This window comes from Rhizobium sp. Rhizsp82 (genome assembly GCF_047325115.1).
GTDB lineage: Bacteria > Pseudomonadota > Alphaproteobacteria > Rhizobiales > Rhizobiaceae > Rhizobium.
In genome coordinates, this window is record NZ_CP168570.1 from 1007902 (window position 1) to 1230187 (window position 222286).

Annotated in this window: 224 protein-coding genes, 2 tRNA genes, 2 pseudogenes and 1 riboswitch (2 of these 229 running past the window's edge); of the genes and pseudogenes, 98 read left to right on the forward strand and 130 right to left on the reverse strand. The window is 61.7% G+C overall.

The window, feature by feature from the left end; all coding sequences use genetic code 11:
* Together ACEN84_RS09605 and ACEN84_RS09610 are read left to right on the forward strand one after the other, a co-directional pair.
* A protein-coding gene (locus ACEN84_RS09605) for a SagB/ThcOx family dehydrogenase (RefSeq protein ID WP_413710699.1) crosses the window boundary here: on the forward strand, positions 1 to 26 show its 3' end. 1018 nt of this gene lie to the left of the window's left edge; 26 of the gene's 1044 nt are visible here — the last part of the coding sequence; its start codon lies beyond the left edge, outside the window; it ends in the stop codon at positions 24 to 26.
* A gap of 104 nt (positions 27 to 130) precedes the next feature.
* A complete protein-coding gene (locus ACEN84_RS09610) occupies positions 131 to 484 on the forward strand; it encodes a helix-turn-helix domain-containing protein (protein ID WP_112714176.1) in 354 nt (117 codons plus the stop codon).
* An 81-nt stretch (positions 485 to 565) separates the two neighbouring features.
* Here ACEN84_RS09610 and ACEN84_RS09615 read toward each other — a convergent pair whose 3' ends face one another.
* Together ACEN84_RS09615 and ACEN84_RS09620 are read right to left on the reverse strand one after the other, a co-directional pair.
* Positions 566 to 772, reverse strand: a complete 207-nt coding sequence (locus ACEN84_RS09615; RefSeq protein ID WP_112714174.1) for a hypothetical protein — start codon at positions 770 to 772, stop codon at positions 566 to 568.
* Between the two features lie 198 nt (positions 773 to 970).
* Positions 971 to 1954 (reverse strand): oxidoreductase, encoded by a 984-nt coding sequence (locus ACEN84_RS09620; protein WP_413710700.1) that lies wholly within the window; start codon positions 1952 to 1954, stop codon positions 971 to 973.
* Between the two features lie 77 nt (positions 1955 to 2031).
* On the opposite strand from ACEN84_RS09620, the gene ACEN84_RS09625 reads away from it, so the two are divergent.
* Positions 2032 to 2970: an AraC family transcriptional regulator gene (locus ACEN84_RS09625; RefSeq protein ID WP_413710701.1), complete on the forward strand. Its 939-nt coding sequence runs from the start codon at positions 2032 to 2034 to the stop codon at positions 2968 to 2970.
* A 58-nt stretch (positions 2971 to 3028) separates the two neighbouring features.
* Here ACEN84_RS09625 and dnaJ read toward each other — a convergent pair whose 3' ends face one another.
* The 6 genes from dnaJ to ACEN84_RS09655 form a co-directional block, all read right to left on the reverse strand.
* Positions 3029 to 4162, reverse strand: a complete 1134-nt coding sequence (gene dnaJ, locus ACEN84_RS09630) for a molecular chaperone DnaJ (RefSeq protein WP_112714168.1) — start codon at positions 4160 to 4162, stop codon at positions 3029 to 3031.
* A gap of 78 nt (positions 4163 to 4240) precedes the next feature.
* Positions 4241 to 6151 (reverse strand): molecular chaperone DnaK, encoded by a 1911-nt coding sequence (dnaK, locus tag ACEN84_RS09635; RefSeq protein ID WP_112714166.1) that lies wholly within the window; start codon positions 6149 to 6151, stop codon positions 4241 to 4243.
* Between the two features lie 269 nt (positions 6152 to 6420).
* Positions 6421 to 8748: a transglycosylase domain-containing protein gene (locus ACEN84_RS09640; protein WP_413710702.1), complete on the reverse strand. Its 2328-nt coding sequence runs from the start codon at positions 8746 to 8748 to the stop codon at positions 6421 to 6423.
* A 138-nt stretch (positions 8749 to 8886) separates the two neighbouring features.
* Complete coding sequence (locus tag ACEN84_RS09645; protein ID WP_413710703.1) at positions 8887 to 9150, reverse strand: hypothetical protein; 264 nt, start codon at positions 9148 to 9150, stop codon at positions 8887 to 8889.
* Between the two features lie 212 nt (positions 9151 to 9362).
* On the reverse strand, positions 9363 to 10193 hold the full coding sequence (locus ACEN84_RS09650) for an SH3 domain-containing protein (RefSeq protein ID WP_413710704.1): 831 nt from the start codon (positions 10191 to 10193) through the stop codon (positions 9363 to 9365).
* Positions 10194 to 10659: 466 nt separating this feature from the next.
* The gene (locus ACEN84_RS09655) at positions 10660 to 12045 is read right to left on the reverse strand and encodes a dipeptidase (protein WP_413710705.1); all 1386 of its coding nucleotides are present in this window, start codon (positions 12043 to 12045) and stop codon (positions 10660 to 10662) included.
* A 216-nt stretch (positions 12046 to 12261) separates the two neighbouring features.
* Between ACEN84_RS09655 and ACEN84_RS09660 the strand changes: the two genes are divergently transcribed.
* Positions 12262 to 14640 (forward strand): EAL domain-containing protein, encoded by a 2379-nt coding sequence (locus ACEN84_RS09660; protein WP_413710706.1) that lies wholly within the window; start codon positions 12262 to 12264, stop codon positions 14638 to 14640.
* Positions 14641 to 14642: 2 nt separating this feature from the next.
* Here ACEN84_RS09660 and ACEN84_RS09665 read toward each other — a convergent pair whose 3' ends face one another.
* On the reverse strand, positions 14643 to 15059 hold the full coding sequence (locus tag ACEN84_RS09665; RefSeq protein WP_112714154.1) for a MarR family transcriptional regulator: 417 nt from the start codon (positions 15057 to 15059) through the stop codon (positions 14643 to 14645).
* A gap of 413 nt (positions 15060 to 15472) precedes the next feature.
* On the opposite strand from ACEN84_RS09665, the gene polA reads away from it, so the two are divergent.
* Together polA and ACEN84_RS09675 are read left to right on the forward strand one after the other, a co-directional pair.
* On the forward strand, positions 15473 to 18469 hold the full coding sequence (gene polA, locus ACEN84_RS09670) for a DNA polymerase I (protein WP_413710707.1): 2997 nt from the start codon (positions 15473 to 15475) through the stop codon (positions 18467 to 18469).
* Positions 18470 to 18634: 165 nt separating this feature from the next.
* Positions 18635 to 21067: a DNA translocase FtsK gene (locus tag ACEN84_RS09675; protein WP_413710708.1), complete on the forward strand. Its 2433-nt coding sequence runs from the start codon at positions 18635 to 18637 to the stop codon at positions 21065 to 21067.
* Between the two features lie 34 nt (positions 21068 to 21101).
* On the opposite strand, the gene ACEN84_RS09680 is transcribed toward ACEN84_RS09675, so the two are convergent.
* The 15 genes from ACEN84_RS09680 to phnG form a co-directional block, all read right to left on the reverse strand.
* Complete coding sequence (locus ACEN84_RS09680; protein ID WP_413710709.1) at positions 21102 to 21602, reverse strand: GrpB family protein; 501 nt, start codon at positions 21600 to 21602, stop codon at positions 21102 to 21104.
* A gap of 12 nt (positions 21603 to 21614) precedes the next feature.
* A complete protein-coding gene (phnN, locus tag ACEN84_RS09685) occupies positions 21615 to 22214 on the reverse strand; it encodes a phosphonate metabolism protein/1,5-bisphosphokinase (PRPP-forming) PhnN (RefSeq protein WP_130279371.1) in 600 nt (199 codons plus the stop codon).
* On the reverse strand, positions 22211 to 23350 hold the full coding sequence (locus tag ACEN84_RS09690) for an alpha-D-ribose 1-methylphosphonate 5-triphosphate diphosphatase (protein ID WP_413710710.1): 1140 nt from the start codon (positions 23348 to 23350) through the stop codon (positions 22211 to 22213). The genes phnN and ACEN84_RS09690 overlap by 4 nt, the downstream gene beginning before the upstream one ends.
* Positions 23351 to 23361: 11 nt before the next feature.
* On the reverse strand, positions 23362 to 24057 hold the full coding sequence (locus ACEN84_RS09695) for a DUF1045 domain-containing protein (RefSeq protein WP_413710711.1): 696 nt from the start codon (positions 24055 to 24057) through the stop codon (positions 23362 to 23364).
* A gap of 131 nt (positions 24058 to 24188) precedes the next feature.
* A complete protein-coding gene (gene phnE / locus ACEN84_RS09700; protein ID WP_413710712.1) occupies positions 24189 to 25529 on the reverse strand; it encodes a phosphonate ABC transporter, permease protein PhnE in 1341 nt (446 codons plus the stop codon).
* Between the two features lie 8 nt (positions 25530 to 25537).
* On the reverse strand, positions 25538 to 26509 hold the full coding sequence (gene phnE / locus ACEN84_RS09705) for a phosphonate ABC transporter, permease protein PhnE (protein ID WP_199629844.1): 972 nt from the start codon (positions 26507 to 26509) through the stop codon (positions 25538 to 25540).
* A gap of 68 nt (positions 26510 to 26577) precedes the next feature.
* A complete protein-coding gene (gene phnD, locus ACEN84_RS09710) occupies positions 26578 to 27483 on the reverse strand; it encodes a phosphonate ABC transporter substrate-binding protein (protein WP_112714136.1) in 906 nt (301 codons plus the stop codon).
* Positions 27484 to 27574: 91 nt separating this feature from the next.
* Positions 27575 to 28420: a phosphonate ABC transporter ATP-binding protein gene (phnC, locus tag ACEN84_RS09715; RefSeq protein WP_199629842.1), complete on the reverse strand. Its 846-nt coding sequence runs from the start codon at positions 28418 to 28420 to the stop codon at positions 27575 to 27577.
* A 115-nt stretch (positions 28421 to 28535) separates the two neighbouring features.
* Positions 28536 to 29153, reverse strand: coding sequence for a DapH/DapD/GlmU-related protein (locus tag ACEN84_RS09720; protein WP_413710713.1), 618 nt, complete (start codon positions 29151 to 29153; stop codon positions 28536 to 28538).
* Positions 29150 to 29860, reverse strand: coding sequence for a phosphonate C-P lyase system protein PhnL (phnL, locus tag ACEN84_RS09725; protein WP_112714130.1), 711 nt, complete (start codon positions 29858 to 29860; stop codon positions 29150 to 29152). Before phnL ends, ACEN84_RS09720 begins: the two co-directional genes overlap by 4 nt.
* 2 nt (positions 29861 to 29862) lie before the next feature.
* Positions 29863 to 30639 carry a phosphonate C-P lyase system protein PhnK gene (gene phnK, locus ACEN84_RS09730; protein WP_199629840.1) on the reverse strand — a complete coding sequence of 259 codons (777 nt, stop codon included), beginning with the start codon at positions 30637 to 30639 and terminating at the stop codon, positions 29863 to 29865.
* Positions 30636 to 31514 carry an alpha-D-ribose 1-methylphosphonate 5-phosphate C-P-lyase PhnJ gene (locus ACEN84_RS09735; protein ID WP_413710714.1) on the reverse strand — a complete coding sequence of 293 codons (879 nt, stop codon included), beginning with the start codon at positions 31512 to 31514 and terminating at the stop codon, positions 30636 to 30638. Before ACEN84_RS09735 ends, phnK begins: the two co-directional genes overlap by 4 nt.
* Positions 31511 to 32617, reverse strand: a complete 1107-nt coding sequence (locus ACEN84_RS09740) for a carbon-phosphorus lyase complex subunit PhnI (protein WP_413710715.1) — start codon at positions 32615 to 32617, stop codon at positions 31511 to 31513. Before ACEN84_RS09740 ends, ACEN84_RS09735 begins: the two co-directional genes overlap by 4 nt.
* 3 nt (positions 32618 to 32620) lie before the next feature.
* Entirely contained in the window at positions 32621 to 33229 is a 609-nt protein-coding gene (gene phnH / locus ACEN84_RS09745) for a phosphonate C-P lyase system protein PhnH (RefSeq protein ID WP_413710716.1), read from the reverse strand.
* Entirely contained in the window at positions 33229 to 33693 is a 465-nt protein-coding gene (phnG, locus tag ACEN84_RS09750; RefSeq protein WP_413710717.1) for a phosphonate C-P lyase system protein PhnG, read from the reverse strand. Before phnG ends, phnH begins: the two co-directional genes overlap by 1 nt.
* A 100-nt stretch (positions 33694 to 33793) precedes the next feature.
* Here phnG and phnF point away from each other — a divergent pair, with 100 nt between their 5' ends.
* Positions 33794 to 34531: a phosphonate metabolism transcriptional regulator PhnF gene (gene phnF / locus ACEN84_RS09755; RefSeq protein ID WP_413710718.1), complete on the forward strand. Its 738-nt coding sequence runs from the start codon at positions 33794 to 33796 to the stop codon at positions 34529 to 34531.
* Positions 34532 to 34578: 47 nt separating this feature from the next.
* Here the strand turns inward: phnF and ACEN84_RS09760 are convergent, their stop codons facing one another.
* From ACEN84_RS09760 to ACEN84_RS09790, 7 genes are all read right to left on the reverse strand, one after another.
* Entirely contained in the window at positions 34579 to 35214 is a 636-nt protein-coding gene (locus ACEN84_RS09760) for a 2,3-bisphosphoglycerate-dependent phosphoglycerate mutase (protein ID WP_413710719.1), read from the reverse strand.
* A 21-nt stretch (positions 35215 to 35235) separates the two neighbouring features.
* Positions 35236 to 36060: a 4-hydroxy-tetrahydrodipicolinate reductase gene (dapB, locus tag ACEN84_RS09765; protein ID WP_413710720.1), complete on the reverse strand. Its 825-nt coding sequence runs from the start codon at positions 36058 to 36060 to the stop codon at positions 35236 to 35238.
* 18 nt (positions 36061 to 36078) lie between these two features.
* A complete protein-coding gene (locus tag ACEN84_RS09770; protein WP_413710721.1) occupies positions 36079 to 37860 on the reverse strand; it encodes an ABC transporter ATP-binding protein in 1782 nt (593 codons plus the stop codon).
* Positions 37861 to 37953: 93 nt separating this feature from the next.
* A complete protein-coding gene (locus tag ACEN84_RS09775) occupies positions 37954 to 38973 on the reverse strand; it encodes a glucokinase (protein WP_413710722.1) in 1020 nt (339 codons plus the stop codon).
* An 18-nt stretch (positions 38974 to 38991) separates the two neighbouring features.
* Positions 38992 to 39372 (reverse strand): methylglyoxal synthase, encoded by a 381-nt coding sequence (locus tag ACEN84_RS09780; protein ID WP_413710723.1) that lies wholly within the window; start codon positions 39370 to 39372, stop codon positions 38992 to 38994.
* Between the two features lie 84 nt (positions 39373 to 39456).
* On the reverse strand, positions 39457 to 40524 hold the full coding sequence (gene mepA, locus ACEN84_RS09785) for a penicillin-insensitive murein endopeptidase (protein WP_413710724.1): 1068 nt from the start codon (positions 40522 to 40524) through the stop codon (positions 39457 to 39459).
* Between the two features lie 103 nt (positions 40525 to 40627).
* A complete protein-coding gene (locus ACEN84_RS09790) occupies positions 40628 to 41200 on the reverse strand; it encodes a hydrolase (RefSeq protein WP_413710725.1) in 573 nt (190 codons plus the stop codon).
* Between the two features lie 117 nt (positions 41201 to 41317).
* On the opposite strand from ACEN84_RS09790, the gene ACEN84_RS09795 reads away from it, so the two are divergent.
* From ACEN84_RS09795 to pncB, 7 genes are all read left to right on the forward strand, one after another.
* On the forward strand, positions 41318 to 43153 hold the full coding sequence (locus ACEN84_RS09795; RefSeq protein WP_112714102.1) for an extracellular solute-binding protein: 1836 nt from the start codon (positions 41318 to 41320) through the stop codon (positions 43151 to 43153).
* Between the two features lie 151 nt (positions 43154 to 43304).
* Entirely contained in the window at positions 43305 to 44393 is a 1089-nt protein-coding gene (locus ACEN84_RS09800; RefSeq protein ID WP_130279349.1) for a microcin C ABC transporter permease YejB, read from the forward strand.
* Entirely contained in the window at positions 44393 to 45541 is a 1149-nt protein-coding gene (locus ACEN84_RS09805) for an ABC transporter permease (protein ID WP_413710726.1), read from the forward strand. Before ACEN84_RS09800 ends, ACEN84_RS09805 begins: the two co-directional genes overlap by 1 nt.
* Complete coding sequence (locus tag ACEN84_RS09810) at positions 45538 to 47175, forward strand: ABC transporter ATP-binding protein (RefSeq protein ID WP_413710727.1); 1638 nt, start codon at positions 45538 to 45540, stop codon at positions 47173 to 47175. The genes ACEN84_RS09805 and ACEN84_RS09810 overlap by 4 nt, the downstream gene beginning before the upstream one ends.
* An 8-nt stretch (positions 47176 to 47183) precedes the next feature.
* Entirely contained in the window at positions 47184 to 48143 is a 960-nt protein-coding gene (locus ACEN84_RS09815; RefSeq protein WP_413710728.1) for a 2-hydroxyacid dehydrogenase, read from the forward strand.
* Between the two features lie 95 nt (positions 48144 to 48238).
* Positions 48239 to 48604: a hypothetical protein gene (locus ACEN84_RS09820; RefSeq protein WP_130279346.1), complete on the forward strand. Its 366-nt coding sequence runs from the start codon at positions 48239 to 48241 to the stop codon at positions 48602 to 48604.
* A 157-nt stretch (positions 48605 to 48761) separates the two neighbouring features.
* Positions 48762 to 50066, forward strand: a complete 1305-nt coding sequence (pncB, locus tag ACEN84_RS09825; RefSeq protein WP_112714090.1) for a nicotinate phosphoribosyltransferase — start codon at positions 48762 to 48764, stop codon at positions 50064 to 50066.
* A gap of 5 nt (positions 50067 to 50071) precedes the next feature.
* On the opposite strand, the gene ACEN84_RS09830 is transcribed toward pncB, so the two are convergent.
* Complete coding sequence (locus ACEN84_RS09830; RefSeq protein ID WP_112714088.1) at positions 50072 to 50266, reverse strand: DUF2735 domain-containing protein; 195 nt, start codon at positions 50264 to 50266, stop codon at positions 50072 to 50074.
* Between the two features lie 390 nt (positions 50267 to 50656).
* On the opposite strand from ACEN84_RS09830, the gene ACEN84_RS09835 reads away from it, so the two are divergent.
* Both ACEN84_RS09835 and ACEN84_RS09840 read left to right on the forward strand, forming a co-directional pair.
* Entirely contained in the window at positions 50657 to 51697 is a 1041-nt protein-coding gene (locus ACEN84_RS09835; RefSeq protein ID WP_112714086.1) for a glutamine synthetase beta-grasp domain-containing protein, read from the forward strand.
* 105 nt (positions 51698 to 51802) lie between these two features.
* Complete coding sequence (locus ACEN84_RS09840; protein WP_413710729.1) at positions 51803 to 53044, forward strand: DUF763 domain-containing protein; 1242 nt, start codon at positions 51803 to 51805, stop codon at positions 53042 to 53044.
* Here the strand turns inward: ACEN84_RS09840 and ACEN84_RS09845 are convergent, their stop codons facing one another.
* Together ACEN84_RS09845 and ACEN84_RS09850 are read right to left on the reverse strand one after the other, a co-directional pair.
* Positions 53045 to 53770 (reverse strand): hypothetical protein, encoded by a 726-nt coding sequence (locus ACEN84_RS09845; protein ID WP_413710730.1) that lies wholly within the window; start codon positions 53768 to 53770, stop codon positions 53045 to 53047.
* A gap of 159 nt (positions 53771 to 53929) precedes the next feature.
* Positions 53930 to 54019 (reverse strand) — tRNA-Ser (locus ACEN84_RS09850).
* Between the two features lie 225 nt (positions 54020 to 54244).
* Between ACEN84_RS09850 and ACEN84_RS09855 the strand changes: the two genes are divergently transcribed.
* From ACEN84_RS09855 to deoA, 9 genes are all read left to right on the forward strand, one after another.
* Entirely contained in the window at positions 54245 to 54562 is a 318-nt protein-coding gene (locus tag ACEN84_RS09855) for a hypothetical protein (protein WP_112714080.1), read from the forward strand.
* 236 nt (positions 54563 to 54798) lie between these two features.
* Complete coding sequence (locus ACEN84_RS09860) at positions 54799 to 55791, forward strand: BMP family lipoprotein (protein ID WP_130279344.1); 993 nt, start codon at positions 54799 to 54801, stop codon at positions 55789 to 55791.
* A gap of 71 nt (positions 55792 to 55862) precedes the next feature.
* Complete coding sequence (locus ACEN84_RS09865; RefSeq protein WP_112714076.1) at positions 55863 to 57374, forward strand: ABC transporter ATP-binding protein; 1512 nt, start codon at positions 55863 to 55865, stop codon at positions 57372 to 57374.
* Between the two features lie 7 nt (positions 57375 to 57381).
* On the forward strand, positions 57382 to 58485 hold the full coding sequence (locus tag ACEN84_RS09870; RefSeq protein ID WP_112714074.1) for an ABC transporter permease: 1104 nt from the start codon (positions 57382 to 57384) through the stop codon (positions 58483 to 58485).
* Between the two features lie 9 nt (positions 58486 to 58494).
* Positions 58495 to 59466: an ABC transporter permease gene (locus ACEN84_RS09875; RefSeq protein WP_112714072.1), complete on the forward strand. Its 972-nt coding sequence runs from the start codon at positions 58495 to 58497 to the stop codon at positions 59464 to 59466.
* A 3-nt stretch (positions 59467 to 59469) separates the two neighbouring features.
* On the forward strand, positions 59470 to 59859 hold the full coding sequence (locus tag ACEN84_RS09880) for a cytidine deaminase (protein ID WP_037130908.1): 390 nt from the start codon (positions 59470 to 59472) through the stop codon (positions 59857 to 59859).
* Positions 59856 to 60665, forward strand: coding sequence for a purine-nucleoside phosphorylase (locus ACEN84_RS09885; RefSeq protein WP_413710731.1), 810 nt, complete (start codon positions 59856 to 59858; stop codon positions 60663 to 60665). The genes ACEN84_RS09880 and ACEN84_RS09885 overlap by 4 nt, the downstream gene beginning before the upstream one ends.
* Positions 60658 to 61434, forward strand: a complete 777-nt coding sequence (gene deoC, locus ACEN84_RS09890; RefSeq protein WP_413710732.1) for a deoxyribose-phosphate aldolase — start codon at positions 60658 to 60660, stop codon at positions 61432 to 61434. Before ACEN84_RS09885 ends, deoC begins: the two co-directional genes overlap by 8 nt.
* Positions 61435 to 61436: 2 nt before the next feature.
* A complete protein-coding gene (gene deoA / locus ACEN84_RS09895) occupies positions 61437 to 62744 on the forward strand; it encodes a thymidine phosphorylase (protein ID WP_413710733.1) in 1308 nt (435 codons plus the stop codon).
* A 2-nt stretch (positions 62745 to 62746) separates the two neighbouring features.
* Here deoA and ACEN84_RS09900 read toward each other — a convergent pair whose 3' ends face one another.
* The 7 genes from ACEN84_RS09900 to ACEN84_RS09930 form a co-directional block, all read right to left on the reverse strand.
* Complete coding sequence (locus ACEN84_RS09900; RefSeq protein ID WP_112714064.1) at positions 62747 to 63319, reverse strand: TIGR02281 family clan AA aspartic protease; 573 nt, start codon at positions 63317 to 63319, stop codon at positions 62747 to 62749.
* A gap of 126 nt (positions 63320 to 63445) precedes the next feature.
* Positions 63446 to 64075, reverse strand: coding sequence for a uracil phosphoribosyltransferase (upp, locus tag ACEN84_RS09905; protein WP_413710734.1), 630 nt, complete (start codon positions 64073 to 64075; stop codon positions 63446 to 63448).
* Positions 64076 to 64184: 109 nt separating this feature from the next.
* Positions 64185 to 65153 (reverse strand): adenosine deaminase, encoded by a 969-nt coding sequence (locus tag ACEN84_RS09910; RefSeq protein WP_413710735.1) that lies wholly within the window; start codon positions 65151 to 65153, stop codon positions 64185 to 64187.
* Positions 65150 to 66370 (reverse strand): phosphopentomutase, encoded by a 1221-nt coding sequence (locus tag ACEN84_RS09915; protein ID WP_413711286.1) that lies wholly within the window; start codon positions 66368 to 66370, stop codon positions 65150 to 65152. The genes ACEN84_RS09910 and ACEN84_RS09915 overlap by 4 nt, the downstream gene beginning before the upstream one ends.
* Positions 66371 to 66458: 88 nt before the next feature.
* Positions 66459 to 67037: a TadE/TadG family type IV pilus assembly protein gene (locus tag ACEN84_RS09920; protein WP_413711287.1), complete on the reverse strand. Its 579-nt coding sequence runs from the start codon at positions 67035 to 67037 to the stop codon at positions 66459 to 66461.
* A 2-nt stretch (positions 67038 to 67039) separates the two neighbouring features.
* Positions 67040 to 67678: a TadE/TadG family type IV pilus assembly protein gene (locus ACEN84_RS09925; RefSeq protein ID WP_413710736.1), complete on the reverse strand. Its 639-nt coding sequence runs from the start codon at positions 67676 to 67678 to the stop codon at positions 67040 to 67042.
* Between the two features lie 77 nt (positions 67679 to 67755).
* The gene (locus tag ACEN84_RS09930) at positions 67756 to 68169 is read right to left on the reverse strand and encodes a pilus assembly protein N-terminal domain-containing protein (RefSeq protein WP_413710737.1); all 414 of its coding nucleotides are present in this window, start codon (positions 68167 to 68169) and stop codon (positions 67756 to 67758) included.
* A gap of 400 nt (positions 68170 to 68569) precedes the next feature.
* On the opposite strand from ACEN84_RS09930, the gene ACEN84_RS09935 reads away from it, so the two are divergent.
* The 10 genes from ACEN84_RS09935 to ACEN84_RS09980 all read left to right on the forward strand — a co-directional run bounded on the left by ACEN84_RS09935 (position 68570) and on the right by ACEN84_RS09980 (position 78094).
* Positions 68570 to 68746 carry a Flp family type IVb pilin gene (locus ACEN84_RS09935; protein ID WP_413710738.1) on the forward strand — a complete coding sequence of 59 codons (177 nt, stop codon included), beginning with the start codon at positions 68570 to 68572 and terminating at the stop codon, positions 68744 to 68746.
* 82 nt (positions 68747 to 68828) lie between these two features.
* Positions 68829 to 69341, forward strand: coding sequence for a prepilin peptidase (locus ACEN84_RS09940; RefSeq protein WP_413710739.1), 513 nt, complete (start codon positions 68829 to 68831; stop codon positions 69339 to 69341).
* A 110-nt stretch (positions 69342 to 69451) separates the two neighbouring features.
* Complete coding sequence (gene cpaB / locus ACEN84_RS09945; RefSeq protein WP_413710740.1) at positions 69452 to 70264, forward strand: Flp pilus assembly protein CpaB; 813 nt, start codon at positions 69452 to 69454, stop codon at positions 70262 to 70264.
* Positions 70265 to 70274: 10 nt separating this feature from the next.
* Entirely contained in the window at positions 70275 to 71780 is a 1506-nt protein-coding gene (locus ACEN84_RS09950; protein ID WP_413710741.1) for a type II and III secretion system protein family protein, read from the forward strand.
* Between the two features lie 26 nt (positions 71781 to 71806).
* On the forward strand, positions 71807 to 72520 hold the full coding sequence (locus ACEN84_RS09955; protein ID WP_413711288.1) for a CpaD family pilus assembly protein: 714 nt from the start codon (positions 71807 to 71809) through the stop codon (positions 72518 to 72520).
* 15 nt (positions 72521 to 72535) lie between these two features.
* Positions 72536 to 73816, forward strand: a complete 1281-nt coding sequence (locus ACEN84_RS09960) for an AAA family ATPase (RefSeq protein WP_413710742.1) — start codon at positions 72536 to 72538, stop codon at positions 73814 to 73816.
* A 24-nt stretch (positions 73817 to 73840) separates the two neighbouring features.
* Positions 73841 to 75319: a CpaF family protein gene (locus ACEN84_RS09965; protein WP_413710743.1), complete on the forward strand. Its 1479-nt coding sequence runs from the start codon at positions 73841 to 73843 to the stop codon at positions 75317 to 75319.
* Positions 75319 to 76326 carry a type II secretion system F family protein gene (locus ACEN84_RS09970; RefSeq protein WP_413711289.1) on the forward strand — a complete coding sequence of 336 codons (1008 nt, stop codon included), beginning with the start codon at positions 75319 to 75321 and terminating at the stop codon, positions 76324 to 76326. Before ACEN84_RS09965 ends, ACEN84_RS09970 begins: the two co-directional genes overlap by 1 nt.
* 17 nt (positions 76327 to 76343) lie before the next feature.
* Positions 76344 to 77330, forward strand: a complete 987-nt coding sequence (locus ACEN84_RS09975; RefSeq protein WP_413710744.1) for a type II secretion system F family protein — start codon at positions 76344 to 76346, stop codon at positions 77328 to 77330.
* 35 nt (positions 77331 to 77365) lie between these two features.
* A riboswitch (ZMP/ZTP riboswitch) is annotated at positions 77366 to 77444 on the forward strand.
* A 17-nt stretch (positions 77445 to 77461) separates the two neighbouring features.
* Positions 77462 to 78094, forward strand: a complete 633-nt coding sequence (locus tag ACEN84_RS09980) for a LysE family translocator (RefSeq protein WP_413710745.1) — start codon at positions 77462 to 77464, stop codon at positions 78092 to 78094.
* A 15-nt stretch (positions 78095 to 78109) separates the two neighbouring features.
* On the opposite strand, the gene ACEN84_RS09985 is transcribed toward ACEN84_RS09980, so the two are convergent.
* Positions 78110 to 78934: a tetratricopeptide repeat protein gene (locus tag ACEN84_RS09985; RefSeq protein ID WP_413710746.1), complete on the reverse strand. Its 825-nt coding sequence runs from the start codon at positions 78932 to 78934 to the stop codon at positions 78110 to 78112.
* A gap of 139 nt (positions 78935 to 79073) precedes the next feature.
* On the opposite strand from ACEN84_RS09985, the gene ACEN84_RS09990 reads away from it, so the two are divergent.
* From ACEN84_RS09990 to ACEN84_RS10000, 3 genes are all read left to right on the forward strand, one after another.
* Positions 79074 to 80462, forward strand: a complete 1389-nt coding sequence (locus ACEN84_RS09990; protein WP_413710747.1) for a leucyl aminopeptidase family protein — start codon at positions 79074 to 79076, stop codon at positions 80460 to 80462.
* 114 nt (positions 80463 to 80576) lie between these two features.
* On the forward strand, positions 80577 to 80927 hold the full coding sequence (locus ACEN84_RS09995; protein WP_112714034.1) for a MarR family transcriptional regulator: 351 nt from the start codon (positions 80577 to 80579) through the stop codon (positions 80925 to 80927).
* 21 nt (positions 80928 to 80948) lie between these two features.
* Entirely contained in the window at positions 80949 to 81803 is an 855-nt protein-coding gene (locus ACEN84_RS10000; protein ID WP_413710748.1) for an NlpC/P60 family protein, read from the forward strand.
* Between the two features lie 3 nt (positions 81804 to 81806).
* On the opposite strand, the gene ACEN84_RS10005 is transcribed toward ACEN84_RS10000, so the two are convergent.
* The 10 genes from ACEN84_RS10005 to ACEN84_RS10050 form a co-directional block, all read right to left on the reverse strand.
* The gene (locus tag ACEN84_RS10005; protein ID WP_203430033.1) at positions 81807 to 82658 is read right to left on the reverse strand and encodes an ABC transporter permease; all 852 of its coding nucleotides are present in this window, start codon (positions 82656 to 82658) and stop codon (positions 81807 to 81809) included.
* Entirely contained in the window at positions 82658 to 83608 is a 951-nt protein-coding gene (locus ACEN84_RS10010; RefSeq protein WP_413710749.1) for an ABC transporter permease, read from the reverse strand. Before ACEN84_RS10010 ends, ACEN84_RS10005 begins: the two co-directional genes overlap by 1 nt.
* A gap of 226 nt (positions 83609 to 83834) precedes the next feature.
* On the reverse strand, positions 83835 to 85349 hold the full coding sequence (locus tag ACEN84_RS10015; protein ID WP_413710750.1) for an ABC transporter substrate-binding protein: 1515 nt from the start codon (positions 85347 to 85349) through the stop codon (positions 83835 to 83837).
* 103 nt (positions 85350 to 85452) lie between these two features.
* On the reverse strand, positions 85453 to 86355 hold the full coding sequence (locus tag ACEN84_RS10020) for a LysR substrate-binding domain-containing protein (protein WP_413710751.1): 903 nt from the start codon (positions 86353 to 86355) through the stop codon (positions 85453 to 85455).
* Between the two features lie 56 nt (positions 86356 to 86411).
* The gene (locus ACEN84_RS10025; RefSeq protein ID WP_413710752.1) at positions 86412 to 87380 is read right to left on the reverse strand and encodes a P1 family peptidase; all 969 of its coding nucleotides are present in this window, start codon (positions 87378 to 87380) and stop codon (positions 86412 to 86414) included.
* Positions 87381 to 87504: 124 nt separating this feature from the next.
* Complete coding sequence (locus ACEN84_RS10030; RefSeq protein ID WP_130279326.1) at positions 87505 to 87699, reverse strand: hypothetical protein; 195 nt, start codon at positions 87697 to 87699, stop codon at positions 87505 to 87507.
* A gap of 520 nt (positions 87700 to 88219) precedes the next feature.
* A complete protein-coding gene (locus tag ACEN84_RS10035; RefSeq protein WP_413710753.1) occupies positions 88220 to 91147 on the reverse strand; it encodes an aminotransferase in 2928 nt (975 codons plus the stop codon).
* A gap of 95 nt (positions 91148 to 91242) precedes the next feature.
* Positions 91243 to 92127 carry a formyltetrahydrofolate deformylase gene (gene purU / locus ACEN84_RS10040; RefSeq protein WP_413710754.1) on the reverse strand — a complete coding sequence of 295 codons (885 nt, stop codon included), beginning with the start codon at positions 92125 to 92127 and terminating at the stop codon, positions 91243 to 91245.
* Between the two features lie 211 nt (positions 92128 to 92338).
* Positions 92339 to 93586: a hypothetical protein gene (locus tag ACEN84_RS10045; protein ID WP_413710755.1), complete on the reverse strand. Its 1248-nt coding sequence runs from the start codon at positions 93584 to 93586 to the stop codon at positions 92339 to 92341.
* Between the two features lie 5 nt (positions 93587 to 93591).
* Positions 93592 to 94650 carry a glycoside hydrolase family 5 protein gene (locus ACEN84_RS10050; protein WP_413710756.1) on the reverse strand — a complete coding sequence of 353 codons (1059 nt, stop codon included), beginning with the start codon at positions 94648 to 94650 and terminating at the stop codon, positions 93592 to 93594.
* 126 nt (positions 94651 to 94776) lie between these two features.
* On the opposite strand from ACEN84_RS10050, the gene ACEN84_RS10055 reads away from it, so the two are divergent.
* Together ACEN84_RS10055 and ACEN84_RS10060 are read left to right on the forward strand one after the other, a co-directional pair.
* On the forward strand, positions 94777 to 96375 hold the full coding sequence (locus ACEN84_RS10055) for a GumC family protein (protein WP_413710757.1): 1599 nt from the start codon (positions 94777 to 94779) through the stop codon (positions 96373 to 96375).
* Between the two features lie 65 nt (positions 96376 to 96440).
* On the forward strand, positions 96441 to 96773 hold the full coding sequence (locus ACEN84_RS10060) for a hypothetical protein (RefSeq protein ID WP_413710758.1): 333 nt from the start codon (positions 96441 to 96443) through the stop codon (positions 96771 to 96773).
* Here ACEN84_RS10060 and ACEN84_RS10065 read toward each other — a convergent pair whose 3' ends face one another.
* From ACEN84_RS10065 to ACEN84_RS10085, 5 genes are all read right to left on the reverse strand, one after another.
* The gene (locus tag ACEN84_RS10065; RefSeq protein ID WP_413710759.1) at positions 96774 to 97256 is read right to left on the reverse strand and encodes a DoxX family protein; all 483 of its coding nucleotides are present in this window, start codon (positions 97254 to 97256) and stop codon (positions 96774 to 96776) included. It abuts the gene before it with no gap.
* Positions 97249 to 98022, reverse strand: coding sequence for a putative DNA-binding domain-containing protein (locus tag ACEN84_RS10070; RefSeq protein WP_413710760.1), 774 nt, complete (start codon positions 98020 to 98022; stop codon positions 97249 to 97251). Before ACEN84_RS10070 ends, ACEN84_RS10065 begins: the two co-directional genes overlap by 8 nt.
* Positions 98023 to 98030: 8 nt before the next feature.
* Entirely contained in the window at positions 98031 to 98885 is an 855-nt protein-coding gene (locus ACEN84_RS10075) for a DUF692 domain-containing protein (protein ID WP_413710761.1), read from the reverse strand.
* A gap of 64 nt (positions 98886 to 98949) precedes the next feature.
* Positions 98950 to 99237, reverse strand: coding sequence for a DUF2282 domain-containing protein (locus ACEN84_RS10080; protein WP_413710762.1), 288 nt, complete (start codon positions 99235 to 99237; stop codon positions 98950 to 98952).
* A 45-nt stretch (positions 99238 to 99282) separates the two neighbouring features.
* On the reverse strand, positions 99283 to 99552 hold the full coding sequence (locus ACEN84_RS10085) for a DUF2282 domain-containing protein (protein WP_413710763.1): 270 nt from the start codon (positions 99550 to 99552) through the stop codon (positions 99283 to 99285).
* 227 nt (positions 99553 to 99779) lie between these two features.
* On the opposite strand from ACEN84_RS10085, the gene ACEN84_RS10090 reads away from it, so the two are divergent.
* The 3 genes from ACEN84_RS10090 (at position 99780) to ACEN84_RS10100 (ending at position 102179) form a co-directional block, all read left to right on the forward strand.
* Positions 99780 to 100346: a sigma-70 family RNA polymerase sigma factor gene (locus tag ACEN84_RS10090; protein WP_413710764.1), complete on the forward strand. Its 567-nt coding sequence runs from the start codon at positions 99780 to 99782 to the stop codon at positions 100344 to 100346.
* Positions 100333 to 100968, forward strand: a complete 636-nt coding sequence (locus ACEN84_RS10095; protein WP_130279314.1) for an NrsF family protein — start codon at positions 100333 to 100335, stop codon at positions 100966 to 100968. Before ACEN84_RS10090 ends, ACEN84_RS10095 begins: the two co-directional genes overlap by 14 nt.
* 506 nt (positions 100969 to 101474) lie before the next feature.
* Positions 101475 to 102179, forward strand: a complete 705-nt coding sequence (locus ACEN84_RS10100) for a sce7726 family protein (RefSeq protein ID WP_413710765.1) — start codon at positions 101475 to 101477, stop codon at positions 102177 to 102179.
* 1 nt (position 102180) lies between these two features.
* On the opposite strand, the gene ACEN84_RS10105 is transcribed toward ACEN84_RS10100, so the two are convergent.
* Genes ACEN84_RS10105 through ACEN84_RS10115 form a run of 3 tightly spaced genes read right to left on the reverse strand, consistent with a single transcriptional unit; the run spans position 102181 to position 104107 of the window.
* The gene (locus ACEN84_RS10105) at positions 102181 to 103239 is read right to left on the reverse strand and encodes a beta family protein (RefSeq protein WP_413710766.1); all 1059 of its coding nucleotides are present in this window, start codon (positions 103237 to 103239) and stop codon (positions 102181 to 102183) included.
* 9 nt (positions 103240 to 103248) lie between these two features.
* Positions 103249 to 103752, reverse strand: coding sequence for an ImmA/IrrE family metallo-endopeptidase (locus ACEN84_RS10110; protein ID WP_413710767.1), 504 nt, complete (start codon positions 103750 to 103752; stop codon positions 103249 to 103251).
* Between the two features lie 13 nt (positions 103753 to 103765).
* Positions 103766 to 104107 (reverse strand): hypothetical protein, encoded by a 342-nt coding sequence (locus ACEN84_RS10115; RefSeq protein ID WP_413710768.1) that lies wholly within the window; start codon positions 104105 to 104107, stop codon positions 103766 to 103768.
* A gap of 412 nt (positions 104108 to 104519) precedes the next feature.
* Between ACEN84_RS10115 and ACEN84_RS10120 the strand changes: the two genes are divergently transcribed.
* Positions 104520 to 104681 (forward strand): hypothetical protein, encoded by a 162-nt coding sequence (locus tag ACEN84_RS10120; protein ID WP_413710769.1) that lies wholly within the window; start codon positions 104520 to 104522, stop codon positions 104679 to 104681.
* 199 nt (positions 104682 to 104880) lie between these two features.
* On the opposite strand, the gene ACEN84_RS10125 is transcribed toward ACEN84_RS10120, so the two are convergent.
* The 3 genes from ACEN84_RS10125 to ACEN84_RS10135 all read right to left on the reverse strand — a co-directional run bounded on the left by ACEN84_RS10125 (position 104881) and on the right by ACEN84_RS10135 (position 106539).
* Positions 104881 to 105327 carry a DUF805 domain-containing protein gene (locus tag ACEN84_RS10125; protein WP_413710770.1) on the reverse strand — a complete coding sequence of 149 codons (447 nt, stop codon included), beginning with the start codon at positions 105325 to 105327 and terminating at the stop codon, positions 104881 to 104883.
* 85 nt (positions 105328 to 105412) lie between these two features.
* Positions 105413 to 105967, reverse strand: coding sequence for a recombinase family protein (locus ACEN84_RS10130; RefSeq protein WP_413710771.1), 555 nt, complete (start codon positions 105965 to 105967; stop codon positions 105413 to 105415).
* 200 nt (positions 105968 to 106167) lie between these two features.
* The gene (locus ACEN84_RS10135) at positions 106168 to 106539 is read right to left on the reverse strand and encodes a hypothetical protein (protein WP_413710772.1); all 372 of its coding nucleotides are present in this window, start codon (positions 106537 to 106539) and stop codon (positions 106168 to 106170) included.
* Between the two features lie 217 nt (positions 106540 to 106756).
* Between ACEN84_RS10135 and ACEN84_RS10140 the strand changes: the two genes are divergently transcribed.
* Positions 106757 to 107332: a hypothetical protein gene (locus ACEN84_RS10140; RefSeq protein ID WP_413710773.1), complete on the forward strand. Its 576-nt coding sequence runs from the start codon at positions 106757 to 106759 to the stop codon at positions 107330 to 107332.
* Positions 107333 to 107658: 326 nt separating this feature from the next.
* Here the strand turns inward: ACEN84_RS10140 and ACEN84_RS10145 are convergent, their stop codons facing one another.
* The 6 genes from ACEN84_RS10145 to ACEN84_RS10170 form a co-directional block, all read right to left on the reverse strand.
* Positions 107659 to 108318 carry a hypothetical protein gene (locus ACEN84_RS10145; protein ID WP_413710774.1) on the reverse strand — a complete coding sequence of 220 codons (660 nt, stop codon included), beginning with the start codon at positions 108316 to 108318 and terminating at the stop codon, positions 107659 to 107661.
* 69 nt (positions 108319 to 108387) lie between these two features.
* Positions 108388 to 110613 (reverse strand): hypothetical protein, encoded by a 2226-nt coding sequence (locus ACEN84_RS10150; RefSeq protein ID WP_413710775.1) that lies wholly within the window; start codon positions 110611 to 110613, stop codon positions 108388 to 108390.
* Positions 110614 to 110675: 62 nt separating this feature from the next.
* Positions 110676 to 111143, reverse strand: a complete 468-nt coding sequence (locus ACEN84_RS10155) for a hypothetical protein (protein WP_413710776.1) — start codon at positions 111141 to 111143, stop codon at positions 110676 to 110678.
* 199 nt (positions 111144 to 111342) lie between these two features.
* Positions 111343 to 111879, reverse strand: a complete 537-nt coding sequence (locus tag ACEN84_RS10160; RefSeq protein WP_413710777.1) for a helix-turn-helix transcriptional regulator — start codon at positions 111877 to 111879, stop codon at positions 111343 to 111345.
* A gap of 519 nt (positions 111880 to 112398) precedes the next feature.
* Entirely contained in the window at positions 112399 to 114096 is a 1698-nt protein-coding gene (locus ACEN84_RS10165; protein ID WP_413710778.1) for a hypothetical protein, read from the reverse strand.
* Positions 114097 to 114182: 86 nt separating this feature from the next.
* A tRNA-Leu gene (locus ACEN84_RS10170) sits at positions 114183 to 114269 on the reverse strand.
* 193 nt (positions 114270 to 114462) lie between these two features.
* Here ACEN84_RS10170 and ACEN84_RS10175 point away from each other — a divergent pair.
* Positions 114463 to 114885, forward strand: a complete 423-nt coding sequence (locus ACEN84_RS10175) for a BA14K family protein (protein ID WP_413710779.1) — start codon at positions 114463 to 114465, stop codon at positions 114883 to 114885.
* Between the two features lie 3 nt (positions 114886 to 114888).
* Here the strand turns inward: ACEN84_RS10175 and ACEN84_RS10180 are convergent, their stop codons facing one another.
* Complete coding sequence (locus ACEN84_RS10180; protein WP_413710780.1) at positions 114889 to 115182, reverse strand: SelT/SelW/SelH family protein; 294 nt, start codon at positions 115180 to 115182, stop codon at positions 114889 to 114891.
* A gap of 119 nt (positions 115183 to 115301) precedes the next feature.
* Between ACEN84_RS10180 and ACEN84_RS10185 the strand changes: the two genes are divergently transcribed.
* From ACEN84_RS10185 to ACEN84_RS10195, 3 genes are read left to right on the forward strand one after another with little or no spacing between them, the layout of a single operon-like run.
* The gene (locus ACEN84_RS10185) at positions 115302 to 116048 is read left to right on the forward strand and encodes a type 1 glutamine amidotransferase (RefSeq protein ID WP_413711290.1); all 747 of its coding nucleotides are present in this window, start codon (positions 115302 to 115304) and stop codon (positions 116046 to 116048) included.
* A gap of 2 nt (positions 116049 to 116050) precedes the next feature.
* Positions 116051 to 116605 (forward strand): sugar O-acetyltransferase, encoded by a 555-nt coding sequence (locus tag ACEN84_RS10190; protein WP_413710781.1) that lies wholly within the window; start codon positions 116051 to 116053, stop codon positions 116603 to 116605.
* Positions 116606 to 116658: 53 nt separating this feature from the next.
* On the forward strand, positions 116659 to 117117 hold the full coding sequence (locus ACEN84_RS10195; RefSeq protein WP_413710782.1) for a GFA family protein: 459 nt from the start codon (positions 116659 to 116661) through the stop codon (positions 117115 to 117117).
* On the opposite strand, the gene ACEN84_RS10200 is transcribed toward ACEN84_RS10195, so the two are convergent.
* Together ACEN84_RS10200 and lepA are read right to left on the reverse strand one after the other, a co-directional pair.
* Positions 117114 to 117305 (reverse strand): type II toxin-antitoxin system CcdA family antitoxin, encoded by a 192-nt coding sequence (locus tag ACEN84_RS10200; RefSeq protein ID WP_413710783.1) that lies wholly within the window; start codon positions 117303 to 117305, stop codon positions 117114 to 117116. The genes ACEN84_RS10195 and ACEN84_RS10200 overlap by 4 nt on opposite strands.
* 134 nt (positions 117306 to 117439) lie before the next feature.
* Positions 117440 to 119272, reverse strand: coding sequence for a translation elongation factor 4 (gene lepA, locus ACEN84_RS10205; protein ID WP_413710784.1), 1833 nt, complete (start codon positions 119270 to 119272; stop codon positions 117440 to 117442).
* Between the two features lie 129 nt (positions 119273 to 119401).
* Here lepA and ACEN84_RS10210 point away from each other — a divergent pair, with 129 nt between their 5' ends.
* The 5 genes from ACEN84_RS10210 (at position 119402) to ACEN84_RS10230 (ending at position 123183) form a co-directional block, all read left to right on the forward strand.
* Positions 119402 to 119971, forward strand: coding sequence for a helix-turn-helix domain-containing protein (locus ACEN84_RS10210; RefSeq protein WP_413710785.1), 570 nt, complete (start codon positions 119402 to 119404; stop codon positions 119969 to 119971).
* 17 nt (positions 119972 to 119988) lie between these two features.
* A complete protein-coding gene (locus tag ACEN84_RS10215) occupies positions 119989 to 120510 on the forward strand; it encodes an N-acetyltransferase family protein (RefSeq protein ID WP_413710786.1) in 522 nt (173 codons plus the stop codon).
* A gap of 71 nt (positions 120511 to 120581) precedes the next feature.
* Complete coding sequence (locus ACEN84_RS10220) at positions 120582 to 121607, forward strand: histone deacetylase family protein (RefSeq protein ID WP_413710787.1); 1026 nt, start codon at positions 120582 to 120584, stop codon at positions 121605 to 121607.
* 5 nt (positions 121608 to 121612) lie between these two features.
* Positions 121613 to 122167: a recombination regulator RecX gene (gene recX, locus ACEN84_RS10225; RefSeq protein ID WP_199625963.1), complete on the forward strand. Its 555-nt coding sequence runs from the start codon at positions 121613 to 121615 to the stop codon at positions 122165 to 122167.
* A gap of 122 nt (positions 122168 to 122289) precedes the next feature.
* Entirely contained in the window at positions 122290 to 123183 is an 894-nt protein-coding gene (locus tag ACEN84_RS10230; RefSeq protein WP_413710788.1) for an EamA family transporter, read from the forward strand.
* Here the strand turns inward: ACEN84_RS10230 and ACEN84_RS10235 are convergent, their stop codons facing one another.
* A complete protein-coding gene (locus tag ACEN84_RS10235; protein WP_413710789.1) occupies positions 123184 to 123651 on the reverse strand; it encodes a group III truncated hemoglobin in 468 nt (155 codons plus the stop codon).
* A 178-nt stretch (positions 123652 to 123829) separates the two neighbouring features.
* Here ACEN84_RS10235 and mbfA point away from each other — a divergent pair, with 178 nt between their 5' ends.
* Positions 123830 to 124813 carry an iron exporter MbfA gene (gene mbfA / locus ACEN84_RS10240; protein ID WP_130279302.1) on the forward strand — a complete coding sequence of 328 codons (984 nt, stop codon included), beginning with the start codon at positions 123830 to 123832 and terminating at the stop codon, positions 124811 to 124813.
* A 65-nt stretch (positions 124814 to 124878) separates the two neighbouring features.
* Here the strand turns inward: mbfA and ACEN84_RS10245 are convergent, their stop codons facing one another.
* Positions 124879 to 125478 carry a transglutaminase-like cysteine peptidase gene (locus tag ACEN84_RS10245; protein ID WP_112713965.1) on the reverse strand — a complete coding sequence of 200 codons (600 nt, stop codon included), beginning with the start codon at positions 125476 to 125478 and terminating at the stop codon, positions 124879 to 124881.
* A gap of 182 nt (positions 125479 to 125660) precedes the next feature.
* Positions 125661 to 126464, reverse strand: coding sequence for an alpha/beta hydrolase (locus ACEN84_RS10250; protein ID WP_413710790.1), 804 nt, complete (start codon positions 126462 to 126464; stop codon positions 125661 to 125663).
* Positions 126465 to 126634: 170 nt separating this feature from the next.
* Here ACEN84_RS10250 and infC point away from each other — a divergent pair, with 170 nt between their 5' ends.
* From infC to pheT, 10 genes are all read left to right on the forward strand, one after another.
* Positions 126635 to 127171, forward strand: coding sequence for a translation initiation factor IF-3 (gene infC / locus ACEN84_RS10255; RefSeq protein ID WP_112714396.1), 537 nt, complete (start codon positions 126635 to 126637; stop codon positions 127169 to 127171).
* Between the two features lie 154 nt (positions 127172 to 127325).
* A complete protein-coding gene (locus ACEN84_RS10260; RefSeq protein WP_413710791.1) occupies positions 127326 to 127892 on the forward strand; it encodes a hypothetical protein in 567 nt (188 codons plus the stop codon).
* 147 nt (positions 127893 to 128039) lie between these two features.
* Positions 128040 to 128570: a hypothetical protein gene (locus ACEN84_RS10265; protein ID WP_130279299.1), complete on the forward strand. Its 531-nt coding sequence runs from the start codon at positions 128040 to 128042 to the stop codon at positions 128568 to 128570.
* Between the two features lie 3 nt (positions 128571 to 128573).
* The gene (locus ACEN84_RS10270) at positions 128574 to 129239 is read left to right on the forward strand and encodes a response regulator transcription factor (RefSeq protein WP_112713957.1); all 666 of its coding nucleotides are present in this window, start codon (positions 128574 to 128576) and stop codon (positions 129237 to 129239) included.
* The gene (locus ACEN84_RS10275) at positions 129236 to 130627 is read left to right on the forward strand and encodes an ATP-binding protein (protein ID WP_413710792.1); all 1392 of its coding nucleotides are present in this window, start codon (positions 129236 to 129238) and stop codon (positions 130625 to 130627) included. The genes ACEN84_RS10270 and ACEN84_RS10275 overlap by 4 nt, the downstream gene beginning before the upstream one ends.
* 197 nt (positions 130628 to 130824) lie before the next feature.
* Entirely contained in the window at positions 130825 to 131028 is a 204-nt protein-coding gene (gene rpmI / locus ACEN84_RS10280) for a 50S ribosomal protein L35 (RefSeq protein WP_056816455.1), read from the forward strand.
* Positions 131029 to 131068: 40 nt separating this feature from the next.
* The gene (gene rplT / locus ACEN84_RS10285) at positions 131069 to 131473 is read left to right on the forward strand and encodes a 50S ribosomal protein L20 (RefSeq protein WP_112713953.1); all 405 of its coding nucleotides are present in this window, start codon (positions 131069 to 131071) and stop codon (positions 131471 to 131473) included.
* Positions 131474 to 131572: 99 nt separating this feature from the next.
* Positions 131573 to 132391 (forward strand): serine/threonine protein phosphatase, encoded by an 819-nt coding sequence (locus tag ACEN84_RS10290; RefSeq protein WP_413710793.1) that lies wholly within the window; start codon positions 131573 to 131575, stop codon positions 132389 to 132391.
* Between the two features lie 29 nt (positions 132392 to 132420).
* On the forward strand, positions 132421 to 133503 hold the full coding sequence (pheS, locus tag ACEN84_RS10295; RefSeq protein WP_413710794.1) for a phenylalanine--tRNA ligase subunit alpha: 1083 nt from the start codon (positions 132421 to 132423) through the stop codon (positions 133501 to 133503).
* Positions 133504 to 133518: 15 nt separating this feature from the next.
* Positions 133519 to 135954 carry a phenylalanine--tRNA ligase subunit beta gene (gene pheT / locus ACEN84_RS10300; protein ID WP_413710795.1) on the forward strand — a complete coding sequence of 812 codons (2436 nt, stop codon included), beginning with the start codon at positions 133519 to 133521 and terminating at the stop codon, positions 135952 to 135954.
* Between the two features lie 44 nt (positions 135955 to 135998).
* Here the strand turns inward: pheT and ACEN84_RS10305 are convergent, their stop codons facing one another.
* The gene (locus ACEN84_RS10305; protein ID WP_112713945.1) at positions 135999 to 136292 is read right to left on the reverse strand and encodes a hypothetical protein; all 294 of its coding nucleotides are present in this window, start codon (positions 136290 to 136292) and stop codon (positions 135999 to 136001) included.
* Positions 136293 to 136559: 267 nt separating this feature from the next.
* On the opposite strand from ACEN84_RS10305, the gene ACEN84_RS10310 reads away from it, so the two are divergent.
* The gene (locus tag ACEN84_RS10310; protein ID WP_413710796.1) at positions 136560 to 137177 is read left to right on the forward strand and encodes a hypothetical protein; all 618 of its coding nucleotides are present in this window, start codon (positions 136560 to 136562) and stop codon (positions 137175 to 137177) included.
* On the opposite strand, the gene ACEN84_RS10315 is transcribed toward ACEN84_RS10310, so the two are convergent.
* Entirely contained in the window at positions 137167 to 137610 is a 444-nt protein-coding gene (locus tag ACEN84_RS10315) for an N-acetyltransferase family protein (protein WP_413710797.1), read from the reverse strand. The two genes, ACEN84_RS10310 and ACEN84_RS10315, sit on opposite strands and share 11 nt — an antisense overlap.
* Before the next feature lie 11 nt (positions 137611 to 137621).
* On the reverse strand, positions 137622 to 138569 hold the full coding sequence (locus ACEN84_RS10320; RefSeq protein ID WP_203429762.1) for an aldo/keto reductase: 948 nt from the start codon (positions 138567 to 138569) through the stop codon (positions 137622 to 137624).
* A 181-nt stretch (positions 138570 to 138750) separates the two neighbouring features.
* Between ACEN84_RS10320 and ACEN84_RS10325 the strand changes: the two genes are divergently transcribed.
* Positions 138751 to 139737, forward strand: a complete 987-nt coding sequence (locus ACEN84_RS10325) for a Gfo/Idh/MocA family protein (protein WP_130279290.1) — start codon at positions 138751 to 138753, stop codon at positions 139735 to 139737.
* Here ACEN84_RS10325 and ACEN84_RS10330 read toward each other — a convergent pair whose 3' ends face one another.
* Positions 139738 to 140115, reverse strand: a complete 378-nt coding sequence (locus ACEN84_RS10330) for a GtrA family protein (RefSeq protein ID WP_112713935.1) — start codon at positions 140113 to 140115, stop codon at positions 139738 to 139740.
* On the reverse strand, positions 140112 to 141134 hold the full coding sequence (locus tag ACEN84_RS10335) for a glycosyltransferase (RefSeq protein ID WP_130279289.1): 1023 nt from the start codon (positions 141132 to 141134) through the stop codon (positions 140112 to 140114). Before ACEN84_RS10335 ends, ACEN84_RS10330 begins: the two co-directional genes overlap by 4 nt.
* Positions 141135 to 141289: 155 nt before the next feature.
* On the opposite strand from ACEN84_RS10335, the gene ACEN84_RS10340 reads away from it, so the two are divergent.
* From ACEN84_RS10340 to ACEN84_RS10350, 3 genes and pseudogenes are all read left to right on the forward strand, one after another.
* Positions 141290 to 143128 (forward strand): hypothetical protein, encoded by a 1839-nt coding sequence (locus ACEN84_RS10340; RefSeq protein ID WP_413710798.1) that lies wholly within the window; start codon positions 141290 to 141292, stop codon positions 143126 to 143128.
* A 68-nt stretch (positions 143129 to 143196) separates the two neighbouring features.
* Complete coding sequence (xseA, locus tag ACEN84_RS10345) at positions 143197 to 144783, forward strand: exodeoxyribonuclease VII large subunit (RefSeq protein ID WP_413710799.1); 1587 nt, start codon at positions 143197 to 143199, stop codon at positions 144781 to 144783.
* Between the two features lie 9 nt (positions 144784 to 144792).
* Positions 144793 to 145328: pseudogene (locus ACEN84_RS10350) on the forward strand (NAD(P)H-dependent oxidoreductase).
* 11 nt (positions 145329 to 145339) lie between these two features.
* Here the strand turns inward: ACEN84_RS10350 and ACEN84_RS10355 are convergent.
* On the reverse strand, positions 145340 to 146590 hold the full coding sequence (locus ACEN84_RS10355) for an aminopeptidase (RefSeq protein WP_130279285.1): 1251 nt from the start codon (positions 146588 to 146590) through the stop codon (positions 145340 to 145342).
* 99 nt (positions 146591 to 146689) lie between these two features.
* Positions 146690 to 147367 (reverse strand): glutathione S-transferase family protein, encoded by a 678-nt coding sequence (locus ACEN84_RS10360; protein ID WP_413710800.1) that lies wholly within the window; start codon positions 147365 to 147367, stop codon positions 146690 to 146692.
* Between the two features lie 74 nt (positions 147368 to 147441).
* Between ACEN84_RS10360 and ACEN84_RS10365 the strand changes: the two genes are divergently transcribed.
* Entirely contained in the window at positions 147442 to 147882 is a 441-nt protein-coding gene (locus ACEN84_RS10365) for a MarR family transcriptional regulator (RefSeq protein WP_162708646.1), read from the forward strand.
* Here the strand turns inward: ACEN84_RS10365 and ybaK are convergent.
* From ybaK to ACEN84_RS10385, 4 genes are all read right to left on the reverse strand, one after another.
* The gene (ybaK, locus tag ACEN84_RS10370) at positions 147879 to 148352 is read right to left on the reverse strand and encodes a Cys-tRNA(Pro) deacylase (RefSeq protein ID WP_413710801.1); all 474 of its coding nucleotides are present in this window, start codon (positions 148350 to 148352) and stop codon (positions 147879 to 147881) included. The two genes, ACEN84_RS10365 and ybaK, sit on opposite strands and share 4 nt — an antisense overlap.
* Positions 148353 to 148354: 2 nt before the next feature.
* Complete coding sequence (locus ACEN84_RS10375; protein ID WP_130279281.1) at positions 148355 to 148705, reverse strand: ArsC family reductase; 351 nt, start codon at positions 148703 to 148705, stop codon at positions 148355 to 148357.
* A gap of 2 nt (positions 148706 to 148707) precedes the next feature.
* Entirely contained in the window at positions 148708 to 149769 is a 1062-nt protein-coding gene (locus ACEN84_RS10380) for a succinylglutamate desuccinylase/aspartoacylase family protein (RefSeq protein WP_413710802.1), read from the reverse strand.
* A 74-nt stretch (positions 149770 to 149843) separates the two neighbouring features.
* Positions 149844 to 150413 (reverse strand): 2'-5' RNA ligase family protein, encoded by a 570-nt coding sequence (locus ACEN84_RS10385; RefSeq protein ID WP_162708645.1) that lies wholly within the window; start codon positions 150411 to 150413, stop codon positions 149844 to 149846.
* Between the two features lie 236 nt (positions 150414 to 150649).
* On the opposite strand from ACEN84_RS10385, the gene ACEN84_RS10390 reads away from it, so the two are divergent.
* The gene (locus ACEN84_RS10390) at positions 150650 to 151213 is read left to right on the forward strand and encodes a methylated-DNA--[protein]-cysteine S-methyltransferase (RefSeq protein ID WP_413710803.1); all 564 of its coding nucleotides are present in this window, start codon (positions 150650 to 150652) and stop codon (positions 151211 to 151213) included.
* 16 nt (positions 151214 to 151229) lie between these two features.
* On the opposite strand, the gene guaA is transcribed toward ACEN84_RS10390, so the two are convergent.
* From guaA to ACEN84_RS10455, 13 genes are all read right to left on the reverse strand, one after another.
* Positions 151230 to 152792 carry a glutamine-hydrolyzing GMP synthase gene (gene guaA / locus ACEN84_RS10395; RefSeq protein WP_130279277.1) on the reverse strand — a complete coding sequence of 521 codons (1563 nt, stop codon included), beginning with the start codon at positions 152790 to 152792 and terminating at the stop codon, positions 151230 to 151232.
* 94 nt (positions 152793 to 152886) lie between these two features.
* Positions 152887 to 153525 (reverse strand): 5'-methylthioadenosine/S-adenosylhomocysteine nucleosidase, encoded by a 639-nt coding sequence (locus ACEN84_RS10400; RefSeq protein WP_413710804.1) that lies wholly within the window; start codon positions 153523 to 153525, stop codon positions 152887 to 152889.
* Positions 153522 to 153971: a PaaI family thioesterase gene (locus ACEN84_RS10405; protein WP_112713905.1), complete on the reverse strand. Its 450-nt coding sequence runs from the start codon at positions 153969 to 153971 to the stop codon at positions 153522 to 153524. The genes ACEN84_RS10400 and ACEN84_RS10405 overlap by 4 nt, the downstream gene beginning before the upstream one ends.
* Positions 153972 to 154039: 68 nt before the next feature.
* The gene (locus ACEN84_RS10410; RefSeq protein WP_413710805.1) at positions 154040 to 154492 is read right to left on the reverse strand and encodes a TspO/MBR family protein; all 453 of its coding nucleotides are present in this window, start codon (positions 154490 to 154492) and stop codon (positions 154040 to 154042) included.
* Between the two features lie 40 nt (positions 154493 to 154532).
* On the reverse strand, positions 154533 to 155624 hold the full coding sequence (locus ACEN84_RS10415) for a DUF1513 domain-containing protein (RefSeq protein ID WP_413710806.1): 1092 nt from the start codon (positions 155622 to 155624) through the stop codon (positions 154533 to 154535).
* A 5-nt stretch (positions 155625 to 155629) separates the two neighbouring features.
* Positions 155630 to 156724 (reverse strand): imelysin family protein, encoded by a 1095-nt coding sequence (locus ACEN84_RS10420; RefSeq protein WP_130279273.1) that lies wholly within the window; start codon positions 156722 to 156724, stop codon positions 155630 to 155632.
* Positions 156724 to 158262, reverse strand: a complete 1539-nt coding sequence (locus ACEN84_RS10425; RefSeq protein ID WP_413710807.1) for a di-heme oxidoredictase family protein — start codon at positions 158260 to 158262, stop codon at positions 156724 to 156726. Before ACEN84_RS10425 ends, ACEN84_RS10420 begins: the two co-directional genes overlap by 1 nt.
* A 46-nt stretch (positions 158263 to 158308) precedes the next feature.
* Positions 158309 to 159586, reverse strand: coding sequence for an imelysin family protein (locus ACEN84_RS10430; RefSeq protein ID WP_112713894.1), 1278 nt, complete (start codon positions 159584 to 159586; stop codon positions 158309 to 158311).
* Positions 159587 to 159752: 166 nt separating this feature from the next.
* On the reverse strand, positions 159753 to 161042 hold the full coding sequence (locus ACEN84_RS10435; protein ID WP_413710808.1) for an RsmB/NOP family class I SAM-dependent RNA methyltransferase: 1290 nt from the start codon (positions 161040 to 161042) through the stop codon (positions 159753 to 159755).
* A 143-nt stretch (positions 161043 to 161185) separates the two neighbouring features.
* A complete protein-coding gene (locus tag ACEN84_RS10440; RefSeq protein ID WP_162708644.1) occupies positions 161186 to 161554 on the reverse strand; it encodes a septal ring lytic transglycosylase RlpA family protein in 369 nt (122 codons plus the stop codon).
* 377 nt (positions 161555 to 161931) lie between these two features.
* Positions 161932 to 162825: an SDR family oxidoreductase gene (locus ACEN84_RS10445; protein WP_413710809.1), complete on the reverse strand. Its 894-nt coding sequence runs from the start codon at positions 162823 to 162825 to the stop codon at positions 161932 to 161934.
* Positions 162822 to 163982, reverse strand: a complete 1161-nt coding sequence (gene queG / locus ACEN84_RS10450) for a tRNA epoxyqueuosine(34) reductase QueG (protein ID WP_413710810.1) — start codon at positions 163980 to 163982, stop codon at positions 162822 to 162824. The genes ACEN84_RS10445 and queG overlap by 4 nt, the downstream gene beginning before the upstream one ends.
* A gap of 12 nt (positions 163983 to 163994) precedes the next feature.
* Entirely contained in the window at positions 163995 to 164687 is a 693-nt protein-coding gene (locus tag ACEN84_RS10455; protein WP_130279268.1) for a glutathione S-transferase family protein, read from the reverse strand.
* Between the two features lie 267 nt (positions 164688 to 164954).
* Between ACEN84_RS10455 and ACEN84_RS10460 the strand changes: the two genes are divergently transcribed.
* Complete coding sequence (locus ACEN84_RS10460; RefSeq protein WP_112713881.1) at positions 164955 to 165752, forward strand: undecaprenyl-diphosphate phosphatase; 798 nt, start codon at positions 164955 to 164957, stop codon at positions 165750 to 165752.
* A gap of 119 nt (positions 165753 to 165871) precedes the next feature.
* Here ACEN84_RS10460 and ACEN84_RS10465 read toward each other — a convergent pair whose 3' ends face one another.
* The 3 genes from ACEN84_RS10465 to ACEN84_RS10475 all read right to left on the reverse strand — a co-directional run bounded on the left by ACEN84_RS10465 (position 165872) and on the right by ACEN84_RS10475 (position 167690).
* Positions 165872 to 166168: a hypothetical protein gene (locus ACEN84_RS10465; RefSeq protein ID WP_130279267.1), complete on the reverse strand. Its 297-nt coding sequence runs from the start codon at positions 166166 to 166168 to the stop codon at positions 165872 to 165874.
* Positions 166169 to 166308: 140 nt separating this feature from the next.
* A complete protein-coding gene (locus tag ACEN84_RS10470) occupies positions 166309 to 167289 on the reverse strand; it encodes a complex I NDUFA9 subunit family protein (protein WP_130279266.1) in 981 nt (326 codons plus the stop codon).
* A gap of 113 nt (positions 167290 to 167402) precedes the next feature.
* Entirely contained in the window at positions 167403 to 167690 is a 288-nt protein-coding gene (locus ACEN84_RS10475) for a DUF1330 domain-containing protein (protein ID WP_112514160.1), read from the reverse strand.
* 200 nt (positions 167691 to 167890) lie between these two features.
* On the opposite strand from ACEN84_RS10475, the gene ACEN84_RS10480 reads away from it, so the two are divergent.
* Positions 167891 to 168847 carry a right-handed parallel beta-helix repeat-containing protein gene (locus ACEN84_RS10480; RefSeq protein ID WP_413710811.1) on the forward strand — a complete coding sequence of 319 codons (957 nt, stop codon included), beginning with the start codon at positions 167891 to 167893 and terminating at the stop codon, positions 168845 to 168847.
* Here ACEN84_RS10480 and pyrF read toward each other — a convergent pair.
* From pyrF to dnaN, 4 genes are all read right to left on the reverse strand, one after another.
* Entirely contained in the window at positions 168844 to 169542 is a 699-nt protein-coding gene (gene pyrF / locus ACEN84_RS10485; RefSeq protein ID WP_413710812.1) for an orotidine-5'-phosphate decarboxylase, read from the reverse strand. The genes ACEN84_RS10480 and pyrF overlap by 4 nt on opposite strands.
* On the reverse strand, positions 169539 to 170129 hold the full coding sequence (locus ACEN84_RS10490) for a histidine phosphatase family protein (RefSeq protein WP_413710813.1): 591 nt from the start codon (positions 170127 to 170129) through the stop codon (positions 169539 to 169541). The genes pyrF and ACEN84_RS10490 overlap by 4 nt, the downstream gene beginning before the upstream one ends.
* Positions 170129 to 170722 carry a phospholipid N-methyltransferase PmtA gene (gene pmtA / locus ACEN84_RS10495; RefSeq protein ID WP_112713868.1) on the reverse strand — a complete coding sequence of 198 codons (594 nt, stop codon included), beginning with the start codon at positions 170720 to 170722 and terminating at the stop codon, positions 170129 to 170131. Before pmtA ends, ACEN84_RS10490 begins: the two co-directional genes overlap by 1 nt.
* A 114-nt stretch (positions 170723 to 170836) precedes the next feature.
* Positions 170837 to 171955 carry a DNA polymerase III subunit beta gene (gene dnaN / locus ACEN84_RS10500; RefSeq protein WP_112713866.1) on the reverse strand — a complete coding sequence of 373 codons (1119 nt, stop codon included), beginning with the start codon at positions 171953 to 171955 and terminating at the stop codon, positions 170837 to 170839.
* Between the two features lie 245 nt (positions 171956 to 172200).
* Here dnaN and rsmI point away from each other — a divergent pair, with 245 nt between their 5' ends.
* From rsmI to ACEN84_RS10545, 9 genes and pseudogenes are all read left to right on the forward strand, one after another.
* Positions 172201 to 173112, forward strand: a complete 912-nt coding sequence (gene rsmI, locus ACEN84_RS10505; RefSeq protein ID WP_413711291.1) for a 16S rRNA (cytidine(1402)-2'-O)-methyltransferase — start codon at positions 172201 to 172203, stop codon at positions 173110 to 173112.
* Positions 173112 to 173480: a YraN family protein gene (locus ACEN84_RS10510; RefSeq protein WP_413710814.1), complete on the forward strand. Its 369-nt coding sequence runs from the start codon at positions 173112 to 173114 to the stop codon at positions 173478 to 173480. Before rsmI ends, ACEN84_RS10510 begins: the two co-directional genes overlap by 1 nt.
* A gap of 114 nt (positions 173481 to 173594) precedes the next feature.
* Positions 173595 to 174920, forward strand: coding sequence for a sn-glycerol-3-phosphate ABC transporter substrate-binding protein UgpB (gene ugpB, locus ACEN84_RS10515; protein WP_199626003.1), 1326 nt, complete (start codon positions 173595 to 173597; stop codon positions 174918 to 174920).
* Between the two features lie 63 nt (positions 174921 to 174983).
* Complete coding sequence (gene ugpA / locus ACEN84_RS10520; protein ID WP_413710815.1) at positions 174984 to 175868, forward strand: sn-glycerol-3-phosphate ABC transporter permease UgpA; 885 nt, start codon at positions 174984 to 174986, stop codon at positions 175866 to 175868.
* A gap of 10 nt (positions 175869 to 175878) precedes the next feature.
* Positions 175879 to 176727 (forward strand): sn-glycerol-3-phosphate ABC transporter permease UgpE, encoded by an 849-nt coding sequence (gene ugpE, locus ACEN84_RS10525; protein ID WP_112713856.1) that lies wholly within the window; start codon positions 175879 to 175881, stop codon positions 176725 to 176727.
* Between the two features lie 2 nt (positions 176728 to 176729).
* Positions 176730 to 177833 carry a sn-glycerol-3-phosphate import ATP-binding protein UgpC gene (locus tag ACEN84_RS10530; protein WP_413710816.1) on the forward strand — a complete coding sequence of 368 codons (1104 nt, stop codon included), beginning with the start codon at positions 176730 to 176732 and terminating at the stop codon, positions 177831 to 177833.
* A 100-nt stretch (positions 177834 to 177933) separates the two neighbouring features.
* A complete protein-coding gene (locus tag ACEN84_RS10535) occupies positions 177934 to 178437 on the forward strand; it encodes a cupin domain-containing protein (RefSeq protein WP_413710817.1) in 504 nt (167 codons plus the stop codon).
* 96 nt (positions 178438 to 178533) lie between these two features.
* Positions 178534 to 179481, forward strand: coding sequence for a glutathione synthase (gene gshB, locus ACEN84_RS10540; protein WP_413710818.1), 948 nt, complete (start codon positions 178534 to 178536; stop codon positions 179479 to 179481).
* Positions 179482 to 179660: 179 nt separating this feature from the next.
* A pseudogene (locus ACEN84_RS10545) lies at positions 179661 to 181192 on the forward strand (YifB family Mg chelatase-like AAA ATPase).
* 114 nt (positions 181193 to 181306) lie between these two features.
* On the opposite strand, the gene cysK reads toward ACEN84_RS10545, so the two are convergent.
* Both cysK and ACEN84_RS10555 read right to left on the reverse strand, forming a co-directional pair.
* Positions 181307 to 182269, reverse strand: coding sequence for a cysteine synthase A (gene cysK, locus ACEN84_RS10550; protein ID WP_413710819.1), 963 nt, complete (start codon positions 182267 to 182269; stop codon positions 181307 to 181309).
* A gap of 132 nt (positions 182270 to 182401) precedes the next feature.
* Complete coding sequence (locus ACEN84_RS10555) at positions 182402 to 183019, reverse strand: LysE family translocator (RefSeq protein ID WP_112713844.1); 618 nt, start codon at positions 183017 to 183019, stop codon at positions 182402 to 182404.
* Between the two features lie 83 nt (positions 183020 to 183102).
* Between ACEN84_RS10555 and ACEN84_RS10560 the strand changes: the two genes are divergently transcribed.
* Positions 183103 to 183660, forward strand: coding sequence for a cysteine hydrolase family protein (locus ACEN84_RS10560; protein ID WP_413710820.1), 558 nt, complete (start codon positions 183103 to 183105; stop codon positions 183658 to 183660).
* Here the strand turns inward: ACEN84_RS10560 and ACEN84_RS10565 are convergent.
* Positions 183650 to 184546 carry a DMT family transporter gene (locus tag ACEN84_RS10565; RefSeq protein ID WP_413710821.1) on the reverse strand — a complete coding sequence of 299 codons (897 nt, stop codon included), beginning with the start codon at positions 184544 to 184546 and terminating at the stop codon, positions 183650 to 183652. The genes ACEN84_RS10560 and ACEN84_RS10565 overlap by 11 nt on opposite strands.
* Before the next feature lie 112 nt (positions 184547 to 184658).
* On the opposite strand from ACEN84_RS10565, the gene ACEN84_RS10570 reads away from it, so the two are divergent.
* The gene (locus ACEN84_RS10570; protein WP_112713840.1) at positions 184659 to 185108 is read left to right on the forward strand and encodes an Lrp/AsnC family transcriptional regulator; all 450 of its coding nucleotides are present in this window, start codon (positions 184659 to 184661) and stop codon (positions 185106 to 185108) included.
* Here the strand turns inward: ACEN84_RS10570 and ACEN84_RS10575 are convergent, their stop codons facing one another.
* Both ACEN84_RS10575 and dut read right to left on the reverse strand, forming a co-directional pair.
* Positions 185109 to 186005, reverse strand: coding sequence for a GNAT family N-acetyltransferase (locus ACEN84_RS10575; protein WP_413710822.1), 897 nt, complete (start codon positions 186003 to 186005; stop codon positions 185109 to 185111). It lies immediately after the preceding gene.
* A complete protein-coding gene (gene dut, locus ACEN84_RS10580; protein WP_130279250.1) occupies positions 186002 to 186472 on the reverse strand; it encodes a dUTP diphosphatase in 471 nt (156 codons plus the stop codon). Before dut ends, ACEN84_RS10575 begins: the two co-directional genes overlap by 4 nt.
* A 91-nt stretch (positions 186473 to 186563) precedes the next feature.
* Between dut and ACEN84_RS10585 the strand changes: the two genes are divergently transcribed.
* The gene (locus ACEN84_RS10585) at positions 186564 to 188147 is read left to right on the forward strand and encodes a peptide chain release factor 3 (RefSeq protein ID WP_203430030.1); all 1584 of its coding nucleotides are present in this window, start codon (positions 186564 to 186566) and stop codon (positions 188145 to 188147) included.
* A 15-nt stretch (positions 188148 to 188162) separates the two neighbouring features.
* Here ACEN84_RS10585 and betC read toward each other — a convergent pair whose 3' ends face one another.
* A complete protein-coding gene (betC, locus tag ACEN84_RS10590; RefSeq protein ID WP_199626012.1) occupies positions 188163 to 189677 on the reverse strand; it encodes a choline-sulfatase in 1515 nt (504 codons plus the stop codon).
* A gap of 124 nt (positions 189678 to 189801) precedes the next feature.
* Between betC and ACEN84_RS10595 the strand changes: the two genes are divergently transcribed.
* The gene (locus tag ACEN84_RS10595) at positions 189802 to 190701 is read left to right on the forward strand and encodes a choline sulfate utilization transcriptional regulator (RefSeq protein ID WP_413710823.1); all 900 of its coding nucleotides are present in this window, start codon (positions 189802 to 189804) and stop codon (positions 190699 to 190701) included.
* Between the two features lie 4 nt (positions 190702 to 190705).
* Here ACEN84_RS10595 and otsA read toward each other — a convergent pair whose 3' ends face one another.
* The 5 genes from otsA to ACEN84_RS10620 all read right to left on the reverse strand — a co-directional run bounded on the left by otsA (position 190706) and on the right by ACEN84_RS10620 (position 196564).
* Positions 190706 to 192079: an alpha,alpha-trehalose-phosphate synthase (UDP-forming) gene (otsA, locus tag ACEN84_RS10600; RefSeq protein ID WP_413710824.1), complete on the reverse strand. Its 1374-nt coding sequence runs from the start codon at positions 192077 to 192079 to the stop codon at positions 190706 to 190708.
* A 43-nt stretch (positions 192080 to 192122) separates the two neighbouring features.
* Positions 192123 to 192920: a trehalose-phosphatase gene (gene otsB, locus ACEN84_RS10605; RefSeq protein WP_413710825.1), complete on the reverse strand. Its 798-nt coding sequence runs from the start codon at positions 192918 to 192920 to the stop codon at positions 192123 to 192125.
* Positions 192921 to 192977: 57 nt separating this feature from the next.
* A complete protein-coding gene (locus ACEN84_RS10610) occupies positions 192978 to 194471 on the reverse strand; it encodes a S10 family peptidase (protein WP_413710826.1) in 1494 nt (497 codons plus the stop codon).
* Positions 194472 to 194600: 129 nt separating this feature from the next.
* The gene (locus ACEN84_RS10615) at positions 194601 to 195890 is read right to left on the reverse strand and encodes a CynX/NimT family MFS transporter (protein ID WP_413710827.1); all 1290 of its coding nucleotides are present in this window, start codon (positions 195888 to 195890) and stop codon (positions 194601 to 194603) included.
* The gene (locus ACEN84_RS10620; protein WP_413710828.1) at positions 195887 to 196564 is read right to left on the reverse strand and encodes a FadR/GntR family transcriptional regulator; all 678 of its coding nucleotides are present in this window, start codon (positions 196562 to 196564) and stop codon (positions 195887 to 195889) included. The genes ACEN84_RS10615 and ACEN84_RS10620 overlap by 4 nt, the downstream gene beginning before the upstream one ends.
* A 591-nt stretch (positions 196565 to 197155) precedes the next feature.
* Between ACEN84_RS10620 and ACEN84_RS10625 the strand changes: the two genes are divergently transcribed.
* Positions 197156 to 197965, forward strand: a complete 810-nt coding sequence (locus ACEN84_RS10625; RefSeq protein ID WP_413710829.1) for a class II glutamine amidotransferase — start codon at positions 197156 to 197158, stop codon at positions 197963 to 197965.
* Here ACEN84_RS10625 and coaBC read toward each other — a convergent pair.
* From coaBC to ACEN84_RS10640, 3 genes are all read right to left on the reverse strand, one after another.
* Positions 197952 to 199163, reverse strand: a complete 1212-nt coding sequence (gene coaBC, locus ACEN84_RS10630; RefSeq protein WP_413710830.1) for a bifunctional phosphopantothenoylcysteine decarboxylase/phosphopantothenate--cysteine ligase CoaBC — start codon at positions 199161 to 199163, stop codon at positions 197952 to 197954. The genes ACEN84_RS10625 and coaBC overlap by 14 nt on opposite strands.
* A gap of 73 nt (positions 199164 to 199236) precedes the next feature.
* Positions 199237 to 200160, reverse strand: coding sequence for a DMT family transporter (locus ACEN84_RS10635; RefSeq protein WP_413710831.1), 924 nt, complete (start codon positions 200158 to 200160; stop codon positions 199237 to 199239).
* Between the two features lie 94 nt (positions 200161 to 200254).
* Complete coding sequence (locus ACEN84_RS10640; protein WP_413710832.1) at positions 200255 to 201154, reverse strand: LysR family transcriptional regulator; 900 nt, start codon at positions 201152 to 201154, stop codon at positions 200255 to 200257.
* 118 nt (positions 201155 to 201272) lie between these two features.
* Between ACEN84_RS10640 and ACEN84_RS10645 the strand changes: the two genes are divergently transcribed.
* Positions 201273 to 202133 (forward strand): NmrA family NAD(P)-binding protein, encoded by an 861-nt coding sequence (locus ACEN84_RS10645; RefSeq protein WP_413710833.1) that lies wholly within the window; start codon positions 201273 to 201275, stop codon positions 202131 to 202133.
* A gap of 41 nt (positions 202134 to 202174) precedes the next feature.
* Here ACEN84_RS10645 and ACEN84_RS10650 read toward each other — a convergent pair whose 3' ends face one another.
* Together ACEN84_RS10650 and ACEN84_RS10655 are read right to left on the reverse strand one after the other, a co-directional pair.
* Complete coding sequence (locus ACEN84_RS10650; RefSeq protein ID WP_413710834.1) at positions 202175 to 202924, reverse strand: SDR family oxidoreductase; 750 nt, start codon at positions 202922 to 202924, stop codon at positions 202175 to 202177.
* A gap of 104 nt (positions 202925 to 203028) precedes the next feature.
* Positions 203029 to 203793 carry an SDR family oxidoreductase gene (locus ACEN84_RS10655; protein WP_130279235.1) on the reverse strand — a complete coding sequence of 255 codons (765 nt, stop codon included), beginning with the start codon at positions 203791 to 203793 and terminating at the stop codon, positions 203029 to 203031.
* Between the two features lie 115 nt (positions 203794 to 203908).
* On the opposite strand from ACEN84_RS10655, the gene ACEN84_RS10660 reads away from it, so the two are divergent.
* On the forward strand, positions 203909 to 204811 hold the full coding sequence (locus ACEN84_RS10660; RefSeq protein ID WP_413710835.1) for a LysR family transcriptional regulator: 903 nt from the start codon (positions 203909 to 203911) through the stop codon (positions 204809 to 204811).
* Here ACEN84_RS10660 and ACEN84_RS10665 read toward each other — a convergent pair.
* The gene (locus ACEN84_RS10665; RefSeq protein ID WP_413710836.1) at positions 204808 to 205680 is read right to left on the reverse strand and encodes a LysR family transcriptional regulator; all 873 of its coding nucleotides are present in this window, start codon (positions 205678 to 205680) and stop codon (positions 204808 to 204810) included. The genes ACEN84_RS10660 and ACEN84_RS10665 overlap by 4 nt on opposite strands.
* Before the next feature lie 114 nt (positions 205681 to 205794).
* Here ACEN84_RS10665 and ACEN84_RS10670 point away from each other — a divergent pair, with 114 nt between their 5' ends.
* From ACEN84_RS10670 to ACEN84_RS10685, 4 genes are all read left to right on the forward strand, one after another.
* Positions 205795 to 207036 (forward strand): MFS transporter, encoded by a 1242-nt coding sequence (locus tag ACEN84_RS10670; RefSeq protein ID WP_413710837.1) that lies wholly within the window; start codon positions 205795 to 205797, stop codon positions 207034 to 207036.
* A gap of 85 nt (positions 207037 to 207121) precedes the next feature.
* Positions 207122 to 207457, forward strand: coding sequence for an ArsR/SmtB family transcription factor (locus ACEN84_RS10675; RefSeq protein ID WP_203429710.1), 336 nt, complete (start codon positions 207122 to 207124; stop codon positions 207455 to 207457).
* Entirely contained in the window at positions 207447 to 207929 is a 483-nt protein-coding gene (locus ACEN84_RS10680) for an SRPBCC family protein (RefSeq protein WP_413710838.1), read from the forward strand. Before ACEN84_RS10675 ends, ACEN84_RS10680 begins: the two co-directional genes overlap by 11 nt.
* Positions 207926 to 208327, forward strand: coding sequence for a GFA family protein (locus ACEN84_RS10685; protein ID WP_413710839.1), 402 nt, complete (start codon positions 207926 to 207928; stop codon positions 208325 to 208327). The genes ACEN84_RS10680 and ACEN84_RS10685 overlap by 4 nt, the downstream gene beginning before the upstream one ends.
* A gap of 15 nt (positions 208328 to 208342) precedes the next feature.
* Here ACEN84_RS10685 and ACEN84_RS10690 read toward each other — a convergent pair whose 3' ends face one another.
* The 7 genes from ACEN84_RS10690 to ubiE all read right to left on the reverse strand — a co-directional run bounded on the left by ACEN84_RS10690 (position 208343) and on the right by ubiE (position 217972).
* Complete coding sequence (locus ACEN84_RS10690) at positions 208343 to 210004, reverse strand: urocanate hydratase (RefSeq protein ID WP_413710840.1); 1662 nt, start codon at positions 210002 to 210004, stop codon at positions 208343 to 208345.
* Positions 210005 to 210175: 171 nt separating this feature from the next.
* A complete protein-coding gene (locus ACEN84_RS10695) occupies positions 210176 to 211273 on the reverse strand; it encodes a DUF917 domain-containing protein (protein ID WP_413710841.1) in 1098 nt (365 codons plus the stop codon).
* Complete coding sequence (locus ACEN84_RS10700; RefSeq protein WP_413710842.1) at positions 211273 to 212535, reverse strand: Zn-dependent hydrolase; 1263 nt, start codon at positions 212533 to 212535, stop codon at positions 211273 to 211275. The genes ACEN84_RS10695 and ACEN84_RS10700 overlap by 1 nt, the downstream gene beginning before the upstream one ends.
* Complete coding sequence (locus tag ACEN84_RS10705; protein ID WP_413710843.1) at positions 212532 to 213914, reverse strand: dihydroorotase; 1383 nt, start codon at positions 213912 to 213914, stop codon at positions 212532 to 212534. The genes ACEN84_RS10700 and ACEN84_RS10705 overlap by 4 nt, the downstream gene beginning before the upstream one ends.
* A gap of 25 nt (positions 213915 to 213939) precedes the next feature.
* Positions 213940 to 215523: an aromatic amino acid lyase gene (locus tag ACEN84_RS10710; protein ID WP_413710844.1), complete on the reverse strand. Its 1584-nt coding sequence runs from the start codon at positions 215521 to 215523 to the stop codon at positions 213940 to 213942.
* Positions 215524 to 215615: 92 nt separating this feature from the next.
* Complete coding sequence (gene ubiB / locus ACEN84_RS10715) at positions 215616 to 217190, reverse strand: 2-polyprenylphenol 6-hydroxylase (protein ID WP_413710845.1); 1575 nt, start codon at positions 217188 to 217190, stop codon at positions 215616 to 215618.
* A 5-nt stretch (positions 217191 to 217195) separates the two neighbouring features.
* Positions 217196 to 217972 (reverse strand): bifunctional demethylmenaquinone methyltransferase/2-methoxy-6-polyprenyl-1,4-benzoquinol methylase UbiE, encoded by a 777-nt coding sequence (ubiE, locus tag ACEN84_RS10720; RefSeq protein WP_130279222.1) that lies wholly within the window; start codon positions 217970 to 217972, stop codon positions 217196 to 217198.
* A 152-nt stretch (positions 217973 to 218124) separates the two neighbouring features.
* On the opposite strand from ubiE, the gene mutM reads away from it, so the two are divergent.
* The 4 genes from mutM to dnaA form a co-directional block, all read left to right on the forward strand.
* Entirely contained in the window at positions 218125 to 219015 is an 891-nt protein-coding gene (gene mutM, locus ACEN84_RS10725; RefSeq protein ID WP_413710846.1) for a bifunctional DNA-formamidopyrimidine glycosylase/DNA-(apurinic or apyrimidinic site) lyase, read from the forward strand.
* 10 nt (positions 219016 to 219025) lie between these two features.
* Positions 219026 to 219799 carry an enoyl-CoA hydratase gene (locus ACEN84_RS10730; RefSeq protein ID WP_413710847.1) on the forward strand — a complete coding sequence of 258 codons (774 nt, stop codon included), beginning with the start codon at positions 219026 to 219028 and terminating at the stop codon, positions 219797 to 219799.
* 193 nt (positions 219800 to 219992) lie between these two features.
* Positions 219993 to 220271 carry a 30S ribosomal protein S20 gene (gene rpsT, locus ACEN84_RS10735; RefSeq protein ID WP_112713777.1) on the forward strand — a complete coding sequence of 93 codons (279 nt, stop codon included), beginning with the start codon at positions 219993 to 219995 and terminating at the stop codon, positions 220269 to 220271.
* Between the two features lie 876 nt (positions 220272 to 221147).
* Positions 221148 to 222286, forward strand: partial view of a chromosomal replication initiator protein DnaA gene (gene dnaA, locus ACEN84_RS10740; protein WP_413711292.1) — the 5' portion only. It continues 418 nt past the right edge of the window; only the first 1139 of its 1557 coding nucleotides appear in the window; its start codon is at positions 221148 to 221150; its stop codon lies off the right edge, out of view.

Consider the following 222286-nt stretch of genomic DNA (forward strand, 5'->3'; position numbering starts at 1 on the left):
CTCTGGGTTGGCCTGACGCAACGTAAAGACCAAAAAAAGTCGGTTGAATTTTGCAACTCGCGGGTTGCGATATTTAAAATACCCGGCATATTATGGTGAGCAATTCGTTTCTAAATGAGGGAACGCTCACGTGCCAGATCCAGTCGATATCCTAGTCGGTCGCAATGTAAGACAGTTGCGCGCCCGGCGCCGCGTTTCCCAGCTCGAACTGGGGGAAGCCCTCGGGCTGACCTTCCAGCAGATCCAGAAATATGAGAAGGGGACGAACCGCGTCTCCGCCAGCAAGCTGCACCAGATCGCGCAGTTTCTCGGCGTGGAAATCTCCGCTCTGTTCGAAGGTGCCGAGACCAATCAGCCCGAGAAGATCGAGCTGAGCCCGGAAGCCTACGAACTCGCCCTGCATTACGACAAGCTTCACTCGCCGGCAGGCAAGGAAGCGGTCAAGACCATCCTGACTTTGATGAGCAACGAGACGGCGGCTTAATCCGCCCCGCAAACCGGCGTTGCCAGGGCCACTTCGCTTCCCGGTAAATTTTGCCCGCCCTCGTGGCGGGCTTTCTTTTCGTCAGTGCAGTTCGCGCTCGTGCAGCGCCGTCAGCAGCTCGTCCTGCGTATGATGGCCGGCGTGATAGAGATCGATCGCGATGCTGGCGATCGACAGGCCCTGCTGACTGCGAAGCTTGATGTTTCGCTCTGCGCACCAGGAGTAAAGCGCGCCGGCGAGGACATCGACATCATCCGCCGGATTGGACATGGAAAGTGCTGCGGTCATGTGAAGTGCCCTTTGGTTCGTTCCCCAATTCCGTGCTGAAGAGTGAAGTGATTTAGAGAAGTTGCAAGTCCGTTTCAGGGCCTGCGTTAACGCCGGACATATGGGCATTTCGCAGCGTCTCAAAACGGCACGGAAAGACCACTCGTGCCGCTATGAAACGCCTTTGACTGATTGTAGGACGTGTAGCGGCGCCTCCATCTACGCCGTAAAGCTGCACCCGGTCAGCCTCTCGCTGAGTGCCCAGAGCCTGTCGGCCGCCTGCGAATCGCAGGCCCAGGGCCAGACGCCGGTCGGCCCGCTATGACCTTCCGGAACCAGCGGAGAGATGTCGCAGTCTTCGCAATAGACGCCGCCGAGGCCGTCGAGATTCGGGCTCGTCGCGCACCACACGGAGGTCGCCGCACCCTCCTCGACATTCTTGAAGCTGCGCTGGCTTTCCTCGCTGACATCCATCCCGCCATCGGCATGCCGGGTAATGCCGAATGCCTTGAAGTCATCATCGGTCAGATGACGAACCAGATCGGTGATGATCGCGCCGGGATGGACCGAGAAGGCCCGCACACCGGACGCCTTGCCGCGTTCGTCGAGACCGACGGCGAAGAGCGCGTTGGCGGTCTTCGATTGGCCGTAGGCCTTCCACTTGTCGTATTCGCGTTTCTCGAAGTTCGGATCTGCAAAATCGACGGGAGCGAACCGGTGACCGCGCGACGACACCGCGACCACGCGCGCACCTCTGGCCTTCGCCAGGGCAGGCCAGAGCCGGGCTGTAAGCTGGAAATGGCCGAGGTGATTGCCGGAGAACTGTACCTCATAGCCGCGGCCATCCCGCGTCAGCGGCGACGCCATGACGCCGGCGCTGTTGACCAGCATGTGAAGCGGCCGGCCGCTCGCAAGGAAGCCTTCCGCGAAGCGGTCGATTGCTTCAGGATCGATAAGGTCGAGCGGCGCGAGCTCGACGCGGGCAATGCCGGCGAGATTGGCTTCCGCCTTGGCGCGCGTCCTGACGGGAACGACGACCGTCGCTCCGGCCTCGCTGAGCGCCCGCGTCGTCTCCACGCCGATGCCGGAATAGCCGCCAGTGACGATGGCGATCTTGCCGCTCAGATCGATCCCGGCAATCACGTCGCGTGCCGCGCTCTTGGCATTGAATCCCGAATGAATAGGCTGCTGTTCAGTCGTCACAGGTAAGCTCCTTCTGCAAACACAGCCGGATATAGATTGCGGTTTCGGGATGATCCATGTAACAAAGTTCCGATTTCTTGCTTGATCGTTCAGATATGGATCCGCTCTCCGATATCCTAGCCCTGCTGCAGCCGAAAAGCGTCGAGACCTACGGAGTCGTCTCCGGCGGCGACTGGGCGCTCGACTTTCCGCGCCGCTATGAGGGCATCAAGTTCGGTGCCGTCGCCCGCGGCGGCTGCTGGCTGCGCGTCTCCGGCGAGCCGCAGCCCTTCAAGCTGGAGGAGGGCGATTGCTACCTGCTGACCGGCCAACCCTATTGGCTCGGAACCGACCTCGAGTTCCCTGGTACCGATGCCCGGACGATCTTCGTCGATCTGAAAACCCGCGTCGCGCAGCATGGACCGCATGACGACACCTTCCTGGTCGGCGGCCGTCTGATGTTCGATGCCAGCCATCAGGTGCTGCTGACAGGCGCCCTGCCGGCGGTGATGCATATTCCGGCTGCTGCCGACGAGGCGGAAACGCTGCGCTGGACGCTGAAGCAGCTGGCAAAGGAACTCACCGAGATGCGCCCCGGCGGCGCGCTGATGTCGGAGCATCTCGGCCACATCCTGTTCGTCAACGCCCTGCGCCTGCATATGGCAAGCGAAGGCGAGGGGGCACCAGGCTGGCTGAAGGGGCTGAATGATCCGCGGATTGGCAGAGCTCTGAGAGCGGTTCACGCCGAGCCTGCACGGCGCTGGACGCTGGAGCAGCTCGCCAGCGAGGCCGGCATGTCGCGAACGGCCTTCGCGCTTCATTTCAAGGCGCTGGTCGGCTGGCCGCCGCTCGATTATCTGCTGCGATGGCGCATGCGGCTTGCGGCTCGTGCACTGCTCTCGCCGGAGCGCACGCGGCTTGCGGAGATCGCCCTGTCGGTCGGCTACGAATCCGAGAGCGCCTTCAGCGCCGCCTTCAAGCGGGCGATGGGCTGTGCCCCCAAACACTATCAGAGCCGCATCCGACAACCGGTCTAAGGCAACAAAAAAGCCGGTGGGAGCGCCACCGGCTTTCGATTGTCTGATGAGTGTTGACTCAGCCCTCGAAGAATTCCTTCATCCGGGCAAAGAAGCCCGTCGACTCAGGATTGTTCTCCTTGGAGGACAGCTGCTCGAACTCCTGCAAAAGCTCGCGCTGGCGCTTGGAGAGCTTCTGAGGCGTCTCGATCTGGATCTGGATGTAGAGGTCACCCGTCTGGCTGGAGCGCAGCACAGGCATGCCCTTGCCCTTGAGGCGGAACTGCTTGCCGGCCTGCGTTCCCTCGGGAACGGTGACCCGCGATTTCGTCCCGTCGAGTGTCGCCACATCGAAGGTGCCGCCGAGCGCGGCCGTCGTCATCGAGATCGGCACGGCGCAATAGAGGTCCGCTCCGTCGCGCTGATAGAACTCATGCGGCTTGACCGACAGGAAGATATAGAGGTCGCCCGCCGGGCCACCGCGCGTTCCTGCCTCGCCTTCGCCCTGCAGACGAATACGGGTGCCGTCTTCGATGCCAGCCGGGATGTTGACCGAGAGCGAGCGCTCTTCCGTCACACGGCCCTGGCCATGGCACTTGGTGCACGGGTCGGGAATGATCGTGCCGCGGCCATGGCAGGTCGGGCAGGTCCGCTCGATCGAGAAGAAGCCCTGTGCAGCGCGCACGCGACCGGACCCCTGGCAGGTGCCGCAGGTCTTCGGCTGCGTGCCTGGCTTGGCGCCCGAACCGGAACAGACGTCGCAGGTGATCGAGGTCGGAACCCGGATTTGCGCCGTTTTGCCGGAGAAGGATTCTTCCAGCGAGATTTCCATGTTGTAGCGAAGATCGGCGCCGCGTTCGCGACCGCCCGAAGAGCGCTGCCGTCCGCGGCCACCGCCCATCATCTCGCCGAAAATGTCCTCGAAGATATCGGAGAAGCCGCCGCCGCCGGCAAAGCCGCCGCCACCACCCGGTCCCATACCGCCATGTTCGAAGGCTGCATGACCATAGCGATCATAGGCCGCGCGTTTCTGCGGGTCCTTGAGCGTCTCGTAGGCTTCGTTGATTTCCTTGAACTTGACTTCGGCGCTCTTATCGTCCGGGTTTTTGTCCGGATGATACTTCATTGCCAATTTGCGGAAGGCGCTTTTCAGCTCTTTCTCATCCGCCGTTTTGGCGACGCCCAGAGTTTCGTAAAAGTCCGCTTTTGCCAATTTAAACCCCGAAAATGGATTTCCGGCTGCCGTTAGGCAGCCGGATCACACTGGTGAGCATAACCGCTTTGCCGCGGATTACGCGGACTTTTTGCGGTCGTCGTCTTTGACTTCTTCGTAGTCGGCATCGACGACATTGTCATCGCCTGCAGACGCGTCAGCCGTGCCGGCTTCGGCCTGCTGCGCTTCGTAGATAGCCTGACCGAGCTTCATGGACACTTCCATGAGCGTCTGGGTCTTTGCCTTGATGTCTTCTGCATCGGGCTCGGTAGCCTCGATCGAGGACTTCAGGGCAGCGATCGCGTCGGAGATCGCGGTGCGGTCGGCTTCGGAAACCTTGTCACCGTAATCCTTGAGCGACTTTTCCGTCGAGTGAACAAGGCTTTCGGCCTGATTCTTGGCTTCTACAGCTTCGCGGCGCTTCTTGTCGGCTTCAGCATTGGCTTCCGCGTCCTTGACCATCTTCTCGATGTCGGCGTCAGACAGACCACCGGAAGCCTGGATACGGATCTGCTGTTCCTTGCCGGTACCCTTGTCCTTGGCCGAAACCTGCACGATGCCGTTCGCGTCGATGTCGAAGGTGACTTCGATCTGTGGAACGCCACGCGGTGCCGGCGGCAGGCCAACAAGGTCGAACTGGCCAAGCAGCTTGTTGTCCTGTGCCATTTCGCGCTCGCCCTGCGAAACGCGGATGGTGACGGCCTGCTGGTTGTCGTCGGCGGTCGAGAAGGTCTGGCTCTTCTTCGTCGGGATCGTGGTGTTGCGCTCGATCAGACGGGTGAAGACGCCACCGAGGGTCTCGATGCCGAGAGACAGCGGGGTAACGTCGAGAAGCAGAACGTCCTTGACGTCGCCCTGGAGAACGCCGGCCTGGATGGCGGCGCCGAGTGCGACGACTTCATCCGGGTTGACGCCTTTGTGCGGCTCCTTGCCGAACAGCTGCTTGACGACTTCCTGCACCTTCGGCATGCGGCTCATGCCGCCGACCAGAACGACTTCGTCGATTTCGGCCGCGGTGACGCCGGCATCCTTGAGGGCTGCCTTGCACGGAGCGACGGTGCGCTGGACGAGATCATCGACCAGGCTTTCGAGCTTGGCGCGCGTCAGCTTCAGCGTCAGGTGCTTCGGACCGGAAGCGTCAGCCGTGATGAACGGCAGGTTGATTTCGGTCTGCTGCGAGGACGACAGTTCGATCTTCGCCTTTTCGGCAGCTTCCTTGAGGCGCTGCAGAGCGAGCTTGTCGTTCTTCAGGTCGATGCCCTGGTCCTTCTTGAACTCGGTAACGAGATATTCGACGAGGCGCATGTCGAAGTCTTCACCGCCGAGGAAGGTGTCGCCGTTCGTCGACTTCACTTCGAAGACGCCGTCGCCGATTTCCAGAACGGAGATATCGAACGTGCCGCCGCCAAGGTCGTAAACGGCGATCGTCTTGCCGTCCTTCTTGTCGAGGCCGTAAGCGAGTGCAGCAGCCGTCGGCTCGTTGATGATGCGGAGCACTTCGAGACCAGCGATACGGCCGGCATCCTTGGTTGCCTGGCGCTGCGCGTCGTTGAAGTAGGCCGGAACGGTGATGACGGCCTTCTCGACCTTTTCACCGAGGTAGGATTCAGCGGTTTCCTTCATCTTCTGAAGGATCATCGCGGAGATCTGAGCGGGCGAGTAGCCCTTGTTCTGAGCTTCGACCCACGCGTCGCCGTTATCGCCCTTGGCGATCTTGAAAGGAACGAGGCTCTTGTCCTTTTCAACGGTCGGATCGTCGTAGCGGCGGCCGATGAGGCGCTTTACTGCGAAGAGCGTGTTGGTGGGGTTGGTGACCGCCTGGCGCTTTGCCGGCTGGCCAACGAGGCGTTCGCCGTCATCGGAGAATGCCACCATGGAAGGGGTCGTACGCGCGCCTTCCGCATTTTCAATGACCTTTGCGTCCTTGCCGTCCATGACAGCGACGCAGGAATTTGTCGTTCCGAGGTCGATACCAATTACTTTTGCCATGTCATTTACTCCTTGAAGCAAGCTGTCGGAACCCTTGGTAAGGCATTTCCCTGACAGCCCCTTACGGGATGGGGGTCTTCGAACTAACGCAATCGTGATTGCGGTGATGCGGCGTATATAAGGAGCGGTTTTCTGGACTGCAAGGCGAGAAATAGCCCGAAATCCAGCAAAACGAGCGTGTTGCCTTCAATTTTTACAGTAGCCGGAAAACAAAGGTTTTCAGGCGCAAGGCAGCGTAACTGCGCGTTGCAGATCGTCCTTTTCTGGCTCTACTGTCCCATGATCAGATCAAGCAGCGTCGTGCGCTTCGGCTGGCCCTGATGGACCGGCTGGTCCTGGCCGACATCGCCGGGCGGAACATCGCCGTCATAGCCGTCGTCCGGGCCGATATCGCCGGGCGGCATCGGGCCACCGGCAGTCTGCTGTTGCTGCACGGGTGCCGGCGGATACTGCTCTGCCGAGCCGCCACCGAAGACGCCGGAAATGATGCCGCCGATCGTCGAGGGCTGTTCCTGCATCGGCTGCGGTTCGCCGTTCTGGGCCATCGGCTGGTTGCCGATCGTATTGGGATCGGTGACGAACTGGCCGTTGCCGAAGAGCGGCGCGGGCGACAGCCCCTTATGAGCGGCGATCATGAATTCCTGCCAGGCCTTGGCCGGTAGCCCGCCGCCAGTCACCTTCTTCATCGGCGTGCCGTCGTCATTGCCGAACCACACACCTGTCGTCAGGTTGCTGGTAAAGCCGACGAACAGCGCATCGCGCGAATTCTGCGTCGTGCCGGTCTTGCCGGCTGCCTGCCAGCCGGGGATTCTGGCGCTGCGCCCTGTGCCGAATTCGATCGTGCCCATCATCATCGCGTTCATGTTGGCGGCGATGGTCTCGGAAAGCACCCGCGGCGGATTGTCGTAGGTGTTCTCGTAGAGAACCTTGCCCTCGGCGGTCGTCACGCGGCGGATGACATGCGGCGTCGCCTTGTAGCCGCCGTTCATGAAGGCGGCGTAGGAGGCTGTCAGCTCTTCCAGCGATACTTCCGAGGTGCCGAGCGCGATCGAGGCATTCGGCTGCAGCTCGCTCTCGATACCGAGCCGGTGGGCAAGCTTGATCACCTGATCCGGGCCGTCATACATGACGAGCTGGGCCGCGACCGTGTTCAGCGATTTCGCCAGCGCTGTCGCCAGAGTTACCTCGCCATTGTATTTCTTCTCGTAATTCTCCGGCGTCCAGTTGCCGATACGGATCGGTGCGTCGTTGAAGACGGAAGCAGGCGTCAGCCCCTTCTCGAGTGCCGCCGCATAGACGAACGGCTTGAAGGACGAGCCCGGCTGGCGCTTGGCCTTGACCGCGCGGTTGAACTGGCTTTCCGCATAGTCCTTGCCGCCGACAAGCGCCCGGATCGCACCGGTGCCGTCAATCGAAACGAGGGCAGCCTGCGACGCCGCCAGCTTCACGCCCTCCTTGGAGAGGATGTCGTTCAGCGCCTGATCTGCCTTCTTTTCCAGGCCCTTGTCGATCGTCGTGTCGACGATGACGTCTTCCTTGACGTCGCCGCCGATCAGTCCCGGCAGCTCATCCATCACCATGTCGGCGACATATTGCCCGGCGCCCGACCAATAGCTCTTGGCCTTGGCAGGGGTCTGCGTCATCGCGGTTTTGACTTCGTCGTCGGTGATATAGCCCTGATCGCGCATCGCCTGCAACACCACCTGGGCGCGGGCATTGGCGGCTTCCGGATCGCGCGCCGGGGAGAGCCGCGTCGGCGCCTTGACCAGACCGGCAAGCAGCGCTGCCTCGCCAAGGTTCACGTCACGGGCCGATTTGTTGAAATAGCGGCGGGCAGCGGCCTCGACGCCATAGGCGTTCGAGCCGAAATAGACGCGGTTCAGATACATCGCAAGGATCTGATCCTTGCTGTATTTCTGCTCCAGCCAGAAGGAGAGCAGGACTTCCTGCACCTTGCGTTCCAGCGTTCTGTCCGGCGAGAGGAACAGGTTCTTGGCAAGCTGCTGCGTCAGCGTTGAGCCACCCTGGATCGGCTGACCAGTCAGGTTGTTGACGAAGGCGCGGGCAAGGCCCATCGGATCGACGCCGAAATGCGAATAGAAGCGGCGGTCCTCGATCGCCACGATCGCCTGCGGAATGTAGGGCGACATCTGCTCGAGCGGCAGCGCTTCGCCGCCGGTGGCGCCGCGATTGGCAATGACGCTGCCATCAACCGAGGTGATCTTGACGTTCGGTGGCCGTTCCGGGATCGACCAGGTGCTGGCGCTCGGCATGCGCGAGCCATAGTAGAAGACCACGCCGGCAAGGCCGATGCCCGCCCAGATGCCGAGCACGATGCACCAGTAGATCATCCGGCGCAGCAGAGCGAAGAGGCCGCCGCCCTCGCGTTCAGGCGGCTCGCGCCGGTCGCGGCGTTTGCGCTCCGGGGCGCGGCTTCGGGATGAGGATTTCGGTGGCGGGGAGGCACGTCTCGCGCCACGGCGGCCGTCGATGCGGTCTTCGTCATCGAGCGCGAAATCGTCCTCGTCGTCTTCACGGCGCTCCCGGCCGCTGAAGGACGGTTCAATTCTGTCGCGTGATCTGCTTCTGCCTGCCATTCCGGACCGGTCGCACCCTCTGCCGCCCGCGCCAAATTCGCCGTCGCGGAGCTACCCGATTGAATTGTAATTACGGCGGTTTAAGGGGGCGTTAACATTATTGGCGAAGGCGATTTGACGCGCCGGCAGCCCCCGCTTTTATGCATGGCTGCCATTCGTTGCGCATGTCACAAAACTGACATATATGCCGCCATGTTGCGCCCAAGAAAAAAGCAATAAGCGTAATGCATAGGCATTTTTGTTATGAGCATAGATCTCAATAGAATCGAAGAAACCCGTCTGCGGGAAATCTGGAGCGTCACCGAATTCGCTCGACAGTACCGCCTTACCAAGATGGAAGAGAGCCGTTTGAAGATGCTTCACGGCCCGTTCGCCGCCATGCGTGATCTCGTGTCGACGCATAAGAGCGTCGTTATCTGGTAATTTGGAACCTTTAGGCGTCCCGGCTGTTTCTTCTGCAGCGGGACAGCCCCTCACGTTCCGCTCATGATCGGCCGTCTCCCCTCAACACGCGCCGATCGAAATCAGGCCCGGTGTCTCCTTCGGAGCGCCGGGCTTTTTTCGTCTTCGCCATCAAGGAAAGAAGAAGGGCGGCATTTCTGCCGCCCTCCGGTTCAGTTGTTGCAGTTCGGATCGCCCGGCTGGCAGGCGCCGCGCGGCGGTCTGCGGCGATCATTCCCCTGATCGTTGTTGTTGCCGTCGCCGCGGCGAATGACGCGCGGGCCGTTATCGTCGTTGCCCCGGCGCTCGAAATTGCCGCGGTCGCGGTTTCCGTCATTGTTGTCGCGGCGGAAGTCCTGCTGCTGATTGAACGGCGGACGGCGGTTCTGATCGCGATCGGCATCCTGCCTGCGGTTGTCGTTATCGCGATTGAAGTCGCGCTGCCGATCCTGATCGCGGTTGAAGTCGGGACGTCGAAGCGCGTCGGGGCGCCTGTCGAAATCTGGCCTCCGGTCGAAATCGGGACGCCGGTCAAAATCAGGACGGCGGTCGAAGTCCGGACGGCGATCGAAATCGCGTGGCGGCGGCGGACGGTAGAAATCCGGGCCACGGCGCCAGCGGTCACGGTCACGATAGAAATCGCGATTGCGGTAGTAGCGGTCCCAATAGTTGCCGACGCTGAAGACGACGGTTGGGATGCCGAGCGGCCGGTAATACTCGGGGCCGACATAGACGCGGCGGCTCTGGTAGAGCGCCTGAACGTAACGGCCCGCGACCCAGCCGCGCCCGCCATAGAACTCGACGTCGCACCAGGGAACATCGGCCAGGCAGCCATGTATCTCGACGGATTCGCCGGCCGGGATCACGGCAACGGCCGGGTATCCGGTGCTCGGGCCAGCGCGCATGTTGACATTCGCCGTGGCGAAGCCCTCGGCCGCCTGTGCGATTGCGGGAGCGAGCAAAAGCATGCCTGCAGCCGCGATCTTGAGAAGGGTGTTTCTCACGTTTCAACTCCCTAATTGGGCGCGGCAAAACCGTCGCCTGAAGTTTCTGCATCTGGCTTCCTGCCAGCTTCAGACATAGCTAGAGCGCTTGCCGGCTTTTATCAGCCGGCGTTCATTCACTTTGTCTTTCAAAGACTTGTAGCTGTTGACCGATGAATGCAGGTTGAACGAGGAATGGTCCGGTTGCCTCTTGAAACGTCGGCGCTCGATACCGATATAGGGATCAACGGATAGCAGCCTGGAGACGGCAAACGGCGCAAGACGCCGGCGGTTTCCGGTCCCGACAGGCGGAACGCCTTTAATGGTTTGTTAACCTTTCGGGATCAGTCTGGCTGCAATATCTGCTTCCTCCTTGACCACGGATGTACTGGCACCGAAGCGAAGCAGATGACGAAAGGCCGGTTTTCGCCGGCCTTTTTGTCTGTCTGGATGGCGCGCGCTCTTTCGAGCTGCGCGCCTTTCTGTCTCAGGCGAGCGCCTCAAGGATACGCACCCAGGAACGGATGCCCTTGTGATAGGAGGCGAGCTCGTACTTCTCGTTCGGCGAATGAATGCGGTCGTCGGCAAGGCCGAAACCGACGAGGAGCGATTCCATGCCGAGCATCTTCTGGAAATCACCGACGATCGGGATCGATCCGCCCATGCCGATGACGACGGCCGGCTTCGGCCATTCGTCCGAGAGCGCGTTCTTCGCCTTGGTGATGACCGGCGAATCGTAGGACAGGTGGATTGCCGGTGAGGCGCCGTGCGGATGAAACTCGACCGAGCAATCGGCCGGGATCCTCGAGCGGATATAGGCCCGGAAGCTTTCGCGGATCGCCGCCGGATCCTGCTTGCCGACGAGGCGGAACGAGATCTTCGCCGAAGCCTTGGCCGCGATCACGGTCTTGAAGCCTTCGCCGGTATAGCCGCCCCAGATGCCGTTCACTTCTGCCGTCGGCCGGGCCCAGGTGAGCTCGAGAACCGAGCGGCCCTTTTCGCCCGACGGTACCGAGAGGCCGACCTGGCCGAGGAAGGTTTCCGCCGTCTGGCCGAGCTTTTCCCAGGATGCCTTGATATTGGCAGGCGTCTCCTCGACGCCTTCGTAGAAGTTTTCGAGCGTGATGCGGCCCGTCTGGTCGTGCAGGCCGGCAAGCGCTTCCGTCAGGATATGGATCGGGTTTGCAGCCGCACCGCCGAACAGGCCGGAATGCAGGTCGCGGTCGGCGGCCGTGATGACCACCTCTTCGCCGACCAGACCGCGAAGGGCGGCGGCGATCGCCGGGGTCTCGTGATCCCACATGCTGGTATCACAGACGAGCGCGTAATCGGCCTTCAGCTCGGCAGCATTGGCTTCGAGGAACGGCTTCAGCGACGGCGAACCGGATTCTTCTTCACCTTCGAACAGGATCGTCACGCGGCAGGGAAGCGCGCCGTTGATTTCCTTGTAGGCGCGGCAGGCCTCGACGAAGGTCATCAGCTGGCCCTTGTCGTCAGCCGTGCCACGGCCCGTCAAGATTTTGCGGCCGTTTCCAGCATCCTTGATCGCCGGCTCGAATGGGTCGTTTTCCCAAAGCTCGATCGGGTCGACCGGCTGCACGTCGTAGTGACCGTAGAACAGCAAATGCGGCGCATCCGCCGTCGCGCCGGCGTGATGAGCGACCACCATCGGGTGGCCGGGCGTATCGCGCACCGAGGCCTCGAAGCCGAGCGTCTTGAGATAGGCCGTCAGCCATTCGGCCGCCTTGCGGCAATCCGCCTTATAGGCCGGATCGGTCGAGATCGACTTGATCCGCAGGAGTTCGAACAGCTTTTCGAGGCTTGAATTGAGATTTTGGTCGGCGCGCGAAAGCACCGGGGTGACGTCAGTCATTTCCGACTCCTCTTGAAATTTCGGCCGGACGATAGACCAAAGACCGGGCGGTTTCGAGGAGAAAAAAGACCCTGCCTGCGCGCCCCTAGAGGAAAGGCGCGGCTTCAGGCATATGTGTCCTATATCGAGTAAATCGAGAAACAGAAACTGCTAATGCAATTTACGGTTATTTAGCAAACGCAACCTAGTTTGGCTGGAAACAGGGTGAGGTGGCCGATGTTTTCAGTGATCGCTTGCATCAGGGATTATCACGATTGGCGCCTGGTCGGCGCTGCAGCCGTCGTCTGCCTGGTCGGCAGTCTCGCCACCATGTTGCTCCTCTCCAGGGCGCAGGAATGCGACGCCGGTCAGCGGCGGGTCTGGATCGGTGCATCCGCCTTCGCCTGCGGTATCGGCATCTGGGCGACGCATTTCATTGCCATGCTCGCCTATGACGGCGGCCTGCCGATCAGCTACGGCCTGTGGCTCACCAGTCTCTCGGTCGTCTTGGCGATCGTCGGCTCCTGGGGCGCCATCCTCATCGCTTCGGAAGGCACCAGCGGTTATTCCTTTGCTTCCGGCGGCGTGCTGATGGCGCTGGCGATTGCCGCCATGCACCTGACAGGCATGCAGGCGATCGAGGCGCAGGCAACGATCGAATATGATCCCTATGTCACGCTCGCCGCCGTTCTGTCGGGTGCCGCGCTCGCCGCACTCGCGTTCTTCGCCTTCTTCAAGTTCAGCGGCACCAGGCGGATCGTCGCCTCGTCGCTGATTTTCGTTCTTTCGATCTGCGCCCTGCATTTCACCTCGATGAGCGGCATCGTGCTGGTGCCCGATCCCACCAAGGACGTTGCCGGCATGGCGATCGCCACCGACGTGCTCGCAGCCGTCGTCATGGCCGTCTCGACCGCGCTGATCCTCGTCGCGCTTTGTGCTGTCTTCCTCGAAAGCCATCTGACCGATCTGCGCGGCCTTGCGAACGCCTCGCTCGAAGGCCTGTTGATCCTGCGCGACGGCCGGATCATCGATGCCAACGAGCGCTTTCAGGAACTGTCCGGCTGGAAGTTTGCCGAGCTGCAGGGCAACGTCCCGGATATCGTCCTCATCCCGCACGGCACTGGAGACGACGGTCACCGCGAGATGCTGCTGATTGCGCGGGATGAGACTGAAATCTCTGTCGAGGTTGCCGCAAAGAAGATCGTCTATCGCGGCCGCGGCTGCGAGGTTCTTGTCATCCGCGATCTCACCGAGCGAAAACGCGCCGAAGAGATGATCGAACATCTCGCCCATCACGACGTGCTGACAGATCTGCCGAACCGCTCGCTCTTCGATACCCGCATACGTCAGGCGTTGCAGGTGGCGCATCGTAAGCGCGGCCAGGTCGCCGTCTTCTGCCTCGATCTCGACCGGTTCAAGGCGGTGAACGATATCTTCGGCCATGCCGAAGGCGACCGCATCCTCTGCAAGGTGGCGGCGATCCTCAAGCGCTGCGCCGCCGATGGCGAAACGGTTGCCCGCCTGGGCGGTGATGAGTTCGCTATCATCCAGCCGGGCAAGCAGCCGGAAGCGGCCCGCAGGCTTGCAAGCCGCATTCTCGATGAATTCACCGCCGCCATGGATACCGCACGCGATCCCACCGCCGTCGGCGTCAGCATGGGCATTGCGCTCTACCCGTCCGACGGCAAGTCGGCCGAAGATCTCTGCAACAATGCCGATACCGCGCTCTACCGCGTCAAGCATGCCGGCCGCGGCAGCGCCTGCTTCTTCGATGCCGAGATGGATGAAGCGGTGCGCGCCCGCCGCCAGATCGAGAATGATCTGCGCCACGCCATCATCCGCAACCAGATCCATGTCAGCTACCAGCCGATCATCGACACCAAGACCGATCAGATCAGCGGCTACGAGGCGCTGATGCGCTGGAACCGGCCGGGACATGGCATGAGTGAGCCGAACATCTTCATCCCGATCGCCGAGGAGAGCGGCACGATCGTGCAGCTCGGCGAGTGGATCCTCCGGCAGGCCTGCACCGAGGCGGCGCGCTGGCCCGATCCGCTATCGATAGCCGTCAATGTATCTCCGGTGCAGTTCATGCTGCCCAATCTCTATGATCAGATAGCCGGCATTCTTGCCGAGACGGCGCTGGCGCCGCAGCGGTTGGAACTTGAGATCACCGAGGCCGCATTGGTGCGCGACCGCGCCCGGGTGATGGCAACGCTCGTCAGGCTGCGCGAGCTCGGCGTGCGCATCGTCATGGATGACTTCGGCACCGGCTTCTCCTCGCTCAGCAACCTCAGGACCTTCCCCTTCGACAAGATCAAGGTGGATCGCAGCTTCACCGGCGCGCTGGAACATGATGCCGCGGCGCGCTCCATCGTCCGTGCCATCATCGGTCTCGGCCATAGCCTCGGCATGCCCGTGGTCACCGAAGGCGTCGAGACCGAGGTGCAGCGCCGGATCGTCATGGAAGAGGGCTGCGCCCAGGTCCAGGGCCTGCTGCTCGGCAAGCCGGATATCGAGCCGAGCATCAAGCAGGCGGCGCGTGACAGCTATCTCTCGGCTCATGCGGGAACCGAGGTGCTGAAGCTCCAGCGGACTACCGCCCGTCAGAGCTGACGTCAGATTTTCTTGGCGTTTTCCAGAAGCCGCCGGATGTATTCCAGCATCAGCTCGCGTTCGAAGGTCTTGAAGCCGTCGAACAGGGCGAGATCCGCCTCGCGGGCCGTATCGACGGCCTCGTCCTGCATCGCCTGTGCCTTCGGCGTCAGGAAGATCAGCTGTGCCCGCTTGTCGCTCGGGTGGGGGCGCCGTTCGATCAGACCGTCGCGCACCATGCGCGACAGCGTGTTCGCCATCGTTGCCTGCTCGATGTCTACCCGCTCGAGAAGCTGCTTCTGCGTGAGCCCGTCTTCGGCCCAGAGTTCGAGCAGGATCGGAAACTGCCCGGGCGAAAATCCGAGCCGCCCCGCGCGCTGCTGCAGCGAGCGAGCAAAACCCTTCGCCAGCTGGCTGGCAAGGTAGGCTCCCGAATCCATCCGATTAAATCCCATGATTGTAGTTAGGCCCAAAAGCCGGACTGAAACAATGCAACAAATCGCATGCGATGGATCAAAAGTGGCCTTTTTGCTTCAGATTTATCCATTGATACAGAAAACAAAGCCGCCATGGTCAGGAGGTGGACCATGGCGGCTCAAAAATGGGGACAAAGGCCCGGAGAGGGGGATAAGGCCTTTGTCCAAGTTTGATGCGGCGGGGGACAAGCCGGTCACCAAACCCTCGGCGCGATCAAACGCCGGTGACTCTGAATTGTGATCCGGAATGTGGTTTTTCAAGGGAAGGCGAATAAGCCGCCGATTACAAATTGGTAACAGTTCGGTGAAGGGCTGAATCCGAAACGCAACAGAACTTTATATGGATTTCGCGAGGCCTCCACGCTATCCATGCTGCCATGAAAAAAGGCGATCATCTCTTCCTCGTAGACGGCTCGGGCTTCATCTTTCGCGCATTCCATGCGCTGCCGCCGTTGACCCGCAAATCAGACGGTCTGCCGGTGGGCGCCGTCTCCGGTTTCTGCAACATGCTGTGGAAGCTTCTGACGGATGCGCGCGACACGTCCGTGGGCGTCACGCCGACGCATCTGGCCGTCATCTTCGACTATTCCTCGAAGACCTTCCGCAAGGACCTCTATGACGCCTACAAGGCGAACCGCTCGGCGCCGCCCGAGGAGCTTGTTCCGCAATTCGGCCTGATCCGTGAAGCGACGCGCGCCTTCAATCTACCCTGCATCGAGACCGAAGGTTTCGAGGCCGACGATATCATCGCCACCTACGCCCGTCAGGCTGAAGCGATCGGCGCCGATGTCACCATCGTCTCTTCGGACAAGGACCTGATGCAGCTGGTGACGGCGAATGTCCACATGTACGATAGCATGAAGGACAAGCAGATCAGCATTCCTGACGTCATCGAGAAATGGGGCGTGCCGCCGGAAAAGATGATCGATCTGCAGGCGATGACCGGCGATTCCGTCGACAATGTGCCGGGAATTCCCGGCATTGGTCCGAAGACCGCAGCCTCGCTGCTCGCCGAGTATGGCGATCTCGACACGCTTCTCGAGCGCGCCCACGAGATCAAGCAGGAAAAACGCCGTCAGACGATCATGGAGAATGCCGACAAGGCGCGTCTTTCCCGAGAGCTCGTCCGTCTGCGTCTCGACGTTCCGTTGGAGCTTAAGGTTGAGGATCTGGTGCTCGAGCCGCAGAACGGCCCGAAGCTGATCGGCTTTCTGAAGGCCATGCAGTTCACCACGCTGACGCGCCGTGTCGCCGAGGCCTGCGAATGCGACGCCAGCGCCATCGACGCGACGGATGTCCAGGTCGAATGGGGCGACAAGGCCCATGGTCCCGATCTCGATGCGGCCGAGCCCGCGCCCGTCGCCGGTGGCATTCCCGAGGTTGCCGGCGCTGCCGTGCCGGTGCCCGCGAAGGCCAAGGCTGCCGCCGTCGAAGGCAGCTTCGTGCCTGACGATCTCGCCGCACAGCGAGCTGCCGCCTTCGCATCGCTGCCCTTCGATCATTCGACCTATCTGACGATCCGCGATCTCGCGACGCTCGACCAGTGGATTGCCGCCGCCCGTGAAACCGGCCTCGTCGCCTTCGACACCGAGACGACGTCGCTTGATGCGATGCAGGCGGAGCTCGTCGGCTTCTCGCTGGCGATTGCCGACAATGCCAAGGATCCGACCGGCGTGTCGATCCGCGCCGCCTATGTGCCGATCGGCCACAAGACGGGTTTCGGCGATCTCCTGGGCGGCGGGCTCGCCGAAAATCAGATCCCGATGCGCGATGCGCTGCCGCGGCTGAAGGCGCTGCTTGAGGACGAATCGGTCCTGAAGGTCGCCCAGAACCTGAAGTACGATTACCTGCTGATGAAGCGCTACGGCGTCGAGACGAAGAATTTCGACGACACGATGCTGATCTCCTATGTGCTCGACGCCGGTACCGGCGCGCACGGCATGGACCCGCTGTCCGAAAAGTTCCTCGGCCACAAGCCGATCGCCTATAAGGACGTTGCCGGAAGCGGTAAGTCGAACGCTACCTTCGACCTCGTCGATATCGCCAAGGCCACGCATTATGCCGCCGAAGACGCGGATGTGACGCTGCGGCTCTGGATGGTGCTGAAGCCGCGGCTTGCGGCCAACAAGCTGACGACGATCTATGAACGCCTGGAGCGCCCGCTGCTGCCGGTGCTCGCCAATATGGAAGAGCGCGGCATCACCGTTGACCGGCAGATCCTGTCGCGTCTCTCCGGCGAGCTGGCGCAGGGTGCTGCGCGTCTCGAAGACGAGATCTTCACGCTCGCCGGCGAGCGCTTCACCATCGGCTCGCCGAAGCAGCTCGGCGACATCCTGTTCGGCAAGATGGGCCTCGAGGGCGGCACCAAGACCAAGACCGGCCAGTGGTCGACCTCGGCAAGTGTCCTCGAAGACTTGGCCGCCGCCGGTTTCGAACTGCCGCGCAAGATCGTCGACTGGCGTCAGCTCACCAAGCTGAAATCGACCTATACCGATGCCTTGCCGGGATATGTCCACCCGCAGACCAAGCGTGTGCACACCTCCTATTCGCTGGCTTCCACCACGACCGGCCGTCTGTCGTCGTCGGAACCGAACCTGCAGAACATTCCGGTTCGCACCGCCGAAGGCCGCAAGATCCGCACCGCCTTCATATCGACGCCCGGCCACAAGCTGATCTCGGCCGACTACAGCCAGATCGAGCTACGCGTGCTCGCCCACGTTGCCGATATCCCGCAGCTGACGCAGGCTTTCGCCGATGGTGTGGACATCCACGCGATGACCGCTTCGGAAATGTTCGGCGTGCCCGTCGAAGGCATGCCGAGCGAAGTGCGCCGCCGCGCCAAGGCGATCAACTTCGGCATCATTTACGGCATTTCCGCCTTCGGTCTGGCAAACCAGCTGTCGATCGAGCGCTCGGAAGCAGGCGATTACATCAAGAAGTATTTCGAGCGTTTCCCCGGCATCCGCGATTACATGGACAGCCGCAAGCAGATGGCGCGCGACAAGGGCTACGTCGAGACGATCTTCGGCCGGCGAATCAATTACCCGGAAATCCGTTCTTCGAATCCCTCCGTCCGTGCCTTCAACGAACGAGCTGCGATCAACGCGCCGATCCAGGGCTCGGCCGCCGATGTCATCCGCCGCGCCATGATCAAGATGGAACCGGCGCTTGCCGAGGCCGGTATTGGCGATCGCGTGCGCATGCTGCTGCAGGTCCACGACGAACTGATCTTCGAAGTCGAGGACGCAGAGGTTGAAAAGGCCATGCCGATCATCGTCTCGGTCATGGAAAACGCCACCATGCCGGCGCTCGAAATGCGCGTTCCGCTCAAGGTTGATGCGCGCGCGGCTAGCAACTGGGATGAAGCGCACTAAGCGCTTCGTCCAACTTTCCCGAAGATTTTTCTTAAAGAGACAAGTATCTGATTTCGCTACATTAAGGGCGAAATGCCTGCGCAATTTTAGTGCCGACGGAAGGAACTTATTAACCTTCATTTTCTAATCCGTTCAGGTCGGTAATTTGAGTGAGCAGCAGGTCGTATGCGTTTTCCCAGAACGAACTTGACGGATGCCGCGGAGTTTTCCGCGGAAGTTGACGTGCATGACGCTGAAGAGGGTGCAGGCGAGCGCCCGTCGGCGCCGATCTGGCAGAGCAATTTTTCCCTGGCGCCGAACGTCCGGTTCACCCGCACGCCGGAAAACCTGTTGCGCCGTACCCCGCCCGAAATCCCGCAGCTGGATGAGCCCGCGCCATACATGGACGAGGCGCCTATGGCTGCCGAGAGCCGCACGCCGATCGTCGTCGACGTACCCTTCGACGCCCACACCCACGCGCCGCAGCCCGCGCCCATCGTCCGCACGCCGGTACCGCCTGTTGTTGCCCGCGTTCCGGTTCAGCCGACCCGGGCGCCGCTGCTGCCGATCGTCCGCACACCGGTCCAGCCTGCCGCACCTGTTCAGGTCGCACCGCTCCCCGAAGCGCCCGTCGCGGCTGAGCCGTATCACGCAGCCGGTGAGCTCGCGTCGATTTCGGATTTCGCCTTCTGGGAAGTCATGGCTTTCGAAGATGGCGCCGTGCCCGCCGTGCCGCAGTTCCAGCCGGTTCCGATGCCGAGGGTCGAGGTATCGCCCGAGTCGATCATCGCCAGTTTCCGTGTCATGGAATGGCACCCGCATCGGCGCACCGAGACGGCCCCGGTCGTCGCTCCAATCGCCGTTGCACCAGCGCCCGTCGCCGTGGCACCGCAGCCTGTCGCGCCAGCCCTCGTGGTCGCTCCGCCCGTGGCAAAGCCAGTTGAGGCCGCCGCTCCCGCGCCGCAGCCGGTGCCGGTAGAAGCCCGCATACAGCCGATCGCGCCGATCCCGGTCCGCACGCCCGCCGTCGCGCCCGTGACGATGCCGGCGCCGCGTCTTGCCGCTGCAAAGCCCGTAGCTGCCAAGGTCGACGCATCCGGCTACGAATTCCCGCCGAACGAACTGCTGCAGCAGCCGCCCGAACGGCTGGGCGAGATCATGACGCAGGAAGCGCTGGAACAGAATGCCGGCCTGCTGGAAAGTGTCCTCGAAGATTTCGGCATCAAGGGCGAGATCATTCATGTCCGCCCGGGTCCAGTCGTCACGCTCTATGAATTCGAGCCTGCACCGGGCGTGAAGTCCTCGCGCGTCATCGGCCTTGCGGATGACATCGCCCGCTCGATGTCAGCCCTCTCTGCTCGCGTCGCCGTCGTTCCCGGTCGCAACGTCATCGGTATCGAACTGCCGAACCAGACGCGCGAAACCGTCTATTTCCGCGAGATGATCGAAAGCCAGGATTTCGCCAAGAGCAGCTACAAGCTGGCGCTCGGCCTCGGCAAGACGATCGGCGGCGAGCCTGTCATCGCCGAACTTGCGAAGATGCCGCATCTGCTCGTTGCCGGTACCACGGGTTCGGGCAAGTCGGTCGCCATCAACACGATGATCCTGTCGCTGCTCTACCGCATGTCGCCGGAACAGTGCCGCCTGATCATGGTCGATCCGAAGATGCTGGAACTCTCCGTCTATGACGGCATCCCGCATTTGCTGACCCCTGTCGTTACAGACCCCAAGAAGGCCGTCATGGCGCTGAAATGGGCGGTTCGCGAGATGGAAGAGCGCTATCGCAAGATGTCGCGCCTCGGCGTGCGCAATATCGACGGCTATAACGGCCGCGTGGCGCAGGCCCGCGAGAAGGATGAGACGATCCACATCATGGTCCCGGTCGGCTTCGACAAGGGCACCGGTGCGCCGATCGAGGAGCAGCAGGAACTCGACCTGACGCCGATGCCTTACATCGTCGTCATCGTCGACGAGATGGCTGACCTGATGATGGTCGCCGGCAAGGACATCGAAGGCGCGATCCAGCGTCTGGCGCAGATGGCGCGTGCCGCGGGCATCCACCTGATCATGGCCACCCAGCGTCCCTCGGTCGACGTCATCACCGGTACGATCAAGGCGAACTTCCCGACCCGCATCTCCTTCCAGGTGACGTCCAAGATCGACAGCCGCACGATCCTCGGTGAACAGGGTGCCGAGCAGCTGCTCGGCCAGGGTGATATGCTGCACATGCAGGGCGGCGGCCGCATTGCTCGCGTCCACGGCCCCTTCGTCTCGGACCTCGAGGTCGAGAAGGTCGTGGCCCACCTGAAGACCCAGGGACGTCCGGAATATCTGGATACGGTCACGGCAGGTGACGAGGACGAAGAGGAAGCCGAAGACAGCGCCGTCTTCGACAAGAGCGCCATGGGCGCCGAGGATGGCGACGAGCTCTACCAGCAGGCCGTCAAGGTCGTCCTCCGTGACAAGAAGTGCTCGACCTCCTACATCCAGCGCCGCCTCGGCATCGGCTATAACCGCGCCGCATCGCTCGTCGAACGCATGGAAAAGGAAGGCCTCGTTGGCCCGGCAAACCATGTCGGCAAGCGCGAGATCGTCTCGGCCCGGAACGAGGGCGAATAAGGATCAGGGTTTGAGGGGGGAAGCCCCTCAAACCTTACAGCTGCGCCAGCCGCACGGTCTCGCGAACGAATTCCGTTTTGCTGCCGGTATAATAATCCCAATCGTCATTGGCCTCGCTCATCAGTCGCAGCTTTAGTGCGGCATAGGCATAGGCCCGCTCGGGATGGGTCCTGAGATAGTCGCGAAACAGGATACGGTCGCGGAGCACGTGATTATCCAGCGTGCAGAGATACAGTCGCGCTCCATACGATCCCTTGCCGCTGGTAAAGGTCCAGCTCTGATCGCCGTATTTGTCGCCGTGATAGGTGTAGCCGGCAACGGCCTGCATCCGCTCGACCGCTGCGGCGACGGCCGCCAGATCCGCGAAGGCGGCATGCAGGTCGATCTTCGGCTTTGCCGCGAGACCGGGAACGGACGTGCTACCGACATGGTGGAAAGCCGGCGCCAGTCCCGCAAAGACCGGCGCAAGCTCACTGCAGACCTGTGCGAAGAGTTCGGGCCATCTGTCATCATAAGGCAGGACGACGATGGCCATGATCTCTCTCCGTCAGGCGACTTCCGCCAGAAAACCGTTCATCGTGTCGATGATCTTGCGCTCGGCTTCGGCCAGAGACCCGCTATTGTCGAGATTGATCACGTCATAGTCGCCGCGCACCGTCAGCGAACCACGGGCGAGGCGGGCCATGATGTCTTCGTGCGTTTCGCGGCCACGCGCTTCCAGGCGGCCGGCGAGCACTTCCGGACGCGCCGTGACATTGATCACCTTCAGCCGCGGGAAGGCAGCGTGGAAACGATGCAGCGCCGAGCGGGAGCCATTGGCGATCACCAAGTGCCCCTTCGAGAGCGCAACCGACACCTCAGCCGGAATGCCGTATTTCAGGCCATGCGCTTCCCACCAGACGGCAAAGCTGCCGGACTGTTCCATCGATGCGAATCCGGCTTCGGAAACGGCGAGATGATCCTCGCCGCCGGCATCGCCGTCACGGGTGATGACGCGGCGGACGAAGTGAACATTGGGGCGGCTGCCGAAATGCTGGGCGGCGAGCGCCATCAGCGTATCCTTGCCGGCGCCGCTCGGTCCGACGACGACGACCATGATGCCGTGTTCGGTGCCCGGAACGATGTGGGGTTCGTGCGACGGGTTCATGCGACACGGCGCCCTTCGCGCCAGACGGAACGCGTCACCGGAACGCCCTCGTCGCGGAATACGCGCACGAGATCGGCGCGCAGGCCGGTTGCGATGCGGCCGCGGTCGTCGAGGCTGACCGTGCGGGCCGGGGTCGAGGTGACCATGGCGATCGCCTTCGGCAGCGAGATCGACTCGACCTCGTCGGCGATGATGAACGGCGCATAGAGCAGGCTGAGCGGCACGTAGTCGGACGAGAGAACATCGAGAACGCCGCGCTCGGCGAGATCACGGGCAGCGATATTGCCGGAATGCGATTTGCCGCGCACGATGTTCGGCGCGCCCATCAGAACGCTCATGCCGTGCTCGTGCGAAGCCTTGGCGGCGTCGAAGCTGGTCGGGAATTCCGCCAGACGAACACCGTTCTCGATCGCCTCGTCGACATGTTCCATGGTCGCGTCGTCATGGCTGGCAATGGTGATGCCGCGCTCGTTGCAGACCTTGGAAATGGCAATGCGGTGCGGGGTCGAGTTGCGGGCGGATTCGCCAAGGCGCTTCTCGATGAACTTGGCAAAGGCCTCGTCGGAGAGGCCGCGCTTCTTCTGGTAATAGAAGATGTACTGGTCCATGGTCTGGAACTGACGCTGGCCCGGTGCATGGTCCATCAGCGAGACGAGGCGGACATAGGGATCGTTTTCAAAATCGGCGAAATGCTCAAGCACGTTGTCGGCCGAGACTTCGCAGCGCAGGTGCAGCAGGTGCTCGGCACGCAGGCGGCCTTCCTGCTCGGCCTTCTGGATGGCGTCAGCCATACCGCGCATCTCGCCATGGTCAAAACCGCCGTCTTCATCGGCGCCCATGCGCAGGCAGTCGAAAACCGTGGTGATACCCGACGTGACGATCTGCGCGTCATGTGCCTGGATCGCCGCCGTCATGTTCCAGCGCAGGCCGGGGCGCGGCGAGTAGTGGCCTTCGAGGTGGTCGGTATGAAGCTCCACCAGACCCGGAATGAGGTAGTCGCCCTCAAAGTCTTCGCCCGCGACGGAATTGCCCTCGGAGATATCGGCGATCTTGCCGTCGCGGATCAGCAGCGAGCCGTTGACGATCTCGTCCTCGAGAACGATGCGTGCATTGGAAAAAACGGTTTCTTTGGTCATTGTGTCGTCTTTCAGCGTTTGGCGCCGGCAAGCGGCAGCCAGCTATGAGCCTTGAATGGGGCGCCGCGCGTCTCCTCGGTGAAGACGGCGATGCCGGAAATCGGAAGCGGCCGGCCGGTGAAGGCGGCAAAGCGCTTTTCCAGGATCGATTTCATCAGCGCAGAGCGCTCCTCGGGAACCTGCCCGGTCAGCGTCATGTGGAAGCCGAAGTCGTCCATGACGTAGGGATAGCCCCAGCGCATCAGATTGGCGCGCTGGCTTTCCGTCAGCTTCTCGGGTTTGCGCCGGGCAATGTCGGCCTCCGAAAGGGCGGCACGAAACGGCTCGAAGGACTTTACCACGCTTGCGGCGAAATCCTGAAGCGGCTGGTGCAGCGAGCCGGGAACGAGCGCGAAGAAGCGGCCGAGCTGCCCGAGCACGAGCTCGGGGATTTCGAAGGCCGGCGTGCGCGCCGCAAAATCCTCGACCACAGCCATCAGATCCTTTTCGGTCACCGAAGCGGCAAGCGCGAAGGGTGCCTTGATCGTCGCATGGAAGCCGTAGCGGCGGGGATCGGCGGTCAGCTCGAACTGCTCCGCGCCGGGCAGGCCGGGCTCTTCGGGAGCCGGGTAAGTTTCGTCAGAAAAGGCATCGCGGCCGAGCCATTCTGCAGCGGCGCGCGTCAGGGAATCATCCTGCGGCGGCGAAAAATAGAGGGCGTATCGCAAAGGTCTTATCCCGGAAAAATGTCTGAGGCAGGGGTCGCAATGTCAGTGATTTGACCGCGGACTGCAAGCTTGCTTCCGGCTAAAAGATTCCCGTGACAGAATGATGATGACGCCGTGGCGCCATCATCTTTTTAATGCGTCTTGGTGCCCATCAGCCGATGGCGCAGTGCGTTCGAGGCCATGTCGAACAGGAAGACGACGATCAGGATCAGGATGACCATGTAGGCGACGTTTTCCCAGTTGGAATTCGTGCGCATCGCTTCCCAGAGCTTGAGGCCGATACCGCCGGCACCGACGGCCCCAATGATCGTCGCGCCACGAACATTCGATTCCCACTGGTAGAGCGTCTGGCTGACGATCACAGGAACGATCTGCGGCATGACACCGTAGCGATGGACCAGCATCGTCGAGGCGCCCGTCGACTTGATGCCTTCGCGCGGCTTGTTGTCGATGTTTTCGAGACCTTCGGAATAGAGCTTTCCGAGCGTGCCGGTCTCCGTCAGGAAGATCGCGCCGGAGCCTGCAAGCGGGCCAGGGCCGAAGGCGCGCGTCAGGAACAGCGCCCAAATCAGCATGTCGACCGAGCGCAGGAAGTCGAAGAAGCGCTTCAGGATCTGGTTCAGAAACCGGTTCGGCGTGATGTTGCGGGCGGCAAGGAAGGCGAGCGGGAAGGCCGCCAGTGAGCCGAGCAGCGTGCCGAGGAAGGCCATCACGATCGTCTGGAAGAGCTTGGTCCAGACGTCGCCATGCTGCCAGGCCGAGTTGTTCCAGATATTGTCGAAGGCAAGCGACAGGTTCGACTGGCTGGGGTCGAGACGCGGACCTGAAACGATCAAGCTGGCGACTTCACTGGCCGGCTTGTCGAAGAACGGCGAATGCGTGTCGAAGACGAAGTTCGCCCATCCAAGGAAGCGCTTACGCACCTTCACGCGGTCCGATGCGATGCTGACATCACCGGCAAAGCCAAGGTCGGCAAGCACGTTGTCGTCATAGACAGTCATCCAGGAGGGCACTTCACCGACGACCTTCGGCTGGCCCGACGACAGGTCGACGGGAACGCTGATGCCATGCGCCGTCACCGTCGTCATCGCCTTGGTGACCACGACAGTGCGGTTCGTGCCGCTGACGAAGACGGTGACGCTGCCGGGCTCGTTCTTCACCCAATCCGGATGCGGATCATCGCCGAGCGGCGAGAAGCGCGGATAGCGGGTCTCGATCGAGCCGTCTTCCTGAATGCGGAATTCGGGCTGAACGTCGTAGCTCACCCACTGGCTCATATAAATGCCGACGCGCTCCCAATGGGCCTCGGCCAGCAGCTTCGGCAGATCGAAGAACCAGACCGCATACATGCCATAGAGCAGCGTCGCGATGACCGCGAGCAGGCCGCCGAAGCGCTGGCGGAATGAACGATGGAAATATTCGGGATAGCGCGCCTCGATCTCGTGCATCCGGTTTGCGTCGATAACCGTCATGGCGGGCCTCAATGTTGCAGAAGGAAAGCGTGCTCGCCAACCAGGCGGCGGCGCAGCCATGCGGAGAACTGGTCGACCGCAACGATGGTGATGAAGAGCAGCAGCACGAGAGCGACCGTCTTGGCGCCGAAGCCGCGCGAGATGGAGAGCTTCAGCTCTTCACCGATACCGCCGCCGCCGACGGCGCCGATGATGGTCGAGGCACGCACGTTGATCTCCAGACGCAGCAGCGCATAGGAGGCGAAATTCGGCAGAACCTGCGGCATGGCGGCGAAGCGCACGCGCTCCAGCCAATTGGCGCCGACCGCCTTCATGCCCTCATCCGGCTTCATGTCGATATTCTCGACGACTTCGTAGAACAGCTTGCCCAGCGCGCCGATCGTATGCAGCGACACGGCGATGATGGCGGCGACCGGGCCGATCGAAAGAATGGCCGAAAACAGGCCGGCGATGACGATCTCCGGGAAGGCGCGCAGGAATTCCATGACGCGCTTGGCGAAGACGCGCAGCGGCCAGTTCTTGGTGAGGTTGCGAGCGGCAAAAAAGCTCAGCGGCACCGCAAAGATGAAACCGATGATCGTCGATACGAGAGCGACGTTGATCGTGATGATCATCAGCTCGAAATATTCAGGGATATAGAAATCGCCGAAAACGTAGACACGGCCCTTGGCGAAGTTGAACTCCTCGCCGCCCTTGTCATTTGGGCTCGCAATGTCGAACAGCGCGCGCCAGACGTCGTGCCAGTCCTTGGGAATAAGCCAGCTCAGGAAGTCGAAGAGATGCGGAAGTCGGTCGAAGAAATGGCCGGCATTGCTCTCGTCGGCAAAGCGCACGGAGCTCACGAAGGCAATCAGCAGCAGGACGAGGCCGATGCCGGTATAGAGACGGCGGCGAGACACCATGCGGCCCCAGGCATCGCCGATATCGCGGCTGCTCTGCTGGAGTTCGGGCGTGTGGGTCCGGGAATCGGCAAGGGTCATGGGTTCGTCCGCTTCTTCGCAGGAAAAAGGGCGGCCGATGACGGCCGCCCCCGATGAATGCAGGTCGATCAGCCGCCGATGGCAGCCTTACGAACGTCTACAACGGCGTTGTAGAATTCGTGGGTAACCGGGGCGTAGCCCTTGTAGTCGCCGCCTTCGATGGCGGTGAAGCACTTGTGGTCCTTCTCCGGCAGGGCCGTGAAGAAGGCAGCCAGCTTCTTCTGCCACTCTTCGCCGAGTTCGTTGCGAACGACGAGCGGGCCGTTCGGGATCAGCGGCGAGCGCCAGACTTCGACGAGCTTGTTCGGGTCGACGGCGCCCTTGTCTACTTCCTTGCGGAAGGTACCGGAGGTGTAGCCGTCCTTGAAATCGCCGATGCCCGAGCTGTCGTCGACAGCAACGTCAACCTTGCCGTCATAAGCAGCGAGAAGGTTGTTCTCGTGGCCGCCGTTGAACTGCGTGGAGGCGAAGAACTGGTCGTTCGGCATGCCCGTGTCCTTCGGGATCTGCGTCAGCGGAACGAGGTAGCCCGAGGTGGAGTCCGGATCGGCGTAGCCGAGCTTCTTGCCCTTGGCGTCGGCGATCGTCTTGATGCCGGAGGACTTCAGAGCGAGACCGATCGAATAGTAGCCGGTCGAGCCGTCCTTCTGCTGCGTCGTCAGGATCGGGGTAACGGCCTTTGCGTCCTTCAGGTAGACGGCTGCGTAGCCGGAAGCGCCGAGTTCTGCGAAGTCGAGCGTGCCGCCGAGGAGGCCCTGGATAACGCCGTCATAATCGGCGGCCGGGAAGAGCGAAACCTTCTCGAAGCCGAATTCCTGCTTCAGGTGGTCGGCGAGGCAGGCGTAGTTACGCAGACGGTCGGTTTCGTTTTCGCCGCCGAGAATGCCGACGCGGAATTCCTTGAGGTCTGCAGCATGCGAGACGCCGGCCAGCGCGAAAAGCGCCGTCGCGGCAAAGAGTGCTTTCTTCAACATGGTACTCTCCTGATTGACCGGTGTCCCCGGTGGTCTCTCTGTTACGAAGAACTGTGCCCTTGACGCGGGCGGTCGATCGCAGCCGTCTCGCTCAGAGACCGGCCAACGCCAGCGGTTGCAGGCCGGCGGATTGATGGGCGGCAGCTGCCGCAGGAATGTTGATCGAGGTCGACGTCATGGTTTCGTCGATGCCGGCGCCGTCCTTGTCGGTGCCGTAGATTTCCTTGACTGCCGAAGCGTCGAGATCGGCCGGCTTGCCGTCGAATACGACGCGCCCGCCCGCCATGCCGACGATCCGCTCGCAATAGCTGCGCGCCGTGTCGAGCGTGTGCAGGTTGGTGACGACGGTGATGCCTTCGCGTTCGTTGATGTCGCGCAGCGCGTCCATGACGATCTTGGCGTTCAGCGGGTCGAGCGAGGCGATCGGCTCGTCGGCCAGAACCATCTTCGGCTTCTGCATCAGGGCACGGGCGATTGCCACACGCTGCTGCTGACCGCCCGAAAGCGTACCGGCAAGCTGCAACGCCGTCTGCTCGATGCCGAGGCGCTCGAGAGCGGCGATCGCGTGGATGCGCTCTTCGCGGCTGAAGATGTTGAGGAGCGAAAGCATCGTCGGGCGATGGTTCAGGCGGCCGAGCATGACGTTGGTCAGGACATCGAGACGCGGCACGAGATTGAACTGCTGGAAGATCATGGCGCAGTCGCGCTGCCAGTTGCGAAGCGCCTCGCCACGCAGCGAGGAGACTTCGACGCCGCCGAAACGGATGGAGCCGGAGGTCGGCTCCTGCAGGCGATTGATCATCCGCAGAAGCGTCGATTTGCCGGCGCCCGAACGGCCGATAATGCCGACCATCTGACCCTGGGGAATATCGAGCGTTACGGAATCCACTGCCAGCTTGTTGCCAAAACGGCGGGTGACATTCTTCAGCTCGAACATCATGCTCTTCCTTGCAATCCAGGGCCTTCGTCTCGGAGTGCATTAGTCCTGCTTGATGAACCTCCAATGTCAGTTTTGTGTAATGACTGTCATAAAGGGCGCCGGCGAAGGTGCTTTACGCACCATGCCGGCTAAGGAAATCTTCGGCCGAAAGCGCGCGGAAATCGTCGAGCGCCGAACGCAATTTCGAATGCTCCCAATCCCACCAGGCAAGCTTGTCCATCCGCTCGCCGACACCCTTCGCAAAACGCTCGCGAATGAGCTTTGCGGGAACGCCGCCGACGATCGTGTAGGGGGCAACATCCTTGGAGACGACGGCGCCCGCGCCGATGACTGCACCATTGCCGACGGTGACGCCTGGCAGGATCGTGGCGCCATGGCCGATCCAGACATCGTGACCGATCGTGACGCGATTGGAGCGGCGCCATTCGAAGAATTCCGTCTCCATGTCGGCATCCGGCCAGTAGTCGGTGGCGCGGTATGTGAAGTGGTGCAGCGTCGCCCGCCAGGTCGGATGGTTGGTGGCGTTGATGCGCACCGCGGCGGCAATGTTGACGAACTTGCCGATCGTCGCGCACCAGATCGAGCCATCCTGCATGATGTAGGAATAGTCGCCGAACTCGACTTCGCTGATCCGGCAACGCTCCGAGACCTCGGTATAGCGGCCGAGCGTGGCATCGCTGACCGATGCCGTCTCGTGGATATAGGGCTTTTCGCCGATTTTCCGGGTCATGCCGCAATGGCCTTTCTGGGGGAGAACTTCTGGACGTCGAGAATGCGGTCGGCAGCCGCCTCGCGCACTTCCTCGTCATGGAAGATGCCGAGCAGGGCGACGCCCGCCTTCTTCTTCTCAGCGATCATGCCGACCACGACAGCGCGGTTGGTGGCGTCGAGCGACGCCGTCGGTTCGTCGAGCAGCAGGATGGTGTGGTCGGTGATGAAGCCGCGGGCGATGTTGACGCGCTGCTGTTCGCCACCGGAGAAGGTTGCGGGCGGCAGCTGCCAGAGGGCTTCGGGCAGGTTGAGCTTGGTGAGAAGCTCGGCTGCCTTCTCACGGGCTTCGCTGACCGGCACGCCGCGTGCCACGAGCGGCTCTCCCACGACATCGATCGCCGCAACGCGCGGTACCGTGCGCAGGAACTGGCTGACATAGCCGAGCGAGCGCTTGCGCACATCGATGATCGTGCGCGGATCGGCGGATGCAAGATCGACGACGCGGCCCTGGTGGTTGACCAGGATCTGGCCGGTGTCGACGGCATAGTTGCCGTAGATCATCTTCAGGAGCGAGCTCTTGCCGATGCCCGAGGGGCCGCCGAGCACGACGCATTCGCCGGCTGCAACGGAGAAGGTGACATCTGAAACGACCGGCAGCTTGATGCCGTCGCGCAGATGCATGGTGAAGCTTTTTGCGACTTCCGAAACGACGAGTGGCGTTGCCATGGTCACACCTGCAGGATGGAGGAAACGAGAAGCTGGGTATAGGGCTCGCGCGGATCGTCGAGCACGCGGTCGGTCAAACCGTGCTCAATGACATTGCCGTCCTTCATCACCATCATCCGGTGCGATAGCAGGCGCGCGACCGCGAGGTCATGGGTCACGATGATCGCCGCGAGGCCGAGATCGTTGACGAGGCCGCGGACGAGATCGAGCAGGCGGGCCTGAACCGAGACGTCGAGACCGCCGGTCGGCTCGTCCATGAAGACCAGGCGGGGGCCGGTCACCAGGTTGCGGGCGATCTGCAGGCGCTGACGCATGCCGCCGGAAAAGGCGCGGGGCTGGTCGTCGATGCGTTCGGCATTGATTTCGACGCGCTCCAGCCAGTCGATGGCCGTCGAGCGGATCTTGCCATAATGCCGGTCACCGATCGCCATCAGCCGCTCGCCGACATTGGCGCCGGCCGAAACCGTCATGCGCAGGCCGTCGGCCGGGTTCTGGTGCACGAAGCCCCAGTCGGTGCGCATCAGGAAGCGTCGCTCGGCCTCGTTCATGCGGTAGAGGTCGCGATAGCTGCCGTCGCGCATGTGGTACTCGACGCTGCCGGTGGTCGGCATCAGGCGCGTCGAAATGCAGTTGAGCAGCGTCGTCTTGCCGGAGCCGGACTCGCCGACGATCGCCAGGACTTCACCCGGCCAGAGCTCGAAGGAGACATTCCGGCAGCCGATACGGTTGCCGTAGAATTTCGAGACGTCGTTGACTTTGAGAAGCGGTGTTTCGGTCATTCCGCAGCCTCCTTGGGCGCAAGCATTTCGCCGGCATGGCCGTGCTCGCGGCGGTCTTCGCAATGGTCGGTATCGGAGCAGACGAACATGCGCCCGCCCTTGTCGTCAAGAATGACCTCGTCGAGATAGACCTCCTCGGCGCCGCAGAGCGCGCAGGGTTTGCCGAAGCGCTGGATCTCGAAGGGGTAGTCCTCGAAGTCGAGGCTGACGACCTCCGTATAGGGCGGCACCGCATAGATGCGCTTCTCTCGGCCGGCGCCGAAGAGCTGGAGGGCATCCGACATGTGCATTTTCGGATTATCGAACTTCGGGGTCGGCGACGGGTCCATGACATAGCGCCCGGCAACCTTCACAGGATAGGCGTAGGTCTTGGAGATCCGGCCGTTATGGGCGATGTCCTCGTAGAGCTTCACATGCATGAGGCCGTACTCCTCAAGCGCATGCATCTTGCGGGTCTCGGTCTCGCGCGGTTCGAGGAAACGCAGCGGCTCCGGAATCGGCACCTGGTAAACGAGAACCTGATTGGGGCCGAGCTTCTCTTCCGGAATGCGGTGGCGCGTCTGGATGATCGTCGCATCCTTGGTATGCGTGGTAACCGCCACATTGGCGACCTTCTGGAAGAAGGCGCGGATCGAGACGGCATTCGTCGTGTCATCGGCACCCTGGTCGATGACCTTCAGCACGTCATCGGGACCGATGATCGACGCCGTCACCTGAACGCCACCGGTGCCCCAGCCATAGGGCATCGGCATTTCGCGGCTGGCGAAGGGGACCTGATAGCCGGGAATGGCGATCGCTTTCAGGATCGCCCGGCGGATCATCCGCTTCGTCTGCTCGTCGAGATAGGCGAAATTGTAGCTGGCAAGATCGGTCATTCTGCTGCTTCCTTCATTGCTTCGCCATTGTTGCGGCTCGCCTCGAAATCGCGACGCATGCGGCGCACGAGATCGAGTTCGGCCTGGAAGTCGACGTAATGCGGCAGTTTCAGATGCTCGACGAAGCCGGTCGATTGAACGTTGTCGGCATGCGAGATGACGAATTCCTCGTCCTGCGCCGGTGCCGTCACGTCTTCGCCGAGTTCGCCGGCGCGCAGTGCACGATCGACCAGTGACATCGACATCGCCTTGCGCTCGCTCTGGCCGAAGACCAGGCCATAGCCGCGGGTAAACTGCGGTGGCGCCTTGGCCGAACCCTTGAACTGGTTGACCATCTGGCATTCGGTGACCTGGATTGTGCCGAGCGAAACTGCAAAACCAAGCTCCGGCACGTCGAATTCCACCTCGACTTCTCCGATGCGGATCTCGCCGGTGAAGGGGTGGTTGCGGCCATAGCCGCGCTGCGTCGAATAGCCGAGCGCCAGGAGGAAGCCTTCGTCGCCGCGGGCCAGCGCCTGCAGGCGCAGATCCCGGCTCATCGGAAATTCCATCGGCTCGCGCGTCAGGTCGCCGATCTCGTGGTCTTCGGGCATCGAGCCATCGCCTTCGATCAGGCCTTCCTGGCCGAGGATTTCGGAGACGCGCATGAAGCGGCCGGTTTCGGCCTGACGCTGAGCCGGCTCCTCAACCTCTTCGTCCGTCAGCAGCGACGGGTCGAGCAGGCGGTGCGTATAGTCGAAAGTCGGGCCGAGCAGCTGGCCGCCCGGCAGGTCCTTGTAGGTCGCCGAGATACGGCGCTCGATCGTCATCCGGCTCGTGTCGAGCGGTTTCGAGTAACCGAAGCGCGGCAGCGTCGTGCGGTAGGCACGCAACAGGAAGATCGCCTCGATCATGTCGCCGCGCGACTGACGCACGGCCAGCGCGGCAAGGGTCCGGTCGTAGAGCGATGCCTCGGCCATGACGCGGTCGACGGCAAGCGCCAGCTGCGCGACGATTTGCTCGATGCCAATTGCCGGAAGCGAACGGTCACCGCGGCGGCGGTCGGCGAGCAGGCGATGGGCATTGGCGATGGCGGCTTCGCCACCTTTGACAGCAACATACATGGTTCACATCTCCGTTGCGGTGATCTTGGTGGTGCGCGGCAGGCAGAGGAAACTGCTGCCTGCGGCAAGCACGATGTCGACGCCGCGCGGGAAGAGGGCGCGGTTCTCGTTCCAAAGGCGGATGAAGGTCTCCGGCAGCCCCACCGGGGCGATTTCCGTCACGGTCTTGATCCCAGGTCCCATCAGCGCCAGCGTCTTGCCGCCTTCGAGCGAAGCAATCTCGATAACAACAGTCGTCGAGCGATCCGGGTATTCCTGCGTTCCCGGAGCAAAGAGACCGAACGAGGAGATGACCATGCCACTGTCGACAAAGGCAAAACGCGCCTCGGCCTTTTCGGTGGTGACGGTCGCGCCCGTATGGAAGCTCAGCCAGCCCGGTACGGCAGACTTGTTCAGCGCAGGCGAAAGCCAGACCGGCGTGTCATGATCGCAGAGCGTCAGCGCGATGGCGCCGGCCGCGGCACCCATCGGCGTAGGCGGGGCAGCATCGGGCGACAGCGTCTGGATCGAGCCTGGGCGGGCCATGGCATCCATCATCGCCTTGAAGACGCTCTGAGCCTGGAAGACCGGCTCGGCAAAGCCGCCGGTCAAAGTATCGTTCCTGAGTTCCATCAGTCGTCTCCGCGAACCATGGTGAAGAAGTCGACGCGGGTTGCAGCCGTCTCGTCGGCCTTCTGCTGCGTCGCGGCGGCAATGCGCTGGGCGATCGGTTGAAGCAGCCTTTCCTCGACGAATGCCTTGGTTGCCTCTTCCTGCCAGAGAGCATCGAAGATCGCGCAAAGCCGCGCCTTCTTGCGATCGGTGCCCAGCGACTGACCATGGCCGACAGTGCCGCTGGCGAGCCGGATCGTGGCGCGGGTGACCGTCACTTCGCCGAGATTGAAGGCCGAGCCGCCACCGCCGATGCGGCCGCGGACCATTACCAGTCCGGTTTCCGGGCCACGCACGGCCTGAGCCTCGGGCTTGTTCGCAAGCGCCTCCCAGGCGTCATTCAGTTCGGCAAGCTCGGAGCGGGCGAGAAGATCGACCACCCTCTTCCTGCCGTCGGCGGCCTCGATTTTTTCTGCTGGTTTCATCGCCACATCCTTCGAAATGTCTATTGATATAGACAACCATACAAGATATAGCTACGCTTAAATCGGGGACATGACAAGCGTGTGACATGGCAGGGGTGAAATGGCTGGGCTGAAGCAGGTGCAAAGGCAGACGGGGGTGGCGCTATGGCGCCAGATAGCGGATCGCATTCGCGAGGCAATCACCCGCGGCGCCTATGATGAAACGGGCATGGTACCGCCGGAAACGGCGCTCGCCGAACAGTTCGGCGTCAATCGGCATACGGTTCGAAGCGCGCTTGCGGCGCTGGCTCAGGAAGGAATCGTCCGAGCCGTGCAGGGCCGCGGCACGCTGATCGAGCGCCGGGAACGGCTGAATTTCCCGATCAGCAAGCGCACGCGCTTCACCACAGGAATCAGCGGCCAGGCCAGGGAAACGCGCGGCTTCCTGCTGGCGGCCGCCGCGGAACCTGCAGATGCGGAGGTCGCCCGCTGGCTGAAGATGCGTGCCGGCGATCCGGTCATTAGGCTGGAAACGACGCGGGAGGCTGACAAGCGCCCGGTCTCACGGGCAACGAGCTGGTTTCCGGCCGGACGCTTCGGCGATATCGCCGAAACCTACCGCAAGACGGAATCGATCACCAAGGCTTTCGCGCTGCTCGGCTTGCAGGACTATGTCCGCGCAACGACCGAGATCACCGCTGCGCATGCAGACGCCGGAGACATAGCCGACCTGGAGCTGACGCCGGGCGCGATCCTGCTGATCACCAAGGCGATGAACACCGATCTCGACGGCGTTCCCGTTCAATATTCCATCACCCGCTTCGCTGCCGACCGGGTACAGTTCACAATCGAAAACTAAAAAAGCCGGGCACTTGGCCCGGCTCTTCTGATCGATATGAATCCGGCTCAGTGTGCGGCGGACATGTCGCCCAGCACTTCCTTGGAAGCGACGGTGGAATCGGCCTTCAGCTTGTAGACCATCGGAACGCCGGTCGCGAGGTTGAGCTCGAGAACTTGTTCGCGGGTCAGGCGATCGAGGACCATGACCAGCGACCGCAGCGAGTTGCCGTGAGCCGCGACGAGAACCTTCTCGCCACGCAGGACACGCGGCAGGATCTCCGTCAGGTAGTACGGCCAGACGCGGGCGCCGGTGTCGCGCAGGCTTTCGCCGCCGGGAGGCGGGACGTCGTACGAGCGGCGCCAGATATGAACCTGCTCCTCGCCCCACTTGGCGCGGGCGTCATCCTTGTTGAGACCGGAGAGGTCGCCGTAGTCGCGCTCGTTCAGCGCCTGATCCTTGATCGTCTGCAGGCCCTGCTGGCCGACCTTGTCGAGGATGAGCTTCAGCGTGTGCTGCGCGCGGGTCAGCGCCGAGGTGTAGGCGACATCGAACTTGATGCCATAATCGGCAAGCGCCTGGCCGCCGGCCGTCGCTTCCTGGATGCCGAGCTCGGTCAGATCAGGATCTTTCCAGCCGGTGAAGAGGTTCTTCAGGTTCCAGTCGCTCTGGCCATGCCGAACGAGAACGAGTGTGCCGCTCATAAAAGTCTGCCTCCGTAGGGATTATTGTGAAGAGAGCCCGAGGACATCGAGCATGGAATAGAAACCCGGCTTCTTGTCGCGCGCCCAGAGCGCTGCCTTGACGGCGCCGCGGCCGAAGATCGAGCGATCCGCCGCGCTATGCGACATCGAAACGATCTCGCCTTCGCCGGCAAAGAGCACCGAATGCTCGCCGATCACCGAGCCGCCGCGCAGCGTCGCAAAGCCGATCGTGCCCGCCTCTCGGGCGCCGGTATGGCCATCGCGGACCCGGACCGACTGCGTCTTCAGGTCCACATTGCGACCCTTGGCAGCGGCCTCGCCGAGCAGTAGCGCGGTACCCGAGGGCGCATCGACCTTGCGCTTGTGATGCATTTCGAGAACTTCGATATCCCAATCCTGGGGCGAGAGCGCTCGGGCGGCCTGCTCGATGAAGACGCTGAGAAGATTGACGCCGAGGCTCATATTGCCCGACTTGACGATCCGCGCATGGCGCCCGGCCGCCTGGATCTTGGCATCGTCGGCATCCGAGCATCCGGTCGTGCCGACGACGTGGACGATACGCGCTTGTGCTGCCAGTCCGGCAAATTCGACGCTGGCCGTCGGCGAAGTAAAGTCGAGGACACCCTCGGCATGCAGGAAGGCGGCGAGCGGATCGTCGCCGATGATCACGCCATTCGGTCCAAGCCCGGCAAGCTCGCCCGCATCGCGTCCGACGAAGGGCGAGCCCGCGCGCTCGATCGCCGCATGCAGCGTCACGCCGTCGATGGCATCGATCAGCCGGATCAGCGTCTGGCCCATGCGCCCTGCTGCCCCAACCACAACCAGTTTCATAGCAGCGTCGCTCATGTCCTCAGTATTCCCGTATCAGATCGTATTCGAGGCCGCCGGCCTCTGGAGATTGTTGAGGCGAGCGTAAAGTCCGTCCTCGAGCTTCGCAAGCGTCTCGTGATTGCCTTCCTCGACGACCCGACCCTGCTGCATCACGACGATCTTGTCGGCGCGAACGACGGTGGAGAGGCGGTGTGCGATGACGACGACGGTGCGGCCCGTCATCGCCTCGTCGAGTGCCTTCTGGACGGCAGCTTCGGATTCCGTATCGAGCGCCGAGGTCGCCTCATCGAGCAGTAGGATCGGCGCGTTGCGTACCAGTGCGCGGGCGATCGACAGGCGCTGGCGCTGGCCGCCCGATAGGGTCACGCCATTCTCGCCGACGGCAGTATCGTAACCGTCGGGCTGTGCCATGATGAAATCATGCGCATAGGCGAGACGGGCGGCTTCCTCGATCTCCGCATCCGTCGCATCCGGACGGCCGTAGCGGATATTGTCGCGGATCGAGCCTTCGAACAGATAGGGCTGCTGTGAGACATAGGCGAGCTGCTCGCGCAGCGACTGCTTCGTCACATGCGCAACGTCCTGCCCGTCGATGATGATCTCGCCGCTCGTGGGATCGTAGAAGCGTGGGATGAGATTGATGATCGTCGACTTGCCGGCACCCGACGGGCCGACAAGCGCCGTCGTCTTCCCGCCTTCAGCGACGAAGCTGACACCATTGAGTACGGGTTCCTTGCCATAGGCGAAGGATACATTCCGGAACTCGATCCGTGCCTCGGTCGCCTTCAGCGGCTTGGCATCCGGCAGATCGCGCTGGCGCGGCTCCATGTCGAGCAGTTCGTAGATCATTCGCGCATTGACGGCGGCGCGCTCCATCTGCACCTGCAGCTTGGCCAGGCGGCGCAGCGGGTCGTAAGCGAGCAGCAGTGCGGTGACGAAGGAGAAGAAAGCACCCGGCGGGACATTGTGATAGATCGACCGGTAAGCCGCATAGGCAAGGACGCCTGCGACCGCCAGACCGGCAAAGCTTTCTGTCATCGGCGCATTGCGCTCCGACAGGCGCGCGATCTTGTTGGAGCGGCCTTCGGCAACGTCGATGATCTTGTTCACTCGCTTTTCGAGTTCGCTTTCCATCGTGAACGCCTTGACGATGGAAATGCCCTGGATCGACTCCTGCATCGCGCCAAAGGCGCGGCTGTTGAGGTGGATGGCTTCCTTCGTCACCTGGCGGAGGCGCTTGGAAAGATATCGAAGGCCAAGCATCAGTGGGGGCGCCATCACGAAGATGATTAGGCTGAGCAGCGGATCCTGATAGACCATCACCGAGACCAGCGAGACGAAAGAAAGCAGGTCGCGTGCCGTCGAGGTGATCGTCAGGTTCATGACGTCGCGGATGCCGCTGACATTCTGGCTGACCTGAGCGGCAATCTGTGCCGAACGCGTATCGTTGTAGAAGCCGACGGAAAGCGTCATCAGATGCGCGTAGATGCGCTTCTGGTACCGCGCAACGATATTGTTGCCGACCTTGGAAAGCGCCACGGCCTGGCCATAACTGGCAAAGCCGCGGGCGACAAAGGCGAGGAAAATCGACAGGCAGATGACCCAGACGATATCGCCGCGCCGGTTGGCAAAGGCTTCGTCGATAATCGTGCGCATGATCCAGGCAGTATAAGCCGTCGAAAGCGCGACGATCACAAGACAGGCGATCGCGAATGCGTAGCCCATGATGTGATCGCGGCCGTTCTCGGCGATGATGCGCTTCAGCACGCCGGTGACTGTATCGCTACTGACGCTCTTGTTTGCGGACTTTTCCAAAAAATTGCGCTTCCCGTACCGGATCCTATGCGCGCAAAACCGCGCACTCGCGGGGCTCTATAAAGATTTGGCGGCGGCTTGGCTAGACAGGGCTTAGGCGCGCCAGCGTCTCTCATACGTCGATACGCCGAAGGTTTCCGGTGCGCGCGCATAGAAGGAAAGCCCGGCAAGGGCTGCCAGCGGATGCGTCACGACATAGGTCGGGATGGCACGCAGCCAGTGCGAGTGCGGCGCTTTGTCCTCGAAAGCGGCGCGGAATTCCGGCTTGCGCAGTGCCGGCAAGATCTTTTGCGAGATGCCGCCGGAGAGATAGACGCCGCCCTTGGCCATGAAGAGCATGGCGATGTCGCCGGCCAGCCGGCCAAGATAGGTCGCAAACAGCGAGATCGTCTCCTCGGCCACCTTGTCTGTGCCCGCGAGCGCATGGGACGTGACGTCGGCCGGATCGCTGTACTTCACGTCCAGCCCATCGGCGGTGCAGATCGCGCGGTAAAGATGGATGATGCCGCGGCCGCAGAGGATCTGTTCGGCAGAAACGCGGCCCTCGATCGTCTCGATATAGGGGAAAATCTCCAGGTCACGCTTGGAGCGCGGTCCGAGATCGACGTGGCCGCCTTCACCGGGAACCGGGATCCAGCTACCGCGGGCATGAACGAGACCGCCGACGCCAAGGCCGGTGCCCGGTCCGAGAACAGCACGCGAAGCCATCAAGTCGCCCGAGGCGGGGCCGATCTGCTCGCGGTCATTGGAGCCAAGTGCAGAGATCGCCAGTGCCTGCGCCTCGAAATCGTTGACGACGAGAACATCCTCGATGCCCAGGCCGGAAATCATCGTATGCGGACGCACGACCCAGTCGCAGTTGGTCAGCGGAATCTCGTTGCCGTTGATCGGACCTGCAACGGCAAGGATGGCCGAACGCGGGCGTAGGGCCGTCTTGGCAAAAACGCCTGCCTTGATGGCATCGTCGATCGTCTCGAAATCGGCCGTCCGGACATTCGGAAAATTGACCGCTTCGGCTGTGGCGTCGGCGAGAATGGAGAAGCGCGCATTCGTGCCGCCAATATCGCCGATCAGGATCGGGAAGGGCATATGGGCATCGCTGGCATCAAGCATGGATTGGGCCTCTTCCGTTCAAGCTTTCAGGGTCGGGATGAGTTTTTCGGCGGTCGCTTCGTTGAGCGCCATCGGAATATCGTAGACGATCGCCAGCCGCATCAGCGCCTTGACGTCGACATCATGTGGCATGGGGGTCAGCGGGTCGACGAAGAATATCAGGGCGCCGATTTCACCTGTCGAGATCAGCGCGCCGATCTGCTGGTCCCCGCTGAGAGGGCCGCTTTTCAGACGGGTAACATCGAGGTCGGGGACGGCGTCGAGAACGCGGCCGCCCGTCGTGCCAGTCGCGACGATCTTCCACTTGGCGAGAAGGTCGCGATTGCGGCGAGCAAATTCCGCCATGTCGTCCTTCTTCTGGTCATGAGCAATCAATGCAAGGCACTTGCCGCCGGCCATGAGAAAGGACCTCCATCCCGGGTTTCAATCGATTTGGCCGCTTCTATACCAAGCCGGTGATTTGAAACACAAGCCTCACGGTAATCATTGCATCGGCTTGTCGTCAGGAACCGGGCCGATGGCGGGAAGGCCCTGGTCGGAAACGGCGGGAGCCGCTGCCGGTACCGCCGTCAGAGCGCTCGCTGCCGAGCCGCCGCCATAGGTTGCTTCGGCAACCGAGGAGACGGACGGGGCGGCCAAAATGGCAGCGCAGGCTTTTGGCAGATCGGAGACCTTGCCCTCGCGCGGCGGCTTCGGCGGCGGCGCATTCGGCTTCGGCGGTGCGGGCTTCGCCCAAGGTTCCTTGGTGAACCACCACGCCAGCGATTTGTCGCAGCCGTCACCGGCGGCAACGGGCGCCTGCGGCTTGCAGGCAGTGGCGCCCGGCGGGCACTTGATGCGGATGTGAAAATGCGAGTCGTGGCCATATTCCGGACGAAGCTTGCCGAGATTGGTGCGGTCGCCGGTCCAGGTGTCGCACATCTTCTTCTTGATCGCCGGATTGACGAAGATGCGCTCGACCTGCGGATAGCTTGCGGCAAGCATCAGAAGTTCGGCGCGCGATTGCGTCCAGATCTTCGGATCGACGCTGAGGAACTTGCCCTTCTGCAGCATCGTCGTGAACGGCAGGTCTTCGCGCTCCTGCACGCTCAATCGGCGCGTCGGCATTGGCGTCAGCCAGACATCGGCATCGAGGCCGATCTGATGCGATGCATGGCCGTTGAACATCGGCCCGCCGCGCGGCTGGGCGATATCGCCGACAAGCAGGCCGGACCAACCGGTCTGCTGCCGGGCATCACGGGAGAAGCGCTCGAGCAGCGAAATCATCGCCGGATTGCCCCAGCGGCGATTGCGCGAAAGCCGCATCGCCTGCCAGGTCGGCCCGTCGGCGGGAAGCGCCACGGCGCCCGACATGCAGCCCTTGGCATAGAAGCCGATCGGCTGTGCGGGCCCCTCTGACGGAAGCGATACCGAGCCGAAGATCGCCTTGGCGCTTCCCGGGCTCGGCTGCTTCTGCTGCGCGCCCGCATCGGCCGAGATGAGACCGGCGCCCAGCGCACCCGCCCAGGCGAGTTTGCCGAAGATTTTGGAGGAAGCGAGGCGGAGCGTCATGCGAATTCCCGAAATTGCCGTGATTTGCGGTCGAATTTACCGTGAAAAGCCATTCGGGTGAATCGATGTTTTCATGGCGCGCGCCTAGGTGCTTCGCCTCCGCTCAGAGATTGGCGAGGATATCGGCAGTCATTCTGACCCGCGACAGCCGCGGCAGGATCTTCTCGCACGAAAATCCGTGCATCTCTGCCGTGAAGCTCGTCATCGCGTCTTCAGCGGCAATGACCGCGTAGCTATGTGCATAGGCATCGCGAATGGTCGACTCGACGCCGAAATTGGTTGCGATCCCGGCGAGGATCACAGTCTTGATACCGCGGCGGCGAAGCTGGAGGTCGAGATCCGTGCCGTAGAAGGCGCTCCACTGGCGCTTGACGACATGGGCATCCACGGTCAGCGCGACGATCTCCGGCGGCGCCTCAAGTGCAGTGGCGGGCAAGCCGCCTTTCGGGAAGCTCGCCGGTTCGTCGGCTGGATGGTTGACGGCGTCAGCGTAGTCCGCAGAGAAACCGACGGTCACCAGAATGACCGTTCCGCCCTGTGATTTCAGCTGCCTGGCAATCGCTGCCGTGTTTTCAATGACCTGCTGAGCGCTATGAGGCGCAACCGGCCGGCTGGTGATAAAGGCCTGCAGATCGATTGAGATAAGCGCGGTAGTCTTGGGATCGTAAAGGGACATACGGGGCTCCGAACGACTAGTCAAAATTTCGCGAGAACGGCAAAAACCAAACTCTCTCCTGTTTTTCGCCGCCATTTTCCTTATTCTCGCCGAAACCGAAACAATAGGGGTTGGCGAATGGCATTTGTGGGGTCGAAGAAAAGTCTGGTTGTTGCTCTCGTGGCACTGAGCGCACTGGCCTTGCCCGTCAAAGCCCAGGAGCAGACCTTCCAGATCGGCACGTCGTCAATCGGCGAACTCAAGTACCAGCCCGGCTTCAAGCACTTCGACTACGTCAATCCGGATGCGCCGAAGGGCGGCGATGCCAAGCTCTCGACCGCAGGCACTTTTGATACATTCAATCCGTTGCTCTCGAAGGGAGATGCCGCGGTTGGATTGAGCCTTGTCTTCGAGACGCTGCTCAAGTCAGCCGACGACGAAGTGCTTTCATCCTACGGCTTGCTGGCCGAAGGGGTTTCCTATCCCGCCGACGTGTCAAGCGCCACCTTCCGGCTCCGCGCCGAGGCCAAATGGGCGGACGGCCAGCCGGTCACCCCGGATGATGTGATCTTCAGCTTCGACAAATCGAAAGAGCTCAATCCGCTTCTGTCGAACTACTACAAGCACGTCGTGAAGGCCGAAAAAGTCGGCGACCGCGACGTGAAATTCACCTTCGACGAGAAGAACAACAAGGAACTGCCGAACATTCTCGGCCAGGTCATTGTCCTGCCGAAGCACTGGTGGGAAGCCACGGGCGCCGACGGGAAGCCACGCGACATTTCCAAGACGACGCTTGAGCCTGTTATGGGGTCGGGACCGTACAAAATTGCCGCCTTCTCCGCCGGGGCGACCGTCCGCTACGAACTGCGTGACGACTACTGGGGCAAGGATGTTCCCGTAAACGTCGGCCAGAACAATTTCCGCAATATTCTCTACACATACTTCGGCGACCGCGACGTCGAGTTCGAAGCGTTTCGTGCCGGCAATACCGATTACTGGCAGGAAACACAGGCCAGCCGCTGGGCCACAGGATACGACTTTCCCGCGGTGAAGGATGGGCGGGTCAAGAAGGAAGACGTCCCCAATCCGCTTCGCGCGGCAGGGATCATGCAGGCGCTGGTGCCGAACATGCGGCGTGACCTATTCAAGGATGAGCGCGTACGTGAAGCGCTGAACTACGGTTTCGATTTCGAAGAGATCAATCGCACAGTGGCTTTTGGCAGCTACACGCGCGTCGACAGCTATTTTTGGAATACCGATCTCGCTTCTTCCGGCCTCCCCGAGGGCCGTGAACTGGAGCTTTTGCAGGGTCTCAAGGACAAGGTGCCGCCGGAGATATTCACGACGCCCTATACCAACCCGGTCGGTGGCGATCCGCAAAAGAGCCGGGACAATCTCCGCAAAGCGATTGCTCTGCTGAAAGAGGCTGGTTGGGAAATCAAGGGCAACCGGATGGTGAACTCCGCGACGGGTCAGCCGATGAGTTTCGAAATCCTGCTTGCCAGTCCGATATTGGAACGCTGGGCCGTGCCCTATGCCAATAACCTGAAAAAGATCGGTATCGATGCGCGGGTCCGCACCGTTGATGCCTCGCAATATACAAACCGGGCGCGCAGCTTCGATTATGACATGATCTGGAATGTCTGGGGTGAAACCATGAACCCCGGTAACGAGCAGGCAGACTACTGGGGTTCTGGTTCTGTCAATCAGCAGGGCTCGCGCAACTATGCCGGCATCGCTAATCCGGCAGTCGATGCGCTGGTGAAGATGATCATCTTTGCGCCCAACCGCGACGAGCAGGTCGCCGCGATCAAGGCGATGGATCGCGTGCTATTGGCCAATCACTACGTCATTCCGCTGTTCTACCGGAAAACCTATTGGATCGCCTATTGGGACAAGCTCACGCATCCGGCCGCTTACCCTGAATATTCCATCGGCTTCCCCGAAGTCTGGTGGTCGAAGGACGCGAAATAGCGGACTTGCATTGGCAGGGCCGCTGGGGTCCAAATGGTCCATTCGAATCACCATGAAGAAGCCGGGCTAACCGGCGAAAGGCTTATGGATTGACGACTTCTGACAGGATGCGCATCCCGGCGAAATTCAAGACCTGGAAGGCCGCGCGCTGATGGGAGCCTATATCCTTCGCCGCCTGCTTCTGATGATACCGACGATCGTCGGCATCATGGCGATTTCCTTCACCGTCATCCAGTTTGCGCCCGGCGGCCCGGTCGAGCAGGTGATCGCCCAGCTGACCGGCCAGGCCGACAGCGCCGACCAGCGCCTTTCCGGCGGTGGCGGCGATCTGCTGGGGCAGGGCGGTGATGAAGGCTCGAAATATCGCGGCGCCCAGGGCCTCGATCCTGAATTGATCGCCAAGCTTGAAAAACAGTTCGGCTTCGACAAGCCGCCGCTCACTCGCTTCGGCGAGATGATGTGGAACTACATCCGCTTCGATTTTGGCGAGAGCTTCTTCCGCAACACCTCGGTTCTCGACCTGATCAAGGACAAGCTGCCGGTCTCGATCTCGCTCGGCGTCTGGATCATGATCTTTTCCTACGTGATCTCGATCCCGCTCGGCATCCGCAAGGCGGTCAAGGACGGCTCGACCTTCGATGTCTGGACATCGGGCGTGATCATTGTCGGCTATGCAGTTCCAAGCTTCCTGTTCGGTATCCTGTTGATCGTTCTCTTCGCCGGCGGCTCCTTCTATGACTGGTTCCCGCTGCGCGGCCTGGTCTCGGATAATTTTGACCAGCTCGCCTGGTGGCAGAAGCCGCTCGATTATTTCTGGCATCTGACGCTGCCGCTGATCTCGCTGTCGCTCGCCGCCTTTGCCACGACGACGCTGCTGACGAAGAATTCCTTCATCGAAGAGATCAAGAAGCAGTATGTGACGACGGCGCGCGCCAAGGGGCTGAATGAACGCCAGGTGCTCTACGGCCATGTCTTCCGCAACGCCATGCTGATCATCATCGCCGGCTTCCCCGGCGCCTTCATCTCGGCCTTCTTCACCGGTTCGTTGCTAATCGAGAATATCTTCTCGCTCGACGGCCTCGGCCGCCTCGGCTATCTCTCGGTCGTCAACCGCGATTACCCGATCGTCTTTGCGACGCTCTACATCTTCTCGCTGCTCGGCCTCTTCGTCAGCCTGATCTCGGACCTGATCTACACCTGGATCGATCCCCGCATCGACTTCGAGCGGAGGGACGTCTGATGGATACCGCTGCAAATCCGGCGACGGCGACACCCGTCAAGCCGCCGCGCAAGGGCCTGCTGTCCCCGACGAACGTCCGCCGCTGGCGGAATTTCAAGGCGAACCGGCGCGGCTACTGGTCGTTCTGGCTGTTCATGATCCTCTTCGTGCTGACCCTGTTTGCCGAACTGATCGCCAACGACAAGCCGATCATCGCGTCCTACAAGGGCGAGATCCTCTTCCCCGTTGTCGTCGATTACCCGGAAGAGAAATTCGGCGGCTTCCTGGCGGAGACGGACTATCGCTCTGATGTCATCGCCGACGAAATCAATGCCAATGGCTGGATGATCTGGCCGCCGATCCATTATTCCTACCGCTCGGTCAATTCCAACATCCCGCGCTCGGCGCCGACGCCGCCTTTCTGGCTGATGAGCGCCGAGGAGCGTTGCGCCGGCTATCCGCAGGGCGTCAACGATCCGAATTGCAACTACGGCAATCTGAATTGGCTGGGTACCGACGATCAGGCCCGCGATGTGCTGGCTCGCGTCATTTACGGCTTCCGCATCTCCGTGCTCTTCGGTCTGGCGCTGACGATCTGCTCGGCGGTCGTCGGAGTAACGGCGGGCGCGGTGCAGGGCTATTTCGGCGGCTGGACCGATCTGCTGTTGCAGCGCTTCATCGAGATCTGGTCGTCGATGCCGGTTCTCTACATCCTGCTGATCATCGCCGCGATCCTGCCGCCGGGCTTCTTCGTGCTGCTCGGCATCATGCTCTTGTTCTCCTGGGTCGGCTTTGTCGGTGTCGTGCGCGCCGAATTCCTGCGCGCCAGAAACTTCGAGTATGTCCGCGCCGCCCGCGCGCTTGGAGTCAACAACCGCACCATCATGTGGCGCCACCTGCTGCCGAACGCCATGGTCGCGACGCTGACCTTCCTGCCCTTCATTCTCTCGGGCTCGATCACCACGCTGACCTCGCTAGACTTCCTCGGCTTCGGCATGCCGCCGGGTTCGCCGTCGCTGGGTGAGATGATCGCGCAGGGCAAATCCAATCTGCAGGCGCCGTGGCTCGGGCTCACCGCCTTCTTTGCCATGTCGATCATGCTCTCGCTGCTGATCTTCATCGGCGAGGCAGTGCGCGACGCCTTCGATCCAAGAAAGACCTTCCAATGAGCGAGAGCCCTGAAACCCTCCTCTCGGTCAAGGATTTGTCCGTCGCCTTTCATCAGGGCGGCGAAACATCGCTGGCTGTGGATCGTATTTCCTTCGATATCCGCAAGGGGGAAGTCGTGGCGCTGGTCGGCGAGTCCGGCTCCGGCAAATCCGTCTCGGCCAACTCCATCCTGCGGCTGCTTCCCTATCCCTCGGCGAGCCACCCGACAGGCCAGATCCTGTTCAAGGGCAAAGACCTCTTGAAGGCATCGGACAAGGAGCTGCGCCAGGTGCGCGGCAACGACATCACGATGATCTTCCAGGAGCCGATGACATCGCTCAATCCGCTCCACTCGATAGAAAAGCAGATTGCCGAAATCCTCGATCTGCATCAGGGAGTAACCGGTGCCACCGCCCGAAAGCGCGTGCTCGAGCTCCTCAATCAGGTCGGCATCCGCGAACCGGAAAAGCGGCTGAAGGCCTATCCGCACGAGCTCTCCGGCGGCCAGCGTCAGCGCGTCATGATCGCCATGGCGCTCGCCAACCGCCCGGAACTGCTGATTGCCGATGAGCCGACGACGGCGCTTGATGTCACCGTCCAGGCGCAGATCCTGGAGCTTCTGCGCCAGTTGAAGGGCGAGCATGGCATGTCCATGCTCTTCATCACCCACGATCTCGGCATCGTCCGAAAGTTCGCCGACCGCGTCTGTGTCATGACCAAGGGCAAGATCGTCGAGACCGGCACGGTCGAGGAAGTCTTCACCCGCCCGCAGCACGACTATACGCGACACCTGCTGGCTTCCGAACCGCGCGGAGAGCCGCCGCTCGCCGATCCTTCGAAGCCTGTCGTCATCGAAGGCAACGATGTCCGCGTCTGGTTCCCGATCAAGGCCGGGCTGATGCGCCAGGTCGTCGATCATGTGAAGGCGGTCGATGGCATCGATCTGTCGCTGCGCGCCGGCCAGACGCTCGGCGTCGTCGGCGAATCCGGCTCCGGCAAGACGACGCTCGGGCTGGCGCTGACGCGGCTGATCTCGTCGAAGGGCCGCATCAGCTTTGTCGGCAACGATATAGCGAGCTATTCGTTCACGCAGATGCGGCCGCTGCGCAACCAGTTGCAGGTGGTCTTCCAGGATCCCTACGGATCGCTCAGCCCGCGCATGTCTGTCGGCGATATCATCGCCGAAGGCCTAAAGGTGCATGAGCGCGCGTTGTCGCACGAAGAGCGTGACCAGCGCGTCTGCTGGGCGCTGGAGGAAGTCGGCCTCGATCCGCTGACCCGCTGGCGCTATCCGCATGAATTTTCCGGCGGCCAGCGGCAGCGCATCGCGATCGCCCGCGCCATGGTGCTGAAGCCGCGCTTCGTGATGCTCGACGAACCGACCTCGGCGCTGGACATGAGCGTCCAGGCGCAGGTCGTCGATCTGCTGCGCGATCTGCAGAAGAAGCATGATCTCGCCTATCTCTTCATCAGCCATGACCTGAAGGTCGTCAAAGCGCTCGCCAACGATGTCATCGTCATGCGCTTCGGCAAGGTGGTGGAGCAGGGGCCTTCGGCCGAGATCTTCAGCGCGCCGAAGGACGATTACACCAAGGCGCTGATGGCCGCCGCGTTCAACATCGAGGCAGTGCCGACGCCTGCCGTCCAGCAGTAAAGAAGACCATGTCCGCAAGACCGCCCGTTCTCGTCGATCTCAAGTTCAATCCTGAGGGCATCGCCCGCATCCTGAAAACCGCCTTTGCGGATCGCGGCAGCATCAATCTCGCCGATCCCGAGACCAAGGGCAGGGATCTCAGCGCCTGCGAGTACGCGCTGCTCTGGAAGCCGGATGCCGATCTTTTCGACCGCGCACCGAACCTCAAGATCATCTTTTCCGGCGGCGCCGGAGTCGATAGCATCATGACGCTGCCGGGCCTTCCCAATGTGCCAATCGTCCGCTTCGTCGACCGCAGCCTGACGGTGCGGATGAGCGAATGGGTGGTCATGCAGTGCCTGATGCACCTGCGCGATCAGCGCGGCCACGACCAGCACCAGCGCGATCGCATCTGGGGCAAGATGGCGCCTCCGGAAGCGGCTGAACTCACCGTCGGCGTCATGGGCCTCGGCGTGCTCGGCCAGGACGCCGTCCGCAAGCTCAAGGTGATGGGTTTCAACGTTATCGGCTGGTCGCGCACGAAGAAGGAACTCGAGGGCGTCGAGACTTTCGATGCTGCAGGCCTCGATCTCTTCCTGTCGAAGACCGATATCCTCGTTGGCCTGCTGCCGCTGACGCCGGAGACGACGGGCTTCTACAATGCCGGCCTGTTCGGCAAGCTCCGCCAGGGCGGCGCCCTCGGCAAGCCCGTCTTCATCAATGCCGGGCGCGGCAAGAGCCAGGTTCAGGCCGATATCGTTTCGGCGATCGAGGGTGGCATTCTGGGCGGCGCCTCGCTCGACGTCTTCGAGGTGGAGCCGTTGCCGGCCAACGATCCGCTCTGGGGTCTCGACAGCGTTTTCATCACCCCCCATGACGCGGCGATCTCGGAAGAAAATGCGCTCTTCCGCCATGTCGAGCAGCAGATCGCCCGCTTCGAGAGCGGCGAGCCCCTGCAGTTCCTGGTCGATCGCACCGCCGGTTACTGACCGGCCGGGAACCTTCGCAGCCTCTTTTCGTTGTTCTTCCGTAGGCTCTGCAGCAGACCGCATCGCGGCTGCCCAGAAATCGGAAGGAGACAGGCATGGCGCATCAGATGGAAACCCGCTGGGAAAAATCCGATGGCAAGCTTCATGAAGAAGAGCAGATTTCTCCGGTCAAGGCCAAGCAGGGCCGCACCGGCAAGCGTATTCTGACGGTTCTGATCGTCGCCCTCGTGCTCGCCTTCATTGTCTGGATCCCGGTCGAGATCTGGGGCAAGCGTGAGGCCAACGAAGTTGCGCCGCAGCAGCCCGGCCAGGAATTGCAGTCTGAGCAGCCGGCGCCGCCGGCAGCCCCGTCGCTGCAGAATGGCAATGGCGTACCGACCGAAACGCCGAACAATTCGGCTCCCGCTGGCAACGCCCAGCCTGCGACCCCGGCGACACCGGCAGCGCCCTCTGCGCAGTAATGGGGTATTGGGTCCAGGCGATTATCAAAGGCCCTGCCGCTTCCCGCGGCAGGGCTTTGTATTTGCACTGGACTTTACCGTATGATTTTTCGATAAGAAGACGCACAGGACCGGCCGTCATGTGCCGCGCACCCGGCCGGTATGCATGGGGTGGAGCATGGCCAAGACCGATATCGCAAGACGCGTTTACAATCACGCCTGGAAGCTGGACCCGATCGTCCGCAGCCTGATCGATACGGACTTCTACAAGCTTCTGATGCTGCAGATGATCTGGAAGCTCTATCCCGACGTCAACGCAACTTTCACGCTGATCAACCGCACGAAGCGGGTACTCCTCGCCGAAGAGATCGACGAGGGCGAGTTGCGCGAACAGCTGGATCACGCACGCACGCTGCGTCTCTCCAAGAAGGAGATGATCTGGCTCGCCGGTAACAGCTTCTATGGTCGCGCCCAGATTTTCGAGCCTGAATTCCTCGCCTGGTTCTCGCATTTCCAGCTGCCCGAATACGAGCTCTCCAAGAAGGATGGCCAATACGTTCTGGATTTCCACGGCTCCTGGAAGGAGACGACGATGTGGGAAATCCCGGCGCTGGCCATCATCAATGAGCTGCGCTCGCGCTCGGCGATGAAGGCGCTCGGTCCCTTCACGCTCGATGTTCTCTATGCCCGTGCCAAGGCCCGGATGTGGACCAAGGTCGAGCGATTGAAGGAACTCCCGGGTCTCAGGATTTCCGATTTCGGCACGCGCCGCCGTCACAGTTTCCTGTGGCAGCGCTGGTGCGTCGAGGCGCTGAAGGAAGGCATCGGCCCGGCCTTTACCGGCACCAGCAATGTTCTGCTCGCCATGGACTCCGATCTGGAAGCCGTCGGCACCAACGCCCACGAACTGCCGATGGTCGCCGCAGCGCTGGCGCAGACCGATGACGACCTTGCCAAGGCACCCTACAAGGTTCTGCGCGACTGGAACCGCCTCTATGGTGGCAACCTGCTGATCGTCCTGCCGGATGCCTTCGGCACCACGGCCTTCCTGCGCGACGCGCCGGAATGGGTTGCCGACTGGACCGGCTTCCGTCCGGACAGCGCGCCGCCGGTCGAGGGCGGTGAGAAGATCATCGAGTGGTGGAAGAAGATGGGCCGCGATCCGCGCCAGAAGCTTCTGATCTTCTCGGATGGCCTCGATGTCGACGCGATCATCGACACCTACAAGCATTTCGAGGGACGGGTCCGCATGAGCTTCGGCTGGGGAACCAATTTGACGAATGATTTTGCCGGCTGCGCACCGACCGAGATCTCCGGGCTGAACCCGATCTCCGTCGTCTGCAAGGTCAGCGACGCCAATGGCCGCCCTGCAGTCAAGCTCTCAGACAATCCGCAAAAGGCTACAGGTGAGCCGGCCGAAGTCGAGCGCTATCTGAAATTCTTCGGCGCGGAAGATCGCGTCGACCAGGAAGTGTTCGTCTGATGTGATCAGGCGTGCGGCTTGCGCTTGTCTTCTTCCTCTTCGCGGATCGCATCCTGGTGATACCAGCTGTCGAAAGCCGCATCACAGATATTGGGATCGATCGCGAGCGGATCCTTCGCACCAAAGCGCTCGCCGGGACGGCGGAACTTGACGGGGAACTGGTAGATCTTTGCGGATTCGCCTTGAAAACTTGTCGGCATCCTATCGCCTTCCATTATCTATGCGTACCGGTCATCCGGGCAGTGATAATAACAGATTGCCCATGATTTGCGCAAATGGCTCAAAATATAGGCAATTAGTGTGGGCTTCGTAAGCAGTTGATAAAATGTGTGAAAACTTCTGTGGCTCCTGCATCTTTTTCAGGCGTTTGGGCCTTTGAAAGAAAAACGCAACCATCGCCCGCCAGTTCCCGCCTAACCCCCCGCTTTCATTGAAAGTAACGTCCGGTCTCGCCGGCGCCCTGCCTGCGCGTTTTGACGCACCCTGAAGGGCGAATTTCGAACTGGCACGCTACGTGCTTGTTAGTGTGCATCCGCTGGTGAAACGCACCCTCAGGATTTGTGACACGCACACGTTTGAGAGACTGGCCAATGACAAAGTATAAGCTCGAGTACATCTGGCTCGATGGGTACACTCCTGTACCGAACCTGCGCGGCAAGACGCAGATCAAGGAATTCGACGCGTTTCCGACGCTCGAGCAGCTCCCGCTCTGGGGCTTCGATGGTTCGTCCACGATGCAGGCCGAAGGCCGCAGCTCTGATTGCGTCCTGAAGCCGGTCGCAGTTTATCCGGATCCGGCACGCACGAACGGCGTTCTCGTCATGTGCGAAGTCATGATGCCCGACGGCGTTACCCCGCACGCTTCCAACAGCCGCGCGACCATCCTCGACGACGAAGATGCATGGTTCGGCTTTGAGCAGGAATACTTCTTCTACGAAAACGGCCGTCCGCTCGGCTTCCCGGAGCAGGGCTACCCGGCTCCGCAGGGTCCATACTACTGCGGCGTCGGCTCGTCCAACGTTGGCCCGGTTGCCCGTGAAATCGTCGAAGAACATCTCGACCAGTGCCTCGCTGCCGGGATCAACCACGAAGGCATCAATGCCGAAGTGGCCAAGGGTCAGTGGGAATTCCAGATTTTCGGCAAGGGCTCCAAGAAGGCCGCCGACCAGATCTGGATGGCACGCTACCTGCTGCAGCGCCTGACTGAAAAGTACGGCATCGACATTGAATATCACTGCAAGCCGCTCGGCGACACCGACTGGAACGGCTCGGGCATGCACTGCAACTTCTCGACCAAGTACATGCGCGAAGTTGGCGGCAAGGCCTACTTCGAAGCCCTGATGGCGCAGTTCGAAAAGAACCTCGACGCTCACATCGCTGTCTACGGTCCGGACAACGACAAGCGCCTCACCGGCAAGCACGAAACGGCTCCGTGGAACAAGTTCTCCTACGGCGTTGCTGACCGTGGTGCTTCGATCCGCGTTCCGCACTCCTTCGTCAAGAACGACTACAAGGGCTACCTGGAAGATCGCCGCCCGAACTCTCAGGGCGACCCCTACCAGATCGCTTCCCAGGTTCTGAAGACGATCTCGGAAGTTCCGCTGTCGGGTTCGGCTTCGGCTGCTGCTTGAGGCTAGAAGGGTTTTCCTCCCAAGGGCGCCGGCTGCTTGCAGCCGGCGTTTTCTTTTTGATGCACCGGATTCCTTCGGCTGCGCGACGCAGCTATAATTGCGTCCATGGCTCAAAGAGCAGGCAGCGCCGATCTTCCCCTGCATGGCGGCAGGGTTCCCAAATGGCTGGGCGACCGGATGACGAGGCTCGGTGCACTGGTCACCGAAGCGATCGTGCATCACTACGGCCGCGACGAATTTCTGCGGCGGCTCGCGCACCCTTTCTGGTTCCAGTCCTTCGGCGCCGTCATGGGCATGGACTGGCATTCCTCGGGCATCACCACCAGTGTTCTCGGCGCGCTGAAGCGCGGCCTGACGCCGCTCTCGGGCGAGCTCGGCCTGCATGTCTGCGGCGGCCGCGGCGCCCAGTCGCGGCGCACCCCGGACGAGCTGGCCGCGATCGGCAACCGCGTCGGCATCGACGGCACTGCGCTGGCGCAGGCAAGCCGCCTTGTCGCCAAGGTTGATAGTGCCGCCCTCCAGGATGGCTTCGACCTCTATCTCCACGGCTTCATCGTCACCGACGACGGCAAATGGGTGGTAGTTCAACAAGGCATGAACGGCGACAACAGGCAGGCCCGCCGCTATCACTGGCTGTCCGAGGGCCTGGAAAGCTTCGTCAATTCGCCGCATGCCGCGATCGAAGGCCGCACTCAAGGCAACATCGTCAACCTCGCCGACAGGCGTGCCGAGCATTCCCGCGCCGGACAGCTCGATCTCCTCGCAACGCTCGGCCCCGACCGCATCGTCCGCGAAGCCGCAGCACTGGCGCTTGACACGAGAAAGCCTGCCCCGCTCCCCGACCAGATGCTCCTGCCGCACCTGATCATGCCCGCCCATCACGATGTCCGTGAAAAAGACGTCAACATGAAGCGTCTGCACGGCAATCTGGCGGCCGCGGCGGATCGTGGCCCTGAAGATTTCGAGCAGCTTCTCCTCGTCCCCGGTGTCGGCGCCCGCACCGTCCAGGCGCTCGCCATGGTCGCCGAGGTCGTCCACGGCGCGCCCTACCGCTTCTCCGACCCCGCCCGTTTCTCGATCGCCCACGGCGGCAAGGACCGCCACCCATTCCCCGTGCCGCTGAAGGTTTACGACGAAACCATCAAGGTGATGAAATCGGCGGTCCAGAAGGGCCGCCTCGGCCGCGAGGAAGAGCTTCAGGCCCTCAAACGCCTCGACGACCAGTCCCGCCAGCTGGAGCGCTATGTCACGGGCCCCGATCTCAAGGAGATCGTTGCCGGCGAATTTAGGAATTCGCCGGAATGGGGCGGTCGCAGCGTGTTCGGCTGGGAGGGGGAGGAGCGGTAGTTATTCCGTGCCGAGCCTGCCGAACTGCCCCGGCTTGCGCTTGGCAGGTACAGGCGCTCTGGCTCCCATCGGGTAGCGACCGGAAGGGCGCGGGCCGTCTCCCGGAATAAGCGCCAGAACCAGGAGCACAGCGTAGAAGAATATCGCGATCCCCTGGATCGCAACGTCAGGAAGCGGGATCGCCACGAATTTCGGGATGAAGACGGGGGCAAGCGGCACCAGCATCACATATTGCGGCCAGCCGATGTGCCGAATTCTGCTCGATACCATGTAAAGGAGACCGATGACGGTTACGGCCGTCATCGCGATCACCGAAATGAAGTGAAGCGTTTCGAACATCGACCGGCGTGCCGCAAGGTCCGCCGCTCGGCGATCGACCGAGGCGCCGCCGCCCAGAATCATGTTCATCGCGCCGGCAGCCGTAGCGGCTCGCAGTTTCTCCATGTCCTCCGGCGTCGGCTTGCGGCCGGAAGCAACGAGGTCGTTCAGAGCTTTCTCCTGCCCTGGAAACATCAGCGGCATGTTCTTGCCGTTGCCGGCCGGTCGTTTCGCAGCAACCGCAGCATCGCTAACCGGCCGCGGCGCCATCAGCTCGCGTGCGGCTTGGTCATGCTGGGCCATGATGAAGCGCTCGATCGGGTCTTTGGCGAAATCGAAGCAGAACATGAGGACCAGCAGGATTGCATAGCCAATCCGTCCCAGCTTGGACTCGCCGAATATAGTCATGAAGTTGAGTTCCCCGCCGCAACGCAGGGAATATGCTCTCATTGGTTGAATAAGGTGCTAACGAGCCAGCGGGAATTCTAGAAAATCTGTGGCTCGACAGGCAATCTGTCGTGTGGCGCCGCAACCGCGAGGCATGGCAATGTCGGGAAAAAAGAAAAATGGCGGACAAGGTGGGATTCGAACCCACGGTACGCTTTCACGTACACACGCGTTCCAGGCGTGCGCCTTAAACCACTCGGCCACCTGTCCTGCTTTTTGATTGGCGTCAGTGGACGCAAATCGTTGGAACGGCGCGATATATACCGATGAATTTTCGAGGATCAACCTAAATCTAACAGATTTTTGACTTCTTCGGATAAAACTCCGCCCGCGTCATGCATTGCGCTTTCCAGGACACGGACTTATCGTGGCGCTGAGGGCGGAAAATGGCGTGGCTGGCCGGGGTTCTCGGCATCGGGTGCGCCGGAGGGTTTTATGCGTTTCTTGTTGCGTTTGAGTAGTCTTGTCGCGCTTGCCGTTGCGGTGATCGCGGGGACGATCGATTCCATCCAGTCCGTTGCGGCCTCCGCCGTGGTGATGACGCCGATGGGCGATGCCTGGCAGGATGTCAGTCCCGCCTCGCTTTTGGCGCTGCAATCCGCAACCGCCTATTATATCCACCCGCGCTTCTACGCTTTCATCTTCCAGTGGCTGATGCTGCAGCCCGCTTTCGGCGTGTTTCTGGTGCTTGCGCTGCTGCTCTGGATGGTCGGATATAAGAAGCCCCCGGTTGCAGGCCGCTTCACGGCCTGATCACCGAAAAAGCAGTTTCGCAGCGGCTTTTGCGCAGAAATCAGCCTGATTGAACTGATTTTCGGCATCCCCGGCAAATTTTTACCACCCGAAAAATTTCTCGTGAAATTTTCATTCAGCCATGCAAGGATGCGCGAAGCCAGGCCTCCGGGGGGAGGCCGGTGGTTCCGCAGACATGCCTCGCAGAAGGCTTGCGGGAGGACCCCTAACAAATAGCAACAACAGGGCTGCAACTCATGAAAAAAACCCTCCTTTCTCTCCTGGCCGTGGCCGCGATGTCCACGACGGCGCTCGCCGCTGACATCAAGCCGGCTCTCGTTTACGGCACCGGCGGAAAGTTCGATAAGTCCTTCAACGAAGCTGCCTACAATGGCGCTGAGAAGTTCAAGAAGGAAACCGGTATCGCTTATCGCGATTTCGAGCCGACCGGCGATACGCAGGGCGAGCAGGCTATCCGCAACTTCGCAAGCCGCGGCTTCAACCCGGTTGTTGCCGTCTCCTTCGCCTGGACCTCGGCGGTCGAAAAGGTTGCTGCTGAATTCCCGGACACCAAGTTCATCATCGTTGATGCTGTCGTCGACAAGCCGAATGTCCGTTCGGTCGTCTACAAGGAAGAAGAAGGCTCCTTCCTCGTTGGTGTTCTCGCCGGCATGGCATCGAAGACCGGCAAGGTTGGTTTCGTTGGCGGCATGGACATTCCGCTGATCCGCAAGTTCGAATGCGGCTATGAGCAGGGCGCTCGCTCGGTCAAGGCCGACGTTGAAGTGTTCCAGAACATGACTGGCACGACCGGCGCTGCCTGGAACGACCCGGTTCGCGGCGGTGAGCTCACCAAGAACCAGATCGACCAGGGCGCTGACGTCGTTTACGCGGCAGCTGGCGCAACCGGTCTCGGCGTTCTCCAGACGGCTGCCGACAACAAGAAGCTGTCGATCGGCGTCGACTCCAACCAGAACTACCTGCATCCGGGCTCGGTCCTGACCTCGATGGTCAAGCGCGTCGACCTCGCCGTTTACAACGCCTATTCCGACACCAAGAACGACAAGTTCACCGGTGGCGTTCAGGCTCTCGGCGTCAAGGAAGACGGCGTTGCCGCTGCGATCGACGAAAACAACAAGTCGCTGATCACGCCGGAAATGCAGGCTGCTGTCGACAAGGCAAAGGCTGACATCATCGCAGGAACCATCAAGGTTCACGACTACACGTCGGACAACGCTTGCCCGAAGTGATCCGCGATTGAGATGGGCGTATGGCGTGTTGATTTCACCGCCATACGCCCTTTTCTTATTTGGAGCCTGCTGTGACAGACACGCCCGCAATCGAACTCGTGGGCATCGATAAGAAATTCGGTGCCGTCCACGCAAACAAGGACATCAACCTTACCGTCGCCAAGGGCTCGATCCATGGCATCATCGGAGAAAACGGTGCCGGTAAGTCGACTTTGATGTCGATCATCTACGGTTTTTATCACGCTGACGCCGGAGAAATCCGCGTCAATGGCACGCCGATCTCGATCCGCGACAGCCAGACGGCGATTGCCGCCGGTATCGGCATGGTGCACCAGCACTTCATGCTGGTCGACAATTTCACTGTGCTTGAGAATATCATGCTCGGCGCCGAAGGCGGCGCGCTGCTCGCCAAGGGCGTGGCTTCTGCTCGCGCCGAGCTGAAGCGCCTGGAAAAGGAATACGGCCTTGAGGTCAATCCTGACGCGCTGATCGAGCAGCTTCCGGTCGGCCTGCAGCAGCGCGTCGAAATCCTGAAGGCCATGTATCGTGGCGCCGAGATTCTCATCCTCGACGAGCCGACGGGCGTTCTGACCCCGGCCGAAGCCGATCACCTGTTCCGCATCCTCAAGGTGCTGCGCGATCAGGGCAAGACCGTCATCCTCATCACCCACAAGCTGCGCGAGATCATGGCGATCACCGATACGGTATCGGTCATGCGCCGCGGCGAGATGGTCGCAACCCGCAAGACGGCGGAAACGACGGTCGAAGAGCTCGCCGAGCTTATGGTCGGCCGCCGCGTTCTGCTGCGCGTCCAGAAGGGTGAATCCAATCCGGGCAAGGTCATCCTGTCGGTCAAGAACCTGACGGTGAAGGACAACCGCGGCGTCACCATGGTCGACAACGTCTCCTTCGATGTCCGGGGCGGTGAGATCGTCGGCATTGCCGGCGTTGCCGGTAACGGCCAGTCGGAACTGCTCGAAGCCATCGCCGGCATTCGCAAGCCGGCATCCGGCGAAATCCTGCTCGACGGCCAGCCGATCGACAAGGCCGATCCCGCGCGCCTGCGCGAACTCGGTCTCGCCCACATTCCCGAAGACCGCCATCACATGGGTCTGGTCCTGAAATTCGAGGAATACGAGAACTCGGTCCTCGGCTATCACCGCAAGCCGGCCTATAGCAAAGGCCCGCTGCTCGATCTCGATGCCATCCGTAAGGATGCCATGGAGAAGATCGAGAAATACGATATCCGCCCGCCGAACCCGCGCCTGAAGACTGCGAACTTCTCCGGTGGCAACCAGCAGAAGATCGTCGTCGCGCGTGAGATCGAGCGTGATCCGTCGGCTCTCATCATCGGTCAGCCGACCCGTGGCGTCGATATCGGCGCCATCGAATTCATTCACCGCCGGATCATCGAGATGCGCGACGCGGGCAAGGCGATCCTGCTCGTCTCCGTCGAACTCGATGAAATCCGTGCCCTTTCCGACCGTATCCTTGTCATGTTTGCCGGCCATGTCGTCGGCGAGAAGACGCCCGATGCCGGTGAACAGACCCTCGGCCTGATGATGGCCGGCATTGCCGCGTGAGGCCTGAATGAGCACTGCTTCCGTACCCCTACCGCGATGGATCAATTACGGCCTCATCCCGTTCCTGAACCTTCTCGTCGCTTTCCTCATCTCCGGCTTCGTCGTCTGGCTGATCGGCGAGAGCCCGCTTGATGCGCTCTCCCTGCTGATCGAAGGCGCCTTCGGCAGCGGCGAAGGCATCGGCTTCACGCTGTTTTACGCCACGAGCTTCATCTTCACCGGCCTCTCGGTCGCCGTCGCCATCCATGCCGGCCTGTTCAATATCGGCTCGGAAGGTCAGGCCTATCTCGGCGGTCTCGGCTGCGCGCTGGTGGCGCTGGCGCTCGACAATTACGTGCCCTGGTATGTGACGATGCCGATCGCCGTCCTCGGCGCCGGCATCTTCGGCGCTGCCTGGGCCTTCGTCCCGGCCTACCTTCAGGCCAAGCGCGGCAGCCACATCGTCATCACCACGATCATGTTCAACTATATCGGCGCGGCGCTGATGGTGTACCTGCTGGTGCACGTGCTGATCGTGCCGGGCAAGATGGCGCCGGAAACACGCACCTTCCTCGATGGCGGCCAGCTGCCGAAGCTCGGATGGATCATGGAGATATTCGGCGGCAAGCTCGGTGCTGCGCCGTTCAACGTCTCCTTCATCATCGCGCTTGTCGTCGCCTGGCTCGTCTGGCTGCTGATCTGGCGCACCAAGCTCGGCTTTGAAATGCGTACGCTCGGCGTCAGCCCGACGGCTGCCGCCTACGCCGGCATCCCCTATGCCCGCACGGTCATGATCGCCATGCTGCTCTCGGGCGCACTGGCCGGCATGATGGCACTGAACCCGGTCATGGGTGCGTCTGCCCGCCTGCAGGTCGAATTCGTCGGTGGCGCCGGCTTCGTCGGCATCGCCGTCTCGCTGATGGGCCGCAATCATCCGCTCGGTATCATCTTCGCGGCAATCCTCTTCGGCGTTCTCTATCAGGGCGGCGACTGGATTTCCTTCGAGATGCCGAACATCACCCGTGAGATGATCCTGGTCATCCAGGGTCTCGTCATCCTCTTTGCCGGTGCTTTGGAATACATGTTCCGCCCGGCGATGGTTCACATCTATCAGCGGCTAACGGGCAAGTGAGGGCGAGCGATGGATTATTATGACATCTTCATCAGCGTTCTCAGCTCGACGATCCGTCTGTCGATACCGCTGATCTTCACCGCGCTTGCCGGCTTGTTCTCCGAACGTGCAGGCGTCTTCGATATCGGCCTTGAGGGCAAGATGCTGGGCTCGGCCTTTGCCGCCGCCTGCGTCGCCTATGTCACCGATTCCGCCTGGCTCGGCCTCGTTGCCGGCATCCTCTGCTCGGTGGCGCTCAGCCTGGTACACGGCTTCGCCTCTATCACCAATCGCGGCAACCAGATCATTTCGGGCGTCGCCATCAACTTCTTCATTGCTGGTATCACAATCGTGCTCGGCCAAGCCTGGTTCGGCCAGGGCGGGCGCACGCCGCAGCTGGCAGGCGAGGCGCGCTTCTCGCCGATCATCCTGCCAGGCGCCGATGCAATGCGCGAAGTTCCCGTCATCGGTCCGCTCTATGCGAATGTGATTTCGGGCAACAACATCCTGACCTATCTCGCTTTCGTGGCGGTGCCGCTCTCCTGGTGGATCCTCTATCGCACGCGCTTCGGTCTTCGCCTGCGCGCAGTCGGAGAAAATCCGGGTGCGGTCGATACTGCCGGTATCTCGGTCACCTGGCTGCGCTACCGCGCCGTCATGTGCGCCGGCATCCTCTGCGGTTTCTCCGGCACTTATCTGGCGATCGCCCAGTCGGCGGCCTTCATCAAGGACATGTCGGCAGGCAAGGGCTATATCGCGCTCGCCGCGCTCGTCTTCGCCAAGTGGAAGCCGGTGCCCGTCATGTTCGCCTGCCTGCTCTTCGGCTTCCTTGATGCGCTGGCAAACTTCATGCAGGGAAAGCAGGTACCGCTGATCGGCGAAGTGCCGGTGCAGATCTTCCAGGCGCTGCCCTACGTCCTCACCTGCGTGCTGCTGGCCGGTTTCATCGGCGTAGCAATCCCGCCGAAGGCCGGCGGCGTGCCCTATACGAAGGAGCGTTGATCCATGTCCCACGACCTGTTCGAGGCCGCCCGCGGCGCCATGGCTTTCGCCCACGCGCCCTATTCGAAATTCCCCGTCGGCGCGGCCATCCGCGCCGAGGATGGCAAGGTCTATACCGGCGCCAATATCGAGAACCTCTCCTTCCCGCAGGGCTGGTGCGCCGAACCGACGGCGATCAGCGCCATGATCATGGGCGGCGCCAAGAAGATCGTCGAGATGGCCGTCATTGCCGAGAAGCTGCCGCTCTGCCCGCCCTGCGGCGGCTGCCGCCAGAAGATCTCGGAATTCGCCTCGAAGGACACCAAGATCTATCTCTGTGACGAGGTGGGCGTGAAGAAGACCATGACCATGGAAGAGCTTCTGCCGTTCAGCTTCGAGACCGAACTCGGATGAACGCGGCGATCGACCTGCTCGTCGGAAAGCTCGGCGGGCTCGTGCCGCGCCACGGGATCATTCTCGGGTCCGGCCTCGGCTCGCTCGTCGGCGAGCTGGAGAACCCGGTTCGCGTTGCCTACAAGGATCTGCCCGGCTTTCCCGTGAGCGCCGTATCCGGCCATGCAGGCGAGGTCGTTGCCGGCCGTCTCGGCGGCGTACCCGTCATCATGCTCTCGGGCCGCGTGCACTTCTACGAAAAGGGCGATGCCAATGCCATGCGCCTGCCGATCGAGGTTCTCAAGGGCCTCGGCGTCCAGTCGCTGTTTCTGACCAATTCGGCTGGATCCTTGCGCGAGGAAATGCCGCCGGGTTCGGTGATGCAGATCACCGATCACATCAATTATTCCGGCATCAACCCGCTGATCGGCGAGGAAAGCGATCGCCGCTTCGTCGGCATGACCAATGCCTATGATGCCGATCTCACGGTCGCCATGCGCAAGGCCGCCGAGAAGCTCGGCATCAAGCTGTCGCACGGCGTCTACATGTGGTTCTCCGGCCCGAGCTTCGAGACACCGGCCGAGATCCGCATGGCACGCATTCTCGGCGCCGATGCCGTCGGCATGTCGACGGTGCCGGAAGTGATCATCGCCCGAATGTTGGGCCTCAGGGTTGCAGCAGCGTCGGTAATCACCAATTATGGGGCCGGCATGACCGGTGCCGAACTCAGCCACGACGAAACGAAAGACATGGCGCCCGTTGGCGGCGCGCGTCTCGCAGCCATCCTCAAGGAAATGGTCGCGGGTGGAGGAAGCAACAATGACTAATCACACGCACAAGGAGACGGCGGCAGTCGCGCTCTCCCTGCTCGATCTGACGAACCTCAAGGACGACTGCACCGAAGCGCAGATCGATGCGCTCTGCGAACGTGCGCAGACGCCCTTCGGAAACAGCGCCGCAATCTGCATCTGGCCGCGTTTCGTCGCCCGCGCCCGCACCGTGCTCGGCAAGGGTCACAAGGTCAGGATCGCAACCGTCGTCAACTTCCCGTCGGGCGACATGGAAATCGCCGATGTCGCCGCCGAAACGCGCGAAGCGATTGCCGACGGCGCCGACGAGATCGATCTGGTCATCCCCTATCGCAAGTTCCTGGCTGGCAACGAGAAGGCCGTCACCGACATGGTTTCTGCCATCCGTGCCGAATGCGGCAGCGGTACTCTGCTCAAGGTCATCCTCGAAACCGGCGAGATCAAGGATCCCACGCTTATCCGCCGCGCCTCAGAGCTGGCGATCGAAGCCGGTGCGGATTTCATCAAGACCTCCACCGGTAAGGTCTCGGTCAATGCCACCCTCGAGGCCGCCGATATCATGATCCGCGCCATCCGCCAGAGCGGCCGCAAGGTCGGCTTCAAGCCGGCAGGCGGGATCGGTTCGGTCGCCGACGCAGCACTCTATCTCAGCCTCGCCGAAACGATCATGACGCCGGACTGGCCGATGCCCTCGACGTTCCGCTTCGGCGCGTCCGGCCTGCTGGACGATATCCTGGCGGTTCTCGGCGGCACGCAGCCCGCGCCCGCCAAGGCCTCGAGCTACTGAGCATGATCCCGCAGGAGATCATCCGGCGAAAGCGAAACGGCGAGACGCTCTCTTCCGGAGAGATCGAAGCCTTCGTCACGGCGCTGGCAAAGGGGCATCTGTCCGAGGGGCAGATCGGCGCCTTTGCCATGGCCGTCTGGTTCAAGGGGATGACCCGGGCCGAGACGGTGGCGCTGACGCTGGCCATGGCGAATTCCGGCGATATGCTGACTTGGGAAGGCATCGACCGCCCCATTGCCGACAAGCATTCGACCGGCGGCGTTGGCGACAACGTCTCACTGATGCTGGCCCCGATCGCGGCAGCCTGTGGCCTTGCCGTGCCGATGATCTCGGGCCGCGGGCTCGGCCATACCGGTGGCACGCTGGACAAGCTCGAATCCATACCAGGCTATCTGATCACTCCGGATGCCGTCCTGTTCCGCAAGGTGGTGAAGGAAGCCGGTTGCGCCATCATCGGCCAGACGGGTGCGCTAGCCCCTGCCGATGGCAAGCTCTACGCCGTGCGCGATGTGACCGCGACCGTGGATTCCGTCCCGCTGATCACTGCCTCCATTCTGTCTAAAAAGCTTGCCGCCGGATTGCAGACGCTGATCCTCGACGTAAAGACCGGCAGCGGCGCTTTCCTTACGGATGCCGATGAGGCGAAGACGCTCGCGAGCTCGCTGGTCGAAGTGGCCAATGGGGCCGGCGTGAAGACCTCGGCGCTGCTGACCGATATGAACGAGCCGCTGGCGGACGCTGCCGGCAATGCGGTCGAGATCTGGAACTGCCTTGATTTTCTGTCCGGCAAGAAGGCCGGCACACGGCTGGAAGCAATCGTGCTGGCCTTTGCTGCGGAGATGCTGGTCGGGAGCGGCGTTGCGGCGTCGCTTGCGGATGGTGAAGTGAGCGCCCGCCAGGCGCTCTCCTCAGGCCACGCGATGGAAACCTTTGCACGAATGGTCTCGATGCTGGGCGGCCCGGCGGATTTCGTCGAAAGCCCCGCCAGATATCTGAAGGCCGCGCCGGTGCAGAAGCCGGTGTTGGCGCCGGAGAGCGGCTGGCTGGCAAGCTGTGATGCGAGAGAGGCCGGCATGGCCGTCATCGATCTCGGCGGCGGGCGGCGGCATCCATCCGACAGGATCGACCATCGCGTCGGCTTCTCCGGCCTGCTGCCGCTCGGCACGCAGGTGGAAAAGGGCCAGCCGATCGCCTTCGTCCACGCCGCCGACGATGCGGCGGCAGAGCGGGCCGCGGCTGCGATAATCGCGAATTACAAGATATCCGGCGACAAGCCGAAGCTGCCACCGGTCATATCTGGCCGCGTCTGATCTTACTGCTTGAGGCTGAGCGCGCCGTCGGCGACGGAATAGGAGTCGAGCTTCTTCAGGAAGCTCATGCCGACAAGCGTCTGCGACAGGGCATCATCACGGAGAACGAAGGCTTCGACGCCCTGAACCCGGATGCCGCCGATCTCCATGCGATCGAGCGTGACATGGGCGGCCTTGGTCTGGCCGTTCGCTGTGTTGACCGCATAGCGGAAGTCGAGCTGATTGCCGCCATAGCCGAGACGGCGGGCAAGGCTTTCGTTGAGTGCCACATAGGTCGCGCCCGTGTCGATCATGCCCTGAACAGGCTTGCCGTTGATCTTGAAGTCGCCGTTGAAATGGCCCTGGGCGTCAGCCTGCAGGCGCATGCTGCCGCTGCCTGCGATGGGCGAGGGCGCTGCAGCCTGATCGGGTGCGGCGGAAACGTAATTTGCGGAAACGGGGGTATCGGCCGGCTGCGGGCTCATCGCCAGAAACAGCGAGGGCACCTGGGTCGCCAGAGCCGCGGCAATGCTCGCGAAAATGACTGTACGCATGAGCATGAAACAGAAATCCTTCCTGCATAAACCGCGCATCATGCGAGGCCTCATTCTCAAGCTGCTACGCCATAATTGCTGACAAGTTGCTAACGCCGAAACGCAAATGGCCCGGATCGCGGATCCGGGCCATGTTTGTGCACCGATTTGGTAAATCGGAAATTGACGTTACTTCGTCCCGTACATGCGGTCGCCGGCATCGCCGAGGCCGGGCATGATGTAGCCCTGCTCGTTCAGATGGCTGTCGATCGACGCGGTAAAGACCGGCACATCGGGATGTTCCGCGCGGAAATTCTTCAGGCCTTCCGGTGCCGCGAGCAGGCAGAGGAAGCGGATATTGCGCGCACCGCGCTCTTTCAGCTTGTCGATTGCCGCGATCGCCGAATTGCCCGTGGCCAGCATCGGGTCGACGACGATGATCAGACGCTCGGAAATGTCCTCGGGCGCCTTGAAGAAATACTCGACCGGCTGCAGCGTGTCGTGATCGCGATAGACGCCGATATGCGAAACGCGGGCCGAAGGCACCAGGTCGAGCATGCCTTCGAGCAGGCCGTTGCCGGCGCGCAGGATCGAGGCGAAAACCAGCTTCTTGCCTTCAAGGACCGGGGACTCGATTGTCTGCAGCGGCGTTTCGATGGTCTCCATCGTCAGCTCGAGATCGCGGGTGACCTCGTAGCAGAGCAGCGTCGAGATTTCGCGCAGCAACCGGCGGAAGCTGCCCGTCGATGTCTCCTTGCGCCGCATGATCGTCAGTTTGTGCTGGACGAGCGGATGATCGATGACGGTTACGCCTTCCATGGCCAAGCCTTCCTTTGATTATTGTTATCCGACGTTTCTTCCATCTAAATCGCCCGGACTGCAAGAGTGCAGGCGATTTTCACAGCATCATCCCCAGCGCCGGCGAGCGTCAGAGCTTCGCGAGCAGCGCCCGGCGCGTGTCGTCATCGACGAAGGCCGCCTCGATGCCGGTGCGGGTCAGATTGTCGATCTCGGCGTCGCTGAAGCCGAAGGCATCGGAGGCCAGCTCATATTCCCGTTTCAGCGAGGTATGGAAGAACGGCGGATCGTCCGAGCTGATCGTCACGCGCACGCCGGCTTCCTTCAGCTTGCGCAGCGGATGCGAGGCGAAATCCGGGAAAACCTTCAACGCGATATTCGAGCCCGGGCAGACTTCCAGCACGGTGCCGAGATCGGCCAGCCGCTTGACGAGATCGGTGCTTTCGATTGCCCTGACACCATGGCCGATGCGCGCAGGGCGTACATCGTTCAGCGCATCCTCGACGCTGAAGGCGCCGCAGACCTCGCCGGCATGGATCGTCAGCCCGAGACCGGCATCGCGGGCGATATCGAAGGCGCGGGCATAATCCGCCACGCGGCCCATTCGTTCTTCGCCGGCAAGGTTGAAGCCGGTGATCAGCGGGTTCTTCGCCTTCGCGGCATATTCGGCAGCGCCGATCACGCTTTCCGGGCCGAAATGGCGCTCGCCGGTAACGATCAGCCGCGCCTCGATACCGCTCTTGGCCTTGGCGCGGCGAATGCCTTCGCAGACGCCCTCGATATAGGCATCGGCGCCGAGGCCGATACGCTTGCCATGATCGGGAGAGACGATGAGCTCGCTATAGATCGTGCCGATGCCGGAGAGCTCGGCGAGATAGGTTTCCGTCAGCAGCGCATAGTCTCCCTCGGTCTTGTAGACCTCGGAAACCTTGTCGTAGCACTCCAGGAAGCTTGCAAAATCATGCCAGACATAGGCGCCATCCCTCAGATAAGGCGTGATGTCGATATTGTACTTGCGTGCCTGATCGAGCGTCAGCGCCGGCGCCGCCGCGCCCTCCAGGTGGCAGTGCAGCTCAACCTTCCTCAAATGCGATGTCATAAAAAGCTTCTCCCATGCGGCCCGGCGGCAATGCCGAGATGCCGGGCAACCGTTTCGCCGATATCGGCATATGTTCTGCGGATCCCGATATCGCGCGAGCGCAGACCGGGTCCATAGGCAAGGATCGGAACGCGTTCGCGCGTGTGGTCGGTGCCGCGCCAGGTCGGGTCGCAGCCATGATCGGCCGTCAGGATCACAAGATCGCCGGGCATCAGCTTGCGGTGAACATCGGGCAGGCGCGCATCGAAGGCTTCGAGCGCGGCGGCATAGCCCGGAACGTCGCGGCGATGGCCGTAGACCATGTCGAAATCGACGAAATTCGTGAACACCAGCTCGCCGTCCTGGGCTTCGTCCATGGCGGCCAGCGACGCATCCATCAGCGCCTCGTTGCCATTCGCCTTGATCACCCGCGAAACGCCCTGATGGGCAAAGATATCGCCGATCTTGCCGACAGCGTGGACCTTGCGCTCGGCGGTGACCAGCCGGTCGAGCAGCGTCGGCTCCGGTGGCGGTACGGAGAAGTCGCGCCGGTTGCCGGTCCGTTCGAAGGTCGAGGCCGTCTCGCCGATAAAGGGCCGGGCGATGACACGGCCGATATTGTAGCTGTCGAGCAGCGCCCGGGCGATGCGGCAGAAGCCAAGCAGCCGCTCAAGCCCGAAATGCTTCTCGTGGGCAGCCACCTGGAAGACGGAATCAGCCGACGTGTAGCAGATCGGCTTGCCCGTGCGGATATGTTCCGCGCCGAAGCGGGCGATCACCTCGGTTCCCGAAGCATGGCAATTGCCGAGAATGCCGGGCACATCGGCCGCCGAGCAGAGCGCCTCGACCAGCTGCGGCGGAAAGGCGTCGCCCTCGGTCGGGAAGTAGCCCCAATCGAAGGTGACAGGCGTACCGGCGATCTCCCAATGCCCGGATGGCGTATCCTTGCCGCGGGACACTTCGCTCGCGCATCCATGAATGCCGTAAACCTTCTCCGGCATCGGCATCCCCGCCGGAAACCGCCCGGTCGCCGCCTTCGCCGCCTGCAGCAACCCGAGAGCCGTCATATTCGGAAGCAGGAGCGGCCCGGACCGCAGCCCGGCGCGATCGGCAGCGCCGGCAGCGCAGAACTCGGCGATATGCCCAAGCGTATCAGCGCCCTCGTCGCCATAGCTGGAGGCATCCGGGCTCCCGCCCACACCGAAGGAATCGAGTACGAAAAGAAATGCACGTGCCATCATCAGACCAATTGCTGTGCGGCATCACGCCGCGATGGCGCTCAGGCATATAACGCCCGTGCTTGCTTGGCAAATTGTAGGGAGGGGTTCAGCAGTCGCCGCAGGGGATATTGTCGTTCTGGCGCTGGCGGTAATAATAGGTCCGGCTGATTGTCAGGGTTTGCATGTCGCCAGGCAGGAAGGCGGGCGTAAACGCCAGCAAGCGATATGGAATGCTGAGCTCTGCGCGAACGAGGAAGCTGCTTGGCTTCGCCATATCCGCCGGAACGGTCGAGACCGTGGAATTTACTGCATAGGGCGCCGTCGTCGAGCTATTCTGCCACGACCACAGAACCTTGGCGTTGGCGCTCGTATCCATCGTGATACCTGTCAGCTTGATCTGCACCTTCGTGGTGTTGAACGGGAAAAAGATCGCGTTTGCGACCGAGCTGATCTGCGCCAGCGAGCTCTTCGTAACGCTCTGCTGCTGGGTGACAATATCGGCAACGGAACCGGCGGCGCGCGCCGCCCGCTTGCTGACGCTCAGGCCAACCGTGATCTCGAACGCCGCGATGTAGAGCATCACTAGGATTGGAAACAGGATCGCAAACTCGATCGCACCGACACCGCTGCGATCGCGTAACAGCCGCATGAATTTGAGGCGAAGGGAGCGATTCAGCGCGCACATCATCACGGATATTGCTCGTTCTGGAATGCGGCGGTTGCTACGATCAGGTATTCGTTCAGCCGGGCACCGGTCGTTGTTGTATAGGGTGTGATGTAGGGGCGGACGAGGTCAGTGATGACCTGCCATTTATAATAGGCCCGGACCATGTTTCGTGTTCCTGATCCACCAGGGCTGTATTGCATTCCTGACGGATCCAATCCGGTCGCATTCATCGGGATCGTCGTTGGCATATCCGAAAAGTTCGTGAACGTCCGCACGTCAAGAAAGAGTTTGCTCGGCGTCGCGATCTCGGCAGCCGAGCACTGGATCAGGATCGATACTTCGTTGCAGAACGCGGTGCGAAAAGCGACGGCCGTGTTCACGTCGGTGGTTCGCCCAAGATTGTAAGTGATCTGGCCGGTACGCATCCTGCGGCTCATAGTATCAACCGCATTCGAAACCAGTTCTTCGGCCGCAAAAGCAACGAAGGTTTCGATAATCGCAAAGATCACCATGAAATAGGGAATTGCGAGCAGCGCGAACTCGATTGCCGCGGAGCCGTCACGCGAACGCGCAAATGTCCGCCAACGCCCAGGGCGCGGCTTCGCCGGCAGGGCAATATGGCCATTTTCTGGATCGGCTCTGGTCGGCAGGCTTGTCATGCACCGATCCTATGGCGCGTTCGTTGATTTTCCGTTTCAGAGCGGATCAATAGTTTAACGGAACTGTAAAGATGTCTTTATCCGCCGCTAGCGGGCGTTTCAGCCTGCTGCGTATGCTGCTCGCAAGCCGGCGAGCAGGAAAGAACGGAGCGGTCCGTTTGGCGATAGACGCGGACGGTGTTGCCTTCGTCAATCGACACGAGGATCGTCTGGTCGAGAATGGCGTTCCCATCGGAGTCGAGAAGCACGATGTTGGTCGTGCCGTAGCTTCGGCCAGTCAGAACGATCGTCTTTGCATCGGCGACGGTAGCGTCGGCGACTTTGGCGTTGCCGACGATCACTTTGCTGACCGCACGGTCAAGCTTCAGCACGCGCGCGTGATCCATATAGACCCGAAGCATATCTTCTTCTGCTACTGCAGCGTTAAATCCCGTCAGCCACGGCAGAGCGGCAATGCAGGCAATGAGTATGGTCTTGCCGCGTGACGACATGGGCTCTCTCTATGAACTCCGGCAGAATTTCAAAACAGCATGGAAAAAATTGGTGAATGAAGACTTAAGAGTCCCTCAATTCGTCAGCCCGGTGGGGAATTCATCCTGAAACCGGACATTTTCCCAGCTCCATTAGCAAGTGTGTATCATTTCAAGGAAGCGTGTGAGCTAGAATAGAACATCCTGAAGGAGCTGCGTTTCATAGTCTTTTGCATATGGATAAAATAGTAATACATCCGCTAATAAATCAATTACCATGGGCTGCTCTACTTTAGCATTAACGATCCAGTAACCCATTTCCTTAAGCCGATTGAAACAGCGCCTCGTTAGGTTGAGGCAATCCGATCAACGGCAACAGTTGGCGGACGTGCTGAACATCAACTGGAGTTAGGAGTTAGACATGACCAAGCTTGTAAGCCGTTTCCTGAAGGACGAATCTGGCGCGACCGCCATTGAATACGGCCTGATCGCAGCGCTCATTTCCGTAGCACTTATCACTGGCGCAACGAGCCTCGGCGGCACGCTGAACAACACGTTCTCGAACCTGTCCAAGACGCTCGCCAACAAGACGAACTAATGGCCGTGTTCGGAGCTGCGTGACAACGCCTCCCTGAAGGCTCACCTTGCGGTGGGCCTTCTTAATTGGTGCGAGGAGCCTCATGATAGCGGCATTTGTTTTCGTCGTATTTCCGCTCTGCCTGGCCATGGCCGCGGCATCTGACCTGTTGACGATGACGATACCCAACCGCGTATCGCTTCTCATGGCCGCCGCCTTCCTCATCATCGCACCATTGGCCGGTCTTCCTATTGCCGCGATTGCCATGAGTTTGCTTGCGGCACTGATTGTATTTGCCGTCTGCTTTGCGCTTTTTGCTTCGAACATTATGGGGGGAGGGGACGCAAAACTGCTGTCGGCCACCGCTCTCTGGTTCGGCTTTACGCAATCGCAGCTGCTCTTCGTTTCAGCCGTCGGTCTGTTTGGTGGCGTTTTGACGTTTGCCATCCTCTTGATGCGAACGCAATCGAACACCATTCTGGCGATGGGCCTGCCGCTGCCGAATTCGCTGATTCTGGCCAAGAAAATCCCTTACGGCATCGCGATCGCGGCCGGCGGCTTTGTTGCCTTTCCATCCTCCCCAATCTTCATGACAACGCTGGAAGCCCTGAAATAACGGCATTTTAAGTGCCTGTTAACTTAAAATGTAAGGCTTCCGTTAACTATAATTACACCAATTCCTGAGCATTCTGCGGGACGAATATGCATCGTCCCGAGGAATGATCGATGAAACCCGCCCGTCTTCTTATTCTTTCAGTGGCCGTCGTCGCCGCCGGCTTGGCCGGCCTGCTGGCGATGCAGCTCGCTGGACGCGGTGGCGTGGTCACTCAGGTTCAGTCGGTCGTCGAAAAGGAACCGACGGTTAACGTACTGGTCTCCAGCGCCAATCTTCCCGTCGGCGCGCGCATCGACGACAAGGCCGTCCATTGGATGCCCTGGCCGCAGGACGGTGTCGTACAAGGGTTTATCACCGAGACTGACAAGCCCGATGCTCTCAAGGACCTGCAAGGCGCCGTCGTGCGCCTGCCGATCTTCGAGGGCGAGCCGATCCGCCCGGAGAAGGTGGCTGACTCCAACAGTCGGATTCTCTCTGCGCTCCTGCCTGCCGGCAAGCGCGCAGTTGCGACCGAAATCTCGGTCGCAACTGGCGCCGGTGGCTTCATTCTTCCGAACGACCGTGTTGACGTCATCATGGTTCGCAAAGGGCAGGGGTCGGACAAGTTTGTCACCGAAAGCGTCCTGAGCAATGTGCGCGTCCTGGCGATCGACCAGTCGATCCAGGAAAAGGAGGACGGTTCCAAGGCAGTCGTTGGTTCGACCGCGACACTTGAGCTCACCCCCGATCAGGCAAAGGTTCTGATTGTCGCACAGCAGATGGCGGATCGCCTCTCGCTGACGCTGCGCTCCGTCGCCGATGCGCAGGAACAGGATACGGGCGCCGCCGATTACCTGCTGAGCGGCGATAACGGTAACGCGATGGTTCAGATCATCAAGTCAGGCGCGATCGTCACCGACAGCGCCGCGCCAAAGGCAGAATGAGGACGTTGGGATGATCAAGACAACACGGCGCACGAAACTTCTGCTCAATACTGTTCTGTCCATGACAGTGACCTTGACGGGTCTCGTGCCGGAATTCATGGCGCCGGTCTTCGGCGCCAGAAGTGCATTTGCCGACGCCGACGGCATTGTCCGCATCTCGCAAAGCGGTCCTGGTGCCCATCGCCGCCTGAAGCTCGGCCTCAACAAGGCGGTCGTCGTCGATTTGCCTGAGGACGCGCATGATATCCTCGTTTCCGATCCGTCGATGGCGGATGCCGTGACGCGTACGTCGCGCCGCATCTATCTTTTCGGCAAGAAGGTTGGCCAGACGAACATCTTCATCTTTGGCGCTGACGGTCAGGAAGTCGTCAGCCTCGATATCGAAATCGAGCGCGACGTTTCCGGTCTCGAGGCAAATCTGAAGCGCTTCATTCCGGACTCGAACATCAATGTCGAGATCGTCTCCGACAATATCGTGCTGACCGGCACGGTGCGTACGCCCCAGGATGCGTCGCAGGCAGCTGACCTGGCGGGCGCCTTCCTGAAGGGTGGCGAAGCGACGACGCGTACGGAGACGGCATCGAGCAGCGCGCAACAGGGCGACGTAGCCCTCTTCGCCGAAGCTCGCCAGCAGTCCCAAGTGGTCAATCTGCTGCAGATCCAGGGCGAGGATCAGGTAACGCTGAAGGTGACGATCGCTGAGGTTCGCCGCGAAATCCTCAAGCAGATCGGCTTTGACAATCTTGTTTCCGGCTCATCGGGCCTGACGGTCGCGCAGCTCGGAGCGCCGGCCGTCGATGGCGCCGCGTCTGTCGCTGGTGGTGGTCTCGCAGCGCTCTTCAAGTCGTCGATCGGGAAATACGATATCTCGACCTACCTGAATGCGCTTGAGCAGGCCAAGGTCGTCAGAACGCTCGCCGAGCCAACGTTGACCGCAATCTCTGGGCAGGCCGCGACCTTCAATTCCGGTGGTCAGGTTCTGTATTCCACGACTGACAATGACGGCAACGTCACTGTCGTTCCATACAATTACGGTATCAATCTCGGCTTCAAGCCGGTCGTCCTCTCATCGGGCCGCATAAGCCTCGAGATCAAGACCAATGTTTCCGAGCCCGCTCCGTCGGCGACAGGCTCTGCACCGACTTATCAGCGCCGCTCGGCCGAAACCTCGGTGGAACTTCCGTCCGGCGGCTCGATCGCCCTTGCCGGCTTGATCCGCGACAACGTTTCGCAGACCTCGAATGGCACGCCGGGCGTCAACAAGATCCCGCTGCTCGGCACGCTCTTCCGCCAGCGAAGCGTTCAGCGCGAAGAGACCGAGCTGGTGATCATCGCTACGCCCTATCTGGTGCGCCCGGTTGCCCGCAATCAGCTGAACCGTCCGGACGATAACTTTAGCCCGGAGAACGACGGCCAGGCCTTCTTCATGAACCGTGTGAACAAGGTGTACGGCAGCCGAGAGGCGCCGGTCGCCGACGCGCAGTTCCATGGCTCCATCGGGTTTATCTACAAATGAGAACGGCGCGGCTGGAAACGATTATGATGAAGTCCAATCAGGCGGTGGCCGGTATGACACAGATGAAGACAAACGCTCCGAGATTGCTGGCAATGGCCGGCTTGCTGGCGGCGGCCGCTCTGACGGGCTGCGCGGCGCCGCGCGACAATCTGACGACCGGCGGCATTCCCGACGATTACCGCCAGCGCCACCCGATCGTCGTGACCGAAGCGGAGCAGGCTGTCGATATCCCGGTTGCCACCACGGATCGCCGGCTGACCATCGCTCAAAAGGATCTCATTCGCGGATTCGCAACGACGTATATGTCGCGCGCGTCCGGCCCGGTTTACCTGATGTCGCCGCAGGGCTCCGCCAACGCCTCGGCGGTCAGCCAGCTGCGCGGTCAGGTTCGCGCCGAGCTTGCTTCGCGCGGCATCTCGACCTCCAAGATTGTCTACGCCTCCTATGCTGCGGCTGGCGGCGGAGATGCGGCACCCATCCGCCTGACCTTCACGGGTACGACCGCCGTCACGACGCAATGCGGCCAGTGGCCGAAGGATATCGGCGGCGGCTTCGACAATCAGAACTATTACAATTTCGGCTGCGCCTATCAGAACAACCTGGCGGCGCAGGTTGCCAACCCTGAGGACTTCATTGCGCCGCGTGGCATGACGCCGATCGATGCGGCGCGCCGCAACGACGCTATTACCGAGTATCGCACCTACCGGACGACGCTCGATCAGTCCAACTCTGGCTTCTAAGTACGGAATCGAACGATGAGCGCAGTCGAATACGAGATCAAGAACACGACGGAGCTTCGCAACGCCGAGGAATCCGTTCGCATGGCCGATCTCGAGAATATGCGGCCCCTGCCGCGTATTTCGGTTCACGCCTTCTGCGAGAGCGAAGCGCTGCAGGAAGTGATGGAGCGCTGTGGCAACGACCGCCGTGTCTCCAAGGTCAGCCTGCGCATCACCAGCGGCGGCATCGCAGCTGCGGCCAATATGTTCCAGACGACGCCGACGCCGAACCTCATCATTCTCGAGACCAAGGCGAACGCTGCAAACCTGCTCGCCGAGCTCGCGCCGCTCGCCAGCGTCTGCGATCCCTCGACCAAGGTCGTCATCGTCGGCTATTACAACGATATCGCGCTTTACCGCGAACTGATCCGCAACGGCATCTCCGAATATATGGTGCAGCCGGTCTCCATGCCCGATGTCATGATGGCCATGGCGCAGATCTTCGTCGATCCGGATGCCGAGCCGCTTGGCCGCAGCATTGCTTTCATCGGCGCAAAAGGCGGCGTCGGTGCCTCGACCATCGCCCACAACTGCGCCTTCGGCATCTCCAGCCTGTTCTCGACAGAAACGATCCTTGCCGACCTCGATCTTCCCTATGGCACGGCGAACATCGATTTCGACCAAGATCCGACGCAGGGTATTGCCGAAGCCGTCTACGCGCCGGAGCGCCTCGACGAAGTATTTCTCGATCGCCTGCTGACGAAATGCTCGGAGCATCTGTCGATGCTGGCGGCGCCATCGCTCCTCGATCGCGCCTATGATTTTGATGGTCACGCATTCCAGCCGGTTCTCGACGTGTTGCAGCGGAGCGCCCCGGTTACGGTTCTCGATGTTCCGCATGTCTGGTCGGAATGGACGCGCTCCGTGCTTGGCGCCGCAGACGAAGTGGTGATCTGCGCCGCGCCCGACCTCGCGAACCTGCGCAACACCAAGAACATGCTCGACGCGCTGCGCAAGCTGCGCCCGAACGACAAGGCGCCGCATCTGATCCTCAACCAGGTCGGCATGCCGAAGCGCCCTGAAATTGCTCCCGGCGACTTCTGCGAGCCGCTGGAGACCGATCCGATCGCGATCATCCCCTTCGATATCAACCTCTTCGGCAATGCCGCAAACAGTGGCCGGATGATCTCCGAAATGGATCCCAAGTCGCCGACAGCGGAAACCTTCTCGCAGCTTTCGCACATCGTCACCGGCCGCGTTGCCGTGAAGAAGGCGAAGCGCGGCGGCCTTCTCGGACTTCTGAAGCGCGGCAAGTAACGTAAAGCGTAGATTGGAATTGGCATGTTCGGAAAACGCGGAAATGATGGTTTCGGAAAGGCCGGCGGCGTAGCAGCGCCACCGCCGCCGGTTGCCGCTGCCGCACCGGCATCCAGCTCGCCCCAGGTCCTCGTCGAGCCCGCCAGGGAAAATGCCCGCCAGCAGATGGCGCCGCCGCCGATGCAGACGCCGCAGCGCCGCCGCCCGGTTCGTACCGAAGAATATTACGACACCAAGACGCAGGTCTTTTCGGCGCTGATCGATACGATCGACCTGTCGCAGCTTGCCAAGCTCGATGGCGAGAGTGCGCGCGAAGAAATCCGCGATATTGTCAATGACATCATCACGATCAAGAACTTCGCGATGTCGATTTCCGAGCAGGAGGAACTGCTCGAAGATATCTGCAACGACGTTCTCGGTTATGGTCCGCTCGAGCCGCTGCTGGCGCGCGATGACATCGCCGACATCATGGTCAATGGCGCCGGCCAGACCTTCATCGAAGTCGGCGGCAAGACGATGGAGTCGGAAATCCGCTTCCGTGACAACTCGCAGCTCCTGTCGATCTGCCAGCGCATCGTCAGTCAGGTCGGCCGCCGCGTCGATGAATCGAGCCCGATCTGCGACGCCCGCCTTCCTGACGGTTCGCGTGTCAACGTTATCGCGCCACCACTGGCGATCGACGGTCCGGCACTGACCATTCGTAAGTTCAAGAAGGACAAGCTGACACTGGACCAGCTGGTCCGCTTCGGCGCGATCACGCCCGAGGGCGCGACGCTGCTGCAGATCATCGGCCGCGTTCGCTGCAACGTCGTTATCTCCGGCGGTACCGGTTCCGGTAAGACGACGCTGCTGAACTGCCTGACGAATTACATCGACCGTGACGAACGCGTCATTACCTGCGAAGACACGGCCGAACTTCAGCTGCAGCAGCCGCATGTCGTACGCCTCGAAACGCGCCCTCCGAATATCGAAGGTGAAGGCGAGATCACCATGCGCGATCTCGTCAAGAACTGCCTTCGTATGCGTCCTGAACGCATCATCGTCGGCGAAGTGCGCGGACCCGAGGTTTTTGACCTCTTGCAGGCGATGAACACCGGCCATGATGGCTCGATGGGCACGATCCACTCGAACTCGCCGCGCGAATGCTTGAGCCGTATTGAATCGATGATCGCCATGGGCGGCTTCAGCCTGCCCGCCAAGACCGTCCGCGAAATCATCGCAGGCTCTATTGATGTGATCATCCAGGCGGCTCGTCTGCGCGATGGCTCGCGCCGCATTACGGCGATCACCGAGGTGATCGGCATGGAAGGTGATGTCATCATCACCCAGGACCTGATGCGCTACGAGATCGAAGGCGAAGATGCCGCCGGCCGCCTCCTCGGCCGCCATATGTCGACCGGTATCGGCAAGCCGAATTTCTGGGACCGCGCCCGCTACTACAATGAAGAAAAGCGCCTGGCCGCTGCTCTCGATGAGATGGAAGCAAAGTCGAAGGGGGCATGATGTTCGGGCTTGATCCAGTCGTTCTCGGTATCATTCTCCTCGTTGCAGTTGCCGCGGGTGCAGTTTGCTACGGCGTTCTCTTCACCCGGATGGAAACCGAGAAGAAAGCCGCAAGCCGCGTGAGCCGTGTTGGCTCGGCTGAAGTGGACCACGCAAAGACTAAGGCGGCACGCGACCGGGTTCAGGAAATGTCCAAGCGCCGCAAGTCGGTCCAGGACAATCTGAAAGATTTGGAGAAGCGCCAGCAGGAAAACTCCAAACGTAAATTGTCTTTGAAATCGCGGTTGATCCAGGCCGGTTTTTCTATAACGCCTGTACGGTTCTATACGATCAGCGGTTTCGTTGGGTTCTTCCTGATGACGATCGCCTTCCTTGCAGGCGCGCCGACTTTGGTCACGCTCGCAATCCCCGTTGTTGCCGGCCTCGGCCTGCCGCGCTGGATTCTCGGCTTCCTCATCAAGCGCCGTCAGAACAAGTTTCTCGATGAATTTCCGAACGCGCTCGATGTCATCGTTCGTTCCATCAAGTCGGGTCTCCCCCTGAACGATGCAATCCGCCTGATCGCCAACGAAGGCCGTGACCCCGTCAAGAGCGAATTCCGGCGTGTTGTTGAATCGCAGCAGGTTGGCCTCAGCGTACCCGATGCTTGCATGCGCATGACCAATTACATGCCGCTTCAGGAAGTCAGCTTTTTCGCGATTGTCATCGCCATCCAGTCTCAGGCCGGTGGTAACCTGTCTGAGGCGATCGGCAATCTGTCCAAGGTGCTGCGCGACCGCAAGAAGATGAAAGCCAAGGTCAAGGCGTTGTCGATGGAAGCCAAGGCATCCGCAGTCATCATCGGCGCGCTGCCCTTCGTCGTCGCGACGCTCGTCTATCTGACCTCGCCGCAATACATGCTCATTCTCTTTACCGACCCGCGCGGTCACTTGATCATGGGCGTCTCGGCGGTCTGGATGTCGATCGGCATCTTCGTCATGCGCAACATGGTCAGCTTTGACATCTAACGGAGAGGACGCGAACCATGTCTTCGGATCTTGCCACGCGACTGACCGATCCGGCCATGCTTGTCGCGCTCTTCGTCGCGATCGCGGTGTTCGCAACGCTCTACACGATCGCCGTCCCGTTCTTCGAACGCGGTGACCTTAACAAGCGCATGCGTGCCGTCTCGTCCGAGCGTGACCAGATTCGTGCTCGCGAACGTGCGCGCATGAATTCGGAGGGGTCTACAAGCAAGGCATCCCTTCGCGCTCATAATAACCGCTCTGTCCGCCAGATCGTCGAGCGCTTCAATCTGCGCGAAGCGCTGGTCGATGAGAACACTATGAACAAGCTGAGGGCGGCGGGCTACCGTTCCGAAAACGCTCTCAATACCTTTCTGGTTGCCCGTTTCCTGTTGCCATTTCTGTTTCTCGCAGTTGGCGCGTTCTATATCTTCGGTCTCGGGCATCTGATCGAAAAGCCCATGCCGATCAGGATTTTTGCAGTTATCGGCATTGCCTATCTCGGCTTTTATGCGCCAAACATCTTCATCTCCAACCGCATGAGCAAGCGCCAGCATTCGATCAAACGTGCTTGGCCGGATGCGCTCGACCTGATGCTGATTTGCGTGGAATCGGGTATCTCCATCGAAGCTGCGATGCGCCGCGTTTCGGAAGAGCTTGGCGAGCAGTCGCCGCCGCTGGCTGAGGAAATGGTCCTGACCACTGCTGAGCTCTCATTCCTGCCTGACCGTCGCCAAGCGCTCGAAAACCTTGGCACTCGCACGCAGATCCCGCTCGTCCAGTCCGTCACCCAGGCACTGATCCAGGCAGACCGCTACGGTACGCCGATCTCCCAGGCGCTCCGCGTTCTGGCGCAGGAAGGCCGTGACGAGCGTATGAACGAGGCGGAGAAGAAGGCCGCCGCGCTGCCGCCGAAGCTCACCGTTCCGATGATCCTGTTCTTCCTGCCGGTGCTCGTTGCCGTCATTCTTGGCCCTGCCGGTATCCAGGTTGCCGATCGCTTCTGATGTCTCTTGAAGGCTTCGGCGAATGGGTTTAGCCATAGGCTCCGCGTGACTGGCGATTGAGATGGATGACCATCGGGGAGCGCGGGCTTTACGCCGCTCGCCTGGGCACCTTCAGTCACAAAGGAGCCCCTATGTCTTCAGCTGCCATTCTTTTCAGTATTTTTGCCGCCATGCTCGTCGGTGCGATGAGCCCTGGCCCAAGCTTCGTGGTCGTATCGCGCATTGCCATTTCCCGCTCTCGCCTGGATGGGCTGGCCGCCGCGGTCGGCATGGGCGTCGGCGGCATCACCTTCAGCGTTCTTGCTCTTGCGGGGTTGACGGCTCTGCTGACGCAATTCGCCTGGCTCTATATCGTTCTGAAGGTCGCCGGCGGTGCCTATCTCGTCTACATCGCCTACCGGATCTGGCGGGGCGCAAAAGAGCCGCTGACGGTTGGCGATGCCGTGGACGGTCGCTCTTCGATCCGCCGTAGCTTCACAACGGCGCTGCTGACGCAGCTCAGCAATCCGAAAACAATCATCGTTTATGCCAGCATCTTTGCGGCTTTCCTGCCGAAAGTCATTCCGCTTGGCGTCATCATCGGCCTGCCGATCGGCATCTTCGCAATCGAGGCTGGATGGTACGCGATCGTGGCGCTGGCTTTCTCGTCGCAGCGCCCGCGCCAAGCCTATTTGGCTGCGAAAGCCTGGATCGATCGCGCAGCCGGGCTCGTCATGGGTGGCCTCGGGTTGAGGCTGATCGTTTCCGGCATGATGCTGCGCTAGGCTCTATCTTGGGCGTCAGTTGGTGTTGTTCGCCTGCTGGCCGTCCTTGGAAGCGAGCTTCTGCCAAGAATTCTGCTGCGACAGCATCGAGCGCAGGTAGGCGACATTGGCGTCTGCCTGCTGCTGCGAAAGCTCGCGGCGGGCGATCTGCTCTGCCTCGGGGAAGCGTCCCTGCAGGCCGACGACCAGCGCCAGGTTCTGGCGGACGCGGCTGTCGGCGGTCGGCTGGCCAGCCGCCTGGCGCAGATAGGTCTCCGCGGTGCGAAGGTCACCGGTCAGCACATAGGACATGCCGAGATTGGAGAGGACGGACGGTTCGTTCGGCATGATGTCGAGCGCGTCGCGGTAGCGGGCGCGGGCCTCGCTCGGCTTGCCCATCTGGTCGAGAATGGCGCCTTGAGCGGAAACCAGCTTCCAGTCCGGACGATCAGGCGTCTGAGCACGGCCGATCGTGTCGAGCGCCTGCTGCAGCTGTCCGGCAGCGGCCTGCGCCTTGCCGTAGGCAGCAAGAACATTGCGGTCATTCGGATTGGAGATCGCCACCTGCTGCATGACGGCCAACGCCTGCGCGTCGCGGCCGGCCGAGCGCAGCAGCGTCGCGTAGTAGACGCCGCTGACGGGATCGCGCGGGTTCTTCTCGTAGATCTGGCCTGCACGTTCGGTCGCGCTGCGTACTTCGGTGGCGTCCATGCTCTCTACGGGTCTCGTGGAGGCTGGGATCGAGCCCGTCGTCATCTTGTCCTTGGTGGTCGAGCAGCCGGCAAGCGCCAGGCCGATCATTGCCAAAGCGGCCCCCTGGAGGATACGGTTCTTGAACGGAGTGGTAGCCGAACGAGGCATGGCGCTTTCCTGAATTCAGAAACAGGCGCCTGACCTCTAAGCGGAACAGGGAAAGGTGTGACGCAATCTTCGCTCCAGCAATAGTCTGTTAACCCTAACAGACCGTTAAAAAACGATTCCGATACCGCCGAAGGACATCATGGCCCCCTATCAATTTATTGAGAGACCGACCCCTTTCAACAACAAGGGCGGCTCGACGCTTCCGATTTTCGCCGTCACCCCCGCGCATATCGAGACCGGCACGATCGATCCGATCGCCCTCGACTGGGCAAAGAAGGCAGGTTACCGCGCTGAAAGCGGCTCGCTGCTTTTGATCCCGACTGCGGAAGGCCATCTTGGTGGCGCGCTGTTCGGCCTCGGCACCAATCCTTCGGAACAGCCCTACATCACCGGCAAGCTGGCGCGCTCGCTGCCGGCCGGCGACTGGCATATCGAAACCGCGCCGCTGACGGCAAACCGCCTGTCTCTAGGCTTTGGTCTCGGCAGCTACCGCTTCGATCGCTACCGCTCCGAAAAGCCCGCCGCAGCAACGCTGATGATCCCGCGCGATGCCGATGCTGCCGATATCAAGCGTCAGCTTGCCGGCGTCTTCCTCGCCCGCGATCTGATCAACACCCCGACCAACGATATGGGACCGGAGCAGCTGGAAGGAGCCTTCCGTGGGCTCGCTGAGCACTACAAGGCAGAGATGTCCGTCATCATCGGCGATGACCTGCTCAAGGAGAACTTCCCGCTGGTCCATACCGTCGGCCGCGCCAGCGCCGATGCGCCGCGTCTGCTCGAGCTGCGTTGGGGCAAGAAGGGTCATCGCAAGGTTACGCTTGTCGGCAAGGGCGTCTGCTTCGATACCGGCGGCCTCGACATCAAGCCGGCATCGTCCATGCTGCTGATGAAGAAGGACATGGGTGGGGCGGCCAACGTCATGGGCCTGGCGCTGATGATCATGGATGCCAAGCTGAAGGTCGACCTGCGCGTCATCATCCCCGTTGTCGAGAACTCCATCTCGGCCAATGCCTTCCGTCCGGGCGACATTTACAAGAGCCGCAAGGGCCTGACCGTTCAGATCGACAATACCGATGCCGAAGGCCGTCTCATTCTGGCGGATGCGCTCACCTATGCCGACGAGGAATCCCCGGATCTCCTGATCGACATGGCAACGCTGACCGGTGCCGCCCGCGTTGCGCTGGGTCCTGATCTGCCGCCTTTCTTCACCGATGACGAGGGCCTTGCTCACGATCTGACGGAAGCCAGCCTTGAGACCGACGATCCGTTGTGGCGCCTGCCGCTCTATATGGGCTACGACAAGGACATCCGCGCCAAGATCGCCGATATCACCAATGCGCCGGCAGGCGGCATGGCTGGCGCCATCACGGCTGCCCTGTTCCTGAAACGCTTCGTCAGCAAGGCAAAGAGCTGGGCGCATTTCGACATCTACGGCTGGGCGCCCTCCGAGCGTGCGCATTCCCCGGGTGGTGGCGAGGCGCAGGCGATCCGCGCGCTCTATCACCATATCCGCCAGGGCGCCTGAGCCGATCGTTAAAATTTTATTCACCTTGAGAGGCGGCAGTTCATGCCGCCTCTTGCATGAGAGCGGCAGGCTGCGAAAATAGGAACGTTAGCGTAACGATTTTCCGGAGAGGCCGTGCCGATCGAACTGAGTGCATCCCAGGCATTGGGGCTCTGGCATGGCGTGGCGCTCGATCAGGTGCGCCACGACGATCGCGACCTGACGCTGCGCCAGATGGCGATTCTCCTGCATATCTATCTCGTCCCGCCGCCGCATACCGTGCGCGGGCTCGCCGCCACCCTCGGCGTCACCAAGCCCGTCATCACCCGCGCTCTCGATACCATGGGTGAAATGGGCCTCGTCGACAGGGTGCGCGACGATGCAGATCGGCGTAATGTGATCATCAAGCGCACCGTCGGCGGCGCGCTCTATCTCGAGAAGCTGGGCGATCTCGTGCGCGAGCAGGGCCGCAAGCTTCCGGTATAAGGGCCAGAGTAAAGGATTGTCATGACCATGTTCGACCGGCGCCTGAACGCCTATAGACCGGATCTCGCGGAGGCCTCCCTCAAGGGCAAGGTCGAGGCCGAGCGCTTCGTCGAGGGCATGCCGGCACGGATCGCTGTTCCCGTCGCGCCGCTTCGCCCGGTCCCGGATCTGGCACGCGGCATCGATACGGAATTGCTGATGGGCGAGGACGTCACCGTCTTCGACCGTTCGAACGGTTGGTGCTGGGTCAAGGCGGTCTCTGACGGTTATGTCGGCTACCTGCCGGAGGCGATGCTGGCGACGGTTGATGTCGAGCCGACGCATGTCGTCAATGTCCAGCGCACCTTCATCTATCCCGAGCCTGAGCTCCGAAAGCCCTACCAGACCATCCTGTCGATGGGCAGCCGTGTCCGCGTCACCGGTCAGGCCGAGGCGCGGGGCAATCACTACCATGTGCTGGCCGATGGAACGGCGATTTTCGAAAAGCACCTGCAGCCGATCGGCGCGGGTGAGGGCGCCGATTACGTCGAGGTCGCGCTGCAGTTTCTGAACACACCCTATCTCTGGGGTGGCCGCTCTGGACTGGGGATCGATTGCTCCGGCCTCGTTCAGCTCGCCGCCTTGATGACCGGCCGCAGCACGCCGCGCGACACGGACATGCAGGCGGCAGCTCTTGGTGCGCCGATCGACCGCTCGGAGCTTCGACGCGGCGATCTGGTGTTCTGGAAGGGTCATGTGGCGATCATGGAAGACCCGGATACCATCATCCATGCCAACGGCCACACGATGACCGTCGCCCGCGAGAATTTCGAAGAAGCGGTCAAGCGTATCGGCTGGCTCTACGAGATGCCGACCGGCTACCGTCGCCCGTTCTAATCTCTAGCGCTGCCTTGGATCCAGCCAGTCGCGCAGCCCATCGCCCAGCATGTTGAATCCGAGAACAGCAAGCGCGATCGCCAGGCCAGGCAGTATCGCAAGCCACGGCGCGATGCCCATGAAGGTCTGCGAATCGGCCAGCATCTTGCCCCAGGTCGGCGCCGGCGGCGCCATGCCGAGACCGAGAAAGCTCAGGCCCGCCTCGGTCAGGATCGCCAGCCCCAGCTGGATCGTGGCGTGAACGATGATCTGGCTCATGATATTCGGCGCCACATGCCGGATCGAGATCGTCAGCCGGCTGTTGCCGATTGCTTGTGCCGCAAGCACATAGTCGCGGCTCCAAGCCTGTAATGAGGTCGCCAGCGTCACGCGTGCGAAGACCGGGATCATGAAGACGGCAATCGCTGTGATGGCCGTGAACCGGCCGGGGCCGAGAAAGGCACCGAGGATCATCGCCGAGAGGATCGGCGGCAGCGCGAATATCACGTCGCAGACGCGCATCAGCACCGCTTCGAACGGTCCGCGGATCGCTGCAGCCGAAATGCCGACGATCGAGCCGATCGTTCCGCCGATGGCAACTGCGGTGACCGCTATAGATAGCGAATTCCAGCACCCTGCCATCAGCATCGATAGGACGTCTCGGCCGAATTGATCGGTGCCGAGCAGTCCGTAGCCAAGCGGCGGCTGCAGCTTGTGAATGATCTGCATCTTCGCCGGCGGCAATGGCGTCCAGAACAGCGAGAGCACGGCAATAGCTGCTAGGATGCCGACGATCACGACTCCTGCGATCAGACTAATTCGCCGGCTAATTCTGTTGACTCCGAGCTGCGCTCCCGTCGCGACAAAGAATGCCATCATGCCCCCTCTCGCCGCAGCCGCGGATCGATGGCGAGATAGGACATGTCGACGATGAAATTCATGATGATGACCAGCGCTGCGAAGAACAGCACGACGTCCTGCATGACGATGATATCCCGCTGCGCAAGCGCCTGCAGCGCAAGCCGCCCCAGCCCCGGGAGGTTGAAGACGTTCTCGACCAGCACAGCACCGGCGACGAGAAAGGTGAACTGCAGGCCAAGCACCGTCAGGATCGGGACCAACGCATTCGGCACGGCATGGCGCCACAGCACGCCCTTGTCGGACAGCCCCTTGGCCCGCGCGGTCCGCGTAAAATCCTCGTGCAGCACGTCGAGCACCGCCGAGCGCGTCACCCGCGTCAGCACCGCTGCCTGCGGCAGGGCGAGCGCGAAGGCGGGCATGACGAGCGCCTGCAGGGCGGCGGCGATGCCATTTTCCCAGCCGGGAAAGCCGCCGGCCGGCATCAGCCCGAGCGTCGTCGAAAACAGGATGATCATCAGCAGCGCCAGCCAGAAGCCCGGAACTGCGATGCCCATCTGCGAGAACAGGGTGGCGGCGATATCGGCGATGCCACCACGGCGGGCGGCGGCGAAAGTGCCGAGCGGCAGGGCAATGGCAATCGAGATCAGGATGGCGAAGATGGCAAGCGGCAGGGTGACGGCAAGCCGCTCGGCAATCAGCCCGGCGACCGGCACGCTGTATGTATAGGACTGGCCGAGGTCGCCGCGGAGAACGCCGGCGACCCAATGGCCGTAGCGGACGATCAGCGGCTGATCGAGACCCATATCATGGCGCAGTGCCGCAAGCGTATCGGGCGCCGCCGAGGTGCCGAGCATGATCGACGCCGGATCGCCGGGCAGCAGGTCCATGACTGCAAAGATCAGGAAGGAGACGACGAGGAGGGTGACGACCAGGCCGGCAATGCGGCGGGAGAGCAGGGCGATCATGTAGCTCGCGCCTTGTGCGACAGCGCTTGAGTTCGCACGCGGCGGCCCGGCGTTTCTCCCTCATCCTTGTGCTCGTCACAGAGGTTCAGCCACCGCGTGTCTGCGCGGTGAATGAATCGAAATCGGAGAGAGGAGTCTTCAGCGCTCCAGGGAGGGTGAAGGGCGTGCGCAGACACTACGCTATGGCAATCCCGGTTGATGACCCTACCTCCAGCCGAGCATTCGATCATTCCTCCCACGAAACATTCGTCAAAACGTTCGACGGGATCGGCTCGTTCTTCCATAGCCCCTTCAGCTTCTTGTCCCAGACGCCGAGCTTGGGCATGACGAAGAGATAGAGGGCGGGTACGTCTTCCGCCAGGATTTTCTGAGCCTCGCCATAGAGCTTGTTCTGCTCGGCCGGCTCGGCCGTCAGCTGCACCTTCTTCAACAGCGCGTTGAAGTCGGGATTGTTGTAGTTGAAGTAATAGGGATCGCGCGAATAGATATCGATGTCCATCGGTTCCGCATGGGCGACGATGGTCATTTCGTAGGCGCGGTCCTTCATCACATCCTGCACCCATTTCGCCGGAAACTCGGTTGGCTCGATATTCATCGTCACGCCAATCTCGGCAAACATTGCCTGCATCACCTGAGCGCTGCGCGGTGCATAGGCCATCTGCGGCACCTTGATGGTGAAGGAGAAGCCGTTCGGGTAGCCGGCTTCGGCAAGCAGCGCTTTGGCCTTTTCAGGATTGTAGGCGAGCACACCGGTCATGTCCTGATAGCCCGGATCGTTCGGTGTGTAGTGGCTGCCGATCGCGGTCCCGAGACCCGACCATGCGCCCTCGATCACCGTCGGCCGGTCGATCGCCATCATCAGCGCCTGACGCACCCGCTTGTCGTCGAACGGCTTCTTGGCATTGTTCATGCCGGCGACGACCTTGAGTTCGGTATTGCCGATCTCCGTCGTCAAACGGGGATCGCCGTCGAAGGAGCTCATCAATTCAGGAGCGCCGAATTCCGGTATGGCGTCGATATCGCCTGATTTCAGTGCTGCCGCCTGGGCCTGTGGGTCGGCTATGAAGCGGAAGGTTACCTTGTCGAGCTTCACCGAAACCTGCTTGTTCCAGTAGGCATCGTTTTTCGCCAACTCGACCTTGTCGCCCTTCGCCCAGTTGACGAATTTGAACGGTCCGGTGCCGACGGGCACCGTCTTGTCGTTATTGGCCGATTTCGGCCCGACCATGACCGAAGCCGGCCAGCCGAGCCAGTAAAGCAGGCTGCCTGTCGGTTCCGAGAGATGCAGAACGAGCGTGCTGGCATCCGGCGTATCGATCGAGGCGATCGACGCGAAGAAGCGCTTTTGCGGATTGACCGAGTCCTTGCCGCGCGCCCGCTCCAGCGAGAATTTCGCCGCTGCCGGATCGAAGGGCTCACCGTCGTGGAAAGTCACGCCATCCTGCAGCTTGAACGTATAGGTCAGCCCGTCAGCAGAGACCTCCCAGCTCTTCGCCAGTTGCGGCTGGACCTTGCCGTCCTCGCCGATCGAGACCAGGCCCTCGAAAACGTTCTGCCAGGTCACCTGGCCGATCGCCACAGGCACGGCGATCGTCGGGTCAAGACCGGTGGGTTCGACCGCCATGCCGAGATTGAACGTCGTCTTGGGAGCGGCATGGGCGGGAAGGGCGGTTGCGGCTGCGATGGCGCAGGCCGCAGCTAAAGCCTGCATGCGGCGGGCGGAACGGATGAGGCGGAGCATGTATATCCCGTCTTATATGGTGAACACGTTTTGTGTTCTCTGTGTACTAAAAAGCGATACACACCAAAAACGCGGGAAACGCAAGGTCTGGAAAGGCGGAACGCTAGCGGCTGGCGTTCGAGCGCATGAACTCTTCGATGAAGCCGCTGAGCTTGGCGGCAGCGAAGGACAATTGCCGGTCGGGCGCGATCGACAGCTCCGCATGCGTGCGAATCGTGCTTTCGCTGGCAAGCGGAATGGCGGTCAGCGTGCCAGCCTCGAGCTCGCGGCGCACCGAAAGCCGCGGCAGCAGCGTTACGGCCATGTCGCTGAGCACGAGTTCCTTCAGCATCTCCAGCGCGCTGACGGTGAAGGCCGGTTCGAAGGTCAGGCCCTGGCGCTCCGCTGCGGCGTCAAAGGCCTGGCGAAAGCCGAACGATGTTTCCGGCAGCGCCAGCGCGTGCCGCGCCAATTCGCGAAGCGTCACTTCCTTGCGTCCGGCGAGCGCGTGGCGGCTGGAGGCGATCACCTCATAGGCGATCTCGGAGCGGGCGATCACCTTGGCCTCGGTCATCTGCGGCGCGAACAGGGTCAGCGCCATATCGGCACGCGCTGAATTGACGGCTTCCACCGCCTGCCGCGCGCTGGTGATCATCACCTCGAAGCGGATGCTGGGATAGGTCTTGCTGAACTCGGCAAGCGCCGGGGTGAGCAGGCTGGCCACGATCGCGCCATTGGCAAAGATCGTCACCCTTCCACGCTCCAGCCCCTTCAGATCCTCGATCAGCTGCTGCACATGTTCGAGCTCGCGCAGCGTTCGCCCGGCGCGCGCCGCAAGCAGCTCTCCGGCAGCCGTCAGCGTAACCCCCCGGGCGCTGCGCTCGACGAGCGGCGTGCCGAAATAGTCTTCGAGATTTTCGATCTGGCGGCTGACGGCTGTCGGCGCAACGTTGAGGTTCTCGGCCGCCTGCCGCATCGAATTGGTTCTCACCAGCTCGTCGAAATACATCAGCGCCCGGATCTGCATGCGGTTCTCCTGCCTCTCGTCTGCCGCTTCTCTTTAGGCAATCGCAGAAGGTCCCGCTAGCCGTCCCGCCATGCGCGCTGCGCGCCTTCATGCGGCAGGGCGCTTGCCTCGTAGACGCCGCGCGCGATCGCCCGGGCCATGACGATACCGGCCAGATGGCAGAGCTCCATGAAGCCGGGCGCCTCGATCGGCTTTGCGCCGGTTGCGGCTGAGAGAACGGTATCACCGTCGAGCGGCAGATGCGCCGGGAGCAGCGCGCGTGCCAGGCCATCATGGGCAGCAATCGAAAGCCGGTGGGCCTGCGCCTTGGTCAGTATCGCGTCGGTCACCACAGCGCCGATCGTCGTCGCCGGGGCGCTCATGCCCTTCAGGCGCATGCGGTGATCGATCGTTGCGGGCATGCCGAGCCCGCCGAACTCATCATCCTGCTCAAAGGGTGCCGCCCAGAAATGCCGGCCGGCGCCGATCGTCGCCGAACCTAGCGCGTTAACGGCGACGATTGCCCCGATCCTGTGCCCGCCGCTGCCGACTGTGCTCGCCGAGCCGAGGCCACCCTTGAAGGTCGCTGTCGTCGCACCGGTGCCGGCGCCGACCGTTCCCAGCTCAAAGCGTCCAGTCGAGGCATCAGCGCAGGCGCCATAGCCCAGATCGCGATAGGGCGCATGCAGCCCCCAGTCCTTGTCGCCGCCATTCAGGAGGTCGAAGAGGATCGCCTGCGGCACGATCGGGACGCGCACATCGCCGACCGCAAAGCCACGTCCGGCTTCGCGCAAGCAGGACTGGATGCCGCCTGCGGCATCGAGACCGAAAGCCGAACCGCCGGAGAGAACGAAGGCATCGACCTTTTCGACCGTCATCGACGGGTCGAGCAAGGCGGTATCGCGCCCGCCCGGTGCACCGCCGAGAACGGTGCCCGAGGCAATCGCCGGCTGGTCGAAAATGATGGCGGTAACGCCCGATCCGAGCGTCAGGTCGGTGGCGTGGCCAACGGAGAGGCCTTCGATATCGGTGATGAGATTGAGCAAGTCGGTCCCCTTTGGCGGCGATTAGGAGCGCAACGACAGGCAAAAAACAAGACCGGCCCCGATGATGATGGGGGCCGGTCAGAAAACTTCGGTTGAAATGAAGCGGAAAAGCCTGTGCCTGCAATCAGGCATGAAGCGGCTTCGGATGGCGGCGGGTCATCAGGTCGTGGATAGCGACCCTCACCTCGTCGGGAGAACGGAAACGCTGCTCATCGAGGTCGTGAACGTGAAACTTCACGGCGATGAACTTCAGCCGGTCTTCATCCGGAATGACGATCCCGACGGGAACGCCTGCATATTCGATAACTTGCTTTTTCATGCGTAGAACTCCTGCCGCGCGGACTGCGCGAGCGATGGCGAATTGACTTGTCTTGTACCGTTGAGAGGGGGACGAACGTCACATTCGACAGTTCGGGCGGGAGAGGGCGCCCGGACGGTCATTGCCGAGCACAGAGCGCCCAAGGAGATAGGCGAGAATATCGATTTCAATCATGTCTCGTTCCTTGCGTTGGCGTTGCACTCGTGGTGGTCCCGTAGAGCCGGGACCGGCGATAACTATCTCTATTAATCTACTAATGTAGTAGAGAATAGGCGATAATCAGTCAGAAACATATTCCGAAACGTGTCAAAATATCGGCGATCGGAAAAATTTCATTCCATCTTACCCAAACTTGCAGAAAGAACATATCAAGACTTTGTGCAATTCGCGTGACGGTCGAGAACTTGTTTCGATCACCGCAGCAGACATAGGAAGCGTGCCTGATTCCGGCAATGGGGCAATTCATTAAAAAGCGGTAGGCCGCGAAATCACCTAATTCGTTAATGGCGCGAGCGGTGCATCACCAGCCCTCCGAAAGCACCTTTTCCAGCATGTCCGCGAAGAAGTCGGCACTCTCGATCGTCAGGCAGAGCGGCGGTTTGATCTTCAACACGTTGAGGTGATCGCCGGTCGGCTGCATGAGCACACCGAGATCGAGCAGCCGCTCGCAGATCGCCGCCGTCTCGCCGGTGGCCGGCTCCAGCGTCGTTCTGTCGCGCACGAATTCGAGGCCGAGATAGAGGCCCATGCCGTGGACCGCCCCGGCAATCGGGAATTTTTCGATCAGCGCTGCCAGCCGTCCCTTCAGGTGGTCGCCGACCTGGCGGGCATTCTCCTGCAGGTTTTCCTCCCGTAGGATATCGAGCACCGTCATGCCGGCAACGCAGCTGACCGGGCTGCCGCCGGATGACGAGAAGAAATAGCCCTCGCGTTCCAGCGAATCGGCAATCGCCTGGCTGGTGATGACGGCGCCGAGCGGGTGGCCGTTGCCCATGCTCTTGGCGATGGTGATGATATCCGGCACGACGCCCTGCTGCTCGAAGCCCCAGAAATGATGGCCGAGCCGGCCATAGCCGACCTGCACTTCGTCGGCGATGCAGACGCCGCCGCGGGCGCGCACTTCGGCATAGAGACCGGCCAGATAGCCGTCCGGCAGTGGAATGCCGCCGGCATTGCCATAGACCGGCTCGGCGATCACGCCGGCTAGCCCCTGGCCGCTATTGTCGATCGCCTGCAGTACCGGAATGGCACCGGCCAGATAGTCGCTGGCGCTTTCGGAGCCGCGGAATTCGCCGCGATAGGTGTTCGGCGCCGAGAGAGGGTGTACCCAGGCCGGGCGCGTCGAGAGCGCCTGCGGGTTGTCGGCGATCGAGGTGGAGACAGCGTCGCTCGCCACCGACCAGCCATGATAGCCTTCAAGCAGGCAAAGCATGTTGTGCGCGCCGCTATGCGCCCAGGCCAGCCGCAGTGCGAGGTCGTTGGCCTCGGAGCCGCTATTGACCAGGAAGACCCTGTCGAGCCCTTCCGGGGCGAGTGCCGCCAGCCGTTCGGAAAACTCGGCCAGCGCCTCATAATGGAAACGCGAATTGGTGTTGAGCTTCAGCCACTGGTCGGCGATCGCATCGGCAAGCTGCGTATGGCCGTGGCCGAGGATGCTGACATTGTTGACCATGTCGAGATAGGCGCGGCCCTCGACATCGTACATATGCTCCTTCCAGCCGCGTTCAATCTGCGGCGGAGCGTCATAGTAGTTCTTCTGCGGCTTGGCGAAATGTGCCTTGCGCCGCGTCAGCAGCGCCGCCGTATCGGGCCTTGGGGCATTGCAGTTGTCGCCAAGCAGGAGCGAGGGCGACGGGCAGATCGCCGACCATGCGTCGGCATCGTGTGCCGTCGCAAAGAGCGGCGGCTCCAGGCCATTGATGGTGCAAAGCTGGATACGCAGCCCGCCGAGCGAATTGCTGTCGCCGGAAACCGTGCCGATCGTCTGGCCCGCCTCGACCTCGGCGCCATCCTCGACCGATGGTTCGATACCGTCGAGATGCAGGCTGATGCCGTCGCCGATCAGCACCAGATGATGGTTCCTGAAATCGATGCGGCCGGCAAAAGGCGCGGCGACTGGATTGCCGCCGGAAAGGCAGATGTCGCTATGCAGAGCGAAGGTCGAATGCGGCTTGGCGCTCAGCGTGCTGGCGCGCGACAGCCGGTATTCGCCGTAGCGCGTCGCGGCAACGCCGCTGTCATTGGCGACGCGGGCAAGCAGGCGCCAGTCCATCTCGGAATTCAGCCAGTTGCCGCCGGCGAAATGGCGGCTCTGAACGCCGAGATCGAGGTAGGCGATGTCGGCTGTATTGATCTCGGGCAATAGCGCCTGCCAGCCCGAATTCTGCGGTAGCGGTTGCTCGATGCCGCCGATCTTCTGGATCGCCGCTTCCATGAGCTCGAAGGGCACGGACATCGCGGTGTCGAAGATGATGCGCTCATGCTCCAGATTGTTGCGCGCGTAATCGTTCTCAGGATCGATCGAAATCTGCTGCTCGCCGCTAGCAACCAGGATCACGGCGCGGGCGACGATCAGCGGCCACAGCGCCTTCAGCTCTTCCGGTGTCAGCGGATAGGTCTCCTGATAGGCCTTGATCGCCGGCAGGATATAGAGCGGATCGCCATCGGCATGATGCAGCAGCGAGGCACAGGTGACCGCGAGATCGCCGACCAGCCAGCCGCGGATGATGTCGCCGAAATCGATGACGCCATCGGGGATCAGCCGCCCATGTGCGTCGGGCAGGCTAACGACATTGTCGTCGGTGACGTCGTGATGCACGGCCTGAACGCGAAGCGAGGAGGCAAGTGGCTGGATGCGGCGCACGGCCAGCACCATCGTCTTGGCGATGCGATCGCGGGCGGCACTATCGGTGATCGCCGACAGCAGTTGAACGGCGACGGGGCCGGCGCGGCGCAGGTCCCATTGCAGGCTGCGCTCGAGGCCCGGATGCTCGAAATCGGCAAGCGCCTTTGCCAGCCGGGCGCAGAGTGCACCAAGTGCTGCCACCGTGCTTTTCGGTAAATGCTTGCGATGCGTCAGGCTTTCGCCTTCGAGATATTCGAGAACGCGCACCTGATAGGTCTGGTCGCGTACGGTCACCGCGACGATCGCCTGCCCATCGGTGGACGTCAGCAGATGCGGAACGCGCGGCGCGCCTTCGATCGTATTGAGATGGTGGATCGCCGCGTTCTGTGCCTCGAGCTCGAGCGTCTCGTAGGCCATGTGGCAGATCTTCAGGACGAAGCGGCCGTTGCCGGTATCGAGCCGGTAATTGCGATCCTGCTGACTGCCGAGCTCGCTGATCGTGCCCGACAAGCCATAGTGGGTTTCCAGGATGCTTAAGGCTTCTTCCGGTGTCACGTCCGGTCGCGGCAGTTCCATACGATCGGTGAGCGCTTCATCGGTCATCGCATCCCCCAGGGCATGATTCGATTATTCACACTAAGCAGATAATCGAATGCATGCTATGGGCAAGCGTATGGCAACACGCCTTTCGGGCGCAATCAGCCCATACGTTCGGATGCATAGGAGCCCGGGCTCGCCGGGAACACCACCGTACGGTTGCCGTTCAGGAAGACGCGGTGGTGAATATGGGCGTGGATCGCCCGTGCCAGAACCTGGCTTTCGACATCGCGGCCGATCGAGACATAGTCGTCTGCCGACTGTGCGTGGGTGATACGGGCGGTGTCCTGCTCGATGATCGGGCCTTCGTCGAGATCGGCAGTGACGTAATGCGCCGTCGCGCCGATCAGCTTCACGCCGCGCTCGTAGGCCTGCTTGTAGGGGTTGGCGCCCTTGAAGCTCGGCAGGAACGAGTGGTGAATGTTGATGATCTTGCCAGACATCTTCCGGCACATCGCATCCGAGAGAACCTGCATGTAGCGGGCGAGCACGATGAGCTCGGTGCCGGTCTGCTCGACGAGATCGAGCAACTGGCCTTCCGCCTGCGGCTTGTTTTCCTTCGTCACCTTGATGTGGTGGAAGGGAATGTCGTGATTGACGACGACCTTCTGGTATTCGAAATGGTTGGAGACGACGCCAACGATGTCGATCGGCAGCGCGCCGATCTTCCAGCGGTAGAGCAGGTCGTTCAGACAATGGCCGAAGCGCGAGACCATCAGCAGAATCTTCATGCGGCTCTGGCCGTCATGGATTTCGGCGTCCATCTCGAATTTCTCGGCGATCGGCTTGAAACCTTCGACGAGTGTCGGCAGCTTCACGCCCTCCTCGGAGATGAAGCTGACGCGGGTGAAGAACTTGCCCGTGTCGAGGTCGTCGAACTGGCTGGAGTCGACGATGTTGCAGCCCTGCTCGGCAAGATAGTTGGAAATTGCCGCCACGATCCCGCGCGTCGATTTGCACGTCACCGTCAAAACATAGTTGGTCATGTCCGTCTTCCCTCTCACGGCTTCGCCGGCAGGCTGCTTAGATCAAACGCCGCCCGCCGAACAGGCCGCGGCTCTTTCATTCATGCAACATTTTGCAAGGGAAGCCATCAAGTGCTTGCAAGGCCCCGCATCCTGTTGATGCTCATATAAATGACGCTAGCCTTAGGGAAAGTCCGTTCCGCCTGCGTCGTCGCATATCCCCGCCGCGCAGCTACCGGGCTGCGGCAGCCACCGGAACGGAAATCGGAGATGCAGCGCGCTGCTTTCCCTCATTGACCTTCAGGAAGCCGACGAGCAGCCAGGCAAGCCCGGCCGTCTTCATCGAGAAGATCGCGGTCGAGCCGATCATCAGGTTCAAGAACATGAAGAGTGACAGCGAGTGGCAGAGCCGCTTCTGGTTAGGCGTCTGGCCGGCCGGGAAGAAAGACACGAATAGCCAGAACAGGATCAGACCGAAGATCGTCGCGCTGTAGGTGATGAAGACATAGCCGCTATCGACATAGCCCAGCCCCTTTTCGAGCTCGAGACCGAGCGTCGCCGGGATATCCATCGCGTTGATACTGCGGATCGTGCCACTGATGCGGCCGACGAAATCGTCGTCGTGGGCATTCGGCTTGAAGGCGTGGATGATGAAGCCGATGGCGATGATCCCCGGCATCATTAGGAAATCGAGGATCTTCGGCAGCCAGGGATAAATGACATAGCCGCCGAGGCAGACGATGCTGAAGATCAGCATCGTGCGCGTGTCGTTGGTGAGCAGGATCAGCACAACCGTTGCGATGAAGATCAACCGGTCGCCAAGCCTCAAGCGGTTGGAGAAACTGACGAGATAGATCACCATCGCGCCGCAGAAATTCGCCAGCGACACCTGTTCGAGGAAGATCGAGGAGGAACGGTGGTCGATGATCCCGAAGGAGAAGCGGTCAGGAAAGCCGAGCGCGCCGCGGAACAGGCCGAGGTCGCTATAGGTCGCCCGCGGCACGCCGCGCGTATTCTCGAAATATTCGGCCGGATGGAACAGCGCCACATAGGCGGTGACCGAGACGATCTCGCAGATCAGCACCGAAAGCACGGCAATGCAGCAGATCTTGAAGACAAGCTTCAGGGTCCGTTCGTTGGTCCAGCGCCCCATGACGACGAAGGCGAAGACGATCAGGATGTTGCGCAGATGATCGATATAGCCGGACCGGTTGATCACCATGACGTAGACCGTCAGCAGGATCGTCGCCAGCAGATAGCCGAGCGGCGCAAGGTCCTCTTCGAATATGCCTTTGCGCAGGATGAAGGCGAAGCTGTAGGCGAGGATCAGCATTTCGCTCATCACCACATAGGCGGGCGAGAGCGGCATGATGTTGTGATTGATGAAGGCGAGAATGGCATTGTAGGTCACCGCAAGCACGCCAGCGGCAAGAATGCCCCACTGGATCGGCTCCTTCGGTGCAACGCCAGCCTCGGTCATAACGGTCACTCCGCCATCAGCCGGCAGGCAGCTTTGTCGGGCGCCGGTGCCTTGGCGGCGGCCTGTAGCGCGGCCAGCTGCTTGCGGTCCTTGCCGTCATGCGGCTGGACGTTCAGGGGCTCGGTCTCCGGCCACCAGTCTCCGGCAACCCAATAGGTCCAGCCCAGCCAGACGTCGCCATTGTCCTGCATCGCGCCGAGCACGTCTTTCAAGCCTGCCACGCATTCGGGTGCCTGCGACACGCCGAATTCGCCGAGCAGCAGCTTGGTATCGTTCTTCCGAGCCCAGTCCGACATGTCGAGGATTGCCTGTTTGGCCTTGTCGTTGCCGGAGCATTCGTCCTTGGTGCCGGAGGAGTCGCTGTCGAAATATTGGTGAACCTCGTAGCCGAAATTCTTGCGGGCATCCTTGATGCCGAGCATGACGGTGCCGTTGGCGTCGTCATCGCCGCTCTGCCAGGAATGCGCTCCGGTCCAGCGCGTGCCGGGTACGAGGATATAGTTGTTGGCGCCGACGGCACGGATGCCGCGGATCGCGGTATTGGCCGCCTCCAGCCATTTCTTGGCGGAGATATCGTGCGGTTCGTTCATCAGGCCAAAGACGACATCCGGCTGGTCCGAGAACTCGGCCGCAAGCCGCGTCCAGAAATCCGCAAAGGCAAGCGTCGTCACCGGCGCCGTGCCGATCTGCACTTTCTTGTAATAGGCGTAGTTATGCGGATCGAGGATGATCGTCATCTTGTGCTTGCGCAGCAGCGCGACCGTATCCTTCAGCCGCTGCAACTCGTCCTCCTTCAGCGATTGCCCGAGCTCCGGCTGCAGCCGCTCCCATTGGAAGGGCAGGCGAACGGTATTCATGCCCTTCTTCTGGAAATAGGCGATCGTCTCCTCCGAAGGATAGGCATAGTCCTTGAAGACGGTGCCGCCCGGCTCGCCGAATTCGGCGCCGGAAAGGTTGATGCCGCGAAGGCAGGGTCCCGCAGCGCCGGCCGCATGCGCCTGCAAGGGCAGCAGTATCGCGGCGATCGTCAGCAGGCGGCGCCATTTGGAGGATGAGGCTCTCAATTGCTTTCCCGTGGTTTCAGCAGCGGCGGCTAATATCGGTGCCTCCATCTTAACGGTCCGTTAGCTAAGGATTTCTAAAACTCGCCTACCCTCGCTGCACTCTGCCGGCGGGTGACGAGAGCGCTGATGAGCCAATTCGACAGGAACAGGGTAAGCCGCTTGCCGGGCTGGCGAAGCTACGAGCCTGCGCAGACTGCGCCTGAGGCCGCGCGCCCGCGTTCCCCTGTCCTGCGCCCGTCCGACTTTGCCAAGGCACCACCACCCGCTCCCGAACCGCAGATCCGCCACGAAGAGCCCGCTGCCCCACCGCCGCTGCCGCCCGTGACCGAGCCTGTTGCCACAACCCCTCGCGTCGAAGCCGCACCGGTTGCTGTCGTTGCCGCCGACGAGCCGCTGCTTGACGTGCGCTCGGCGATCTTCGCGATCTGGAACCGCAAGCTGATGATTGCCGGTCTGGCCGTCCTCGGCGCGGTTGCCGGTGCGGCGGTCCTGCCGATGCTGCCGCAGAAATTCACGGCGACGACGAGCCTCTATTTCGATCCGCGGCAGATCGGCCTGGCTGATCCGGCCGCCCAGCAATCGACGATCTCGCCGGAGATGATCTCCTCGATGATCGACAGCCAGGTGCAGATCCTGACCTCCGGCAACGTCCTGAAGCGCGTCGCCGATACGCTGAAGCTCAATCAGGACCCGGATTTCAACGGCGGCCGCACCGATGACGCGGCCGTCATCACCGCGCTGCAGAAGTCGCTGACCATCGCCCGCCAGACCGGCACCTATGTCGTGTCGCTGACAGCCGTGACCCACGACCCCGAAAAGTCCGCCAGACTGGCCAACCAGGTCGTCGCCTCCTTCATGCAGGAGGAAAGCAGCGCCTCGAGCGGTCTTTACGAGAACACGACCGCAACGCTCGACACGCGCCTGACCGACCTGCGCAAGCAGGTGCAGGACGCCGAGCAGGCGGTCGAGACCTTCCGCGCCGACAACGACATGTCGGAGACCGACGGCAAGCTGATCTCCGACCAGCGCCTCGCCTCCCTCAATACGCTGCTCGTAACCGCGCAGGACAAGACGATCCAGGCGAAGGCCCGCGCCGACGCTGCGCAGAACATGAGCTTCGAAGCCATCGTCGCCAGCGGTCCGAACGACAGCGGCGCTTCCTCCGTCAATTCGGCTCTCGCCAGCCTGCGCCAGCAGTATGCGACGCAGGCGGCCATCGTCGGCAGCCTCGAAAGCCAGATGGGTGCCCGTCATCCGCGCCTCCAGGCCGCCCGCTCCTCGCTGCAGAGCATCCAGGACGAGATCAAGGGCGAACTGCAGCGCATGGTGACCTCGGCCAAGACCGAGTACGACCAGGCGAAGAAGGCGGAAGACGCCGTCTCCAAGGAACTGAATATCCAGAAGGCGCTGCAGGCGACAGCTTCCGACAAGCAGGTCGAGCTCAACGAGCTGCAGCGCAAGGCGACCGCCGTCCGCAACATCTACGAGACGCTGCTGAAGCGCTCCAGCCAGACGGCCGAAGAGCAGAACCTGCCGCAGAGTAATATTCGCGTGATCTCGCAGGCAGAGCCGCCGGTAAAGCCGGATGGTCCCGGCAAGAAGACGCTGATGATCGCAGGCCTGATCGGCGGGCTTTTCGGCGGTTTCGCGCTGGGTGCGGCACTTGCCATCCTGGCCGCGCTCTTCGCCCATCCTGTCATCCGCGGATATTTCCGCCGCGCTTGATGCGGCCCCGTCTTCATCCTACATCAGGAGACAGGTTCCATGGCTCAATGCCGGGAGAAATGAACATGCGCATCCTGTCATCGATCGTGATTGCCGCCTTCGCCTTTGCGGCCATTCTGCCGCTGCAGGCCTCGGCGACCGATTGGGCGCGCGCGGGCAAGGCCGATGTTCAGCCACTCTATCCCTATACCGATCTTCCCGGCGTCAAGGCTCAGCCTGACAAGAAGGATGAAGAGCAATATGCCTGCCACACCGAGACCGGCCATGTCCGCCGCGACGGTGACTGGATCTTCCGTTCCGGCGGCATGCCGACGATCGTCTACGTTTGCGATCGCGATGGCCAGATCAGCCAGGGCACGCAGGTTCCCCTGCGTGGCCACTATCAGCCGGTGCGCTGATCAGGCGCTGCGTGCAAAATAACGCGCAATCAGATGATCGAGTGACAGCCGCCCCGGCCCGCCGGCGATGATTACCAGAAAGCAGACAGCCCATGTGCCATGGGTGGGCCATGCATCCGGATAGACGAAAATCTCGATCACCAGCGTCATGCCGAGCAGCGCCAGCGCTGAAAGGCGGCTGGCGAAACCGATGACCAGCAAGAGCGGAAAGAAGTGCTCGGCAAAGGCTGCCAGATGCGCCGCCAGCCACGGGTCGACGAAAGGCAGCTTGTACTCGGTCTGGAACAGATAGACGGCATTGTCGGTGACGTGCCAGCCATCCACCTTCGTCTTCCCCGACTGCCAGAACACTGCGGCAATCGAAAGCCGGGCGACCGTCGCGATCAGATCGTGCGGGATCATCCCGAAAGCCGTCATCAGGCTGTGGACCCGATAGGCAAGGCCGCTGCCCGAGGGCGTGGCAAGCGTCATATCCTCATTCATGGTCATCTCCTGTCAAAAGGTCCGAAAAGGCGCCGGCTTGCAGCGCTCCGGCAAGATTGGCGGAAAGGTCGAAATCCGGCGCCGCCGCAAAGGCTGCGCCCGCGGCGGCAGCAAGCGTCGAGCCGCTGAGCAATGCTTCGAGAAATGTAGCACCCCCGGGCGGCAGCCGGTGTACCTCGACGATCATCTGCGGCCTGACGATGAGAGCGTCCTCGCCATGCCAGTCGTCGATCGGCGCAAAGGCCATCTCGCCGGCATTCATAGCCCATATGGTCACCGTTGGATGGACGGAGCGGAGGATGGATGCGGACGGGTGCGGCGTGAACACCAGCGACGCAAGCTGCCCTTCGTCGAGCGGCGCCAGACGATCGGCGGCGAGCGGTGTCGCATCTGCTGCGTGATAGGCCCTGCCGCGCGCCACCTCCAGGCGGATGACATCGGCGAGATAGGCGATTTCCCGTGCCGGCTCGAAAGCCTCGACGAAATCGGCGAAGCCGTCGCCATAGGAAAGCAGTAGCGGCGAGCGCGGCGGATGCAGACAGATAAACTCGTAGGCCATGCCGGCGAAGAACTCCTCGCCGACGATCTTCTCGGCAACCGGGAAGCGCGATGCGACCGCGCCGATCAGCCCCGAGACGACATTGTTGCGATAGACGCCGAAGCGCCGCAGCGGGCGTGCCGCATTCCAGGCGGCGATCCCTTCGGGAACTGGCAGCGAACTGTCCCGCAGCGCCGCCGCGAATTGCTCTTGTGTGATGGTAGCCATGACACGCCTCAGGCCGCCCGCAGCCGCGCGGCGCGATCGAGGATCGCTCCCGCGGCCTCAGCTTCGGAGCGCAGGACCGGCCATTCCGGCACGTCGTTGTCCCATTCGATCAGGCTGGCGATCGGCCCTGTCCGGGCGATCAGTTCTTCGTAGAGCGCCCACACCGGGTCCTTGACCGGCGTGTCGTGCGAATCGATCAACAGTGGCGCACCTTCGTCATCCGTCGTTTCCGAATGGCCGCTGAGATGGATCTCACGCACCCATTGCACCGGGAAGCGCGCGAGATAGTCGCGCGGGTTCATGTTGTGATTGGTGGAGGCGACGAAGACGTTGTTGACGTCGAGCAGCAGCCCGCATCCGGTCTGCCTGACGATCTCCGCCAGGAATTCGGTCTCTTCGAGCGTACTTTGCTCGAACAGAACATAGGTCGCCGGGTTCTCAAGCAGCATCTGCCGCTTCAGCGTGTCCTGCACCTGGTCGATATGATCCGCAACGCGCGACAGCGTTTCGGATGTGTAGGGCAGGGGCAGGAGGTCGTTGAGGAATACCGTGTCATGCGTCGACCAGGCGAGATGCTCCGAAAAGCTCTCCGGCTCATAGCGATCGCAGATGGTCTTCAGCCGCTGCAGATGATCCTGATCGAGCGGCTGCATCGAGCCGATCGACAAGCCGACGCCATGGATCGACAATGCATAGTCCTCGCGCAGCTTGCCGAGCTGCGCATGCGGCGGGCCGCCGGCGCCCATGTAATTCTCCGCATGGACTTCGAAAAAGCCGACGGGCTGCGGTGTGGCGATGATGCTGGCGAAATGTTCGGGCTTGAAACCGATGCCGGGACGGTGGGGCAATGCAGAGGGTTTCATCCTGTCTCTCCTCGATTGGATTGGCGGCGCCTTCGCGGCGCCGCCGGTGAGTGCTGGAACCGGATCAGGCCGGGGCCGGGCCCTGCTTCAGCGAGCCGGTGCCGTCGGGGGTCTTCATCGACATGCAGGTTCCAGCGGGAACGAGCTTCCAGGCATTCTTCTGGTAGTCGATCTTTGCCGTGCCGGCGCAGGTCGTGCCGGGGCCGGCGGCGCAATCGTTCTGTCCCTTGAGAGCGATGCCGTAGCACTTCTCCTTGGACGCATCCTGAGCCGAAGCGGTCTGGACGCTGCCGATCAGGGACAGCGCCGTCGCGACCGAGGCAGCAAAGACAGTGGCGGGGAGTTTGGTCATGGTCTTCTCCGGTATCTCTTGATTTCTGGGGGCGTTGCGGGTCGATCAGGCTGGGGTCAGCGAGCCGTGGCCCTTCGGCGTCTTCATCGACGTGCAGGTGCCGGTCGGAACCAGCTTGAAGGACATCTTGTCGTAGCTGACCGTCGACTTGCCGGCGCAGTCATGCTTGCCGGCGGCGCAATCGTTCTGGCCCTTCATGGCAACGCCGTAGCACTTTTCCTTGCTGTCGGCGGCCGAGGCGGCCGGTGCTGCGATGGTTGCGAGTGCCGAAGCGATGGAGCCTGCCAGGGCGAGTGTAACGATGCTGTTCTTCATTTTCTCATCTCCGTAGAATGGCGAGCCGTGATTGGCTTGCACTGAGGGCTACGGAGGCATGGCAGCCGTTGTTACACGGCTCCCACGATTTTTTTACGGGACGCGCCCTTGCCGTTTACGCGATGGCAAGCGAAAAGCCTGAAAACAAAGGCGTGTGAGGCCTGTCTGAAATATTTCTGCCCGGGCGGTAACAAAAACGTGTGGCCCTCCGTAGAGGATTATGTCGGGTGAAACATTCGGCGCGTGAAGAGGAATGGGCAGGCTGGATGCGCAGCGCCATGGATGGCGATACGCAGGCCTATCATCGCTTCCTTTCCGCCGTGACACCGCACCTGCGCGCCATGGCGCGCCGCCGCTGCGATCAGTTCGGCGCGCCGGCCAGCGAGGCGGAAGATGTCGTGCAGGAAGTCCTGCTTGCGGTGCATCTGAAGCGCGGTACGTGGGATCCGGCACGCCCGATCGGCCCGTGGCTGTCGACGATCGTGCGCAACAAGCTGATCGACAGCCTACGCCGCCGCGGCCGCCATATCGACGTGCCGATCGACGACGTGATGGCGACGCTTGAGGCGGAAGAGCAGGCGGGCAATCTCGACCGGCTCGATGCCGAACATATGCTGGAGCGGCTGAAAGACCCGCAACGCGATATCGTCCGCTCGATCTCGATCGAGGGGGCGGGCATCCGCGAGACGGCCGAGAGGCTGAAGATGACAGAGGGTGCGGTGCGTGTTTCCCTGCACCGGGCGCTGAAGGCGCTGGCGGCCCTATACCGGAGTGAGACGCGTGAAGACCGATGACCTGATCAGCATGCTTGCCGCCGATGCGCCGGTGCGATCCCGCCTCGGTCCGCTGCTCAGCCGCGCGCTCGTGGCGGGCGTCGTCATCTCGGCGGTTCTGCTGCTCTCCACTATCGGCATCCGCCGCGACATGGGAACGGCAATCGAAACCGCCCGCGTGCTCTTCAAGATCGTCACCACGCTGACGCTCGCAGTCACCGCCTGCGGCCTCGTCTTCCGCATCGGCCGCCCCGGCGTTCCCTTGAAGCTTGCGTCCCTGGCTCTGCTGCTGCCGCTGGCACTGGTGATCGCCGGCGTCGCAACGGAACTGACGGCCATTCCGGAAGACGCCTGGCGCGCAGCGCTGCTTGGCCGCAACGCCGCCTTCTGCGTCTTCTTCATCCCGGTATTGTCACTGGCCCCGCTCGCAGGCTTTCTATGGGCGCTGAAGAATGCCGCACCTGAGAACCCCACCCTCGGCGGTGCCGTCGCAGGTCTCGCCTCGGCCGGCCTTGCCGCAGCGCTCTACGCTTGGCATTGCCCCGACGACAGCCCGCTTTTCCTAGCAACCTGGTACACGACCGCCACCGCCGCCGTAACGGCACTCGGCGCTATCATTGGATCACGATATCTGCGGTGGTGAGGGAGGGAAAACAGCAGACTGAAAAAGCCGTTGGTACCGGCTTAAGCTGCTAATTTTCAATGGGAATGGTGCCCAGAAGAGGACTGACCTCAAGCGCCACTCTTTCATTGATTTAATTCCATTTTTTTCAATTATTTTACATGGTTGTGTGACAGTGGCGTGTAGCACAACGCTGCCGTGGAGTGCAATGCGGTAGCGGTAAAAGTGGCGATCTCGTTGGCGGTCCACGCGAAGCAAATGTGGATATCCGGGCGGCCATGATTTGAGAGTTTCGAAATAACTGTGCAAAGTGACACAGCGACCGGGAAGAGGCTTTGCATCGACTGCGCCAACCGGCAGTCTTCCCTCCTGATGCATACAAGGGCGCACAGGGGCTTCCACACCCGCCCCCTTTCCGGTAGCCCAAAAAGAGTTCCAGCGTCGGTGAAGGCCTTGTGGTGGTGCCGACATTTACTCCGAGTCAACCCCGCGTCATGTAAGGTAGCTGCTGCGTTTGGTGAAGTGAAATGGCAATAGACGAAAACAGACTCAAATCTCAGGTGATCGCGCACCTTAGGCGGGTGCGCGTGCTCGATTCTACGTCGATCCTTGCTTCGGAGTTTGTCCTCGGCCAAACAGGATGCAGGGCCGACCTCGCGATCTGGAATGGGAAGCGTTTCATCGGGATTGAGGTCAAAAGCGCTCGCGATTCGTTATTAAGACTTCCCGCTCAGCTTGCCGCTTACCGTAACGTTTTCGATGACGTGATTGTGGTCTGCGACAGGACGCATTTCGCTAAAGCATCCGTCATGTGCGATGAGAACACGTCCCTCTACGTATGGGATCGAAGATCGATAATCGTTGAGCACCAAGCATCTACGCGGGGCAGGCCTGATCGTCAGACGCTCATAAAGGCTTTGACAGTCAAGCAGCTTCAGTCCTGCTTGGGTTCTCGGAATTCTGACCGGCTGCTCCGCAAAGAGGCTGAACGCGAACTAATGGTGGACGGATCGATAGACGTTAGGTCGATCTTCATCAATGGTTTCAGGTCCACTTACTGGCCAAGCTCAGCAGTCTTCTGGCAAGCTGTGGCTGGTAAGCGAGTAGCGCCAAGTCATCTTGAGCTACTCAGTCGATTCGCTGAGATCCGTGCCGATGCTCGGTATGCTCAACAAGTGCGCGCCGATTTTTGGCGGGATTGGTCTCGACAGGCCGAAGCAGCCTTTGGGTAATTTAGTCGGACCAACCCACGTCAGCGCCGTCGTCCTCAAGTCCGTGGGTTGCCTGAACATGGAGGTGGATGTTAATTCGTGCAGCAGTGCACTTCGCTGCAGAGTCGATGATGTCGCTTTCGCTATCATCACTCGTGCGTTTAATGTACTCCGTACCCCAGATTCCGATATCATCCCATGACGGTGACGCAACGGCGTTAGTCGCTGCCTGGCGAAACCCGTCCAACTTATCGTCTTCGTCATCGACGCGGAAGAAATTCCACCTATTCAAATTGGCAAGATCGATCCGGGGAGCGGGCTGACCACCTCCGCCTCCCAGCGCTTCGGCCCTTGCGCTGCCCCTGTCACAATAGACAATGTTTTCGGCGCTAATTGCTTCATTTACTGCGTTGAAGAACTGCCGTTCGAAGATGTCCTGATAGTCGAGCCCAACGAAGCTGTCTGGAAATGTTGATGCACTGACCGAAACGCTGCAATCGGGGAGGTGTGCCCTGATGGCGGTAATTGCTTGAGTCGCTGCGAGGGCCTTGATCAGGATCTCTTTGTTTTGCTTTTCGAAATCGAGAATGAAGTGAATTTTATCCCCCGGGATTTGCCCAGCGAACCGCGCCGCTATATCACCAGCGTAAGGCAACATCGGCTCGTGCAGCCTTACCGCAACGCCCCGATCTAAAGCAGCAAGGCCAGCAATTTGGGGGTTGAGTTGCGTGAGATCCGCCAGTTGAACCGATGGGATGAAGTTTTCATTCTCAGCGACGAAGGCGAGGTAGTTTGCATACCCATTATCGGAGACTCGCAGCAAATCGAACGCATCGTGCACGGCACGGCGTTTGCCGGAGATAACACCCTCAGGAGCGATGTCGGCAAGGATACTTCGTTCGCCAACTGCCGCATTGATCCTCGCCACGGTACTTGCCAGTTCCTTGGCTGAGAGCCACGGTTGGAGGACGATGTACGGTAGCATCTCGTCCTTCGTCTGTATGGGGAGTTCTTCGAGCGCTTTCATCTCAGCCGGTCGGACGCCCAATATTGGAATGTAACGATATCCCATGAACTCCATAGTGTAACCTTACTTGATGCCTAACCGAATCTTCATTGCTGCTGGAGATACATTAAACTTATCCGAGAGGAATCCAACAATATCTTCAACCTTGAGAGATTTTGCTTTGTCGATCCACTCACTCACCAAGGCTTGCGGCATAAGGAGGTCTGCGGCCAATCGGTTGGCTTGAGCTTCACGGCTGTCTGTCAGGGTTGACCTGTACAGGACATCGTCTTCGATTCCCTCGCCAATCTGGTCTCGATGCAACAGGTAGTGTGCAAGCTCATGAGCGACGGTGAACCGCTGACGGCGGGCCGAATCGTTCTTGTTTACCTTGATGAGGAATGCGCCCGGCTCTTCTGGGTCCGGTCGTATTTCACCAGAGATGCCCTTGGGGAGGGCGGCGGCGACTACGCGGACGCCTCCGATCGACTCCGCGATGCGGGAAAGCTTGATTGGCGGTTGCGCCATTAGCGGAGACAGCTTCTGAAGAATATCGTCTGGGAGGCCGTCCCATTCTCTGCTGGTCATATTAACCTCGTGGTTAGTCTCTGAATGGGGTCTCAGCGTTGGCCGGTTCACCCCCCTGTCTTCTTGAGGCGTCGGTAAGCATCATCGTTTCGATTTGCTGGCGCAGCAGATCCCTGAATGGACTGCTCTCCTTCGCCAACTCACTGCTCACGTGCTTCAAAATGGTTTGATCGATCTCGTCGCGAAACTTTCCGGATTGTAGAAGCTTTTCAAGATGACGGGTTGAAGCCTCTCGGGTCATCTTCTCGAATTGAGAATAGCCCCATATCGCCAAGACGGCGACGAAGACGCCGAGAATCGTGATTATCGTGGAGGTCGCAGTCAGCAGGATAGCGACCAAGTCTGTGTAGCTCATCTGGATACCACTCATGCCATTTGGAGTAACGCCGACCCCCATGAGCGCACACACCATCGCGATGCAGCCCAATAGAAATCCAAGGCCAAAGATTGGAAAGTATGATGGCTCGTCTCGAATCGTATGCCCCCTCTGCATATTCTGTTCGTATTATGTTCCAACCGTCGCTACTTGGCAATCTCGGTGATCGACTTCGAATTTCCGCCGTTGTCATCACTATGAAGGGGGCCACCTGGAGCTGATTCACTCCTACGCATATTGTAGTTAGCGCTGTGGCCTGTAACGGTCATTCTCACTTATGGAAGTGAAGTAATTGAAATCATTGTGGTTTATGTGATTTCCCGTTGTCACTCAGCACCTAACCGGTGTACGTAGTCACGGCGTTGGTAGGCAACGCATAGGAACAATGACCATGAAGATTGCTTTTGGACGGAAATTCGAAATCGAGATTACGCGGCAGATGCTTTACGCACGGCTTGGCAAGCGGGATGTATTCATGACCATCGAAGACCGTGCGCTCGTATTTATGCGCAACGATCGTACGTGGCGCTTTGGGAGCGAACTGACTGCCTGACGCCAGCTTGATTATTGTCTGAGGCCGCAGCATGACCACTGCGGGCTTGCGCTTTTCCAGAGGCTGCCGCTGGGAGGCGTAAGGAGGGCGTTATGTAGTCGGTGACAGGAAAACAAAACAGACGGTCGAAGACATAAGAAGAGATCACTTGTTCGACCGAAGGCAGCGCGCGTGGACGGACCCATGAGGTCTACAGGGTCTATGCCTGTCGGCTATCGCTTGTCTTTGGTTCGGGCATCTCCAATCTGCCACCCTTCAACACTGCGTAACCCGGCGCAAGAGACGCGTCCTCGCCATCAAATCGTGTGGCTTCCCCAACTGACGCCCGAGCACACAAGAGCATGACAATAGGCGTTCCTATATACGGGATGAGGCATAGAGAAACCCACCAACCGCTATAGTTTGCGTCATGCAAGCGTCTGACTGTCGATGTCCAGTTAGCGGGTATGGCTACAACGAGGTAGAGAAAGCCCAGCGTTCCTATCATTAGGTTTGGCCTAACAGGAAAAAGGCCAAAAAGAATGTCGAGGACAGACAGAAATGCAACGACCCCGATATGCCATATGAACGCGGTCCAATAAGCCTTACGGTCCAGCCTCCCGCCGAATTGGAAGCTTCTGGCCCAAACCTCCAGGAAGTCGCTCATTCATCCCTCTAAGCGCTTTCGTCAGCGGCATACTGCTATAGATCATGACAACCTGCAATAAGCGTGGGCAGACGCAAACTGCTCGCTACACGCCGCGCTCAGCCTCAAGCACCCGATAGACCGACGCTCTGCCGATCTTTAGGGCCTTCGCAATTGCCGTCGCGCCAATGCCCTGTCCAGCCAATGCCTTCACCCTCTCGACATCCACGCTGGGCTTGCGCCCTTTGTAGACTCCATCGGCCTTCGCCTTGGCAATCCCTTCAAGCTGGCGCTCCCTACGGAGGTTGGTCTCGAACTCAGCGAACACTCCAAGCATGTCGAGGAAAGCTTTTCCTGCTGCTGTCCCGGTATCGATGGGCTGCTCTGTAGCGCGGAGCGCCACGCCCTTGGCCTTAAGCTGCCTGACGATATCCTGAAGATCTCCCAGCGAGCGTGCGAGGCGGTCGATACGGGTGATCACGAGCGTGTCACCGCTGCGCATGAAGTCCATCAGCGTGGCAAGCTCGTTGCGTCCCTGGACGGTGGTCCCGCTCTTCTTCTCTTCACGGACAAGCTCACAGCCAGCATTGAGCAGCGTGTCGCGCTGGATTTGAAGGTCCTGCTCGTTGGTCGATACACGAGCGTAGCCGTAGATGGTCATATTCAGTTTCCTTGCACATCAGACAAAAGTGTCTCGACAGGGTCTTAGATGTGCAATGGGTATTGTCTCGAAACTTGAAAGTCAACCCTAATGAGACGCTCTTTCTGTCTCGTGGCGCTGACTCGTTGCGGTATACCCAAATAGGACCTACTGACGCCCACCCACTCCCCTCAATGAGTGCATCGGGATTGCCGCTCAGTTTAATTTGGAGAGCCATAGGCGAGATCCATCACCTTCCAAGCGTCGTAGTTTTCGTCCGGAAAGCCGGAGAATGGTGACGCGTCGCGAACGGCCTTAATAAGTGCGCCCGTGAAAGCTTCCAATGTGGCCGGATCAGCGCCTATGGCTTGAAGCCTCTCTGTACCGGTGATCGCGCCGCTTCTATCGAGGTTGAAGCGAACCTTGATCCTCATTCCCACTGGAGCAGCAATTGGCGGAGCCGACCAGTGCATATCTACTGCATCCCTAAGGTCCTGTAAGTTGTGAACCACGGAGCCGCGACTGGGCTCGTCTGCCCAGGCGGGACTCGCGAGCAGCACCCCAACAAAAAGAACTGCGATTGAACGCGCCATTGGCTCAGCTCCTGTTGAACGCGAGGATATTGTCGTGGCGAATGGACAGTCAATGAGCTTGACCGGAGATGGGTCATCGGCACTGAAGAGTGCGTTATCAGTTTGGGTCTTGCGCGGACCCGACCAAGCTGAAACCATTCCGCCCATGAGCTTGCCGCCAAGTATGACCCCGTCTCAATTCCATGCTATTTTTCCGCGATTGCGGGAATGGACAATCATGGCTGCGAGAGCCTATGGCGGATATCTCGGCATGAACGACGCTATATCTGCGGCTGAAGAGAAATGGCGTAAGGCCGCTCATCTTGCCAGCGACTATCGGCAGGAGCTTGCATTGATGGCGGTATTGCGCGCGCATACGATCATGGATCGAGATCGACTGGTATCTTTCCAGAGCGTCTACAGACTACTCGCCTTCACGGATGCCCTTCCAATGGTTCACGAGTCTCTTCGAGATGGCGATCATTCTCGCTCAGTGTCCTTCGGAGCAAAGACTGCGCGCGACAATTTTATTGCCGCATATCAGCAGATAGATTGGAAAGAGTTTGGTCAGATCCAGCGCTTCCGGAATGAGGCGTTGGCTCATGCAACCTGGGAAGAACTGAAACTCAGGGTCACATACGGCGCCTTGGAACGGTTGGTGCGTATCGAATGCGAACTTCTCCACCAATTAAATCTACTATACCGGGACTCGGCTGAACATATCGAACGGCATTTGAACGATGCCCGGCATACATCCGCCGAATTCTGGACTGCTGCTATCAATTCTGAAGCAAGCGGAGATCTCGACTGGTAGAGTTCTAAGATACGCAACTCGTATGATTGATGGAAACGCGGCAAGCGGCGGCTTTGCGCTGTGCGGCTGATGCCCAAGGCCCGAAGCCGTCCATCCAACTTTGCCATGACCATTAAGCAAGTAAGGAGGGCAGCGCGAGCCTTGGGCTAACTGGATGCCCATGCGTGGGGCTGGCCGGATGATAGGCCACGACAGGGCAGCCAGTGTCTGGGGAAGAGGACAAGCCTTCCCGTATTCGGGGGGCATGGGCGGGCATACGGGGGAAACTGCCGCGCGTATGTCAGTCATGCCATCTCGCATTTTTTGTAGAAAATTTTATGTGGTGCCTAACGCCTGGGCGATGGGTAGTCCTTGAGAATGCGGTGAACAGTACCTTCCGAGATTTTCATACGGCACTGAATGTCCACCTTCCGCAGTCCCTCATGCCAAAGCCGCAGGACTTCTGTGGCATCTACACGACGACGATGGCAGCGGTCTTTTCCGATGACACGGGCGACGGTCGCAGTGGAGATGTGCAGCGTCCGCGCTATGTCGGCATCAGAATGTCCTTGACCATGCATCTCGCGGAGTGTCGCGTTTCTCCTCGCCCGCTCGTGACGCGCCTTTGCGATCTCAGCCGCGCGCGCTGCAGAGTCACTTTGTTTCAGCAGCCAAAAGAGATTGGACAGGACCGGAGGCTTTGCCGGATCGATCAACGCTGCGCGCGCGCCGTCGGGCCGATCCCCAAGCCACGCCAAAGCGATTAGGTCGGCGACGCGGTGGCGAGTGTAGGAACCGCCAAGCTTTAGGGATACACACCATTGACCCGCGTAGGCGAACGGCTTGCATATGCGGGCCTTCGTGGCCGACCGCGCGAGCAGACGATACGCTCCGGTGTCGGTCGGCAAGCGAGCGCCAGCATCTACGCGAGCTAAAGAGAGAACTGCGCCGGTCTCCGAGAACATGTAGCCGGGGTAAGCGTCAATGGTCCTGTATTCTTCGGACAATGCGCTTTGCTTCCGAGGGGGACCGCCCAAGGCAGTCTTTGGGTTTGCCATTGGGCGATCCTTTGGTGGTTATTGTGGGAGACCGTTGAGCCTGTACGGGTCCGTGCTATCGTACTCTTGGTAACGCTGAAGGTCCGCGCCCTTCTGCTTCCCCTCAACCAACGCCGTGGCTCGGTCTTCCTTGAGCTTCTGGATGTACATGGTGTGCATCTGAGCAAGGTTGATGGCAGGGGCGTGAAGCTGCTGACCGCTGGTGCTGACCGCTACGAACGCGTCACGATCTCCGACCCGTTGCCAAGATATGGTGCTGGGGTCGATATCCTTATACGCTTTGGTCTTGAGGAGCATCGCGGTAGCCGCTTGGAACATCGAGCCGGTGGACTTCGGGTCATTGACGTGGAGGCCGGTGAGATCGATCATCTGGCCGTTGAAGTTGATCGTGTTTGCTGAAATCGCCTTCACCGCCTGATCTACCAAGTCGTCGTTGCGAACACCGCGAGCATAGAGCTGCTTAAGCTGCTTCTGAACGAGGTACTGCATCTGCGCCTCATTGACGCTTTTGATGTCGCCACCCGCCAACGTGGCCGAGGCGATGTACTTCAGCCAGGAACCGGAACCGTCGCTGTTGGTCTGCTCCATGACCCGCTTGGTGGCGTCGTTCAGTGTTGACCGGTCGAGTGGAACGGTGCTGCTGAAGTTGTCGCGGTCAAGGGTCGCTCGCTTCACGGCTTGCTTGATGTCCATGCCGTAGCTGTCAGAGACGTCGAGGCTGTCCACGAACGCCCGGTCCTTCGGATCGGGAATGATCGCGTCGATGAGACCCGGAGCATTACGCTTGATGCGGAGAAGATCCTGAGCACCGGCGACGTCCACGTCTGTCGGCTCAACGCTATCCCGTGAACGGCGCAAGACGCCGATGGCGCTTTCTTTCTGCTGTTCGGGGATCTCGTTGTTCTTGGCATAGGTCATCAGGATGGACCTCTGCCTGGTCTCCGCAACCTCGCCTTCAGATGCTTTCGGGTTCTTCCTCTGGAAATCCGATACGACAGCGTTAGCGGTGGCCTCGGCGTTCTGCTTGAGGGCCGTGTCGATGATCTTCTTCGCCGGAACCGAGGCGTACTTGCCGTTGGCGAGCGGCACCACACCGTCGTCAGTTACAAGCTGTTTCACGGTCCCGTCAGCAACGGCCTTCGATAGCCGGGGCGCGTTGTTGGTGGTGAACAGTTCCAAGGCATTGTCGCGCTGGTCCTCGGCGAGGGCGTTCTGCTGAGCCTTGAGCGCTGCCGCCTGTGAGTTCTCCAGCGTCTTGACCGTGGTGATGGGAAGGATCTTCGGCTTCTTCGTGGAGATGGCTTTCAGTTCGTCCAGTTGTTCAGCGGTCATCTGACCAGCAGAGGCAGCTTCCATTGCGCTGAGGAGCTTCGGCTGGAGATCGTCCTTGTCCCTCTGGTCGGTGACCAACTGGGCCTTCTGCGCCGCGTTCCGGAAAACCAGACCCATGACGTCGGAGAGCTTACCCTGACCGGCATCAATACCGCCGAGGGCGTTGACCTTATCGACTTCACCGGCATCAGCTGCCTTCAGGATCAGACCCTGCAGCAACTTGCCCTGTGCCTGAGGCGGCATGTTCAGGAAGTCGGTGTTCTCCTTCATCAGCTTCTTGACGGTCTCGACGCCCGCATCGACGCCCTTGGACTTGTAGGCCGCATCGAAGCCAGCATTGAAGGTGGCGTTGACGCTGTCGTCCCGTTTGGCGATGAAGTTCTGCGCCGCAGCGCTCGTCTTGTGCTGCGTAAGCTGAGACTGAAGGTTGGCAGTCCCTTCCACGAAGCCGCGCATTGCCGAGGCGTTGGGGCCGAACTGTTTGCGATACTTCTCGGTCTGCTCAGCGATCAGAGCGTTGACGTCGATGGTGGAGGGGTCTTGACCGGCAACCGCCTTGTTGATGGCATCAGTCGCCTCAATAGCTGCCGTCTGGCCGATCCTATAGCCAGCCGCTTGCTTGGCCTTGGGCGATAGCTCGGAGACATCGATGTTCGCCTGTTCAGCCGAGGTTTTGCCCATCATCGACATCTCGACACGGGCCTGTTCGTCACGGACGCGGTCGGGATCGTTCTTCTGCTGGATGAAGGCTTGGCCAAGGTTGGCTACGGATGGCTGTAGGGTGCCGAGCGAGGATAGGAAATCCCCGACGCTGGACCGAGTGTCTACCTGTTCGGTGCGGACCATAGGGCGGGGCGATGTGCTGGCGCGGGGCTGGAGAGCTACGCCTTGAAGTCTCGGTAGATCAGCCATTGGTTTTGTCCTGAAGGTTGGGGGTGATGATGGTCATGGGATGTCCTTGCTGGAGGTCGGCGTTAGTTCTGGAGGGAGGCGTAAAGGGCGCGCGCTGCGGCGCAGACTTCGAAACCTTTGTTGCGGAGCGCGGATGCTGCTGCGAGGCGATAGGCCTGATCGCTTTCAGACCCTGACACCAATTCCTCGCCCGCCTCAGACCAGCTGCGTTTCAGGTCCCCAAGCTGGGCGATGAGACAATCGAACTCGGCCTTGAGGGCGACGGCGTTCGGCTGGCTGAAGGCGATGGCAAGTCCTGCAAGTTCCGCGGTGTTTGCCGTGATCACCTCATTGACGGTAGCGATCTCGTTTTCAAAGAAGCCAATGCGATCAGCGGCAACTGCGAAGATTTTGGGCATTGGGATGTCCTTGCCGGAAGTCGGCGCTTGGGGGTGGCGATGGTGGGTAAGGTAGCGATTGTCGGACGCTATTGCGTATTGGGAGACCCGATAAGGTGGCGCGGTCTCGACGGTTGCTACAGCGCTGCTCACAGGGCTCGCTATAGCGTGTGCTGTGAGTGTCAGGTGGAGAAGGCAACAAACATTAGGGTCTCAGCGCGCGAGCGCTTTTCAGAGCAATGCACACAGAGCGATGTTAGGATTATTCGGGTGTTCACTGTCTGCTTAAGATTGACACGAGTGAGCCGCCTAACTGTCCGACAGAATAGCAAAGGGGTAGCGTTAAGTCCTATTATAAGGAAGTGTAACGCACGCAATTTCCGTATTTGTCGTTGTTTAACAATGGCATATCGTTCGGAAATGGTCTCTCGACACCCCACGTATTGTCACCGTCGTTTCTTACGTCAATCGGAGGCAGTTTGTCGGAATGATACGAGACCATTCTACGCGACATACTCAGGCGTCGCGCTATCTCCGCCTTCCGCACACCATCGGCCAGCAGCGCAGCTATCTGATGCCGGAGATTTCGGGACTTAATTTCCTGATCCGTAAGGCGGTCGTCGGGGTGGCAGAAGGGCTTGACGGCCATCGCCGCACGACTCTTGTCCATGCGGCTCAATCGTGAAGTGTGCGCCTCCCGGTCGGCCATGTATTCGGCGCAGGGCCCTGCAAGGTAACGCTGAACGCTGCGTGGCGAGGTCCCGATGGTCTCGGCGATGCGAGCGACGGGATAGCCATAGGCGGCCAATGCAAGGGCGCACTGATGGTTGAACGTGCGCGTTTCCTGTCGAGCGCGGGTCGCAGCCTCGACTTTCCTTTTGATGCTCATGGAGTTTCCCTGCCGCAAGTCGGCGCATGGTGATTGGAAGTGAAGGGCAACGAACGCTCACGGCAGCCGGGGTGGAGGACCTACGCAATGGCGTCGTGCATGGGCGGGAAGGTGGTCCTGGGCGGGCTGGCCATCACGTGATCGCAAGCGCCCAGAGTGCGCTGAGCCTCAGCTGGCTTCCTGGATATGTCCTATAGTGCAAGGTTAATGCTGAACGGCGTTAGTGCATCAACACGGGCATCACAGCGGAGAGACGACGAAGGTAGTGAGCGATGACGGCTTAACAACCTCTCGGCGTTCTACTACGGAACATTGGGACGGCGGCGTTCGGCTTGCCTCAGGTGTGCGAAGGACATAGGCACTGCTCCCCGCTACGCTATGGCGTGTGGCGGGTAGCATCAAGAGTGCAAGGTTTATTCAGGCAGTACTCTCATGCAGGGCCGCCAACTACCTTGACGCCACGTGGAGGCTACGGGAGCCAATGGCCATTCCCAGTCATTCCCAGTCCACTCGTTACGGCTACACCGCTACCTCAGAACTGCGCGCGCTGTCGGCAAGGGCCATAAGATCCAGCTGAGAGATGGCTTGCAGCATGTCGGACGTTTCGGCCTTATAGTAACCACCGGCGTCGCTCGCTGCAGCGTGACCCTGAATAGCGTCCACGAGGCGATCACTGCATTTCGAGCGACGCTGCAATTCTACCTTATACCAATGGCGGAAGGAGTGCGTTGGGGCCTTGCGCGGGTCGGTTATACCCAAGCCGCGAACCCATTGCCCAACGCGATTGCTTACGCCCTTGGACGGATGCTTTTGATCGTCTCTAACCCGCTTGGCTGGTTTTCCCGCGCTGCCGCCGTAAAACAGTGGACCCGAGCCGCGCTTGGCGACGAACTCCAAGAAGCCGTCCTCAATGATGTCGGGGTGTAGCGGCACAGTTCGCTCGGACTCGTCGTTCTTGATAGATCCACCATCTGGCGAGGGTCCAATGTACATGCATGGGTGCCCGTTATCATCTTTCACGATCATACTGCCCCATAGCTGTCCAATCTCAGCGACACGCGCCCCTGACTGCGCTTGCAACCAAGGTATCCAGCGAAGATGAGGTAGCGTTTCGGATCGCGCGGCACTCAATATCAAAGCTACGTCGGCCCGACTAAATGGTATCCTTCCGGTTCCCGCAACAGACTTCTGAGCGGCCTTTACGCCGTCGAACGGGTTGAAGGATATCCCGGTCGTTTCGCGGTTCTCCAGACCGAAGCGATACAGCGCATTGAAGGTCGCAAGATATGTGGTGTTGATCTTCTTCCGGCCCTCTTCAAGGAGAGAGTCCTTCCAAAGGAGTGCGTCGGTCCTCTCGACACGATGTGGGTCGTCGTGCCCCACGAACTTCTTGAACCGAGCGAGGTAGCCGCGCCACGTCGAAATCGTCGAGGCCGAACGCTTGTCCGCAACCTTCCATCTTTCGAAAAGGTCATCAAAGGTTTTGACGCGCTTATCGCTGGCTGGCCCTGTTCCGGTTGGTAGGCTTCGCTTAGGATAGTTGGCTAAGTGAACGTCAGGCGCGTAGTTGCCCTTCACGCGTTCCGAGAGGGTGTCGGTCACCCGCCGCAAGGTCTCTGGCAAACCCTCGATTAGATCAGCGTAAGACTTCTCGGAAAGCAAGACAGCGCGGGATGTCAGGAACGCATTTACGTCTATGATCCTGCGGACAACGGCCAGGGCGTTAGCTCGGCCTTGTGCGGACTGCTGGAAGACGTTTAGCTCGCATTCAGAGATCATTTCGCGCCACTCTGAAAGTTCATCCAACTCCTCGACCGAGTCGTCTTCGACCAAAATGCGATGACGTGCGGGAGGATTGTCCTCATGCTGGCGGATAAGCTCGCTGTGTATCTCGCCCAAGAGTGACATCAACTGCATATGCGAAAGGTCTTTGGGTCCATTCCGAGTCGCTTCGAAGAAAGCCTCAACATGGCGTAGGGCGACCGCATGTCGAACCTTGGCGATTGTTGATGCCGGGACTCCCAAAGAGAAGGCGACCATGTCTGAGATCGTCGCCTCGACAATGTAAATCGGGCTGTCATGGGAGGACGTTTCTGGAAGGGGAATTGTCAGCTTTTTGCCGCGTAAAACCGAAAGCAAATCGGACGGAACGCGCTTTTTAAACTGCTCGTTCTTTGTACCAGCGCGCTTCATTGGACGGGAGATCCGCATTACCATTGTGGGGCGCTCCTGTGTGACAGTGAGGAGCAGTCAACCCCTTGAAATGCTATTACTATAACGATTTCAAGGGGGACAAAAACGGATGGTGCCCAGAAGAGGACTCGAACCTCCACACCCTTTCGGGTACCAGCACCTGAAGCTGGCGCGTCTACCAATTCCGCCATCTGGGCGACGGAGAGCCATGTACGGGGGTGGCCTGCGACTGTCAACTGGCTTTTTGAAGTTTTCCTGACAGTCGGCAAAAAAGATTGTGACGATCCCCGCAGAACCGCATTCACGGCGAACTGATTGCCAGTTTTTCGGCACCTGGATTTTCTTGGAGCGCGCGTTGCCTATATAAAAGTGATGGGAAAGGAATCATCCATGTCCGCTTTGCGCAGTGCCGTGATCGCCTCCGTCGCCCTCCTCATGCCGCTTGCTGCCAAGGCAGAGCCGGCGTTCGGCCAGCTGTCGGGGCGAGGCCCGGTCGTCAACACGCAGTCGACCTATTGCGACTATCGCGGCTGCTTCGGCTTCGGGCCGCGGCAATGGCACCGCCCGGCCTATGTGCAGCCGAATTACCGGCCGCCGACGGCGAGGGGGCCGACCTATTATCAGCCGAGGACGCAGGCGCGTCCGCAGCTCACCTATGATCCGCCGCCGATTCGTACCTTGCGCCCGGCCGCCAAGGATCCGCGCATGCATGTCGAGTGGTGTCGCAATCAGTACCGGACCTACAATCCGAAAACCGATCGCTTCGTCACCTATCAGGGCATCTACCGCACCTGCAATTCGCCCTTCGACTGAACCTCAGCTTTCCAGCGAGGCGCGGTCGGTATGGCCGAGATCGCGGCCGGGCTCGATGATGTCGCGCACGCGCTGCTTCAGTTCCTTCGGTCCCGGAAACCCGCCGTCGCGCTTGCGCTCCCAGATCAGGTCGCCGCTGACGCGGATCTCGAAATTGCCGCCGGTGCCGGGAATGAGTGCCACTTCGCCGAGGCTGTCGGTAAAGGTCTGCAGCAGCTCCTGCGCCATCCAGCCGGCGCGCAGCAGCCAGTTGCACTGGGTGCAGTAGAGAATGGTGACGCGGGCCTTTTCGGACATGGGGAGTTTCCTTTCGTCTTTGCTCCGGTTTAGGGGTTTCGTCAGGAGCGCGCAATCTTGCCGCTTGCATAGCCGGTCGGCGCATGGTCACACTCGGCCATGGAATCGAGGAGAGAATGATGCGGGTCGCCGTCGTCGAGAATATGCCGAACACCCATATCGGCGCGCTGGGCACGGCCCTTGCCGAGGCTGGCGCCACGATCGACTGGTACCGTCCGTGGAGCGATGGCGCACTGCCGGCCGGCCCGGAAGCCTATGATGCGCTCGTCGTGCTCGGCGGCGAACAGAGCGCCGTCGACGACGCGGACTATCCCTATCTCCCGGCACTCGCCGCCCTGATGCGAAGCTATGGCGACGCTGAAAAATCTGTTCTCGGCATCTGCCTCGGCAGCCAGGTTCTGGCGCGCGGCTATGGCGGAGAAAACATCCTGAACGGCACCCGCGAATTCGGCTGGAAGCCTGTCGACGTTACCGGCGAGGGCCGGGCCGATCCCCTGTTCGAGGATCTCGGAGACGCTTTTCCGATTTTCGAGTGGCATTCCGACACGTTCACGCTGCCCGCCGGTTCCGTGCGGCTGGCATCGACGGAAGCCGTGCCGAACCAGTGCTTCCGGATCGGCAGGGCCGTCTACGGCGCCCAGTTTCATTTCGAGGCGGATTCGTCCGTTGTCGATCGCTGGAATGTCGAGTTTCGCGAGTTAGCCGAGGTGCTCGAGCCCGGCTGGCATGAGCGTTTCCCGCAGACATCGGCCAGATATTCCGCCGATGCCGATCGCGCCGGCCTGGCGCTCGCCCGCGCCTTCGTGCGAACGATCAGGCCCTCTGTGGCCAAGCAGGATGCTGCCGATAGCCGCCTGAGCGCCTGAGCATGGCGAGCGAAGCCGAAAAGATGGCGGCGGGCGAATGGTATTGCTGCCTGGATGCCGAGCTCGATGCTCTGCGCGTCAAGACCCGGCGCGCCGTGCATCAGCACAACACGATGCCGCCGGATGAGCGCGGCATGATGGCGCCGGCACTCAGGGCGCTCTTCCGCGAGGTCGCCGACAGCGCCTTCATCGAAGCGCCGTTCCACTGCTCCTATGGCATCAATCTCAGCCTCGGCGAGCGCGTCTATCTCAATGCCGGCTGCACTATTCTCGATTCCGGCCGTGTCAGCATCGGCAATCGCTCGATGCTTGGCCCCGGCGTGCAGATCTATTGCGCCGACCATCACAGGGATGCCGAATTGCGCAGCCAGGGCATCGAGATCGCCCGTCCGGTGACGATCGGCCGCGATGTCTGGATCGGCGGCGGCGCGATCATTCTGGCCGGCGTCACGATCGGCGATGGCGCCATTGTCGGCGCGGGTTCCGTCGTGACGAGGGATGTTGCCGCCGGCGCAACCGTCGTCGGAAACCCGGCCCGGCCGGTCAGGCGCGATTAGCGCTGGAAGCGCCGCTTTGCCGGCCTAGATCAGAAAGACAACAGGAGGATAGGATGAGCGAGAACGCGTTGCACTGGGAGGGCGGTTGCCGTTGCGGCCAGGTGCGGCTGAAGATCAGTGCCAAGCCGCTGCTGACCATGGCCTGTCACTGCACAGGCTGCCAGAAGATGTCGTCGAGCGCCTATTCGCTGAGCGCCGCCATTCCCACGGAAGGCTTCGAGGTGACCAAGGGCGAACCCGTCATCGGCGGCCTGCACGGCCCGGAGGCCCACCACTATTTCTGCCCGAACTGCATGACCTGGATGTTCACCAGGCCCGAAGGCATGGACTGGTTCGTCAACGTCCGCCCGACCATGCTCGATGATCTCGGCTGGTTCACCCCCTTCATCGAGACCTGGACGAGCGAGAAGCTTGTCTTCGCCGAGACCAGCGCCAGGCATAGCTATCCGGCGTTGCCAGAGATGGATGCCTATGAGGGATTGGTGAAGGAATATATGGCGCAGGAGATCTAGAACGTGCGGTAGCGCGCCAGTGGTAGTCCGTGCTTCTCGACGTACGCGTTCTCTTCGGCGATCGCCTCTGCATTTTCGATGAGCCAGAGCCGCCTTCGTTCTTCACGAGGAAGCGTTGCATCATCGCTTGTCGCGCGGCTTGCGATTGGTACTTCGTCCGTTTCCGGGTGCTGCTTATCTGTAGCCATGGCACAACTCGAAAACAGAATGGCGCAATCTTGCCTGACCACGAATTTATGCCGCAATCACTGACCGAGCACAACGTGGCGAAACAAAAAGGGAGGCGCGAGCCTCCCCTGTCGCACCCAGCCGAAGCGGCTGATTACTCGTCGCCCATCTTGAGTGCTGCGATAAACGCTTCCTGCGGGATTTCCACTTTGCCGAACTGGCGCATGCGCTTCTTGCCTTCCTTCTGTTTTTCCAGAAGTTTGCGCTTGCGGGTGGCGTCGCCGCCGTAGCACTTAGCCGTCACGTCTTTGCGCAGCGCCGAGATCGTCTCGCGGGCAATGACGTTGCCGCCGATCGCGGCCTGGATCGGGATCTTGAACATGTGCTTCGGGATCAGGTCTTTCAGCCGCTCGCACATGTCGCGGCCGCGCTTTTCGGCGGAGGTGCGGTGAACGAGCATCGAGAGCGCGTCGACCGGCTCGCCGTTGACGAGGATCGACAGCTTGACGAGGTTGCCCTCGCGATAGCCTGCCAGATGGTAGTCGAACGAGGCATAGCCCTTGGAGATCGACTTCAGGCGGTCGTAGAAGTCGAAGACGACTTCGTTGAGCGGCAGCTCATAGGTCACCATGGCGCGCGTACCGACATAGGTCAGTTCGGTCTGGATGCCGCGGCGGTCCTGGCAGAGCTTCAGGATGCCGCCGAGATAATCGTCGGGCGTCAGGATCGTCGCCTTGATCCACGGCTCCTGGATTTCCGAAATCTTGACCACGTCCGGCATGTCGGCGGGGTTATGCAGCTCGCGCTCCGATCCGTCAGTCATCGTCAGCTTGTAGACGACCGACGGAGCGGTGGCGATCAGGTCGAGATTGAACTCGCGCTCCAGGCGCTCCTGGATGATTTCGAGATGCAGCAGGCCGAGGAAGCCGCAGCGGAAGCCGAAGCCGAGAGCGGCGGAGGATTCCATTTCGAAGGAGAAGGACGCATCGTTGAGGCGCAGCTTGCCCATGGCAGCGCGGAGGTCCTCGAAGTCGGCCGCATCGACCGGGAAAAGGCCGCAGAAAACCACTGGCTGAGCCGGCTTGAAGCCAGGCAGCGCCTGGCCCGTCGGTCGCTTGTCTTCGGTGATCGTGTCGCCGACGCGGGTATCGGCCACTTCCTTGATCGAGGCGGTGATGAAGCCGATCTCGCCGGGGCCGAGGCTGTCGACATTGACCATCTTCGGGGTCAGTACGCCGACGCGCTCCACCTGATACTTGGCATCAGTGCCCATCATGCGGACGGTCTGACCCTTGGTCAGCACGCCGTCGATGACGCGTACCAGAACCATGACGCCGAGATAGGTGTCGTACCAGCTGTCGACGAGCAGCGCCTTCAGCGGTGCCTTGTCGCCGCCCGGGCTCTTCGGCGCCGGCAGCTTCTGGACGATGGCTTCGAGAACATCAGGAATGCCGAGGCCGGTCTTGGCCGAAATCAGCACGGCTTCCGAGGCGTCGATGCCGATCACTTCCTCGATCTGTTCCTTGATGCGGTCGGGCTCGGCCGCCGGCAGGTCGATCTTGTTGAGGACGGTGACGAGCTCGTGGTTGTTGTCGATCGCCTGATAGACGTTGGCAAGCGTCTGTGCCTCGACGCCCTGCGACGCGTCGACGACCAGAAGCGAGCCTTCGCAGGCCGACAGCGAGCGCGAGACTTCGTAGGCGAAGTCGACGTGGCCGGGCGTGTCGATCAGGTTCAGGATATAGGTATCGCCATCCTTGGCCTTGTAGTGCAGACGCACGGTCTGGGCCTTGATGGTGATGCCGCGCTCGCGCTCGATATCCATATTGTCCAGAACCTGCTCGGACATCTCGCGCTCGGCAAGGCCGCCCGTCGTCTGGATCAGGCGGTCGGCAAGCGTCGATTTGCCGTGGTCGATATGGGCCACGATCGAGAAATTGCGGATATGGGAAAGCGGAGTCGTCGAATTGGTGCTCATGGGCGCCATATAGCAGCGCCTTCCCCTGACGCATAGGGGAAAAGCAGGACTTTGTTTAGGATAAGTTGCGCCGCAGAATGCCTCTTGATTCCATCATTAGATCCTGTATTTCTCTTATAGTAGAAATTTGGAGATCGAATGGAAGACGAACTCGAAGCCGCGATCGGCGCCAGAATCCGCAAGCTCCGGCTGGAAAAGGGGCTGACGCTGGATGATCTCGCCACCAGCTCCGGCGTCAGCCGGGCGATGATCTCGCGCATCGAGCGCGCCGAGGCGAGCCCGACGGCATCGCTGCTGGCGCGGGTCTGCGCCGCGCTTGGCCTGTCGCTCTCGACCTTCTTCGCCGGGCAGGACGAAGATGCCTCGCCTCTCGCCCGCCGCCACGAGCAGCAGGTCTGGCGCGATCCGGAGACCGGTTATGTCAGGCGCTCCGTCTCGCCGCCCGGCACCGCTTCGGAGGTCGATATCGTCGATGTCGAGTTTCCGCCCGGCGCCCGCGTCAGCTTCCCGCCCCATGCCGCAAGCGATGGCATGACCCAGCATATCTGGGTGTTCGAAGGCGAAATGGAGATGACGGCGGGCGAGAAGGTTCACCACCTCTTCGCCGGCGACTGCCTCTTCATGCCTGTCGGCGAGGGTCACGTCTTCCACAATCCCACCAGCAAGCCCGCTCGCTATTGCGTCGTGCTCAGCCGCAGCACGCGGTGATGTCTCAGGAGAATACCATGCCCGCCATCCGCATCTTGAACGCCACTGAGGCCCGCGCCGCCATTCCCGATCTCTGCGAGGTGCTCGCCGATTGCGTCGAAGGCGGTGCCTCCGTCGGCTTCATGCAGCCCTACACCGCGGCCGATGCGCTGCCCTACTGGCAAGGCGTCGTGGAGTCCGTCGAGGCCGGAGCCAATCTGCTTGCCATCGCCGAAATCGACGGCCGCGTGGTCGGCACCGTCCAGGTCGGCTTCGCCTCCATGCCCAACCAACCGCATCGCGGCGACCTGAAGAAGCTGCTCGTCCACCGCTCCGCCCGCGGCAAGGGCATCGCGCGGCTCTTGATGGCGGCGATCGAACAGGAAGCGGCCCGCCACGGCAAGCATCTGCTGGTGCTCGACACGGCAACCGGCAGCGATGCCGAAGCCATTTACCCCCGCCTCGGCTGGGAACGCGCCGGCGTTATCCCGGATTATGCCCTCTGGCCCGACGGCGGCTACTGCGCCACGACGCTGTTTTATAAACGGGTCGCTGCGTGAGGCGCTGAAGCCATTGACGAATCGGCGCTTCGCCGCGCCTTATCCGGACAACGAACAGGGGATACCGCACGATGCGCGTCATTTATTCCGAAGATCACAAGCTGCGTGACGCGAAGACCGAGCTGCATAATGGGCAGCTGGTCACGCCCTTCGAAGGGCCGTTTCGTGCGGAGTGGATTCTCGATGCCGTGCAGGCTGCCGGTTTTGCCGATGTCGTGGCGCCCGAGCGTCATGGTCTCGAAACCGCGATGAAGGTCCACGACCGCGGCTATCTCGAATTCCTGTCGAAGGCCTGGGACATGTGGAAGGCGACGGGTGCGGCAGGCGAGGCGATCCCGACATCCTTTCCGGTTCGCCGTTCCACGCTCCGGATTCCCAACGATATTGACGCGCTGCTCGGCTATTATGCCAATGCTGCCGAAACGGCGATTACCGACGGTACCTATCAGGCGGCTGTCGCCTCGATGCAATGTGCGGTCACCGGCGTCGACTGGCTGAATGCTGGAAACCGTTTTGCCTTTTCGCTCTGCCGCCCGCCCGGCCATCATGCCGGTATCGATCTCTTCGGCGGCTATTGCTTCATCAACAATGCCGCGGTCGCGGCTCAACGCCTGCTTGATCTCGGCACGAAGAAGGTGGCGATCCTCGACGTCGATTTCCATCATGGCAATGGCACGCAGGATATCACCTACCGCCGCGGCGACATCTTCTTCGCCTCGCTGCATGGTGAACCGGCCGATGCCTTCCCGTATTTCTGGGGTTATGCCGATGAAACCGGCGAGGGTGCCGGAGAGGGCAGCAATGCCAATTATCCGCTGCCGCGCGGAACGGCCTGGAGCGAATGGGCGGCAGCCCTCTCGGATTCGCTCACCCGCATCAAGGCTTTCGGCGCCGAGGCGATCGTCGTGTCGCTCGGTGTCGATACGTTCGAGCGCGATCCGATTTCCTTCTTCAAGCTGAATTCCGATGACTTCACCCGCATGGGCGCGATGATCGCCGCATCCGGTCTGCCGGTGCTGGCCTGCATGGAGGGGGGCTATGGCGTGCCCGAGATCGGCCTCAACGTCGCCAATGTCTTGAAGGGCCTGGAGGCTTAGCCGGCTTGGACGAGGAAACGCCAGCATCCGATATTCCGACGCCGCGCATGTTTTCATGGGCGCGCAATTCGGCGATCTATCGGCTCGAACGGCGCATGCATACGGAAAAGCAGCTCTACGACGCGATCGCCCGAAAGGCGCGCGAGAAGTTCGAGGATATCAGCGAGGCGCAGGTCAAGGCGCTCGCCGATTCCGCCGTCAAGTTCGCTTATGACAACAAGGCGATCGACGACACCGCCTATGCCGAGATCGGAACGCGCTCGGGCATGCGCAGCGGCAAGTCGAAGCGCGCCATCGCCCAGAAACTGTCGCAGAAGGGCGTCGCCAAGGCGACGGTGGCGGCGGCCGTAGCCGAAGCCGACGATTTCTATGCCGCGCTGGTTCTCGCCCGCAAACGCGCCTTCGGGCCATTCCGCAAATGCGAGCTCGACGAGAAGCGCCAGACGAAGGAACTCTCGGCTTTCGCCCGCGCCGGCTTCAGCTTCGAGCTCGGCAAGCGGATTTTCGCCATGCAGCGGGAAGAGGCCGAGGAAGCGCTCGACGAACGGCGCCACCTCTAGGACCGATCGACATTCAGTCGATTGGCCCTAGCCATCAAGTCCGCTGACCCTTTCCATCAGAAGTTTGAATTTGTCCCGCGCGCACTGCCGCCGTAAGCAGGGCGGAAATGGGGAGAGGGATCATGGGCGCACAGCCTGACAATACGGTGGTGAATGGCGGCGAGGCGGCTCCGTCATCGGGAAGCGTCGCATCGGGCGCTTTGATGTGCCTGCTCTCCATGTCGTCGATCCAGTTCGGTGCAGCCCTTTCCGCGCCCGCAATCGCCGCCTACGGCCCGGCCGGTGCATCTTGGCTGCGTCTCGTCTTTGCGGCGCTGATCCTCGCGCTGGTCGTCCGTCCACCGGTTCTCAGATATAGCCGCGAACAGTGGATCAGTGCGCTCGTCCTCGGCACGACGACCGCGCTGATGACCATCTCCTTTTTCGCCTCGATCCAGCGCATCCCGCTCGGCCTTGCCGTGGCGATCGATTTTCTGGGGCCTCTCTCGGTGGCAACCTTCGGCTACGGGCTGACGCGCCGCCTGATCTGGCCGGTCATTGCGGCCGCGGGCGTTCTGTTTCTGGCTTATGACGGCGAGGGCTGGGTGGGCAACCTGCCCGGCGTCCTCTTCGCCGCCGGGGCCGGAACGGGCTGGGCGATCTATATCCTGCTGACGAAAAAGGTCGGCGCCGCCTTTAAGGGGCTGGAGGGACTGTCGATGTCTCTCCTTGTTGCCGCCGTCGTCGCAACGCCGTTCGGTTTCATGGGTGCCGTGCCGAAGCTCGATGGCTTCGGGTTGATCGAGATGGCAGGCCTCGCCATCCTCGTGCCGCTGCTGCCCTATACGCTTGAAATGATCGCGCTGCGGCGCATGCCGACTGCGTCCTTCGGCATTCTGATGAGCCTCGAGCCGGCGATTGGTGCCCTGGCAGGCTTCGTCATCCTGACGCAGCCGATGACGCTGCTGCAGATGATGGGAACGGCGCTCGTCGTTGCCGCAAGCGCCGGCGCCACCTTTATGTCGGCCAAGAGCTGATCAGGCCCGTTTCAGGCTCAGATCGTCGATCGCCGGATTGTAGAACAGCGACAGCGTCAGGCTGCGCGCAATACGCTCCGCCGTCGCCATGAACCAGGCCTTCGCCTCCGGGTTCGGCGCGATATCGTCGAGCGTCGCGGAAAACAGCGCCAGCCATTTCGGAAAGAGTTCCGGCGTCATGTTGGCGACGCCGACATGCGCCTGTACCGGCTTTCCGCCGTAAGCGCCGCTGCGGAAGGCGACCGAGGACCAGAAGCTCTTCATCTTTTCCATATGCTCCGGCCAGCGGCCCGAAAGCCGCGCGTCGAAAACCGGCCCGAGTTCCGGATGCTCCAGAACGCGGCCATAGAACGTATCGACCAGCTTGCTGACGAAGGCCTCGTCGATACCGATCGCCTTCATATCCGCTTCCGCGCGCTCGCGGATTGCCGCGACATGTGCAGCGCGGCCCTGCAATTCATTGCTCATCTCAGAAACCACCCCGGCTCTGCCGCATCTGCGGCGCCCTTCATATAGGCGTTGCAACCGCGAGACTAAAGCAGGGAAGGCCCGGTTGCGGCAATCTGTCAAATCCCGCCCCTCCAGCCTTGACCGGTGGGTCGTAGCACTTTAGATTTAGAATAATTCTAAGTTATGGAGCATTGCCATGCTGGCGCGCCTTTTCAGATCGCAGAAGCGTTCTTTTAAATCATTGTCGGAACAGGAAATTCTGGCACTCGCCATCGCCTCGGAAGAAGACGATGCCCGCATCTATCTCGCCTATGCCGACCAGCTGAGGGATCAGTTTCCCGCCAGCGCCAAGGTTTTCGAGGATATGGCCGAGGTCGAGAGTACCCATCGCAAGTCGCTGATCGAGATCCACCGCCAGCGTTTCGGCGAGCGTATCCCGCTGATCCGCCGCGAACACGTCCAGGGCTTCTACGATCGCAAGCCCGACTGGTTGCGCAAGAACCTGACACTTGATGCCATGCGCCAGGAAACCGAGGCGATGGAAGAGCAGGCCTACCGCTTCTACGTTGAGGCAGCAAAGCAGACATCGGATGCGTCGACGCGCCAGCTTCTCGGCGATCTGGCGCTGGCCGAACAGGGCCACGAAGACATCGCCCGTATGCTCGGCGATAAGCACACGCCCGACAGCGTCAAGGAAGAGGAAAACGAGGGCGCCCGCCGCCAGTTCGTGCTGACCTATGTGCAGCCCGGTCTTGCCGGCCTGATGGACGGCTCGGTCTCGACGCTGGCGCCGATCTTCGCCGCTGCCTTCGCGACGCAGGATACCTGGCAGACCTTCCTGGTCGGTCTCTCGGCCTCCGTCGGCGCCGGTATCTCGATGGGCTTTACCGAAGCGGCGCATGACGACGGCAAGATTTCCGGCCGCGGTTCGCCGATCAAGCGCGGCCTGGCCTGCGGCATCATGACGGCGCTCGGCGGCCTCGGCCACGCGCTGCCCTATCTCATCCCGCATTTCTGGACCGCGACCATCACCGCCGCCGTCGTCGTCTTCTTCGAGCTTTGGGCAATCGCCTTCATCCAGAACAAGTATATGGAAACGCCGTTCCTGAGGGCCGCTTTCCAGGTCGTCGTCGGTGGCGGCCTCGTGCTCGGCGCCGGCATCCTGATCGGCAACGGCTGAACGAACTAAACCGTGAAACGAAAAAAGGCCGGCAAATGCCGGCCTTTTTGCTGAAATCGGTCTGCTTACTGCAGGGCCCCGACGAGAACGTCGCGGCCGTTCTCGATGGTGACCCAGCGCCCGGCATTGTAGCTCGACTGGCGCTTGATGAAGGAATAGTTGGTGTCGAACCACGGCTTCACATTGGTCGCGAGGTTGTCGAGGATGAAGTCGCCTTCGGTGGTACGCAGCGTCAGCACGGCATGGCCTTCGCCGTCAGGCTTGCGCACGACGGTCATCAGAAGGTTTGCCGGCGAGAAGCCGCGCTGGATCAGGATGCGGCGCTTCAGCAGCGCATAGTCTTCGCAGTCGCCGGCTGTCGTCGGATAGGCCCAGACCTCGTCCTTGCCGTAGATTTCCTTGTCGGTCATCGGCTTGATCGTGGTGTTGACGGTCGTGTTGACGGAGCGCACCAGCGTCCACTGGTCGGGCGTCATCTGCATGGTCGCCGTATTGCGGTTGGGGCCGCATTCATCGCGATGAATCTGACAGAAATCGTAATGACCGATTGGCTGCGATGTCGCTCCACCCGTCACCATGGACAGGTTGGAAGTCGAAGCCGGCAAGGCGGCCGAAGACATCGCTAGCATGGCCATCATGGCCACGAGGTAACCCTTGATACGCACGCCCGTATTCCCTGCATCGCCCTTGTATTTATTAACAAAGAGTTAACGGGGAGGGGGCTCAGGAGTCAATCGTTACTTCTTGGTAGGGAATTACAACTCTCGGACATGGTTAAAATGCCACAGAAGGCGGGCTTGCGTGGCGCTCTCTCAACCGGAGATACTATTAGAACGTTCGAACGGACCTATTGACGGACGAGCGCCGTCACCGCAGCGAGCATCCGCTCGATATCCTGCGACCGCGAAAGGCGGTGATCGCCATCGCGCACAAAGGTCAGCACCACGTCGTCGGACGGCAGGTGCTCGATCAGTTTCATCGCATGCGCATAGGGTACATCCGGGTCCTTCATGCCCTGCAGGATATGCACTGGGCATCCCGTTTCGATGATCCCCGTCAGCACCTGGTTGGCGCGCCCGTCGTCGATCAGCGCCCGCGTATAGATATTGGGTTCGGCGCTGTATTCCGACTTCTCTTCGAAATAGCCGCGCTCTTCCAGCGAAGCCCGTTCCTTCTTTGTCAGGTGCGGCTCGATCAGATCGGAGGTGAAGTCGGGGGCGGGGGCGATCAGCACCATGCCGTCGAGCTTCGGTCCATCGGCATGCTTGCCGAGTTCCTGCGCCAGCCGCAGGGCGATCCAGCCGCCCATCGACGATCCGACGACGATGATGCGTTTCGGATTGGCATGACGGACGACGGCCAGCGCCTCCTCGAGCCAGCGCGAGATCGTGCCGTCCCGGAATTCGCCGCCGGAAAGCCCGTGCCCCGAATAGTCGAGACGCAGGCAGGCCAGGCCCATTTCGGCCGCCAGGCGGTCGAGTTCGATCGCCTTCGTGCCGCTCATGTCGGAACGGTAGCCGGAGAGCCAGACGAGCGTCGGAGCACCTTCGGCGCGGCTTGCTTCACGCAGGATGAACGCAATCTGGCGGCTCGCATCGCCATCGCCGACGGAGAGAAACTGCGGGTCGGGGGCGTTTTGCATCTCGGACATGGCGGAACTCCTATCGTTTGAGCCTATAAAACAGATTCTTGACAGGCTGACAGCAGGTGATTTTTCCGCTAAAGCGTGCTACTGACTCCGTTGCAGCGATAACGAGACCCCGTTTGTGCCCCCGTGGGAGTACGAGCTGCAACATTCAACAACTCGAGGAGAGTACGACCATTCGCAGACCCTTTAAAGCCGACGCGCCCGTTAAGGAAGGGCCGCGCTCGAACCGGGAAATTCGCATACCCCGTGTTCAGCTGATTGACGCAGAAGGACAGAACCTGGGCATCGTGCCCACCGATCAGGCCCTGAAGATGGCTGAAGAAGCCGGTCTCGACCTGGTGGAAATTTCCCCCAATGCCGAACCGCCTGTGTGCAAGATCCTTGATCTGGGCAAGCTGAAATACGCGAACCAGAAGAAGGCCGCCGAGGCGCGCAAGAAGCAGAAGATCGTCGAAGTCAAAGAAATCAAGATGCGCCCGAACATCGACACCCATGACTATGAGGTGAAGATGAAGGCGATGGGCCGCTTCTTCGAAGAAGGCGACAAGGTCAAGGTGACCCTGAAGTTCCGTGGCCGCGAAATGGCTCACCAGGAACTCGGCATGAAGCTGCTTCAGCAGGTAAAGGCCGACACGACCGAATTCGCCAAGGTCGAAGCCGAGCCCAAGCTCGAAGGCCGCCAGATGATGATGGTGCTCGCGCCCAAGTGAGCGCGGTCCATCAGGATGCATCGAAGCCGTCCGCAAGGGCGGCTTTTGTGTTTTTGGGCTTTTCTGACAGGATGCTGACAGAAGCGCTCAGCGCCCTGTCAGCGTCGCAATGCCATTCTCCTTCCATCGAAACACGGATGGAAAGGAAACGATCATGGCCCTTCGTCTTCAAAAGATCATGATGGTGTCAGCCGCGGCGCTGGCACTGGCCGCTGCTTTGCCTGCCTTGCAGCCTGCCGGATTTTCGCTCCTCTCGTCCGCCGCCTATGCCCGCGGCGGCCATGACGGTGGCAGCGGCAGTTCCGGCCGCGGCGGCAGCGACGATTCCGGCGGAGACGATCATGGCGGCAGCAGCCACGACAGTAGCGGCGGCAATAGCGGCCATGGCCGTGGCAGCGATGACTCCGGCGACGACGACAATGGTGGAGACCGCCATGGCGGCCGGTCGGCTGCCGCCGGTACCGATGACAACGGCCGCCACGGCCGCGACAATGATCGCAGTGATCGTCCCCGCGTCACCCTTTCCGTCTCAGCAACCAGCCTTCAGGGGCTGCTGAATGGCTCGCTGATCGCCGTTGACCAGCTGGGACGCCGGCTGGAAGTCGAGGTCGAAAACGAACACGGCGTTCAGACCGTCGAAGTGAAACCGCATCGCTCCGATGCCATCCTCAATCCCGGCCCGATCACGGATGTCTCCATCAGGCCCGCGGCAACGCCGTAAATGCCTGGTTCTTCCGCCCGCCCCGGAAGATCGATGCTCCGCCGCTTGCCGGCGGAGCATCAGCCGTTTGCAGATGGCGACAAGCGCCCTTGTGCAGGAGGGGCGAAGCGTTCAGTTTATCAGCCGTACATGAGGTCCGGACCAAGGATGTATTTCACCCGCCGCAGATTGACCGCTCTCTTACTGTCGGCCGCCGTCCTCCTGGCGGCCTCTGCGCCTGCCTATGAGGTGGCCGCGAAAGATGGCGGCAGTGACAGTTCGGGCAGCGGCAGCTCCGGCAGCGGTGGATCGAGCGGCTCTTCCGGCTCGGGCTCGAATTCAGGCTCCGGCAGCTCCGGTCATGACGGCGGCGATGATCACAGCGGTCATGGCGGGGGCGATGACGACGGCGGCGGAGACGATCACGGCGGCAGCGGAAGCAGCGGTAGTGGCGGCAGCTCCGGCTCTGGCCGGTCCGACTATGACCGCGCCCGCGACGCCGTTCGCGAAGGCCGCATCCTGCCCCTCAAGTCGCTGCTGCAGAAGATCGACGCCCGCCGCTATGGCCGCGTCATCGATGTCAGCCTCAGCCGCTCGCTGTTCAGCGACGTCTACCAGCTCAAGCTTCGAGACGGCAAAGGCACTATCCGAACGCTGCGCGTCGATGCACGCAGCGGCGAAGTGATCGGGGACAAGTGACCGATGAAAATCCTGCTTGCCGAAGACGACGCCAATATCGCTGTCCACCTTGCCGAAACCTTTGGCCGTGAGGGCTACCTCGTCGAGACGCTGAGCTCCGGCCCCGAAATATGGGAGCAGGGCGAAACCGGTGACTATGCAGCGATCGTGCTCGATCTCGGTCTGCCCGGCATGGATGGCCTGTCGATCCTCAAGCGCTGGCGGGCGAATGGCGTGGAAACGCCGGTTCTCGTGCTGACGGCTCGCGGCTCCTGGATGGAGCGCGTCGATGGTTTCGATGCCGGAGCCGACGATTATCTGCCCAAGCCTTTCCGCAGCGAGGAGCTGCTTGCACGTCTCCGCGCCCTGTTGCGGCGTGCCGGCCGCGTGCAGCCGCGGGTGAAATCCGCCGATCGCTTCACGCTTGACGAACATGCCCGCCGCGTCACCTTCGATGGCCGTGAACTGGATCTCAGCCCCCTCGAATATCGCATGGTCTCGTTGTTCATCGACAGGCCGGGCGCCGTGCTCACCCCTGCCGAGCTCGCCAGTCAGGTCCAGGGCCGCGACGACGATGCCGCCAAGAATGCCGTGGAGGCGATGGTGGCGCGGCTGCGCAAGAAGACCGATAGCAACGCCATAGAGACGCGCCGCGGCTTCGGCTACGTCCTGCCGGGAAAAGCGCGATGACGAAGTCGCTGCGCTTCCGTCTCGCTGCAGGAGCCTTGGTCGCCATTGCGGTTGCCCTTGCGATGGTCTGGTTCGTGCTCGGCCATCTCTTCGAGGATTATCTGGCCGACCAATATGCCAATGAGATGGCCGCGGTTTCCGATGCGCTGGGCGCCCGCCTTGCAATCGAAAACGGCGCTCTCTCATTGGTGAGCGAGCCCTCCGATCCGCGCTTTCAGACACCGGCGGGTGGGCGCTACTGGCAGATAACGCCCGATGATCCCGGTGCGCCGCCCTTGAGATCGCGATCGCTCTGGGACGAAGAACTGACCAAGGCCAGCCTTTCCAAGGATCTCTATTGCGGCTTCTACGAAGCCGAGGGACCGGATGGCGCGACGATCCTGGTGACGGTGAAGGCGATGTCGGTGGGCGAGGGCGATGCCCGCAAGAGCTTCACTATCTACACCGCCTTCTCGAAAGACGAGATGGAGAGCTCGCTCTCGAATTATCATCGTCCGCTTCAGCTGATGTTGGCCGCGACCGGTCTGCTGTTGCTCGCAGCCGCCTTCCTGCAGGGTCTGATCGGGCTGAAGCCGCTGGTGCGGCTGCGCAATGAAGTCGCAAGCATCCGCGCCGGCCGCAGCGCTCACATTGGCGCCGAGGGGCCGAGCGAGGTCCGCCCGCTCGTCAACGAAATCAATCTGCTGCTTGCCGAACGCGAAACCGCCGTCGAACGTGCCCGCTCCCGGGCAAGCGACCTAGCGCATGGATTGAAGACGCCACTGACGGTGCTGTCGCATCTCGTGGAAAGTCTACCGGAGGATAAGAGGGATACGGCCTTGCAGCAGATCGAGCTCGTCCGCCAGCGCGCCGACCGCCAGCTGCAGGCAGCGCGCATGGGCGTCGAGCGGATGGCGACGACTTCGCTTCTCGGCATTTCAGGAAAGCTTGTCAGTGTTCTTTCACCGGTTACCGACGGCAAGGGGATCGGCTGGAAGGTCGATATCGATCCCGCCCTGACGATCGAGGCGGACCCCGCGGATGTGGCCGAGGCGATGGGCAATATTCTCGACAATGCCGTCCGCTTCGCCCGCTCGCGTATCGATGTTTCCGCGGCGAAGGAGGGCGAGGCCATCATCCTGCGCGTCGGCGACGATGGCCCTGGCGCCGCACCCGAAAACTATGCGAGGATGCTGAAGCGCGGTGTCAGCGCCGATGACGCCCATGCCGGCTCGGGCCTGGGGCTTGCCATATCGGGCGATATCGCCGAAGCCTATGGCGGCAAGATCGTGCTTTCGCGGTCTGATCTTGGCGGCCTGGAAGTGGCGCTAGCCCTGCCTGCGCCGAAGAATTTGGCCCCGGCAACCGAAGCGCAAGATTCCGCAGGCCGCCCCGTTGCACTTTCATGACACTGCGGGTATAAGCGCGCGTCCGAACTGACCGGCAGGGCATGCCGTGGCAGTTTCGAATGCTTGCGGACAGGTTTCGTCACCGGTGCCGCAGATCAACAACAAACGCTCCCGCACCTTGTTGCGACGGCCGGTTTCCGGGCATCGCTTGAGGGTTTCTTTGAAACACGCAGGGAGGACAGAAACGGAGTAGCAAAATGCCCAAGATGAAGACGAAGTCTGCTGCCAAGAAGCGGTTCAAGATCACCGCAACTGGCAAGGTCAAGGCTGCCGCTGCTGGCAAGCGCCATGGCATGATCAAGCGTAGCAACAAGTTCATTCGCGATGCACGTGGCACGATGGTTCTGGCTGAACCCGATGGCCGCAAGGTCGTGAAGAACTACCTGCCGAACGGTCTCTAAGACTATTCCGCGAACGCTTTAGATTTAAGGAGATCATGAAATGGCACGTGTAAAAAGAGGCGTTACCGCCCATGCCAAGCACAAGAAGGTTCTGAAGGCAGCAAAGGGCTTTTACGGCCGCCGCAAGAACACCATCCGTACCGCAAAGGCTGCCGTTGATCGCGCCAAGCAGTACGCTTACCGCGACCGCAAGGTCAACAAGCGCAACTTCCGTGCGCTCTGGATCCAGCGTATCAACGCTGCTGTCCGCGAATTCGGCCTGACCTACGGCCGCTTCATCGACGGCCTGAACAAGGCTGGCATCGAAGTTGACCGTAAGGTTCTCTCCGACATGGCAATCCATGAGCCGGAAGCATTCGGCGCGCTCGTCAAGGCCTCCAAGAAGGCCCTCGAGTACCTCAAGGAAGCCGGTACCACGAACGAGTTTGAAGCGACGGTCAAGTAAGCCGGCGCTATCGAACTTCAGTTTCGATGTTTTCAAACCCGCGCTGGCTAGCTGGCGCGGGTTTTTATTTGTGGTTTTGACAGCGGGAGTCACGGGAACGTGGCAGATGCGATCGACAATCTGAAAGCCGGAAGCGGCCTGAGCGAGGAGGACATCCCGGTCCTGCTCGCCGCCCTGCTATCCGGCTCGCGGAGAGTGGAGCGCGTGCCCTTGTCGTGCTGTGCCGTCTGGATCAAGCGCTACGGCACCGAGCGGACCTCGCGCTGGATTGTCCTGCAGCGGATGATCGCCAATCTGATTGGCGCCCCATTCCTGCGTCCTTCTCCTGTCCTCGACGATGAGGCGATGGCCGACCGCGAAATTCGCCGCAGCAGGCAATTTTCCGACAACGGCATCCCGACGGCGCCGATTATCTACGCCTCCGGTTCGGCCGTCGTATTCGGCGATGTCGGCTTCACTGTCGGCCAGCAGCTCAAAGCGCTGGCGCGACAGGATCCCAAGGCGCATGACGAACTTCTCGTACTCTGCGCCACCGAACTCGGCCGGCTGCACGCCAAGGGCCTCTGCCACGGACGCCCGTTCCCGCGTGACATGTTCGTGAGGGACAGCCGTATCGGCTTCATGGATTTCGAGGAAGAGCCGGATAGCGTCATGCCGCTCGCAACGGCGCAGGCGCGCGACATCTGGCTGCTCTTTCTGCAGCTCGCCAGCCGCGCCCGTCTCGGCAAGGAGACCCATGATCGGGCCTTCGAGGCATGGTCCGCTGCTGCTCCGGCCGCCGCCGTTGCCGAGTTGCGCAAACTCACTGGATTTCTGGGCGCCTTTTTATGGTTAGCCCGGTTGATTGGCCGCGTTCACATGGGTAGTGATCTGCGGCAGTTCATCATGGCAACCAGCTATTTGAAACACGCTTCCTGAAGCAATTGACGCCCGCAAGGCAGGAAAAGATGACCGAACTCGAAACTCTGGAAAAGCAACTCCTGGCCGATGTCGCCGCCGCCGCGGACGAGCCTGCTATCGAAGCGGTGCGCGTTGCAGCGCTCGGCAAGAAGGGCTCCGTCTCCGAGCTCCTGAAGACGCTCGGCACCATGTCGCCGGAAGAGCGCCAGACGCGCGGCGCCGCCATCAACGCGCTGAAGACCGTTGTGACCGACGCGATCACCAGCCGCAAGGCGGACCTGAAGCGCGTGGCGATCGACGCCCGCCTGAAGGCCGAGACGGTCGATGTCAGCCTGCCGGTCCGTTCCTCGCCGGCCGAGCGCGGCCGCATCCATCCGATCAGCCAGATCGTTGATGAAATCACCGCGATCTTCGGCGACATGGGCTTCTCGATCGCCGAAGGGCCGGATGTCGAAACCGACTATTACAATTTCACGGCCCTGAACTTCCCCGAGGGCCATCCGGCCCGCGAGATGCACGACACCTTCTTCTTCAATCCGGATGAGAAGGGCGAGCGCAAGGTTCTGCGCACGCATACCTCGCCGGTCCAGGTGCGCACCATGGAAGCGCAGAAACCCCCGATCCGCATCATCATCCCGGGCAAGACCTATCGCCAGGACTCGGACGCCACGCACTCGCCGATGTTCCATCAGGTCGAGGGTCTGGTCATCGACAAGAAGGCGAATGTCGCCAACATCCGCTGGGTGCTCGAAGAGTTCTGCAAGACCTTCTTCGAGGTCGACAGCGTGACGATGCGTTTCCGTCCGTCCTTCTTCCCGTTCACGGAACCGTCCTTCGAAGTCGATATTCAGTGCGACCGCTCCGGCCCGATCGTCAAGTTCGGCGAAGGCACCGACTGGATGGAAATCCTCGGCTGCGGCATGGTCCACCCGAACGTGCTGCGCTATGGCGGCCTCGATCCGGACGAGTATCAGGGCTTTGCCTGGGGCATGGGCCTCGATCGCATCGCCATGCTGAAATACGGTATGCCGGACCTGCGCGACTTCTTCAACGCCGATGTCCGCTGGATGAACCACTATGGCTTCCGCCCGCTCGACATGCCGACGCTGTTCGGCGGTCTGAGCGCGTAAGGGAGGATTGGACCTATGAAATTCACGCTCTCCTGGCTCAAGGATCATCTGGAAACGGATGCCACGCTCGATGAAATCTGCACCCGCCTGACGGAAATCGGGCTCGAGGTCGAGGATGTCGACGACAAGGCGGCCTACAAGCCCTTCGTCATCGCCAGGGTTCTGTCGGCTGAAAAGCATCCGGAAGCCGATCGCCTGAAGGTGCTGTCGGTCGATGCCGGCCCTGACGTCAACGGCGGCAAGCCGCTGCAGATCGTCTGCGGTGCGCCGAATGCGCGCGCCGGTCTCGTCGGCGCGCTGGCACGGCCGGGCGATTATGTCCCCGGCATCGACGTGACGCTCGGCGTCGGCAAGATCCGTGGCGTCGAAAGCCACGGCATGATGTGCTCCGAAAAGGAGCTCAACATGTCCGACGATCACGACGGCATCATCGATCTGCCTGCGGATGCGCCGGTCGGAACCTCCTTCGCCGCTTACGCCCATCTTGATGATCCGGTCATCGAGATCAATCTCACGCCGAACCGTCCGGACTGCACCTCGATCTACGGTATCGCCCGCGATCTGGCCGCCTCTGGCCTCGGCACGCTGAAGACCCGCCCCGCGCCGTCTTTCGCGGTCGAAGGCGAAACCCCGGTCAAGCTGACGCTCGATCTCGATGACGAGAAGCTCTGCCCGGGCTTCGGCCTGCGCATCGTGCGTGGCGTCAAGAACGGCCCGAGCCCGAAGTGGATGCAGCAGCGGCTGCTTGCTATCGGCCTGCGTCCGATCAATTCGCTCGTCGATATCACCAACTACATGACCTTCGACCAGGGCCGTCCGATGCACGTCTTCGACGCCGCCAAGGTCAAAGGCAACCTGACGGTCCGCCGCGCCAAGGATGGCGAGACGGTGCTGGCGCTCGACCAGCGCGAATACAAGCTCAGCAGCAACAACGTCGTTATCGCCGATGAAAACGGCGTCGAGTCGATCGGCGGCATCATGGGTGGCGAACATTCTGGTTGCGACGAGAACACCGTCGACGTGCTGATCGAATCCGCGCTCTGGGATCCGATGAACATCGCGAAGTCCGGCCGTGGCCTCGGCATCATTACCGATGCCCGTTACCGCTTTGAGCGCGGCGTCGACCCGGAATACATGATCCCGGGTCTCGAACGCACCACCGAACTGGTGCTCGAACTCTGCGGTGGTAAGCCGGCTAAGGCTGAAGTCGTGGGCTACAAGGGCTACCAGCCGAAGGTGGTCGATTTCCCCTATGCGGAAGTCAAGCGCCTGACCGGCCTGGAAGTCTCTACCGAGGAAAGCAACGCTATCCTGACCCGCCTTGGCTTCAAGGTTTCGGGTTCCGGCGAGCGCGTTTCGGTTGCCGTTCCCTCATGGCGTCCTGACGTCGATGGCAAGGCCGATCTCGTCGAGGAAATCATGCGCATCCACGGCGTCGACAAGATCAAGCCGGCGCCGCTGGAAAGCCACGCGGCGGTCAACGGCCGCATCCTGACGACGCTGCAGATCCGCACCCGCGTTGCCAAGCGGGCGCTCGCTTCGCGCGGCATGCTGGAAGCCGTCACCTGGTCTTTCATTTCCGAAGATCAGGCGAAGCTGTTCGGCGGCGGTTCGCCGGCGCTGAAGCTCGCCAATCCGATCGCTGCCGAAATGTCCGACATGCGCCCCTCGCTGCTGCCGGGCCTGCTGACGGCTGCTCAGCGCAATGCGGACAAGGGCTATGGCGACGTCGCGATCTTCGAAGTCTCCGGCACCTATGAAAACGACCGGCCGGAAGGCCAGCGCCGCGTCGCCGGCGGTATCCGCCGCGGCACGGCAACGATGGCCGGTGCCGGCCGCATGTGGTCGAACGCTTCGAAGGGTGGCGGCAAGCCGGTCGACGTTTTCGAGGCCAAGGCCGATGCCCTCGCCGTGATCGAAGCCTGCGGCCTGCCGATGGGCAATATCCAGATCGAGCAGGGCGGCCCCGAATGGTATCACCCGGGCCGTTCCGGCACGATCAAGATGGGTCCGAAGGTCGTTCTCGGCTATTTCGGCGAGTTCCATCCCTCGACGCTCGAAGCGCTTGATGTCTCCGGCGCCCTCTGCGGCTTCGAAGTCTATGTCGATGCCATGCCCGAGCCGAAGAAGAAGGCGACGCGCACCAAGCCGGCGCTGGAGCTTTCGGCCTTCCAGGCGGTGAAGCGCGATTTCGCTTTCGTCGTCGACAAGTCGGTGGAAGCCGGCGCGATCCTGAAGGCCGCAAGCGGCGTCGACCGCAAGCTGATCACCGGCGTCAACGTCTTCGACATCTTCGAAGGCGCCTCGCTGGGTGAGGGCAAGAAGTCTGTGGCGATCGAAGTTCAGATCCAGCCGGTAGAACGTACGCTGACCGACGAGGATTTCGAGGCGCTGACGCAGAAGATCATCGCCAGCGTGACAAAGTTCACCGGTGGCGTGCTTCGCAGCTAGGACCATCAGAACGGAAAAGAAAAACCCGCGCTCGCCGCGGGTTTTTAATGCCTCTCTGGAAACAGCGAGTGCATCGCCGTGTTCAACAATTCATCGACATACTCCCGCGCCGTCGACGTGGCATCCTCGGAGAGGTCCATCTCCGCGCATTTGTTCTCGACCGCCTCGCGGATCAGATAAAGCACGCCCCGGCCGATATCGGCCTTCTCGGGCTCGGATGTATCGAGCACCATCGCCAGAGACGTCATCGCCACGACCTCGAGCACCAGCATACGTCCTTCGATCTCGGCCAGGCTTGCCGCAGTATTGTTCTTCCCGTCCCGTCTTGCCAAAGGCATGGGCAACTCCCCTTCTCACCAGGAAGTTTAACTAGAGCTAATGTAAGTAATGAGAAGGCGGGTTGTGCGAAAATGAAACCGAAACTTACATTGTAAGTTGCGAGTGATCTACTTTGGGCGGTTCGGCCCGAAGTTATGCCCATGCCATCCCTGTCTTCGCCGGGCTTCGTGACTTCCGAAGTGCGGGCTCTGCCGATCGTTCCAAGAAATCGGGTGGCTTCCTCCGGCGAATCCGCCGATGCTCTCCGATATCAAGGGAGGAAACCGATGAAAAAACCGGGATCGATGAAAGCGCTGGAAGACATGGGCCGCGCCCGGCTCTCCAAGAATTTCTTCTTTCGCGATTTCCTGCATTCCGAGATCGCCGACTTCTACCGCATACCCAATATCCCTGACGATCCTGAATTGGCGATCGAAGCAGGCAAGAGGCTCTGCGAGGAGCTGCTGGAGCCGCTGCAGGCGACCTTCGGCCGGCTGCATATTCGCTCCGGTTACCGCTCCGCCGCGGTCAACGAGTTCGGCAACAGGAACAAGCTCAACTGCTCCACGAATGCCGCAACGGCCGCCGATCATATCTGGGATCTCAGGGATTTCGACGGCTGCATGGGCGCAACCGCCTGTGTCGCCGTTCCCTGGCTTGTCGACCGCTACAGCGATGAAAGCGATTGGCAGCGGCTCGCCTGGTGGATCCACGACCATTTGCCTTATGCGGCGCTCTGCTTCTTCCCGAAACTATGGGCCTTCAACATCCAGTGGCATGAGCGCCCGCGCCGTACCATACAGAGCTATGTCCGCCCGCGCGGCATCCTGACCAAGCGGGGCATGGCGAACTGGGATGGCGATCACTCGGAATTCTACCCGGATTTCCCGCCGCTCAGAAATTGATGCGATAGCGGATGTGCCCGTCATTCTCGACATAGCTGTCGTAGAGCGACCGTGCCCGGGCATTGCTCTCGCTCGTATGCCAGTAGAGCCGCGACCAGCCATTGGCCTTGCAGAGCGCAACGAGATCGTCGAGCAGCGCCCGGCCAACGCCTTTGCCGCGGATGGTGCCATCGACGAAGAGATCTTCGAGATAGCAATCCTTGCCGTGGATCCACGTTCCCTCATGGGTTAGCGACAGCGTGAAGCCCACGACATTGCCGTCGATCTCTGCGACGCGCATGAAGATCGCCGACGCCGGATCGAAAACCCGGCGCCAGGTGGAATCGCTGATGCTCTCGTCGACCGTGACGTCGTAGAAATCGAGATAATCCTTCCAGAGTGCCCGCCAGCGGTTCTCGTCTTCGGGTCTTGCGTCCCGGATGGTCACGGTCATCGGTGCTCTCCTCAGGCTCCGGCCTTGTCGAGCAGCGCCATCGCTTCGCCTGACAGCGTGAGCTTGGCAGCCTTCGCAAGGCTTTCCAGTTGCGACAGGCTGGTAGCACTGGCGATCGGCGCCGTCACGCCCTTCTTGTTGAGAAGCCAGGCAAGCGCGATCTCGGCCGGCTTGGCGCCGGTCTCGGCTGAAACCTTGTCCAGCGCATCGAGAATGTTCATGCCCTTGGCATCGAGATATTGCGACACTCGGCCTTCGCGCGCCCGGCCCTCGGTATCGGCCTTGCTGCGATATTTGCCGGTCAGGAAGCCTGCCGCCAGGCTGAAATAGGTGATGACACCGATATCTTCCTTGACGCAAAGATCGGCAAGCGGCCCTTCGAAGCTGGCGCGTTCATAGAGGTTATATTCCGGCTGCAGTACATCGTAACGCGGCAGTCCGGCTTTCTCTGCGGCATCGAAGGATGCCTGCAGCAGCGCGGCATCATAGTTGGAGCAACCGAAGGAGCGGATCTTGCCCTGCTGCTTCAGCTTGGCATAGGCGGTGAGGCTTTCCTCGTGCGGTGTATCGGCATCCGGCCAATGCGAGAGATAGACGTCGATGTAATCGGTCTGCAGGCGGCGCAGGGAGTCTTCCACCGCCTTCAGGATGTATTGTTCCTTCAGCGTCTTGCCCTGGCCCATGTCCGAGCCGACCTTGGTGATGATGACGGCCTTGTCGCGCGAAACCTTGCCCTTCTTCAGCCAGCGGCCGATGATCTCTTCGGAATCGCCACCCTTGTTGCCGGGAACCCAGGCCGAATAGACATCCGCCGTATCGATGGTGTTGAGACCCGCATCGAAGAAGGCATCCAGAATGTCGAAGGACGTCTTCTCGTCTGCAGTCCAGCCGAAGACGTTGCCGCCGAAGACGATCGGGGAGACGGAAAGACCTGTTTTTCCAAGCCGGCGCATATTCATGGCGCTCTCCTAAAGTGCTGATTTATTTGAAAGTGCGGACGCGGCAGAACGCCGCCGTGAAATAAACTAGTGCAGCTTCCGGCTGAAGGAAACCAAACTTTCGTGATCTTTGGCCGCGCCATTGCCTGCCCGGCCCGGGGTGAATAATGTGCCCGCAATCAACATTCGGGAGGCTTCATCCATGCTGCGTTTTGGCATCATTTCCACCGCAAAGATCGGCCGCGACGCGGTCGTGCCAGCCATTCAGGACGCGGAGAACTGCGTCGTTGCTGCGGTCGCCAGCCGCGATCTGGCGCGTGCCCGCGATATGGCGGACCGCTTTTCGGCACCGCATGCCTTCGGCTCCTACGAGGAGATGCTGGCATCCGACAAGATCGATGCCGTCTACATTCCGCTGCCGACCTCGCAGCATATCGAATGGGCGATCAAGGCTGCCGATGCCGGCAAGCACGTGCTCTGCGAAAAGCCGATTGCTCTCAAGGCGGGAGAAATCGACGGCCTGATCGCTGCGCGCGATCGCAACAAGGTGATCATTTCGGAAGCCTTCATGGTCACCTACGCTCCCGTCTGGCGGAAGGTGCGCTCGCTGATCGCCGAAGGCGCGATCGGCAAGCTGCGTCATGTGCAGGGCGTCTTCACTTACTTCAACCGCGACCCCGGCAACATGCGCAACATTCCCGAGCTCGGCGGTGGCGGTCTGCCTGACATTGGCGTTTACCCCACAATCAGCACCCGCTTCTCCACCGGCAAGGAGCCGCTGCGCATCCAGGCCGTCACCGAACGGGATCCGGAATTCGGCACCGACATCTATTCGAGCGTCAAGGCCGACTTCGGTGACTTCGAACTGAGCTTCTACATCTCGACGCAGATGGCCAATCGTCAGCTGATGGTTTTCCACGGCACCGAAGGCTTCATCGAGGTGAAGTCGCCCTTCAACGCCGACCGCTGGGGCCCAGAGGAGATCGAACTCAGCAATCGCGGCCACAACCAGTCCACCATCTTCCGTTTCCAGGACAGCCGACAGTACCGCAAGCAGGCCGAAGCCTTCGCCCGCGCCGCCAAGGGCGAACAGGAAGAGATCGTCACGCTGGAAAATTCCAGGCTGAACCAGAAGGTGATCGACGCGATCTATCGCGCCAGCGAGAAGGACGGCTGGGAGCCGGTCTGATCACTCGCTGCGGAAGACGAAGCGGGAATAGCCGAAAAAGCTGAAGAACATCGACGCGGCGGTGGCAAGCACCAGCGCCGCGAGCGGCTGCAGCGCCGGAATGGTCAGCAGCAGCGCGGCGTAGAGGCCGTAATTGACGAGCGCGGAGGTGATACCGACCGAGCCGTAACGAAAGCCCTCGACCGCAAGCGAATGCGGCGAGCGGTCGAAGGTGAAGGTCCGATTGAAAATCCAGGTCGCCACCATCGCGACGGCGATGGCGATCAGCCGCGCGATGAAGGGGCCAAGCGGCGTGAAATGCAGGAGCAGCGTCAGCAGCCCGGCATCGACGACAAAGCCGATGCCACCGGCAATACCGAAGCGTAGCAGCTTCTTCACGCCACACCTGCCTTGCGCTGCGCAGGTCTGCGCGGTGCTGTGATGACATCGGGGGCGGCCTTGGCGGCCGTTTCCACCTGGCGGGCCACCTTGCCTGCGGCCATGTAATGGATACGCAACTGTTCCGCACGCGAGCGGGCAACGGAATCGAGGATCGTCCCTGCCGTAAACAGCATGAACGAGATCATCATCAGCGCCATCGAAAGCACCCATGTCGGCATGCGGCTGACGAGGCCGGTCGCGAAATATTCGGCAAGCACCGGCGTCATGAAGCCCATGCTCGCCAGCATGAAGAACGCGCTGATAATGCCGAAGAAGGCGAACGGCCGGGTTTCCTTCATCAGCATCGCAAACATCCAGAGGATCTTGCCGCCATCCTTGAAGGTCGAAAGCTTGGAATGCGAGCCTTCCGGGCGGCGGCCGTAATCGAGCTCGAGCTCGCTGACCGGCAGCTTCAGGCGAGAGGCGTGGACGGACATCTCAGTCTCGATCTCGAAGCCGCCGGAGACCGCCGGGAAGCTCTTGACGAACCGGCGCGAGAAGGCGCGGTAGCCGGAGAAGATATCCGTGAAATCGGGGCCGAAGATCGTGCGGTAGAGCACGTTGAAAATGCGGTTGCCGAAGGCATGGCCCTGTCGCCCGGCGTCTGCCTTGACGTTGCGGCGCGTGCCAACGACCATATCGGCGCGTTCGGTCAGCAGCGTGCGGATCAGGTCCTCGCCGTCTTCGGGCGCATAGGTGCCGTCGCCATCGGCCATCAGATAGATATCGGCATCGATATCGGCAAACATCCGGCGCACCACATGGCCTTTGCCCTGGCGCCGCTCGCGCACCACGCTGGCGCCTGCCAGCATCGCATGCAGCGCCGTACCATCGGTGGAATTGTTGTCATAGACATAGATCTGCGCTTCGGGCAGCGCTGCCTTGAACCCGCGCACAACGGCCCCGATCGTCGCTGCCTCGTTATAGCAGGGGAGGAGGACGGCAATGGTCGGAGTATCGTTCTGCGATCTGTTCATGATCTTCTCACCGGGTTTGACCGGGGCGCAGTATAAGTCAGCCAGTGTTAATAAGACGCTATGACGCAGGCAGGTCTATGCACTGGGATGGGACGTTTTACTCTTTCTTGATCAGCTTCGAATAAACTCGCGCGAACTGGCAACGGATTCCCGCAATGACGAACGCCGCAGAGATGACTGCCAATTCACCTTCGGAAAGCAAGCTCGCGAAACTTCAGACGCTGTTTTCGCGTCTGTGGCCATCGGTGCTTGCCTATAGTGCGGTGCTGATGGTTGCGGTTCTCGTGCTGAAATTGCCGAACATGAAGGACTATGTTGGTCCTGACAACGACGACGGTATGCGCCTTGTCGAGGTTCGTGATCTGCTGAATGGCCAAAACTGGTTCGATCTCATGCAATATCGCTTGGGGGTCGATGGCACGCTGATGCACTGGTCGCGGTTGATCGATTTGCCGATCGCCTCGCTGATAAAGTTCTTCGGCATGTTCTTTGTCGCTGAGCGCGCCGAAGCGATTGCCCTGGCGATCTGGCCGGTTTCGCTGATTTTTCCGCTGATGCTGGCGATGGGTATTGCTGGCCGGCGGATTGGCGGCGCAATGGCAATGCATATTTCACTTTGCCTGACATCCCTAACCGTCATGACCAGCGGCCGCTTTCTGCCCGGCGCGATCGACCATCACAACGCGCAGCAGGCCCTCGTCATGATGATGGCAGCCATGCTGCTCGATCCCAAATATCAAGCCCGGAGCTCTATTGTTGCCGGCTTCTGTGCTGCCGTGGCCATGGCAATCGGCGCCGAGACCACGCCGGCTGTAGCCTCCATCTGCATCATCGTCGCGATCGCCTGGGCGTGGCACGGTGAGATTTATGCAGCCGCGGCAAAAGCCTTCGGTCTTTCGTTTGCGTTGTTCATCAGCCTGTTTTTCTTCGGCACTGTGCCGCCACGGCTTTATTCTGCGGTGACCTGCGACAACCTTTCGCTCGGCTTCTATAGCCTTTCCGCGATCGGTGGTGGTTTGCTTTTCGTATCCGCCGTTTTCACTCGCCGATTGTCGCGGCCTGGCCGCTTTGTCGCTCTTGCCGGTATCGGCATCTGCGTGGCGATTTCGGCGGTTCTGATAGCGCCGCAATGCCTGCATAACCCGCTGAATGATCTTGACCCGATGCTCATCGAGCTTTGGCTGAGCGGGATTTCCGAAGCACAATCAGTCATCGGCATCAGTCATACGGAACCCTATGCGCTTGGCGCCTTCTATGCGACGGGCGCTTTCGCGATGGCTGCCTGCCTCTTCCGTATTGTCCAGCGGGATCGCGTCGAGATCCATTTGATCCTGCTCTTCCTGATTACGGTCAGCTGGATTATCGCGCTCATACAGGTTCGCGGCGCTCCCTTCTCCAGCCTGCTTGCCATCCTCCCGCTCGCGTTGCTCATCATCGATGTGCGTCGAGTGTCCAACGCTGATCGCGAGAATGTCGCTGCGGCCCTTTGTTTCATCCTTGTTGTTCTCGCAAGCGTTCCTGCTGTCTGGGCTATTACTGCAGATCTGATTGCACTGCGGCGAGACGAACAGGCGTTGACCAACGAAAAGGCGGCGCAGGAAGAAAAACAGGCTGCCTGCAAGTCGCGCGAGGCGATTGCACCGCTCAAAGAATTGCCGGTGGGCATGGTCGTCGCCCCCTCTGAAATGGGCGTGCCTATCCTGCGCTTCAGCGCCCAGCATGTCATTACCGCGCCTTATCATCGCAATCCACGTGGCATGCTGACTGAACTGCATATCGGCCTTGCCGAACCCAAGGAAGCCGAGGCATTTTTGCGGGGTGCCGGTGCCATGGCCCTGGCTTTCTGTCAGGGCGATATCTCGTCGCAACAGCTCCAGCGCCTGAAACCAGACGGCCTCTACGCCCAGCTCGCTAAGGGCAACATCCCAAATTACCTGCAGCCTTATGCGACGGCGAGTGGGGTCGAGTACTTCCTCTTCAAGCCGGTGGATTGAAGCCAAGCAGCGCGTCGAGGCGCGATCTTCGGGCTGATCTTTTTCGGCACTTCGGATAGAACGAAGGCATGAGCAATGTCTTCGACAGCGATTCGCCCACCAATCTCGCCGAATATTCGGTCTCGGAACTGTCAGGCTCGATCAAGCGCACGGTCGAGACCGCCTTCGATCAGGTGCGGGTGCGTGGCGAGATTTCCGGTTATCGCGGGCCACATTCCTCGGGGCATGCTTATTTCTCGCTGAAGGATGACCGGGCGCGCATCGATGCGGTCATCTGGAAGGGCGTGTTCTCGCGCCTGCGTTTTCGCCCGGAAGAGGGCATGGAAGTCATCGCCACCGGCAAGGTCACCACCTTCCCGGGCTCGTCGAAATATCAGATCGTCATCGAAACGCTGGAGCCTGCCGGCGCGGGCGCGCTGATGGCGCTGATCGAGGAGCGCAAGCGCAAGCTCGGCGCCGAAGGCCTGTTCGATCAGGCCCGCAAGCGGCGTCTGCCCTATATACCGAAGGTGATCGGCGTCGTGACCTCGCCGACCGGCGCCGTCATCCGCGATATCCTGCACCGCATTTCCGACCGCTTCCCCGTCCACGTTCTCGTCTGGCCGGTGAAGGTACAGGGCGATGGCTCGGGCGAAGAGGTGGCAAACGCTATCCGCGGCTTCAATGCCTTCGAACCCGGCGGCGAAATTCCGAGGCCGGATGTGCTGATCGTTGCGCGCGGTGGCGGCAGCCTTGAGGATCTCTGGAGCTTCAACGACGAAATCGTCGTGCGCGCCGCCGCTGAAAGCACCATCCCGCTGATATCGGCCGTCGGCCACGAAACCGACTGGACGCTGATCGACTACGCTGCCGACGTGCGCGCGCCGACGCCGACGGGTGCTGCAGAAATGGCCGTGCCCGTTCGGGCCGAGCTTGAGGCGCAGCTCGCTGGTCTCTCGGCCCGTCTTCAGGGCTGCGTCAGCCGCCAGATGGATCATCGCCGCCAGTCGGTGCGTGCGCTCATGCGTGCCCTGCCGTCGCTGGATCAACTGCTTGCCCTGCCGCGCCGCCGGTTCGATGAAGCGGCATCGGGTCTCGGCCGCGGTCTCGAGCTCAACACCATCAACAAGCGCCGCAGCTTCGAGCGGGCCGCATCGCATCTGCGTCCGGATGTGCTCTCCAATCGCATCACCGAGCGGCGGCAGATGCTCGCCGAGCGGATGACCCGTGCCGAACGGATTGTCGAGCGCCGCCTCGATGCTCTGAAAGGCCGCGTCGAGCGCTTCGGCGTCACGCTCTCTTCGGTCCCCGCGCGCCTGACCACCCAGACGGCCCGCATGCGCGATCACCTGGCAAATCTCTCCCGCCACGGCGATACAGCCGTGCGTCACCAGCTGACACGGGCGAAGGGAGAGCTTGCAGCTCAGGACCGCGTGCTGCAGTCGCTGTCCTACAAGAACGTCCTGAAGCGTGGCTATGCCGTGATCCGGGACGATGAGAACCGGCCGGTCTCGCAGGCCGCGATGCTGTCGGCCGGTGCCGGGATTTCGATCGAGTTCTCGGATGGCCGTATCGGCGCCGTCACGACCGACGGACGCCCGCCACAGCCTGCGAAGAAACGCTCGGCTAAGCCGGACGAGCCGGCAACGCCGCCGAAACAGGGCAGCCTGTTCTAGGGAGCCTCGATGCGCATCCTGCTCGTTCTTGCCCATCCGCTCAGAGACAGCTTCGCCGCATCGGTCGCAGCGGAAGCGCAGGCGACGCTCGCCGGTGGCGGACATACGGTCGATCTTCTCGATCTCTATGAGGAGGATTTCGATCCGCGGCTCAGCCGTAGTGAGCGCGGCGGATATTTCGACGATCCCTATGATACATCAGCCGTCGCGGGCCTGGTCGAAAGGCTGAAAGCGGCAGATGGCCTGATCCTCGTCTTTCCGCAATGGTGGTTCAATTTTCCGGCGGTCCTCAAGGGCTTCTTCGATCGCGTCTTCGTGCCCGGCGTCGCGTTCACGCATGATCCTGCCGGCGGGCGGATCGTTCCGCAACTGACCAATATCATATGGGCAATCCGGTGCGCCGGCTGCTGAAGCGCGGCATCGCCAATTTCTGCTCGAAACGGCTCGATTTCCGGATGCTCAGCCTGCACGATATGGACCGTGCAACAGCAGAGAAGCGGCGCGCCCACCTGGAGCGCGTCCGCAAGGCATTATCGGAGGTATGACGCCGGGCCGCTCAGGCCCACTCGCCCTTGCGCATGACAGGCACGCGCGACCCATCCGGGTTGATGCCGTCGATATCGACCTTGTCGGAGCCGATCATCCAGTCGATATGGATCAGGCTGGAATTGCCACCCTGCGCCTTGATCTGATCCTGGGTCAGGTTGGCGCCATCGAGGAAGCACTTTGAATAGCACTGGCCGAGCGCGATGTGGCACGAGGCATTTTCGTCGAACAGCGTGTTGTAGAACAGGATGCCGCTCGCCGAAATCGGCGATGAATGCGGCACCAGTGCCACTTCGCCGAGGCGGCGTGCGCCTTCGTCGGTATCAAGCACCTTGTTCAGCACTTCGGCACCGCGCGTTGCCTTCGCCTCGACGATGCGGCCGCCCTCGAAATGCACCTGGATGTTGTCGATCAGCGTGCCCTGGTGAGACAGCGGCTTGGTGCTCGACACATGGCCCTCGACGCGCAGCGCATGCGGCGTGGTGAATACTTCCTCGGTCGGGATGTTCGGGTTGCAGGTGATGCCGTTCTTCGCCGTTGATGCGCCGCCATGCCACTCGTGGCCGTCAGCGAGGCCGACGGTCAGGTCTGTGCCCGGTCCCTGGAAATGCAGCGCTGAGAAGCGCTGGCCATTCAGCCAGGCCGAACGCTTGCGCAGGTTGGCATTATGCTCGGCCCAGGCGGCGATCGGATCGTCCAGATCGACGCGCGATGCGGCGAAGATTGCCTTGGCAAGCTTCGCGACCGCAATCGCTTCCGGATCGTTCGGGAAGACCAGCTTGGCCCAGGAAGGGTTCGGGTAGGAAACGATGTTCCAGTTGATGTCGAAATTCGAAATCTTCTCGAGCGCCGGCTTGTAGGCTGTTGAATTGGCTCGGTTGGCGCGGCTGACCTTGCCTGGATCCTGCTCCGACAGCAGCATGGGATTGTCGCCGGCGATCGCCAGGCGCGCGGCATTGTTGGCATAGGCTTTCGCCATGCCGTCGTAGAGCCAGCCGGATGCCCGGTCGAAGCTCTCGTCGCTGCCATACTGATAGCGCGCCAGCGTCGATTCCTCATCGGAATAGAAGGAGTTCACCAGGCCCGCGCCCGCCTGATAGGCATGCTTGGTGATCAGGCGGACGAGCGGTATGGCAACCACCGGCGCGGTGATCACCAGGTCCTGGCCCTTCTGCAGCTGCAGACCCACCTTCACCGCCACCTCCGCAAGCTTGTCCAGCTTCACCGGATCGACGGAATGGCCCTGTGGCATGAAGTTCATGGTCGCTACCTCCTGATAGAATTGCAGGCAGCAGACTTAGACCCGTTTGCGGCGAAATTGAAGCTCGACGCTTCGGATTCGCCGCGCCGGAACAAATGCTCAGGCCGCATTCCGCCGGAGCAGCACGGATTGATGCTTTTCGAGAAAGGCCATCAGCCGTCTGGCATAATCCGGGGAGGCCGCCGCACGCACGCTCGGCCGCTGCGCAAGTTCGCGCCGCCACGCGTGAACCTTCGGCAACCCGTCGAAGATATGGCTTTCCGCCAGCGTGTCGAAGACGTCGAAATAGCGGAAGATCGGCGCAAAGACGGCGTCGACGAGGCTGAAGTCTTCTCCCGCGAAGAATGGTCCGGCCGAAAGCTCTGCCTCGATCGTCTGGAACTTTCCGGCAATGATCTTGCGCTTGTCCTCAAGCTGCGCCGCATCGCTTGTGGTCTCATAGGTCCAGAGATCGGCGAGTATGGAGGAGCCGAACTCTATCCAGCCACGATGCCGGGCGCGCGACAGCGCATCTGCGGGATGCAGCTTTGGACCCGGTTGCGTCTCGTCCAGATATTCGCAGATCGCCGCGCTCTCGAAGAGCACCGCTTTTTCTCCGTCCTCTTCTATGACCAGCAGCGGAACCTTGCCGAGCGGCGAGATCTTCAGGAACCAGTCCGGCTTGTTGGCGAGGTCGATCAGTATCCGCTCGAAGGGCACGCCTTTCTCGCCGAGCGCGATCGCCGCGCGTTGCACATAGGGGCAGAGATGATGGGAGATCAGGGTAAGCTTCTGCATGGGGTTCTCCACAATAGATGCAGATGCATATAAATAGGATTGCGGCACCGGTCAAGATGGATGTAATTACATTCATGTCCGGAGAAACGATCCCACCAGATGCCGTCACCCAAGCCTGGATCGGCATCATGCGCGCCCAGCAGAAACTGCTGCAGGCAATCGAGGCCGACCTGAAGAAGGCGGGGATGCCGCCGCTTGGGTGGTATGATGTTCTGTGGGAGCTCGTTCGTGCGCAGGATGGCCGCTTGCGTCCCTTCGAAATCGAAGAGCGGACGCTGTTGGCGCAATATAATCTCTCCCGTCTGATCGATCGTCTCGAGCGCGAGGGCTTGGTGATCCGCGAGACATTTGCGGACGATGGCCGCGGCAGATGGGTTGCCGTGACGGACAGCGGTCGCGCCCTTCGGGAGCGGATGTGGACCATCTATGGGAAGGCGATCGACAGGCATGTCGGCTCGAAGCTCGACGATGCCTCTGCGGGCGCGATCTCGGGGCTTCTGAAGAGGTTTGCCTAAGCGATCAGCGAGGCTGCTTTGGCGTTCAGCGCCTTCAGGGCATCCGCGGGCGCAAGCCTCACCTGCAGTCCGCGCTGTCCGCCATTCATGTAAACCAGCGGCTCGGCAAGCGCCGCTTCCTCGAAGGCGGTGGGAACAAGCTTCTTCTGCCCGAAGGGGCTGATGCCGCCGACATGATAGCCGGTCAATCTCTCGGCATCGGCGGGCTTCATCATGTTGGCGGATTTACCGCCGAAGGCCGCCGCCAGCTTCTTCATGCTGACTTCGCGATCGGACGGCACGACGACGCAGACCGGCTTGCCGTCCACTTCGGCCATCAACGTCTTCAGCACGCGGTGCGGCTCTTCGCCGAGCGCCTCTGCGGCCTGGAGGCCGACGCGCTCGGCATTCGGGTCGTAGTCATAGGTATGCACGGTGAATTGCACGCCGGACTTTGCCAGAACCTGAGTGGCGCGCGTCGTCTTCGACATGATTACTGTCCGAATTCCGCGGCATAGGCTTCAGGCTTGAAGCCGATCAGCAGCTTGCCGCCATGCTCCAGCACGGGCCGCTTGATCATCGACGGCTGCGCCAGCATCAGGGCAATGGCCTTCTCGCGCGTGAGGTTTTCGCGCTCAGCATCCGGCAGCTTGCGGAAGGTCGTTCCGGCGCGATTGAGCACCGTTTCCCAACCGGCCTTGTCGATCCAGGCTTCCAGATGCGCCCGGTCGATGCCGGAGGCCTTGTAGTCGTGGAAATCGTAGGCTGCATCATGCTCGTCGAGCCAGGTGCGGGCCTTCTTCATCGTGTCGCAGTTCTTGATGCCGTAAATCGTCGTTGCCATGATCAGTCTTCCAGCGTTCCGGCCTTGCGCAGCGCCGTGCTCGGGGCGTCGCAGGCAATCTTCATCAGGTCGCCGCGGCGGCGCACCAGGCGATCGGAGATGCGTGTGACGATCAGGCCCGCCTGCGGTGCGCGGATTTCGACTTCGCCGTCAGCCATGCCGGGCTTCGTCACGATGGTCGCCAGCAGGTCGCCGGCAGCAACTGTCTCGCCGATATTGCGGTGGAAGAGTACGGTGCCGGCCACCGGCGTGCGGATCATCTCGATATTGTCGAGCGGTGCAGCTGGACCGGCAAAGGCGGCGAGCGGCTCTGTTTCGCCCGTCACCGCGCCACGCGCGGCGAGGAAGGCATAGAGCCCATCGGCATCGGCGCTTGCCATGCCGGGATAGACATCGCGGCGGCCGCGCAGCTCCAGCGTGGTGGAAAGCTTGCCGGGCAGACGGCTGCGCTTCTCACCGGGAACTTCGTATTTCCAGGCAAAGCCGACAGCCTCCTCGAAGGCCGAGCTTTCGCCATCCGACAGCAGCACAGCATCCATGGACAGCGCGCTCGCGAGATCGCTCGCTTCAGGCCAGAAGGCCTCGTCGATATAGGCATATTGCAGCGACTCGTCATCGCAATGCAGGTCGAGCACCAGATCGGCGCCGAGCGCCATGTGGATCAGTTCGCGCTTCAGGCGGTCGGCGGCCCGGTAGCGGTCGAGGTTCTCGATCAGGCCGGCGCGGTCGCGCAGCGAAATCAGCGGGAAATCGCGATTGAAATTGGTACGCGTGCCCAGGTCGAAACGGCCCTGCATCTCGCCGAAATGCGACTGCGCGGCGCCGATCGGATTGGCCTGCGGCACGACGGTGATGTCGCTTGCGATCCGTCCCTCGCTCTCGGCCTTGCGCAGCTTGCCGCAGAGAAAGTGCAGCACGGCCGTTCCTGGCAGTTCGTTGGAATGGAGCGCTGCCTGCAGATAGATCTTCGGTGCCTGCGGATCGTTGCCCTTGAAATGCAGCACCGGCAGGCGCCACTCGATACCCGGCGTGTCGCCGGGAATGATGATTTCGCGAATATCCACTGTTCAGCACTCCCAAATTCTCTGTGCAGGAGCTTTAAGCAACTCCACCGGCGCGGCGCAAGCGCCAATGGAGGCTAGCCCAGCAGCGGCCATTCCTCGATGTCCACATGCCGGCCCTCGCCGGTGAGGCTGTTGATCAGCACGAAGGACTTGGCCGTCCAGGCGATCGGCTCGGCCAGGATCGTTTCCGGCACGCTGCGATAGTCGTAAAGCAGCGTCATATGCGGCTCGAGTTTCGGCTGAACCCGAACGCTGACACCGCGGTTCATCAGCGCCAGCGCCAGCTGCGCATGAAGTGCCAGGATCTCCTGCCGTCCTTCATCAACCCGCAGCACGAGCGCCGGTTTGCCCTGACGGAAGCTGACCGCACGGCGAAAGGTCAGCTTGAAAGGCCGCATCCGAACGGCCGCTGCCGCCGCCAGCCCGTCAAAAAGCATGCTCGGCGGAATCTCGTCCCATTCGCCGAGATGGCAGAGCGAGACATGGAGAAGCCGCTTCGGCCGCGCTCTCTCCCGCAGGCCGAAACGGCGCCGCAGCTCGCCTGCCAGCCGCCTTGCCTGTTCGGCGGCGCGCTCGTCTGGGCGCAGCGCGAAATAGACATTGCAGGGCTTATGCGCCGGTCCACCGCCACGGCTTGGCGGCATTCCATCCGCCTGCGGCCCGAATGCGAATTCGCTCTGGTTTTGTGCTCCCATCGTCAATCGGCCTTCGCCGCCTCCTCGTGAAGGTCAAAAGGCTAGCAAGCTGGACCGTGGTTGACAAGAACAAAAAGAGAACGAATAATCGCTCCAATGCTGCCCCTGTGCATCAGGCAAGAAACGGGTTGAAGCACCGCCGTGCGCATACGATCTTGAGAACAGTCAATCATGGAGGTTGCGTCATGAGCGAGGCAACGCATCACTACTGCATATTCAAGACCGCTGGCGGCTATTGCGGCATCGCCTGGAATGCGGCCGGAATCACCCGCTTCCAGCTGCCGACAAAGACTGAAAGCTCGACCGAGCAGCTCTTGCTAAGACGCCTATCGTCAGGCGTGAGCGCCGATCCGCCGGCCGCGGTCGCAGCGACGATCGAGTCCGTCAAACGCTACTTCGCCGGAGAGACCGTGGACTTCTCGGATGTGGTGGTGGATCTGTCCAATCAGGACGAGTTCTTCCGGGAAATCTATGCCGCCGCCCGCCGCGTCGGCTGGGGCCGGACGACGACCTATGGCACGCTCGCCAGGGAGCTCGGCCGCGGCCCGGAAGCGGCCCGCGACGTCGGCCAGGCCATGGCCAAGAACCCGGTCGCCCTGATCATCCCCTGCCACCGCGTCCTCGCCGCCGGCGGCAAGATCGGCGGCTTTTCGGCCCCTGGCGGGTCGAATTCGAAGTTAAGGATGCTGGAGCTCGAAGGCGTCAACCTGGGCCCGCCCGAGCCGGCCCAGCAGTCGCTTGGCTTCTAGGCCGTGGGAGTGAGGATCACTCCCACTCGATCGTGCCGGGCGGCTTGCTCGTCACGTCGTAGACCACGCGGTTGATGCCGCGGACTTCGTTGATGATGCGGGTCGCGGCGCGGCCGAGGAATTCCATGTCGTAGTGGTAGAAATCCGCCGTCATGCCGTCGACCGAGGTGACGGCGCGCAGCGCGCAGACGAATTCGTAGGTGCGGCCGTCGCCCATGACGCCGACGGTCTGGACCGGCAGTAGCACGGCGAATGCCTGCCAGATCGCGTCGTAGAGGCCGGCCTTGCGGATTTCGTCGAGATAAATGGCATCGGCTTCGCGCAGAATCTCCAGCTTTTCGCGGGTGATGCCGCCCGGGCAACGGATCGCGAGACCCGGACCCGGGAAGGGGTGGCGGCCGATGAAGCTATCGGGCAGGCCGAGCTCCTTGCCGAGTACGCGTACTTCGTCCTTGAAGAGTTCGCGCAGCGGCTCGACGAGCTGCATGTTCATGCGCTCCGGCAGACCGCCGACATTGTGGTGCGACTTGATCGTCACCGACGGGCCGCCGGTGAAGGAAACGCTTTCGATGACATCAGGGTAAAGCGTGCCCTGGCCGAGGAAGTCGGCGCCGCCGAGCTTCTTGGCCTCTTCCTCGAAGGTCTCGATGAACAGGCGGCCGATGATCTTGCGCTTGGTCTCCGGGTCGGAAACGCCTTCGAGTTCGCCGATGAACTTGTCGGAGGCATCGACATGGATCAGGTGCAGATTGTAGTGTTCGCGGAACATGGCGACGACATTGGCCGCCTCGTCCTTGCGCATCAGGCCGTGATCGACGAGCACGCAGGTGAGCTTGTCGCCGATGGCCTCGTGGATCAGCAGGGCCGCAACCGAGCTGTCGACGCCGCCCGAGAGCGCGCAGAGGACGCGCTTGTCGCCGACCTGCTTGCGGATCTCGTCGACCGCCTTCTGGCGGTAGGCCGACATCGACCAGTCGCCCTTGATGCCGGCGATGTTGTGAATGAAGTTGCCGATCAGCTTGGCGCCATCGGGCGTGTGCACCACTTCCGGGTGGAACTGCACGCCGTAATATTTGCGCTTCTCGTCGGCGATGAAGGCGTAAGGGGCGTTCGGCGATGTCGCCACGACCTTGAAGCCCTCAGGCAGAGCCGTGACGCGGTCGCCGTGGCTCATCCAGACCTGATGGCGCGAACCCTTCGACCAGAGGCCTTCGAACAGCTTGCTGTCTTCATCGACCTCAAGGAAGGCACGGCCGAATTCGCGGTGATGGCCGCTCTCGACCTTGCCGCCGAGCTGCATGCACATCGTCTGTTGACCGTAGCAGATACCGAACACCGGCAGGCCGCTGTCGAAGATGATCTGCGGCGCGCGGGGCGATCCCTCATCGACCGTCGAGGCCGGGCTGCCGGACAGGATCACGGCTTTCGGCTGGAGGCGCTTGAAGCCCTCTTCGGCAGATTGGAAGGGAACGATCTCGCAGTAGACCCCCGCTTCGCGCACGCGGCGCGCGATCAGCTGGGTTACCTGGCTGCCGAAATCGACGATGAGAACGCTGTCGGGATGTGCTGTCTGGGTCATGGCGAGCCTTTAATGAAAAGCACCCGTTCTTGCAATGCGGGAAATCGGGGCGTGGCGGATTTTATTGTCCCGATTGTCCCTGCCTGCAAGGCTTTCAGAACCAGAATACGCCGTCTTCCAGCGCCGTAAACAGGCTGTCCACGGCATAGGAAAGCTTGCGGTCGACGACATGAAGATACTCGGTCCAGCCGGAAATATGCTGCAGCTCCTCGACGCCGTCGGAAATGCCGCGCAGCCCGATCAGCGGCAGCTGATATCCCTGACAGGCGCGCAGGATCGCGAAGGTCTCCATGTCGACCATGTCGGCGGCTATCTCGACATAGGCAGCACCGGAGATCACGTTGCCGCCGGTCGAAAGCGTCGCCTCGGGAATGCCGGGAATGCGCAGCGGCAGGTCGAGCGTCGCCGGCAGATCGAGGAACGGCGTCTTGCCCTTCTCGAAACCGAGCGGCGAGGCATCCATATCGCGGTAGGAGACGGACGAGACCTGATAGACTTCGGTCTGCTCGAGCTTAGCCGAACCGGCCGAGCCGAGGGAGACGACGAGCTGCGGCAGATCGTCGGTCGCGTCGAGCCTAGCCAGCGTCTTCGTCATCGCAATCGCGGCCTCGACCGGGCCGATACCGGTCATCAGTGGTTCGAAGCGGGACTTGAGGAACGGGCCGTATTCAGCCTCCGCTGCCATCACGAACAGGATCGATTTTCCGGCAACGGATTTCAGCTCGAACTTCATCCGGTAATTCCCTCTCTTCCTCGCACGACCATCATCGTGCCCGTCATCGATGCAATCAGTTTCGCGGGGCCGTCGCCGATCGCGTAGCCGCGGCCGTCCGCGACAATGATGTTGCTGCCGGGCTTGGTGATCTCTCCCCGGAACAGGAAACGATCGCCCCGGCCGGGAGACATCAGGTTGACCTTGAATTCGATTGTGAGGATCGAGGCATCCGCGTCGATCATCGTGTAGGCGGCAAAACCGCAGGCGCTGTCGAGCGCGGCGGAGATGATGCCCGCATGCAGGATGCCATGCTGCTGCGTCAGCTTCACGTCGAACGGCAGCTCGATCTCGACGACGCCGTGCTCGACGCGCGTCAATTCCGCCCCGATCGTCTCCATCGCCGCCTGGCGCGAGAAGCTCTGCCTGATCCGTTCGCGGAAGTCTCCGCTATTGCCGACGCTCATACCTTGTCCCCTTCGAGCGGCGAAAGTGGCATGGCGCGCCGGATTCGACAAGGATGGCGGAAGGCAATTCAGTTCAGGTAGGCGATCGAGGCGTTGAGAACTGTCGCAAAGCCGACCCAGACGGCATAGGGCAGGAAAAGCGCGGCCGAGAGACAGTCCGCCTGCCATCGGTTAGCGATGAAGGCGATGACCAATGCCAGCAGCAGGATGATGATAAAGAGGGCTGCAAGCGGCATTTCGGCGCCGAAGAAGAAGGGTGACCAGAGAAAGTTGAAAACCATCTGCACCGCCCAGATCAGCATCGCCGCCGAAAGATGGCCACGCATCCAGGTTCGTGCGCCGGCAATGCCAATCAGGATGTAGAGGATCGACCAGACCGGTCCGAAAACCCAGTTCGGCGGATTGAAGGCCGGCTTGGCCAGCGACTGGTACCATTCGCCGGGAAGATTGTTGGTGCCGATCAACAGCCCGCCTCCGAGCGAGACGGCAATGAAGACGAGATAGGTGAGGGCTTTGCTCATGCCGCGGAGCTAGGGCGGCATATTCGGGGGTCCAGCGCCCTTAGGCGCGCTGGCGCGCAATTCGCACGATGTGTTGATCCCATGCCACATCGCTGCGGGCCGAGAGGAATTCGCCGTCATAGGAGGAGACGGCAAAACCATGTGCGGCCGGTGCGACCCCGGCGGCCTCGGGCAGGGCATCCTCGGAGACCATCCGGCCGGTGCGGGCATCGATCGTCACCGACAGCCCCTTCGGCGAGGTGATGCCGATCAGCCGGTCGGCGCGATTGACGGCGATGGCGCCGACATAGTTGCCGAGGCGGCGCGTCGTCTCCTCCGGCAGGTCGATGAGGGTCAGATCCTCGCCCTTGGAAAAATGCCCGACGAGCGGCGGCAGGTCGCGCCGCGATCCCTCATACTGGCAGGCAAACCAGACGCGGCCATCTGCATCGAGATCGACATGGCGGGTGGAGACCTGCGCCCATTGCTGCGGCAGCGTCCGCTTCTCGATCAGCGCGCCGGTCGCCGCGTCGATCAGCGCAAGGGATGGCTGCATGGCGTCGAGATTGAGCTTGGTGCGGCCGAAATCCGGATGGGTCTCGATGCCGCCATTGGCAACGATCAGCATCCGTCCGTCATCGGAAACGGTCATGTCATGGGGGCCGACGCCGAAAGTCTCGTATTCGCCGATCCGGGCGAAGCGATTGGTGGCGTCATAGAGGCCGATCATGCCGCGATTGCTGTCGAAATCGTTCTCGCTGGCATAGAGGATGCGGCCATCGGGCGAGAAACTCCCATGCCCGTAGAAATGCCGCCCCTCAATCGAGGTGATGACGATGGGTTCGCCCTTGTTCCAGGGATCGAAGATCATCGCATAGGTGCCCGGGCGGCGGGCGAAGGCCACGGTCTTGCCGGTCGCCTTGCTGAAGGCCATGCCATGGGCGCGGGCAGGGAGCTCGACCTGATCGATGATCTCGCCACGCTCGGTGACGGTGGCAACGGCAAAGGAGCCATCCGCCGCACGGATGCCGGAGGCATAGACGGCGTCGGCGCGCTCGAGCGCGAAAAGGCTGCGCGGCTGCAGGGCGGCCAGGAAGGTCACGCCCGCGGCCTTGACGAAGCCGCGCCGGTCGATCGCCGCGCTGCGCCACATCGGGCTCAGTCCCCGTCGGAGAAAGAAAAGCCGGCCGAGAGACCGATCGCGCCGCCGTAATCGTCGCTGATCTTGGTGATCAGGTCGCGGCTGGTCGCCAGAAACGCATCGAGCTTGGCCCTTTCGGCATCGCTGGTCGCGACATCGATATCGGGATTGAGCTTCGGCACGGTATCGAGCAGCGTCTTGAAGTTGGCCTCGATCGCATCGGCTATCGGCTTCTTGTCGGCGGGCAGCAGTTCGGCCATACCGGCCTTCTGCCAGAGCGTGCGCAGCCCTTCGATATTGGCTGCCATCGACTTCCAGGTGTTCTTCGAACGCCAGTAGATCGCCATGCGCGGGCGCGGAGCCGCATCCTTGCCTTTGTAGAACTGCTCGAGCCGCTGGTCGCGAACCGTCTCGGCGCCGTGAACGAGGATGCCAAGGAGAGCCGTCACGGCTTCCTTGTTGTCCATGAAGTCTTCGCTGTCAGGACCGGGATGCTTCCAGCTCGCCTGGACGCCATCTGGCTTTTCCCAGGCGGCGACGACTTCGCCGGCCTCGCGCTGGATGTTTCCGGCAACAGCCGCGCCATACTGGCAGCGGAAGCCGTTCTTTTGCTTGGTCAGGTCGTCGGAACCATTGCCGTAGAGCACATATTCCAGCGCCGTCAGGCCCTGCAGCGCGACGCTCTTGCCGGCGATCGCGTCGACCGTGGCGTCCTGCGGATCGGCCTTGGCGATCAGCGCCTGAACCTGCTTCAGGCCGACGCCCTTGCGATCTGGGAAGAACAGGATGTGTTCGAAGAGGTTGTCGTGAATGACCGGCCCGGTCTGGACGATCTCGATATTCGACCAGTAGCGGATCGTGTCGTCGAAGGTCGATTTCGCCTTGTCGAGCGTCTGCTGCGTGCCGTCGGCGCAGAGGTCCTTCATCGCCGTCGTCAGGCGGGCGGCGGACTGCTGCATGTTGCGGTAGCCAGGCCGGATCACCTCGTCGACGGCGCGCGCCATAACCTGCGGCACCGCGTCTTCGTTGAGGCCCGAGGGCGCCGGCGCCGTCTGGGCGGCAGCCTGACCGGCAAGGGCAAGCGAGAGAACGAGAGGTTGCCAAAGGCGCATTACAGGGACTCCAGGAATCTGATCAGGGCCTCTCTATCGTCTTTCGGCAGAGAGGAGAATGCATCGCGGGCTTTTTCTGCTTCGCCGCCGTGCCAGAGGATTGCTTCGGTGAGATTCCTGGCGCGGCCGTCATGGAGGAAAAAGCTGTGTCCGCTGACAGTCCGGGTCAGTCCTATACCCCATAGCGGCGGCGTGCGCCATTCACGTCCACTTGCAAGGCCGACCTGCTGCCCGTCGGCAAGCCCGTCGCCCATGTCATGCAGCAGGAAATCGGAATAGGGCCAGATCAGCTGAAAAGACTGCGCTTTTTCAGCCGTATCGCGCCGTGTCACGAATTTCGGAACGTGGCAGGAGACGCAGCCGGACTGGTAGAAAAGCTGCTTGCCGCGCAGCGTATCGGCAAAGCTCGCCTTGCGCCGGGCAGGAACCGCCAGATTGGCGGAGTAGAAGGTCACGAGATCGAGAACCGGGCCCGGCGCCTCCTCATTCCCGAGACGCTTCTGCACGCCGGTCGGCATCTTGCGGCATTTGGTCTCGGCATCGGTGCAGTCGCCGTGGGCGTCCGGCCGGTCGGGGGTGGAGATGCCGATATCGTTCGAGAAGGCATCGGCGCTTTGATCGCGCACGGTGGCGTTCTGCGCTTTCCAGCCGAAGCGGCCGAGCGCAATCTGCCCGGTCAGGTGATCGCGCACGATTGCAGCCTTGCCCGATATGCCGTCGCCATCGCGATCGTCGGGATCTGCATGCGCCAGGATATCGGCAGCCGGGATCGCCTCGATGAGTCCTAGGCCGATCATCGCAGGTGCGACGCGCGGAGAGATCGTCGTCGCCGGGTCGAGCGGGCCATAGGCGAGATCGGTCACGGAATAGCTGGGCGCGCGTAGCGACACGACTTCGCCGCCGGCAAGCGTCACCGGTTTTTCGGTATAGCCGATCTTCATCCGTCCCTCGGCTGCAAGCCCGGGCACCGCGAGGTCCTGCAGCTGGTGACCGTAGACGGGGTCGGGGAAATTCACGGTCTCGGCGTCGGCGATCGCCTTTTCCTCGTCCGGCGTCTTCGGCATACGGGCCAGCCGCAGGAACATCGATGTGGTACTGACGCCGCCTTCCGGCGGCTTGCCGCGGCCGTCATTGACGTGGCAGCTCATGCAGGAGCGCGCGTTGAACAGCGGCCCGAGGCCGTCGGAAGCTTGTGTGGAGGAGGGCGCGGACACCCAGAGCTTCTTGAACAGCGCGTTGCCGAGCTTGAAATTCTGCTCTTCCTCAAAGGGAATATTGGCGGAGATATGCGAGAAACTGTCTTCGGTGACAGGGTCGATCGAGGTCGCGGCACCCGCCTGCATCGCCTCGTAGGGCTCGGCTTTGGAGAAGTCCGTCGTCGGCCGCGTCACATCGGCGACCCGCTTCAGGTCGGCGTCGGAAAGATCGGTGCGCTTCAGCGGCAGATCGAAATTGGCGGCAAGCGCGACGGGAAGACCGGCAAGCGTGGCGAGAAGCGCGACGCTGAAATAGAGACGGCGAGCCCGTTGATCTGGCATTTCGGAGTTCGGGCCGCCCTTCTGCAGGACGGCCCGCCTTTATTGCTTATTTGAAGACAGCGTTAGGATTATCCAGGCTGTCCGAACCTTCAAGCTCAACCTTGCCGAGGTCGAGTGCGGCAATAACGCGCTGGATCGACTTGGTCTGATCGACGAGGCCGTCGATGGCGGCCTGGACGACAGCGTTGCCTTCCTTGTTGCCTTCGCCGATCATCTGGTCGTACTTCTCGACCGTCTCGCCGCGCTTGGCCATCGCGTGCATGGCGTCGAGGGTCGTCTTCAGCTTGCCTGCAACTTCCTTGTCGAGCTTCTTGTCCTTGGCGGCGACGAGGTCGTGCAGCGACGGGCCGGTCATCTTGGTGCCGTCGACGCGGGTGTATTCACCCGTGTAGGCAGCGGCAATGCCGATCGCATCGTTGAGGTGCGAGTTGTAGGTGTTGTCGGAGAAGCAATCATGCTCTTCTTCCGGATCGTGCAGCAGCAGGCCGAGCTTCATGCGCTCGCCGGCGAGCTCGCCGTAGGAGAGCGAACCCATGCCGGTCAGGATGGCGGTGAGGCCAGCCTTGGCATTTTCCTCGACATGCTTGGTCGCAGCGCCGCCGGGAGCCCAGTTGTCGGTCATTTCCTGCAGGTCGGAAACGAGCAGCGTGGAGGCCGACTTCAGATATTCGGCGCGGCGGTCGCAATTGCCGTGCGTGCAATTCTTGAGATCGTAGTCGGTTGCCGGGCGATTGCCTGCGCCCGGGCCGGTGCCGTTCAGGTCCTGGCCCCAGAGCAGGAACTCGATGGCGTGGTAGCCGGTCGCGACGTTGGCTTCGACGCCGCCTGCTTCAGCCAGCGTGCCGGAGAGGAATTCGGGCGTCAGCTTGGAAGCGTCGACATCCTTGCCATCGATCTTGATCGTCTTGTTGGCGATGACGTTGGCGACGTAGAGCGAGTTCTCGTCGCTCTCGGTGCCGTAGGAGGCGTCGACATAGTCGATCAGGCCTTCGTCCAGCGGCCATGCGTTGACCTTGCCTTCCCAGTCGTCGACGATCGGGTTGCCGAAGCGGTAGACTTCCGTCTGCTGGTAGGGAACGCGGGCCTTGATCCAGGCGTCGCGGGCGGCCTTCAGCGTCTCGTCCGTCGGTGCCTTCAGGAAGGCGTCGATGGCGGCGTCGAGCGCCTTTGCGGTGGTCAGCGAGTCTTCGTATTTCGCATGCCCGACGTCGGCATAATGCTTGACGACGTCAGCGGCCTTCGGGGCGGCTGCGAAAGCCGGTGCGGCGGATAGGGGGGCTACCGCCAGCGCCAATGCTACGCAGACATTCTTGTTGAGCTTCATGGTCCTCTCCTGTGACGGATTTCCGTCTGAAATGCGGGAGTCTCATCGCCCAAAAGCAAACTTGTGTCAAACACTCTAGTTTGGAATGGTTTTAAGGACCGGAAACGCCAAAACGCTGACGTTTCCAAAAAGCGGATCGACCCCAGCGATCGGCGGCGAAAATGCCTCAAGCCTTGCGCTGCATCCGGCAGAAAAAGAAGCCGTCGGTGTCGGTCGATGCCGGTGTCAGCGTGATCGTCGCCTGGTCGGACGAGCGTGGCTGCGGCGCGCCGGCGCCGAATAGGCTGTTCCAGGCTGGAAGGGCGCTGACGATCGCAAATTCCGGATGATCGGCCGTGAACTTGCGGACCTGTTCCTCGTTCTCTTGCGGCAGGACCGAGCAGGTCACGTAGATCAGTTCGCCGCCGGGGCGCACGAAGGCGCTCGCCTGCGTCAGCGCGTCCTGCTGCTGGCTGGTGCGCTCGTCGAGGTTCTTGGCCGTCAGCCGCCACTTGGTATCCGGGCGGCGGCGCCATGTGCCGGTGCCGGTGCAGGGCGCATCGACCAGCACCTTGTCACAGCGGTCGGTTAGCGCAGCAAGCGCCTTGGCATCGTCGTGAACCTGGACGTTGCGCGTGCCCGCACGCTTGAGGCGCTCGATGATCGGCGCCAGCCGCTTGCGGTCGGCGTCATAGGCGTGAACCTGGCCCTTGTTGTGCATCGCGGCCGCCATGGCGAGCGTCTTGCCGCCACCACCAGCACAATAGTCGAGAACCTGCTCACCGTCCTTCGGCAGCACCAGATCGGCAACGATCTGCGATCCTTCGTCCTGAACTTCGAACCAGCCTTTCTGGAACGAAAGCTCGGCCGTGACGTTTGGAAGTCGTGAGGCGCCTTCGCCGGCCGGTATGCGCATGCCGTATCGCGCGATCTTCGCTTCATGCGCTCCCGAGCGCTCCAGCGCCTTCACGGCCTTTTCGCGGCTGGCCTTGAGGATATTGGCGCGCAGGTCGAGCGTCGGCCGCGTGGCAAGCGCCTGCGCCTCGGCAAGCCAGCTGCCGCCAAAGGCGATCTCGAAGGAGGGCTGTACCCATTCCGGGATATCGCCCTGAATGTAGGGAAGTGCGTCTGCAAGATCGCGCTCGGCAAAGGCTGCGGCGGCGTTGGCCGGCAGCTCGGGCGGCGCAAATTTGTCGCCGGAAAGTTCGGCGGCCAGGCTTTCCAGGGTGAAGCCCCACTGGCGCAGCATGACGGCATAGGCGAGCGCCAGCGGGCTGTCGTCATCCATCAGGAAAGCATGCGATAGGCGCATGCGCAGGGCGTCGTAGACGATATTGCCGATCGCGGCGCGGTCGCCGGATCCGGCAAAGCGGTGGGCAAGGCCCCAGTCCTTGAGCGCGTCGGCGACAGGTCTCTTTCGCTGCTCGATGTCAGCAAGAACCGAAATCGCCCCTTCGAGGCGGCCGCCCAAACGCATTCACAAGTCTCCTGTTGCCAACGGCTTGTGAACGATCCGCGGGAAGGAAGACAGATGCAGCGGATAATTCACAAGTCTCAAGCGCGTGGTAAACGCGATTGACGGCAAGAGCAAGCGCTCAACGGCGCAAGCATATGGACGCCTTAGCGGGAGGCGACGACTTCGTAGCACACCTTGGCGGTGCCGGTGCTGACCATGCCGATGTTCTGAGCGGCAGCGCGCGACAGGTCGAGAACTCGGCCGCGGATGAACGGACCGCGATCGTTGACGCGAACGATGACGCTACGGCCATTGTTGCGGTTGGTGACCTTGAGCTTGGTGCCGAATTTCAGAGAGCGGTGTGCGGCAGTCAGGGTGGCTGGGTTCATACGTTCGCCGGAAGCAGTTTTGGAGTGCAGTGCGTACCACGAAGCACCACCACATCCAGCTGCAGCAAATCCTTCGGCAGGAAGGATGAAAGAACAGGCTGCAATTGCCGCGGCAGTGATTAGAGAACGGCTGGTTTTCCTCAAAACGGAGTATCCCTCAACTATTGAACTTGCGCCTTGGGGGCGGTGAGGGCTTGAATCCGTCCAAAAGTGGCGAAAAAGTGCCACCATCGATCACGGAATGTTACAGATTGTAATATTCGTGATTCCGCGGGCGTTAAGGTCAATAAAGTCTTGCTGCCGCAATCATGGAAAAAAGATAATAGAATCAGGTAAAATTAGAACAATTTTTCCGCGGTCGGAGTCTGCTCACGGAATGTTACGGTAATCACAAAAATAATTTTGCCGGACCGCCATATTTGTTGCCGTATTTGCGCAAATTTAGAGGCCGTTAACCATAAATCGGCGCGAAATTTTGATTGAGAAAATTCGGAAGTAGGAATTTTCTGCTCTTTGAAGGGTTATTTTGCTAATTCGGAAGTGTTAGTTTTCCAGCGCCCGTCCTGCCACATCTGGGCGAGGGACATCGGATAGTTCGGGAAGGCGAAAGCGAAGCCGGCAGCCTTCAGTTTGGCGTTGGAGACCCGCTTGTTTTCTCCATAGAACGAGCGTGCCATCGGCGTCAGTTCGGCCGTCTCGAAGGCCTGTTCTGGCGGCGGCTCGACGCCCATCAGGCGGGCCGCCTCGACGATCACATCCTGCGGCGGACCCGGAAGATCGTCGGTGACATTATAGATGCCGCCGAGCTTCTCCTTGGACAGGAACAAGGAGGAGCCGCCGATATCTTCGACACGGATCCGGTTGAAGACCTGATCCTTCTTGATCAGCCGCCGCGCCGTCCCGCGCTCCAGATTGACGAAAGCGTTGCGTCCCGGCCCGTAAATGCCGGAGAGACGCAGGATCGCTGCGGGGATGCCGAGTGCCGCGCCGGTATCGGCCCAGGCCTGCTCTGCCTCCAGCCGTTCCTTCGAGCGCCCGGAAACCGGAACGCAGACCGTATCCTCGCCAACCCAGGCACCCTTGTGATCGCCATAGACACCGACCGTCGAGAGATAGCCGATCCATTGCAGCTCCGGCAGCAGCGTCGCGAGCTCTGAACCGGCGATATTGATGAGCGGATCGCCGCTCTCGCGGGGCGCGATCGATTGCACGAGATGGGTTGCGCCGCGCATGGGCGCTGCCAGCTCGGGGCTCAGCGTCTCGCCATCGAAGATGAAGCCTTCGATACCGGCTGCGGTGAGCTGGCCGAGTTTCTCGGCGCTGCGCGTGGTTCCGCAGACATGTGCGCCTGCCGCAGCAAAGGCCTTGGCGATCGCCATTCCGGAGTAACCGCAGCCGAAGATCACCAGTTTCATGCCATTGCTCCCGCCATGCGCCATTCGTCGAGGACATCGGCGTCCTCCTCATTGGGCCTTTCTGCCGCAAGTGAAGAAAATTCGCCAGCGCTCATCAGCCGCGACAGCGCCCATATCGCCATGCCGCGAACGGCGGGTGCGGGATCGGCGCTGAGATCGCGGCAGGCGCCGATGAATGCGCGATCCCCTGAATTGCCAGCGGCGATCAGCACATTGCGGATAAAGCGGTCCCGCCCGATCCGCTTGACTGGAGAGCCGCTGAAGAATGTGCGGAATGTGGGATCATCCAGCGTCAGCAGGAAAGCGATCGACGGTTCCTTCAGGTCGTCGCGCGCCTGGAGCTTCATCTCGGATGCCGAGGCGGCAAACTTGTTCCACGGACAGGCGGCCAGGCAATCGTCGCAGCCATAGATGCGGTTGCCGATCAGCGGCCGGAATTCGGCAGCGATCGGCCCCTTGTGCTCGATCGTCAGATAGGAAATGCAGCGCCGCGCATCGATTTGATAGGGCGCCGGAAAGGCATCGGTCGGACAGGCATCGAGACAGGCTCGGCAGGAGCCACAGTGATCGCTCTCCGCCGCGTCGATATCGAGGTCGGCGGTGGTGAACATCGAGCCGAGAAACAGCCAGGATCCATGTGTGCGGCTGACGAGGTTCGTATGCTTGCCCTGCCAGCCAAGCCCGGCAGCGGCGGCGAGCGGCTTCTCCATCACCGGTGCGGTATCGACGAAGACTTTCACATCGGCACCCGACCGTGCCGCAAAGCGCGTCGCGATCTCCTTGAGACGGCCCTTGATGACGTCGTGATAATCGCGGTTGCGTGCGTAGACGGAGATCGCAGCCTTGTCCGGCTTGGCAAGGATGCCGCGCGGATCCTCGTCCGGGCCGTAGTTCAGCCCGAAAACCACGATCGAGCGCACATCGCTCCAGAGCGTGCGCGGATCGCCGCGCCTCTCCAGCGTCTCGGCCATCCATTCCATCGTGCCGTGACGTCCGGCATCGACGAATTCACCAAGCCGCGCCTTCGCTTCGGGAATGGTGTCCGGCCGGGTGACGCGACAGAGCTCGAAGCCGAGGGCAGCCGCTTCGGCGCGCACGAAAGCCGTCAGGCTTTCGCGCTTCTTTCGCTCTTTATCTTCCTCTGATCGTCCGGGCATCGAGGGCCCCCGTCAGAAATCCAGGTCGGCGTAATGGGAAACGGGCGTCAGGCCGCGAACGCGCTCGTTGAGCAGCGGCCGGAAAGACGGGCGCGACTTGATGCGCTGGTACCAGTCCTTGACGATCGGCGCTTCGGTCCATTCGATCTCGCCGAGATAGTCGAGGATCGAGATCGAGGCCGCCGCAGCAAGATCCGCATAACTCATCCGCTCGCCTGCCAGCCACTGGCGCGAACCGGCAAGCCAGGTCACGTATTTCATATGCTGGCGAATGTTGTTGCGCGCCGTGCGCAGCATTTTGGAGTCAGGTGCGCCGCCGCCCTGTTCGGCGGTCATCTGCAGCTTGTAGACCCGCTCGCGGGCCAGCGGCCGCGTCACGTCGGTCTCCATCTTCTGCATGAACCATTCGACGAGACGGCGGATTTCCGCGCGCTGGAACGGGTCTTCGGCAAGCAGCCGCCGGTCGCGCTTCAGCACACCATGGGTTTCGTCGAGATATTCGGAAATGACAGTCGCGCCGCAGAGCGCCCGCATGCTGTCGTCCACGTAGACGGGCAGCGTCCCGGCGGGATTGAGCGCCAGAAAGTCACGGCGCTTGTCCCAGGTCTGCTCTTCAACGAGATCGACCTGATAGCCGTATTCTGCAAGCACCAGCCGGATGAACCGGGAGGATGTCGACATGGGATGATGATAAAGTACTGGCATTATGAGTTTTCGGTCCGCCCGCGTTTCGGCGACATTGTGTCCTTCTCAAACTCCTAACAATTACAGTTTAAGAAAGATATAGGATTGGATGGCGGCTTCAACCGTGAAGCAGGTTTGAAGCGCCTCTAAGCGCGGCCAATGATGGATTTTTCATGACCTTTGGAGGATCCGGCCTTTTTCCGCCATCCTGATGACGAATGAGTGCCCGCTGCCGAAACCCGCGCGGATCCTGATTCGGCGGCCTGGAGTTTTAACCGGAGACCATAGATGGAATATATAAACGCGATCATCCTGGGTATTATCGAGGGGATTACGGAATTTTTGCCGATCTCCAGCACCGGCCACCTCATCATTGCCGAGCAGTGGCTCGGAGCCCGGTCCGATACGTTTAATATTGTCATTCAGGCAGGCGCCATTCTGGCAGTCACGATCATCTACTGGCGCCGCCTCGTCGATCTCGTGATCGGCTGGCGCGAACCGAAGAACCGCCGTTATGCCTCGAGGCTCATCGTCGCCTTCCTGATCACCGCCGTCCTCGGCCTGATCGTCAAGAAGCTGGGCTTCGAACTGCCCGAAAACGCCACTCCGATCGCCTGGGCGCTGATTATCGGCGGCTTCTGGATGATCTTTGCCGAATGGGCAGCCGCCAAGAAGCCTCCCTATAAGGACATCACCTGGATGGTCGCCATTCTCGTTGGCATCGCCCAGGTCGTCGCCGGCATCTTCCCGGGCACCTCGCGCTCCGGCGCAACGATCTTCGTTGCCATGCTCGCCGGAACCGCCAATCGCGCCGCCGCGACCGAATTTGCCTTCCTCGTCGGCATCCCGACCATGTATGCGGCAAGCGCCTACCAGCTGTTGAAAACCGTCAAGGATGGCGGTGCCGCCAACGAAGACTGGACTGCCCTCGGCATTGCCTTCGTCGTCTCGACGATCGTTGCCTTCATCGCCGTCAAATGGCTGCTCTCCTATATCCAGAGCAACCGCTTCACCCTCTTTGCGATCTACCGCATCATCCTCGGCGCTATCCTGCTCGGCATGGCCTATGCCGGCATGATCGCCTGAGCCTGAACGAAAAACAGCCCTTTGCCTGCGGGCAGAGGGCTGGATACCAATCTGGAAATGGAAAAGATGCTGATCCCGTGAAAGCGACGCTCATGCGCGCCGCGCGGGAATAATCCCGCTTAGTTGGGGATGCTTGCCGTCGAGCAGGGATCGACGCCGTAAGCCGGCGCACAGCCTTCCTTAACAGCCGCGACCGAACCGGGCGCGATGAAGGAGCCAGCCAGGATAACCAGTGCCGCACACGCAAAGAGAAGCGCGATTGACTTGCCCATCGGTATAAAGCCTTTCAAATCGATTGAACGCGCCTGCCAAGCCTCGTGAGCCGCTACCTGCGCGCCGGGTGTGTAGTCAGTGGAATGGCAAATAGCAATAAATGTTCCTGCTAAATGTGACGTTAATTTCACTAATTTTTTCATGCGTCTTTTATGCAACGCCAATCCGGTTCGGGGCGCAGAAAAACACGCGAAACTTGCGCCAGATTTGACACTTCGCCCAAAACACACGCGCCGCCTGTGGAAATCCTCAGGCGGCGCTTCAGTTAATGCTAACGGACGAATCAGGCGGCTTTGCCGGTTCCCGTGTACTGGCCGTGCGGGCGGTAATGCACGAGGTAGGACGGCAGAACCGAGGTTACCATCGTCGGCGTGATGCCGAGGCCCTTCAGCGTGCGCTCGTCCTTCTCAGCCTTGGCGGAGACGACGTTGTCGTATTTCAGCAGGCGAACCTGGTCCGGCGTGATCGGCGGCGAAACGAAGGGGATCAGCGAGGCGATGCTGCCGATCAGCGAAGCAATACCGGCCGGCATCGAAACCAGCGGGTTCTTGCGCGCCGTTACCTTCAGCATCGTCTGCAGACATTCGCGGAAGCTGAGGACCTCGGGGCCGCCGAGTTCGTAGATCTTGCCGGCAACGGCCTTGCCATCGACAGCGCGGGCAACGGCTTCAGCGACGTCTTCGACGTAAACCGGCTGCAGCTTGGTCGTGCCGCCGCCGATGACGGGCAGAACCGGCGAGAGGCGGGCCATGTCGGCGAACTTGTTGAAGAAGCTGTCCTCGGGTCCGAAAACGATCGACGGACGGAAGATCACGGCGTCCTTCTTGATCGAGAGTACAGCAGTTTCGGCGCGGCCCTTGCTGCGGGCATAGTGCGATTCCGACTTCTCGTCGGCACCGATCGCCGAAACGTGGACCAGACGGGCCTTCGCATTCTTGGCAGCTTCTGCTACGGCGCGGGCGCCGAAATCCTGGACGGCGTCGAAAGTGTTGCGGCCGGTTTCCAGCAGGATGCCGACGCAGTTGACGACACAGTCGGAACCCTCGACGGCGCGCTCGACCGACTGGCGGTAGCGCAGGTTTGCCTGGACGAAGGAAATCTGGCCGACATTGCCGAGCGGCTGCAGGAAGCCGGCGAGATCCGGGCGGCGAACGGCGACGCGGATGCGATAGCCGCGCTTGGCAAGCGCACGAACCACATGCCTGCCGACGAAGCCGGAGCCTCCGAACACGGTAACGAGCGGCGGCAGGTTGGCAAGGGTCATGGCAGTTTCCTCGAAAGGCTTGGGAAGGAGTGTTTGTTGGCTCCCGTATTAGCCGAATCCGGCGGCGACGGAAAGGCCCATCGCAGCCGAGTTTCGCATCTGCGAAAGCGCTTTCAGATGCCTTCGACAACCACCATTTCGGCATCCGCCACTTCCTGGCGGATCTTGGCGGCGATCTGGTATTCCGGCGAGTTGTAGCAATCGACGGCAGCCTGCATCGACGGGAACTCAATCACCACATTGCGCGCCCTCGCCTTGCCCTCGAGCTCGGTAATCGCCCCGCCACGCGCCAGGAAATTGGCGCCGTACTTCTCGAAGGCAGGCTTCGCCGCCGCGACGTAATCCTTATAGCGCTCGGCATCGCGAACATCGACGCGCGCAATCCAGTATCCCTTGGCCATGATTTTCCTCCGATTGACGTTGGCGTCTGTCTTCAGCCAAATTGGCGCAAGGGTCAATGGCGGCAACAGCGCGCGGAAGGCGCGCTGGCGGAGGTTGGGGAAGCCGAATGAAATGCAATGCCGCCATCGCACTTCACGCTGTCATGCTGGCGGCGGCGCCGTTTGCTCCATCGGCCTCCGCGGCAGCCGCGAAGGCCTGCATGCCAAAGACGGTTGCTGCGTTGAAAGCTGCCGATGGCGCTGCGAAGCCGGTCGAGATTTCCTGCAACCTGCTGCTCGATGCCGCAGACGTCATCCGCGCGCCGATCCAGCTGTCGGGCGCCGCGGCCTCCGGCACGATCGTTGATTGCGGCAGCGGCATTCTGGATGGAACGGGCTACAAGGCGCATACGCTGGCCATCAGCTCGATCCGCCGGCCGGATGGCAGCTGGGACGCGCCCCATGACATCACCATTCGCAACTGCACCATCAAAGGCGACCTTCGCATCATCGGCATGGCGGAGAATGGTCAGGGACCGTGGCTCAAGCAGTCGTCGGTCTCCGAGGGGCATACCGCTCGTGCACAAGCCGCTGCGCCCGGCAGGATCACCATCAGCAACGTGACCTTCATCGCCAATGGCCGGATACCGCTCTACGCCGGACCGGGGACGACGGGCCTCGATCTCTCTAAGTCCCAGTTCAACGGCAGCACGAGCAGCGTCGCCGTCTACTTCGATGCCGAGTCCGCTGGAAATCTCGTCGAGAACAACGTCTTCGACATCAGAACGAGGAGCCGAGAGCAGATTGCGCTCGATGGCGCGGCAAACAACCGGATCGCCGGCAATACATTCACCGATCCAGTCAATGGCGGCATCTTTCTCTACCGCAACTGCGGCGAGGGCGGAACGATCCGTCATCAGGCGCCACAGGGCAACGTGATCAGCGGCAACACCTTCCGCTATGACAAGGCGTTCGGCGCCAAGCCTGCCGTCTGGCTGGGCAGCAGGCAGGGAAACAGCCGCTATTGTTTCAACGATCCCGCCTATCCGTTTGGCAGCAGCCTGAACTCGCGGGACTTCGCGCGGCACAATTCGGTCACCGGCAACAGGCTGCCAGGCGGCAGCCCGGCTCTGATCGTCGACAACGACGCGGATAATCAGGTCTCGGGCAATCGTTAGGCGGGGAGTGCCGCATCCATTTCCGCGAGGATGACGCGGGCAGCTTCCTTGGGATCGGCAGCCTTGACGATCGGGCGGGCGACGACGAGGTGGCTGGAGCCTGCCTTCAGGGCATCGGCCGGTGTCATGACACGCTTCTGGTCGCCCTTTTCGCTGCCAGCCGGACGGATGCCCGGGGTGACGATCGCCATGTTGGGGCCGACGATCTTGCGGACGGCGGCGGATTCCTCGGCCGAGCAAACGATGCCGCCCATGCCGGCGGCGAGCGCCTGTTCGGCGCGGCGCAGCACCAGCGTATGCGGGTCGTATTCATAACCGGCTGCGATCAGGTCCTGCTCGTCCATCGAGGTCAGCACCGTGACGCCGAGCAGGCAGAGGTCGGAACCCCTGGCGGCTTCGACGGCAGCCTTCATCGCCTTCGGATAGGCGTGCAGCGTCAGCATCGACATGCCCATCTTGACGATGTTCTCGACGCCGGATGCGATGGTGTTGTCGATATCGAGGAGCTTCATGTCGAGGAAGATCTTCTTGCCGCTCTGGGCGAGCTCGCGGGCAAATTCCAGCCCGCCGGCAAACACCAGCTGGTAGCCGATCTTGTAGAAGAGGACGTCATCGCCGAGCGTCGAAACGATCTTTTCCGCTTCGCCAAGTGTCGGAACATCGAGCCCGACGATCAACCGTTCGCGTGCGTTCATTTCATCCACCCCTGCCAGCTTTCGATGGGCGTCCAGTCGCACGATAGGCGCCCGTCCGCAAGAGCGAAAGCATAGAGATTGCCGCCGCCGCCGGGCTGGTCCCGGTCGCGCCCGATCGGCCGGCCCTCGAGATGGCACTTCAGTAATGTCCCGACGCCGCCGTGGCCGACAAAGGCGATCGGCTTGCTCTGGTCATGGGCCGCGAGGATCCGATCGACGGCCGAAACGATACGCGCCTGCGCATCCCGCGCCCGCTCCCAGCCCTTGAAGCTCTCGTCCGGGTGGGCGAAAAACCAGTCGGCCGCCTGTTCGAACTGCGGCGGCGGCAGGAAGCCGGTCGCCGACCTGTCGTTTTCATGCATGCCGTGGACGATCTCGATACCGATCCCGGCCGAGGCCGCGAGTATCTCGGCGGTCTCGATCGCCTTCGTCTCGTCACTGGAGACGATCCGCTGCAGCTGCCGCGCCCAAGGGAGCGCCGCCGCCTGCCGAGCACGCGCAGCACCGGTTTCCGACAGCCCCCATTGCGGAACGGGGACATCCGGATCGATCCTGACCTGCGGGTGGGTGATATAGAGCGCGAACATCAGCCGCGGCGATAGATCCACAGCTGGGCTGGCGGGATGTTGCGGACGATGAAATCGAAATGCTGGATGTGATAGCGCTCCGGCCGGGCGATGATCGGCGAAACCGGACCGTAGGAAATCTGCACCACCGGCCGGCCGGCCGGCATGCGGTCGAGCAGGCTTTCGAGCAGCGCGATGCGCGCCTGCATCGGGAAGTTCAGAAGCGGCACGGCCGAAACGACGGAATCAAAGGTCTGGCCCTTCAGCGCGCCCAGTGTCGTGTCGAGATCGAAGGCGTCGCCGTTGATGAAGTGGACGCCGGGGTAGAGGCGGACGAGGTGATTGTAGAAGTCCGTCGAATATTCGACGGCAACCAGCCGCTCCGGCTTTACGCCGCGTCCCAGAATGGCCTTGGTGATGGCGCCGGTTCCCGGTCCAAGCTCCAGCACCGGCAGTCCGGAGTTGAGGTTGATGACGCTCGCCATCTTCTTGGCGGTGATGGAGGAGGTAGGGACGATGGAGCCGACGGTTTTCGGCCCCTGCATCATGCCCTTGAAGAAGCGAATTTCCTCATCGAACTTTTTGCCGAGCCGTTCTTTCAGCCGCAACGCCATGCCATCCTCCTCGTCAAGCAACAAACCGCTGGCTATCTAATTGCAATCATCCAGCAGTAAAACAAGACCAAACGTCGCAATCTGAAAACTTTGCCCGCCAAATGCGACGCGCGTTTACACGCGCATCGGCATCAGAACGTAGAGCGCATCATCGCCGGCCGTGTCGCGAATGAGCGTCGGCGAACCGGCATCGGCCAGCAGAAACACGGCCTGATCGCCGGAAAGCTGCGCAGTGATGTCGAGCAGATATTTGGCGTTGAAGCCGATTTCCATCGCGTCCGTGTCGTATCCGACTGCGACTTCTTCTGTCGCGCTGCCGGAGTCCGGGTTGTTGACGGTGAGCAGCAGCTGTCCTTCGGAAAGCGCCAGCTTCACGGCACGGCCGCGCTCGGAAGAAATGGTCGAGACGCGGTCGACAGCCTGCGCGAACGTCGTGCAATCGACGCGCATTTCCTTGTCGTTACCGGTCGGGATGACGCGCTGATAATCGGGGAAAGTGCCGTCGATCAGCTTCGATGTCATGACGATCGAGCCAATGCTGAGGCGGATCTTGGCGTCGGAAACTTCGACGGTGACCATCGCCTCGGGATTGTCGACCAGCTTCTGCAACTCGCCAACGGTCTTGCGCGGAATGATGATGCCCGGCATGCCCTCGGAGCCCGACGGCGCCTTGACGTCGGCACGGGCGAGACGGTGACCGTCGGTCGCAACAGCGCGCAGCTTCAGGTCGCCTTCGCTTTCGATCGTGTGGAAGAAGATGCCGTTCAGGTAATAGCGGGTCTCTTCGGTCGAGATCGCAAACTGGGTGCGATCGATCAGCATCTTGAGATCCGTTGCCTTCAGCTTGAAGGAATGCGTGAAGGTGCCGGCGGTCAGATCCGGGAAGTCGGATTGCGGCAGGCACTGCAGCGAGAATTTCGAGCGGCCGGACTGCACGGTCATCGAGCCGCCATCCGTCGATGTCGCAAGCAGAACTTCCGAGCCGTCGGGCAGCTTGCGGACGATGTCGTAAAGAAGATGGGCGGGAACGGTGGTCGCGCCGGCCTGTTCGACATTGGCGGGCGTCGCTTCCGTGACTTCGAGATCAAGGTCGGTCGCCTTCATGTCGAGGTTCTGGCCGTCGGCACGCAGCAGGATGTTGGACAGGATCGGGATCGTGTTCCGGCGTTCGACGACGCGGTGAACGTGGTTCAGCGACTTCAGGAGATTGGAACGCTCAATAGTAATACGCATGGGATGCTACCGCTTTCGACCGTGACTGTCCGGGCGCGCAGGCGCGCCAGAAAATGCCTTTCCGGCTCCATGGCCGGAGGAGTGGACGGGCAAAATGGCAGAACTTTGCCGGGCATTGCAAGGGGTGCAAGGCTTTGCGCGGCTGCAAAGGTGGTTTTACACGATGATCCTCACAGAAATCCGAACCCTTGCCGCGAACGAAGCCTGCGCGCATAAAGGGCCGACGCCAGAGAGGGCCTTTGAAATTGAGTCATGAAGAGACGGCGGGCGAGGGCGGCAAGCATCGCACCTACCGCTTGCACAATGTCAGCATACCCGCGCGCCCGCTTGAGGCGGCGCTCTATCTGGTCGCAACGCCGATCGGCAATCTCGGCGATATCACGCTTCGCGCGCTCGAAACGCTTGCCGGTGCCGATGTGCTCGCCTGCGAGGATACGCGCGTCACTCGCGTGCTGCTCGACCGCTACGGCATTCAGAACCGCCCTTTCGCCTATCACGAACATAATGCCGACGAGGCCGGGCCGCGCCTGCTGCAGGCACTGGAGGCCGGAAAGTCCGTCGCACTCGTTTCCGATGCCGGAACGCCGCTGGTTTCCGATCCGGGTTACCGTCTGGCGCAGACGGCGATCGACAGCGGGTACCGCGTCATCCCGATCCCCGGCGCCTCGGCGCCGCTCGCCGCACTCGTCGGCTCCGGCCTTCCGAACGACGCCTTCCTCTTTGCCGGATTTCTTCCCGTCAAGGACAAGGCGCGGCGCGACCGGCTCGGCGAGCTCGCGACGACCCCCGCCACGTTACTCTTCTTTGAATCGCCCCACCGCATCGGCGCGACGCTTTCGGCGGCCGCCGACGTGCTCGGCGGCGATCGCATGGCCTCCGTCTGCCGCGAGCTGACGAAGACCTACGAGGAGTTTCGCCGCGGCACGCTTGCCGATCTCGCCGCCTATTATGCCGAGAACGATAATGTGAAAGGCGAAATCGTCCTCGTCGTCGCGCCGCCAGAGGAAAAACCGGCCGACGCCGCTGACGTCGATGCGATCCTTGCCGATCTCTCCGGCACCATGCCAACGGCGAAAGCGGCAGCCGAAGCGGCGCGGCTCACCGGTCTGCCGCGCAAGGAACTCTATCAGCGCCTCCTCGACATGAAGGGCGCCTGATGAGCGATAGCGGCACGAGCGTCAGCAGACAAAAGGCGCTCCGCCGCGGACATTTCTCCGAATATGTGGCGGCGCTCTACCTGCTGATGAAGGGCTACCGCATCGCGGCTTTCCGCTATCGCACCAAGCTTGGCGAGATCGATATCATTGCCCGAAAGGGCGATCTTGCCGTTTTCGTCGAGGTCAACGCCCGGCGCGATGAGCGGGTCGCGGTCGATGCCGTTTCTTATGCGGCTCAGAAGCGCATCCGCGATGCGAGCGATCTCTGGCTCGCGCGTCAGACCAACGGCCACCTGCTATCGCAACGCTACGATATCATCGCAGTGCTTCCGGGCCGGCTGCCCCGGCATTTCCCCAATGCCTTTTAGCGGTCTTGCATAGGCGTGCATTTGTAATTTTTCTGTCATACAAATGTAAAGGAGACGTCACGGAAGGCCTCTATTGGCTTCCTCACCCCAACAATTGGTGGAGAGGATTTATCCATGTTCAAGACGTTTTCTCTGGCCGCTGCCGCGGTCGTATTGTCTTCGTCGGCATCGTTCGCCGCAACCGAGATCACCTGGTGGCACGCGATGGGTGGCGAACTCGGGCAGAAGCTCGAGCAGATCGTTCAGAAGTTCAACGACAGCCAGACCGAATATCACGTGACCCCGGTTTTCAAGGGCACCTATCCTGAGACCCTGACTGCCGCTATCGCCGCTTTCCGCGCAGGTCAGCAGCCGGCTATCGTTCAGGTCTTCGAAGTCGGCACCGGCACGATGATGGCCGCCAAGGGCGCCGTTTATCCGGTCTACAAGCTGATGGCCGATGAAGGCGAGCCGTGGGATCCGTCGAAGTTCATCGCTCCCGTCGTCGGTTACTATTCCGACCCGGAAGGCAACATCCTCTCCTTCCCGTTCAACTCCTCGACGCCGATCCTCTATTACAATAAGGACGTCTTCAAGAAGGCTGGCCTTGATCCGGAAGTCGCTCCGAAGACCTATGCCGAACTGGCAGAATTCTCCAAGAAGATCGTGGATTCCGGCGCTGCCAAGTGCGGCTTTACCATCACCTATGCTGCAACCTGGCTCGGCCTCGAAAACTTCTCGGCCATCCATGACCTGCCGTACGGCACGCTGCAGAACGGCTTCGGCGGCACCAAGGCTGAACTCAGCTTCAACGGCCCGAACCAGGCTCGTCTCTGGACCGACCTGAAGAAGTGGCAGGATGCCGGTTACTTCCAGTACGGCGGCCCGGGCGGCGGCCCCGATGCAGCTCCGAAGTTCTACTCGCAGGAATGCGCCATCTACATGGGCTCCTCGGGCTCGCGCGCTGGCGTCATCAACAACGCCAAGGCCTTCCAGGTCGGCTTCTCGACGCTGCCCTACTACGACGACGTCACCAAGGATCCGAAGAACTCGATCATCGGCGGCGCGACGCTCTGGACGTTGAACGGCCAGAAGCCGGAAGTCTACAAGGGCGTTGCCAAGTTCTACACCTACCTCAGCCAGCCGGAAGTTCAGGCTGATTGGCACCAGTTCTCTGGCTACCTGCCGATCACCACTGCTGCTTACGACCTCGGCAAGTCGCAGGGTTACTACGAAAAGAACCCGGGCTCTGACGTTGGCCTGAAGCAGATCCTGCGCGGCACGCCGTCCGACAATTCCAAGGGCGTTCGTTTCGGCAACCTGACGCAGATCCGTGACGTCATCGACCAGCAGTTCGAAACCGTGCTGTCCGGCAAGCAGACCGCCCAGCAGGCGCTCGACGAAGCCGTCAAGGAAGGCAACGCCATCCTGCGCGAATTCGAAGAAGCAAACTCGAACTAAGCTTTCGAGGCTGAAGCCAAGCCCTCCCCGCTCCGGGGAGGGCCTTTCCATATCGGGCGAGCCATGCAGACAAAGCGCACAATCTTCTCGAACCGCGTCCTGCCATATTTCCTTCTGGCGCCGCAGCTCGCAGTCACGTTGGTCTTCTTCATCTGGCCGGCTTTCCAGGCCTTTCGCCAGTCATTCCTGCGCGAAGATCCATTCGGCATGAAGACCACCTTCGTCTGGTTCGCCAACTACACGAAGCTCTTCGGCAGCAGCGATTACATGAACGCGCTCTGGGTGACGCTGATCTTCTCGGTCTCCGTCACCGTTCTGTCGATGGGCGTGTCGCTGCTTTTCGCCGTCTGCGTCAATCGCGTGCTGAAGAGCGGCCGCATCTATACGACGCTGCTCGTCTGGCCCTATGCGGTGGCGCCGGCAGCCGCCGGTCTGCTCTGGTGGTTCATGTTCAACCCCAGCATCGGCATTCTGCCCTATATCCTTCGCCACTTCGGCTATGACTGGAACCACCGCCTCGATGGCGATGACGCGATGATCCTCATCGTCATCGCCTCGGCGTGGAAGCAGATCTCCTACAATTTCCTCTTCTTCGTCGCCGGCCTGCAATCCGTCCCGCAGTCGGTGATCGAGGCCGCGTCGATCGATGGCGCCGGTCCGTTCAAGCGCTTCTGGACGGTGGTCTTCCCGCTGATTTCGCCGACGACGTTCTTCCTGGCCGTCATCAACGTCACCTACGCGCTGTTCGACACCTTCCCGATCGTCGACTCCACGACCTCTGGCGGCCCGTCGCAATCGACGAACACGCTTGTTTACAAGGTCTATGCCGATGGCTTCGTCGGGCTGAACCTTGGCCCTTCGGCCGCGCAGTCCGTCGTGCTGATGCTGATCGTCGTCGTCCTCACCGTCGTCCAGTTCCGCTGGATCGAGAAAAAAGTACAGTATTGAGGCCCGAGCGATGATCGAGAACCGCCCCTTTCTGAACGTCCTCACGCACTTCATCCTGATCGTCGGCGTCGTCACGGTGGTCTTCCCTGTCTACCTCGCCTTCATCGCCGCCACCCATGGTCCGACCGACTTCATGAGCGGCCTCACCCCGTTGCTTCCGGGCGATCAGCTGGTTGCCAATTTCGACCAGCTGCTGAGCGCCGGCAATTCGGTGGCCGGTGCGCCGCCTTTCGCGTTGATGCTGGCAAACAGCCTGCTGATGGCCGTGCTGATCGCCGTCGGCAAGATCGCCATCTCGATCATCTCCGCCTTTGCGATCGTCTATTTCCGCTTCCCGCTGCGCATGGTCGCTTTCTGGATCATCTTCCTGACGCTGATGCTGCCGGTCGAAGTTCGCATCCTGCCGACCTATAAGGTTGTCGCCGACCTCGGCATGCTGAATTCCTATCCGGGCCTCGTCATCCCGCTGATCGCCTCGGCGACGGCAACCTTCCTGTTCCGTCAATTCTTCCTGACGATCCCGGAAGAGCTGATGGAAGCGGCTCGCGTCGATGGCGCAGGCGCCATGAAATTCTTCAGGGATATCCTGCTGCCGCTGTCGCGCACCAATATCGCGGCGCTGTTCATCATCCTCTTCATCTATGGCTGGAACCAGTATCTCTGGCCGATGCTGATCACCACCGATCCCGGCTATTACACCGCGGTCATGGGCATCAAGCGTCTGGCCTCGGTACTGGACGGCGACACCCAATGGAACCTCGTCATGGCAGGCGTCATTCTCGCCGCCCTGCCGCCGGTCCTCATCATCATCGTCATGCAGCGCCTTTTCGTCAAAGGCCTGGTCGAAACGGAGAAGTGACAATGGCCTCTATCGATGTAGAAGGTGTCGGCAAGATCTATCAGGGCGGCGTCAAGGCCGTTTCGGATGTCGGCATCAACATCCGCGATGGCGAGTTCATCGTCCTCGTCGGCCCGTCCGGCTGTGGCAAGTCCACGCTGTTGCGCATGATCGCCGGTCTCGAGAGCATCTCCGAAGGACAGGTGAAAATCGGCAACCGCGTCGTCAACAATGTCGAACCTGCCGATCGCGACATTGCCATGGTCTTCCAGAACTATGCGCTTTATCCGCATATGTCGGTGCGCCAGAACCTCGAATACGGCCTGAAGAACCGTGGGACGCCGCGGGCGGAGATCGATGCCCGCGTCGCCGAAGCCGCCCGCATGCTGCAGATTGAGCAGTATCTCGAGCGCAAGCCGAAGGCTCTCTCCGGCGGCCAGCGCCAGCGTGTTGCCATGGGCCGCGCCATCGTCCGCAAGCCCGCTGTCTTCCTCTTCGATGAACCGCTGTCCAACCTCGATGCGAAGCTGCGCGTCTCCATGCGCGGCGAGATCAAGCGCCTGCAGCGCCGTCTCGGCACGACGTCGATCTACGTCACCCACGACCAGCTGGAAGCAATGACGCTGGCGGACCGCCTCGTCGTTCTGAACGGTGGCCATATCGAGCAGATTGGCGCGCCGCTCGAAGTCTATCACACGCCCGCCTCGACCTTTGTCGCCAGCTTCATCGGCTCTCCCGCCATGAACCTGCTGAAGGGCGAGCTGCATGGCGACAAGCTGGCGATCGGCCCGAGCCTGATCGATCTCGCAGGCAATGCGCCGACATCCGGCCCGGTCACCATCGGCATGCGTGCCGAAGATCTGCGCCTCGCCAAGCCGGATGAATACGCCATGCCGCTCGCCGTCGAATATGTCGAAGAGCTCGGTTCGCAGCGTCTCGTCCACGGCCTGCTCGGCGACCAGCAGCTGACCGCGGTCGTCTCGCCGGAAACGCCGATGACCGCAGAAATGCGCTTCGTCATCGCGCCCGAGAAGCTGCATTTCTTCGCGGCTGACACCGGCAAGCGGATCGGCAGTGGTGCGGCGCAGGCATCGAATGCGGCGGTTACGGCCGAAGCGGTCCGATAGGCATCGGCAGGATCTGTTAAAATTTTAGCAGCCGCTTGAACGCCTCTCTTACGACTCCTCTGTTATTGCCCGAACATCGGGGTAGTAAACGGGGTGTTTCATGGCCTGGAAGCTTATGCTTGCAAGTGCGGTCGCGATGGCTGCGCGCACTGTGCCGTATGCCGTGGCGATGCCGCGCGGCAAGTCCTTCATCGCGCATTCGAGCGATCACCTGCCGATGAAATCGACGCCGATCAATCCTGACTGGATCGTCAGCGGCGACCCGCAGGCGCGCACCGCCGAGCATTCCCGCGGCCATGACGAAGCCTCGCTGACGGCGATCTGGGACTGCACGGCAGGCGAATTCCGCTGGTTCTTCGGCTGGGACGAAACGGTGATGATCCTCGAAGGCGAAGTGCATATCACCGCCGAGGACGGCACCGAGCGCATGCTGCGCGCCGGCGATGTCGCTTTCTTTGCCGGTGGCACCTGGGCAAGCTGGCGTGTCGACACCTATGTCCGCAAGGTCGCCTTCCTGCGCAAGCCTTTCCCGAAGCCGGTCGCGCTCGCCTATCGTCTTCGCAACATGCTGCGCAATAGCGGCCAGCAGGGCCTCGCCGCTTGAAAAATCCTTGATGGCGATGCTGCGAAGTCCTTGATTGACCGTTGCGTTCGACCCTCTTGCGACCTACATCTGTCCGGCATTCAGTGAGGGACGGAAATGGCCAAGATCAAGAACGTAGCGGTCCAGATGGACCATGTTTCGGGCATCAACATTGCAGGCGATTCCACCTTCGCCATGAGCCTTGAGGCGCAGACCCGGGGCTACAAGCTCTTCCACTATACGCCCGATCGCCTGAGCTTCCGCGACGGCCAGCTCTTCGCCTCGGTCGAGCCGATGATCCTGCGCGACGTCAAGGGCGATCATTTCGAGCTCGGCGCGCCCGAGCGTATCGATCTCTCGACCATGGATGTCGTCCTGCTCCGCCAGGATCCGCCCTTCGACATGTCCTACATCACCTCGACCCATCTTCTCGAGCGCATCCATCCGAAAACGCTCGTCGTCAACGATCCGGCCTGGGTCCGCAATTCGCCTGAGAAGATCTTCGTCACCGAATTCGCCGACCTGATGCCGAAGACGCTGATCACCAAGGACGCCGCCGAAATCCGCCGCTTCCGCGACGAGATGGGCGATATCATCCTGAAGCCGCTCTACGGCAATGGCGGCGCCGGCGTCTTCCATTCGACCAAGGACGACCGCAACCTTTCCTCCCTGCTCGAAATGTTCGGCCAGCTCTTCCGCGAGCCCTTCATCGCCCAGCAGTACCTGCCTGACGTGCGCAAGGGCGACAAGCGCATCATCCTCGTCGATGGCGAACCCGTTGGCGCGATCAACCGCGTCCCGGCAGAGCACGACAGCCGCTCGAACATGCATGTCGGCGGCCGCGCCGAGGCGACCGAACTGACCGCGCGCGAGCAGGAAATCTGCAAGCGTATTGGCCCGGCCCTACGCGAACGCGGCTTCCTGCTCGTCGGCATCGATGTCATCGGTGACTACATGACAGAGATCAACGTGACCTCTCCGACCGGCATCCGCGAGGTCAAGAAGTTCGGCGGTGCCGATATCGCCAGCCTCCTCTGGGATGCGATCGAGCGCAAGCGCGCCTGATTTTTCAGGACTTTTGTTCTCATTTGAGGGTCTGATACAACCCGCTGCAACCTGAGTGCAGCGGGGACGTGAATCTGTTCATTTATTGTTCTTGTTTTATTCTATTTACTATGCCAGATTGCAATCCGCGGCCATGAAGGGTCGCAATACGCGATGTAGTTGGTTGCGGGGGCAGGGGCATGGTCGCACGCGTCAGTACGGTTGCATTCCACGGCATTGAAGGCGTTCCGGTCGAGGTCCAGGTGATGGTCGCTCCCGGCAAGATCGGCATGCAGATCGTCGGGCTTCCCGACAAGGCGGTTGCGGAAGCCGCGAGCGGGTGCAGGCAGCGCTCCACGCATCGGGACTGGCACTTCCGGCAAAGCGGGTCACCGTCAATCTCGCGCCCGCCGATCTTCCCAAGGAAGGCTCGCATATCGATCTTCCGATCGCGCTCGGCCTTATGGCCGCTCTCGGCGCCATCCCGGCGGATGCGCTCTCGGATTATGTCGTCCTGGGTGAACTCAATCTCGATGGCACGATCGCGCCCGTCGCCGGTGCGCTGCCGGCGGCGATCGGCGCCAATGCGCTCGGCAAGGGGCTGATCTGCCCGGCTGAAAGCGGCCCGGAAGCCGCCTGGGCCGGAACGCAGCTCGATATCCTCGCGCCGCGAAGCCTCATCGCGCTCGCCAACCATTTCCGCGGCACGCAGGTTCTGTCGCGGCCGGAGCCATCGATCCGCGCCAATGCCGCAAACCTTCCCGATCTCGCCGACATCAAGGGCCAGGAAAGCGCCAAGCGCGCACTGGAGGTGGCGGCCGCCGGCAGCCATAACCTGCTGATGGTTGGCCCGCCCGGTTCCGGCAAGTCGATGCTTGCCGCCCGTCTGCCCTCCATCCTGCCGCCGTTGTCGGCAGCCGAGCTGCTCGAAGTGTCGATGATCCATTCGATCGCCGGTCAGCTCTCCGGCGGCAAGCTTTCGGACCGGCGGCCGTTCCGCACCCCGCACCATTCGGCAACGATGGCCGCCATGGTCGGCGGCGGGCTCCGCGCCCGTCCCGGCGAGGCGTCGCTCGCCCATCACGGCATTCTCTTTCTCGACGAGTTCCCGGAATTCTCGCCGCAGGCGCTCGACGCCCTGCGCCAGCCACTGGAAACCGGAGAATGCATCATCGCCCGCGCCAATCACCGCGTGACCTATCCCGCCAACATCCAGCTGGTCGCCGCCATGAACCCTTGCCGCTGTGGTATGGCGGGCGAGCCTGGCCATAGCTGCGCCCGCGGTCCCCGTTGCCAGGCCGATTATCAGGCCCGTATCTCGGGTCCTCTCATGGACCGCATTGATATCCGCATCGACGTCCCGGCCGTTTCCGCAGCAGACCTGATCCGCCCGATGCCGGCCGAGGCAAGCAGCACGATCGCCGCCCGCGTCGCCCGCGCCCGCGAACTGCAGGCCGACCGCTTCATCGCTGCAGGTCTCAATACCATCACCACCAACGCCCGCTGCTCGACAGCATTGATCGAGAAATATGCCGAGCCGGATGCCGGAGGGCTCCAGCTGTTGCGCGATGCCGCCGAGAAGATGCGCTTCTCCGCCCGCGGCTATCATCGGGTCCTGAAAGTGGCGCGCACACTCGCCGATCTCGACGGCAAGGCAACTGTCGGCCGCATCCATCTCGCCGAAGCGATTTCCTATCGCATCGCAGGAGAACGGCTGACCGCGGCAGCATGAAAGAGCGAATAGTTTGTAGCGAATAGCGAATAGAAAAAGAAAAGCTTGCCAGACGGTGACGCCGAGCAAGCTTCGCTATTCGCTATTCGCTATTCGCTATTCGCTATTCGCTGATCAGCCCCCAAGCCCATCGAACAGCGCCGTCGACAGATAGCGCTCGGCGAAGGACGGGATGATCACCACGATGTTCTTGCCGGCGTTTTCTTCGCGGCTTCCCACCTTGATGGCTGCGGCAAGTGCCGCACCCGAGGAGATGCCGACCGGCACGCCTTCGATCTTTGCGACGAGCCGGGCGGTTTCCATCGCCAGTGCGCTGTTGACGGTGACGACCTCGTCGTAGATCTTGGTGTCGAGGATCGCAGGCGCAAAGCCGGCGCCGATGCCCTGGATTTTGTGCGGGCCTGGCTGGCCGCCGGAGAGAACCGGGGATTCTTCCGGCTCGACGGCGATCACCTTGATGCTGGCCTTCTTCGACTTCAGCACCTGTCCTGCACCGGTGATCGTGCCGCCGGTGCCGATGCCGGAAACGAGAATATCGACGCTGCCGTCGGTATCGTTCCAGATTTCCTCGGCCGTCGTCTTGCGGTGGATCTCGGGGTTGGCAGGGTTTTCGAACTGCTGCGGAATGATCGCGTCAGGCAGCGTCGCGGCCAGTTCCTCGGCCTTGGCGATCGCGCCCTTCATGCCCTTCGGTCCCTCGGTCAACACCAGCTCGGCGCCGAGCAGCGCCAGCATCTTGCGGCGCTCGACCGACATCGTCTCCGGCATGGTCAGGATCAGCTTGTAGCCCTTGGCGGCAGCCGCGAAGGCAAGCGCAATACCGGTATTGCCGGAGGTCGGCTCGACGAGCGTCGTCTTGCCGGGCGAAATCTTGCCCTGCGCTTCCAGGCTCTCGATCATCGCTACGCCGATACGGTCCTTGACGGAAGCGATCGGGTTGAAGAACTCGAGCTTCGCCAGAAGGTTGGCCTTGACGCCTTTTTCCTTGGCGAGCTTGTCGAGGCGCACGATCGGCGTATCGCCGATGGTCTCGGTGATGGACGAATAGATGCGGCCGCGGCCCGGTTTCTTCGACATGCGTGCTCTCCCTTTAAGTGTGTTGCCGAGAGAATAGGGTCAAAGGCGGATGGAAGCCAGACTGAGCCCTCCGCCACGACGGCATGAAGGAGAAAAAATCCTTTTAAAACCGCCGTTTGACGAACGAATTTTTCAGGCTGCGCGAGTGGCGATGAAGGCTGCCGTGCCCGCCAGAATGCCGGCCGCCGTCCGGTTCAGCGCCTGCAATGCGCGCGGCTGCTTCAGCATGCTGCGGGCGCGGGTTGCAAGCAGCATGTAGGGGATCAGAACACTCAGGAGCACGATGAAGGTGGCTGTCAGCAGCAATCCATATTCGCGCAGGCCGATCGCATGGATGTCGATCAGCGTCGGCACCAGCGCCACGTAGAACAGCATCGTCTTCGGATTCCCGAGCGTTACCAGCAGGCCCGAAAGAAACGACATGCCGACGCTGCTCGATTTGCGCGCCGCGATATCCTGCGGCAGCAGCCCCGATGTCCAAAGCTTGTAGGCGATGTAGCAGAGATAGATTACGCCCGCGAACTTGATGACGAGAAAGATCTCGGTGAAGGTCTGCGCCACGAATGCGAGGCCGAGAATGACCGCCGTCAGATAGGTCATGTCGCCCAGCACCAGGCCGAGACCCATGAAGAAGGTCTCGCGAAAATTCGAGCCGAGTGCCCGCGCGACGATCGCCGTGATACCCGGCCCCGGAATGGCGGCTGCGATGAACAATGCGCCGCTATAGGCAATGAGCGCTGCGATCGTCATTTGTCTCTCCCTCGTTGCCGCCTATTTACGACCGTGCGAAATCGCTTTCAAGCAACTTCGAAAATGAATTCATGGGGAATGACATGACCAAGGCCTTGCTGCTGATCGATATCCAGAATGCCGTGCTCGAAGGCATGGGTGCTGACGACCGCGTGCCGGTGATCCAGCAGGCCTATGACGGCGTGACCAAGCGGCTGGCAGCGGTGCTCGGCAAAGCCCGGTCGGAAACCGTCCCCGTCATCATCGTCCAGCATGACGAGGCCGAGGGCGACCCCATCGCCAGGGGCAGCAAGGGCTGGGAAATCAGGGCGGAAGTGGCGCCCTTGCCGGGCGAACTGCTGATCAACAAGGAGGCCTGCGACGCCTTCTTCGAAACGCCGCTTGAGGCGGAGCTGCGCGGTCGCGGCATCACCCATCTCGTCATCGGCGGCTGCGTCACGCCCTTCTGCATCGATACATCGGTGCGCCGCGCCGTCTCGCTCGGCTTCGATGTCACGCTGATATCGGACGGCCATATGAGCGGTGACAACGGCGTGCTCGGCTTCGAGCAGATCATCGCGCATCACAATGCCGTACTCGGCGGCTTCGGCGCCGGCGCGCATGGCGTCAGGCTGTCGAAAGCCGCCGATATCAGCTTCTGACCACACGCAGGAAGCGCCCCGGCGTCCAGCCAAGATTCATACCGGCGGCTGCGAGAAGGATGATCGCCGCACCGACCACCTGCAGCGGCTGCAGCGCGTGGCCGAAGGCAATGCGGTCGACGGCGATCGCCGCGATCGGATAGATGAAGGACAGCGCGCCCGTCAGATGCGTCGGCAGCTTCTGGATCGCGCCGTAGAGCAGCACATACATCAGCCCCGTATGAACGACGCCCATGGTGACCAGCAGCGACCAGGTTGCAGGTGTCGCCGGCATGGCGGAGAAGTCCGCGAAAGGCGCCAGCATCAGAATGCCGGTCGAAACCTGGATGAGCGCGATCAGATGCGGCGGCGTGCCCTTCAGCCATTTGGCGGCCAGCGCTGCCAGCGCGTAGAAGAAGGCGGCCCCGAGCGCCAGCGCGACCCCCAGGCCGTAGCTGCCGCTGACGGCACCGCTATCCGGCTTCGCCTCGACGATCGCCATCATGCCCGCGAAGGCAAGCCCCAGCCAGAAAAGTTTGGTGCCGGTGATCTTTTCGCCGAGAAAGGCCGCGCCTAGCGCCAGCAGCATGAAAGGCTGGGTGTTGTAGACCGTCGTGGCGATCGAAATCGACGCATGCGAATAGGAGGCAAACAGCAGCAGCCAGTTCAGCACGATGGCGACGCCGCCGAAGACGGCGATACCGAAGCTTTTCAGCGACAGAAGCCGCGGATTGAGAAGTCCGAGCACCGCGCAGATAATGAGCAGGGTGATTGCCCCGAACAGGCAACGCCAGAACACGACATTGCCGACCGCCTGGCCCGACATCACGACGAACCAGCCGATGCTGCCTGAAATCAGCATCGCCGCCGTCATTTCCGCACTTCCGCGCCTGATCTCGCTCTGCATCGAAACTCTCCCTTGATGGAAACGGAGATTATTGCGCAACCAGAGCCGTCTCTATATCGTGCGACGCAAAAGGGAAGCATTTGGCCTAATAAATTTAGGCGAAAGGGGCTATGTGGCTAATTCTGATAGAATAGACGAAACGGACCAGAAGCTGCTGGATGCGCTCGCCGTCAATTCCCGCCTGTCCCTGAAAGAACTCGCCCAGGCGGCCGGCATGTCCTCGCCGAGCGCGGCCGAGCGTCTGCGGCGCCTGGAGGAGCGCGGCATCATCCGGGCCTTCACCATCGACATCGATCCGGCCGCACTTGGCTACCCCCTGCAGGCGATCGTCCGCGTCCGCCCGCTTCCAGGCCAGCTGCACATCGTCGAGAAGCTCATCCAGGAGATTCCCGAATTCATCGAATGCGACAAGGTGACGGGCGACGATTGCTTTATCGCCCGGCTGGTCGTGCGCTCGATGGGGGAGCTGGACGGCATCCTCGACAAGATCGCGGAACGCGCGGAGACCAACACGTCGATGATCAAGTCATCGCCGGTCAAGCGCCGCCTGCCGCCGGTCTGATCAGAAATCCGCCATCGGCGAAAGCATGGCCGGCGCATCCAGCGCCAGACCGTCCAGGCCGCGGATCATGAAATGTGTCCCATGCGCCGAAACCGGCGTGGGCTCGCCATTCCAGCCAAGCTTGTCGGGGCGGAAGAATACTTCCACCCGGTCAGGCCGAACACCGAGGCCGCCCAGAATGGCGGCCAGCGGCGGAATCGATGCGGCGAGCACGTCGAGCAGGATCAATGTCCCGCCATCGAGCTTCCAGGCGATAACGGTCGACAGCTGCTCTATGAAGGTGAGCCTCATATCGGGGTCGAGCTGTGTATTGATCAGGAACATCGCCGGACTTGAGACCACGGCAAGCGTACCGGAGACCGGCTCGCGCCGTACCAGCAGGTCCTGCAGCAAAGCGAGATCATCCGCTTTGCGCGGATCGATCGACCGGCCCTGCGTTGCGAAAACAGGCGTCGGCGCATCGCCGCTGAAGCTGTGCATCGGCAACGTTCGGAAGCCATAGGGCTCATAGAGCGCCGGCTTGTCGGTATAGAGCACGATGGCCTCGAAGCCTTGCGCTGCGCACCAGTCGAGCGCCTTCGTCGTCACATCGCGATAAAGGCCGCGCCCGCGCCAAGGCGGCCGCACCGCGCCGGATTGCAGACCGGCCGCATTGATCCGGCGGCCGTTTATCAAGAGAGGCATGGCGAAGGCCGAGAGATTGGCGGCCAGCGTCCCGTCCCCGGCAAACCAGCCGAACGGCATGCTTGTCGCATCCGGCCCGCCGAGCTGCATCAACGGCCCGATGTCGATGCCGAACGTGTCATGGAGAAGCGAAACCAGCGCCTGCCAAGCTGCGTGGTCGGCAAAATAATCCTGCCGGAAAGTGAGGCCCGTCGTGTCCGCTGCCGCGCTCATACGCCGGTGGAGCCGAAGCCACCCGCGCCGCGCGCCGTGGCGCTCGTCTCGGTGATCTCGGCAACGCGCACCTGGGTAACGGGCGCAATCACCATCTGGGCGATGCGCATGCCACGGCTGATCTCGAAAGGCTCTTCGCCGAGATTGATCAGCAGTACCTTCACCTCGCCGCGGTAATCGCTGTCGATGGTGCCGGGCGTGTTGAGGCAGGTGATACCGTTCTTGAAGGCAAGCCCGGAACGCGGGCGGATCTGCGCCTCGAAACCGTCGGGCACTTCGAAGATGAATCCGGTCGGCACAAGCGCGCGCTTGCCCGGCGCCAGCGTCATCGGTGCGCCCTCATCGACGGCCGCGCGCAGGTCCATACCGGCTGCCCCCGATGTTTCGTAGGAGGGCAGGTCCAATCCTTCGCCATTTGCCAGGCGGACGAGGTTGAGCTTCGGGCGGAGGTCGCTTTGGATGTTCATGGGGGCATTACTTTGCGTCCGGCCGCCGAAGGTCAATTGCAAAGCCCGGCCTAAATCGCTAGATAGCCCGCAATTCCACAGGATTCACATGATGGCCGAAACACTCGCCGAGGCGGTCTCCCGCCGCCGCACATTCGCTATTATCGCGCACCCGGACGCGGGCAAGACGACGCTCACCGAAAAGCTGCTGCTGTTCGGCGGCGCCATTCAGCTCGCCGGTGAAGTCAAGGCGAAGAAGGACCGCATCCAGACGCGCTCCGACTGGATGAAGATCGAGCGCGAGCGCGGCATCTCGGTCGTCACCTCGGTCATGACCTTCGAATATGACGACAACGTCTTCAACATCCTCGACACGCCCGGTCACGAAGACTTCGCCGACGATACATACCGCACGCTGACGGCGGTGGATGCTGCCGTCATGGTCATCGATGCCGCCAAGGGTATCGAGCCGCGGACGCTGAAGCTGTTCGAAGTCTGCCGCATGCGCGACATCCCGATCATCACCTTCATTAACAAGATGGACCGCGAAAGCCGCGATCCCTTCGAGATCCTCGATGAGGTCGAAGAGAAGCTGGCGCTGGATACCGCCCCAATCACCTGGCCGATCGGCCGTTCGAAGACATTCTGCGGCTCTTACAACATCGCCGCTAACACCGTCCGCGGCTCCGATACCGAAGTCGAGGGCACGCCGGTCAACGGGCCGCAGAGCGTCGCCAACCGCCTGCCGGAAAACGAGCGCCAGGCCTTCATCGACGAGACGGAGCTGGCGATCGAAGCCTGCCGCCCGTTCGACCGTCAGGCTTTCCTCGAAGGCCATATGACGCCCGTCTTCTTCGGCTCGGCGTTGCGCAATTTCGGCGTTCGCGATCTCATCAACGCGCTCGGCGAGTTCGCTCCGCCGCCGCGCGATCAGGTTGCGGACATCCGCACCGTCCATGCCAATGAAGACAAGATGACCGCCTTCGTCTTCAAGATTCAGGCGAACATGGACCCGAACCATCGCGACCGCATCGCGTTTGCCCGCATCTGCTCGGGCAAGCTGGAGCGCGGCATGAAGGCCCGGTTGGCGCGTACCGGCAAGCAGCTCGGCCTCACCGCGCCGCAATTCTTCTTCGCCTCGCAACGCCAGCTGGCCGATACCGCCTATGCCGGCGATGTCGTCGGCATTCCGAACCATGGCACGCTGCGCATCGGCGATACGCTGACCGAAGGCGAGGCGCTGGTCTTCCAGGGCGTTCCGAACTTCTCGCCGGAAATCTTGCGCCGCGTGCGCCTCGAAGATGCGATGAAGGCGAAGAAGCTGAAGGAAGCGCTGCAGCAGATGGCCGAAGAAGGCGTCGTCCAGCTGTTCTCGCCGGAGGATGGCTCACCGGCAATCGTCGGCGTCGTCGGCGCCCTGCAGCTCGATGTTCTCAAGGAGCGCCTGCAGCAGGAATATGGCCTGCCGGTCTCCTTCGAAATGTCGCGCTTCTCTGTGTGCCGTTGGGTCTCGTCGGAAAAGCCGGCGGAACTCGATAAGTTCCTCACCGTCAAGCGCGGCGATATCGCCCGCGATCTCGACGGCGACCCGGTCTTCCTGGCGCAGGACAGCTTCTCGCTCCGTTACGAGTCCGAGCGCTATCCCGACATCAAGATGGACGCCATCAAGGAATATCACGTCGCCAAGGCGGCGTGATAGCAGCCGCGCGGGTCACTCCCCGCGCGGATAGCGCTTGCTTTCTTCCAGCACGTTGAGGTCCATGTGGTTGCGCATGTAGCGCTCCGAGGCCTTCTGCAGCGGCTGGTAATCCCAGGGATAATAGGCGCCGTTGCGCAGCGCCTCGTAAACCACCCAGCGCCGCGCCTGGCTTTCGCGAACCGCTGCGTCATAGGTGGGCAGGCTCCAGCGCGCATCCACCTGTGCCTTTAGTCGGCTCATTGCTTCCGCGTGATTGGGATCTTTCGCGAGGTTAGTCAGTTCATGCGGATCAGCATCAAGGTCGAAAAGCATTGCCGGATCGGCGTCGCAAAGCGACAGTTTGTAGCGGCCGTCGCGGATCGCGACGAGCGGCGTGATCGAGCCTTCGGCCGCATATTCCATCGGAACCGGGTTGCGGTCGCCGGTGCCGTTGGCGAGCGGCGCCAGATCCTCGCCATCGGTCCATTTCTTCAGTGAGGTGATATCGAGACCGGCAAGACCGGCGAGCGTCGGCGTGACGTCCAGCGTCGAGACCGGCTGCGTGATCAGCGCCGGTTCCCAGCCCGGAGCGCTGATCATTAGCGGCACCCGCGAGGAGCCGTCGAAGAAACACATCTTGAACCAGAGCCCACGCTCGCCGAGCATGTCGCCATGGTCCGAAACGAAGAGAATGATCGTATCCTCGGCCATCCGGCTACGCTCGAGCACGTCGAGGATCTCTCCGACCTTCTCGTCGACATAGGAGATATTGGCGAAATAGCCGCGCCGCGCGCGGCGGATCTGCTCGGGCGTGATGTCGAAGGCCTTATAGTCGCAGGCTTCGAGCAGGCGCTGCGAATGCGGATCGAGTTCGTCGAAGGGTAGGGCCGGGACTTCAGGGTCGAGCGCCGGGCAATCCTCGTAGAGATCCCAGAATTTCCGCCGCGCCACATAGGGATCGTGCGGATGCGTGAAGCTCACCGTCAGGCACCAGGGCCGGTCGTCCTGGCGGCGTGAAAGGTCGTAGAGCTTGCGGGTCGCGTTATAGGCAACCTCGTCGTCATATTCCATCTGGTTGGTGATCTCGGCCACGCCGGCGCCGGTGACAGAGCCGAGATTGTGGTACCACCAGTCGATCCGCTCGCCGGGCTTCGTATAGTCAGGCGTCCAGCCGAAGTCGGCCGGATAGATATCGGTTGTCAGCCGTTCCTCGAAGCCGTGCAGCTGGTCCGGCCCAACGAAATGCATCTTGCCCGAAAGCGCCGTGTGATAGCCGGCCGCCCGCAGATGATGCGCATAGGTCGGGATATCGGACGCGAACTCGGCGGCGTTGTCATAGACGCGCGTGCGGCTCGGCAGCTGGCCGGACATGAAGGAGGCGCGGGCGGGCGCGCAGAGCGGGCTTGCCGTATAACTGTTGGCAAAGCGCACCGAGCGCTTGGCAAGCGCCTTCAGATGCGGCGCATGCAGGAAGTCCGCGGGACCGTCAGGGAAGAAGGTGCCGTTGAACTGGTCCACCATGAGGATGAGGATATTCGGGCGCGTCATACTGTTGTCCTGCCTGTGTTTCGAAGGCCGTTGCGCTTCGCCTGCTATTCGATCATTTTATTGAACAACGGCTGTGCATCCTTGTGAAGCTGAATTCTTTCGATGTGTGACAAAAGGAATTTTTATGGCTGACCGGCCGGTTGATCTCGGATGGCTGCGCATTCTGGCCGAAGCCGGCAGGCTCGGAAACCTGTCGTCGGCGGCCGAGGCGCTAGGGCTCACGCAGCCTGCCGTAAGTTATCAGATCCGCCGTCTGGAGGAGCAGATGCGGGTCAGCCTGCTGGAGCGCCGTCATCGCGGCGTCGAGTTGACGGCCGAAGGCCGCCGTCTCTTCGATATCGCCTCGCGCACGGTTGTGGATGTCGACACGCTCGTGCGCAGCTTCCGCAACGAGGCCGAGCGCCTGACACTCCGCCTGCATACCGATTATGCCTTCTCCTCGCTCTGGCTGATCCCGCGCATGCATGCTTTCGGCCAGCGCCACCCCGGCCTCGATATCCAGATCGTGGCTACCCAGTTCGTCGAGCGGCCGATGCCGGACCGCCATGATGCGGCGATCGTCTTCGGCAGCCGGCGCGATTTCGGCGCGCACGGCATCCTGCTGATGCCGGAAAAGGTCGTCCCGGTCTGCTCGCCGGGCTTCATGGCAAGACACGGGCCGTTCGGCGCGGCCGCCGAGCTGCCAGGTGCGCGTCTGCTGCATCTCGACGTGCCCGGCGCTTCACCCTGGTTCGACTGGCCGAGCTATTTTGCCGAGCTCGGTCTGCGCCGTGACGGCTCGGCGGCGCCGGGTGAAATGAGCTTCAACACCTACTCGCTCGTCGTCCAGGCGGCCGTCGGCGAGCAGGGGATTGCCATTGGCTGGATGGGCTTAGTGGATTCGCTGCTGGCCTCCGGCATGCTGGTCGCCGCCGGACCGGCTCTGGAGGCGGCTGATCGCGGCTACTGGCTGATCCCGCCTCGCGAGAGGACCGCGGAGACGGAAAGCCTGGTGGAATGGCTGCAGGCCGAGGCGGCACACTGAAACGTCAGGCGCCGAGATCTTTCAGGAAATCCTTGCACCAGCGGGAGACGTCGAATTCCAGAAGATGATCCATCATCTTTTTCCAGCGCTCCTTTCGCTCGTCAAGCGGCATGCTGAGCGCCCGCGCCAAGGCATTGGCGGTTCCTTCGACGTCGTAGGGATTAACGAGCAGCGCGCCCTTCAATTCGCGGGCCGCACCCGCAAAGCGCGACAGCACGAGAACGCCGGGATCGTCAGGGTTCTGCGCCGCCACATATTCCTTTGCGACAAGGTTCATTCCATCGCGCAACGGCGTCACCAGCCCGACACGACCAAGACGGTAGAGCCCGGCAAGGATATGGCGGCCGACGGAGCGGTTGATGTAGCGGATCGGCACCCAATCCACCGAGCCCAGCGCGCCGTTCACCCGGCCCGCCTGTTCGGCGACGGTGCGCTGCATCGCTTCGTATTCCGGCACTTCGGAGCGGGATTTCGGGGTGATCTGCAGATAGGTCACATGTCCCTGTTGGGCCGGATTGGCCTTGATGAAGCTCTCGAAGGCGTCGATGCGCTGCGTCAGTCCCTTGGAATAGTCGAGCCGGTCGACGCCGATGATCAGGCTGCGGCCCTCGACGCTCTCGCGAGCCTTGCGCACCATACTGTGCGTTGAGGACTTGCGGGCGAATTCGGCGAAGGCGGCGGTCTCGATGCCGATCGAATAGGCGCCGCCCTTGAACGTCCGGCCGTGCGAGCTGAAGCGACCACCACCCAGCTCGTCGCCGATCCCTTCGCGGCGCAGACAGCCGGCGAAGTTTTCAAGGTCATGATCGGTCTGGAAGCCGACGAGATCGTAGTGCGAGAGGCCGCGCATGATCTCCTCGTGGACAGGCATGGTGAAGAGCACATCGGCCGGCGGCCAGGGAATGTGCAGGAAGAAGCCGATCTTGTTCTTCAGTCCCATCTGCCGCAGCTCGGCCGCGAGCGGGATCAGGTGGTAGTCGTGCACCCATATGACATCGTCAGGCTTGATCAACGGCGCCAGCCGGTGGGCGAAGAAGCGGTTGACGCGGAAATATCCAGCCATCTCCTTGCGCCCGTATTCGGCCAGATCCAGCCGGTAATGGCAGATCGGCCAGAGCACGCGGTTGGCAAAGCCGTGATAATATTCCTCGACATCGGTATCGGTTAGGTCGGTCAGCGCATAGGTGATGTTGCCCTGCTGGATTTCCGCAAGCTTCTCCGGCTCCTGCTCGCCGCTCGATTTCCCCGACCAGCCCATCCAGATGCCACCGCGCTCTTCGAGCGCTGCCTTCAGCGCAACGGCAAGACCGCCGGCAGGGGCAATCCCGCCCTTGTCGGGAACGGGAACGCGATTGGAAACGACGACGAGACGGCTCATGGTTCAGTCCTTTTCATGGAAATGGTTTTGATGCTCAAATGGTTCACGCCGCGAGCCGGGCGATGACGCCGCGAAGGGCTGCCGCGGAGGCGATCGATGCTTTCGCTTCGCTTGCGGGCGAGAGCGGTCCGACGCGGATCGACAGGCCACCGAGAGGGTTGACCGCGCGGAACATCGCCTCGTCGGTCACATCGTCACCGATCGCGATGGCGCGGCGGCCCTTAAAGGGGGGCTGCGCCAGGAAAGCTTCGACGGCGTGTCCCTTGTCGGCACTGGAAGGGCGAATCTCGATCACCATCTTGCCATGCTGCATGTGCCAATCAGGCCCGGCGCGGTCGAGCGCCTGCTGCATCAGCGGTTCGAGATCGATTTCCCGATCCGGCGCCTGCCGGTAATGCGCGGCGACCGCTGCTCCCTTGTCTTCGATGAGGACGCCAGGCCAGCCCTGGGTCTGAAGCACGAGATCGGCTTTCAGTGCCTCGAATTCCGCCGTCGCTTCGGCTGTCGTCACCGACCCATCGGCGGCGCGGCGCTCAGCGCCGTGAAGCCCGGCGATCGGGAAGCGAAGCGGCGCAAACAGCCGGTCGGCATAGGAAAGGCCCCGCCCGGTCACCAGCGCCAATGCGCCGCCAAGCCTTGCGGAAAGCGTTTCGAGCTGGCCGGGAAGCTCCGGCGGCACGACGATGCCGTCAGGCGTCTCCGCAAGATCGAGCAGCGTGCCGTCGATGTCGAGAAACAGGGCCCAGGAATCCGGAGCGCTGGTCAGCGCGGCAAAGATGGAGTCCTCGCCTGAAGCCGCATCCGGCTCCGCGATGACAAGCGGCTGCTTTTGATAGGACATGAGACCTATCTATGTCAGCGCCACCAAGCGGCAACCCTATTTGTCCGGTCTCGAACCCTAGTCGCCTGGCTGGATGCCGCCATTCTTGGCGTAGAATGCCTTCGCATCCGCCGTGAAAGCCACCCGCTGTTCGGCATTGGTGTAGAACATGTGGCCGCCGCGATAGACGTCGAGCTGCACGCGATCCTTGGCAAGGCGCTGCGGCAGGTGATCGACGACATAGCGGCTGACACCATAGGGCGTCACGAGATCGCTATAGCCGTGGGCGATCAGCAGATGAAAGCTCGGGTTCGATGCCAGGAGCTGCCGGATATCGCCGGTGACGCTCGCCTGCAGGCGCGATCCGCCGCCACGTCCGCCCCATTCCCATTGCCGGTTCAGATCGTTGTCGAGCAGCGAATAGGTCATCTCGGTCTTGAAGCCCAGTTCGTTGCGGGCGTAGTCGCTAAAGGCGCCGCCATAGGCGCGCGTGAATCCGTCGAGAATGGCGTCGTCGCCGCGATCATAATCGGATTCAGGATAGGGATCGGGCGAGGCAAACCCGGCATCATAGGGGCTCATCACCTCGCCCTTTTCCTTACCGGAATTCTTTGCAAAGGCGTTGCCGAGGAAACCGCGGCTTCGGGTCACAACGTCTTCCGGAATTCCGGTCAGGCCGGAAACCTTGGCATAGAATGCCTTGGCCGCATCGCCGGAAGGCTCAGGCCCCACGAGGGTCGTCAGATAGTCTCCCAGCGCAAAGCGCTCGGCCTCGGTCTGTTTATCTGCGGAGAAAGCGCCACGCCGGTCCATCTCTGCGGCGGCGAGCGAGGGAAGTTCGAGAGCAGCGCCGAGAGCGAACTCGTCGGCATTGAACATCAGCTGCGCTTCAAGCAACGGCGACAGCATGATCGCACCGGCAACGATAATGCCCTGGCTCTCCTGCAGCGCTCCGGCCACCTTTGCGGCGCGGAAGCCGCCATAGCTCTCGCCGAGCAGATATTTTGGCGAGGCCGCACGGTTGTTGTGGGCGACGTAAAGGGCGATCGCCTTGGCAATGCTCTGCGCATCCGAACCGACGCTGTAATAATCCTTGGCGTCATCGGCCTTCGCCGTCCGGCTCCAGCCGGTGCCGATGGGATCGATCAACACGAGATCGGTGAAATCCAGCCAGCTCTCGGGATTGTCGGCGAGCTTCGCGTGGGCGCCATCGCGCGCCTGCGGTCCGAAATCGAGGATACGCGGACCGACGAGGCCGAGATGCAGAAAGGCGGACGCGGCGCCCGGCCCGCCGTTGAAGGCAAAGGTAAGCGGCCGGTTCGAACCGGCATTCTTTGCGGTATAGGCTGTGTAGAATATCGCTCCGGTCTGGTTGCCGTCCTGGCCGAACAGATCGAGCGTCCCTGCTGTTGCCGTATAATCCAGCTTCCGGCCGCCGATCGTTGCCTCGTGCTCCGTGACGACATCCTGCGGAAGCAGCTTGAGAACACCCGGCCGCTCCTCGGAAAAGGCCGGTGCGGCGGCAAGCGAGAGTGTAAGAGCGATGGTCAGCGTCAGCGAGCGAAACGGCAAATGATCTCCTCCGGCGGTAGGTAGAGCCTGAGATAGGGTATCATCCCCCGCCGTGGAGACTCATCAAGACATGGTGATCCCCGGGTGAGCATAGCTCATCCCCCCGGCGAGCGCAGCCAGTGACCGGTATCAAGGCGTCTGGATCGTCCTCGCGTTGACCTGCAGCGCGCGCCCGGCATTCCAGCCGTTGATGGCAGCGCCGAGGCCGAGGGCGATGAACAGGACCGCGCACCAGGCAAAGCTCCCCGTCCAGCTGCGGATCATGCCGACGATCAGTGGTCCGATCGCCGCCAGCAGATAGCCGACGCATTGCGCCATGCCGGAAAGATGGGCCGCAACATGCGAGTCCTTCGAGCGCAACACGATCGCCGTCATCGCCACCGCAATCAGGCCGCCCTGGCCGACGCCCTGCAGCGCCGCCCAGAGCCAAACGGTGGACAGCGGCGCAAACAGCAGGCCGAGGAGCGCAATGACGGCGATAACGCAGAGCGAAGCATTGATCAGCCGCTGATCCCTGCCGCGCACGGCGATCTGCGGCGCCACCAGGCAAGCGGCGGCCTGCACCATGACGGACATCGAGACGATCGCACCGGCCGTGATGCCATCAAGGCCGCGCTCACGCAGGATCGGAACCAGCCAGCCAAAAACGCAATAGGCGAGGGCCGATTGCAAGCCCATGAACAGCGTCACCTGCCAGGCAAGCTTGTCTCGCCACAGTCCCTCGACGCGGAAGCCGCTGCGCTTCGCGACATTCTTGGTGCTGAGAACCTGCGGCAGCCAGATCAGCCCGACGACGACGGCCGGAACAGCCCAGGCGGCCAATGCGCCCGAAAGCGAACCGCCGAGCGCATGCTCGATCGGCAAGGTCAGCCCGGCGGCACTCGCCGCGCCGGCGCAAAGCGCCATCGTGTAGCAGCCGGTCATCAGCGCGGCACGATCGGCAAAGTCGCGCTTCACCAGACCTGGCAGCAACACGTTGCCGACGGCGATGCAGCCACCGGCGATCGCCGTGCCGAGAAACAGCAGCGGGATCGAATCGAGTCCGCGCATCGCCGTTCCGAGCGCCAGAAGGAAGATGACGCCGAGCAGCGTCCGTTCGGAACCGATGCGCTGCGCCAGCCTCGGCGCCAGCGGCGAGAAGGCGCCGAGGCAGACGACGGGAAGCGTGGTCAACAAGCTGGCGCCGAGCGGCGAAAGGCCAAGCCCGGAGCGGATTTCCGGCAGTAGTGCCGATGCGCTGGAGAACACCGGCCGCAGGTTGAAGGCGATCAATACGAGGCTGACACCGAGCAGGATACGCGCGGTGGAAGACATCGCCGCGGGTGGCTGCACCGGCGGCACGCTGTCGGTTTCGGCATCGATCAGCTGTTCGCTCGCCGCATCGAAGGCGTGCGCGGCATCATTGAGGGGAGTGGTCATGACAGGAGCATCCCGTCCAGTGCGGCAATGACGGGGGCCATGAAGCGGCGCACCGCCGCATCGGCCTTTTCGGGATCGCTAGTTTCGATGGCATCGATGATAGCGGCATGCGCCTGCATATCCGGCTCGGGCACATCCTGCCCGAGCGTCGCTTCGATGGTTTCGGCAATCGACGCCGAGAAGAAGTCGTAGATCTCGATCATCGCGCGGTTCTGCGCGGCGGCGATGACCGCCTTGTGGAAGGCGAGGTCGCGGGCAATGAACGCGGCCTTGTCGCCGCCATCGTAGTTGCCGCGCTCTTCGAGCAGGGTTCGCAACCCAGCGATGACGGCAGGTGTCTGCCGGATGCTGGCAAGCCGGGCGGCCTCGACATCGAGTGCGCAGCGCGCCTCGAACTGGTCGCGAAGGCCCGCCCGCCGCGCCATGGTCAGCGGCATGCTGCTGTCGGTCGTCGAGAGAACGTAGGTGCCCGAACCCTGCCGGGTCTCGAGATAGCCCTGCGACACCAGCACACGCACGGCTTCGCGCACCGTGCCGCGGCTGACGGAGAGCATGCCGCAGAGGGCTGCTTCGTTCGGCAGCTTGTCGCCGACGGCCCAGCGCTTGGCGAGGATCTCGCTGCGGATCGCCTCGACCGCGGTCTCGGCCAGATTGGTCTTGCTGAGAGGTTGCATGATCATATTCATAAAGTCATCAGATGACTTTATGAATATGATGCAGGGCTCATGCCGTCAAACGCTTTCTGCAGAAACGGAAAAAGGGCCGCTTTCGCGACCCCCTTCCATGAGTTTGGCCTTGAACTGGCCGGACCGTCAGGCGGTCCTAGGAAGGCTGGCTTTAGAGCGAGGGCTGCCCCGCTTTCATCACCACTTCCAAGCCTGCTACAAAGACCGAAATCTCATTAGACATTGGATCACCTTCCTTTCGTTTCGTTGAACATGACTCAAAGGTAGGCCGATTCGGCCGCGATGCAAGAAAAAACCCGGCCGCAGCCGTGCCGTGCCGCCTGACGCACCAAGACTTCGGGCAGCGTTGCGACGCAGATTCAAGAAAAATCAAAGTGATGACACCCTGTGGCAGACTGACCGCACGCTCCGAGAAAAGTTGTGAGCGGCGTCAGACGATCGCCGGAAACGTCAACAATCCGTCATAAAGGCTTGCGACTCCGGTAGTCCTTAAGGCCTTATTTACCACCGCGCCCGACAATCGGATCTCGTGTTTTCGGGCATTTTCTGCCGCCAAGACGGCAGGCTGGAGCAAAGAGCATGTGTCGCTGGGCAGCCTATCGCGGAGACCCCCTCTATCTGGAGGAGCTGGTATCCTCGCCCGCGCATTCGCTGATCGAGCAATCCCATTGCGCCACCCGCGCCAAGACCGCCACCAATGGCGATGGTTTCGGCATCGCCTGGTATGGCGACCGGCCGGAGCCGGGCAGATATCGCGATATCCTTCCCGCCTGGTCCGATTGCAATCTGAAGAGCCTTGCGCGGCAGATCCGCTCGCCGCTTTTTCTCGCGCATGTGCGCGCCGCCACCGGCGGCGGCACCCGCCGCGACAATTGCCATCCCTTCACGCACGAAAACTGGTCCTTCATGCATAACGGCCAGATCGGCGGTTTCGAGCGCCTGCGCCGCGCAATGGAAGCCATGCTCGACGACGAGCTTTTCAATGCCCGTAGCGGCACGACCGACTCCGAACTGATGTTCCTGCTCGCGTTCCAGTTCGGTATGCGTCAGGCGCCGGTCGCTGCCATGTCGGAAATGGTGAGCTTCGTCGAAGGCCTCTCGCAAAACGTGCTCGGCAGCGTCCACCTGCGCTTCACCGCGGCTTTCTCCGACGGCAAGTCGCTCTACGGCATCCGCTACGCCACGGATCGCAAGGCGCCGACGCTCTATGCCTCGCCGATGCGCGACGGCCACTGCCTCGTCTCCGAACCGCTGAATGACGATGTCGATGCCTGGGCCGAAATCCCTGATGGCAGCGCCGTGACGATCAACGAAACGGGCATTCATGTCGTGCCGTTCCGGCCGGAACAGCGCGCCACGAACAAGGCCGATATCGCTATCCCTGCCTGAGCCGCTCGGCGATCACGGCAGCCAGCTTATCGGCCACCTCTTCCTTCGCCATATCGGGCCATTGCTCGATGCCGCCGCGGCTGATCAGCTTCACGCTGTTGCGCGTTCCACCCATGATGCCGGTTGCCGGAGACACGTCGTTGGCGACGATCATGTCGGCGCCCTTGCGCTCCAGCTTGGTCTTGGCATTGCTCTCGACATCCTGCGTCTCGGCTGCAAAGCCGACGACAAGCTTCGGCCGCATCGTGTGATGGCCGACGGTCTTCAGGATGTCGGGGTTTTCGGTCAGCGCCAGCGTCGGAATGGATTCGCCCGGCTGCTTCTTGATCTTCTGGTCGGCGGCTGAGGCCACACGCCAGTCGGCGACAGCGGCGACCATCACCGCGATGTCCGCAGGCAAGGCAGCCAGAACCGCATCGCGCATCTCCTCGGCACGCTCGACATGGATGGTCTTCACGCCCGCTGGATCGGCAATGGTCACCGGTCCGGAAACAAGCGTCACATCGGCGCCGAGCTTCGCGAGTGCTGCAGCAATCGCATGGCCCTGACGTCCCGAGGAGCGGTTGGCGATGTAGCGCACCGGGTCGATTGGCTCATGGGTCGGCCCCGAAGTGACGACGGCTCTGCGTCCGGCCAGCGGCTTCGGGCCATCATCCAGCAGCGCTTCGGCGGCAGCGACGATTTCCAGCGGCTCCGCCATGCGGCCGGTGCCAGCCTCGCGGCTTTCCGCCATCTCTCCCGCCATCGGTCCGATCATCCGGATGCCGTCGCCAGCGAGGGTCGCGACATTGCGTTTCGTCGCCGGATGCGCCCACATGCGCGGGTTCATCGCCGGTGCGGCGAGAACCGGTTTGTCGGTGGCAAGCAGGATGGTCGAGGCAAGATCGTCCGCGAGCCCGTTCGCCATCTTCGCTATGAGATCGGCGGTCGCCGGTGCGATCAGCACCAGGTCGCAATCGCGCGCCAGCCGGATGTGGCCGACATCCTGCTCATCCTGCCTGGAAAACAGATCGGTGAAGACATGGTCCGCCGCCAGCGCGCCGACGGCGAGCGGCGTCACGAATTCCTGCGCGCCCGATGTCATGACGGGACGCACCGAAGCGCCGCGCTCGCGCAATCTGCGGATCAGATCGAGGCTCTTATAGGCTGCGATACCGCCCGAGATGATAAGCAGGATGCGTTTGCCGCTGAGAGCCATGGCCTTCTACCCGTCGTTTTGTTGTTGCGGTGAGCCTAAGCCTTTGGCGAATAACATGCAATGCGTGCAGCGCTCAGTGCGCCCGCCGCCCGCGCGCCGGCGTGAAGATGGCGATCGCCAGCCCGACGCCCGCAAGCTGCAGGATCGAGCCGCCAGCTTCGGCAAGCGTCGGCAGCCGCTGCTCGAAGAGGAAGCCGAAGATCAAGCCGAACACCGTCTCGGCAACGATCAGCTGCGCCGCGAGCGCCAGCGGCAGCCGCTTCGAGGCGATCATCCAGAGCAATGTCGCGAGCCAAGCCCCGGCAAGCCCCATGATCAGCGACCAGAGAATGAAGCGCCAGAGCTCGGCCGTGGTGAAGACGATATCGGTGCCGGCGGAGGTGAAGGGGATGAGCACGAGGCAGCCGAGCCCGGCGCCGATGCCCTGCAGTCCGGTCCATTGCAGAATGTCGGGCGCGTCGGGCGATTGCATCGCGGCGGTGCTGGCAAGACCGTAGATCACCCACAGGATCAGGCCGATCATCGCCGAGCCGATGCCGAGCAGGATCGCGCCCTGATCGCCCGATGGCGTCGTCGCGAAGATCGACAGATTGACCCAGCCGATGCCGATTGCAATCAGGATCAAAGGCAGCGCCAGCAGCCGCCATGGCACCGAGCGGTCGCGCAGATTGGCGATGACGGCGAGCAGCACCGGCATCGTGCCAATGACGAGCGGCGGGATCGCGGCACCCGCCAGCCGCACCGCATAGGCGACGCTGACGAAATAGCCGACATAGCCGATACCGCCAAGCAGCAGCGCTGTGATCGCCATGCGCGGCTTGATGTTCCTGGGACGAAAGCGTGGGCTGACCATCAGCACGATGCTCGCCAGCGCAAACAAACCGTAGCGCGTCACTGTCAGATCCATGGTGCTGAAGGGCGCGATGGCGCGCGGCACGACGAAGGTCAGTCCCCACAAGGCGCATGTGGCGAGGCCGCAGAGAATACCGAGAAGCATGGAACACCCGAGGCGAAATCGCCGGACGATGAAGTGACTGGATGCCTTCTTGATAGGCCGCGGGCACCTGCCAAACAAGTCTCAGGCGCGACATCTAGCCGATGATTTCGACGCAGAAATCGATGAAGGCGCGAACTTTGGCCGGCACATGATGACGGGACGGATAGAAGCAATGCAGCGGAAAGGTCTCGTCCGGCCAATCCGGATAGAGATCGACCAGCTGCCCGCTGTCCAGATAGGGCTTCATGCCAAGCGAGAAGACCTGGGCAATGCCGATCCCGGCAAGGCAGGTGGCGAGCGTGGTGCCGGCATCGTTGACGAGGACGCGGCCGCGCGTCTCGATCGGCACCACCTTCTTGCCGCGCCTGAGCTCCCATTCGAAAGGCCTGCCGGTCAGCGGGTCCTGATACTGGATGCAGGTGTGATCGGCGAGATCGGCCGGCAGCTTCGGTGTGCCATGTTTCTCGAGATAGGACGGAGCGGCGACCGTGATCACCCGCGTGCGGAAAAGCTGCCGGGAAATCAGCGAACTCTTCGCCGGGATCTCGCCGAAGCGCACGGCAACATCCATGCCGTCAGCCACGAGATCGCCGATCTCGTTACGCGTCACCACCTCGATCTGCAGGTCTGGATAGCGGTCGAGAAAGAGGCCGAGCTTCGGCGCCAGGATCAGTCTGGAGAAATACGGATCGACATTGATCCGCAGCCGCCCGCGCACCGCCCGCGTCGTTCCGGCAGCATAGGCGGCCGCTTCCTCGATGCCGCCAAGCAGCGGCACCACCTGCTCGTAGAAGCGCGCGCCGTCATCGGTCAGCCGCAATGACCGCGTCGTCCGATCGAGCAGGCGTACGCCAATGCGGCTCTCGAGCCGGGCCACCGCCCGGCTGACCCCCGATGCCGTCAGCCCCAGTGCCTCGGCTGCCCGCGCAAAGCTGCCGCTCTCGACCACGGCAGCCAGCACGCTGACTCCATTCAGCAATCGCCCGTCGAACATCATTTCATTCCTGATTTTCAGTCATGAATTATCTGACAAAAGCGCAGTTCAGTCAAAGGCGGCTTTGGCGCATCTTTTGGTCATCGCGGCACAGGCCGCTGTCAGAAGGAGTTCGAACATGTTTGCTGTAACCGGAATAACAGGCCAGGTCGGTGCCGTCGTCGGCGCGAAATTGCTGGAGCGCGGATTGCCCGTTCGCGCCGTCATGCGCAATGAGGAGAAGGCAGGAAGCTGGCGCGAACGCGGTGCCGAAATAGCCATCGCCGAGATGACGGATGCAGCGGCGCTTGCTGCTGCCTTTGCCGTAGCGGAAGCCGTTTTCCTGCTGATCCCGCCGGCTTTCGATCCGGCACCGGGCTTTCCGCAGGCAAAGATCATCATCGAAGCCTTGAAGACAGCTCTGGTGAAGGCGGCGCCGAAGAAGGTCGTCTGCCTGTCCACGATCGGCGCTCAAGCAAAGGAAGAAAATCTGCTGACGCAACTCGGCCTCGTCGAGCGGGCGCTGTCCGAGCTGCCCATGCCAATCGCCTTTCTGCGCGCCGGCTGGTTTATGGAAAATTCGGTGTGGGATATCGCCCCGGCGCGGGACGGCGCGATGCCGAGCTTCCTGCAGCCGCTCGACAAGCCCGTCCCAATGGTCGGCGTTCGCGATGTCGGCGCCGTCGCTGCGGAGATGCTGCAGGAGGACTGGACCGGCAAGCGCATCGTCGAACTCGAGGGGCCCTACCGCATCACGCCGCTGCAGATGGCTGAAGCCTTTTCCGCGGTGCTCGGCCGTCCGGTGCATGCCGAGACGATCGAGCGGGATGTGTGGGAAGCCCTGTTCCGCAGCCAGGGTATGCAGAACCCCGGACCCCGCATGCGCATGCTCGATGGCTTCAATGAAGGCTGGATCGAGTTCGAAGGCGGCGAGGCCGGATCCCGTAAGGGCGAGACGACCTTCGAAACCGCCATCCGCGCGCTGGTCGAACGTAGCTGATGAAAAGGCCGCGGCGTCAACGGCGCCGCGGCCTCGGCATGTCAGAGATTGCTCATCCCGCCGTCGATGATCAGTTCGCTGCCGACGATATAGGCGGCTTCATCTGATGCCAGGAAGATGATGGTCTTGGCGACCTCCGAGGGATCGCCGAAGCGGCCGGTGGGGATCTGGCTCTGGATATGTGCGGCCATCGCCTTGGAGTCGGCCTCCGAATTGCCGAGCTTGCTGTAGAGAGGCGTGGCAATCGGGCCGGGGCTGACGGCGTTGACGCGGATGCCGCGGCCGATGAGTTCGCCGGACAGCGTTTTCGCCAACGTCAGCAAAGCGCCCTTGGTCAGCGAATAGACGCTGGAGTTCGGCATGCCGATATGGGCGTTGATCGAGGTGTTCAGAACGATCGCCGCGCCCTTGGCAAAGAGCGGCAGCAGCGCCTGGATCAGGAAGAACGGCCCTTTGACATTGATGGCGATCGACTTGTCGAAAGCCGCTTCCGTCCAATGCTCGAGCGGATTGAATTCGGCAATACCGGCATTGACGAAGAGAATGTCGAGATGACCGAAGGCATTCTTGATGGCATCGGCGACAGCCTTCTGGCCATCGGCATTGCCGGCATCGGCTTGGATGACCAGCGCCTTCTCACCCAATTCCTTGCGGGCGTTTTCGACGCTCGCGGCGCTGCTGCCGGTGATGGCGACGCGGGCGCCTTCGGCGATGAACTGGCGGGCGGTCTCAAGGCCGATGCCGCTGGTGCCGCCGGTGATGAGGGCAGTCTTGTTTGCAAGGCGTGACATGATGATGGTCCTTTGGGTGGGGGCTGACGCGCCGGATATTCATACGAAAATGGAAGGCGCGACCATCCCTTCTTTCGAAGAATGCGGATGATCGCGCCCGTTCGTTAGGTGCGGGTGATCGATGCGCCGCCATCGACGAGCGAGGCAGTACCGGTCACGAAGCTCGAATCGTCCGAAGCGAGGTAGAGAACCGAGCGGGCAAGCTCTTCCGGCGTGGCGACACGCTTCAGGGCGTGCAGGTTGGTGACGAAGCCCTTCTTGTCAGGCGTGTCGTTCATCTCGCGATACATATCGGTATCGACGGCGCCCGGCAGCACGGCATTGACGCGCACATTCTGCGGGCCAAATTCCGCGGCGAGTGCCTGGGTCAGGCCGATCAGGCCGGATTTGCTGGCGGCATAGGCGGCGACACCCGGGAAGGCGAAGCTGTAGCCGACGAAGGTCGAGGTGAAGATCACCGAGCCGCCGCCATGCTTGACCATTTCGGCGACCTGATGCTTGGCTGCCAGGAAGGAGGCCGTCAGGTTGATCGTCAGCGTGTCGGCAAAGCCGGCTTCGGAAACCTCGGTGCTGGGGCCGGCTTCGCCAAGTGTGCCGGCATTGTTGAAGGCGATGTCGAGCTTGCCGAAATTGGCAACGGCGGCAGCGACCAGCGCCTTGTGATAATCTTCCGAGCGGACGTCGCCAGCAACGGCGACGGCTTCGCCACCGGCAGCCTTGATCTCGGCGACGAGGCTTTCGAGTTCAGCCTGGCGTCGGGCGCCGACGACAACCTTTGCGCCTTCGGCTGCAAAAAGCTTGGCCGTCGAGCGGCCGATACCGGAGCTTGCACCGGTGACGATTGCGACTTTGTTGTTCAAGCGGTTCATTGTTCCATCTCCTTGTTGCGGGGTGTTGTGCCCCTTCGATGAGTGGAAGATGGCATTTTCTTTTCGTTCGGATTAGTCTCCAAGTAGTGGAACTCGAATTCGGAAATACCGAACGATGATCAGGATTGAGGGGATCGCGGCTTTCGTCGCGGTGGTGGAGGCAGGATCGGTCAGCGAGGCGGCCAGACGCCTGCGATTGTCGAAGTCGGTGGTCAGCGAAAGGCTCGCCGAGCTGGAGAAAACCCTCGGCGGCACGCTGCTCCACCGCACAACCCGCAAACTGACACTGACGGAGGATGGCACCGCCTTTCTGGAGCGGGCGCTCCGCATCATCCACGAGATCGATGAGGCCTCGGCTTCCATGGCCGAGCGCCGCGGCACGCTTGCTGGGCCGCTGCGGATCGCCGCCCCGGTCACTTTCGGTCGGATGCATCTCGGCCCCGCCCTCTATCCCTTTCTGGCAGAGCACCCGGAAATATCGCTGACGCTCGATATCGACGACCGGCGTGTCGACGCGGCATCTGAAGGCTATGACGCGATCATCCGCAACGGGCCGATCGCCGATTCCCGTCTGGTTGCCTGGAAGCTGGCGCCGAGCCGCCGCATGCTAGTCGCCTCGCCTACTTACCTCGCGAAGGCCGGCATTCCGCGCACGCTCGCAGACCTGCAGGAGCATCGCGGCCTCTTCTACACCAATCGCGGCGTCGCCGACTGGCGCTTCCAGACGGCCGATGGCACGGAGGTCGTTCGCGCGCATCTTTCCATGGGCATGAACAATGGCGACATGCTGCGGGATGCGGCAATCGCCGGTCTCGGCATTGCGCTGCTCCCGGCCTTCATCGCCGGACCGGCGATCCGCGAGGGCAGCCTTACGGAGATCGATGTCGGCGACAAGCCGGAGCCGGAGTTCATCTACATGGCGCATCCCGAGGGACGGAACCCCTCGGCCAAACTGCGCGCCATTGCCGATCACCTCCGCAAGGCTTTCGGCGACCCGCCCTATTGGGAGCGCCGCTAGAGAAGGCCCATGAGGTTCTCGGTCACCGGCGACCGCTGCGTCTTCAGCACAGCAAGTGCCAGCCGCGCCACGGCAGGCGGCCCTTCGATCGGCCGGTAGGCAACGCCATCGAGCTTTATCTGCGCGATCGACTCCGGAACGATCGAGACACCCAATTCGGCGGCAACGAGATTGACCACCGACGAAATCTGCGGCGCCTCCTGCGCCACGGTGAGCTCGAAGCCAGCCTTCCGGCAGGCGAGCACGACGTCATCGAAAAGACTAAGACCGACCAGCCGGGGGAAGAGGATAAACGGTTCTGTCGCTAGCAACGCCAGCGGTAGTGTCTCGCACTTCGCCAGCGGGTGGCTTGCGGGCAGCGCAACGACCATCGGCTCGTCGGCCAGCCGCTTCAGCCGCACGCCGGGCGGATCGTCGAGGCTCGGCCGCATGAAGGTGGCGTCGAGCTCGCCGCGATGCAGTTTTTCCATCAGCGACAGCGTATTGAGCTCCGTGAGCGACAACCGCACATCCGGCCACCGCGCCTGAAAGCGCCGGATCGTGGCGCTGACAACAGGGTTGAAAGCCGAGGACGCCGTGAAGCCGAGCGCCAGGCGCCCCGTCTCGCCGCGATTGGCGCGCTGTGCCGCAAGCTTCGCCTTCTCTGCGGAGGCGAGCGACGCCTTGGCTTCGGTCAGGAATGCCTCACCGGCCGCCGTCAGTTCCGCGCCATGCGGCACGCGATGGAACAGAGCTGCCCCGATCTCCGCCTCCAGATCGCGGATCTGCTGGCTGAGCGGTGGCTGCCCGATGCCGAGCTTCGCCGCCGCCCGCGTGAAATTCGCCTCTTCGGCCACGGCAAGAAAGTAGCGGACGTGCCGAAGCTCCATGTCCGGTATCTCCAAAACCTATCGAGAATGACAGTTCCATATATTGGACAAATTGAGTCTCGCTGGCTAGATCAGGGATGAAAGGCGCCTGACATGCCAAAGACAGCAGCAAGAATGAGCGATATTTCCCCGATCGAGGTGACGGAAGCGCCGCCCGCCAAGCAATATCTGACGCGCGGCACGCTGCCCTACAGGCGGGCCAGCCTGGCGCTGTTTCTCTCCGGCTTCTCCACCTTCTCGCTGCTTTATTGCGTCCAGCCGCTGCTGCCGGTCTTCGCCTCCGACTATGCGGTGAGCCCGGCCCAAAGTTCGCTGGCTCTTTCGCTCTCCACCGGCTTCCTCGCCGTAGCCATCATCTGCGCCGCCGCGGTATCGGAAGGTCTCGGCCGCCGCAGCCTGATGTCAATCTCGCTGGTCGGTGCCGCACTGCTGACGATCGCTGCGGCCTTCGCGCCGAACTGGCATATGCTGCTGGTGCTCCGGGCTCTGCTGGGCTTCGTGCTCGGCGGTGTGCCCGCCGTCGCCATGGCCTATCTCGCCGAGGAGATCGATCCGAAGGGCCTCGGCGCCACGATGGGCCTCTATGTCGGGGGAACGGCCTTCGGCGGCATGTCCGGCCGCGTGCTGACAGGCATCTTCGCCGAATATCTGAGCTGGCGTCCGGCCATGGCGCTGATGGGCATCATCGGTCTCGCTGCCGCCATCGGCTTCATCGTCCTTCTGCCGGCGTCGCGCAATTTCATCCGCCGCCCCGGCTTCGATCCAGGCTTTCACCTGAAAGCCTGGGCCGGCCATCTCCAAAATCCGGCTCTGCCCTTCGTCTTTTCGATCGCCTTCCTGGCAATGGGCTCCTTCGTGACGATCTACAATTACGCCGGCTTCCGGCTCGTCGCGGCACCCTACGAGCTGACGCAAACCGAACTTGGCCTGATCTTCACCGTCTACATGTTCGGCATCGGCGCCTCGTCGATCGGCGGAATCCTTGGTGATCGCTTCGGCCACTTCGCCGTGCTCCTGACCGGCCTTGCCGTCACCGCTGCCGGAAGCGCGCTGACGCTCTCAGCCTCGCTGCCCGTCATCATCCTCGGCATCATCGTGCTGACAAGCGGCTTCTTCATGAGCCACTCGATCGCCAGCGGCCTCGTCGGCAAGCTGGCGAAGGGCACCAAGGGCCACGCCTCCTCGCTCTACATGCTTGCCTACTATGTCGGCTCCAGCGTCCTGGGCTCGGCGGGCGGCTGGTTCTTCTCCGCTGAGGGTTGGTCGGCCGTGGTCTTCTTCACCCTCGCCATGCTGCTCTGCGCCTTCGCTTGCGCCTATGGCGCAAGGCGTCTTTCAAAGGCAGCGCGCGTCTAGCAATCGCCATCTGACACAGAGGCCTTGACTGGCACCGCATCGTCCATTATTTAACAGATAAGTTAATTAACTTATTGGATAAATAATGGACCGCTTGAGCGCGACCTTTTCGGCACTGGCCGATCCGACACGGCGGGCAATCCTTGCCCGGCTCGCCTCGGGCGAGGCATCCGTATCGGAGCTCGCCGAACCCTTCGACATGTCGCTGGTCGCCGTCTCCAAGCATCTTAAGGTGCTGGAGAATGCCGGGCTCATATCGAAGGGCCGGGAAGCTCAATGGCGGCCCTGCCGGCTGGAGCCGGCATCGCTGCGTGTTGTCGACGACTGGCTTGAGAACTACCGCGTTTTCTGGAGCGAAAGCCTGGACAAGCTCGAAGCCTATGCCGCGAGCCTGAAAAAGGAGGAAGGGAATGGGAAGTGATGTCAGCCCGGCTGTGCGCAGCCGCGAAATCGTGCTGGTGCGCGAGATCGATGCCCCGCGCGAACTCGTCTTCCGTCTCTGGACGGAGCCGAAGCATCTGCTGAAATGGTGGGGTCCCAACAATTGCTCGGCGCCATCCGTCTCCGTCGATCTACGCGAAGGCGGTGCCTGGCGTCACTGCATCCTCGCGCCCGGCGGCAAGGAGTATTGGAGCCGCGGCCGCTACATCGAGATCACCCCGCCCGAGCGTCTGGTCTTCACTTTCGCCTGGGAGAATTCGGCCGGTCAGCCGGAACACGAGATGCAGGCGATTGTGGAGTTGGAAGATAAGGGCGGCAGGACGAAGCTCACCTTCCGCAAACATCAACTGCCAAGCGACACGGAATTCAAGCTTCAGAGCAGCGGCTGGGCGGAAGCGCTCGATAAGGTGGCGGCCTATGCTGAGGAGCAGGCAGGGAGGAGAGCATCATGAAGAAGACCTATCATGGCAGCTGCCATTGCGGCGAAGTCAGCTACGAAACCGAGCTCGACCTCCAGGCGGGCACCTTTCGCTGCAACTGCTCCGTCTGCAGGAAGAAGCGCAGCTGGCTCGCGGTGGCATCGCCCGAAGACTTCCGCTTGCTCTCAGGCAAGGAAGCGCTCGGCGAATATCAGTTCGCATCCCGCAAGCTGCATCATCTCTTCTGCAGGAATTGCGGCGTCAGCTCCTATGCCTGGGGCGAAAACGAAGCCCTCGGCACCTTCTTCGCCGTCGCCGTCAATTGCCTCGATGACGCCACGGCTGATGAGCTCGTCAACGCCCCCATCGCCTATGTCGATGGGCTGCATGAGCGCTATGACGCGCCGCCGGAGGAGACGCGGCATCTCTGATGCCGCATCAGGAGGTCAACCAAGCCGGATATACGGCACGTCCTTCTTGGCGACCTCATCCAGCGCTTCCTCGTACCCCGCATCCGCATAGCGCATGACGCCGAGTGCCGTGTCGTTGGTCAGCGCATGATCAAGCCGCTCGTCGGCATCGCCGGTACCGTCGGCAACGACCGTGACCCCGCAGCTCGTCATGTAGCCCGCATAGCCGCCGCCGCCGGAATGGACGACGACAAGATCGGCCATCGAGGAGCAGAGCATCATCGCATCGATTAGCGGCCAGTCGGCGATAGCGTCGGAGCCGTCCTTCATGCGCTCGGTCATGATGTTGGGATGCGCCATCGCACCGGCATCGAGGTGGTCGCGGGAGAAGGCGACCGGTCCCTTGAGCTCGCCGCTCGCGACCAGTTCGTTGATCCGCCGCGCCAGCGCCGTGCGCTCGCCGTGGCCGAGCCAGGCGATGCGCGCCGGCAGGCCCTCGAAGGGCACATGCTCACGCGCCAGCCGGATCCAGTTGGTAATGATCTTGTTGTCGGGGAACATTTCGAGCAGCAGATCATCGATCCGGGCGATGTCGCCTTCCTCTCCAGACAACGCCATCCAGCGGAACGGGCCGATGGCGCGGGCAAAGAGCGGGCGCAGATAGGCTTCGGTGAAGATCGGGATGTCGAAGGCGTTCTGCACGCCGCCTTCCTTCGCCTGCGTGCGGATCAGGTTGCCATTGTCGAAGACTTCGGCGCCCTTCTTCTGGAATTCGAGCATCGCCGTCACGTGCTGAACGATCGAGGCGCGGCTGGCCGCCATCAGCTGGCCCTGGCCGTCGTCGCGCAGTTCCTTCACCTGGGCTATGCTCATGCCCTTGGGAACGTAGCCGTAGACGAGGTCATGCGCCGAGGTCTGGTCGGTAACGACATCAGGCACGATGCCGCGCCGGGCGATCTCTGGATAGATTTCCGCCGCGTTGCCGACGAGGCCGACGGATAGCGCGCGCTTTTCCTTCACGGCGTCGTCGATCATCTTCAGCGCCGTGTCGAGGTCGGGTGCGATCTCCTGCAGGTAACCGATCTCCTGGCGCTTCTTCGCCCGCTCGGCATCGATATCGACGCAGAGGATAGCAGCGCCTGCCATGCGGCCGGCGAGCGGCTGTGCGCCACCCATGCCGCCGAGGCCAGCCGTCAGCACGAAGCGGCCAGAGAGATCGCCGCCGAAGCGGCGCTCGGCGATGCGCATGAAGATCTCGTAGGTGCCCTGGATGACGCCCTGGCTGCCGATATATTGCCAGGCGCCGGCCGTCAGGCCGCCCCAGCAGATCAGGCCCTTGCGCTGCAGCTCGTAGAACACCTCAGCCTTCGCCCATTGCCCGACGATATTGCAGTTCGCCATGATGACCAGCGGCGCCTTGGCATGGGTCTTGACGAGACCGATCGGCTTGCCGGATTGGATCAGCAGCGTCTGGTCCTCGTCCATCTCGGTCAGTGCCTTGACGATGCCCTTGTGGGCCGCCCAGTTGCGCGCCGCCTTGCCGAGCGCGGCATAGACGATGAGATTGTCGGGATCCTCACCGACCGAGAGCACGTTTTCGAGAAGCCGCAGCAGCGCCTCCTGCCGCCAGCCCTTGGCGCGCAGCTCCGGCCCGCCCGGGATCGGAAATTTCGGATGGCGTGGGTTCGGCTTCGGCATCTCGGTGTTCCTCGTTTGATTTCGACTTTCCCTTCTCCCCGCGGGGAGAAGGTGGCCCCGAAGGGGTCGGATGAGAGGGCCAAGTCCTCGGCCTCACTTTCGCTCGGCCGCTCGCCCCCTCATCTGTCCTGACGGACATCTTCTCCCCGCTGGGGAGAAGGGATGCTCAGCTCAAGCCCGCGCCCCCAGCGCATACCGGGCCATCTCGATGCCCATGGCCTTTTCCACCGGTGGGTAGACGGTCGGGTCGAGAACGCTTGCCGAGAGCGGAATGATATCCATCGGCACATGCAGGATGAAGATATGCATGCCCGTCTGCAGCTGGCTGACAGAGAGTGGTTCCCCATCCGGCGACAGCGTGGTGATGACCGACGGGAAGGTCGCGACGCGCTTCCCGTCTGCATCGTCCACCGCCATGTATTCGTTCATCACATGCAGCGTCACCGCATTGTCGCCGGCGCCGACGGAGACGGTGCCGATATCGAAGGCTTCCTTCGTGTAGACGACATCCTTCCTAGTGATGATGCCCTCGGTCAGGATATGGCCGCCGGTTGTCTTGCAGATCGCATCGATGACGGCGGAGCCGCCCTTCTTCTCGGCCGCGATGATCGCCTCGCCAAGCGCCAGCGCCATCGAGATGCCTCCGAGCGCCGCATTCTTGCGCACATAGGAAGCCCGCAGCGGATTGCGGCAGCTTGCAATGAAGCCGCCGGACTGATCCGACGCAGCCCGCAGGATCGGCGAAATCTTCGCCGTCGCGCCCTTCACGACGAGCTCGATATAGCGGTTTTCGGCGCGGTTGCCGCCGACGGCCGTCTGAATCATCTGCTCCGGCGATCCCGCCATGCCGATCGAGCCCATGTCGCCGGTTGGATGCGCGCGGATATCGCCGACGGCATCGACGACCTTGGTGCCGAGAATGGCCGAGGGCAGCCAGCCGTTCAGCGTCGATGACTTGCCGTTCTGGCCGATGATCAGGCCCGACAGTTTTTCGCCAAGCTCGTCCTGCAGCAGCTGCACGGCCTTGACGTAGTCGATGCCCTGCATTTCCCAGGGCGTGGTGGAGGCCGGCGCGCCGATCGCCGCGGCAGTCGCGATCCAGTCGTCGTCCTTCAATTCGTCGATCGAGACGAGTTCCGGCTTGCCGACATTGACGGCGGCATAGCCGAGCATCCGGCCGTGATCGGCCCAGCCGCCACCGCCAGCCGCATAGACGGACCCGCCCTTGACCGCAGCCTCGACGTCTTTCTCAACGAGTATGCGTCCCATCAGGCCTTCTCCTCATTCAAGCTCTTGTCCATGTCGCGCACCGCCTCGAACAGAACGGCGGCGCCGAGCGCGATGTCGTCATTCTCGGCCCATTCGTCGGCGCAGTGGCTGCGGCCTTCCTTGCAGGGCACGAAGATCATAGCCGCGGGCGCCACCTTGGCGACCCAGGCGGTATCGTGACCGGCGCCCGATGCCATGCGGCGATGCTTGGCGCCGACGGCATCGCAGGCCTGCTCTAGAATCTTCAGAAGGCGCGGGTCGCCGGGCGTCGGATAATTGTCGGAAACGCGGTTCGGCGACTTGATCGTCACGCCCTGGGCGATCGCCAGCTTGATGACATGGGCATCCAGCCACTCGCAGAAGGCTTCCATGTCGCCGCGGATTTCGGCGCGCCCGTCGATCAGCAGCACGACCTTCGACGGAACGACATTGGCCGCATTCGGCTCGATGCGGAATTCGCCGACGGTCGCGGCAAAATGGCCGGGTGTCTTGGCCCTCTGGGCGGCGGCTTCGCGAATGTCGAGCACCAGCTGCGACGCGGCGACCAGCGCATCGGCGCGGCCATCCATCGGCGTCGTCCCGGCGTGATCGGCGCGGCCCTCGACGGTGATTTCGATGCGGGTAATCCCGGCGATCGCAGTGACGATGCCGACATCCTTCTTTTCGTTTTCCAGGATCGGCCCCTGCTCGATGTGAAGTTCGAGGAAGCCCTTCAGATCAGGACGGCTCTGGGAGAGCAGCGTTGCCGGATCGCCGCCGACTTCGGTGATGCCGTCGGCGAGCGTGCGGTCGCCGTTGGTGCGCGAAAGCCATGCTTCGGGGATCTGGCCGGTCATGCCGCGGCTGCCGATGCAGGAGACACCGAAAATGCTGACTTCTTCGGCCAGGAAGTCGATGATCTCGAGATCATGATCGAGCTGGATGTTCTGGTCCTTCAGCGAGCGCGCCACTTCGAGCGCCGTGATCGTTCCCGCGATGCCGTCGAAGCGGCCGCCGTCAGGCACGGTATCGGAATGCGAGCCGACCATGATCGTGCCGAGACCCGGCTTGGCGCCAGCGCGGCGGCCGATCAGGTTGCCGGCGGCGTCCATCCGCGTCTCGAGCCCAGCGGCCTTCATCCGCGCTTCGATATAGGCGCGTCCCTCCAGAAAGAGCGGCGAGAAGGCGCGGCGCGTCCAGGGATGATCGGGCTCGGTGATCTTTGCCAGGGCATCGATATCTTCGGCGATACGTCCGGCGTTGACGGGCAGGTTGCGGCTCATGCGGCTTCTCCAGCAATGACATGGCGGGGCAGGGGCCGGACGAACTTGCCGTTGCCGGGCTCGGAAAGCACCTTGGCGCCATCGGTTATCTTTTCGCCGCGCAGATAGGCTGCGGAAACGGTCCAGGGCAAGCGGATGCCATTATAGGGGCTCCAGCCGACGATGTTGTTGCCGCTCGCGGCCGCATCATAGACCATCTCGCGCGGCTCCAGCACGACGATATCGGCATCCTTGCCGGGCGTGAGCGCGCCCTTGATATGGTCGAGACGGAAATGCTTCGCAGGGTTCTCGGCCATCAGCTTCGCGGCCCAGGTCAGCGAAACGCCGCGCTCCAGCGCGCCTTTCACGAAAAGCGGCACCATGGCTTCCAGTCCGGGCACGCCGGAGGAATTGGCGAGCATATCGGGATTGGTCTTGCGGTTTTCCGACCAGCTGACGTGGTCGGTCGAGACCAGCCAGACATTGCCTTCGGCCACCTTGCGCCACAGCGTCTCGACTTCGGCGCGCGGACGGATCGGCGGATTGATCTTGGCCTTGCCGCCCAGGCGCTTGACGTCGTTTTCCTCGTCCAGTGTCAGATAGTGGATGCAGCACTCGACGGTCGCCTCGAAGCCATCGCGGCGGTAGGCGCGCGCAATGTCATAGCCGCGGCCGAGCGAGCAATGCACGACATGCGACGGGCAGCCGGTATTGGCGCCGGTCTCGAAGATCGTGTGCATGGCAAGCAGCTCGGTGATCGGCGGACGCGAAAGGCCGTGGGCGCGCCAGTCGGTAATGCCGCTCGCCTTGACCTTTTCCATATAGGTCCGCACCGCCTCGTCATCCTCGTTGTGCACGCCAGCTGTCAGGCCGGTCGGCGCGATCGCGGCGAGGCATTCGTCGAGCAGGGCAGGGGGAATACGCGGGAAGCGCTTGGCATCCGTGCCGAAGGTCGAGAACTTGAAAGCGGCAACACCGGCATCCACCATCTCGCGGATACGGGCAGCACCTTCCTCGGGATCGACGGTGCCGTAGAGCGCGAAATCGACGCGGGCCTGCGGGCTCGCGTGATCCACCTTCTTCTTCACCGCCGCGGCGGAGCAGACGAGATTGCCTTCGTCGTAGGGCATGTCGACGATCGTCGTGACGCCACCGGCCGCCGCCGAACGGGTCGACCAGAGGAAATCTTCCTGGTCCTTCTGCGAGAGCGAATGCGTCTGGGCGTCGATCGCGCCGGGCAGGATCAGCGCCTTGCCAAGCAGGTGGCGCTCCTTGGCCGCGGGCGGCACACCGGTGCCGACTTCGGCGATCTTGCCGTCGCGCACGGCGACATAGCCCTGTTCCAGAATGCGCTCGGGCAGGACGACAGTCCCTTGCAGAACGAGATCGAAATCAGCCATGCGGCGCCTCCAGATGCTTTTGTTGTCAGAGAACCATCGGTTCGCTTGCGAGCCGTTCCTCGATACGCTCCAGCGAGCCGAGGGCGAAGAAATCGTCGAAGGATGCGATCGGCACTTCGCCGATCAGCTTCGAGATGAAGGCGTCGGAGCCGAGCTCTTCCTCGATCGCCTCGACTTCAGCGGAGAGCGGCCGGTCGATGGTGTAGAAGGCGGCATGGCTGCGCACGAGATCGTAGATCATCTTTGCAACGCCCTGCGGCTCGTCGCCGAGAATGTCGATTGCCTGCGCGGAAAGCAGGGCTTCCAGCGCCGCAAGGCGCCGAAGCGCCCGCATCTGGCGCTCGAAACGCTCGATGACCAGCGGCAGGAAGGCTGCCTCGTCCTCAAGGCCGGCGGCGACCACCAGTGACTGCGCCGAAACAGGATTGGACATCGATAGCACGCGCGAGAAGATTTCGCCGGCGAGCTTGATGATAGGGCCGAAGCCGGTTGCGATGCGGCCGGGCGGAACGAGATTGACCGGCAGATCGCGGCGCTGGCCGTTGCCGAGAATGACGCAACGATTGAAGGCATTGCGCGCCGCATGCGCCATGCAGAGCGCGGCGGATTCGAGCAGGATCGTCACGTCGAGCGGCAGAGAACCACCGGAGGTCATGACGCGGCCCTCAACGACGACAGGATTGTCGTCAGAGCGGCCGGTGGCGGCGAGAATCTTGTGGCCTGTTGACAGCAGGTTCTCGATCACGGCGCCGAAGACCTGGGCGACCATGCGCAGGCTGAGAGGATCCTGAACATGCGTGGCAACCGGCCAGTTCCAGGCTTCCGACGCATTGCAGAGCCATGAGCCGATCAGCGCTTCGCGGGCGGTGCCGACATGACGCACGGCCTTCCACGGATCGCGCGAAGCACCAAGCGCGCCAGAGGCCATCATGCCGGTCGCCAGCAACACGCGGATCGAGGCGGCGGCATTGCGCGTCGCCTCACCGGCAGCCGCAAAGCTCACGGCATTGACGCTGAGCGATGCCAGGCTGTCGCGTGGCGCCATCTTGATAGGTTCGAGACCGGCGGCCTGGAAGGCCTCGGCCGCCTGCATGCGCTTGCCGCGATAGACGGCCTCGCCGACGCCGGTCAGCACGGCGCCGATCTGCCCCATCAGGCCGATATCGGCGCAGCCGATCGATCCCGTGCGGCGCACCAGCGGAATAAGATCGGCATCCAGCAGCCGCATATAGGCTTCGATGAGTTCCGGCGTGCAGCCGACCTGGCCGGTCAGCGCCGTATTGATGCGGATCGCCATCGCGTTGCGCACGACGGCGCAGGAAAAGGGTGTGCCGGTGCCGAAGTGGTGGGCGCGCACGAGGCCGAGATTGAAGGCTTCGAGCTCGTCATTCGACCACTCGACATCCTTCATGGCGCCGACACCTGTCGTCGAGCCGTAGACGGGAACGCCAGAAGCAATCGCATCCTCGACGATCGAGCGTGCGTGCTCGACGCGCGCCAGACCTGCTGCCGAAGCCGAAAGCGCCACCTTGCCCGACCCGATCCTCACCATTTCGGCAAAGCCGAGGGGTTGGCCGGATAGTTCGATGCCGGGGCGTTCATGCTTCATCTGCTGGTCTCCTTGAAGGCGAGACTAAGCGAGCGTCTCGCATCATGGGATATCCCAAATGCCGAACACAGCATGTTGCTTTATGCCTGAGGTCAGCTCAGCGTCCAGGCAATATAGAGAAGCGTCAGCGCAATAATCCAGAGGGCGATGCGGGCAGAACGGTTATGACGCGCCTCGGATTTGCCGATCGCCTCTGCCGTCTGCTCGTCGAAACGCAGTCCATGCTCGCTCATATGGAGGAGCTGGTGATGGAATTTTTCCGTCTTCGCCGCGATTTCCGGGACCGCTTCAGCGAGCTTCACGGCGGCCCTCAGCCCGTCCTTGAGGTCGGTAACGATGCGCTTCGGTCCGAGATTGTTGCGGATCCATTCGCCGACGACGGGTTCGGACGCCTTCCACATGTTGAAGCGCGGATTGAGCATGCGCGACACGCCTTCGACCACGACCATGGTCTTCTGCAGCATGACGAGCTCTGGGCGCGTCTGCATGTCGAAAAGTTCGGTGACTTCGAAAAGCAGCGTCAGCAGCTTGCCCATGGAGATCGTCTCAGCCGGCTGACCGTGGATCGGCTCGCCGATCGCCCGGATCGCCTGGGCGAAGCTCTCGACATTGTGATGTCCGGGCACATAACCGGCTTCGAAATGTACTTCGGCCACGCGGATGTAATCGCGAGTGATGAAGCCGTAGAGAATCTCAGCGAGGAAGCGGCGTTCCTTCTTTCCGAGCCGCCCGACGATGCCCATGTCGACGGCGACGATCATGCCGTCGGCATCGACGAACAGATTGCCGGGATGCATGTCGGCATGGAAGAAGCCGTCGCGCAGCGTATGGCGCAGGAACGACTGGATCAGCGTGTCGGCGAGCGCGTTGAGGTCGTGGCCGGCGGCGAGCAGCCCCTCGACATCCGACATCTTCACGCCGTCGATCCACTCCATGGTGATGACGTCGCGCCCGGTGCGCTCCCAATCGACCTTGGGGACGCGGAACCCCGGATCCTTCTCGGTATTCTCGGCGATCTCGGAAAGAGCAGCCGCCTCAAGACGGAGATCCATCTCCACCTTGGTCGTCTGCTCCAGCGTCTTCGTCACCTCCACCGGCTGCAGCCGGCGGCTGGAGGGCATGAAGCGCTCCTGCAGATGGGCGACGAGATACATCGCCTCGATGTCATGGCCGAAACGCTGGCGCACGCCGGGGCGCACGACCTTGACGGCCACCTTTTTGCGGCCTTCGCTGCCATCGACTTCCGCCGGATGAACCTGGGCGATCGAGGCTGCCGCGATCGGATCGCCGAAGCTCGCGTAGAGCTCCTCGACGGGACGCCCGAGCGAGCCCTCGATATTGGCCTTTGCCGCCGCAATCGGGAAAAAGGTCATCCGGTCCTGCAGCTGCGACAGGTCGTTGGCGAAATCGACGCCGACGACGTCAGGACGCGTCGCCAGGAACTGGCCGATCTTCACGTAGGACGGACCGAGACGCTCGACCGCACGCGCCAGGCGGTCGCTACGCTTCTGGCGCTTTGCCTTGCTGCGCTCGAAGATCGTCACGGAGGATTTGGCAAGCGCCACCACGGGCGGCAGCCCTTCAGACGGGAGGGCCGAGACGACCCCCTCGCGCACGAGCACCCAGCCGACGCGCCAAAGCCGGAAATATGCGCCGAAAGCACTCATCTATTCTATAATTTCCAGCCGGAATGCAGCGCAGCGATGCCGCCGGTATAATTGGTATAGGAAACCCGCGAGAAGCCCGCCTCGCGGATCATTGCCGCGAAATTTTCCTGGTTCGGGAACTTGCGGATCGACTCCACGAGATACTGATAGGGCTCGGCATCGCCGGTGATCGCCTTGCCGAATTTCGGGATCGCGTTGAACGACCAGGCATCATAGACCTTGTCCAGAACCGGCAGCTCGACCTCTGAGAACTCAAGCACCAGAAGCCGCCCGCCGCGCTTCAGCACGCGATAGGCCTCCGAAAGCGCCACATCGATGCGCGGCACGTTGCGGATGCCGAAGGCGATCGTATAGGCGTCGAAGCTGTTCGCCTCGAAAGGCAGGTCCTCGGCATTGGCCTCGACGAAGGTCAGATTGTCCGAGAGCTTCTTCTTGGCGGCCCGCTCGGCGCCGACGCCGAGCATCGAACCGTTGATGTCGAGCACGGTGGCATGGGCGAGACGGTTGGAGGCTTCGACAATGCGGAAGGCGATATCGCCCGTGCCGCCGGCAACGTCGAGCACCTTGTATCCCGCTTCCTTGCGCGGGTTCAGCGACGCGATCATCGCGTCCTTCCAGACCCGGTGCATGCCAGCCGACATGACGTCGTTCATGATGTCGTAGCGCTTGGCGACCTTATGGAAGACCTCGTTGACGAGGCCTTGCTTTTCGCCGTTCTGCACCTCGCGGAAACCGTAGGACGTTTCCATGCCGCCATCGGCGGAAGTGCGGCTATCTGACATCGGACAACTCCGTTACTCGAAATCGGTGCGGCGACCATAGCGAAGCGATGCTTTGGACGCTATCTGTATGCGCGGATCAAAAGCCGCGGCCTTCTGGCGCTATAGCGCACATCATCCGCGGTTGAAACACGTTTAGCTACAGATGGGTAACGATGCCGGAATTGCCAGAAGTCGAAACCGTCAGGCGCGGCCTGACCCCCGCGATGGAGGGCACGCGCATCGAGCGGCTGGAGCTTCGCCGCGGCAATCTGCGCTTCCCCTTTCCCGAGAATTTCGAGGACGATGTCAACGGGCGCACCATCGTCTCGCTCGGGCGGCGGGCGAAATACCTGCTGATCGATCTCGACAGCGGCAAGACCATCATCTCCCATCTCGGCATGTCCGGCTCCTTCCGCATAGAGGAAGGCAGGCAGAAGACGACGCCCGGAGAATTTCATCACGAGCGGTCCAAGGATGAGAAGCACGACCACGCGATCTTTCACTTGGAAGGCAGCGAAGGGCCGCGGCGCGTCATCTATAATGACCCCCGCCGTTTCGGCTTCATGGATATTGCCGAACGCACCGAGCTGCAGAACAACCCCTTCCTCTTCGGCCTCGGCCCGGAACCGACGGGCAACGAGCTCAGTGCTGCCTATCTCGCGGAGCGTTTCGCGGGCAAGGCGCAGCCGCTGAAGGGGGCGCTTCTCGATCAGAAGAATATCGCCGGCCTCGGCAATATCTATGTGTGCGAAGCCCTCTGGCGCTCGCATCTGATGCCGACCAATGCTGCCGGCACGCTGGTGACGAAAACCGGAAAGCCGAAGGAAGCGCTGAACCTCCTCGTCTCATCGATCCGCGATGTGATTGCGGACGCCATCAAGGCCGGCGGCTCGTCATTGCGCGACCATATCCAGACGGATGGCTCGCTCGGCTATTTCCAGCATTCCTTCTCCGTCTATGACCGTGAAGGTGACCCTTGCCGCACGCCCGGCTGTGGCGGTACGGTTTCGCGCATCGTGCAGGCGGGCCGCTCGACATTCTATTGCCCCGTCTGCCAGAAGTGAGGAGGAACGCATGGCCTATGAAACCCTGATCGTCGAAACCCGTGGCAATGTCGGCCTCATCACGCTGAACCGGCCGCAGGCGCTGAACGCGCTGAATTCCACCGTTCTGGCCGATCTGAAGCGGGCCTATGCGGACTTTCACGCCGACGAGGCGATCGGTGCCATCGTTCTGACCGGCTCCGAGCGCGCCTTTGCCGCCGGTGCCGATATCAAGGAAATGCAGCCGCTGAATTTCGCCGATATATATAAGTCGGAATTCATCAGCGGCTGGGAAGAGATCTGGCGCGCCCGCAAGCCCGTCATCGCTGCCGTCAGCGGCTTTGCGCTCGGCGGCGGCTGCGAGCTCGCCATGATGTGCGATTTCATCATTGCTTCTGACACCGCCAAGTTCGGCCAGCCCGAGATCACCCTCGGCGTCATCCCCGGCATGGGCGGCTCGCAGCGGCTGACGCGTGCCGTCGGCAAGTCGAAGGCGATGGACATGGTGCTCACCGGCCGCATGATGGATGCGGCCGAAGCCGAGCGCGCGGGACTCGTTTCGCGTGTGGTGGCGCCCGAGCGGCTGCTTGACGAGGCGCTGGAAGCGGCGGCCAAGATTGCCTCGCTGTCGCGCCCCTCGGTGCTGATGGCCAAGGAAGCCGTCAACCGCGCTTTCGAGGGAACGCTGGAGGAAGGGCTGCGTTTCGAGCGCCGTCTGTTCCACAGCCTGTTTGCCACGGAAGACCAGAAGGAAGGCATGTCTGCCTTCATCGAAAAGCGCAAACCGGACTTCAAACACCGCTGAGCCGGATTCATGGAGAAAGGCGGCTTTTCCTTGAAAATGCGCGTTGACGCGGCCCGGCTTTAGGGTTATACGCCCGTCCACGGTTCGGGAAGCCATTCTGGTCTTTCCCGATAATGCTCCCGCATTGCTGAATTTGTGGCCGCAGGGCCCGCGGTAATGACGGAGTTTGTTCGAATTCTTGAGAGAGGCATCCATGGCCAATACAACTTCGGCGAAAAAAGCGACCCGCAAGATCGCCCGCCGTACCGACGTCAATAAGGCTCGTCGCTCGCGCGTTCGTACTTTCGTTCGCCAGGTCGAAGAGGCACTCGCATCTGGTGATGCGGCCAAGGCTAAGGCAGCCTTCATCGCAGCGCAGCCGGAACTGGCCCGCGCAGCAAGCAAGGGCGTCCTGCACGCCAACACGGCATCCCGCAAGATCTCGCGTCTTGCTGCCCGTGTGAAGACGCTGTCGGCTTCGGCAAGCGCATAACATTTCATTAACGAACTGCTCGTTATGATTAGCCCGGTAATTTTACCGGGCTTTTTCGATTCCGCGATCTGCCCCTTGAATGGTTAATTCGGCGACGATTTCGTGTCAGGGGAATGACACTAATATGCATTGAAAATCAAATAGTTGCGCAAGGTTCTTTCCAGAATGCGCGACTCTCGCCCTCCCGGAAGGGGGGCGAAATGAGTCAAGCGGATTTTTATTTTTTTTCTTTCATAGCGTGTCGAAAATACCCACTTTGGGAATCTCATTGATTCTTCTGCGATTCTTTTTTGACATCAGCGTGACGCCCTAAACCGGCGCCCGGAGTCAATGGCTCCCTCTTAATTTTGCGTAAAATTCATCGTTGCAAGGCGCCATCGATCCTGCCTAAATGACTTCCAGCAAAGGGCGCGGACATCACCTGCAAGGGGACAGTCTAAACTGCCACACCGGCAGGGCGATGGGTTTTTGTGCCTTTTGTCGCGGAGCAGTCTATCTCTCCGTTTTTTCAAGCACTTGAGCTATTTGCACCGCGGCCGTGGCTGGTCTCGGAACGGGTATCTTTTGTGCTCTCGACGGTTACACGCCTGAGGCGAAACCGAAGGGGATGGGGAAACTACTTTTGTGTTCCGGTTGGTTAGCGGGCAAACGAGGGCCGCCAGCCAGCACGGCGAGGAAACAGCATGACGGAGGCCCCATGATGGCGGTTTCCGCCACGGGTTTTTGCGCCGGTCTTTTTGGGCTGGGACATCTGTATTGAGTGAACCGGCAAGCCTGCGGCTCATGAGGGGACGCCAGCCTGCCTAACGGGGAAAATTAATCGGGCGGCCGTTTTTCGGATGACCGCCCGGTGAAATGAAATTGGAAGGCGGCATGATGCAGATGAATTCTATGGCGGCGGGTGCTCTTGAGAATGGGGACAAGGCACCGGCGTTTGACTCTACTTGCCTTGATGCGGCGGGGGAAAAGGGAGACATGAAACATGGCGTACTTTTTGATCGCGTTAGCGCCCGTCTGAAGGCCCAGGTTGGCCCCGACGTTTTTGCAAGCTGGTTCCAGGGCCTGAAGCTTCATTCGGTTTCCAAGAGCGTCGTTCGCCTCACGGTGCCGACGACCTTTCTGAAGTCCTGGATCAACAACCGTTACATCGATCTGATCACCAGCCTCTTCCAGCAGGAAAACGCTGATATCCTGAAGGTCGAAATCCTCGTCCGGACGGCGGCTCGTCCTGGCGCCAAGCCTATGGACAATGCGGCTACCCAAGAGCTCGTGACCCAGGTGGCGCCGATGCGCCGCTCGACCAGCATGCAGCCGGCAGGTCAGTCGGTTCAGCAGACGGTCGCCGCTGCAGCCGCAGCCCGCCCGGCAACGACCGGTACCGGCCAGCCGCTCTTCGGCTCGCCGCTCGACTCCCGCTTCACCTTCGACACCTTCGTCGAAGGCAGCTCCAACCGCGTTGCTCTCGCAGCTGCCAAGACGATCGCAGAAGCTGGCCAGGGCGCTGTGCGCTTCAACCCGCTCTTCGTTCACTCGACGGTCGGCCTCGGCAAGACGCACCTGCTGCAGGCGATCGCCAATGCCGCCGTGCAGAACCCGCGCTCGCTGCGCGTCGTCTATCTGACGGCTGAATACTTCATGTGGCGTTTCGCAACCGCGATCCGCGACAATGATGCCCTGACGCTGAAGGACTCGCTGCGCAACATCGACCTCCTGATCATCGACGACATGCAGTTCCTGCAGGGCAAGATGATCCAGCACGAGTTCTGCCACCTGCTCAACATGCTGCTCGACAGTGCCAAGCAGGTCGTGGTCGCTGCCGACCGCGCTCCCTGGGAGCTGGAATCGCTCGACCCGCGCGTCCGCTCGCGTCTGCAGGGTGGCGTTGCGATCGAGCTCGACGGCCCGGATTACGAGATGCGTCTCGAAATCCTCAAGCGCCGTCTGGCCGTTGCCCGTGTCGAAGATCCGTCGCTGGAAATTCCGGCCGAGCTGATGTCGCATGTCGCCCGCAATGT

Bases quoted from the DNA above. Each gene is read 5' to 3' on its own strand.
- ACEN84_RS10585 (WP_203430030.1), top strand. From the start codon at position 186,564: ATGGCCGAAACACTCGCCGAGGCGGTCTCCCGCCGCCGCACATTCGCT.
- ACEN84_RS10635 (WP_413710831.1), bottom strand. From the start codon at position 200,160: ATGCTTCTCGGTATTCTCTGCGGCCTCGCCACATGCGCCTTGTGGGGA.
- ugpA (WP_413710815.1), top strand. From the start codon at position 174,984: ATGCAGACAAAGCGCACAATCTTCTCGAACCGCGTCCTGCCATATTTC.
- dnaK (WP_112714166.1), bottom strand. From the start codon at position 6,151: ATGGCAAAAGTAATTGGTATCGACCTCGGAACGACAAATTCCTGCGTC.
- ACEN84_RS10150 (WP_413710775.1), bottom strand. From the start codon at position 110,613: ATGGCTGATCTACCGAGACTTCAAGGCGTAGCTCTCCAGCCCCGCGCC.
- ACEN84_RS10100 (WP_413710765.1), top strand. From the start codon at position 101,475: ATGGCAATAGACGAAAACAGACTCAAATCTCAGGTGATCGCGCACCTT.
- ACEN84_RS10410 (WP_413710805.1), bottom strand. From the start codon at position 154,492: ATGAGCAAAGCCCTCACCTATCTCGTCTTCATTGCCGTCTCGCTCGGA.
- dapB (WP_413710720.1), bottom strand. From the start codon at position 36,060: ATGAGCGACGCTGCTATGAAACTGGTTGTGGTTGGGGCAGCAGGGCGC.
- ACEN84_RS10085 (WP_413710763.1), bottom strand. From the start codon at position 99,552: ATGAAGAACAGCATCGTTACACTCGCCCTGGCAGGCTCCATCGCTTCG.
- ACEN84_RS09935 (WP_413710738.1), top strand. From the start codon at position 68,570: ATGACCAAGCTTGTAAGCCGTTTCCTGAAGGACGAATCTGGCGCGACC.
- queG (WP_413710810.1), bottom strand. From the start codon at position 163,982: ATGCCCGGACGATCAGAGGAAGATAAAGAGCGAAAGAAGCGCGAAAGC.
- ACEN84_RS10180 (WP_413710780.1), bottom strand. From the start codon at position 115,182: ATGTCCGAAAAGGCCCGCGTCACCATTCTCTACTGCACCCAGTGCAAC.
- ACEN84_RS10015 (WP_413710750.1), bottom strand. From the start codon at position 85,349: ATGCTCCGCCTCATCCGTTCCGCCCGCCGCATGCAGGCTTTAGCTGCG.
- ACEN84_RS09880 (WP_037130908.1), top strand. From the start codon at position 59,470: ATGTCCCACGACCTGTTCGAGGCCGCCCGCGGCGCCATGGCTTTCGCC.
- ACEN84_RS10035 (WP_413710753.1), bottom strand. From the start codon at position 91,147: ATGACCGATGAAGCGCTCACCGATCGTATGGAACTGCCGCGACCGGAC.
- ACEN84_RS10435 (WP_413710808.1), bottom strand. From the start codon at position 161,042: ATGCGTTTGGGCGGCCGCCTCGAAGGGGCGATTTCGGTTCTTGCTGAC.
- ACEN84_RS09885 (WP_413710731.1), top strand. From the start codon at position 59,856: ATGAACGCGGCGATCGACCTGCTCGTCGGAAAGCTCGGCGGGCTCGTG.
- ybaK (WP_413710801.1), bottom strand. From the start codon at position 148,352: ATGTCGAAGACGACGCGCGCCACTCAGGTTCTGGCAAAGTCCGGCGTG.
- ACEN84_RS09780 (WP_413710723.1), bottom strand. From the start codon at position 39,372: ATGGCCGGCGGCAAGTGCCTTGCATTGATTGCTCATGACCAGAAGAAG.
- ACEN84_RS09975 (WP_413710744.1), top strand. From the start codon at position 76,344: ATGTCTTCGGATCTTGCCACGCGACTGACCGATCCGGCCATGCTTGTC.
- ACEN84_RS10355 (WP_130279285.1), bottom strand. From the start codon at position 146,590: ATGAACTTCATGCCACAGGGCCATTCCGTCGATCCGGTGAAGCTGGAC.
- phnN (WP_130279371.1), bottom strand. From the start codon at position 22,214: ATGAACCCGTCGCACGAACCCCACATCGTTCCGGGCACCGAACACGGC.
- ACEN84_RS10175 (WP_413710779.1), top strand. From the start codon at position 114,463: ATGTCCGCTTTGCGCAGTGCCGTGATCGCCTCCGTCGCCCTCCTCATG.
- ACEN84_RS10075 (WP_413710761.1), bottom strand. From the start codon at position 98,885: ATGAAACCCTCTGCATTGCCCCACCGTCCCGGCATCGGTTTCAAGCCC.
- ACEN84_RS09830 (WP_112714088.1), bottom strand. From the start codon at position 50,266: ATGCCGACAAGTTTTCAAGGCGAATCCGCAAAGATCTACCAGTTCCCC.
- ACEN84_RS10470 (WP_130279266.1), bottom strand. From the start codon at position 167,289: ATGACCCTTGCCAACCTGCCGCCGCTCGTTACCGTGTTCGGAGGCTCC.
- ACEN84_RS09845 (WP_413710730.1), bottom strand. From the start codon at position 53,770: ATGACTATATTCGGCGAGTCCAAGCTGGGACGGATTGGCTATGCAATC.
- ACEN84_RS10695 (WP_413710841.1), bottom strand. From the start codon at position 211,273: ATGGGACGCATACTCGTTGAGAAAGACGTCGAGGCTGCGGTCAAGGGC.
- ACEN84_RS09985 (WP_413710746.1), bottom strand. From the start codon at position 78,934: ATGCCTCGTTCGGCTACCACTCCGTTCAAGAACCGTATCCTCCAGGGG.
- ACEN84_RS10235 (WP_413710789.1), bottom strand. From the start codon at position 123,651: ATGAGCAATGAATTGCAGGGCCGCGCTGCACATGTCGCGGCAATCCGC.
- ACEN84_RS10275 (WP_413710792.1), top strand. From the start codon at position 129,236: ATGACGAAGTCGCTGCGCTTCCGTCTCGCTGCAGGAGCCTTGGTCGCC.
- ACEN84_RS09675 (WP_413710708.1), top strand. From the start codon at position 18,635: ATGCGTTTTCCCAGAACGAACTTGACGGATGCCGCGGAGTTTTCCGCG.
- guaA (WP_130279277.1), bottom strand. From the start codon at position 152,792: ATGACCCAGACAGCACATCCCGACAGCGTTCTCATCGTCGATTTCGGC.
- ACEN84_RS09815 (WP_413710728.1), top strand. From the start codon at position 47,184: ATGTCCGCAAGACCGCCCGTTCTCGTCGATCTCAAGTTCAATCCTGAG.
- ACEN84_RS10305 (WP_112713945.1), bottom strand. From the start codon at position 136,292: ATGCCTTTGGCAAGACGGGACGGGAAGAACAATACTGCGGCAAGCCTG.
- ACEN84_RS10310 (WP_413710796.1), top strand. From the start codon at position 136,560: ATGAAAAAACCGGGATCGATGAAAGCGCTGGAAGACATGGGCCGCGCC.
- ACEN84_RS10685 (WP_413710839.1), top strand. From the start codon at position 207,926: ATGAAGAAGACCTATCATGGCAGCTGCCATTGCGGCGAAGTCAGCTAC.
- ACEN84_RS09915 (WP_413711286.1), bottom strand. From the start codon at position 66,370: ATGGCACGTGCATTTCTTTTCGTACTCGATTCCTTCGGTGTGGGCGGG.
- mepA (WP_413710724.1), bottom strand. From the start codon at position 40,524: ATGACGCTCCGCCTCGCTTCCTCCAAAATCTTCGGCAAACTCGCCTGG.
- ACEN84_RS09980 (WP_413710745.1), top strand. From the start codon at position 77,462: ATGTCTTCAGCTGCCATTCTTTTCAGTATTTTTGCCGCCATGCTCGTC.
- purU (WP_413710754.1), bottom strand. From the start codon at position 92,127: ATGACCAACTATGTTTTGACGGTGACGTGCAAATCGACGCGCGGGATC.
- ACEN84_RS10645 (WP_413710833.1), top strand. From the start codon at position 201,273: ATGTTTGCTGTAACCGGAATAACAGGCCAGGTCGGTGCCGTCGTCGGC.
- pyrF (WP_413710812.1), bottom strand. From the start codon at position 169,542: ATGAACGCACGCGAACGGTTGATCGTCGGGCTCGATGTTCCGACACTT.
- mbfA (WP_130279302.1), top strand. From the start codon at position 123,830: ATGCTGGCGCGCCTTTTCAGATCGCAGAAGCGTTCTTTTAAATCATTG.
- phnF (WP_413710718.1), top strand. From the start codon at position 33,794: ATGGCTGGGCTGAAGCAGGTGCAAAGGCAGACGGGGGTGGCGCTATGG.
- ACEN84_RS10730 (WP_413710847.1), top strand. From the start codon at position 219,026: ATGGCCTATGAAACCCTGATCGTCGAAACCCGTGGCAATGTCGGCCTC.
- otsB (WP_413710825.1), bottom strand. From the start codon at position 192,920: ATGTCCTATCAAAAGCAGCCGCTTGTCATCGCGGAGCCGGATGCGGCT.
- ACEN84_RS09795 (WP_112714102.1), top strand. From the start codon at position 41,318: ATGGCATTTGTGGGGTCGAAGAAAAGTCTGGTTGTTGCTCTCGTGGCA.
- ACEN84_RS09645 (WP_413710703.1), bottom strand. From the start codon at position 9,150: ATGCGTCGACACGAGATCACGCATGGCGGCGAACGGGCCGTGAAGCAT.
- ACEN84_RS10340 (WP_413710798.1), top strand. From the start codon at position 141,290: ATGACGAACGCCGCAGAGATGACTGCCAATTCACCTTCGGAAAGCAAG.
- ACEN84_RS09800 (WP_130279349.1), top strand. From the start codon at position 43,305: ATGGGAGCCTATATCCTTCGCCGCCTGCTTCTGATGATACCGACGATC.
- ACEN84_RS09665 (WP_112714154.1), bottom strand. From the start codon at position 15,059: ATGGATTCGGGAGCCTACCTTGCCAGCCAGCTGGCGAAGGGTTTTGCT.
- ACEN84_RS10030 (WP_130279326.1), bottom strand. From the start codon at position 87,699: ATGAAAAAGCAAGTTATCGAATATGCAGGCGTTCCCGTCGGGATCGTC.
- dut (WP_130279250.1), bottom strand. From the start codon at position 186,472: ATGAACATCCAAAGCGACCTCCGCCCGAAGCTCAACCTCGTCCGCCTG.
- ACEN84_RS10710 (WP_413710844.1), bottom strand. From the start codon at position 215,523: ATGAAGCATGAACGCCCCGGCATCGAACTATCCGGCCAACCCCTCGGC.
- ACEN84_RS10430 (WP_112713894.1), bottom strand. From the start codon at position 159,586: ATGAAGCTCAACAAGAATGTCTGCGTAGCATTGGCGCTGGCGGTAGCC.
- ACEN84_RS09615 (WP_112714174.1), bottom strand. From the start codon at position 772: ATGACCGCAGCACTTTCCATGTCCAATCCGGCGGATGATGTCGATGTC.
- ACEN84_RS09720 (WP_413710713.1), bottom strand. From the start codon at position 29,153: ATGACCCGGAAAATCGGCGAAAAGCCCTATATCCACGAGACGGCATCG.
- phnC (WP_199629842.1), bottom strand. From the start codon at position 28,420: ATGTTCGAGCTGAAGAATGTCACCCGCCGTTTTGGCAACAAGCTGGCA.
- ACEN84_RS10140 (WP_413710773.1), top strand. From the start codon at position 106,757: ATGGCTGCGAGAGCCTATGGCGGATATCTCGGCATGAACGACGCTATA.
- phnE (WP_413710712.1), bottom strand. From the start codon at position 25,529: ATGACGGTTATCGACGCAAACCGGATGCACGAGATCGAGGCGCGCTAT.
- ACEN84_RS10120 (WP_413710769.1), top strand. From the start codon at position 104,520: ATGAAGATTGCTTTTGGACGGAAATTCGAAATCGAGATTACGCGGCAG.
- ACEN84_RS09920 (WP_413711287.1), bottom strand. From the start codon at position 67,037: ATGTGCGCGCTGAATCGCTCCCTTCGCCTCAAATTCATGCGGCTGTTA.
- ACEN84_RS09875 (WP_112714072.1), top strand. From the start codon at position 58,495: ATGGATTATTATGACATCTTCATCAGCGTTCTCAGCTCGACGATCCGT.
- ACEN84_RS09940 (WP_413710739.1), top strand. From the start codon at position 68,829: ATGATAGCGGCATTTGTTTTCGTCGTATTTCCGCTCTGCCTGGCCATG.
- ACEN84_RS10260 (WP_413710791.1), top strand. From the start codon at position 127,326: ATGGCCCTTCGTCTTCAAAAGATCATGATGGTGTCAGCCGCGGCGCTG.
- ACEN84_RS10230 (WP_413710788.1), top strand. From the start codon at position 122,290: ATGGGCGCACAGCCTGACAATACGGTGGTGAATGGCGGCGAGGCGGCT.
- ACEN84_RS09820 (WP_130279346.1), top strand. From the start codon at position 48,239: ATGGCGCATCAGATGGAAACCCGCTGGGAAAAATCCGATGGCAAGCTT.
- ubiB (WP_413710845.1), bottom strand. From the start codon at position 217,190: ATGAGTGCTTTCGGCGCATATTTCCGGCTTTGGCGCGTCGGCTGGGTG.
- ACEN84_RS09990 (WP_413710747.1), top strand. From the start codon at position 79,074: ATGGCCCCCTATCAATTTATTGAGAGACCGACCCCTTTCAACAACAAG.
- upp (WP_413710734.1), bottom strand. From the start codon at position 64,075: ATGGAAGGCGTAACCGTCATCGATCATCCGCTCGTCCAGCACAAACTG.
- ACEN84_RS10615 (WP_413710827.1), bottom strand. From the start codon at position 195,890: ATGACCACTCCCCTCAATGATGCCGCGCACGCCTTCGATGCGGCGAGC.
- ACEN84_RS09655 (WP_413710705.1), bottom strand. From the start codon at position 12,045: ATGACTGACGTCACCCCGGTGCTTTCGCGCGCCGACCAAAATCTCAAT.
- pncB (WP_112714090.1), top strand. From the start codon at position 48,762: ATGGCCAAGACCGATATCGCAAGACGCGTTTACAATCACGCCTGGAAG.
- ACEN84_RS10165 (WP_413710778.1), bottom strand. From the start codon at position 114,096: ATGGTAATGCGGATCTCCCGTCCAATGAAGCGCGCTGGTACAAAGAAC.
- ACEN84_RS09760 (WP_413710719.1), bottom strand. From the start codon at position 35,214: ATGAGCGGCACACTCGTTCTCGTTCGGCATGGCCAGAGCGACTGGAAC.
- ACEN84_RS10065 (WP_413710759.1), bottom strand. From the start codon at position 97,256: ATGAATGAGGATATGACGCTTGCCACGCCCTCGGGCAGCGGCCTTGCC.
- ACEN84_RS09640 (WP_413710702.1), bottom strand. From the start codon at position 8,748: ATGGCAGGCAGAAGCAGATCACGCGACAGAATTGAACCGTCCTTCAGC.
- ACEN84_RS09930 (WP_413710737.1), bottom strand. From the start codon at position 68,169: ATGTCGTCACGCGGCAAGACCATACTCATTGCCTGCATTGCCGCTCTG.
- pheS (WP_413710794.1), top strand. From the start codon at position 132,421: ATGACCGAACTCGAAACTCTGGAAAAGCAACTCCTGGCCGATGTCGCC.
- ugpE (WP_112713856.1), top strand. From the start codon at position 175,879: ATGATCGAGAACCGCCCCTTTCTGAACGTCCTCACGCACTTCATCCTG.
- ACEN84_RS10365 (WP_162708646.1), top strand. From the start codon at position 147,442: ATGTCCGGAGAAACGATCCCACCAGATGCCGTCACCCAAGCCTGGATC.
- ACEN84_RS10620 (WP_413710828.1), bottom strand. From the start codon at position 196,564: ATGCAACCTCTCAGCAAGACCAATCTGGCCGAGACCGCGGTCGAGGCG.
- ACEN84_RS10265 (WP_130279299.1), top strand. From the start codon at position 128,040: ATGTATTTCACCCGCCGCAGATTGACCGCTCTCTTACTGTCGGCCGCC.
- ACEN84_RS10315 (WP_413710797.1), bottom strand. From the start codon at position 137,610: ATGACCGTGACCATCCGGGACGCAAGACCCGAAGACGAGAACCGCTGG.
- ACEN84_RS09805 (WP_413710726.1), top strand. From the start codon at position 44,393: ATGGATACCGCTGCAAATCCGGCGACGGCGACACCCGTCAAGCCGCCG.
- ACEN84_RS10070 (WP_413710760.1), bottom strand. From the start codon at position 98,022: ATGGCTACCATCACACAAGAGCAATTCGCGGCGGCGCTGCGGGACAGT.
- ACEN84_RS09870 (WP_112714074.1), top strand. From the start codon at position 57,382: ATGAGCACTGCTTCCGTACCCCTACCGCGATGGATCAATTACGGCCTC.
- cpaB (WP_413710740.1), top strand. From the start codon at position 69,452: ATGAAACCCGCCCGTCTTCTTATTCTTTCAGTGGCCGTCGTCGCCGCC.
- ACEN84_RS09840 (WP_413710729.1), top strand. From the start codon at position 51,803: ATGGCTCAAAGAGCAGGCAGCGCCGATCTTCCCCTGCATGGCGGCAGG.
- polA (WP_413710707.1), top strand. From the start codon at position 15,473: ATGAAAAAAGGCGATCATCTCTTCCTCGTAGACGGCTCGGGCTTCATC.
- ACEN84_RS10130 (WP_413710771.1), bottom strand. From the start codon at position 105,967: ATGACCATCTACGGCTACGCTCGTGTATCGACCAACGAGCAGGACCTT.
- ACEN84_RS10650 (WP_413710834.1), bottom strand. From the start codon at position 202,924: ATGTCACGCCTTGCAAACAAGACTGCCCTCATCACCGGCGGCACCAGC.
- ACEN84_RS10110 (WP_413710767.1), bottom strand. From the start codon at position 103,752: ATGACCAGCAGAGAATGGGACGGCCTCCCAGACGATATTCTTCAGAAG.
- ACEN84_RS10335 (WP_130279289.1), bottom strand. From the start codon at position 141,134: ATGAACAGATCGCAGAACGATACTCCGACCATTGCCGTCCTCCTCCCC.
- rpsT (WP_112713777.1), top strand. From the start codon at position 219,993: ATGGCCAATACAACTTCGGCGAAAAAAGCGACCCGCAAGATCGCCCGC.
- ACEN84_RS10660 (WP_413710835.1), top strand. From the start codon at position 203,909: ATGATCAGGATTGAGGGGATCGCGGCTTTCGTCGCGGTGGTGGAGGCA.
- ACEN84_RS10640 (WP_413710832.1), bottom strand. From the start codon at position 201,154: ATGTTCGACGGGCGATTGCTGAATGGAGTCAGCGTGCTGGCTGCCGTG.
- ACEN84_RS09740 (WP_413710715.1), bottom strand. From the start codon at position 32,617: ATGTATGTTGCTGTCAAAGGTGGCGAAGCCGCCATCGCCAATGCCCAT.
- gshB (WP_413710818.1), top strand. From the start codon at position 178,534: ATGGCCAAGATCAAGAACGTAGCGGTCCAGATGGACCATGTTTCGGGC.
- ACEN84_RS10135 (WP_413710772.1), bottom strand. From the start codon at position 106,539: ATGGCGCGTTCAATCGCAGTTCTTTTTGTTGGGGTGCTGCTCGCGAGT.
- pheT (WP_413710795.1), top strand. From the start codon at position 133,519: ATGAAATTCACGCTCTCCTGGCTCAAGGATCATCTGGAAACGGATGCC.
- ACEN84_RS09790 (WP_413710725.1), bottom strand. From the start codon at position 41,200: ATGTCCCTTTACGATCCCAAGACTACCGCGCTTATCTCAATCGATCTG.
- phnD (WP_112714136.1), bottom strand. From the start codon at position 27,483: ATGTTGAAGAAAGCACTCTTTGCCGCGACGGCGCTTTTCGCGCTGGCC.
- ACEN84_RS10000 (WP_413710748.1), top strand. From the start codon at position 80,949: ATGACCATGTTCGACCGGCGCCTGAACGCCTATAGACCGGATCTCGCG.
- ACEN84_RS10045 (WP_413710755.1), bottom strand. From the start codon at position 93,586: ATGACCGAGGCTGGCGTTGCACCGAAGGAGCCGATCCAGTGGGGCATT.
- phnH (WP_413710716.1), bottom strand. From the start codon at position 33,229: ATGGAACTCAGGAACGATACTTTGACCGGCGGCTTTGCCGAGCCGGTC.
- ACEN84_RS10455 (WP_130279268.1), bottom strand. From the start codon at position 164,687: ATGCCAGTACTTTATCATCATCCCATGTCGACATCCTCCCGGTTCATC.
- ACEN84_RS09900 (WP_112714064.1), bottom strand. From the start codon at position 63,319: ATGATGCGCGGTTTATGCAGGAAGGATTTCTGTTTCATGCTCATGCGT.
- ACEN84_RS10555 (WP_112713844.1), bottom strand. From the start codon at position 183,019: ATGACGATCGCAGCGCTCATTGCCTATAGCGGCGCATTGTTCATCGCA.
- ACEN84_RS09925 (WP_413710736.1), bottom strand. From the start codon at position 67,678: ATGACAAGCCTGCCGACCAGAGCCGATCCAGAAAATGGCCATATTGCC.
- ACEN84_RS09960 (WP_413710742.1), top strand. From the start codon at position 72,536: ATGAGCGCAGTCGAATACGAGATCAAGAACACGACGGAGCTTCGCAAC.
- ACEN84_RS10325 (WP_130279290.1), top strand. From the start codon at position 138,751: ATGCTGCGTTTTGGCATCATTTCCACCGCAAAGATCGGCCGCGACGCG.
- ACEN84_RS09680 (WP_413710709.1), bottom strand. From the start codon at position 21,602: ATGGCCATCGTCGTCCTGCCTTATGATGACAGATGGCCCGAACTCTTC.
- ACEN84_RS10490 (WP_413710813.1), bottom strand. From the start codon at position 170,129: ATGTTCGCGCTCTATATCACCCACCCGCAGGTCAGGATCGATCCGGAT.
- ACEN84_RS09835 (WP_112714086.1), top strand. From the start codon at position 50,657: ATGACAAAGTATAAGCTCGAGTACATCTGGCTCGATGGGTACACTCCT.
- ACEN84_RS10675 (WP_203429710.1), top strand. From the start codon at position 207,122: ATGGACCGCTTGAGCGCGACCTTTTCGGCACTGGCCGATCCGACACGG.
- lepA (WP_413710784.1), bottom strand. From the start codon at position 119,272: ATGGCGCCCATGAGCACCAATTCGACGACTCCGCTTTCCCATATCCGC.
- ACEN84_RS10195 (WP_413710782.1), top strand. From the start codon at position 116,659: ATGAGCGAGAACGCGTTGCACTGGGAGGGCGGTTGCCGTTGCGGCCAG.
- pmtA (WP_112713868.1), bottom strand. From the start codon at position 170,722: ATGGCGTTGCGGCTGAAAGAACGGCTCGGCAAAAAGTTCGATGAGGAA.
- ACEN84_RS10375 (WP_130279281.1), bottom strand. From the start codon at position 148,705: ATGGCAACGACGATTTACGGCATCAAGAACTGCGACACGATGAAGAAG.
- ACEN84_RS09910 (WP_413710735.1), bottom strand. From the start codon at position 65,153: ATGACATCGCATTTGAGGAAGGTTGAGCTGCACTGCCACCTGGAGGGC.
- ACEN84_RS09690 (WP_413710710.1), bottom strand. From the start codon at position 23,350: ATGACCAAAGAAACCGTTTTTTCCAATGCACGCATCGTTCTCGAGGAC.
- ACEN84_RS09810 (WP_413710727.1), top strand. From the start codon at position 45,538: ATGAGCGAGAGCCCTGAAACCCTCCTCTCGGTCAAGGATTTGTCCGTC.
- ACEN84_RS10425 (WP_413710807.1), bottom strand. From the start codon at position 158,262: ATGCCAGATCAACGGGCTCGCCGTCTCTATTTCAGCGTCGCGCTTCTC.
- ACEN84_RS10115 (WP_413710768.1), bottom strand. From the start codon at position 104,107: ATGAGCTACACAGACTTGGTCGCTATCCTGCTGACTGCGACCTCCACG.
- ACEN84_RS10670 (WP_413710837.1), top strand. From the start codon at position 205,795: ATGAGCGATATTTCCCCGATCGAGGTGACGGAAGCGCCGCCCGCCAAG.
- otsA (WP_413710824.1), bottom strand. From the start codon at position 192,079: ATGAGCCGTCTCGTCGTCGTTTCCAATCGCGTTCCCGTTCCCGACAAG.
- ACEN84_RS09955 (WP_413711288.1), top strand. From the start codon at position 71,807: ATGAAGTCCAATCAGGCGGTGGCCGGTATGACACAGATGAAGACAAAC.
- xseA (WP_413710799.1), top strand. From the start codon at position 143,197: ATGAGCAATGTCTTCGACAGCGATTCGCCCACCAATCTCGCCGAATAT.
- ACEN84_RS10655 (WP_130279235.1), bottom strand. From the start codon at position 203,793: ATGAACCGCTTGAACAACAAAGTCGCAATCGTCACCGGTGCAAGCTCC.
- ACEN84_RS09735 (WP_413710714.1), bottom strand. From the start codon at position 31,514: ATGACCGATCTTGCCAGCTACAATTTCGCCTATCTCGACGAGCAGACG.
- ACEN84_RS10705 (WP_413710843.1), bottom strand. From the start codon at position 213,914: ATGGCTGATTTCGATCTCGTTCTGCAAGGGACTGTCGTCCTGCCCGAG.
- ugpB (WP_199626003.1), top strand. From the start codon at position 173,595: ATGTTCAAGACGTTTTCTCTGGCCGCTGCCGCGGTCGTATTGTCTTCG.
- ACEN84_RS10480 (WP_413710811.1), top strand. From the start codon at position 167,891: ATGCCAAAGACGGTTGCTGCGTTGAAAGCTGCCGATGGCGCTGCGAAG.
- ACEN84_RS10475 (WP_112514160.1), bottom strand. From the start codon at position 167,690: ATGGCCAAGGGATACTGGATTGCGCGCGTCGATGTTCGCGATGCCGAG.
- ubiE (WP_130279222.1), bottom strand. From the start codon at position 217,972: ATGTCAGATAGCCGCACTTCCGCCGATGGCGGCATGGAAACGTCCTAC.
- ACEN84_RS10565 (WP_413710821.1), bottom strand. From the start codon at position 184,546: ATGCAGAGCGAGATCAGGCGCGGAAGTGCGGAAATGACGGCGGCGATG.
- phnE (WP_199629844.1), bottom strand. From the start codon at position 26,509: ATGACCCTTGCCGATTCCCGGACCCACACGCCCGAACTCCAGCAGAGC.
- ACEN84_RS10625 (WP_413710829.1), top strand. From the start codon at position 197,156: ATGTGTCGCTGGGCAGCCTATCGCGGAGACCCCCTCTATCTGGAGGAG.
- ACEN84_RS10055 (WP_413710757.1), top strand. From the start codon at position 94,777: ATGAGCCAATTCGACAGGAACAGGGTAAGCCGCTTGCCGGGCTGGCGA.
- phnL (WP_112714130.1), bottom strand. From the start codon at position 29,860: ATGGCAACGCCACTCGTCGTTTCGGAAGTCGCAAAAAGCTTCACCATG.
- ACEN84_RS10560 (WP_413710820.1), top strand. From the start codon at position 183,103: ATGACCAAGGCCTTGCTGCTGATCGATATCCAGAATGCCGTGCTCGAA.
- ACEN84_RS10220 (WP_413710787.1), top strand. From the start codon at position 120,582: ATGCGCGTCATTTATTCCGAAGATCACAAGCTGCGTGACGCGAAGACC.
- ACEN84_RS09950 (WP_413710741.1), top strand. From the start codon at position 70,275: ATGATCAAGACAACACGGCGCACGAAACTTCTGCTCAATACTGTTCTG.
- ACEN84_RS10575 (WP_413710822.1), bottom strand. From the start codon at position 186,005: ATGAGCGCGGCAGCGGACACGACGGGCCTCACTTTCCGGCAGGATTAT.
- ACEN84_RS09970 (WP_413711289.1), top strand. From the start codon at position 75,319: ATGTTCGGGCTTGATCCAGTCGTTCTCGGTATCATTCTCCTCGTTGCA.
- ACEN84_RS10420 (WP_130279273.1), bottom strand. From the start codon at position 156,724: ATGCGCCTTTGGCAACCTCTCGTTCTCTCGCTTGCCCTTGCCGGTCAG.
- ACEN84_RS10010 (WP_413710749.1), bottom strand. From the start codon at position 83,608: ATGATCGCCCTGCTCTCCCGCCGCATTGCCGGCCTGGTCGTCACCCTC.
- ACEN84_RS09965 (WP_413710743.1), top strand. From the start codon at position 73,841: ATGTTCGGAAAACGCGGAAATGATGGTTTCGGAAAGGCCGGCGGCGTA.
- phnG (WP_413710717.1), bottom strand. From the start codon at position 33,693: ATGAAACCAGCAGAAAAAATCGAGGCCGCCGACGGCAGGAAGAGGGTG.
- ACEN84_RS10250 (WP_413710790.1), bottom strand. From the start codon at position 126,464: ATGTCCGAGATGCAAAACGCCCCCGACCCGCAGTTTCTCTCCGTCGGC.
- ACEN84_RS10400 (WP_413710804.1), bottom strand. From the start codon at position 153,525: ATGAAGTTCGAGCTGAAATCCGTTGCCGGAAAATCGATCCTGTTCGTG.
- ACEN84_RS10530 (WP_413710816.1), top strand. From the start codon at position 176,730: ATGGCCTCTATCGATGTAGAAGGTGTCGGCAAGATCTATCAGGGCGGC.
- mutM (WP_413710846.1), top strand. From the start codon at position 218,125: ATGCCGGAATTGCCAGAAGTCGAAACCGTCAGGCGCGGCCTGACCCCC.
- ACEN84_RS10680 (WP_413710838.1), top strand. From the start codon at position 207,447: ATGGGAAGTGATGTCAGCCCGGCTGTGCGCAGCCGCGAAATCGTGCTG.
- ACEN84_RS10080 (WP_413710762.1), bottom strand. From the start codon at position 99,237: ATGACCAAACTCCCCGCCACTGTCTTTGCTGCCTCGGTCGCGACGGCG.
- ACEN84_RS10510 (WP_413710814.1), top strand. From the start codon at position 173,112: ATGAGCGATAGCGGCACGAGCGTCAGCAGACAAAAGGCGCTCCGCCGC.
- ACEN84_RS10210 (WP_413710785.1), top strand. From the start codon at position 119,402: ATGGAAGACGAACTCGAAGCCGCGATCGGCGCCAGAATCCGCAAGCTC.
- ACEN84_RS10690 (WP_413710840.1), bottom strand. From the start codon at position 210,004: ATGCCGAAGCCGAACCCACGCCATCCGAAATTTCCGATCCCGGGCGGG.
- ACEN84_RS09860 (WP_130279344.1), top strand. From the start codon at position 54,799: ATGAAAAAAACCCTCCTTTCTCTCCTGGCCGTGGCCGCGATGTCCACG.
- ACEN84_RS10405 (WP_112713905.1), bottom strand. From the start codon at position 153,971: ATGAGCGTCGGCAATAGCGGAGACTTCCGCGAACGGATCAGGCAGAGC.
- ACEN84_RS10665 (WP_413710836.1), bottom strand. From the start codon at position 205,680: ATGGAGCTTCGGCACGTCCGCTACTTTCTTGCCGTGGCCGAAGAGGCG.
- dnaN (WP_112713866.1), bottom strand. From the start codon at position 171,955: ATGCGTATTACTATTGAGCGTTCCAATCTCCTGAAGTCGCTGAACCAC.
- ACEN84_RS10445 (WP_413710809.1), bottom strand. From the start codon at position 162,825: ATGAAACTGGTGATCTTCGGCTGCGGTTACTCCGGAATGGCGATCGCC.
- ACEN84_RS10125 (WP_413710770.1), bottom strand. From the start codon at position 105,327: ATGAGCGACTTCCTGGAGGTTTGGGCCAGAAGCTTCCAATTCGGCGGG.
- ACEN84_RS10360 (WP_413710800.1), bottom strand. From the start codon at position 147,367: ATGCAGAAGCTTACCCTGATCTCCCATCATCTCTGCCCCTATGTGCAA.
- ACEN84_RS10200 (WP_413710783.1), bottom strand. From the start codon at position 117,305: ATGGCTACAGATAAGCAGCACCCGGAAACGGACGAAGTACCAATCGCA.
- ACEN84_RS10160 (WP_413710777.1), bottom strand. From the start codon at position 111,879: ATGAGCATCAAAAGGAAAGTCGAGGCTGCGACCCGCGCTCGACAGGAA.
- ACEN84_RS10535 (WP_413710817.1), top strand. From the start codon at position 177,934: ATGGCCTGGAAGCTTATGCTTGCAAGTGCGGTCGCGATGGCTGCGCGC.
- ACEN84_RS09855 (WP_112714080.1), top strand. From the start codon at position 54,245: ATGCGTTTCTTGTTGCGTTTGAGTAGTCTTGTCGCGCTTGCCGTTGCG.
- ACEN84_RS10005 (WP_203430033.1), bottom strand. From the start codon at position 82,658: ATGGCATTCTTTGTCGCGACGGGAGCGCAGCTCGGAGTCAACAGAATT.
- ACEN84_RS10460 (WP_112713881.1), top strand. From the start codon at position 164,955: ATGGAATATATAAACGCGATCATCCTGGGTATTATCGAGGGGATTACG.
- ACEN84_RS10385 (WP_162708645.1), bottom strand. From the start codon at position 150,413: ATGCCGCCAAGCCGTGGCGGTGGACCGGCGCATAAGCCCTGCAATGTC.
- ACEN84_RS10185 (WP_413711290.1), top strand. From the start codon at position 115,302: ATGCGGGTCGCCGTCGTCGAGAATATGCCGAACACCCATATCGGCGCG.
- phnK (WP_199629840.1), bottom strand. From the start codon at position 30,639: ATGACCGAAACACCGCTTCTCAAAGTCAACGACGTCTCGAAATTCTAC.
- coaBC (WP_413710830.1), bottom strand. From the start codon at position 199,163: ATGGCTCTCAGCGGCAAACGCATCCTGCTTATCATCTCGGGCGGTATC.
- ACEN84_RS10700 (WP_413710842.1), bottom strand. From the start codon at position 212,535: ATGAGCCGCAACCTGCCCGTCAACGCCGGACGTATCGCCGAAGATATC.
- ACEN84_RS10415 (WP_413710806.1), bottom strand. From the start codon at position 155,624: ATGTGGCGCAGCGCGGCGATCGACCGGCGCGGCTTCGTCAAGGCCGCG.
- deoC (WP_413710732.1), top strand. From the start codon at position 60,658: ATGACTAATCACACGCACAAGGAGACGGCGGCAGTCGCGCTCTCCCTG.
- ACEN84_RS09660 (WP_413710706.1), top strand. From the start codon at position 12,262: ATGTTTTCAGTGATCGCTTGCATCAGGGATTATCACGATTGGCGCCTG.
- ACEN84_RS10215 (WP_413710786.1), top strand. From the start codon at position 119,989: ATGCCCGCCATCCGCATCTTGAACGCCACTGAGGCCCGCGCCGCCATT.
- ACEN84_RS10465 (WP_130279267.1), bottom strand. From the start codon at position 166,168: ATGAAAAAATTAGTGAAATTAACGTCACATTTAGCAGGAACATTTATT.
- ACEN84_RS10020 (WP_413710751.1), bottom strand. From the start codon at position 86,355: ATGCAGATCCGGGCGCTGATGTATTTCGACGAGCTGGTGAGAACCAAT.
- ACEN84_RS10320 (WP_203429762.1), bottom strand. From the start codon at position 138,569: ATGAATATGCGCCGGCTTGGAAAAACAGGTCTTTCCGTCTCCCCGATC.
- ACEN84_RS10595 (WP_413710823.1), top strand. From the start codon at position 189,802: ATGGCTGACCGGCCGGTTGATCTCGGATGGCTGCGCATTCTGGCCGAA.
- rplT (WP_112713953.1), top strand. From the start codon at position 131,069: ATGGCACGTGTAAAAAGAGGCGTTACCGCCCATGCCAAGCACAAGAAG.
- ACEN84_RS10105 (WP_413710766.1), bottom strand. From the start codon at position 103,239: ATGGAGTTCATGGGATATCGTTACATTCCAATATTGGGCGTCCGACCG.
- betC (WP_199626012.1), bottom strand. From the start codon at position 189,677: ATGACGCGCCCGAATATCCTCATCCTCATGGTGGACCAGTTCAACGGC.
- rpmI (WP_056816455.1), top strand. From the start codon at position 130,825: ATGCCCAAGATGAAGACGAAGTCTGCTGCCAAGAAGCGGTTCAAGATC.
- ACEN84_RS10190 (WP_413710781.1), top strand. From the start codon at position 116,051: ATGGCGAGCGAAGCCGAAAAGATGGCGGCGGGCGAATGGTATTGCTGC.
- deoA (WP_413710733.1), top strand. From the start codon at position 61,437: ATGATCCCGCAGGAGATCATCCGGCGAAAGCGAAACGGCGAGACGCTC.
- ACEN84_RS10270 (WP_112713957.1), top strand. From the start codon at position 128,574: ATGAAAATCCTGCTTGCCGAAGACGACGCCAATATCGCTGTCCACCTT.
- cysK (WP_413710819.1), bottom strand. From the start codon at position 182,269: ATGTCGAAGAAACCGGGCCGCGGCCGCATCTATTCGTCCATCACCGAG.
- ACEN84_RS09775 (WP_413710722.1), bottom strand. From the start codon at position 38,973: ATGCTTGATGCCAGCGATGCCCATATGCCCTTCCCGATCCTGATCGGC.
- ACEN84_RS10060 (WP_413710758.1), top strand. From the start codon at position 96,441: ATGCGCATCCTGTCATCGATCGTGATTGCCGCCTTCGCCTTTGCGGCC.
- ACEN84_RS10390 (WP_413710803.1), top strand. From the start codon at position 150,650: ATGAGCGAGGCAACGCATCACTACTGCATATTCAAGACCGCTGGCGGC.